Genomic DNA, 230,686 nt, shown 5'->3' with positions numbered 1-230,686 from the left:
CGAATTGTTCGGACCGCAGCGAGTGCAGTGCATGAGACATGCCGTTCCCCAGCGCCGACTAGAGAGAGAACGCCCGTGGCACAGAAAGTCAAGATCATCCTCGTTGACGACCTCGACGGCGGTTCTGCAGACGAAACCGTGCGTTTCGGCCTCGACGGATCCAGCTACGAGATCGATCTTTCCCACGCGAACGCCGCGAAGCTCCGCGAGTCCCTTCAGGATTACGTTGGGGCGGCGCGCAAGTCGACTGCTCGCCCGGGCCAGGCGCCGCGCGCCCGTGCGGCCGCCGGCAGCAGCTCGCGCAATTCCGAATCCGCGAAGATCCGGCAGTGGGCGCGGGACAATGGGTACAGCGTGAACAGCCGCGGTCGTATCCAGGCCGAGATCCAGGAAGCGTACCGCAAGGCCAACGCCTGATCAGAGTTCATCCACCAGCAGGAAACCCGGTGCCGTGCACCGGGTTTCGTGCTGTTTTGGCGCGATCCGAGTGCCGCCGTCGTCCTTTGCCGGGTGTTCACCCTGTGGCGAACAGCCGTGTGCGTCGAGCCCCCGGCACGTAGCATCGAACTACGCGCCAGTGCCGCCCTTGGCGGCATTGCACCCAACAGCAAGACCGGGGAGTTCGAGCGATGTTCGAGAGATTCACAGACCGCGCCCGCCGCGTGGTCGTGCTGGCCCAAGAAGAGGCCCGCATGCTCAACCACAACTACATCGGCACCGAGCACATCCTCCTGGGCCTCATCCATGAGGGGGAGGGAGTGGCCGCCAAGGCCCTCGAATCCCTGGGCATCTCCCTGGACGGTGTGCGCGAGCAGGTGCAGGAGATCATCGGGCAGGGCCAGCAGGCTCCGTCCGGCCACATTCCGTTCACGCCGCGCGCCAAGAAGGTGCTTGAGCTCTCGCTGCGCGAGGCGCTCCAGCTCGGCCACAACTACATCGGTACGGAGCACATCCTCCTGGGCCTCATCCGTGAGGGCGAGGGTGTTGCCGCGCAGGTGCTCGTCAAGCTCGGTGCGGATCTCAACCGCGTCCGCCAGCAGGTCATCCAGCTCCTGTCCGGATATCAGGGCAAGGAGGCCGCGTCCGCTGCCTCCGGCGGGGGCCAGCCCGAGGGCAGCCCGGCCGGCTCCGTGGTGCTCGACCAGTTCGGCCGGAACCTCACGCAGGCCGCGCGCGAGAACAAGCTCGATCCCGTGATCGGGCGCGAGCACGAGATGGAACGCGTCATGCAGGTCCTCTCGCGCCGCACGAAGAACAACCCCGTGCTGATCGGCGAGCCCGGCGTCGGCAAGACCGCCGTCGTCGAGGGCCTCGCGCAGGCGATCGTGCGCGGAGACGTCCCCGAGACGATCAAGGACAAGCAGCTCTACACGCTCGACCTCGGCTCCCTCGTGGCCGGCTCCCGCTACCGCGGCGACTTCGAAGAGCGCCTCAAGAAGGTCCTCAAGGAGATCCGCACGCGCGGCGACATCATCCTGTTCATCGACGAGATCCACACGCTCGTCGGAGCGGGTGCGGCCGAGGGCGCGATCGACGCCGCGAGCATCCTCAAGCCGATGCTCGCCCGCGGCGAGCTGCAGACGATCGGCGCGACGACGCTCGACGAGTACCGCAAGCACATCGAGAAGGACGCCGCGCTTGAGCGCCGCTTCCAGCCGATCCAGGTCTCCGAGCCTTCCGTTGCCTTGACCATCGAGATCCTCAAGGGGCTCCGCGACCGCTACGAGGCGCACCACCGTGTCACGATCACGGACGGCGCGCTCGCCGCAGCGGCAAACCTCTCGGAGCGGTACATCAGCGACCGCTTCCTCCCGGACAAGGCGATCGACCTCATCGACGAGGCGGGCGCGCGGCTGCGCATCCGCCGCATGACGGCCCCGCCGGAGCTCAAGGCGCTCGACGAGCGCATCGCGGGCCTCAAGCTCGAGAAGGAGTCCGCGATCGACGCGCAGGACTTCGAGGGCGCCGCCTCGCTGCGCGACAAGGAGCAGAAGCTCATCTCCGAGCGCGCCGAGCGCGAGCGTGCCTGGAAGTCGGGCGACATGGACGGAGTGGCCGAGGTCGACGAGGAGCTCGTTGCCGAGGTGCTCGCGAACTCGACGGGCATCCCGGTGTTCAAGCTCACCGAGGAGGAGTCCTCCCGGCTGCTCCACATGGAGGACGAGCTGCACAAGCGCGTCGTCGGCCAGGACGATGCGATCAAGGCGCTCTCGCGCTCCATCCGCCGCACGCGTGCGGGCCTCAAGGACCCCAAGCGTCCGGGTGGGTCGTTCATCTTCGCCGGCCCCACGGGCGTTGGCAAGACCGAGCTCGCGAAGGCCCTCGCGGAGTTCCTGTTCGGCGAAGAGGATGCCCTCATCACGCTGGACATGTCCGAGTTCTCGGAGAAGCACACGGTCTCGCGGCTCTTCGGTGCCCCTCCGGGCTACGTCGGCTACGAAGAGGGCGGCCAGCTCACTGAGAAGGTGCGCCGCCGGCCGTTCTCCGTGGTCCTGTTCGACGAGGTCGAGAAGGCCCACGCGGACCTCTTCAACTCGCTACTGCAGATCCTCGAGGACGGGCGCCTCACGGACAGCCAGGGCCGGGTCGTGGACTTCAAGAACACGATCATCATCATGACGACCAACCTCGGCTCCCGCGACATCTCGAAGGGCGTCATGACCGGCTTCCAGTCCGGCACGGACACGAAGACGACGTACGAGCGCATGAAGGCCCGCGTGACGGAGGAGCTCAAGCAGCACTTCCGCCCCGAGTTCCTCAACCGCGTCGACGATCTGGTCGTGTTCCCGCAGCTCACGCAGGAGGAGATCATCGAGATCGTCGACCTCATGATCGACCGACTCGAGAAGCGGCTCAAGGACAAGGACATGGGCATCGAGCTCACGCAGAAGGCGAAGATCCTTCTCGCGAAGCGCGGCTACGATCCCGCGATGGGCGCCCGGCCGCTGCGCCGCGTGATCCAGAGCGAGATCGAGGACCAGCTCTCCGAGAAGATCCTCTTCGGCGACCTTTCGTCGGGGGACATCGTCCTGGTGGACGTCGACGGCGATGACGAGTCCGCGCGGTTCACCTTCACCGGCACGCAGCGCCCGCGCGTTCCCGAGGTCGTGACCGTCGCGAAGGGCGGCTCGAAGGAACTCGGCGCCTGACCCACACTGCCGCGACGGCGGCCCTCCCCGCCCTCGGGCCGGGGAGGGCCGCCGTCGTCGTTTGTTTGAAGGGTTCTGCGGCAGGGGAGGAGTACCCCATGACCGAGACGACTCCCGACGACATCGAGCGCGCAGAGCAGCTGGGCGGCTACGGCTTCCCGATGCCCGAGCAGGAGATGGCACCCCGCACGGTTCAGCAGCCGGCCGGCCGCGAAGGCGAAGGCGAGGGCGAGGCCCCCGAAGACGCTGGCGGCATGCAGGGCGAGGCCACCGACTCATAATTCACAACGCCCGTACTCGCACGCGCCCAGGACGGAGGGCCGGCGGGGGCGCTACCCCTGCGCTGACCCTCCCGGTAGGCTCCAAGAACCAGCCCTGTTTCCTCGCACTGCGCGACGGCCGGCTGACCGACCGAAGGAGCGGTGTGAAGAAGCTCATCAATGATCCGAAAGCCGTGGTCGACGAGACCGTGCAGGGCTTCGGCAGGGCCCACCCCGACCTCGTGACCGTCCACAGCGGCCCCCTCTTCGTGACCAGGGCGGTCGGGCCGGCGCGCGGCAGGGTTGCGCTCGTCTCGGGAGGCGGGAGCGGGCACGAGCCGCTGCATGCGGGCTTCGTGGGCCTTGGAATGCTCGACGCCGCCGTTCCGGGGGCGGTGTTCACCTCGCCGACGCCAGATCAGATCGTCGCCGCGACGCACGCGGTCGACGGCGGCGCGGGCGTCATCCACATCGTCAAGAACTACACGGGGGACGTCCTCAACTTCGAGACGGCCGGCGAGCTGTGCGAGGCCGAGGGGATCGAGGTCAGGACGGTCCTCGTGAACGACGACGTCGCCGTCGAGGACTCGCTGTACACGGCGGGAAGGCGCGGGGTTGCGGGGACGGTTCTCGTCGAGAAGATCGTCGGCGCGGCGGCCGAGCGTGGCGACTCGATCGACGCGGTCGAGAAGCTCGGGCGCAAGGTCGTCGAGAACGTGCGCTCGATGGGACTCGCCCTCACGCCCTGCACGGTTCCCCATGCGGGGAAGCCGAGCTTCGAGCTCGCCGAGGACGAGATCGAGATCGGCATCGGGATCCACGGCGAGCCGGGCCGCCGTCGCGTGGGCCTCGAGCCCGCGGATGCCCTCACCGAGCACCTCGTCACGCCTGTGCTCGACGACCTTGGCGTCACGGCGGGCGACAGAGTCCTCCTCTTCGTCAACGGCATGGGCGGCACACCGCTCTCGGAGCTGTACATCGTGTTCGGCCGCGCCGCAGAGCTCGTCGCCCAACGCGGCGCGACCGTCGATCGCAGCCTCGTGGGCAACTACGTCACGTCCCTCGAGATGCAGGGCTGCTCGGTGACCGTGCTTCGCCTCGACGACGAACTCGTCGAACTCTGGGACGCGCCGGTGGCCACGCCGGCCTTGCGATGGGGAGTGTGACATGACGGATCTCGACGCCGCGTGGGCGGACCGCTGGCTGCGCGAGTGCGCGCGCGTCCTCGCCGTGCACCGCGAGGAGCTGATCGACCTCGACCGGGCGATCGGCGACGGCGACCACGGCGAGAACATGGACCGCGGCTTCCAAGCGGTGGTCGACAAGCTCGACGACGGTCCGAGCGAGTCCGTCGCAGCCGCCCTCAAGGTCGCCGCGATGATGCTCATGAGCAAGGTAGGCGGCGCCGCAGGCCCGCTCTACGGGACGGCGTTCCTGCGGGCGTCCGCCGCCGTGGGGGAGAGGGAGAGCCTCGACGGCCCCGCCGTCGAAGCGATGCTCGCCGCGGCGCGGGACGGCATCGTCGCGCGGGGCAAGGCCGATCCCGGCGACAAGACGATGGTCGATGCGTGGTCTCCCGCGGTCGTCGCCGCAGGCCGAGCGGCCGACGGCGAGGCGGCCTTCGCAGCCGCGGCGACCGCGGCCGAGGAGGGTGCCCTCGCGACGAAGCCCCTCGTGGCCCGGAAAGGCCGCGCGAGCTACCTCGGGGAGCGCAGCGCGGGGCACCTCGACCCGGGTGCCGTCTCGACGTCGTACATCCTGCGCGCCGCGGTGACCGCCGCAGTCTCCGAGATCAGCGCGGGAGGCCGCCCGTGAGCCCCGTCGGACTCGTTGTCGTCTCGCACAGCGCGCGGCTCGCGGAGGGCGTCGTCGAGCTCGCGGCCCAGATGGCGGGCTCGGTGCCGCTCGTCGCGGCGGGGGGCACGGACGACGGCGGCCTCGGCACGAGCTTCGAGAAGATCATGAGGGGGATCGACGAGGCCGATCAGGGCCGAGGGGTCGTGATCATGGCGGACCTCGGCTCGGCGGTCATGACGGCCGAGTCAGTGCTCGAGTTCCTCGAGGACGATCGGCGCGCGCGGGTCCTCCTCGCCGATGCGGCGCTCGTGGAGGGGACGGTCGCCGCCGCGGTGGCGGCCGAATCGGGTGCGGAGGTCGACGCCGTCGTGCGGGCGGCCGAGGAGGCCTTCCCTGGCGCCACGCCCGAGGAAGCACCCGAGGTGGGCGAGCCGACGTCGTCCGCCGTCGTCACGCTCCCGAACCGCGCGGGGCTGCACGCTCGCCCCGCCGCGATCCTCGCGGGCCGGCTCTCCCAGTTCGACGCAGAGATTACGATCAACGGCGCCGACGCGCAGTCCGTCATGGCGCTCATGGCGCTCAATGCGCGCAAGGGGGCGCAGCTCGTCGTGGAGGCGTCTGGGCCGGATGCGGACGAGGCGGTGCGGCTCGTGCGCGAGCAGGTCGAGCACGGCTTCGGCGAGCCCGCCTGATCCGTTCAGGGGTCACCTACCGTGGGTTCGCCGCGTTCGAGGGTCACCTTACGCGGGTCCCGACCCACGGGACGTGACCCTTGAACGGTTGGCGCGGGACGTGACCCCCCCCGAATGGTGTGAAAGAAGTGTTTCACCATGAGTGAACGCCCCTGTGTTCCGCCTCACTTTCGCGATTGAATACGATGCCATGAGCGCCGACACCCAGACCGCCATGCCCCGCATCGACGAGCCCACGGCCGACGAGCCCACCCCGGACGAGCCGCAGCCAGACGCCACGCCTCAACCTGAGACGCCGTTCCACGATCTCGATCACTACGTCGCCATCCCCCGCCTCTCCGGCCTCGTCCTCAGCCCCGACGGGACCCGCCTCGTGACCACCGTTGCGACCCTCAACGGCAAGGGCACCGAATACGGCACGGCCCTGTGGGAGCTCGACCCCGCGGGCGAGCGCCCGGCCCGGCGCATCACGCGCAGCGCGAAGGGCGAGGCCGGCGCGGCATTCGCCGCGAACGGCAACCTCTTCTTCACCTCGGCCCGCCCCGACCCGGACAAGCCGGACGAGGACCCCGTCAACGCGCTGTGGCTCCTCCCGCGCGACGGCGGCGAGGCTCGCGTCGTCCTGAGCCGCTCGGGCGGCGTCGACTCTGTCCTCACGGCCCGCGCCGCGGACGCGACCTTCGTCCAGGCCTCGGTGCTGCCGGGCAGCACCGACGAGGCCGACGACGGCGAGCGACGCAAGGCGCGCAAAGACGCCAAGGTCGCGGCGATCCTGCATTCGGGCTACCCCGTCCGCTTCTGGGACGCGGACCTCGGGCCCGCAGAGCCGCGCCTCTTCGCCGTCGAACGCTCGCCGAAGGAGCCAGAGCCCGGTAAACCATCGACGGTCGACGAGGGCCCCGACCTCGAGCTCCGCAATCTGACGCCGGCCGTCGGCGCGCGCCTCCGCTTCGGCGAGGCGAGCGTGAGCCCCGACGGGACGACGCTCTTCACCGCGTTCGCGAGGCCCCTCGCGAACGCGGACACGCGTTTCGAGCTCGCCGCCGTCGACGCCGCGGCCGGGACATCGCGGACCCTCCTTTCCGAGGACGACAAGGACTTCTTCGCGGGGCCCGTGAGCCCGGATGGGCGCACGGTCGCCGTCGTCGTCGAACCCCACACGACGCCCACCCGGGCGTACCGGAGCGAGCTGCACCTCCTCGACCTCGCAAGCGGCGAGCTTCGCCGCCTCGCCCCCGAATGGGACCGCATGGCCCACCCCGCGGTGTGGCTCCCGGACGGCTCGGCCCTCCTCGTGACGGCCGACGATAGCGGGCGCTCGCCAGTGTTCAAGATCGAGGCCTCGAGCGGCGCGGTGACGCGCGTGACGCACGACGACGCCGCCTACACCGACGTCGTCGTCTCGCCGGACGGGACGCACGCCTATGCGCTCCGCAGCTCGTACCTCCTCCCGCCCGAGGCGGTCCGCATCGATCTTCCGACCGGCGACGTCGCGCGGCTCAAGAACCCCGCCGAGCGCCCCGAGATCCCGGGCCGTCTCGAGGAGGTGACGACGACCGCCGAGGACGGCACGCCGTTGCGCGCGTGGCTTGCGCTCCCGCCGTCGCCCGCTCTCGGCGCCGCCGACGACGGCGGTGCCACCAGGCATCCGCTCCTCCTATGGATCCACGGCGGCCCGATCCACTCGTGGAACGCGTGGACGTGGCGCTGGAACCCTTGGCTCATGACGGCGCAGGGCTACGCCGTGCTGCTCCCGGACCCGGCCCTCTCGACCGGCTACGGCCAGGACTTCATCCAGCGCGGCTGGGGCCGGTGGGGCGCGGAGCCGTTCACGGACCTCATGGCCGTCACGGACGCGGCGCTCCAGCGGCCTGACCTCGATCCTGAGCGCACCGCCGCGATGGGCGGCTCCTTCGGCGGGTACATGGCCAACTGGGTCGCGGGGCACACCGACCGATTCCGCGCGATCGTCACGCACGCGAGCCTTTGGGCGCTCGAGGGCTTCGGCAAGACCACCGACTTCGGCCAGTTCTGGGCCAAGGAGATGGACGCCGCCATGACGGAGGCGCACTCGCCGCACCATTCGGTGGGCGAGATCCGCACACCCATGCTCGTCATCCACGGCGACAAGGACTACCGCGTGCCGATCGGCGAGGGCCTGCGGCTCTGGTACGAGCTCCTGAGCGCGTCCCAGCTCGCCACCGACGACGACGGCCGGACGCCCCACCGGTTCCTCTACTTCCCGGACGAGAACCACTGGATCCTCAAGCCGCAGCACGCGAAGGTCTGGTACGGCGTGGTGAGCGCGTTCCTTGCCGAGCACGTTCTGGGCGAGGGCCGCGAGCTCCCGCGGGAACTCGGGCTCTAGCGATGGCGGGCGGGCTCACGCGGATCGCCGCGCCCGGCGAGGCCGTGGTCGTCGCCGAGCTGCTCGACGCGTTCAACCGCGAGTTCGGCAGCGAGACGCCGGGGATCCGGGTTCTCGCCGCGCGGCTTGTGGGCCTCCTCTCGGGTGCCGACGTGTTCGCCGTGCTCGTGGGGGAGCCCGCGGCCGGCGTCGCGCTCGTCACGCTGCGGCCCAACGTGTGGTTCGAAGGACGCGTGGCGCTCCTCGATGAGCTGTATGTCGTCCCGTCGCATCGCGGCTCGGGCCTCGGCAGCCTGCTCCTCGCGGCGGTCGAGGCGGAGGTGCGGCGCCGGGGCGGGGAGCTTGTCGAGATCAACGTGGACGGCGAGGACGTCGACGCGCGCCGCTTCTACGAGCGGCACGGCTACTCGAACCGCGACCCAGGGCAAGAGGAGCCGCAGCTGTACTACGCGAAGGAGCTCGCGGGGTCGTAGCCCGGCCTGCGTGACGCCCGGCCCGCATGCGAACGGCCCTGGCCCGCTTGATCGGCGCTGCCCAGCACCGGTCAAGCGGGCCAGAGCCGATGGTGCGAGTGGCCCGCCACTAGGATGGCTCCATGACAGCCGCCCTCTCCGTCGCGTCCGAATCCGCCGCCCCGACGTTCCGGATTCGACGCGCGCGGACGAGCGACGTCGCGGAGATCAAGCGGCTCGTGGCCCCGCTTGCCGAGCGGAGGATCCTCATCTCGAAGGAATCGGTCGCGTACTACGAGTCGATTCAGGAGTTCCGCGTCGCCGAGACGCCGGACGGCGAGCTCGTCGGCTGCGGCGCCCTCCACGTCATGTGGGAGGACCTCGCCGAGGTGCGCACGCTCGCGGCCGCGGATTCGTGGCGCGGGCAGGGCGTGGGGCACGCGCTCGTCGAGCAGCTCCTCGCGGACGCGGTCGACGTCGGCGTCCAGCGGGTCTTCTGCCTCACCTTCGAGGTGCGCTTCTTCGAGCGGCACGGCTTCGAGGTCATGGCCGACCAGTCTGCCGTGGATCCCGTGGTGTATTCCGAGCTCCTTCGCTCGTCCGACGAGGGCGTCGCCGAGTTCCTTGACCTCGCACGGGTCAAGCCGAACACGCTCGGCAACACCCGCATGATCAAGTGGCTCGCAGGGCGCGCGAAAGAGTAGGCGCGCTCAGCGCGGGTGGAGCCCGGCGTCGTCGAACGTCACCTCCGCGATGATGACGCGCGAGCACTGCGGCCCCCACGGGTAGTCGACCCTCGGGCTGAACCGGAGGTGCGGATCGCCGATCGATGAGCCCGACGTGTCCTTGCCCGAGAGCGTGAGATCGATTGGGCTCTCGGTGAGGCCTTTCCGCATGAAGATCATGGCGACGAAGGAGACTGGCGACGTCGGCGGATTAATGCCGATTCCGCCTTCGGGCCGCAGCTCAAGCGGGCCCGCATTGCACACGCCGTCCTGGCAGGCCTCGCCCGTGAGGGACGCTCGATCCAAGGTTGCCGCACGGTGTTCCGGGACGTGGATCACGACTTCCGGCGCAAGCGAGAGGGCTGGGCACGCGACAGGCTGCGGCCAGCAGGCCGCGACAAACACCGTCGACAAAAGCGCCATACCGAGTGTGGATCCAAGCCTCCGAATAGGCCCCATGGCCCGGAGGCTAGGCCCACGGCCTGCTTAATTCAACCCCTGTTCGGCGTCAGAACGGCCACGGAACGGATAGGACTCTCATCCCCCGTGGAGGCCAGAAGCGTCCCAGACGACATCCGCCGAGATCCCTTTCTTGGCATTGCGGCCCGTAAGGGTGGTAGACCTTCGGTTTGAGGGTGACTTGTAGCGGTCCGACGGCCTCCCCACTGGGCGTTTTCCCCGACAGCGTGAGGTCGACAGGGCTCTCGGTGATGTTGGGGAGCCAAATGGGCATCGTCACCTCTGACAGCCGGGTCGGCCAAGGCACTGGCTGCGATGAAGACGGCGCATTGCCCGCCGGCCTGGGGAAGAGCAGGCCGTCCGTGCACTTTCCGTCTTGGCACGCCTTGTAGGCGATTGAGTTCGAGGCGAGGTTCATCAGGCGGTCTCGCGTGATCGTGACCTTCACGCCGTGGAGGGGCAAGGCGCCCTCACACAGCACACCGTGCGGATGGCACGCGGTGAGCGGCACGAGCGCGAGAACGAGCGTGACCCCCGATGCGCCGAGCTTCGAGGCTGGCTTCATGGGCGGAGATTAGGCGCCGCTCGGACGCGAATCAAGGCCGTAGCGAGGAGCCGCGCGCTCGTCATGGGTCTGAGACAAGGCTCCTCACGAGGATTACTCAACGCTCTGGTTCGATTCGCCACAATTCGGAGCCGATCCGGGCCGAATTCGGCCCGATCGGGGCGCGAATTGTGGCGTAAGCCCTCTTGCCAGTCTGGTTGTCAGCCACTCGGTTCTTGCGGAACCGGCACGTGAAGGCCCGCGAGGTCCCAGCGGACGCCGCCCGTGATCCGCTGCCCGCAGTAGGGACCGTCGGGGTAGTCGACTTTCGGCGTGATCGTCGCGTGCAGTGGCCCGACGGGCTGACCGTCCGTCGTCTTCCCCCAGACCGTGAGGTCGACCGGGCTCGTGGTGAGCGTCGGCGGGTTGACGATTGCGAACGTCTGCGGGACGGCCCCGGGGCTGGGCATCGCCGGGTGGGACGCCGCGGACGGGGAGATGGGCGGCGCGACGAGCTGGGGCGAGAGCGGCAGGTGCCCTTCCTGGCACGCTCCGTCTTGGCACGACCGGTACTGGAGGGAAGCGGGATCCAGCGTCGAAATCCGGTCCGGCGAGAACGTGATGGTGATCGCCGAGACGTATCCGACGGCGGAACACGCCGTGCTGAAGGGAGCGCACGCCGTGAGCGGGAACGCCACGAGGGCGAGCACGGCGACAAGCGAACCGACGCGATCCAGAGCGACCCGCATCCAGGCAGACTAGGCGCTCGCGGGCGGACTACGGAAGGGCCAGGCCGCCGTCGTGCTCGACGGCGAGGCCGTCCGCGAGCAGGCCGGCGACCGCGCGCTCGAGCTGCTCGGGACCCGGCGCGAGGGCGTGTAGGCGCGCGAGCTCGGCCCCCACGGGCCCGGGGTGGGCCGCGCCCCGGGGTTCGTCAAAGAGCTCGCGCGGCAGGGGGCGCGACGCGACGCGGAGCACGGCCATGACGGCCCCGCGCACCTGCCGGTCCGTGCCGTGCCAGGCCTGGCCCTTGGGGACGTACGACGGCGGGGGCTCGCCCGCGGCGCGCCACGCACAGGCATCGGCGACGGGGCACGCGACGCATCTCGGGGACCTCGCCGTGCACACGAGGGCGCCCAGCTCCATGACCGCGGCGTTCCACCGGACGGAGGCTGCGTCGTCGTCCGGGAGGAGTTCCTCGGCAAGGCGACGTTCGGCCGCCGTCAGGGACGGCGCGGGGAGCGCCTCGCCGCGCACGAGCCGCGCATGGACCCGCCGGATGTTGGTGTCGACGACGGCGGCCCGCCGCCCGAACGCGAACGCCGCGACGGCGGCGGCCGTGTATCCGCCCACTCCGGGGAGCTCGAGGAGGCCCTCCTCGGTGTCCGGGAGCTCGCCGCCGTGCTCGCGGGCGATGACAGTCGCCGCGGCGTGAAGGCGCAACGCCCTCCTCGGGTACCCCAGGCGACCCCACGCACGGACGGCCTCGCCCGCAGCTTCGGCGGCGAGGTTCGCGGGATGCGGCCAGCGCTCCATCCACTCGCGCCACACGGGGAGCACGCGCACGACGGGCGTCTGCTGGAGCATGACCTCGCTCACGAGGATGCCCCACGGAGAACACGCCGGGTCGCGCCACGGGAGCTCGCGGGCCTCGTCCGCGAACCAGCCCACGACGGCGCGGCGCACGTCGCGCGGGTCGCTCGGGGCGAGCGCGGGGCCAGAGGCGATGGCGGTCAGGGGAGCTCCTCGTGTTCCGGGTGGGCCATTCCACTCTATCCGCGCGGCGCGGCGGCGCGACCCGAGGCGGCGCGGCTCCCTAGCCTTAGAAGCATGGCAGGGCGCGGGCAGGGCAGAGGCAGCAGGGGCGGAGGTGGCAAGGGCGGAGCGGCCGGGAACGGCGCACGTCCGGGGCCACACCGTCCGAGCGCGGCGGTCTATCGCCGTCGTCGGCTCGTGGCCGCCGGGCTGCTCGTCGTCGTTCTCGTGCTCCTCGGGGGCGGAGCGTGGGCTCTCGTCCGAGGTATGGGCCACGCCAACGATCCGGCCAGGGCTGGCGGCGACGCCGGGCCGGTCTCGACGCTGGACCCGACGCCGTCGGCCAGTGCCCCGCCCGCGGCGCCCGCGACCGCCGCGGCACCTACCCCGACGTCGCCGGCCACCCCAACGTGCGATCCCGCGAAGATCGAGGTGGCCGCCGCGACCGACAAGCCCGTCTACGCGCCCACCGAGAATCCCGTGCTGACCCTCAAGGTCACGAACAAGAACGCGATTCCCTGTCCTGTGAACGTCGGGACGTCGCAGATGGAGTACCTCGTCGTGAGTGGCGCGGACCGCATCTTCGACTCGAAAGACTGCCAGTCGGACGCCGCGGACCTCGTCAAGACCATCGCCGCGGGGGCGAGCGAGACGGCGAACTTCCCGTGGCCGAGGATCCGTTCGACGGAAGGGTGCAAGGCGGTGACGGTCAAGCCGCTTCCGGGGACCTACGTGCTCACAACGTCACTCGGATCGCTTCAGAGCCCCAAGGCCGTCTTCACGCTCAAGTAGCCCACGCCTGCTGCCGGCCTTCGCAGGCTTAGGCCGGGTCCCCTCGCGGGCGGGCCCCTTCAATAACCGTCCCTTGTGGGCATAACCGTCCCCCAGACCGCGATTTAAGGGACGGTTATGCCGCTGAGGGACGGTTTTGGCTTCTGGCTGGGGTCAGAGGAAGCGGTCTAGGAGGCTCGCCTCGGCCATGCGGCTGAGGCCCTCGCGCACTGTGCGTGCGCGCTGCTCGCCGATGCCGTCGACCGTCATGAGGTCTTCGATCGTCGCCGCCATAAGGTTCTGGAGGCCGCCGAAATGGTCGACGAGCCGGTCGGCCACTGCGCGCGGAACCGGCTTGAGGCCCGTGATGAGCCGGTAGCCGCGCGGCTCGACGACGGCGTCGAGAGTCGCTTCGCCGCCCGCGTAGCCGAGGATCGCGGCGATCCGGTTGAGGTCGATGAGATCGGTCGCCGAGAGCTCGGCGAGAGCGTCGACGGCGGCGTCGATCGTCTCGGGCGTCGCGTCGTCGCCCGCGTAGTCGCGGATGACGACATCGCTGCCCGGCCCGCGCCCGACCGTGAGCTCTTCGAGCTGGAGCGAAAGCAGACGGCCGTCTTCGCCGAGCTCAAGGACGTACTGGCCGATTTCCTCCGAGATGCGGCGGACCATTTCCTGCCGCTGGAGCGTCTGGGCGACGTCGCGAACCGTCACCATGGCCTCGATCTCGAGCGCCGAGAGCGAGTTGGTGACCTGGTCGAGGCGCGCGCGGTAGCGCTCGAGCGTCGCGAGCGCCTGGTTCGCGCGCGCGAGGACCTTCTCCGAGCCCTCGAGCACATAGCGCAGCCCTCGCACATAGAGGGCGATGATCTGCATCGACTGGCTGACCGAGATGACGGGCAGGCCCGTCTGGATCGCGACGCGCTCCGCGGTGCGGTGTCTCGTGCCGGACTCGGAGGTGGGGATGGTCGAGTCGGGGACGAGATGCACGGCCGCACGGACGATCGTCTTCGCCTCGCGGTCAGTGACGATGGCCCCGTCCATTTTCGCGAGCTCGCGGAGCCGCGTGGGGGAGAAGTCGATCCCGATCTCGAAGCCGCCCGAGCAGATGGACTCGACAGTGCGGTCGAAGCCGAGGACGATGAGGGCGCCGGTGCGCCCGCGGAGGATGCGCTCGAGTCCGTCACGGAGGCCGGTTCCCGGTGCGACGCGACCCAGCGTGTCGGCTAGCACGTCCTCGGGGCTCCGAGCCATATGACATTCCCTTTCGTGGCACAGCAAAGGCACCCCACGTGGGCACTGAATCCCATGCTATATGCGTGTTCGTGCACGAAAGCGCCCCAGAATAACAATTCGGCGACGGGACCGCGGGCGGAGTCCGTCGACGGCGTTAAGACGGGGCGATGAGCAGCCCCAACGCCTCCGCGACGTGCCCCACCTCGCGCACCGAGAATCCGGGCGGGATCTCGCCCGGGCCCGTGGGGCTTGCGGGAACGATCGCGTGCGTGAAGCCGAGCCGGTGCGCCTCCTGGATGCGCCGGTTGATGCCGGGCACGGGCCGCACTTCGCCCGCGAGCCCCACTTCGCCGAAGGCGATGAGCCGCTGGGGGAGCGCCTGGCGCGTCTTGGCGGATGCGATGGCGAGGGCGACGGCGAGATCGGTCGCCGGCTCGCTGAGCTTCACGCCGCCGACGGTCGCGACGTAGCTGTCGTCCTTGTGGAGCACGCAGCCCGCGCGCTGCTGGAGGACCGCGAGGAGCATCGCGACCCGAGACGAATCGAGTCCGCTCGTCGCGCGCCGAGGCTGGCCGTTCGCGCTCTCTGCGAGGAGCGACTGCACCTCGGCGAGGAGCGGCCGGCGGCCCTCGAGCGTCACCGTGATGCACGTGCCCGAGACCGGCTCGCGCGTGCGGGAGACAAAGAGGCCCGAGGGGTCGGTGACACTCGCGATCCCGTCCTCGGCGAGGTCGAAGCAGCCGACTTCGTCCGTCGGCCCGTAGCGGTTCTTGACCGCGCGGAGAAGCCGCAGCCGGGAATGGCGCTCGCCCTCGAACTGGCACACGACATCGACGAGGTGTTCGAGGAACCGCGGGCCCGCGATCGATCCTTCCTTCGTGACGTGCCCGACGAGTAGCGTCGTCATGTTCCGGCGTTTGGCGGCCGCGATGAGCGACGCCGTGACTTCCCGGACCTGGGAGACGCCGCCCGCGCTGCCCTCGACTTCGGCGCTCGAGAGCGTCTGGACCGAGTCGACGACGAGCAGGCGCGGCTCGAGCTTCTCGACGTGGCCGAGGGCCTGCGCGAGATCGGTCTCGGCCGAGAGGAAGAGGCCCTGTGCGACGGCGCCGATGCGCTCGGCCCGCAGCTTGACCTGTGCGGCTGACTCCTCGCCCGTCACATAGAGAACCCCCGAAGGGTTGGCAGCGCCGTCCGCGGAACCCGCTGACGCCACCTTGGCCGCGACGTCGAGGAGGAGCGTCGACTTCCCGACCCCCGGCTCGCCCGCAAGGAGGATCACGGCGCCCGGCACGAGGCCGCCGCCGAGCACCCGGTCGAGCTCTCCTACGCCCGTGGGCAGGAAAGCCGCCTCTGTCGCGTCGATCTCGGCAATCTGGCGGGCCGGTTCGCGCACTGTCGCGGCCGCCGTCGTCCGGGCCACAGCGCCGCCGACCTCCTCGACGGTTCCCCACTCCTGGCACTCGCCGCAGCGCCCGACCCATTTCGCCGTCGTCCAGCCGCATTCGGCACAGCGGTAGCCGGGGGCGCGGGATGCCGTCCTGGCGGTGGTCTTCGTAGCCATAGCGCCAAGGCTAGTTGGCGGCCCCGACATTCCTGCCTCTCCTCGTTGCGCCGACCCTCTGACCTCGCCCTCCGGGGACCTGACGCCGCAACCTCAAAGGCCGGGCAGAAGAGCGACGGCGTCCTCGTGCTCGTATCCCGTCGCCTCGAGCAGGTCCACGAGCATGGGCCGGATGAGGATTACGAGCGCCTCGCCCTCGAGGCGCTCGACATGGAGCTTGCGCGGATGCGCGCGGGACGCGATGTCCTCGAGCATGAGGCCCGCGGAGCGGAGGTTGACGCGGCGCGACTCGCGGTCCCACGTCGAGAGCCCGGCGGCGACGAGGTCGAGCGACTCGGCCGTGTCCGAGAGGAGGCCGGCGATGCTCTCCGCGGCGCGCTCCGAGAGGGCCGCGTTGTTGATCGTGCTCGTGAGCCGCCGCGCCACGACCCTGCCGTTGCGCAGCGCGAGGTCGAGGTATTCGACCGCGCGCGAGAAGTCCTCGATCTCGCCCCGGTACCGCCGGTAGGCAGGCGCGATGCGCGTGACCTCGCTCGAGGACTTGAGCGTCGCACGGATCGTATCGACGAGTGCCTGCGAGCCTCGACCGCGCACGAGCGCGTGCCAGGCGCGCGTCGAGTCGCTCTCGGCCAGGGCCCCCGAGCATTCGCGGAGCATCTCGGAAAACGCCGCGACGAGCTTCTCCAGGTCGTTGCGGGGCTGGACGCGCGGATCCCGGGGGAGCAGCGCGGTGATGAGGAGGGAGACGAGGCCGCCGACGACGGCGTCGAGGCTCCGCGTGAACGGCCCGCCGACGGGCGCGGGGAGCAGGACGACGAAGAGCGACTGGATGCCCAGCTGGGTCGCGAAGATGACGCCGCGGTCGAGGAACCTCGCGACGAGCAGGGAGACCATGAGGACGACGCCGGCCTGCCAGATCCCAGCGCCGAAGAACGTCACCATGAGGTCGCCGAGGACGATTCCGAGCGTGCAGCCGACGGCGACCTCGAGGACCTTGCGCACGGTGAGGTCGCGGCCGAACCCGAGCGAGATGAGGGCAGAGGTCGCGGCAAAGATCGGTCCGACGTGCCCGAGCGCGTAGTGCGCGATGAGGTAGGCGACGACGGCGCCGACCGTCATGAGGAGCGCCGGGAGAAGCGAGGCCCGGGTGCGAGACCACCCCGCGCGCGCACGCTCACGGGCCATCGAGGGGAGGCCCGCGAGGCGCGCACGGGACTGCCGCGCTGATGCGGCTCCGTACTCGGGGGTGTCCATACACGCAGTTTAAGGAGGCAGGCTGAGGCCAACCGGGAAAATATGACGACGACGCGGCCTCGCCTCAGTGGTCTGGGCGTTCTTTTCGGGTCGTTCCGCGCCCTTCTCCGTGGAGCTCTTGGCCATTACTCAGTGCCGATGTGATGTGCAAGACATTGGCCAACGATGTTACCTGACCTCCGCCTTTCGTTCATCTTCCGTTTACCTACGACCCCGGGTTTCGTTACCTGCGGTCCCTAGCTTCGAGGGCAGTACGACTCGTACGCACCCGATGGGACGCGCATTCGCACGGCGCACCTCGATCACCCTGGAAGGGGTCAATTTCGTGAAGGCTAACCGTTTCGGCCGCCTCTCGGCCGTTGCTCTTGTTGCGGCTGGCGCGCTTGCGCTCTCCGCGTGTGGTTCCGACAACGCCACGAACACCGGCGCTGGCGCGACGTCGTCGGCCTCGGGCCCGAAGGTCACCGGCACGCTGACCGGTACCGGCTCGAGCGCCCAGGCCTCCGCGGTCGACGCGTGGAAGCAGGGCTTCACCCAGGCGAACCCTGGCGTGACCGTCCAGTACTCGCCGGATGGCTCGGGTGCCGGCCGCAAGACGTTCATCTCGGGTGCGAGCCAGTTCGCCGGTTCCGACGCCGCCATGTCGACGGAGGAGCTCACCTCGGCAAAGGCCGTCTGCGGCGCCGACGGCGCGCTCGACCTGCCCGTCTACATCTCCCCGATCGCCGTGACCTTCAACGTGTCCGGCGTCAAGGAGCTCAACCTCACCGCTGACACGATCGCGAAGATCTTCCGTGGCCAGATCACGAAGTGGAACGACCCGGCAATCGCCGCGGACAACTCCGGTGTGAGCCTCCCCGACCTCAAGATCACGCCCGTGCACCGCTCGGACGACTCGGGCACGACGCAGAACTTCACCGACTACCTTGCGAAGGCCGCTCCCTCGGTCTGGACCGACAAGTCGAGCCAGACGTGGCCGGCCTCGCTCCCCGGCGAGAACGCCAAGGGCACCTCGGGCGTCGTCAAGACCGTGACGGACACGCAGGGCGCGTTCGCCTACGCCGACGACTCGGCCGTGAGCGGCAGCCTCGGCAAGGCCAAGATCAAGGTCGGCGACAAGTTCGTGGCCCTCTCGGCCGAGGGTGCCGCGAAGGCCGTCGAGCTCTCGAAGCCGGCCGACGGCCGCGCCGCGAACGACCTCGCGCTCAGCCTCAACCGCACGCTCACGGACAGCTCGGCCTACCCGATCGTCCTCGTCTCGTACCACATCGTCTGCACGGCCTACAAGGACCAGGCCACGGTTGACCTCGTGAAGGCGTGGGAGAACTACGTGGCCTCGGACGCCGGCCAGAAGGCCGCCGCTGCCGCCGCGAAGAGCGCCCCGATCTCCTCGGCTCTGGCCGCGAAGGTCAAGACGGCTGTGGACTCCATCAAGGTCAAGTCTTAATCGAAGTCGAGTTAGCGCGCGCCCGCCCCGGACAGCTTGTTCCGGGGCGGGCCTTGCGCTGGAGGGCAGAGGACGTGTCAAGATGACGAAAGCTGCTGACGAGACCGCCCACGCTTTACCCAAGGGACCGGAAGTGACCACGACCCAGACCAAGACCCCGGAGCAGTCCGGTGGGACGCCGAAACTCTCTTCGCAGGGCGGCGCAGCGGGCGACAGGATCTTCTCGGGTGCCGCTCTGACGGCCGGAATCATCATCCTCGTCGTGCTCTGCGCAGTCGCGGTCTTCCTCGTGGCCCAGGCATTCCCTGCCCTCGTCGCTCCTCAGGACCAGATCGCGAGCGGCAAGGGCTTCTGGCAGTACATTCTGCCGCTCGTCGTCGGCACGGTGATCGCCGCCGCCGTCGCCCTCGTCATCGCAACGCCCATCTCGATCGGCGTCGCCCTCTTCATCTCGCACTACGCGCCGCGCCGAGTCGCTCAGATCCTCGGGTATGTCATCGACCTTCTCGCGGCCATCCCCTCGGTCGTCTTCGGTGCATGGGGCATCTCGTTCCTCGCTCCCGCGCTCGTGCCGGGCTACAACTGGCTTGCGTCGACACTCGGCTGGATCCCGATCTTCTCCGGCCCCGCGTCGGCGACGGGCAAGACGCTCCTGACGGCCGCCGTCGTCCTCGCGGTCATGGTCATCCCGATCATCACCTCGATCTCCCGCGAGATCTTCCTCCAGACTCCCAAGCTCCACGAGGAGGCCGCCCTCGCCCTCGGCGCCACGCGCTGGGAGATGATCCGCATGGCCGTGTTCCCGTTCGCGCGCCCGGGCATCATCAGCGCCGTCATGCTGGGCCTCGGCCGCGCGCTCGGCGAGACCATGGCCGTCGCACTCGTGCTCTCCTCGGGGCCGCTCATCGCAAGCCTCATCCAGTCGGGCAACCAGACCATCGCGGCGGAGATCGCGCTCAACTTCCCGGAGGCGAGTGGACTGAGCCTCAGCACGCTCATTGCGGCGGGCCTCGTTCTCTTCGTCATCACGCTCGTGGTCAACGTCATCGCGCGCTGGGTGATCAGCCGCCACAAGGAATTCTCGGGAGCGAACTGACATGACCACCCTGACCGCTCGCTCGCCTCGCCGTTCCGCCCTCACCCGCAACCGCCTCCCTCGCTTCGCCCCGTGGGCCTCGCTCGCCGTCGCCCTCATCGTGGGAGCGGCGCTTTCGACCATCGTGGGGTTCAATGCGTTCGGCTGGGGCATCTTCTCGGCTCTCGCGTTCACATTCGTCTTCGTCGCGTGGAGCGCGGCCGTCGAAGGCTCGCGGAAGGCGAAGGACAAGCTCGCGACGTGTCTCGTGGTCGGCGCGTTCCTCATCGCGCTCCTCCCGCTGGTCTCCGTCATCTGGACCGTGCTCGTCGAAGGCACGAAGGGCCTCGCGACCCCGGGCTTCCTCGGCACGTCGATGAACGGCGTGAGCGGCATTCAGGACAACGAGTCCGCGACCGCCGGAACCCGCGTCCTCGGCGGCATCTACCACTCGCTCATGGGCACACTGCTCATCACGCTGTGGGCAACCCTCATCTCCGTGCCGATCGGCCTCCTCACGGCCGTCTACCTCGTCGAGTACGGGAACGACGGACGGATCTCGCGGGCCATCACGTTCTTCGTCGACGTCATGACGGGCATCCCGTCGATCGTCGCGGGCCTCTTCGCCGCCGCATTCTTCGCGACGCTCTTCGGGCCCGGCACGAAGACGGGTTTCGTCGCCGCCGTCGCGCTCTCGGTGCTCATGATCCCGGTGGTCGTGCGCTCGAGCGAGGAGATGCTCAAGATCGTCCCGAACGAGCTGCGTGAGGCCTCCTACGCGCTCGGCGTGCGGAAGTGGCGGACCATCCTCAAGATCGTCATCCCGACGGCGATCTCGGGCATCGCGTCCGGCGTCACCCTCGCGATCGCGCGCGTCATCGGCGAGACGGCCCCGATCCTCGTGACGGCGGGCTTCGCGACGAAGATCAACATGAACGTCTTCGCCGACTGGATGTCCTCCCTTCCGACGTTCATCTACACGCAGATCCTCAACCCGACGTCGCCCTCGAACCCGGGTCCGAGCCTCCAGCGCGCGTGGGGCGCCGCCCTGGTGCTCATCATCTGCGTCATGATCCTGAACCTCATCGCGCGTCTCGTGGCGAAGTTCTTCGCCCCCAAGACCGGCCGCTGACCCCAAGACCCGCACCGAAACCGAAGGAAATCATGTCCAAGCGAATCGACGTCAAGGACCTGAACGTCTACTACGGCAATTTCCGTGCCGTCGAGGGTGTGAACATCAACATCGCGGCCCGCTCCGTGACGGCCTTCATCGGCCCGTCGGGCTGCGGCAAGTCGACGTTCCTCCGGACGCTCAACCGCATGCACGAGGTGCTCCCGGGCGCCCGCGTCGAAGGCCAGGTGCTCCTCGACGGCGACGACCTCTACGGGCCGGGCGTCGATCCCGTGGCCGTCCGCTCGCACGTCGGCATGGTGTTCCAGCGGCCCAACCCGTTCCCCACGATGTCGATCCGCGACAACGTGCTGGCGGGCGTCAAGCTCAACGGCAAGAAGCTCTCGAAGGCGGACTCGGAGGCCCTTGTCGAGTCCTCGCTGCTCGGCGCCAACCTGTGGAACGAGGTCAAGGACCGCCTGGACAAGCCGGGTTCGGGCCTCTCGGGCGGCCAGCAGCAGCGGCTGTGCATCGCGCGCGCGATCGCGGTGAAGCCCGACGTCATCCTCATGGACGAGCCGTGCTCGGCCCTCGACCCGATCTCCACGCTCGCAGTCGAGGACCTCATCAACGAGCTCAAGGAGAAGTACACGGTCGTCATCGTGACGCACAATATGCAGCAGGCTGCGCGCGTCTCGGATAAGACGGCGTTCTTCAACATTGCGGGCACGGGCAAGCCCGGCAAGCTCATCGAGTACGCCGACACGACGGCGATCTTCAACAACCCGAAGGAAAAGGCGACCGAGGATTACGTCTCGGGCCGCTTCGGGTGAGCCACTGAGCACAAAGAGGCGAGGATTCGGACGGTGTCCGGATCCTCGCCTCTTTTCTTGCGCCCGGCGTCCCAAGCCAGAAGTCGAGCCGTCAGGCGGCCGGTTCTTCAGCCCGTAGGCCCTTCTCGTTGCGAGGTCGGCCGTGTTCTGGTCTCGATCACCGCGGCAGCGGAAGCCCCGCGAAGACGCACACGACCCCCGCGCCGGCCGCGGCGAGCAGCGTGGTCACGACGCCGCGGCGGGCGAGGAGGAGGACGACGCCGACCGCGAGGATCGCGAACTGCCACCCCTGGGTCAGGGCCATGGCGAGCGGGATCGCGGATCCGAGGATCGCCCCGATCGCGGCTGGCCCCGCGCCATCGAGGAAGGCCCGGGCGGCGGCGTTCCCGCGGAGGCGGTCGAAGCGTTCGGCGCCGATGAGGACGAAGGCGAACGACGGCGAAAATGCCACGAGCGAGGCGAGGATCCCCCCGGGGATGCCCGCCACCGCGTAGCCGACGACCGCCACGGTCTGCACGACGGGCCCCGGGGTGATCTGCCCGAGGGCGACGGCGTTGAGGAACTGGGCGTCGCTCATCCAGTGATAGCCCGAGACGGCGTCGGCCTGCATGAGGGGGATGATGACGAAGCCGCCGCCGTAGGAGAGCGCCCCGACCTTGAGCGCGACCCAACACAGGGCCGCGAGGCTGCCCACCGCGATGCCCCCCGCCGCGACGGTCGGCGTGCCGAGGAAGGGGACGGCCGCGAGCAGGGGGATGCCGAGGGCAGAGTCTCGGTTGAGCGTCTCTGCCGCTTCGATCCCGAGCTCGAGCGCGCCGCACGCGAGGAGCACGACGACGAGCCACGGCCCGATCGTCGCCGCAGCGAGGGCCCCGGCCGCAGCGTAGAGGACCCAGCGGAGTCCCGAGCGGCGGCGCTGCCAGCTCGCCGGGACAAGGGAGACCCCGGCCTGGAGGGCGACGGCGGCGACGGCGGCCCCCGCCCCGGCACCGGAGGCGAGGACCCACCTCGGCGGGCTGCTTTCGAGGAAGAGGGCCGCGAGGGCGAGAATCACGATGAGGCCCGGGACGATGAACGCCGCGCCGCCGGCGAGGGCCCCGAGCCAGCCGCGGACTCGCGACGCGCAGTAGATCGCGAGCTGCGTTGAGGCCGGTCCGGGGAGCAGATTGCACGCCGCGATGGCGTCCTCGAAGTCGGTCGCGCCGATCCATTTCCTCCGCTCGACGCACAGCTGACGGAGGAGCCGGATGTGCGCGGGCGGGCCGCCGAAGCCGATGCAGCCGATCCGGCCCCATTCGCGGATGACCGTCCCGAGGCTTGGCGCCCCGCTGTGGGCCGGCGCAGGCGTGCTCACTGCGCGAGCGGGTCGAGCGCGAGCGCGAACACGAAGCCGAGGGCGGCCGTCGCAAGCGGGGTTGCGAGCCAGAAGAGGATGAGCCGCACCAAGAGCCGGCCGTTGACGGCCGCGTAGCTTTGGTTGCTGCCCGCGCCGAGGATCGAGGCCGTGACCGTATGAGTTGTCGAGAGCGGCCAGCGGAGCCCGAGGGCACCGAAGAACAGCATGGCGGTCGTGACGAGCTGGGAGACGAAACCCCGCAGGGGGTCCGTGCGCACGAGCCGGTTGCTCAGGGTGTACGTGATGCGCCAGCCGCCCGCGAGCGTTCCGATGCCGAAGACGAGCGCGGAGAGCGAGATGATCCACGGCGGCACGGCGTTCCAGTCCACCCCCGAGCCGAGCGTCGCGAGCGCGAGCACCGCGATGACGCGCTGGCCGTCCTGGAGACCATGGCCGAAGGCGACCGCCGCCGTCCCAACCGACTGTGCGGCCCGGAGCACGGTGTGGGCCTGGCTCGGCTGGCTGTAGCGAGCGAGCCACGTGACGAGGCTCGTGAGGAAGAAGGACACCCCGAACGCGAGGAGCGGGGAGATGAGGAGCGGGAGCCAGACCTGGAGCCACAGGACCGTTGCCAGGCCGTCCTCCGCGCCGTGCCCGCGCAGGAGCGACGCGAGGCTTGCACCCACGAGGCCGCCGGCGAGGGCATGCGTGGACGACGACGGGTAGCCGCGCCACCACAGAAAAACGTTCCACAGGCTCGCGCTCGCCAAGGTGGCGAGGAGCAGCACGAGCCCTCGGGCGCCGTCGGGCGCTGTGAGCCAGCTGCCGCCGAAATAGGTGAGGAGCCACGCACCCGTGACGACTCCAGCAACGTTGAAGGCCGCGGCGAGGACGACGGCGATGCTCGGCGTGAGCGCGCGCGTGCGGACTGTGAGCCCCACGGCGGTCGAGGCATCGCGGAAGCCGTTGAGGAACCCGAAGACGCACGTGAACCCGACCACCGCGACCGTGAGCGCAAGGATCACGTCACGATTCCTTGACGATGATCCGGCCGACGCGGGCGGCGACATCGCGGAGCGCGTGGGCCGCGGCGACGAGCGCCCTCGCCATCTCGACGTTGCGCGCGTACGCACCGAGCGAGAGCTCTCGCATCGACTGGCCGCTCCAGACCCGGTGCGTGTGATTCGCGCGCTTCGCGAGGCGGAGCATCTCGATCCAGTAGTCCTCGAGGTCGTCGAGCCGGTTGAGGCCGCGCATCGCAGCGACCGTGAGCTCGGCCTGCCGGTTGACGATCTCGAGTTGGTCCGACGCCTCGCGCGCGATCCGATCAAGCCGGTTGACGACCGTCACCTCGCCGACCGCGACGAGCTCCTCTACCGCGCTGCCGAGTCCTTCTGAGAGGTCCAGGAGGTCTTCGCGGGGGAGCGGGTTGACGAAGCTCGTGCGGAGCTGGGTGAGGAGCGCCCGCTGGAGCTCTGCCGTGCGGGTGTCCACCTTGACGAGCTCGTCGAAGATGCGTTCGCGGTCCTGACGCCGGGCCCCGAACATCTCGGACAGGACCTGGACGGCGAGGACTGATTGCTGGGCGATGTCGGCGAGGAGCTCCAGCGCGGCCGTCTCCTGAGGGAAGAGGCGCAGCTTCATGGATTCTCTTCCGTGAGGGCCGTTGGGGGCCGATGACAGGTCCGGCGGGGGCCGGTACAACGCATGGTACGCGACGAAGGTAAATCGCCCGCGAGCGCCGTGGGCGGTCATCGCGGCTGCGAGGCGACGATCACATTTCCCTGCGGATCCGAGAAATGGAGCGAATGCCCGTCGGCGTCCCGCCGCTCGGCCCACACGTCGACGCCGCGTGCGACGAGGTGCCGCCGCAGCCGGATGAGGTCCTCCGTGAGCATGACCAAGAGGGGACGATGGCCCGCCTGACGGCCGACGAGCGCCGCCTCGTGCGGGCTGCTCGGCGCCATGAGCCATACCCCGAGCCCTGGGGTCGGGGCGGGCGGCTCGTCGGGGCGTTGCGGGGGATGCGGACGGTCGCTCGCCACGACGTCGAGGCCCAGGACGTCCCGGTAGAACGCGAACGACGCCTCGGCGTCGTCGACAAGGACGACGACATGACCGCATGACACAAAGCTCTTCCCCCACATGGACGCCAAGCGTAGCGCCGCCCTCCGACACGGAGACCACGGGACGGGGCCGTCCTCGGGGTCGGCGCAACCGGATTCTGCTATCCGCCCCACCCGATGTGCGTCATGATGGCACGACGACGGACTCAAAGAGAACAAGGGACAGGAAGCAGAGAAAGGCCTGGGGTTGTTCGACCAGGAAATCCAGCGCGTTCTGCGCTACGTCGCGCGGGGCCTCGGCGTCCGTGTTGTCGGCGCGCCCGGAAGCGGACGGACGAGCGTCGCGCGCGGGGTGATCTCGCAGCTCGAGGAGCGGGGCGCGAAGGTCTATCCGATCTTCGCCGACCCCGCGCTCGAATCCGTGCCGTTCGCAGGGATCCTCTCGCTCGGCCTCAAGCTCCGATCCCGCCCGATCGACATCCTCGCGGCGTCCGACATCCTGGCGGAGGAACTCTCCCGCCCGGGCCTGCGCGTCCTCGCCGTCGACGGCGTCGAGAGCCTCGACCACGAGTCGCTCTCCGTCATCGACATCGCCCACAAGCGCCTCGGGGTTCCCATCGTCGTGACGAGCAGCGACGTCCCGTTCCAGTCCGCCTCGTCGGCGACGGCGACGGCGGTGCTCGGGCGGTGGGCCCAGGCCACGGTGTCGATTCCGCCGCTGCGCTACGAGCAGGTCAACGCGCTCGTCGCCGAGATCCTCGACGCGCCCGTCGACGTCGACGTCGCCGCGCGGATTCTTGCCAAGTCGGGCGGCAACCTGCGGCTCGCCGTCCGAATCGTCGAGACGGCGCTGCTCGGCGAACGGCTCGCCCTCCGGGACGGACGATGGTGCCTCAACGGGCCGACGCTCATGACCGATCACCTCAACGGAACCGTCGAGGGGCTCCTCCACGGGCTCAGCCGAGACGAGTTCCGGGCGCTCAACACCGTGTCCCTCCTCGGCACGTGCCCTGTGGACCGCCTCGTCGACGCCATTGGCGCGGAGGTCCTCGATGCTCTCGAGCACCGCGGCCTTGTCTCGGTCGTCCCGGGGCCGGACGGCGCCCTCCTCGCCTCGGTGTTCCCGCCCGTCGTGGACGAATACCTCCGGGAGCACATCGGCTCGTCGCGCCGCATCCTGCGCCGCGCCATGACCGAAAGGTTCGCTCCGCCGTCGTCGTCTGCGCCGGCCGCCCCGCCAGGCGCTGTCACGCGGATGGACGACGCCGCTCCCTCGATCGCCGCGCTCCGGGCGGAAATGCGGGGCAACCACGCCGCGACGGCACAGTACTTCCGCAGCCGCCTCGACGCGCTCGTGCACCTTCATTACGGCACCTGGGAAGCCGAGCGCACGCTCGCGAACGCCGTCGCCTTCCTCCAGGTCTACTGGGGCGCGCCGGTCGACCGCGCCCGCGTCCAAGCGGTCTTCGAGCACACCGATACGAACGACGGCGACCCCGCCGACGTCTTCTTCTTCTCGCTGACCCACTCCGTGTGGATCGTCCTGAGCGAGGGCGACGTCGACAAGGCCCGCGGAATCATGGACCGCCTCGCCGCGGACGTGCCCGGATGGGCGGCCGAGGCCGAGGCCTGGGCCCTCATGCTCGAGGCCGGGTATCGCGGCGAGCAGGCGGACATAGGCGCCGCGCTCGCAGGACTCAGGACCCAGAACCCGTCGAGCGGTGTCACGGCCACCGTGCGCGGGCTGCTCGAGGTGTACCGGTTCCACCCCGAGGCCGCGCTCGACGTCATCGACTCCGCCCCGGGCTTCGAGACGCTGCCCCGATTCGAGCCGGTCATCCGCGGCCTCGCGCTGTTCGCGAGCGGACGCGTCGACGAGACGATCGCCTACGCGCTCGAGCGCCGGCGGGACGCTCTCCAGGCGGTCGACCAGTTCAGCCTCGTGACGCAGAGCTACGTCGCGGCGGTCGGAATGCTCTATCGCGGCCTGTTCGACGAGGCGGAGTACCTCATGGGCTCGGCCTTTGCGGTCGGCCGGCCCGGCTTCCTCCTCGAATCGTTCTACAACGCGATGCTCCGGCTTTCGTCCCTCCGCGAGGGAGGGGCGCCGGCTGCCCTGGGCGGGCAGGCGGGCGTCGGCGCGCGGGATGTCGGCCCGCTTCCCGGGGTGGGGAAGGGCGTGTACGAGCTTGTCACGCGGCGCCCCGAGAGCGCCGACGCGTTCGACGGCGAGGCGAGCCGCCTCATCGACGAGAACCTCGCGCACGGCTTCGTGTTCGAGGCGGCCTACTCGGCCCTCCTGTGCCTGTGCCTGCTCCCGGGGCCCCGCGTGCTCGGGATGGTCGAGGCCATCATGTCGGAGCGGGGCGTCACCCGATACGATCAGCTGTTCGCCTTCGCCCGAGCCGTGATCGAGGGGGATACCAGGCGGCTCGAGCAGCTCGTTGCGGACTACGTCCCGGCCGACGACGGGTATCAGGTGGCCATGCTGTTGCGCGGCGGCGCCACTCGGCACCGCCTTGCGGGAAATTCGCGGGCCACCGCCGCGGCCGAGCGCGCAGTGAAGGATTTCGCGGCCATCGCGGGTCCGGACGCGCGCTTCATGGCGCTCGAGCCCGAGCGGCCGGGTCCGCTCACGGTGCGCGAGACTGAGGTCGCGCTCCTCGCGGGCCACCGGAGCAACCAGGAGATTGCCACGCTGCTTCGCGTGAGCGTGCGCACGATCGAAAGCCACATCTCGAACGCGCTCCGCAAGACGCACACGACGAGCCGGGCTGGCCTCTCCGAGCTCGTCCGCGAGCTCGGAGAAGAGAATGGCTCCGCGACCGCTTCCCCGCACGAGCGGGTACTGAGGCCGCGAGCCGCCGACCACTGAGATCGATGCCGCTTCCACTGGGACGTGGCACGGAATCTGCGGATCGACACTGAGGGCGGAGATCCGAAATGCGCCGTTTCCGGGGACGAGGGGCGGCTTCCGCCTCCGTGTGGTGCTGAGGCTGCTGCGCCCACCAACACTGAGATCAGCTGATTTCTCCACTGAGGCGCCGAATTCGAGTCGTACCCTCAGTTGTTGGCTGCGAGCACTCCTATGCCCGGATTCTGGGGCATGTGCGTCGCTTCGCAGCGAGCGATCCTTGATGCCGACGCGGAAGGCACCACGTAGTCGAGGCGGTGAGACTGCCGAGACTGCCGCCGGTGCCGCGGAGGCCGAGGGTGCATGGGGGGCAAGCAACGCAAGAAAGGTCTTCGGAGTTGTTTGAGCATGAAATCGCCCGGGTTCTCGCGTATGCGGAGCGCGGACTCGGTGTCCGGATCGTCGGCGCGCCCGGGAGCGGGCGAACGAGCGTGGCACGGAGGGTCATCGACGAACTAGAGGATGAGGGTACCCGGGTCTACGGTATCTTCGGCGCGCCATCGCTCCTTTCCGTGCCGTTTGCGGGGATCCTCTCGCTCGGCTTGGACCTGCGATCGCGGGCCATCGGGATCCTCGGCGTGTCCGATCTCCTTTCGGAGCAGCTGTCCCGGCCCGGGCCACGGGTCCTCGTCGTCGACGACGCCGAAAACGTGGATCGCGAGTCGCTGTCCGTCATCGACATCGTCCAGAGGCGCACGCAGGTGCCGCTCATCGTCACGATCGGCGAGTCGCCGCTCCATCTGACGACGCCGGCCCTCGCCTTAGGTCGTCTGCCCCAGGCGACGGTGCCGATCCCACCGCTCCGCTACGACCAGATCAACGCACTCGCCGCGACGATGCTCGGGGCGGCCGTCGACGTTGACGTCGCCGCGCGCATCCTCACGAAATCGGGCGGCAACCTGCGGCTCGCCGTGCGAATCATCGACACAGCGGTGCTCAGCGAGCGGCTCGTTCTCCGTGACGGCAAGTGGCGCATGGCGGGGCAGACCCTCCTCAACGAGCACCTCTCGAGCACGGTCGAGGAGCTCCTGCAGGGCATCAGCCCCGAGGAATTCACGGCCCTCAGCACCATCTCGCTGCGCGGGCCGAGCGCCGTCGACCATCTCGTCCACGCGCTCGGCGCCGAGGTGCTCGACGGGCTCGAGCACCGCGGCCTCGTCTCTGTCGTCCCGGGCCCCGACGGGACCCTCCTCGCATCGGTGTTCCCGCCCGTCGTCGAGGACTATCTCAAGGGGCACATCGGCAACTCGCGCCAGATTCTGCGCAGCGCGATCACCGACAACTTCCTCGCGCCAGCGCCCCCGCCCGAGAACGCCGAGCCGGACGACACCTCGGTCCTCACCATGGTCACCGCGCTCAGGGCCGAGGCGAAGGGCAACGACTTTGCGACAACCCGGTACTTCCATCGTCGCCTCGAGGCGCTCGAAAAGCTTTTCTACGGGAGGTGGGAGGCCGAGCGGAGCATGGCGAACGCGGCCGCCTTCCTGAGGGTCTACTGGGGCGCGCCCATCGACAAGTTCCGCATCCAGAGCGTCTTCGAGCACACAGACCCCGTCTATCACGACCCGGGGGACTTCCTGTTCTTCACGATGACGAAGGCGCTGTGGGAGGTCGTCACCGGGGGCGACATCGACCATGCGATCTCGCTCGTAAGGCAGGTCGCCAAGGCGGAGCCGGAGTGGGCCGCGGAGGCCGAGGCGTCCGCGCTGTTCATCGAGGCCTCCTATCGCGGGGTGCCCCGCAACGTCGACAAGATCCTCGCGCGACTCAAGAGCCGGAACCCGACGAGCGGCATCGTCGAGGCAGTCAAGGGGATCGTCGCCGTCTACCGGTTCAACCCCACGGCCGCGCTCGGAGCGCTCGACTCTGCGGGAGGCTTCGACATGCTTCCGCGCGTCGAGCCCGTCATCCGTGGCCTCGCCCTGTTTGCGAGCGGCCGCGTGGACGAGGCACTCGTGCACGCCCTCGAACGCCGCCGAGACGCCCTCAAGACCACCGATCAGTTCAGCCTCGTTGCCCACAGCTACGTCGCCGCGCAGGCCCTCCTCTACCGCGGGCTCTTCGACGAGGCCGAGTACCTCATGGGGTGGGTGTTCTCCCTCCGCCGGCCGGGCTTCCTCGTCGACTCGCTCCACAACGCGATGCTGCGGCTCGCATCCCTCCGCGGCGGAGCGGGGATCCCCCCGCTCGCCGCGCAGGCGGACAAGGAGACCCCGGCCGTCGGGCCGCTGCCCGGGACGGGGACCGGGGTCTATGACCTTGTGTCCCGACGGCCCGTGAGCGCCGACTGGTTCGACGACGCGGCGAGCCGGCTCGTGGACGAGCAGCTCGAGCGCGGGTACACGTTCGAGGCCGCGATGGCCGGGCTGTTCTTCCTGTGCCTCCTCCCGGGGCATCGGCTCAGGGAACGGGTAGAGCGGCTGCACCGCTCGACCAAGGCGTGGCGGCACGATCAGCTCCTGGCGATCGCGGACGCCGTCCTCTCGCGGGATACTCGCCGGCTCGAGAGCCTCCTGCTCGGCTATCGCCAAGACGGCGACGTCTATCAGGCGACCATGCTCCTGCGGGGCGCGGTCAAGCGGTATCGGCTCGCGGGCGAGCCCATCGTCGCGATCGCGATCGAGCGGGCCACCGATTCCTTCGTCGCCCGGTTTCCGACTGATGCGCAGTACCTGGTGTTCGAGCCTGAGGTTCTCGGGCTCACCCTCACGGGGCGCGAGGCGGAGGTCGCGCTGCTCGCGGGGTCGCGGACCAATCAGGAGATCGCCGAGCAGCTCGGCCTGAGCATCCGCACGGTCGAGAGCCACATCTCCAACGCCCTGCGCAAGACGAATACGACGACGAGGCGAGCGCTGTACGAAGTGGTCCGCGACGTGCGGGACATGAACGCTCCGTGAGGAGCCGGTTCATCGGGGGAAGCTTAGAGCGTCGAACCGGGACCGCCTCTCGGCGGATGGCCGCTCAAGGCGGCTAAAAGTTGGAGCCCGGGGGTGCCGCGGTCCGACGCCACCTTCAGTCTTCTACGGGCTCCGCCTCTAGTCAATCTTGACGCGGTGTGGTTGGACGCGTTACGCGGGGCCTCTCCCGGTCAGTCGAGCTGCCCGCGTCGCCACGCGCTGGCCGAGGCTTCAAGGTCCTCGGCGGTTTTGACGAGCTGGTGCGCGTTGCGGGTGAGCTTGGACGCATGGGCCGAGTTCGCCAGGTCGGCGCTGTCGGCGAGCGTCGCCTGGCCGAGCGCGATGACGCGGCAGAACGCCGCCGAGCGCTCGAGCGCGACGTCGAAGTCGCCGTCGAACGCTCCGGACAGGATGGCATCCGCCATCGTCGTCAGCTCCTCCGCCCCCGGGGGCTCGGCGACGCCGGCGACGACGTGCGAGACCTGCGCCGTGTCCTTGCCCGCCTTGAAGTACACCGAGATGCGCTCGGGATCGCTTCGTGTGGCCGCGCGCAGGGCATAGAGGCGCCACAGTGCGCCGGGGAGCGAGCGGGCGGGGCTCTCCGCCCACATCTCAGCGATCGCGTCGAGGCCCTGCTCGTCGGCGAGCCGGACGAGCCGACGCGTGATCTCCGGGTCGTCGCTCTCGCGCCCGCGCCGCACGAGGGCCTGGGCCGCGAGGTGCGCGGCCTCCGAGACCCGTGCCGGGTCAGCCCCGCCCGCGAACGGTTCGAAGTCGATCGGCGCGAACGGCTTCGGCTTGTGCGGCCTGATCGGTCCGTTTCCTGACTGTTCGCTCATGTTTGTACGGTACTCCTCCGCCGCCCGCGTGCCCATGCACTCGGGCGGCCCCAGCGGCGGCCTGGAGGCGGCCGCGGAACGACGCCGCCGGGCCCGCTGCGCTAGAGTACTGGTGATCGGTCAAACCGGTTTGGGGCCTTTAGCTCAGTTGGTAGAGCAGCGGACTTTTAATCCGCGGGTCGTGGGTTCGAGACCCACAGGGCCCACCACGATTGCGGTGGACGCAACCACCGAACTGACCGCCTGAACAACCCGCGTTCTAGTCGGTTTCGGGGTGTCAGGCGTGCAGTGGCAGGCGTCCGTGAATGAAGTCGGAGAAGGGGAGCTTTGAGGTGAGGCCGCCGGCACCGCGCACGGTGATGCGGTCCTCGCCGAGGTTGACCACGGTCGTGCACAGCGTCATCAGCGGGTCGCTTCCGGCTGCCGTGCGGAACACCCCAGGACCGGATAGCCCCTTCAGGAACCAACTGTCGTCGGGCTCGGCGTCGGGCAGTCCAATTCGCTCAAGCAGGGTTCCGCGCGCGACGCTTTCCGAGAAGCCGCCCAGCTGCCGGGTCGGGTCCTCGGGGGTGGCAGCGACAGGCTCATCCAGGGCGGCGGGAAGCCTGCGGAGGTGGTTGGAATGCCACTGCAGAGGCTGCCTCTCGGAAATTTCGGCAATGTCGACTAGGCCGGCGGCGGTTTCCACCTGCGCCGCCCGCCCGTCCGCGGAGGATCCAATGGTCACGGCGAATCCGCCGGCCATCGGGTGTGCCTCCAGGTATTCGAGCGCTGTCGTCAGATTGGGCGCGGACTGCAGGGACCGTATCACGAAGTGACGCCCGGGGCTTGGACTCGGATGGGCTACCTGGATGTGGTTGATGCCCCACACTAGGCCGTTCGAGGTTGCCGTGAAGGCATTCGAGGGCAGGAAACCGGGGTACCACTGGGCCGTGACGGTCGGCTCGCCGTCGATCGCGAGGGTGACGAACATCAGCTGACCTTCGAGCGCGGGCGCGGCATCTTCATTGTGCGCGAGGACCGTGTTCCGGCCACGCCAGACCAGGTCCGAGCATCCCGTGCCGTCGCTGCTGCCGAGGTCCCCGCGCAGGTTGGCCAGCAGCAGCGAGTCGGCATCAATCTCAGCGCCGCGCGCGAGGGCCGCGAGCTCGGCGAGGCCGGTCGGATGGTACCGTCTGGTCGCCGCGGCCACCCGGGCATAATTGCGGGCGCCGGTGCCCGCGGATACCCAGCGGCTCAGCCCCTCGCGCTCCGGCATCCCCTCCTGCACGGCGTGGATGTTCTCCTTGGCGGCTCTGCCGAGGGCAGCGAACACGTCGAGGCGTTCGCCGCTCAGCACAAGCCAGCGCAACCCGGCGATCTCTTGCTCTACTACCAGTGCCGGCATGGGCAACTCCTCTGAACCGTGTTGGATCCCCTCCGCAGACTAACGATGCAACTGGTGTTGGCATTTAGCCGCGCATATGCAACTCTAGTTGCCATCTTGAATTTTGTCAGGTGGATCACATCGCACCTGGACATGACCCGCAACAGAGCGAGGATCAGATGAACTCCCAGATTTCCACCCCACGAGCCGGAGCCCTCCGCCACGCGCTCGGCAATCGTCAGATGTCAATGATCGCGATCGGAGGCGTGATCGGCGCGGGGCTCTTCGTGGGCAGCGGCAGCGCGATCGGCATGGCCGGTCCGGCGGTGCTCGTCGCCTATGCCGCGATCGGCCTGCTTGTGGTCCTGGTGATGCGGATGCTGGCCGAGATGGCCGTGGCTGCCCCCGGCAGCGGCTCGTTCGCCACCTACGCCACCCGCGAGTTCGGCCCCTGGGCGGGCCTGTCCATCGGGTGGCTGTATGCCTACCAGTGGATGGTCACCATCGGGTTCGAGGCCATCGCCGGGGCCTCGATCGTGCACCGACTCCTGCCGCCCATTCCGACGTGGCTGGCCGCGCTCGTGATGCTGGCCTCGCTCATCGCGGTCAACTTCGGCCGCGTCGAGTCGTTCGGAACCTTCGAGTTCTGGTTCGCGATGATCAAGGTCGCCGCCATCGTGGCCTTCCTGCTCGTCGGCCTGGCTGCCATTCTGGGCCTCTTCCCCGGATTCGCCGCTCCGGGCCTCTCGAACCTGACCGGCCAGGGCGGCTTCGCCCCGGAAGGATGGGGGCCGGTTGCCATGGCGTCGCTCGCCGTCTTCTTCTCCTACTTCGGCACCGAGGTGGTCACGATCGCAGCCGGAGAGGCCAAGGATCCCGCCAACGCGGTACGCCGGGGCATCAACAGCGTGGTCTGGCGCATCCTGCTGTTCTACATCGGCTCGATCTTCGTCATCGTGATGCTCCTTCCCTGGAGCTCCACGGAGGTCGCCGCGAGCCCCTACGTCGCGGTCCTGAACGAGCTCCACATCCCCGGCGCCGCCGTGTTCATGAACCTGGTCGTGCTCACCGCCGTCCTCTCGTGCCTGAACTCAGGGATCTACTCGTCCTCGCGCATGATCCATGCCATGGCGCTGCGCGGCGAGACGCCGAAGGCCTTCACCCGGGTCAACCGCCACGGCGTGCCGACCGCAGCCGTGATCCTGGGTTCCGCCGGCGGCCTCGCCACGATCGTGGCCAACTACTTTGTACCGAGCGACTCCGTCTACCAGTTCCTGCTCAACTCCTCAGGCTCGGTGGCCGTCGTCGTCTACTTCGGTATCACCCTGACCCAGCTGCGCTTCCGCACCCGGGTGGACCGAAGTGACCCCGGCAGCCTCCGGGTGAAGATGTGGGGCCACCCCTACCTCAGCGTCCTGGTGCTGGTCGCCCTCCTGGTGGTCACCGCGGGGATGCTGGTCTCCGCCGACACCCGGCTCTCCCTTGCCCTCACCCTGCTGGTGACCGCCATCGCCGTCGCGGCGGGCATCCTCACCCAGGTGACCCGGCGCCGCGGCGCTCCGGCCGAGGAGGAACCGATGGAGCAGCTGGATGGCCAAGCCATATGATGCAACTACAATTGCAAGCTAGACTTTCAAAGCAAGCAGAAGTGCACTAGAAGGGCCCTCAATCGATGACGATGCATTCCGCCACGCTGGCGATCAATGAGAGGCTGCAGGCCAAGAAGGCAGCCGGAGAAAAGGTGCTGCACCTCGGATTCGGCGAAGCCGGACTGCCCGTCCCACCGAACGTGGTCCAGGCCCTGGCCTCCTCGGCCGCCATGAACTCGTATGGCCCCGTGGCAGGATCCCAGCAGGCGCGCGAGGCCGCGGCCGGGTGGTTCACCCGCCGGAGGCTCGAGACCGACTGGACCCAGACCATCCTCGCCCCCGGGAGCAAGGCCCTGCTGTTCGCGCTCTTAGCGGCGATCCCCGGCGACGTGGTGCTTCCCCGCCCGTCGTGGGTCAGCTATGCGGCCCAGGCTGCGCTGCTGGGCAAGGACGTGGTGTGGGTGCCGATCCCGGAGCGATCTGGCGGCATACCCGACCCGGATCTGCTCGAGGAGGCGCTGCGCGCCGCCAGGGCCGAGGGCAAGAACCCGACATCGCTGGTGATGACGGTCCCGGACAACCCGACCGGAACCGTCGCCGAGGCCGAGGACATCGCAAAAGTGTGTGCGGTCGCCGAGCGCCACGGGCTGGCGATCATCTCGGATGAAATCTATGCCTCGATGGTCCACGACGGCTCGGCCCCGAGTCCGATCAGCTGCCTTCCGGAGCGCACGGTGATCACCACCGGCCTGAGCAAGTCCATGGCATTGGGCGGGTGGCGGATCGGCTTTGCCAGAACACCGGACAATGCCTGGGGCCGGCAGCTCATGGAAGCCGTGGTCGGCATCGGAAGCGAGGTCTGGTCGGGCCTGGCTGCCCCGATGCAGGCCGCCGCTGCCTATGTCCTCGGGGATGAGCCGGAGGTCCTCGCACACATCGAGAAGTCTCGCGTTCTCCATGCGCGGGTTGCCCGGGCGGTTTACAGCGAGTTCCGCGCCGCCGGGGCGGCATGCCGTCCGCCGAAGGCCGGGTTCTACCTGTACCCGGACTTCGCACCCGTGGCCGATGCGCTGGAACTCCAGGGCATCGGCACCGGATCGCAGCTGAGCACGGCGCTGCTGGAGCGGTTCGGCGTCGGCGTGCTGCCCGGCGTCGCCTTCGGCGACGACGACAGGGGCCTGCGCGCCCGAGTCGCCACGAGCCTGCTCTACGGCGTCAGCGACGAGGAGCGATGGGCCGCACTCAACAGCGAGGACCCAACCTCCCTGCCGTGGATCGCAGGCTCGCTGGCGCACTTGCGCGGTGCACTGGCGCAGCTCACTGGTAGGGTTGCTGCGGCGGTCGACTGAGGCCAGTACCCAAACTGAGCCCATTCGCGCCGGATCTTCGGAGGTGTCGAGTGGACCAGGCAGGCCCCACAGCTCCGCAGTCTTACGCGGCGCTGCGGGACCTCCTGCACGAGCGCATGCCCGATCTGGCCAAGGGACAGCACAGGGTCGCCGAGCTCCTGCTGACCGATCCAGAGGGCACCGCCTTCCGTACGATCGCGCAGACCGCCGAGCTCGCCCAAGTCCACCAGTCCTCGGTGGTGCGATTCGCCAAGAGCCTGGGCCTGGACGGCTACCCTGCGCTGGTCCGCCTATGCCGTGAACACCTGAGCGATCAGGCGCACATGGTCAGGCGCTTCGACCAGGCGCAGCGGGACTCCAAGCCGGAGAACCTGCTCGCCACGGTGGTCGACCACGACCAGCAGAATCTCGCACGCACCTTCGCGCGTATCGATCCCGTCCAATGGGCGGCAATTGTCGAGCTCGTCGCGACCGCACCACGGGTGCACGTCATCGGGCTGCGCAAGTGCCTCTCGGTGGCCCAGCTCCTTGCCTATCTGCTTCGGCTCGTGCGTCCCCGCGTGCATCAGCTCGCGCCAGTGACCGGGCAACTGGCCGACGAGCTCCATGAGCTAGAGGCCGGCGAGGTCTTCATCGCGATATCGATCCGGCGCTACACCGCCGACACCGTGAATGCCTTGGAGGCTGCCCGTCGACGCGGCCTCACCACGATCGCGCTCACCGACAACGCCGCCTCGCCACTGTCCAACCAGGCCCAGCACACGCTGCTCGTCGACTGTGAGGGCGTGACCATCCTGCGGTCCCTCACGGCGTTCGTCTCCCTCGTCCAGGCCCTTTCGACCGCCGTCGCACTGTATCTGGGTACTCGAAGCCGCTCTGAACTCATTGTCGACGAGGAAATGCTCGCGGACCTGCACGTCTACACGGACGAACCCGGCCTTCGCGACACCGAGACCTAACCTATCGAAGCGTGAGATCTCGCCGCGGAGCTCGTCCCCTTGTGCCGGGATCTCACGTTTCGGCCCGAGGGGACTGGACGTCACCTGGGTGGGGGTTCACCGATTCGCGTTCGACGGCGGGGCAGGGCACTTTCACGATCGTCGCCTCGGCCGAGTCGAGCCCGAGCAGCATCCGGATGCCGGCGGCGCCGAGCTCGTAGTACAGCGCGAGGTTGCCCGCATAGCCCTGGCCACTGTAGGAGAGAGCGGCTTCGCCCTCGCCGGATACGGCGCGATCCGGGAGCACGGGATCAGTGACCGGCCCACCCAGGATGTGGACCTCTTCACCACGATGGAGTTCTTCGTGAAACCAGACGTGGCCCCCAATGCCTTTACCTGTGCAAGCGGGTGGTGCCCATTGCCCCCATGGGCACCACCGATGCACCGAGCCCGCGGACTGTTTGGTTGCCGTCCTCGGCACGGTGGTCAGCTCCTGCGGACGGGGTGCGACCGGCGATAGCGCCGCCTATTTGTGGAAGACGAGATTGCTCGACGAATCCACTTGGAATGCTGGCGTGATGCTGGTGATGGTCGTGCAGAATGACTGGGCGGAGGCCAGATCGGGCAGCGATTGCGGGATCGACCAGGAATAGTCGGCGCCCAGGGAGCCACCTTCATGGACTACGTACGCTTCATAGGGCGTTCCGTAGATTTCGTTTCCCGACACGACCGGCCCGATGGCGTACACATCGGTCCCACCAAGGACGGGATCCGTGTAGGTGCCGGAGCAGACGGTTCCCGCGAACGTGCTCGTTGGCCCTCCGCTTCCCTGCGTGATCGAGACGAGTGAATGGTGGCCCTGTCCCAGCCCATGGACGATGTCGAAGGTTACCGTCCAGTCGGCGGCGGGGCTTCCCAGATTCTCCCGAACCGTTCCGGAAGCGATGCTGTTGCTCCCGGCGGCATTCGCGGCAGAGATCGGGACCACTGCCATGGTGCCCGCCAGAACAAGGACTGCGAGAGATTTCATGATTTCCCCATTGTTAGATGTGAAATAAAGGAATTTGATTGTTCCCAAACGGCGAGTATGAAGTCAACGACTTACCAGAATGTGACCAAGCCAGTCACATTATCGTCAGGCCCCTCGGGCGAGATTGGATACACCCGAACCTGTGTTGCCGGCGGGCCGGAGTATAGGATCTGGCCTATGACGGGGCAGCCGATGCGGTATCCGCCGGTGCGGGAGCTCTCCAGCGAGGAGTGCTGGGATCGCCTGAGGACGACGGTCGTGGGCAGACTCGCGATTGCGGGAGATGCGTATCCCGAGATGTTTCCGGTGAACTACGTCGTAGACCGGGGAACGCTCGTGTTCCGCTCGGACCCGGGCGCGAAGATCGCCGCGTCGCTGGACGGGGCGCGTGTGGCCTTTGAGGTGGACGCCATCGAACGGGTCACCGGCGAAGCGTGGTCAGTTGTAGTCAAAGGTGGGCTCGAACCGGTCCTTGCAACCACGGATGTCCTCGATGCCCTGGGTCTTCCCCTGTTCCCGTGGCAGTACGGGGCCAAAGCGTTCTTCGTCCGCATCGTCCCCGTTTCCCTGTCTGGGCGTCGGTTCGTCGTCGCCGATCCTGCTCACTGGGTCACCCAGATCACCGGCATTCAGCGAGCCGCCGAAGAATAGACCGGGCGCACAGCCACGCGCCTCACGGGGATGCTGGGGGCGGGCTGAACTCGGCGGCCCGGGTGTGGGGGCCCACCGATTCGCGTTCGACGGCGGGGCACGGCACCTTGACGATGGGGCTGGCCCCGTCGCTTGGCGAGTCGAGCCCGAGCAGCATCCGGATGCCGGCGGCGCCGAGCTCGTAGTGCGGGAGCGCGACGGTCGAGAGCGGCGGGCGGACGTGCGCGGCGATGACCTCCTGATTGTCGAAGCCGACCACGGAGAGGTCGCCCGGCACGGAGACCCCGCGCTCGCGGAGCCCATCGTAGAGGCCCGCGGCCATGCGGTCGTTGTAGCAGTAGACGGCGGTCACGCCGAGCGAGAGGAGCGCGTCGACGGCTCCGTAGCCGCCCTCCTGATCGGGGTAGGCCTCGAGCACGAGCCCGGGGTCGAAAGCCAGCCCGGCGTCGTCGAGCGCTGCTCGGTACCCCGCGAGCCGGCCGTCCTTCGCGGGCGCGGGGATCGTCGCGTTGATAAACGCGATCCGCCGGTGCCCCGCCCGGACGAGCAGCTCGGTCGCCTCGCGGCCGCCCTGCGCCTCATCCGGCACGACGGCGCGCACGCCGTCCTCGGTCGCGAAGCAGTTCACGAGCACGAAGTCGGCCTCGCGCAAGGCGTCTGGGACCTCCGACAGCCGGTGGAACCAGGTCGAGTAGAGGATCCCGCGAACCTTGTGCTCGAGCATCATCGTGATGGCGTCGTTCTCGAGATCCCCGTTGCCCTCCGTGTTCGCGATGAGGAGCGCGTACCCGTGCTTCCACGCCTCGTCCTGGGCGCCGTGGATGATCTGGCCCGCGAACGGGGTGGTCGCGATCGCGTCCGCGACGAGGCCGATGAAGCGCGAGCTTCCGCTCACGAGCGTCTGAGCGAGCGCGTTGGGCCGGTAGCCGAGGTCCCGGATCGCGTCCCGGACGCGCCGGCGGGTCTCGGGCGAGATCCGCGCGTCCTTCTTCTTGTTCACCACGAGCGAGACGGTCGACGGCGAGACACCGGCCGCCTCGGCGACCTCCTTGAGCGTCGCGGGGCGCGAAGGCTGGTTCATCCTTTGGATGCCCCCGCTTCGAGGCCCTGGATCATCGCCTTGTTGAGCACGAGGAACACGAGCAGGAGCGGCGTCACGGTCACGCACACGGCCGCGAACGTGGCCGTCCAGTCGGTCTTGCCCATCGCCCCGATGTAGTTCTGGAGGCCGAGGGGAATCGTCTTGAGCCCTTCGGTGAGCACAAAGGTGTTGGCGAAGATGAAGTCGTTCCAGATGAAGATGCTGTTGACCAGCACGACGGTCACGACCGTGTTGAGCGAGAGCGGCAGCGTGATGAGCCCGAAGATCCGGTACGGCCCGGCGCCGTCGAGCGACGCCGCCTCGTACGTCTCGCGCGGGATGTACTCGAAGAAGGACGAGAACAGGTACACCGACATCGGCAGGGCGAACCCCGCGAGCGGGACGATCATCGACTGGTACGTGTCGAGCAGCCCGACCTTCGAGTAGTCGATGAACAGCGGCACGAGCGCGATCTGCACCGGGACGATGATGCCCATGAGGAACACGCCGCGCACGAGCTTGCTGAGGCGGAACCCGAGCACCTGGATCGCGTAGGCGGCCATCATGCCGAGCACGACGATGAGTACGTTCGCGCCCATCGTCACGATGAAGCTGTTGAGGATGTTGAGCCCGAGGTTGCCGGTCGCGAACGCCCGGGAGAAGTTGTCGAGCGTGAGCGCGCTCGGGAGCGCGAACGGGTTGCCGGCGGCGAAGTCCTGCTCGGTGCGCAGGCTCGTGAGGAACAGCCACGCGAGCGGGTAGACCTGCGCGACGACGATGACGACGATGATCGCGCGGGACAGCGTTCGGTGCAAGGTAAGGCGCGGACGACGGCGGCGCGCCGGCGCGTGCGAGGGCTGCGGTGCGGCGGTGCGAACCGCGGCGGGGGCTGGGTGGGTGATCACGCCTCGCCTTTCCGTCTCAGGAGCATCACGATGAGGCCGACGGCGATGAGGCACTCGGCGACGATGAACACAGAGATTGTGCTTGCGTACCCGTAGTCGGTGCTCGTGAACGCGGTCTTGTACATGTAGGTGGTCACGAGCTCGGACGACTGGCCAGGACCGCCGTTGGTCATGAGGTAGGGGATGTCGAATCCGCGGAGGCCGTACGTCGTGGCCATGATCGTCGTCGTGATCCACACGGGCCGGATGTAGGGGAAGCGGATCTTCGTGAAGAGCTGCCACCGCGAGGCGCCGTCGAGGATCGCGGCCTCCTCAAGCTCGCGCGGCACGGCGAGCAGGGCCGCGTAGATGATGAGCATGTAGAGGCCCGTGAACCGCCAGCCCTCGGGGGCGGACACGGCGGCGAGGACGGTGTTGACGTCGGAAAGCCACGGCCGTTCGAGCGCCCCGAGGCCGAGCCACGAGAGCACCTGGTTGAGCAGGCCCACGGGGTCGAGGGAGTAGATCCGCTCGAACAGGAACGCGATCGCGACCGTCGAGATCACGGCGGGGAGCAGGTAGAGCGTCTTGACGAGCTCGCGCCCACGGCGGAGCGAGAGGAGCAGGCTCGCGACGAGGAGCGCGCCGCCAAGCTGGAGCACGAGGCAGATCGCGAGGTATCCGAGCGAGTTGAGGAACGAGCGCCAGAACACGTCGTCGTGCGTGAGCATGTGCACGTAATTGGCGAGCCCGACGAACTCCATGTCGCCGATCCCGTTCCACGAGAAGAAGCTCAGGACGAGGGACTGGAGGATCGGGAACAGGACGGCCGCGCCATAGACGACAAGCGGCGGGAGGAGGAAGACGAGGACCGAGAGCCTCGATCTGGTGGGAAGCATGATGGGCCTTTCGGGCGGGGGAGCCGAAGCTCCCCCGCCGGCGGGAATTACTGAAGTGCCGCGACTCTTGGCAAAGTCGGGCCTACTTGAAGAATTTAGGCGCGTTCTGCGCGATGGTGCTGTCCATCGTGCTCGTGAAATCGGCCGGGGACGTGTTGCCCTGCACGAGGAGCGTGAGCTCCTGCTGGAGGCGCGTGTTGCTCGTCGGGTCGAGCTGCGTGTCCCACGGCATGATCTGCTTCGTGCCAAGGTCGGTGGCCTTGTCGAGCGCCTTCTTGTACAGCGGCGTCGCGTTGGCCGGGATGGTCGTCTGGACGTTCGTCGTCGGGGCGAGCGCGCCCGTCGCGGCGTACTGGGCAGCGTACTTCGGGAGCGCGAACTTGAGGAAGTCGGCGACGAGCGGGTCATACGTCTTGGAGTTGACGGCCATACCGATGCCCGAGGGGGAGACGAACTCGTTCGCCTTCGTCACGGAGCCGGCGGTGGTCGGCAGCGTGAAGAAGTCGATGTCGTTGCGGACGGACGGGTTCAGCTTGTCCGTCGCGAGGCTCGAGAGCTCCCACGTGCCGATGTTGTACATGGCTGCCTGGCCGGACGTGAACGCGTTCTGCGCGTCGGAGTAGCCCTGGGACGAGAAGCCGTCGGAGAAGCACTTCGCCTTGCCGAGCGCGTCGAGCCACGTGACGGCCTTCTGGCCGGGAGCGTCGGAGAACTTGGCCTGGGCCTTCTTGAGGCTCGTGACGTAGTCTGGCCCGGCCGCGCGGAACGGCTGGTACGAGACGTAGCGCTCGAGTGGCCACTGGTCCTGACCGTCGAGGGCGATCGGCGTGATGCCGGCCTTGCGCAGGGCCGTGCAGGCGGCGGGAAGGTCGTCGAGCGAGGCCGGAACCGAGACGCCAGCCTTCTGGAAGAGCGACTTGTTGTACCAGAAGAACTCGAGCTCGAACTGCATCGGGACCATGTAGAGCGAGCCGTCGTCGAAGCGCTGGTAGTCGAGCGCAGCGGGCCGGAAGCTGTCGTAGAGGCCGAGGTCCTTGAGCAGCTTGCCCGCGTCCATCATCTTGCCCTGCTTCGCGAGCTGCTGGGCGAACGGGGTCGCATCCGTGTCGAAGAGCTCGGGGAGCTTGTCCGCCGCCGCGAGGGTCTCGTACTTCTGGATGTAGGACGGCCGGTCCGGCGTCGTGATGAGGTTGAGCGAGAATCCGGGGTGGTCCTTCGCGTAGTCGTCCGCGAGCTTCTTCATGATCGTGATGACCGAGCCGTCCGCGGGGCGCGAGAGGAGCCACGAGATCTGGCGGGGCACGATCTGCCCGGTCGGGCTCACGTTCGTGGGGCTGCTCGACGGGCTGCTGCCGCAGCCTGCGAGGGCGATGGCCGCGACTGCGGCTACCGCGGCAGTCTTGAGCATTCTTTTCATGGGGGTCAATCTCCTTTGATTCCGGGTGCTTGTTGCGGTGCTGCCGATTGCTGCTTGTTATGGGGGACGGATGTTCAGTTGTCAGTGCGTTTCCGGACGACGAGCGACTCGAGTGCCGCGGAGCCTTCCCCAACGAAGGCTCCGAGCCGGCCCGCTGTTCGGTCGTAGATCCGCGTGCTGAGGGCCACGCGACGGTCGACGACGGCGACGCACGCATCGCCGTCGACGATCACCTCGAGAGTGTGCTCACCCGGGGGAAGCGGGCACGGGCGTTCGAGTTCGATCTCGAAGGGCACGTCCCCCGAGATCTCCCACTGGCCGGTTCCGGTCGCTCGGCGCGGCCAGCGGTCGAACACGAGGCGACCCCGCTTCGGCTCGAGGCGCAGGACGTACGACTCGTCGCCGTCGTCGCTCGCCCTGAGCAGGAGCCCGCACTCCGTCGTCCCGGCGTCGATCGCGAAGACCGCCCTCGCGTAGAACTGGCCGGGGAGGTCCTCGTGGGAGACGAGTGCGCCGTAGCCGTCCGGGGTGCCGAGGCGCGCGGGGAGCGGAACGTCGAACTGGAGCGGTATGTCGTCCCAGAAGCTTTCGACGAGCTCGTCCGCGAAGCCGAAGGCGAGCGTCCCGTCGTCGTTCTGGCGCGCCTCGAGGACGGCGAGGGTGCCCGCCCACTGCCAGGCGCCGTCGTCGGCCGCGCCCTCCTTGCTCGCGATCCAGCCGAAGAAGAAGCGCCGGCCGTCCCGCTCGGCCGACTTCGACGCATAGAACGCGCGCCCGTCGATCGTGTCGAGGTCCGGAACCGTCCACGGGCCGTCGGGGGATTGCGCCATGCGGTATCTCGTCGTGAATGAGTCCGAGAACTCGGAGTAGACGAGGTACCACCACTCGCCCCATTGGAAGACGTCGGGGCATTCGTGCATGATGTAGCGCCGCGGGTCCCAGAAGGGCTCGGCCTCGCTCCAATGCATGAGGTTGCGGGAGACGAACTGCGCGATGACGCCGCGACGCCGCTCGGGGCCGTCGCTGTGGCGTGCGGCCACGAGCATGCGCCACAGGCCGTCGGGGTCGCGGAAGACGAAGGGGTCCCGCCAATCGGCGCTCTCGAAGCCCTCGGGCGCGCCGAACGTGAGGTTGCGGAGCTTGGCCCACGTCTTCATGCCGTCGAGGCTCGTGGCATGCATGACGAGCTGGAGGGGGAGACCGTCCGCACCGAGCCGGTGCGGGTTCTGGCCCGTGTAGAAGAGGTGGTGGACGCCGTGGTCGTCGAGGACGACGGAGCCCGTGTAGGCGTTGAAGTCCGGCTCGTCCGGGGTCCCGTGGGGGAGTGAGACGCCGTGGTCCACGAACTGGGTGAGGTCCTTCGTCGTGACGAGGTGCCAGGCAGTGCCGGGCTTCGGGTCCTCGCGGAGCTCGTGGAGGTAGAAGAGCCAGAATTCGCCGTCGTGCTGGAAGGGGATGACGTCCCCGACCCATCCGCCGTCGCCGGGCTGGAAGAAGACTTGCTGTGACATCTGCTGCGACGTCCCATCTGCTAAAGCGTTTGATCACCATGACTGTAAGGTGAGTCACAAGCGGTGGTCAAGCGTTTTAGCAAAGTTCTTCAGCAGCTCGTGTGGCGCAGCCTGATACACCGGTGCCGCTTCCCCGCTATGGGGCCGCGGGTCCGCGGTCCCATAGCGGCGAAGGGCGCCCGGTGGTCAGAGAGCGGGGCCTACCGAGGACCGGACGACGGCGGGGCACTCGATTTCGAGGCGGCCCGCGCCGGGCGCTTCGCCCACCCCGAGCAGCACGCGGACGCCCGCGGCGCCGAGCTCGTAGTGCGGGAGCGCGACGGTCGTGAGCGGCGGGCGCAGGTGGGCCGCGATGACCTCCTGATTGTCGAAGCCGACGACCGCGAGGTCCCTCGGGACCGAGATTCCGCGCTCGCGGAGCCCGTCGTAGAGGCCCATGGCCACGCGGTCGTTATGGCAGAAGACGCCCGTGGGGCTCTGGGCGAGCACCTTCTCGACGACGGCGTACCCGCCCTCCTGATCTGGCTGGGCGTCGAAGACGAGGGCCGGGTCGTACTCGATGCCGGCCGCCTCGAGCGCTTCGCGGTAGCCGCGGAGCCGCCCGTCGTGGGCGGGGGAGGGGGTTGTCGTGTTGATGATCGCGATCCGCCGGTGCCCCTCGCGGAGCAGGAGTTCGGTGGCCGTCCTGCCGCCCTGGGCTTCGGCGGGGACGACGGCGCGAACGTCGGCGGCGGGGGAGTAGCAGTTGACGAGGACGACGTCGGTCTCCCGCAGCGGCGCGGGCACGTCCGCCGCGCGGTGGTACCACGTCGAGTACAGGACGCCGCGCACCTGATGTTCGAGCATCATCGAGATGGCCTCGCGCTCGGCGTCCTCGTTGTTCTCGATGTTGGCGATGAGCAGCACATAGCCGTGTTTCCACGCCTCGTCCTGGGCGCCGTGGATGATCTGGCCTGCGAAGGGCGTCGTCGCGATCGCGTCGGTCACGAGGCCGATGAACCGCGAGCCGCCGCTCACGAGGTTCTTCGCGAGCGCGTTGGGCCGGTAGCCGAGGGTGCGGATCGCGTCGCGGACGCGTTGCCTGGTTTCGGCGCCGATCCGCGCGTCGGGCTTGTTGTTCACGACGAGGGAGACGGTGGCGACGGAGACGGAAGCGGCCTCCGCGACCTCGCGCATGGTCACGTGGTGGCTTGATCTCTTCCGTGCCGGCGCTTCTGCGGCGTCGCCGCGTCGACCCACTGCCTCATCCGACGTCATTGTTCTCGCAGTCTACGGCGGTGGCGCGAGTCACACCCAAATCTCGCTTGGTTAAACGCTTGATCATGGGCGCGGAATGCTCTAGCCTCCCATTTGTTCAAACGCTTTAGCATCCTGTATCGACGACGATTGAGGTGTGCATGGCCCGCTCGGCAACGAAACCATCGAAGAAGGCTAGATTCTCGGCCGTCTTCGCCGTTCTCATGATGATCTGCGCGTCCACCCTGGTCACGGCGAGCCTCCCGGGCGCCGGTGCCGTCGGAAGCATCGTCCCGCCGCCGATGCGCGCGGCATATCACATGACCCCGCCGCAGGGCTGGCTGAGTGACCCTCAGCGGCCCATCTATCTCAACGGCAAGTACAACCTGTATTACCTGCACAGCACGCAGGACAACGGCCCCGGCGGATGGCGGCATGCGACGTCGTCGGACACTGTCGTGTTCAACGACCAAGGCGACGCGCTCCCGCTCCAGACCAACTTCCCCGTCTGGACGGGCTCCTCGGTCGTCGACACGAACAACACGGCCGGCTTCGGTGCGGGCGCCGTCGTCGCCCTCGCAACCCAGCCCACGGATGGCGACGCCTTCCAGCAGTCCCAGTACCTCTGGTACTCGACCGACGGCGGCTCTACGTTCACGCAGTACGGCGCGCCCGTCATCGCGAACCCGGACGCCTCGAACTGGTTCCGCGACCCCAAGATCGTCTGGGATCCGACGCACTCGAACTGGGTCGCGGCCATCGGGCGCCAGCAGAAGATCGCGTTCTACACGTCCCCCGACCTCAAGACGTGGACCCACCAGACCGACTTCTCCTACACCACGCCGAACATCGGCGGCGTCGAGTGCCCGGACATCTTCCAGATGAAGGCCGACGACGGCACAACGCACTGGATCATGGCCGGCAGCATGCAGGGCGACTACAGCGGCAAGCCGGACACGTACGCGTACTGGACGGGCACGTGGAACGGGAGCTCGTTCGTGCCGGACCAGGCCGATCCGCAATGGCTCGACTGGGGCTACGACTGGTACGCGGCCGTCACGTGGCCCGACGCCGCTAACCCGGACACGTCCCGCTTCGGCATCGGCTGGATGAACAACTGGCACTACGCGCCGCACACCGTCCCGACCGATTCGACGGACAGCTACAACGGACAGAACTCCATCGTGCGGAAGATGAGCCTCAAGTCCGAGGGCGGCGGCGTGTACAGCCTCCTCTCCCAGCCGACGCCGAACCTCGCCAACTACGCGACGAAGGTCGTGAAGCCCGCGGACACCATCGTCAACGGGACCACTCCGCTTTCGTATCAGGGTTCGGCCTACGAGCTCGACGCGGACATCAGCTGGACCGCCCTCAACAACGTCGGCATTGCGATCGGCCAGAACAAGGACGGCAGCAGGCACACGAATATCGGCGTGTACAACGGCAACCTCTACGTCGACCGCTCGGCGCAGGACCAGGTCCCGTACTCGTTCGGCTCGTACCAGCAGTCCCAGGCGCCGCTGCCCACCGGCACGACGTCGGTGCACCTCCGGATCCTCGTGGACCACGGAAGCGTCGAGGTCTTCGTCGGCGACGGCAGGACAGTGCTCTCCAACCAGGACTTCTTCACGTCCTACGACACGGGCATCTCGCTCTTCACGATCGGCGGAAGCGCGACGTTCTCGAACCTCTCGATCACCGAGTACGCCAACGTGACAGAACAGGCGAACCCCGCGGCGCCATACGCGGACTTCGAGGGCAGCACCTACGGATCATGGACGACGACGGGGACCGCCTTCGGTTCCGGGCCCGCCGCCGGGGCGCTCCCCGGCCAGCAGCCGGTCACGGGCTACCTCGGGAACAAGCTCGTCAACAGCTATAACGGTGGCGACGCGTCGACCGGGACGCTGACTTCGCCGTCGTTCGTCGTCGGGCACTCGTACGTCAACTTCCTCGTGGGCGGGGGCAACAACCCGCGGCCCTCAGACGTCTTCAACGACTGCCAGGGGACCACGTGGGGTACCGGGTGGACGGCGACGGGCAGCTTCGTGGGGCTCGGGCCGACAACGGAATCGCTCCCGAACCAGGTCGGCTCGAAGGTCATCGACACGTATGTCGGGGGCGGTGATCCGGCCACGGGCGCCATCACGTCGCCGACGTTCACGATCACTCGCGACTACATCGATTTCCTCATCGCGGGCGGGAACCATCCGTGGGGTTCTAGTGGGGCTGCGGCCGTGAACCTCCTCGTCAACGGCCAGGTGGTCCGCACGGCGACCGGGCAGAATTCGTCGACGATGTCCAACGTGAGCTGGGACGTGCACACGCTCGTCGGGCAGAAGGCTCAGATCCAGATTGTCGACCACGCGACCGGCACGTGGGGCCACATCATGGTGGACAACTTCGTGTTCAGCAGCGTCCCGAACGCCGCGGGCGGCGAGGCGGACACGCAGACGACCGTGAACCTCGTCGTCAACGGCCAAGTGGTCCGCACCGCCACGGGGCAGAACAGCGAGCACCTTGCGTGGGCATCATGGAACGTCTCTGATCTCATCGGCCAAAACGCCCAGATTCAGATCATCGACAAGGGCACGGCAAGCTGGGGCCACATCCTCGTCGACCAGATCATCTTCGAGGACGTGCCCGCCGCGTAGTCAGCGCGCGGACTCGCGAGCACACGAATCCCGCCCCTTCCCGCACGAGTACGGGAAGGGGCGGGATTCACTGTTTGCGCGGGATGGCCCGTCAGGGGCCTGCTCGCCGGGGATTACTTGTAGAGGCCCTCGCCGCCCACCCGGAGGTTGGTCGGGAGGTATCCGAACGGGCCGAGCCCGTTGGCCCCGAACGTGCGGTCGACCTGGGTCACGCCGCCCTTGAAGTCGATCTTCACGGTCGGGGAGAGGGTCCCGCCGCGGGTGCCGTTGACGTTGTCGATGAACGACTGCACGAGGCCGCCGGGCATGACGTAGTGCGAGTACGCCTGGAACTGGCGGCCGTTCTGCTGGCCCGAGATGGTGCCGCTCGGGTTGTTCGCCGGGAGGTTCAGGTCGGTCGGCGAGCCGAGTGCGAGGCCCGAGTTGTTGACCGGCTGGAAGTCCGAGCGGATGCCGTCGCCCACGAAGCCGTAGACGCCGTCCGGGCCGCGCATGCGGTCCGCGTAGGTGAATTGGTGGCTGATCGTGAAGAGGTAGTACTTGTTCTTGCCGTTCTCGTTCTGGATGTAGAACTGCGGACGCTCGGTCTGGTCGTTGACACAGTTCGAGGTGAGGATCGGCGGCAGGAAGTGCCACTGGGTCAGATCCTTGGTGTCCGCTTCGGCCAGGCCCACCGAGGCGGTCTGGTAGAACGAGCCGGTGTGGGTGTTGACGTCGGTGAGCGTCTCGGCGTTCGGGTCGCCGGAGCGGTATCCGAGGTCGGACTGGGTGCAGCGGTAGGAGCCGCGGTTGCCGGCCGTGTTGCCCTCGAAGACCATGTAGACCTTGTCGGGGTGTGCCGGGTCGACGAAGGGGTACGGGTCGCGGAAGGCGAACCCGGCGTTCTGCGTCTTGGTCTGGTAGAGCTTGCCGTCCGGCTCGAGGAGCTTGGTGTGCTCGAAGCCGTCGAGCCAGACCTTGTCCTGGTCGGCGTGGATGTGGCCGAGGGCCTTCGCGATGGCCGCGTCGGGGGCGATTCCGCCGCCGCCGGCGTTGCGCTGCGGGATGTCGTAGAACGTCGTCGCGGTGTAGAAGACGTTGACGTTGTCGCCTTCCATGAGGCGCGTCGAGCCGGACCACTCGGTGTTGCCGATCGAGGTGCCCTCGGCGAAGAGGTGGCCGCCGTAGTTCCACTTGGCCGTGTTCGGGTCGGCATTGGTCTTGCGGTAGAAGAAGCCGATCCTGGCGTTCCAGTGGCGCTGGTCGAACGTGTAGCCCGCGTGGCGGTCGGCCACGAGGGAGAAGATGACGTCCCAGCCCTTGTAGCTGATCTGGTTGCCCTTCATGTCGGAGAGGGACCACGTGTCCCAGACCCACACGTCGTCGTTCATGGCCGGGAAGTTCTGGGGGATCTCCGGCATGGTGACGTTCGGGCTCATCGAGCTCTGGCCCGGGGCGACGTTCGGGTTGCTCTGGGCCATGATCTGGCGGGCGTCGGCACGGGTCCACTTCGAGGTGAAGTCGGACTCCGGGTCGTGCGCCTGCTGGGTGTGCTGGGTCGGGAGGGGGAATCCCGGGGTGGGGGCCGGCATGCCCACCGACGGCGGGTCCGCCGGAGGCTGGGCGAAGGCAGCGGGGGCTGCCATGAGCGTCAGGGCGACGGTTGCGGCGATGGCTGCCGCCCGCCGTCGGCCGCGTCCCGCGGGACGCGCTGGGGCCTGCATTTTCTGCATGGTGTGCTCTTTTCACAGTTCGTGGCTGAAAAGGGGCAAAGGATTGCGGGGCACACCGGCGGCCTCTGACGACAGGCGCCGCGGGACGCCGTCGTGCTTGCCGCTTTCGCGGAGCCCGATCGGGATCCGCACTCCCACCGTAGAGGCCTCGTTTGACATGTACCAACATAGAGATGACAAGAACAGAAAACTTTGCGTAAGCGCTTACGCCTTAATGCCCACGCGCGTGTACCCGCGAACGGCAAATCTGTCGAGTCACGGAATGTGACGCGTTCGCTACGGTCCGAGCGCCGTGGGCCAGAGGCTCACCGAGCCGTGTGGGGCCTGGATCCGGACCGAACGAGCCCCCGGCGGCGCGAACGTGAGCGCCGTCAACGACCGTGAGCCGTCGTCGACGAACACCTCGACCGAGGAGCGGTCCACGTAGACACGCAGCCGCACACGCTGCGCCCCCGGCGCGCCCGTGGCGGCCCTCGCCGCGCGGTACGTCGCCTCCGCCGAGGAGAGCGCGGACGACGACGGCGAGCGTGCGAAGGCGTCCTGGCCCCGCTCGACGAACACTCGGCCCGCACCGAAGTCGTAGCCGACGGTCGCGTAGACCCTGCCGTCGCTCGCGAGCTGGATGCTCGCCTCGGTCCCCTCGCTGGGCGCCCGCTCGAGCTCGGCGTCGAGCGCGAACGCCCCGGCGCCCGGCTGAGCCTGCTCGATCACGGTTCCGGAGAGCTGCCGCGGGGAGCCCCCGCTGGCCGCAATCGCCGGTACGGGCTCAGACGTGAGGCGAGCGGCGCCGTCGACCGTCTTGAGCCGGACGGTCCGCACGATCGAATCGGCGCCCGCCCAATCGCCCGTCGGGAGCCCGCCCGCGTAGGCCCAGTTGTTCATCCAGCCCATGAGGTAGCGCGAGTCGAGCCGATCGACGGGGCTCAGGCGCGGATCGTCCCACGTGACGGCCGCGTAGAGGTCAGGTCCGTCGTCGGCCCATTGATGCCTGCCATCCGAGGCATCGGGGACGAACCGCGTCCCGTCCCACGCTCCCGTCCAGTAGGCCGTGCCCGTCGTGCGCCCCTCGGCCGCGCCGTTCGCGCCCGCCATGAGGACCCAGCGGGGCCGCTGCGGATCGCCGTCGAGGTTCAGCTCGAAGAGGTCGGGGCACTCGAGGACGCCGAGGTCCTGCGTCTCGAAGCCGGATGCATAGCTCCACGCGCGCAGGTCCTTCGACGTGTAGAAGCCGATCTTGTGCCCCTCGGCGAGGGCCATGACCCACTGGCCGTGCGCGTCGTCGCGGATGATCTTCGGATCACGCCAGTCCTTCGCGCCGGGATTCGGCATGATCGGGTTGCCGCCGTAGCTTGCGAAGCTGCGCCCGCCGTCCGTCGAGGCGAAGAGCGACTGCCGCTGGACGCCGTCGAGCTGCTGGGTCACGACGGCGACCAGGGCGCCCTTGCCGAAGCCCGCCGAACCGTCCACGTCGACGACGACGCTGCCCGTCTCGACGTCGCCGAGCCCGTTCGCGAACTTCTCGATCGCCGTTCCCTCGTCCTTCCAATGGACCAGATCGGTGCTCGTCATGTGCCGCCAGGACGTGCCGTTCCCGTGGGGGTAATCGGCGTTGTAGAGGTAGTAGGCATGCCACACGCCGTCGATCAGGATCGGCCGCTGCGGATCGTTCATCCAGTGGGCCGCGGGAGCGTTGTGGAAGGCCGGGCGATACGGGTCCGAAGCCGGGGTTTGGGCGGGAGCGGCCGGGGTCTCCGCCTTGTGCGCCGAGCGTGCCTGGAATGCCAGGGTGCCGACGGCGAGGACGACGAGAGCGAGGGCGACGACGGCGAGGGCCGCGACGGCGACGACGGCGAGCGGGCGGCGGGGACCAGGGAAACGGATTCGAGCCATGACGGTCCTAGGTCGCGAGCGGTGGACCCACCGAGCCTATCGTCACTGCGCCTGGGTGGGCGCGGGCTGCGAGAGCCTGCCATGGACCGGGTGACAGAAACTAGCCGGCTAGGCGAGATCCACTTCGTACTCGTTGCTGCCCGAAAAGCCAACGCCAAGCATTGGCCGTCCTGTGCGTCCAAGGATCCGGTAGATGACAACGCCCTCGAATGCGCCGATCGCCGTGCCAAGGCGTCCCGAAATCCCTTCGAAGTCCCGGCTCCGGGGCAATACGAGCATCTTTCCCGCCGCCGCGAACGCGTGGACCACCCCGCCGATCCAGCGTCCATGACCAACAACCGGAGATGCGCTCCACAGCCCATATCGGAGCGCGTTGAGAACGTGGGCCTTCCCTCCGGCACGTGCCGCCCTGAAGATCCCGCGAGGACTGGTTCGATCGCGGTATGCGAGCCTTGCGCTGCCCGTCGTGAGTACAGGACGTCCCGACGACCGGATCCTCAAGGCGAGTTCGTTATCCTCTCCCGCAGAGCCCATGGAATGATCGAAACCTCCAAGTTCAAGCATGCAGCTCTTTCTGATGCCGAAGTTCCCGCCCATAAGAACCGGAAATGGCGCATCCCGCTGGGCGTCCTCGAGAGGGCATAGTTCGAAATCGTCCCCGAGCCATTGACGGACCTTCGCGATATCGTCGGGGAACAGCTTGTCTTTCAGCGAGAGCGCCGTGCCCGAGTAGACCTCGCAGTGCTCCAGCAGTTCAGCGCCGTGCCGCACCCAATGGGCAGAGACGCAATCATCGCCGTCGCAGAAGAGCAGCTTTTGGGCACGCGAGAACCGAACGCCAACGTTCCTCGAATACGACGCACTGCGATGTGCCGGAGCGGACACGAGACGGAGCTCAGCAAGGTCATGAGCCCGGAACCGCGAAGAAAACGCACGAACTACTTCGGGAGTGCCGTCCGTGGATGCGTTATCGACGACCAGGACTTCGTATTGGGGCGCGCCCTTTTGAGCGAGCAGCGCCTCAAGCTGGATCCCGAGGGTACGTGCGGCGTTTCGCGCGGGAATAATGACGGAGGCCTGGACGTCAGCCATCCCACCCTCCTCGGATCTCTCTGATGGTCGACCAACGAGGATCGAGCTGTGGTGCGCGGCCGCCGTAGATGTCGCGGCGGTGGAACCATGGAGCCCAAATTCTCCCGTGGTTCGAGGTGCCACCCGTGCCGTGGATTCGGGAGCTGAGGTAGCCGCCCCAGTACGAGAAAGTCGAGTTGGTCAGGATCAGTCGAGGCGAGGCGGCCAATACGGCCAGCTGTTCTCCGACGGTCGATCCCTCAGCTTGGTAGGTGACGGGACAGGCGACGGCCTTCCAGTCCAGCTTGGCCCGGCACCACTCGATGTCGTCCGATACGACATGGATCCGCTGAATCGGCTCTGACGCGCGTGCGGCCTCCAAGGCCGTGCGAACGTATTCGACGACGTCGAAGGAGTAGATTCCCCGATATTTCGGGTCGGAGTAGTAGTCACCTCGCCTGACGTTGACCGTGAGATCGTAGTGGCCAGAATTGCTGTGGACGAGCTGCCGGAAGCTGCTCCTGGGTCCCAGTACGAAGGAATCGATGAATCGATCGAGCTCGGATTGGGTGAACTCGTCCCCGAACTCTTGAAAATAGCTGCTCGTGTCGCGCGGGCTGAAGAACGAGATGTCGCGGTCACGTGCTACTAGGCTCTCGAAAATTTCCGGGAAGAGCCCTTCCCAAGGTTGCATCGCGTTGGTCCACCGAACGACGACGTCTTGTCCCCGCTCCTGTCTGGCGTGCGCTTGGAGCCAGAAATAGAGCAGGTTGCCGACACCGATGTTCGAAGGCGGCCACAACACCGTCTGAGGCCCTCGCCGGACAGCAGTGAAGAGTGCCGACCTCAGGTCTGTCAGCAAGCTTCGATTCCTCATCGAATGGTCCCCCAAAGCGTTCCTCACCGTGTTCGCTCAACTCGTGGAGCTTATCCGCCGAAGGCCACCACGGAGATGGGGAGCAGCTTCCTGGCTCCGTGGTGCGAAAAGGGTGCGTCAGTGGAAGGGAGAGCTTAGAGTCGGAGCGCAGGGGCTGAAGTCCCACCCGCTAGTACCGCTCGGCCGCCGTCGGCAGGTTGTCCTTGAAGACGTCGAAGCTGCAGGGGAACGCGACCGTGAACATGGCGTCGATGTCCGGATCGGCCCCATAGGCATCGCCGAGGCGGAGGGCGACGAGCGTGTTGATGAGCATGCCGTTCGCAATGAAGCTCCGCGCGTCCTCCTCGGTCATGCCCGCCTCGTCGATTGCGAGGCGCCAGATGCGCAGGAAGGATGACCGCGCTTCAGGGCCGACGACGGGATCGCCCCCGAGCAGGAACGCCTGCATGAGCACCTGGTGCAGGCCCCGCTCCGCGATGAGCCCGACATAGGCCATGCCCATGCGCTCGCGCCGCTCCTTTCCGTCCGGGCCTGGGATCGCGGCCCGGAACGTCTCAGCGAGGATGCGCTCGGCGCGCTCGAGCACGGCAAGGAAAAGCTTCTCCTTGGTGCCGAACATCCGCACGACGTAGGGCTGGCTCACGCCGGCCGCCTGGGCGACGAGGTCCGTCGTCGTCCCCCCATAGCCGTTCGACGCGAAGACCGCGGTGGCATCGCGCAGGATGAGCTCGCGCCGCTCGGCGGCGGGCATTCGGGTCCGGGGAACCTCGTCGATCTCCATGCTTGACATGTTATCGGATGATTACTTAGCTTGTAAGTAATCGATCGATTACTTACTCCCATCCGGCTTCATGCTCCCAAGGAGTCATCATGGCCATCCTCGATTCCCGCCCCTCCCGCCCTACGAGCCGCAGAACCACAGCGCGGCCCGTCTGGGCCGTCGTCGCGGCCGCCTCCCTCCCGATGTTCATGGCGACCCTCGACAACCTCATCGTCACGAACGCCCTCCCCACCATCCGCACGAGCCTCGGCGCTACGATCGACGAACTCCAGTGGGTTGTGAACGCCTACACTCTCGCGTTCGCCGGGGCGATCCTCCTCGCGGCGGGCATCGGCGACCGCATCGGCCGCCGCACGGTGTTCCTCGGCGGGACCGCGCTCTTCACGGTCGCGTCCGCGCTGGCCGCGCTCAGCACCGACCCGGGCCAGCTCATCGCGGCCCGCGCGGTCCAGGGCATCGGGGGAGCGGCGATCGTCCCGCTCTCCCTCGCGCTCATCACGGGCGCCGTCCCCGTCGAGAAGCGCGGCATCGCGATCGGCGTATGGGGCGGGATCTCGGGCCTCGGCGTCGCGGTCGGCCCGCTCATCGGCGGCCTCGTCCTCGGCACCTGGCCGTGGGAGGCGATCTTCTGGATCAACGTGCCGGTCGGCGTCGTCGCCGTCGCCTTCGCACGCTTCGTCTTCCCCAACGCGAAGGGGGCACGGGAACCCCTCGACGTCGTCGGCGCCCTCCTCGGAAGCGGCGCGACCGTCGCGCTCGTCTACGGGATCATCCGCGGGGGAGCGATCGGCTGGGGCGCGAGCGAGACCATCCTGTGGCTCGTCGGCGCCGGGCTCCTCCTGGTCCTCTTCCTCGGGTGGCAGTCGCGCGCCCGATACCCGCTGCTTCCGCTGGGCATGTTCCGCAACCGGCCGTTCACGGCGTCGAACATCCTCGGCTTCGGCATGAGCTTCGGGATGTTCGGGGCGATCTTCATCCTCATCCAGTTCCTCCAGCTCGTTCAGGGCAACACGGCGCTCGAAGCGGCGTGGAAGACGGCCCCGTGGACGCTCGCCCCCATGGTCGTCGCGCCGGCCGCCGGCCTGCTCGTCTCACGGATCGGCGCGCGGCCGCCCATCGCCGTCGGCCTCGCCCTGCAGGCAGCGGGCCTGGCCTGGATCGCCGTCGTGCTGAGCCGCGGGGTCGACTACCCGGCGCTCGTTCCGCCGTTCGTCCTCGCGGGCGTGGGGATGGGTCTCGTGTTCGCCCCGCTCTCGACGGCGCTGCTCGCCACGCTGCCCGAGCACGACCACGCGAAGGCGAGCGGAGCCAACGCGACGCTCCGTGAGGTCGGCATTGCGCTCGGGATCGCCGTCTCGACGACCCTGTTCACGACGTGGGGCGGCACGCTCACCCCGACGGGATTCGTCGACGCGGCGCGGGGCGTCATCGTGGTCTCCGCCGTCGTGCTCGCGGCCACGGCCCTGGCCGCGGCGGCCGTTCCGGGGACGGCAGGGAGGGTTGCGGCTGCCGGAAAGGGTGCCTCGAGGGACGTCGCGTAGCCCAGCCTGTTGGCGCCAACAACACCGTCAGGCCGCACCGTCTAACCCTCTGCCTGCCCGGCTGGAGCAGCGTCGGCGGGAGCGAGGACGACCTGAACCGGCTCGGCTACTTCAACGGCGCGGCCGCGCAGAGCCCCTCAAGGGCCGGGGCCGCCGGCGTGCATCATGCGGACATCGCGACGGCGGCCCACTTGGGCCGGCGGGTCCATTCCCGCAGGCATCCTCCTTCGAGTTGGGCCTCTGCAGTCCGGTTTCGCCGCACCGGTCAGCTCTTATTCCGACGCCGATCAGCCGCGCGTGCCTCGTGACCCGGCCAGCGGGGGCAGACTCTGACGCAGCCCGGCGACCGGAATATCGGGGAATTCTGCCCGCTTTGGTGCTGGATCGAAGGCCGCGGAGCCCGACTCCATCCAGAGGGCGGCCGCCGCCATGCGTGCCGTGAACGGTGAGAACGGGCGTGAGACGGCGGCCATGACCCGCAGCGCCACGACGGGGATCTGCAGGATTGATCCGTGGCCAGCGTTGGCCAGGATCGCGTCGGCGAGCGTGCCCAGCGTGTGTGTCTCAGACCCCCATTCGATGGTCTTGCCGCGTAGAGCCGGGTCGGCGAGCGCGCGCCGGACCGCTGAGGATGCGTCCGCGGTCGAGGTGAACGTCACAGGGGCTCGGCCCGAGCCGAACACTAGGACCCTGCCCTTGGTCTCGAGTGGTTCGCTCATCGAGGCGAGGAACTGATCGAGATTCAAGCCCATCCGGATCGCGGTCCACGCCAGGCCCGACGCCTTGACGGACTCCTCTGCGGCGTGCTTCGCCCGGAGGATCTCGAGGGGAGCGTCGGGCGCGGCGCCGTGCATCGACATCATGACGATGTGCTCGACGCCGGCCGCGGCGGCTGCGTCCACGAGCCGCCGCGCGCCGCCGCGGTCCACGCTGCGAGGGGTGCCGCCCCTTTTAAGGCCGAAGCCTGACGCGGCGAACACCACTTGCCGGCAGCCTTCGACAGCGTGCTCGCAGTCCGCCCGCGAGGCGAGGCTGCCGCGGAGGAGTTCGACGCCGTGGCCCGCCTTCCCGGGAAACGGATGGTTGGCGCCTCGGGCCATGATGCGAACGTGTTTGCCGTCGTACCCGAGCCCCGCGACAAGTCGCGATCCCAAACGGCCCGTGCCGCCTACCACGAGGATCATGTCAGGAGAACTGTGAACGCGCATGGTCTTTCCCTTGATGCAGTGGCCGTTGGTATGGGTTCAGAAGTTGATTCCCCCGACGAGCCTCGTGAGCCGGTGTTTGTCTGCTCAAACGATCCCCGGGTCGAAAGCAACACATGCGAGGTTTTGTCCTTTGACGGCGAGGATGGAAAGGATGGCCGGGCTCAGCGGAAGCCCACTGTCTTGAGCATCGCCTCGAAGGTGGGGAAGAAGTCCTTGTCCGGACGGGCATTGTCAGTGCGTGCCCACGCGAGGAGCGGCTTTCCGTTCACTTTCATGGCTGCGAGCCGAAGCGTGTAGTCCGGCTGCAGGCCGAAACATTGTTCCGTTCTGTCCAGCCCTGTCGCCGGACAGCCGAGGGAGCCGTCCATGGGAGCCGCGGTGGTGGCCGTCATCATGATGGCTTCGGCTCCATTGATCTGCAGGGTTGATTGGTCCGTGTACACCGCGCCGTGGCCGGCGAGGCTGCGGATGTATCCGATGAAGTCTTCCGGCGGGGGCACGGCCGCGGTACCGCCGGGAGGGTAGACCTCAACGGGTACCAGGAACCGGATTCGGCTGTCACCGTTGTCCTGCGACGTCCAAGTCAGGAGTCCCGGTGTGTCCTGCCCGGGAGCAGTGCCCAGGATGCGATCCACTTTCAGCGTGAGGGGAACCGAGAAGTCCTTGGACGTGTAAGCGTACAGGCTGGGGGACCCCGTCGGGGCGGCGGATGTTGTCGGTACGCTCGAGGAGGGTGCCGGAGCCGGAGCTGGAACGGCACAGGCAGACACCGCCAGAACCGCTGTGGCAGCGGCACATCCCAGAATGGTTCTTGTATTGCGCGTCGTCCGCCTGGACAGAAACCAATGGGCGACACTTCTTGCATCCATGGGGACTCTCCTTCCGCTTTGCTCCGACGATACGATTGCCTCATTCCGCGCACATCCGTGGAACTACGCAATTTGCGAGGATCTGCATGCGCACCGAGTCGGACGGGCCCGAGCGACATGTTGTCGTCGACGCGTGGCGCTTGATCGATGTGGCACGCATCGAGGCTCGCAGCGGCTCCCTCAAACGCGCTTAAGAATCACGCACTCCCTGCGCTTCCCTGCTCCGTTCGGGTGGCGCCGTTCTGATGCGGCACCGCTCGAGCTCAGCATCGCGTTCCCCCGGCCCGCGCATCGGGGGAAACACGCAATTCGCGAGGAGCGGGCGTTTCCGGCCCGCCGTGCACGGAGCTCATACCGGGGGGAACGTACAACCCACGCAGCTTTGGCGGCGCGGTTCGGCAAGACGAGCTTGTGGAGGATGCCGCGCACATGGTGCTCGACGGTGCGCTCGGACCCGTACGGCAGCTCGGCGATCTCGGGGTTCGTGGAGGCCTCCGCCACGTGCCGGGGGATCTCCGATTCCCGCTGTGACAGCGGCACCAGAGCGCGTTCAGTGCGTGCGCCTCGGCCGCCGCACATACGTGAGGACCGCGAGCACTCGACGATTGTCGTCGTGTTCTTCGGGCAGTCCGAGCTTGGCGAAGATGCTGCGGATGTGCGATTCCACCGTGCGGGCGGTCAGGAACAGGCGCCGGGCGATCGCCGCATTCGAGCGGCCCTGGGCTATGAGCTCGAGGACCTCGCCCTCGCGCTCGCTCAGTGTCGCGAGCGGGTCGTTCGCGGTCGCGGCGGAGAGCATCGCCTCCACGACGGCAGCGTCGATGACCGAGCCGCCTGCCGCGACCCGCTCGAGTGCCTCGATCAGCTCGTCGCCGTCCGCCACCCGCTCCTTCAGCAGGTAGCCGAGCCCGGCAGCGCCGTCGCGCAGCAGTTCGGCGACGTAATGCGACTCGACGTGCTGCGACAGCATGACGATGGCCTGCCGGGGGTGCGCATTGCGCAGCATGCGGGCGCCTTCCAAGCCTTCGACGGTGAAGGTGGGCGGCATCCGCACGTCGACGACGACCACATCGGGCCGATGCGTCTCGACGGCCGCGACGAGCGTGGGCACATCGGCCGCCTGGGCGACGACCTCGACCCCGGCGTCGGCCAGCAGGTGCGCCACCGCGGTCCGGAACAGCGGGGCATCATCCGCGATCACGACTCTCATGCCCGCACCGCCTCGGCGAGCGGAATCGTCGCGCGGATGACCGTGCCCGCGCCGGGCGCGCTCACGACGTCGAGCCCGCCGCTGACCGCGGCCACGCGATCGGCAAGGCCGCGAAGGCCGGAGCCCCGGGCGAAGGCCGCACCGCCGACGCCGTCGTCCGAGACCACGACATGCAGGAGTCCGGCATTCCGCTCGACACGGATCGCGACCGTCGCAGCCTGCGCATGCTTGGCGGCATTCGCGAGCGCCTCTGCCACCACGAAGTATGCGGTCACCTCGATGGTCGGGGGCAGCCTCCCGGCCGGCACCTGCAGGTCGCCTACTGGAATGGGAGAGCGATCCGCAAGCGCGCGCACCGCGGGTCCGAGTCCGGCATCGGTGAGGATCGAAGGATGGATGCCGCGGGCGATCGCGCGCAGCTCCTCGATGGCCGCCCGCAGTTCATCGCCTGCTTGCGCGATCATCGCCGCCGTGCCGGGGGATCCCGCCAGGGCCTTGCGCTCGGCTGCGCGCAGGGCCACGATGACGGACAGCAGCCGCTGCTGGGCGCCGTCGTGCAGGTCGCGCTCGACGCGCCGCCGTTCGGTGTCGCCGGCGGCCACGATGCGCGCTCGTGAGGCGCGCACCTCCAGCAGCTGCGCCTGGACGGTCTCGGCGAGTTCCGCGTTCCGCCGCGCGAGTTCGGCGAGCTGGGAGTGCACGAGCCCGTACACGATGACGATCGGTGCCGCGAGCTGGGCTAGCACCTGGAGGTCTGCGAGCGTTCGCGCCCACATGTCGGAGAGGTGGATGAGGCCTCCGACTGCTTTCACGGAGGTCGCGCCGCCCAGCACGACCAGCGCGATCCACGAGGGACGCAGACCAGCCCGCTCGGCCACGGAAGACAACCGCCACCGCTGCCGGAGCGCGAGCGCGATGAGGGCGACAATGATCGGAGTGCTCGCGTTGAGCAACGTCCACACCGTCCGCTCGATGTCCGCTGACGGCCAGAGCCAGAGCGATAGCGTGGCCCGGCAGTAGTGGCTCGCGTCGCACTGCCACGGCGACCGGTCGAGCGTCACCTCCAGGGCGGCGTACAAGGTGATGTTCCACGTGTACACCGCGAACGTCAGCACACGCCCGAACCGCGCCACGGCACGCCCGGTCGGGTAGATGACGGCGATGTGCACGAGCAGTGCATTGGCGGCGCCGACCGCGACCGCCGACAGCGCCTCGAGGACGGGCGGGAACAGGCTCGCCCAGAAGCCCAGGTAGAAGACGAATCCGTAGACGACCAGAAGCACGCCGATCGGATTGCCGGATCGTCGGTGGATCGCGAACAGGCCGGACAGCAGGAAGGCGAGACAGGAGAGGAACTCAAGCAGATGGTCGCCGCCCCACCCGTGGCCTGCACCGATCGCCGCGCCGCCGACCGCCCATGCGAGGCTCAGCGCCGCGGCGGCGAGCCAGATCCGACGACGCGTCGCTGCGCGCAAGCTCGTCACGCCTCGCATTCTCCCCCCGGCGCTGGCACCGCGCTATCCGTGGTTCCAGCGAACCGAAGTCTGGTGGTTCCGCCGATGCCCGCGGCTGCGGACCATACCTACCGTGAAGGCATGAGCACCCGGATCGATCACCTGCCCCCCGCGCTCCGCCCCGCATCGCACAGGCGCGTAGGGGCGGACGGCGCCCGCCCCTACGCGCACGCATGGCCGGCCGTGTGCACGATTGTGCTGCTCGTCGCGGTGGGCGCTGGATCCGCGGCCGCGCAGGCGGCCTCCGGGTCCGGACACGTCCCGTCGCAGGTGTATCCCGTGCCCTCGCCGCGCCCAGGACCGGCCCCCGTCGCTCCGCACGCCCCGTAGCCGCCGTGCGCGGCGTTGGCGCGCGTCAGGGCGACCTCACAGCAGTTGTGCCACGAGCGTCGCCTCGACGAACCGTCCGAGGCGCTCGGGAGTCCACCCGCGTTTGAGGACGAGGGTCTCGTAGAGCTCTGCAGATGTCATCGCGAAGAAGACGTCGGCGGTTTCGGCCTCGCTCAGGCCGGGACGGAGCAGCTCGCGCGAGATCACCTGGCGTGCGTTGTGCAGCATGCGCTGGTATCGCAGATCGTCGACTTCGCGCAGGAGCACGGCCATGTCGGCGTCGCCGCTCGCCGCGGCGTCGCGGATGAGCAGCAGGACGGGCGAGCCGAGTGGGCTGATCTCGGCGACGAACCGGCCAAACTGGGCCATGAGGGCCCGCGGGTCGGTCTCGGTCTGTTGCGCGCGATCCGACCGGGCCTCGGCGGGAGTGTCTGCAATCCCGAGCAGGCTCTCGTCGTAGATGGCGCGCACGAGCCCGGGTTTTCCGCCGAAATTCTTGTAGACAAACTCGCCCGAGACTCCGGCCGCGCGCGCAATCTGCGCGATCGTCGTCGTGCCGAATCCCTGCGATAGCAGGAGCTCGCGTGCACGGGAGAGGACCTCACGACGCGACTCGTTGGCCCGTTCCCTTCGGCGCGACGAGTCGTAGTTGCGGACCCCGCCGGACCCTTTGACCGCTTCTGACACGAGGCCTATACTCCAATCAGTACAGTTCGCTGTATTGAAATGAGCGTACCAGCCTCCGCCCATCCCCACCACTACAGGAGCACCTCATGGACGCGTCAGGAATAGAACTCCTTCCCGACGGGCCGGTCCGCCGCATGGTCGACGCCGCCAACCGCCACGACCTCGACGCAATGCTCGCCGAGTTCGCCGACGACTACGAGAACGTCACCCCCAACCACCCAGCCCGCAGCTTCACGGGCAGCGCCCAGGTGCGGAAGAACTGGGAAAGCCTCTTCGCAGGCGTCCCCGACCTCCGCGTCACCGTGCACGCTGCGACGACTGCCCCGGACGGCACGGTGTGGATGGAGTGGAGCAACGAGGGCACTCGGCGCGATGGCGTGGCCGTCCAGATGACCGGCGTCTCCCTCTTCGCCGTCCGCGACAATCTGCTCGCCGCCGTCCGCTTCTATGTGGAGCCGGTAGACCAAGGCTCAGGTGATGTCGACGACGCGATCCGCGCAGCGAGCGGAGCGTCCACAGGAGGCCAGCGTTGATCCTCGTCGCCGGCGGAACGGGCCGCCTCGGCCGACGGCTCGTTGCCGACCTCGCGGACGCCGGCGAGGCCGTGCGCACCTTCTCGCGCGGCATCTCCCAGCCCATCCCCGAAGAAGCGCACGACGGCGTCGAACGTGTCCGCGGCGACCTCGCCTCGGGTACGGACTGCGAACGGGCGGTCGACGGCGTCCGGAAAGTGGTGTTCGCGGCGTCGGGGTTCGGCCTGGCCCGAGGTGGCGACCCCAGGAGCGTGGACCGCGATGGCGCGCTTCGGCTCACGGCGGCCGCCGCGCAGGCCGGCGTCGAGCACATCGTCATGATGTCGATGGTCGGCGCCGCACCGGATGCGCCCCTCGAGTTCCTCAGGATGAAGCACGCTGCGGAGGAAGCCGTGAAGACCTCGGGGGTGGCCTGGACGGTGATCAGGCTGGGGGCGAGCCTCGAGCAGCAGCTCGATGTCCTCGGCGGGGCGCTCGCGTCCAAGGGCATCGTCCCGGTCTTCGGCTCGGGTCGCGCGGACGTCACGTTCACGTCAACGGCCGACGCCGCCGGGATCGTCCGCCGCGCGCTCGCGGACCCGGCGCTGCGGAATCGGTCGATCGAGTGGGGCTCGGAGACGCACACGTTCAACGGACTCGCGGCCGCGCTCGTGGCGCGCGCAGGTCGTGGGCACGTGCGGCGGATACCGATCGCCGCGCTCAGGGCGATGGGGGCCGTCGCCCGCCCGTTCTCGCCCTTCATGGCGCGGATGGCGGAGGCGGCGCTGTGGATGGATTCGGGGGGTGCCGCGTTCGACGTCGGCCCCACCCGTGCCGAGTTCCCGGATCTCCCGATCACCGGGCTTGCGGAGGTTCTGAGGGCGATGGACCCTCAGACGGCGGGATGAGAGTCGCCGCAGGCATGCGTTAAACCGAAGTCAGCGCGGGCGGCGTCCATTTCGGCCAATGGGAGTACCCTGCCTCGATGCCATGCTCGTACACGGCAACCAATCGGAATGGGCTTGCGGCCCTGCTGTTGTCGTAGAACCTGGCCCGGTCGGCAACCAGCCGTGCGGTCGCGATATGGGACCAGAGCCTCGAGTAGCGGCCGCGGATCTTGTCCTCGGGAACACCGTGGCCGCCGTGGGAAGCCCTGTACTCGACGCGTCGGACGGTGGTCTCCTCGGGAATCAGGATCACGTGCAGGGTGACGAGGTACCGCAGGGCGGCAGCCTGTTCGACGAGCTCGACCTTGCTCGGATGGCTGAACACGGTTTCGGTGATGAATGACGCCCCGGCCGCCAGCAGCCTATTTCGCTGCTCGTCCGCGGCCCTTGCCGCCTCGTAGGCGTGCTCTAGCTCGGTGCCGGGCCACCTCTGGGCAGCGATGGCATCGGCATTGATGAAAGGCAGTCCGGTGCTTGGGCCGAGGACCCGTTCAACGAAGGTCGTTTTGCCGGCCCCGTTGGGACCGGCGAGAAGATGCAGGACGGGTGAATTCACTCGCCGCCCCTGATGACGAGGTTGCCCTCGTCATCAGCTTCGGCCCACGCCTCACCGGCGGCGAGCAGTTCCTGCTCGAAGGTCAGCGACGCGAGCGCTGCCGCGATCCGCTCGTCCCACGCTGCCCGGACCAAGGCCTGCTCCCGCTCGGCCAGAGCATCATACGAGCCGTTGCCTGCCAACACTCGGGCCACGGCTGAACCGGTGCTTGTGGCCTCAAGTTCCCGGCCGATACGGGCCCACCGATTGATCCTCTCGGCAGCACTTCCGCCTTCAGCCTTGGCGGCCTCGTACACGTCATGGTCGATGCGCGTAGGGTGCGTTGGCATCGCAGTCATGGTTCAAATGTAGCACTTTGCTACAGGTGCGGGCGGCGCGATGGGAACGTGCAGCTACTCGGCGCAGCGTGCCTGGTCGACGCGGTGGGCGCGGTGCGGCTCCTGTGAGGGCGGCCGCCCGCGGGCCCGGTCAGAGGTAGCTGCAGATCTCCTCGCTCGCGCATTCGGCCGGCCCCGATGCGGAGGCCGCGAGCTGGGTCGCGACGGCGTGCCTGAGCGATTGGAGCTCGGCGATGCGGGCATCGATCGAGCGCAGCTGGTCGGCGAGCTGCTCCCGGACCTCGTCGCAGGGCTTCGCTCCGGCGTCGTGGATGGCCAGGACGCCCCGCGTCTGCTCGAGGCTCAAGCCCGAGGCGCGGCTTCTGCGGATGAACGCCGCGCGCTGAATCGACTCTGGCGAATAGTCGCGGTAGCCCGAAGGCGTTCGATCGACGTCGGGCAGGAGCCCGATGTCTTCGTAGAACCGCAGCGTCTTCGCCGTCGTCCCTGCCGCGTGTGCGGCCTCGGCGATGTGCATCGTTCCTCCCTCGCAAAGGTCTGTCCGTGCCAACGCCGGCGAGGCGGTTCCTATGCCCGCGTTCGGAACAGGCGGGGTGCCCGCTTCGCGATGGCGAGGCGGGCGCCACACGCATGGGGAACTAGTGCTGGATGAAGACGTTGTTCCCGCTTTCCGGAACGGTCTTGTTGAAGTTGATCACGTCATAGACGTTGACCCGGATGCCCTCCACGGCGCCCGCGGGCGGGTTTCCGAGAACGCATTCGACGGTCAACGTGGCGGGCAGGTGCAGGTTGGGTGCCACGTCGGGTGTCGCGACGATGGAGAGCATGAGCTTTCCGCCGAAGAACGACGGCGGGAGGCCCTGCGGGGTGGCGTTGCCATAGGACTGGAAGCTGATGAGCCCCGTTGTCACGAACGTCCCGGTGATGGTTCGTCCGGCAGCGACTTCGTGGTGGGAGAACGTCCCGCCTCCTGTCGCGGTCCCGCTGACGGTATCGAACGTTCCTGTGGCGACGATGGTCACGACGTCGCCGTTCTCGGCCATCGCCTTGTCCCCCACGGGGAAGCCGAGGCTCTGGATCAGGGCGTCGCCCACGTGGTAGTCGAAGGCGCTCTTCTCCGTTGCGGCCCCCGCTTGCACAGCGGTGAAGACCAGGAGCGGCAGCGCCACGAGAAAGGCAAGGAATTTGCGCATCATGGTGTTCAACGATTCTCGCGTCCGTGCAAGGAGTTGGCGTCCGCGCGTGCCTCCACGAGTGTTCTTCGCGAGGATTCCGGATTCGCAGACCCGGCGGCGGGGCCAGTTGGACCCTGCGACGCCGGAACCCGGTGCCGCGGGCGTCGTCCCGTCCGAGCTGAGCTGCCGTTCGGAACGAAGAGGATCCCCAGCCGATCCGGCGCGTCATCGCAAACCCGCGCCGAAAGGCACGGTCTACGAAACATTGAGCGCGGGGACTCACGTGCGTGTCAACGCCCCGCGGCCTCCTTCCTCTTGACCTTCCAGCCGCTGGAAGGGCGAGCGTGGTGACAGCGAAGCGAAGGAGGAACCGTATGCCGGTGGAAGATCTGGATCTTGTCATCGTGGGCTCGGGCAGCGCGGGCTTCGCCGCCGCGATCCGGGCCTCGGGGCTGGGCTTGAGCGTCGCGATGGTCGAGAACGGAACGGTCGGCGGGACGTGCGTCAACACGGGCTGCGTTCCGTCGAAGGCACTGCTCGCGGCCGCCGAAGCCCGCCACACGGCGGTCGATGCAGGCCGCTTCCCGGGCCTCGCCGCGGCGTCGCTCGGCCTCGATCTTCCGGCGCTCATGGACGGCAAGCGGGCCCTCGTCGAGTGGATGCGGCGCGAGAAATACGTGGACCTCGCCGAGGACTACGGGTGGCGCATCCTCAAGGGGCGTGCCGAGTTCGCGGGCACCGCGGGCGAGCCGGTCGTCGTCGTCCGGTGCCCCGCCGACGGCGAGAACACAGACGGCGGCGAGAACACAGACGACGGCGAGGACACAGACGACGGCGGGAACACGGCCGACGGCGGGGCCGCGCGCCTTCGGGGGCGCCACTACCTCATCGCGACTGGATCCACCCCGTGGATTCCCAAGCTGCCCGGACTGGCCGACGTCGACTACCTCACGTCGCAGACGGCCATGGAGCTCGAGGAAGTGCCTGAATCGCTGCTCGTGATCGGCGGAGGGTTCGTCGCCGTCGAACAGGCCCAGCTCTTCGCGAGGCTCGGCTCGAAGGTGACCATGCTCGTCCGCTCGCGCATCCTCTCGGGCGAGGAGCCTGAGGTCTCGATGGCGGTCTCCTCGGTGTTCCACGACGAGGGGATCCGAGTGGTCCGCCGGGCCGTGCCCACCGCCGTCGCCCGGGGGAGCGCGGGGGTGACCGTGACCGCTGACGTCGCCGGCGCCCCCGCGGAATTCTCGGCCGCGCGGGTGCTCATGGCGACGGGACGCCGGCCCGTCACCCGCGGACTCGGCCTGGACCGGATCGGCGTGACGACGGGGCCTCGCGGCGAGGCAGTCGTCGACGGCCAGCTCCGAACGTCGAACGATCGGGTCTGGGCCGCGGGCGACGTCACGGGTCATCACGAGTTCGTCTACGTCGCCGCGTCCCACGGCGCCCTCGCCGTCGACAACGCGTTCACAGGCGCGGGCCGCGAGGTGGACTACCGCCATATGCCGCGCGTGGCGTTCACGAGCCCCGCCGTCGCCGCGGTCGGCCTCACGGACCGGCAGGCGAACGACGGCGGGATCCCCTGCGAGTGCCGGGTGCTTCCGCTCGAGTTTGTGCCGAGGGCCCTCGTGAATCGGGACACGCGGGGGTTCATCAAGATCGTCGCCGAGCAGGAGTCCGGGCGGATCCTGGGGATCACCGCCGTCGCACACGACGCCGGCGAACTCGCCGCGGCGGGCGTGCACGTGCTCGCCTCGGGAACCACCGTCCACGAACTGGCATCCCGCTGGGCCCCCTACCTGACCATGGCGGAGGGCCTCAAGATCGCCGCGCAGTCGTACACCGCGGATGTCTCCCGCCTTTCGTGCTGCGCCGTGTGAAAGCCCAGTCGCGGGGTAGGAGGAGTACCGGAAGGATGCGCGCGCCCAGACCGGCGCCTCGCCGGGGCCGGGACTGTCACGGAAAGGACTGAGAATATGGCTCTTCAGATGCGGAGCGAGATGCGCCGGCTCCGCGACGAGCTGCGCTACGAGCCGACCGCTGCGAGGATCCGCGCGGAGTCGTCCGGCAGGATCCTCGTGGACTCCCGCCGCGCGGTCCTCGTGTGGGAGGCGCGCGGGTACATCCCCGTGTACGCGGTGCCACCCGCGGACATCGCGGCCGAAATCGTGCCGGCGGACGTCACGGCCCACGAGCCCCGATCTGCGTTCGGCCGTCGCCACGGTCCGGGGCAGGATTTCACGCTCAGGGCGCCCGGATTCGAGCTGCCCGAGGCCGCGTTCCGGCCAGACGACCCGGAGCTCTCGGAATATCTCCTGCTTGACTACTCCGCGTTCGATCGGTGGTGGGAGGACGAGGAGGCGGTCGAAGGCCACCCGCGCGATCCGTTCCACCGGGTCGATGCCCGGCTCGGCTCGCAGCGGGTCCGGGTGGAGTACGACGGCGTGGTCCTGGCCGAGAGCGCGAGCCCCGTTTTCGTCTACGAGACGATGATTCCCGTGCGCACGTACTTCCAGCGCTCCGATGTCAATATGACGCTTCTCGAGCCCTCCGATCGGCAGACGATCTGCCCCTACAAGGGGCGCGCGTCCTACTGGTCCGTCCGCGGGGCTGGCTCCAAGGGGCAGAACGTCGCGTGGAGCTACGAGAATCCCCTGCCCGATTCAGGCCAGATCAAGGAGCTCATCGCGTTCTATGACGAGCGCACGGACGTCCTCAGAGATGAGCCCGGTTAACCGGACAGGACCCGCCTCTCCCCCCAGTGGTAGAGGCGGGTCCTCGCCTTGCACCGCTCGTCCCCCGACTCGCGATGCACCCGTTGCGCAGTTCCATCCCCAGAGAGAACCATATACCGGATGTCCGGTATGTTACCCCTTTGTCTCATGGTTGTATAGGGCATAGGTCACATTTGTGACTTAGGGGTTCGGACGCGCCGTGCTGGGGGTGAGGCTGAACCGAGCGCGCGGTCCGATTAGCATGGCTCGTGGTCACGGGGAACGGAGGAGATTGAGGGTGTCGCTGCAGGAACGGGCAGTCATCACGAGGAATGCCATCATCAGGGGGGCCGCGGAGGTCTTCGCCGAGCACAGCTACGCCCAGGCGTCGCTGAGCGACATCGTCGCGAGGGCGAATGTCACCAAGGGTGCCCTCTACTTCCATTTCAAGTCCAAAGAAGAGCTTGCGAGCGCGGTGATCGACGAGCAGCACAAGGCCGTGCTCGAGGGTGCGGTCATCGTGGCCGCCATGGGTCGATCAGCGCTCGATACCCTCGTGCTCCTGTCCGTGGACTTCTGCCGCCAGCTCCTTGACGACGTTGTCGTCCGGGCTGGCATCCGTCTGACACTGGAGGGGGTTGAGGTCGGTCGCGACCTCCGCGCGCTCTACTCCGATTGGGTCGCCTCGACCGAGGGCATCATCGATCGCGGGATCGCCGACGGCATCCTTCGTCCGGTCCTGCCGGCGGCGGACCTGGCCCGCTACATGGTGGGTGCGTTCACGGGGGTGCAGCTCGTGTCCGAAATGCTCGCCGAGCGGTCCGATCTGCTCGAGCGGGTCGAACACCTGTGGAGCCTCCTGGTTCCCGCGATGGTCGCTCCCCACTTGGTGGAGGAGGCGAGCTCCGTTCCCGCGAAGCTCTTCGCTGAGTTCGGCGTCGCGGGCATACGGGACTAGGGCGTTTCTGGCGCTTTCATTGAACGGAAACCCGCTGGCCGCCCTCTGTGGGCGGCTATAGCTTGTGATTCATGACACACTTCGTTCTTGTCCACGGCGCCTTCCATGGCGGATGGTGCTGGTCTGAGGTTGCCGCAGGGTTGACGCAGAAGGGCCACGCCGTCGTCGCCCCTGATCTGCCAGGATCCGGCGATGACCATACCCCGGTTGAGGGGGTCACCCTCGAATCCGCCGTCGACCGGATCATCGAGGCCTTGAAGGCCTCCGATGAGCCTTCGGTTCTGGCGGCGCACAGCATGGGCGGGATCGTCACGACCCAAGTGGCGGCGCAGGTCCCCGAGCTGATCTCCCGGCTCGTCTACGTCACGGCGTTCCGCCCTGTCGACGGCGAGTCGCTCCTGGACCTCACGCACCTTCCGGAAGGGGCGGGTGACGGCGTTCAAGCGAACATCTCCGTTGCGGGCGACCCCCCGGTCGCGACCTTCAACCTCGAGAAGGCCAATGAAATCTTCGGCAACGGAGTTCCGGCTCATCTGGCGCAGCAGGCGGTCGCGAAGCTGACACCTCAGCCGCTGTCCCTCTTCGCAACACCGGTAAGCCTCGGTGGGGCAGTCCTTCCGCCGACTGAGTACGTGATCTGCAGCGAGGACAGGGCGATTCCCCCGGCCCTCCAAGAGCTGATGGCTGCGCGTACACCGTCAGCCCGGATCCATCGGCTGAAGGCGGGTCATTCCCCCTTCTACTCGCATCCGCAGGAGACGATCGACATCCTGCTCGGCTAGCTGAGCAGGCCCGCCAAGGTCCAGATCGCGTCAGATTCGTACCAGTGGTCCCACGCGACCATGGCGATCTGATGGCGTGTGACGCCGAGCGGCTTCGCGAACGCGACGGCCTCTTCGAACGGAACTGACCGGGCCCACGGCAGACGATCAGGGTCCGGGGCGAGCTGCGCGAGCAGATCCCTCACGGCGACCGGCTCGCGATGCGCGGCGTGCAGGACGGTCCTCGCGGGAACTTCGCCGACGGCGAGTCCCGCGAGGAGCCGCCCGAGATCCGCGGCCGAAATCGCCGAGATCCGGGCCGCGCCGCCCTCGATGAGCCCGCCGAGCTTGAGCACGAGGTTGGCGAGGTGTGGGGCGAACCAACGGTCGCCCGGGCCGTGCACGATGTTGGGGCGCACGACCGCGCCGCCCGCCCCGAGGACGAGCCGTTCGGCGGCGAGCCGCGACGTACTCGCGGGAGACTCGGGGTGGTGGGGAACGGCGTCGACCGCAATGCCGCGATGGGGTCCGGTGCCGTACACCGCCGTCGTGCTCACGTAGATCACGCGACCGACCCCCGCGCTTGCCGCCGCCCCGAGGAGCCGCCTCGTGCCGTCCACGTTGACGTGGGCGCATTGCTCGGGATCCGAGCCCACGTAGCTTGCGGCGTGGACGACGGTCGCGACCCCCTCGCACGCGGCGAGCAGCGCCGCCTCATCGTCGAGGGACCCGGGGGCGAACTCGACGCCGTCGGGCCCGTCGGCGTCCGCGGGTTCGCGGAGGAGCCCCCGGACCGGGTGGCCGGCCTCGGCCAGCGCGCGCACCGCGGCCGAGCCGATGAACCCCGATGCCCCCACGACGAGCGTGCGCCCCCGCGCGCTCATGCGCTGGCCTTCGGCGTGCCCAGGCTGATGCGGGCTCGGCTCGCGCCCCGCTGGACGAAGTCAACGGTCATCGACTCGCCGTCGGTGACAAGCTGGACCTCGGTCGGCTCCGCGAGCTCGACGAAATGCGCGAACGAGGCGTCAATCGAGGCCGGTTCCGCCTCCGGCTGCCCGAGGGCGGTCCGCATCGCGGATCTCGCCGCGTCGAGCAGAAGAGACCCGGGAACGTGGTCGAGCGGGTGGTCGAAATGCGAGGGGTGCGCGGTGTCCACCACGAGGCTCCAGCTGTTCGGCTCGCCATTCCCCGGCGCCAGGACGGCGGACGACGACGGCGCGCGGCCAGCGTGCGTTGCCCCGTCGCGGCGGGCGGGGAGGTCGCCGCGCACCCTCTGATAGATCCTCTCGGACAAGATTGCTCCGGAGGCCGCGAGCGTTGCCCGGAAACCGCCGGGAAGGGCGATCTCGCCCGCGACCCGCACGGGGGCCGACTCGGACTCGACGCGCCCGAGCTCGACGACGTCGACCGTCACCGTCGGCGTTTCGGGGCGCTCGGGGTCCTCCAGAGGGCGGACGTCGTGCAGCGCCATCTGCGACAGGAGGAACTTCCGTCCGAGCGGGACGCCCCGCTGCGTGTGGCACACGACGTACGAGGCCTGCCTGAACGTCTCGCACAAGAGCAGGGAGTCCGGCGGAGTAGAGCCCACGCGGTACGTCCCGTGGACGCGGGGCCACACGGCCGGCACGCTGAAGCGGTTGCCGCCAACGTGCGAGGCGGGGCCGACGAAAGTTTCCGACACCGAGACTCGGTGAACATACCTGCCGTCGACAGGGTGGGTCGTCGAGCCGTTTGTTTGTCGCATGTCATTTTTATCTCATGGGACGACCGCCGCCGCATATTGAGAGCGACAGTTCCGGATTGCGTGTCACGGGAACATTCATCGAGAACAAAACCGGTCGCCCGACTTATTTCGTTTTTCCATTTTGCGTGGGTTTTTGCTGTGTTCTGCTGCACACGATGCAACGGCTGCGCTATATTGGCTATTGCCCGCACGGACGGATCCCCCCAAACGGCCGTGTGGGCATCTCCTGACAAAGGCCCCCGCCCTCCCCCGGCGGGGGCCTTGCCCGTTCTCGGGCTACCATTTCGCCAGCCCGTGACGGAGCCGGACAGGGTCCTCGGCGGGTCAGTCGAGGTGTGTGTCGCTCCCGATGTGCTCGTACGCCATGAAGGTTTTCACGATGGCATCGAGCCGATGGAGATGCCGCGTGTGCTGGCGGTCGTCTCGGGCCGGATCCTCATGGCGAGACGGTTCCGAGCGGGTCGCTCCCGCCGCGTCCTGCGGCAGGGCCGCGGGGGCTTGTACCTCCGACGGCGCCCTGTGGTGGGCCGTGCTCGAGGGGCTGGGCTGGGGCCGTGCCTCGGGGTCGTCGACGTGGGCGAGGGCGTGCATGAGGATCTGCGTCACGTAGCCGTCCGTCACGTGGTAGGTCACATCGCGCCCTGAGCGGACCGCGCGGACGGCCCCGGCGAGCCGCAGGGTCCGCAGGTGCTGGGAGACGAGAGCCTGGGACATGCCGGACTTCGAGACGAGGCTCGCGACGCTGCTTGGCTCGCGGCTCACGTGCAGGAGGATCCGCAGACGAGGCGCGTTGCCCAAGACTTTCAGGAATTGGGCGGCGTCGCCGAGCCACGAGTCCTCATGCACCTCCAAAGGTTAGCGAACTGCGAGAAGAGCAGACGACACACGGGCACCGAGCGCGCCGCACCACTGAGTCCGTATCGTGGGCAACACGGAGATCGGCCCCGCACCACCGAGACGAAGGTGTACGCTGAGCAAGGCGCGCCCGGGCTTGGTGCGAGTGAAAAGTGCCATGTCCCCCACGTGGCACCCCGGGCGCGTCTGAACCTTGAGAAAGTCCCCACCCTCGGGCCGAGGGAGGGGACTTTTTCTTTCTTCCGGGCCTGGCTCGGGATTATCGGTCAAGACGTTGGTTGGGCGGTCGGATTCCGACCTTCTCTCGCGACCCCGCTCAACAGGGGGAGTCACGCGTGGCCGGGGATCTTCGCGAGCTGTGCCCGTTCGTCGTCGGTGAGCCCGTCGAGACGATCGAGGACGACGCCGGCCGTCACCCACAGCTCATCGGCGAGCTCGGCCGGATGCTGAGTCCAGCGATACGCGTCCTCGAGATGCTCGAACCTGATAAGCCTCCGGGCTGCTTCCGCCCGGACGCGCCGCTCGACGCGCGGCCCCTGGCACCTCGTGTGACCGTGCTCGAGGTGGACGAGTTCATGCGTGAGCGCGCAGCGCCGCTCCGCCTGCTGCAGGCGTTTGTCGAGCCAGATTCGGCCGACGCCGTCCGTGCGGCCCGCGGCCCCGTCTGGCATGACGACGAAATGGAGCGTGACGTGCGTCAGGTCGCGCAATGCCCCCCAAGGACTGAACACGGGTTCAGGTTAGGGGTTGGGGCCGACATTTTGGGGCTCGGCCGCGAGCTAGCGTTCGAGGCGGAAGCCGAACTTGAGCGTGACCTGCCAGTCGGCGACGTTGCCCTCGTCGATGTGACCGCGGATGGACTGGACCTCGAACCAGTCGATGTGGCGGACGGTCTGCGCCGCGGTGGCGAGGCCGTTCTTGATCGCCTGGTCGATGCCCTCGGGGGAGGTTCCGACGATCTCCGAGACGCTGTAGGTGTGCCCTGCCATGGTTCCTCCGTAAGAGTCGGGGCCACGCTGGCCCGATGGGTGATGGCAGACTATCGCCGTGACCTTCGAGGAGCCAGAGTTCGGATCGTCGTCGCGTGTGACAAGCGCGGGCGATCCGCTGGTCGCGCGGCTGCGTGCCGCGGGGTGCGTTTTCGCCGAAGACGAGGCTCAGCTCCTCCGAGAGGCGGCGCGTTCAGGACCAATTCTGGAAGCGCTTGCTGAACGCCGCATCGGGGGTGAGCCTCTCGAATACGTACTCGGCTGGGCCGAGTTCCACGGGCTCCGCATCGCCGTCGAGCCCGGCGTGTTCGTCCCGCGGAGGCGCAGCGAGTTGCTCGCGCGCGAGGCTGCCGCGCTTGCGGCAGCCGCCGTCTCCGCCGCAAAGGCGGCCGACGACGGCGGTTCCGCGCCCGTCGTCGTCGACCTCTGCTGCGGGAGCGGCGCCGTGGGGGCGGCTGTGGCGAGCGCGGTGCCGGGCGTCGAGCTGCACGCGGCCGACGTCGACCCGATCGCCGTCGAGGTCGCGCGCCGCAACGTCGGGCCGTTCGGTGGCCAGGCCCACGCGGGGGACCTGTTCGCGGCGCTGCCGCGAAGCCTGCGCGGTCGCGTCAGTGTCATCGCGGCGAATGCCCCCTACGTGCCGAGCAGCGCGATTGCGTTCATGCCGCCCGAGGCCCGCGACTACGAGCCGAGGGCCGCGCTCGACGGGGGTGCCGACGGCCTCGACCTCCAGCGGCGCGTCGCGGCCGGGGCGGGGGAGTGGCTCGCGCCCGGTGGGCACCTGCTCATCGAGACGAGCAAGCACCAATCGAGTGGGACGGCGGCCCTTTTCGCGGATGCGGGTTTCAGCGCGCGAATCGTGCGCGATCCCGACATTGGTGGGACGGTTGTGATCGGCGAATCGGAAGCGCTTCCAGCGCAATTCAGCGCAATTCCACATTCGTGACAAAACATCCGTTTGTATATAACGAATGCCGTCAATATTGGATAGCTCTGTGACTGCATTTGACGGCTCTTGACGAGCCGGCTCATATGGGTCTAGCTTCATCGTCGGAATCGCCAATGCGGTTCCGACCCGCTGTCGGAGGAGTCGTTCGACGACCCCGTCAAGCGGGAGGGCTTCGCAGGCCGCATGCCGTTTCTGGGCTGCGGTTGTCGTCGGAGTGCTGGCGGAATATCTCTATCGCCGGCCGTCGACACACAGGTACGTAGTGGGGAATGTTCTGTGGTCGACGATGCATCGCATCGTCCCTAGTGATCGGTGGCCGATCCGTGGTCTCGTCTGCGCTCTGGAGGGTTGTTGAGCGGCTTGTAGCCGTCTCGGCAGCGTTCGCCATGGCGTTCGCGATGGCCACACCGAGCGGGACCTTCAACGTCGCGGCCTTCCGAACGGGGCAATGGTCCCTCAGTGGACCAGAGCTCGCGAATCACCAAGACGCCCCATCGCTTCCCGCGGCCCCTGTCACCACCGCCATCACGCTCGCGGACATCCAATCTGTCTACGGGGCTGCCGCCGCGCTGTGGTCCGGCCACGACGTGAGCGCCGCACACTTCGCGATCGCCCCGCTCTCCGGAACGACCCTCGCCGTCACGAACGGGACCGCCATCACGGTGAGCCCGAACGCGGCGGGGTGGGGCTGGAGCGTCGGCTCGGTCGCCACGAACCGGATGGACCTCCAGACCGTCATCGCCCACGAGCTCGGGCACGTCCTGGGCCTCGCGGACATCGAGGGCGGCTCCGACCTCATGAGCCGGGTGCTCAACCCCGGCGAGCGACGGACGACGACGACGCTCACCGTCCCGGCCCCCGCGCCGACCCCGGCTCCGAGCACGTCGAGCACGTCACCGGCCCCGACTTCGGCGGCAGGGGCCCCGACCTCGACGACTTCGACGGCGACGGCCCCGGCGTCATCCACCACGACGACGTCGAGCACGTCACCGGCCCCGACTTCGGCGGCAGGGGCGCCGACTTCGGCGACTTCGACGGCGACGGCCCCGGCGTCATCCACCACGACGACGTCGAGCACGTCACCGGCCCCGACTTCGGCGTCGCCGGCCCCGACTTCGGCGTCGCCGGCCCCGACCTGGGCGTCGCCGGCCCCGACTTCGGCGTCGCCGGCCCCGACTTCGGCGTCGCCGGCCCCGACCTGGGCGTCGCCGGCCCCGACTTCGGCGTCGCCGGCCCCGACTTCGGCGTCGCCGGCCCCGACTTCGGCGTCGCCGGCCCCGACCTCGGCGGCAGGGGCCCCGACTTCGGCGTCACCGGCCCCGACTTCGGCGTCACCGGCCCCGACCTCGGCGGCACCCACGCCGTGGGCCCTCCAGATGCACTCGACGGCGGCGACCCTCGCGTTCCACGCCGACGGCACGGTCACGTTCGAGGGCCAGTCGCGCGCCCTGTCCACGATCTCGAGCATCTCGGTCATGGGGACGATCGGTGACGACACGCTCACGGTCGATCGCGGCACGGCCAACCCGAACATCACGGTGAGCTTCGACGGCGGCCCCGGCTTCGACACGCTCGTCACGGCGGGCACGGTCGTCAGCGAACGGTCGGTGGCCGTCAACGGCACGACGGGGACGCTCTACCTCGATGCGACGACGATCAACTACACCGACATCGAGCCGATCACGAACACGGGCACCGCAACCGACCTGAAGTTCGTGCTCGGCTCGGGCGACGACAAGGCCACCCTGACGCAGGCGGGTGGCCTTCTCACGCTCGCGAGCACGAACGGCGGCTTCGAGTCCACGACGTTCTCGGCGCCCACCTCCTCGCTCACCGTCGACGGCGGCGCCGGCTGGAACACGATCACCCTGAGCGGCACAATCTCGCTCGGCGCTGCGGCCCTCGTCCTCGACTTCCAGAAGATCGCGCTCACGTCGGGAACGGCTCTCGCGGCCGGCAATGTAACTCTCGCGGCCGCGGACACCGTGACCGGCGGCCCAAGCAACCCGCTCACGAACCCGCGGAGCTGCGCGACCCTCGCGACCCATTGCGGCGACGTCGAGGTCACCCTCCAGGACAGCCAGGTCACCTCGGGCGCCTTCACGGCCCAGGCGACCGCGAGCGTCACCCCGGATCCGACGGACACGCTCGCGTACGCCGTCAACGTCTCCTCGAAGGCGCTCGTCTCCCTCCTCGGCACGACCCAGCTCACGGCAACGGGCGACGTCGTCCTCTCCTCGCAGTCGACCGTCGGCCCCGTGACGCTCGTCAAGAAGTACGCGGACGCCGCGATCGTCTCCTCGGACGCCGAGGTCACGATCGGGGGAACGGCAGTCGTCAAGGCGACCGGGAAGACGACGGTGAGCTCGTCGTCGTCGGTCGACGCGGGGGCGACCCCGGGCTCCGACGCCGCGAAGAGCGAAGGCTCGGCCGATTCGAGCGGCACCGCGTCGAAGGACGCGTCGGTCGCGATCATCACCGTGAGCACGACGGCGGTCAGCAAGGTCACGAACACGGCCCACCTCGAGGTCACGGGCGCGCTGAACATCGGCGCGACGAACCACGCAGGCCTCAACGGAGTCGGCGACGCGAGCCTCGCGACCTCGGGCGCGGGCATCGCCGTCGTCAACCTGAGCCAGACGACCCAGGCGGTCATCGACTCGACGAGCGCGACGCCGACGAACGCCGCGAGCATCACGCTCACGGCCACGGTGGACGGCGCGAACACCGCGAGCGCGAAGGCCGGCAAGGGCGGCTCGACGGCGAACGACAAGCCGGTCAACGATCCGTCCCGCGCGAACGGCCAGGCGACCACGGCCGACGGCGCCATCGGGCTCGCGGGCGCGCTCGCCGTGAGCGTCTTCAACGCGGTGACGACGGTCGCGGTCCAGGCCGCGAACCTCGTCACGGCCGGCGCGCTCCTCCTCAAGTCCGTGTCGCAGGTCGCGTCGACCGCTACCGGCGACGGCAGCTCGACCGATGGCAGCGGAAGCGGCGTCGGGGTCGGCATCGGCATCGGCGTCGCGACTCTCGTGACCGAGGCGTTCATCGCGGGCGGCGCGGTCATCCAGGCGGGCTCGGTCACGGTCGAATCGGACGAGACGCGGACGGGCGGCTCGAACTTCGCCTCGAGCGCGACCTCGGGCAAGGCCTCCTCGGCCAGCACGGGCGTCGGCGCGGCCGGCTCGTTCGCCCTCACGCTCGTCAACGGCAAGACCCTCGCGGAGATCCGCGGCGCGGGCAACGCGCTCACGGGCGCGACGGCCGGAGTCGCACCGGCTGTCGCCCTCAAGGCCACCGGCAACCACGTCGACTCGGCGACCGCCAATGCGGCCCAGTCCGGCGGATCGGTTGGCATCGGGGCGTCGATCGCCCTCGGCATCATCGACACGATCGTCGCGGCGCGGCTCGTGAAGGACGCAGGCCTCACGGGCGCCGGAGCGCTGACCCTCTCAGCCACCGGCAGCGACGCGACGACGACCTCCGCGACAGGCGGCGCCCAGGGCGGCAGCAACGCGTCCCTCATGGGCGTCGTCGCGATCACGATCTCGAACGTCCAGACCCTCGCCTCGATCCTCTCCGGCCCCGCGCTCGCCTTGGCGGGCGCGCTCACCGGAACCGCGATCCAGACCGCGGCGGCGACGACGACGGCGACCGGCAGCACCACGGCAGGCAGCGGGGCGAGCCTCGCGGCCGGCATCAGCTTCGCCCTCACGTCGGCCACGCACGCCGTCGACTCGTCGATCGACCGCAGCACCACAGCAGGCGGCGATGTCGCGATGAGCGCCGACGGCAAGTCGACGACGTCGACGACGGCGACCTCCTCCGCGGCGGGTGCACAGGGCGGCTCGACGAGCAGCCCGACGAGCACCGACAGCTCGGGCAAGACGGCGAACCAGAAGGCGGATTCGCAGCTCGGCTTCGCGGGCGGCAAGTCGTCCACGAACGGCGGAAGCGGCTCGGGCGCGGCCAGCACGCCCGCCGCGAGCGACAGCAGCGGCGCCCCGATCACGGTCGCCGCGGCGATGGCCTTCAACCTCGTGACCTCGTCCTCGACGTCCGAGCAGGCCCCCGCGACGACGCTCAGCACGCCGGGCAAGGCCTCGTACGCGTCGGCCAACACGACGACTGCGCAGGCGAGCGCGGACGGTTCCGCGACGACCGGCGGAAGCGGCAACGTGATCGGCGCTGCCATCGCGATCGACAAGGCCACGGTCGTCAACGAGGCCTCGATCGGCGCGGGCGCGAGCCTCGCCGCGACGGGCCTCACCCTCACGGCCCTCAACCATGCCGACCCCTCGGCCCCGGGCACCCCGATCGCGAACGGCACGGGCGCGACGGCGAAGTCCGGCGCGAGCAGCGCGGGCGGAAGCCTGGGCATCGCGGGATCGTTCGCGCTCAACATCGCGAACCTCTCGACGACCGCGGCCATCCACGCGGCCACCGCAACGACGACCGACCCGCTCGGCGGCGTGAACCTCGGCGGCTCGGGCAACGCGGCGGCGACGGCGTCGTCGTCGTCCGCGAACGGCGCCTCGGCGACGTCGGCCCAGTCGACGGGCGGAAGCGGCGGCACGTTCGGCATGGGCGCCTCGATCGGCCTCAACCTCGTGACGGACCAAGTGTTCGCAGGAGTGGACGAGCTCGCGCTCGGCACGCGCGGGCCCCCACTCACGGGCATCAACAACTTCACCATCCAGGCGACCAACAGCGATACGCTGACGACTGCGATCGACGGTGGAGCAGGCGGAGCGAACATCTCGCTCGCGCCGGCCATCGGGATCACGCTCGCGAACGTATCGACCATCGCCGGAATCGGTGGAGCCGATCCCAGCCTCGGCACCACGACGCTCTCGGGAGCCGTCTCCGCGACCGCCGACCAGACGGCGAAGGCCACGACCACCGCGAAGGGCGCCGCGATGGCGGCCTCGGGCGGGACCCTCGCGCTCGGCATCGCCCTCGCGCTCACGGTCCTCGACGCGACGTCGTCCGCCCCGCTCGACCGCACGCTCTCGGCCGCGTCGGCGAGCTTCACGGCGCACCACACCGAGTCCACGACGACGACGGGAACCGCGAGCGCGGCCGGCGCCCAGGGCGAGGGCAGCGACACCTCGGGCAAGGACGTCAACGGCAAGGCGGACGCCGCGCTCGGCGACGCGAAGGGCAAGCAGACCGCGAACGGCGGCAAGACGACGTCGACGAGTGCGACGCCCAAGACCACGGTCGACAAGACCTCGGGCGGCTCGGGCAGCATCAGCGTCGCCGCGGCGATCGCGATCAGCATCGTCGGCGTGACGACGACGGCGGAGCTCGCCGCGGGCATGACGCTCACGACGTCGGGCGCGGCCGCCTTCGCCGCGGACACGAACGCCGACTCGGTGACCGAGGCGAAGGGCGACGCGACGTCGCCGTCGTCGCTCGGCATCGGCGCCGCCGTCGCGATCAACAAGGTGACCGTCGCGACGCAGGCGATCGTCCCCGCAGGCGCGATCGTCAATGCGGGCTCGCTCGCCCTGTCCGCGACCGAGCGCGTGCTCGGCGCCGACAACGTCAACACGCTCTCCGCGAAGGCGACCTCGGGGGCGACGGCGGGCGCCGATATCGGCCTCGCGGGCTCGTTCGCGCTCAACCTCGTGAACGTCCAGACGCAGGCGCTCGTGCTCGGCACCGTGGCGCTCACGATCAACGCCACCGTCACGGGGGCGTCCGGCGACGTCACGCTCACGGCCGGCCAGGCGACCGAGAACACGGCGAGCGCGGCGGCGAAGGCGGATGCCTCGGGCGGCGCGTCCGGCCTCGGCGCGTCCGTGGCCCTCGACCTCATCAACGACGACACGACGGCGAGCCTCGGCTCGAGCGCGACCGTGACGGGCGCGCATCAGCTCACCGGCACGGCGACGGGCAGCGACAAGGCGACGACGACGTCGTCGGGCGGCGCGGCGGCGAGCGGCTCCGGCTCGCTGTCCCTCGCGGCGTCCCTCGCGCTCACGATCAGCAACGTCTCGACGACTGCGTCGATCCTGGCCGGCCCGGCGACGACGATCTCCGCGGGGGCAACGTTCCACGCCGCCCAGACCGCGACCGTGACCGGCACCGCCAACGGCGCGGCGCAGGGCGGCAGCACGCTCGCCCTCGGCCTCTCGCTCGCCCTGACGATCGCGAACCACGCGGTCGATTCCTCCCTCGACCGCTCGCTCACGGCTGGCGCAGACGTCGGCTTCCTCGCCGAGGGCACGTCCCAGGTCTCTGACGCATCGACCGCGAGCGCGGCGGGCGCGAAGGGCACGAGCTCGGACACGTCCGGCAAGGACGTCAACGGCAAGGCCGATTCGACGTCGGGCACCGCGGCGGGCCTCCAGAACGCGAACAGCACCAAGACGACGACGGCGCCGACCTCGCCCAAGGCGACGACGGACAGCGGCGGCTCGACGGGCGGCTCCGGCACCATCGCCGTCGCCGCGGCGATCTCCGTGACGCTCTCGACGCAGACGGTGACGTCCGTCCTCGCGACCGGCCTCACGCTTGCCACGACGGGCAAGGCGACGTTCGCCGCGGCGGCCGACACGGACGCGAAGGCCACGGCGGACGGCTCGGCGACGTCGTCGTCCGGCGCGGGCATCGGCGCGGCGGTCGCGATCAACCTCGCCAACGCCACGGTCCTCGCAAGCGTCGTGGCGGGCGCGACGGCGAACGTCGGCTCACTCGTCCTCTCCGCCACCGAGCGCGTCGTCGGAACGGACAGCATCAACTCGTTCGACGCCGAGGCGAAGTCGGGCGCGACGGCGGGCAGCGACATCGGGCTTGCGGGCTCGTTCGCGCTCAACCTCGTCAACGTCTCGGCCACGGCCACGCTCGCGGGCACGGTGTCGCTCCCGGCAACCGGCGACGTCACGATCACCGCCGGCTCGTCCACGGAGAACATCGCGAAGGCGACGGCCGCGACGAACATCACGGGCGGCACGCTCGGCCTCGGCGCCTCGGTCGCGCTCAACCTCATCAACGACTCGGTCGCGGGCACGATCGGCGCCGGTGCGACGCTCACGGGCGGCCACGCCGTCGCCATCACCGCGACGAACAGCGACAAGGCGACGACGAATGCGGAGGGCGGCGCGAAGGCGACGGGCCAGACGACCCTCTCGCTCGCGGCGTCGCTCGCTCTGACCATCAGCGAGGTGTCGACGACGGCGAGCATCCTCGCCGGGACGGCGCTGAGCCTCGCGGGCGGGATCACGGCCCACGCGGACCAGACCGCGACCGTCACGGCGACCGCGAAGGGCGCCTCCTCGGGCGGTTCGACGCTCGGACTCGGCATCGCCCTCGCGCTGACCATCGCGGACCACACGGTCGACTCATCGCTCTACCGCAACACGACCGCCGGCGCGAATGTCTCGTTCGCCGCGGACGGGCTCTCGCAGTCCTCCTCGACCGCGACCGCGAGCGCCGCGGGCGCCGAGGGCCAGGGCGCGTCGGGCAAGGACTCGAGCGGCAAGGATGTCAACCAGAAGGGCGATCAGTCCCTCGGCACGGCCAAGGGCCTCCAGTCGACCAACAGCGGCGGCAAGACGACGTCGAGCTCGTCGACGCCGAGCACGAAGCAGGATTCGGGCGGGACCAACATCACGGTCGCGGCCGCGGTCGCCATCAACCTCGTGACGTCGACGACGACGGCGCTGCTCGCGCCGAGCACGTCGCTCGCCGTCAATGGGGGCGGGAGTGCGAGCTTCGCGACCACGAACCACACCGACGCCGTGGCCACCGCGGATGGCTCGGCGAGCAACAGCTCGACCCTGGGCATCGGGGCGGCCGTCGCGATCAACCTCGCGACCGTGCGGAACGAGGCGAGCCTCGGCATCGGGTCCCAGCTCTCGGCGTCGGGCCTCACGCTGAGCGCGACGATGCGCACGGCGGGGTCCAGCACGCAGCACACGATCACGGCCACCGCGTCCGCGGGCGCGGCCAACACGTCCGGAACGCTCGGCCTCGCGGGCGCGTTCGCGCTCAACGTCGCCAACCTCACGACGCTCGCGACCATCCACGCCGACGCCACGACGACCCTCCCGGCCGGCACGACGGGCAACGTCCAGCTCATGGGCGGCGCCGCGAGCATGACCGCGGCGTCGAGCTCGAACAGCACGACGAAGGCCAAGGCCAAGCAGGACGGCACGGGCACGGTCGGCATCGGCGCGTCGGTGGGCATCAACCTCGTCAACGACACCGTGTACGCAGGCATCGACCAGGTCGCCGACCCGAGCCGCGGGCCCCCGCTCACGGGCGCCGGAACCGTCACGATCAAGGCCACGACCACGAGCGTGATCGACAACGAAGTCGACGCGGGCGGCAAGGGCGGCGGCGTGACCGTGACCCCGGCGGTCGCCGTCACGATCGCGACCCTCCGCACGAGCGCCTCCCTCGGCGCCAGCAGCACCGCCCTCACCGCGAGCGGGGCCGTCCAGGCCACCGCGACCCAGAACGCCACGACCACCACGATCGCCAAGGGCGATACGACGGTCGGCTCCACTGCAGGCTTCGGCATTTCCCTCGCGCTCGCCATCGTCGACGACGGCGTCGACTCGGGCAGCGCGCGCAGCATCACCTCTTCGGGGGCGGTTTCCTTCCAGGCCTCGGGCACCTCCGCGACGACGACGACGGCGGAGGCCGCGGCCGAGGGCGCCGGAGGCCAGACGACGTCCGGCGCGAGCGGCAAGGACTCCTCCGGCACGGACGTCAACCAGAAGGCCGATTCCAAGCTCGGCGCCGCGAAGCAGACCCAGAGCGACAACAGCAACGGCCAGACCACGAGCACGTCCTCGACGCCGAAGGCCGCGAGCAACGACAACAGCGGCGCCTCGATCTCCGTCGCCGCGGCCGTCGCGATCAACGTCGTCACGACCGCGTCGCGCACATGGTTCGCCAACGGCGTCGTCATCCACGCGGGCGGCGTCGTGACCCTCGCGAGCACCGCGGACACCGACGCCCGCGCGACCGGCCGCGGCGACTCGACCGCGGATGCGAGCGTCGGCATCGGCGCGGGCGTCTCGGTCAACAAGGTCGACATCACGAACACCGCGCTCACGGGCACCGCGACGATCACGGGCACGGGACTCGTCGTCTCGGCGGGCATGACCCCGGGCGGCGTGGGCGACGTGCTGCGCGTATGGAACGCGGCGGACGGCGCGTGGAAGACGATCGACTCGGGCAAGCAGCTCCCCGGCCCGTCCGCCGGCGACCTCGCCGCGGCGAAGGCCCAATCTGGGTCCGGCGCGAGCGCGCACAACGCCGGCATCTACAAGTACGACGGCTCGAGCGCCAAGTGGATCCTCCAGACGGACGCGGGCGCGTCGATCGCCTCGGGCAGCACGCTCCCGACCACGCCGTCGGCCAACCAGCTCTTCGTCCTCATGGCCCCCAAGGACGGCCAGCCGGCCGGAAGCGTCTGGCAGTGGAACGGCTCGGCGTGGGTCTTCGTCACGAAGCTCGCCTACGACGACTTCGACTCCCTCCCCGCGGACAGCATCGAGAAGGACACGCTCTTCAACCTCACCGCGCAGGACGGCTCGAACGCGCCGGGCATCTACAAGCGAAGCGCGAGCCATACGTGGACGGCGACGACGATCACCGTCACCGACGGCGACCACCTCCCCGCGAGCCCCACCGACGGCCAGGTCTTCCGGCTCTGGGAGCACGAGGTCACGGCGACGGCTTACGCGGGTGTCGGCAAGGCGACGTCCGTGGGCATCGCGGGCGCGCTCGCGATCAACATCGTCAGCGAGCACACGGCGGCGCTCCTGCAGACCGGGGCCTCCGCAACCCTCACGACCGCGGGCGTCTCCCTCACCGCGCTCGCGAACTCCTACGATCTCGCGAAGGCCACGTCCAAGGCCGAGGTCGGCTCCGCGACGGGCGTCGGCGCGTCCGTGGCCCTCACGGTCCTCCCCGACAACACGGTGCGGGCGGGGGCGCAGGACGGCGCGACGCTCACCGGCGGGACGTCCCTCACGATCGACGCGATGGGCTTCCGCGAACTGCCGACGACGGCGGAGGGCGGCACCTCGGGCGGCACCGCGGTCACCCCGGTCGTGGCCCTCGTCGTGAGCGTCGGAGACACTGTCGAGGCCCGCCTCGGAACCCCAGCAGCGGGCGGGCCCGGCTACTCTGTCTCTGCCGGTGGCAGCGGCGCCGTCGTCGTCCATGCCACCCACGTGAACCGCATCTCGACGGTGGGCGACGCCGAGGCCGCGGGCAAGAGCACCGCGGTGGGCATCGACGTCTCGGTCAACGCGGTCGTCAGCTGGAGCACGACGGCAACGATCGCACGGAACGTGAGCGCCGCGTCCGTCGATGTGCTCGCTTCCTCGGAGATCACGAGCGAGGCGAAGTCGGTCGCGAGCGCGAAGGGCTCGAGCGACTCCGACAGCCAGAGCGGCGATTCGAAGGCCAACGAGCAGGCCAACGGCAGCAACCCGAACACGCAGTCCACGAAGTCCTCGACCGCAGGCATGCCGTCCTCGTCCGGCGGCACGAACGGCTCCAACGGCGCGACGGGCGCGAACTCGCAGTCGAGCTCGCAGTCCGGCAGCTCGGGCGGCGGGACCGGCGTGGCCGCGGCCATCGGCGTCAACTGGGTCAACGCGACGACGTCGGGCAGCATCGCGGCCGGCGTGACCGTCACGGCGACAAGCGGTGCGGTGTCCGTCCAGGGCCTCATGCTCGCCGCGGCGACGGCGCGGGGCATGGGCAGCGCGATCGACTTGCAGAAGGACACGGGCGTCGGCGCGGCCATCGGCCTCAACGTCCAGATCCTCACGACGACGGCGACAATCGGCGCGGGCGCGCACGTCACCGGTCAGACGGGCGTGACCGTCAAGGCGGGGACGCCCGACTCGAAGCACAACACGTTCGTCATCTGGGGCATCTCGGCGGGTGCCGGCAACAACTCGGCCGGCGTCGCGGCGTCCGCCGCCGTCCAGATCCTCCTCCTGACGACGACGGCGTCCGTCGGCGCGGGCGCCGTCGTCTCCGCCCCGGCGGGCGGCATCACGATCGCGGCCGCGGACAACGTGATCTTCCAGAACATCGCCCTCTCGGGCGGCTTCTCGAAGGGCAACGGCACCGCGATCGGCGGCGCCATCTCCGTCAACTACTTCGAGATCACGACCAAGGCGTTCGCCGATTCGTCCGCCGCGACGCCGACGTCGCTCGACGCGTCCGGCGCGATCTCCGTGACCGCCGCCGAGAGCCTCGCGGGCCAGGAGCCCGAGACGCCGCTCAAGGGCAAGATCACCCTCCCGAATGTCACGAATGTCGCGGCCGGCGGCGGCGCGAGCAGCGGCGGCGCGGCCGTGAGCGGCTCGTTCGTCATTCAGATCTTCTCGATCGACACGCAGGCGTATCTCGGCGCGGGCGCGAAGGTCAACCAGACGATCGGACTCGGCGGGACTGGGCAGTCCCTCACGGTCATGGCCACGGGCGGCTACACCCTCATCGACTTCGCGGGCGCGCTCTCGCTGTCCAAGAGCTCGGCCGCCGTGGGCCTCACCGTCATCGTCGACGTCTTCAACGTCAACGCCGCCGCCTCGATCGGCTCGGGCGCGCTCGTCACCGCAGGCGGGACCGTCACGGTCGACGCCGAGTCGGCGGAGAACATGACGGAGGTCTCCGTGGCGGGCGGTGTGTCCGGCAGCTCGGCCGCCGTGACCGGCGCCGTCGTCGTCGTCGTGCTCAACCAGGGCGGATCCTCGCCCAAGGTGACCGCGCTCATCGGGGCCGGCGCCTCGGTGACCGGCTCGGGCGGCGTGGCCGTCACGGCGTCCAAGACCGGCACGGTCAACCTCGCGGCGGGCAACCTTGCGATCGGCGGCGGCTCGGCCGGCGTCGGCGCGTCCGCCGTCGTCGTCGTCCGCGACTCGACCGTTGACGCCTCGGTCGGCGCGGGCGCGACGGTCCACGCGGGTGGAAGCGGCCTCGTCGTCTCGGCGACCCAGGACGCGCACTACCTCTTCCTCGCCGTCGGCGGCGCGGGCGGCAACTCGGCCGGCGTCGCGGGCTCCGTCGTCGTCAATGTCACGGGCGACACGACCAAGGCGCACATCGACGCGAGCTCGACGATCACGCAGGGCACGTCGACGGCGGTCCTCGCGCAGGACACGACGACGGTGTTCAGCCTCGCGGGCGTCCTCACCGCCGGCGGCACGGCCGGTGTCGGCGCGGGCGTCGACGTCGAAGTCCTCACGAAGGACACCGAAGCCTGGATCGGCCACGCGACGACGGTTTCGGGCAGCGGCAACCTGAGCGTGGACGCGATCTCGAGCGAGAAGATCACGTCGGTCTCGGTCGGCGGCGGCTTCGCCGGCACCGCGGCGGTCAACGTCAACGCGGCGGTCCCCGCGATCAGCATCACGACGAAGGCCTACCTCCAGGACGGCGCGGCAGCGGGCGACGGCGTGACCGCGACCATGGGCGGGACCGTGCGCGTGAACGCGGACGAGGCGCTCACCGCCAACGTGATCGCGGGCAACATCTCGGCGAGCGGCACCGCCGCCGTCGGCGCCGCAGTCGCCGTCCCCGTCATCACGAAGGAAACCCACGCGTGGATCGGCAACTACGCCGTCGTGAGCGGCGCGGGCGCGACGGGCGTCGACGTCGCGAGCGGCTCCTACACCGTCACGCCGCACGATCCGCGGTTCGCGCCCTCGGACATCGCCGGCGGAACCACCATCCACGTCGACGCCCACGGCTTCGCGAACGGCGACCAGGTCCAGTACGACGCGGGCTACGGCCTCCCGATCAGCCCGCTCGTGCAGGGCGGCCAGTACTACGTCAAGGTCATCGACCCCAACCACTTCCAGCTCTACTCGACGCCGGACCTGAGCGGCTCGCCCATCACGCTCTCGGGCGGCACGGGCGAGAGCCACCGGGTCTTCAAGACGACCGAGGCGAACGTCACGCAGGACCAGACACCGCGGTTCAACCCGGACAACGCCGTCAACCTCGGCACGAACTCGATCCACCTCCCGTACACGCTCGGCACGATCAACGACAACGACGCCGTGGTCTACTCCTCGGGCGGCGGCGCACCGATCGGCGGCCTCGTCGACGGCGGCACGTACTACTACAAGGGCGTCGTCGGCGGCTTCCAGCTCCTCGACAAGCCCTCGGACAAGGGCGGCCACGTCATCGCGCTCGGCGCCGGCTGGACGGGCAGGTCCCACAGCCTCGCGCGGCAGGGCGATGCCCCCGCGGGCGACGCGAGCGCGATGGGCCCGCGCGACATCGCGAAGGGCACGACGACGGGCTTCCGCGGCGTCGCGGTCACGGCCAACAACTCCGACAGCGTCGGCGCGTTCGGCGTGGGCCTCGGCTTCTCGGGCACGGCAGCTGTGACGCTCGCGGGCGCCGTCGCCGTCGTCACCGTCCACACCTCGGCACACATCGGGCAGAACGCCAAGGTCAACTGCGGCGCGACGTGCGCGAGCAACGTGGCCGGCGCCGACGCGGGCCAGTCCGTCCAGGTCTCCGCGGCCAACCAGTTCTACCAGCTCGGCATCGCGTTCACGCTCGCGATCGCGGGCTCGGCCGGCGTCTCGATCCCCGTGGCCGTCCGCGTCGTCAACCTCGACACATATGCGTACATCGGCACCGGCTCGACCGTGAACGCCCGCAACTCGATCTCCGTCACCGCGGACGGCAAGGACACGATCCTCTCGTTCGCGGTCGGCGCGGGCGGCGGAACCGTGGGCGTCGCGGGCACCGTGGCCGTGACGGTCCTGACGGTCCACACGTTCGCGTGCACGGGCACGCCGGGCGGCAGCGACCTGTTCGCCTGCACGGGCAACGGCGCGACGCTCTCCGCAGGCAACAACGTCGTCGTCGCCGCGACGGACGCGACGAAGCTCCTCCTCATCACGGTCGCGCTCGCGGGCGGCTACGTGGGCGTCGGTGCGGCGGTCGGCGTCGCGAGCCTCACGAAGCAGGTCCGGGCGTACCTCGGCGCGGGCAGCACGGTCGACGCGTTCGCGCAGGGCGCGCCTCTCGCGGGCGTCCCGGACGGCACCCTGACCGGATCCCAGAGCTTCTCAGGCGTGATCGTCCACGCAGGCTCGAGCGAGAACGTCTTCGGGCTCGTCCCCGCGATTGCCGGCGGCTTCGTGGGCGTCGCGGGCGGCGTGCAGGTGACCCTGCTGACGACGTCGACCGTGGCCTCGATCGGCGGCTACAGCTCGATCAACACGGTGGCCAATGCCGCCGCGGGCGCGGCGACCGTCCAGGGCGTGAGCGTCACGGCGACCGACGCGTTCAAGTCGCTCACGATCGCGGGCGGCGCGGCTGGCGGCTTCGTGGGCGCAGCGGGCGGCGTGGACATCGGCACGGCCAACAGCTCGGTCCTCGCCCACATCGACGGGCCGTCGACCGTCAAGGCGCTCGGAAACGTCGAGGTGTACGCGCTGTCGACGAAGGACGTCAGCACCTTTGCCGTGGCCCTCGGGGTCGGCGCCGTCGGCATTGCGGCCTCGGTGTCGGTGTGGAGCGTCGGAACGACCCCGACGTCGACGTACTACGACAGCAACGGCGGCAACGACCGCGGCGCGTGGAGCTCGTCCACCACGTACAACAAGGGTGACGTCGTCACGTTCAACGGGACGCAGTACACGGCGACGTCCGACATCGCGGCCGGCGGCTCCGATCCGACGGTGGACACGGCGCACTGGCGCGGCCCGTCCGACGCGATGAGCGGCAACGCCGGCAGCAGCGTCACGTCGGCGGGCAGCACGGCCCAGGGCGGCGGCGCGGGCGGCTTCCAGAGCCACACGCTCGACGGCACGACGGCGGGCTCCGCGTCCCCGTGGAGCTCCGCGACCGCGTACTCGAGCGGCCAGCTCGTGACGTTCGGCGGCAGCACCTACTCGGCGACGACGGACATCGCCGCGGGCGGCGCTGACCCCGCGCACAACTCGGCGTGGCGCCTCGACTCCGGCACCGAGTCGTCGACCAATGCCCGCCTCTCCTCGCGCCTCCTCGCGGTGAACTCCCAGATCTCCGCCGCAGCGCCGTCGTCGAACCTCGGGTCCCTCGCCCTCAGCACCGCCCCGACGGGCGGGACAGCTGCCACGATCGACGCGAGCGTCGACGCGGGCGGGCACGTCAACGTGTGGGCCATCGATCGGCTCCACGTCCTCGGCGTAGCGGGCGCCGGCGCGGCTGGCCTCGGCGGGCTCGGGGTCTCAGTCCTCGTTCTCAACGTGAGCAGCGCGACGAACGCGGGCATCGGCGGAACCGCGACCATCAAGGCTGGCGCCGGCGCCGGCGGCAACGTGAGCGTCAAGGCGCGCATGGACGACGAGACGGTCACCGGGGTCGGGTTCGTCGGCGCGGCGGGTGCGGTTGCGATCGGGGCGCAGGTCGTCGTTATCAACGACTCGAGCACGCAGAACGCCCACATCGACTCGAGCACGAGCGCCTCGACGCTCATCGGCACGGTGACCGGCCAGGGCGTGACGCAGGCGGGCGGCGGCATAGACGTCGCGACGTACGCCAAGCGGACCGCGAACAGCTACGCGATCGGCGTGGGCCTCGGCGGGGTCGCCGTCGGCGTCTCGGCCGCCGTCGTCAACGTCACGGGCGGCGCGAGCGCGACGGTCGGGAACATCGCAGTCGGCGCGGCCGGCCCGGTCGACCACCTCAACGTATCGATCAGCGACAACGCGACCAACGACCTCCTGGCCGTCGCGTTCCAGGCCGGCGTCGGCGGCGGCTTCGCGGGCGACCTCGCGTTCGTGACCCTCGGCGGCACGGCGAGCGCGTCGAGCGGCGCGCACGGAACCCTCGGCGCGGGCGGGCTGAGCGTCACGGCCGACGGCGTCCACACGGCGACGGCGAAGACGCTCAACGTCGCGACGGGCCTCCTCGCGGTCTCGGTCACGGTCGCACGCGTCAGGAATTCGCGCTCCACGGAGGCCCTCGTGGGCCCGACCTCCGCGATCACGTTCAGCGCGCCCGCGCCGTTCCTCGTCAAGGCCACCGCGAGCAACTCGGCGACCGCGACGGCGCCCGGCGGCGGCGGTGGCGGCGTCCAGGTCACGGTCCTCCTCGCGTTCGCGACCGTCTCGGGCCACACGACCGCGGAAGCCGACGGCTCGGCGTCGAACGCCACGACGATCACGGTCCAGGCGTTCGCGGACAACACCGCGACGGCGAGCTCGACGACGATCGGCGTCTCCGTCATCGGCCTGAGCGGTGGCGTCGCGACCGCGGACATCACCTCGGACGCGAAGACTGAGGCCACGATCGGCTCGGGGGCCTCCCTGAGCGGCAACGGGGCCGTCCTCATCGAAGCCGGCACTCGCAACGCGGGGAACCAGGCCGTCGCGACCGCAACGCTCGGCACCTTCGGCGGTGTGGCCGGCGTGGCCGTCCTCGTGGCTGCCGCCCACGACAACGGTGCCGCCCGCGTCCGCATCTACGGCGCGGTCACGACGACGTCGACCGCGACGACGCCGGGTGCGGCGGCGATCGGCGTCCACGCGAGCGGCACGAACCTTGCGACCGCGGACATCCTCACGATCACGGTGGCCGGCGCGTTCACCGGCAGCGGCAGCATGACGTTCGCAGAGGTTGGCTCGAGCGCCGCCGTCGAGGTCCTCGGCCAGTCCGGCGGCGCCCTCAATGCGAACGGCCTCGTTGAGGTCACGGCGACGTCGAACAACCACGCCGAGTCGAGCACCGTGCTCGGCGCGGGCGGCTTCGCGGCCCTCGGAGTCTCGGTGCCCACGGCCAAGGTCGACGGCGGAACGAACATCCACCTCGGCGGCACGTCGATCACGGGCACGGCCCTGACGGCGACGACGAAGAGCTCGAACCTCGCCGAGGCGACGACGAAGGCCATCACGATGGGCGCGATCGCCGCGCAGATCGCGTCCGCGAGCGCCACCGTCGGGACCAACGCGACGACCGAGGCGGGCATCGGCTCGGCGAACGTCGGGACGGGCGCGATCACGGTCACCGCGACGTCGACGGACACCGCGACCGCTCAGTCCAGCGGCGCGTCCGGCGCGGCGCTTTCGGTCCAGGTGTTCACGCCGGACGCCGAGATCCACGGCTCGACGCGCGCGTTCATCGCCGCGGGCAGCACCGTCGTCGCCGGCGCGCTCACTGTCTTGGCGAACGCGACGCCGAGCGCGACGGGCACGGCCAAGATGCTCGGCCTCGCCGCGATCAGCGGCACCGGCGCGACCCCCGTCGCCAATATCGACGGCACGACCGAGGTCTACATCGGCGGCAGCAGCAGCGTCTCCCTCGGCACGGGCACCGCGGACCTCGAGGCGACCCGGAACGCGAACGCGACGGTCACGAACGTCGACGTCGCGGTCACCCTCGTCAAGATCGCCTTCGTCGATCTCGAGGCCACGACCGCGGGAACGATCGCCGCGCACATCGACGACGGCTCGACCCTCACCGCCGGCAGCCTCATCCTCCACGCGGGCGGCACGAGCACGCCGACGGCCACGAACGGCCCGTCCGGCAACATCTCGGTCGGTCTCGCGTCCGGCGCCTACGTCAAGACCCACGCGACGGATTCCACGACGGTCAAGGCGTACGTCGGGCCCGAGGGCGCCGCCGCGGACACGAGCCACCCAACGACCGTGACAGTGAGCGGGACGGGAACCGCGGCGTCGGTCGTCGCGAGCCTCACCTCGGCGCCCATGGCCTTCACGGACATGATCAGCGTGAGCCTCGGCTTCAGCCTCGTGATCGTCACGGAGACGACGACGTCGGCCCCGACGGTCAAGGCGTTCCTGGGCGGCTCGGCCAAGGTCAGCGCGACGGCTGGCACCGTCGAGTTCATCGCCTCCACGAACGCGACCGCGATTGCGGACGGACGCGGCATCGGCGTCTCCGCCGGCCTCGCCGCCGGCGCGACGACATCGACGTCGGAGTTCACCCCGACGGTCTCGGCCTTCACCGTCGGCGGCGGCGAGCTCCACGGCACGGGCGTGACTGTCTCGGCCCGGCTCAACGTCGACAGCGCGGGGCACGCGATCCGGCCGTCGGTCACGCTCGCTGGCGACTCCACGCCGTCGACCGTCGACCCGGCGTACGCCCGGGTGCGGCTCACCGGCATCGGAGTCGGCGCCGGGGTGACCGCGGCGAGTGCGACGGCGACGAGCAAGCCCGAGGTGTCCACGACCGTCGCGAGCGGAACGCTCCTGAGCGGCCCGGGCTGGGTCAACGTCGCGAGCGTCGCGTTCAACTCGGCGACGGCCGCGGCCGACAGCCTCGCGGTCGGCGTCGTCGCGGGCATCGGCCTCGCGCAGCCCACAGCCGAGACCGGCGGCCACGTCAAGACCGATTTCAACGGCACCGCGACCGGCGTCACGACCGTAACCGTCGGCTCGACCGTCGATTCCTCGGCGGTCGTCCACGGCCACGCGGCCGGCGGCGGCCTCGGCGCGGGCGTCACGGATGGGACCTACTCGGCGACGACGGACATGGGCGTCTCGGCCGGCGTCGGCGGCACCATCAGCGGCTCGAGCGACGTCTCGGTCCAGGCCCTCGAGCGCAACTCGACGACCGCGGACTACAGCGCCGTCTCGTTCGGCGGCCTCGCAGCGGTCGGCACGTCGACGGTCAACGCGACCGACTCGTCGTCCGTCGCGGCGAATGTCACGGGCTCCGTCACGAGCGGCGGGACGCTGTCCGTCCTCGCCTACCACAACTTCGACGGCAGCAACTTCCTCACGGATCACCTCGTCGACGCCTCGGGCAGCGCCCTCACGGCGGCGATCGGGCTCGCGGTCTCGAACAACAACCTCTACGCGAAGGCCGCGTCAACGACGACGGCGACCCTCGCCGCGGGCGGCACCCTCGCCGCTCCCGGCGGCGTCATCAACGTCCAGGCCATGGGCGGCAACTTCGCCAAGTCGAAGCTCAAGAACGCGGGCGGCGCGATCCTGAACGTGTCCGTGAGCTCGAACCCCGACGCCGAGGCCTCGGGAACCACGACCGCCTCGATCCTCGGCAACGTCCGGGTGCTGAGCGGCGCGACGAGCGGGCCCGGCGCCGCGACGCTCAAGGTCCTCGCGAAGGGCAACGACACCGCGGTCGCGGGCATGGACGAATCGGGCGGCGGGCTCCTGTCCGTCACGTCCTCGACGTCCACGAGCCACGGCACGCCGAGCGTCGGCGTCGTCCTGGGCGGCTCGACGTCCGTGATCCGGGTGACCGGGGACATCTCTGCCCAATCGGTGGGCCTGACCGACTCGGACGCGAGCACGAGCAGCGCGACGGGCGGCGCGATCAACGTCACGACCTTCAGTGCGACCGCAACGATGAACCCGACGTCGACCGCGTCCGTGACCGGCGGCGCGAGCATCAAGGCCGCGGGCGCCATCACGGTCGATGCGTCGGCGAACCCGCCGCTGCCACCGGCCTCGGACGGCACGTTCGACGGCGTGACCGGCGTCAACGACGCGGCGGACACGATCACGTTCACGGCGAACCACAACGCCAACACAGGCGACGTCGTGACGTACGATGCGCAGGGCCACCCGGTCGTCCCGGGCCTCACGGACGGCGCCCAGTACTCCGTCATCGTGACGAGCCCGACGAGTCTCCAGCTCGGCGCGGTGTTCACCGGCGCGAATGTCAACTCGGCCACGAACGTGATCGACTTCGGCCTCCGCCAGCACCATCTCCACGAGGGCGACGTCGTCGTGTACTCCGCGGTCCCGCTCGGCGCGGGCGGGGTCACCTCAGACGTGGGCGGCCTCACGAGCAACACGCGCTACCGGGTCCACGTGCTCGATCCGTACCGGATCAAGCTCCAGCCGATCGGCTTCACCTCGGCGAGCGTCGCCGTCAACGCGACGAGCGTCAACGGCGGCACGGGGCTCATCACGGCCACGAACAGCTTCAGCAACGGCGACTTCGTGACCTATTACCAGCCCACGCCTGCCGTGACCTTCAGCTCGGGCCAGGTCAACGTGGTGTGGGACGGCGGGGCCAAGAAGTGGGTCGTCGCGTCGGGCGGCGACGTGAACGATGTCTACTTCGCCGTGGAAGACCCGTCCAACCCGGGCACCTTCCTCGACATGGGCTTCAGTACCGGGACGCGCGTCTACTACGCCCCGAAGTCCGGCAGCACCATCGGCATCGGCGCGGGCTACTACTACCTCATCCGGGTCAACGGCCAGGAGTACAAGTTCGCCGACTCGCTCTGCCACGCGACGGGCCTCGCCGGCGACTGCGGAACGTCGTCGAACCAGGCCCAGGTCGCGCTCACCCTCGCTCCGGACACGTCGGTGGCGGGCAAGGCCGTCGTCCAGCAGCTCTGGCGCGACCTCAACGCGCCGATCAGCGGACTCCAAGACGGCCACGGCTACTTCGTCGTCGGCTGCCCGAGCACCGGCTGCACATCGTCGTTCTCGCTCGCCAACAGCGCGGGCGGTGCCGCCAACACCTACGCCCTGGATTCCGCCCAGACCGGTGGCCTCCACACCTTCGCCCGCGACGGCATCAACATCTCGGCGCCGACGGTGCCTGCGGGCGTCGCGGACGTCTCGAACCTCGTGTACACGCTCGTCGAGGACATCGCCCCCGCGAGTGCCGCGGGCGCCCAGCGCCTCCACGGCATCGGGGACAACATCCCGTTCGGGGCGACGAGCGGCGATCAGGTCGTCTCCGCGTCGGCCACGGGCGGCGGAGGCGGCGCGATCTCGGTCTCGACGGCGGCGTCCCTCGTCCAGGTCACGTCGACCGTGGGCGCGACCGTGGGCAACGGCGCAATGCTCGACGGCGGCACGGTCGTCGTGACGACGCACGGCATCGTCTCGGGCAAGACGGTCTCCTCGAACGACAGCGGCGGGCTCATCTCGGTCAACTCGGCGAGCGCGGACACGCACCTGTACATGGGCAACGCGATCCTCATCGACACGAACGCGACCCTCAACGCGGCGCAGGGCGTGACCGTCTCGGCCAACTCCGAGCTGCACCCGACGATGATCGCGTCCTCGAGCTCGGGCGGCCTCTTCGCGGGCGGCGGGTCGGGCGAGACGATTCTCGCCGACTACTCGACGACCGTGACCGTCAAGGGCTCCGTGACCGCGGGCACGGCAGCGACGATCGAGTCCCACACCGCGGTGTACGCATACGGCAAGGGCACGGCAGACGTCGGAGGCCTCGGCGTCGACGGCACGACGAACCTCGCGATCCGCGTGGGGCGTGTCGACGGTTCGTGGATCCCCGGATCGGCGGCGGTTGCGACGACGCAGACGACGATCGGCGGCTCCGTGACCGGACGCTCGGTGGCCGTCGGCTCGTACGTCGACGCCCTGCGCCTCACCGGCACGTCGAGCTCGAAGGCCACGGCGTTCGGCGCGAACTCCCAGGCGACGACCGCGGTCGACGTGAGCGGCCTCACCCAGACCGTCCTCTCGAGCGGCGCAGCGCTCACGGCGAGCGTCTCGACGGCTCTCAACGCCGAGTACCGCGGCATCAACATCGACAGCTACGCGTCCTCGACCTGCCACTGCTTCGGCGGCCGCACGTCGCCGACCGCGAGCTCGGACATCAGCACGACGGCCCAGGTCGCGGGCATGAGCGGCTCGACCATCACGACCTCGGACCTCACGGTCACCGTCGACCAGCTCGTGGACCACTACCTCCGCCACACCGACCGCAGCGGCGGCTTCCTCGACTTCGGCGGCTCGGACAGCGGAGGCGGCAGCCAGAACTTCAGGCGCTGGATCTTCTGGGAGTCCACCGTCATCATGCTCGGCGAGCCGAATCCGTGGGTCGAGGTCGACGCCGCCGGCAACGTCACGAAGCTCGTCAACGCCACCGTGCGCGACCTGAACGGGCACGTCTTCACCGACGATCCGTTCAACAACATCCACACGGTCGGCCAGCTCACGGGCTCGCAGTTCAGCGTCGACGACATCCTGTACAACCACGGCGCGAACGCGCGCTTCCTCGCGAACGTTCCGACCAACATCAGCGGCGGCAGCGCGCCCCTGGGCGAGATCTGGGGCGGCCTCGGCCAGTTCCAGTTCCAGCAGACGTGGAACTACGTCAAGCTCATCAACGGCTCGAACCTGAACATGATCGTCAACAAGATCGACGTCGTGAACACGCTCAACCCGCCCGTTGTCGAGGTCCGCGTCCAGAAGATCGACGCCGGCACGGGCCACAGCGTGAGCGGCCTCAGCCCCCCGAGCCCGGGCCCGGGCCCGAGCTTCGACTTCGACATCAAGTACACGTTCCCGCCAACCCTCGTCCTCATCAAGAACACGTGCGCGTACACGTGCGCCGGCCAGAACCCGTTCATCCGGCTCGACAACTTCATCGAGAACCCCATCGGCACGACCGACGTCGAGAATGCGAGTGGCGACATCCTCGCGGGACCGCTCGGTGCAGTTGCCACCAAGGTCATCCGCACCAACATCCTCACGCTGTCCGCCCCGCACGGGAACATCGGCCACCAGGCCGCCCAGCACCCGGTGCCCGGGACGCAGGACGCGGAGCGCAACCCGATCGCCGTCGAACTCGTCCGGTACCAGAGCGTGGACGGCGCCTACCACGACCCGGTCGTCAACGCCGACGCCGGCGGAGACCTCGTCCTCGACCTCACCGCAAACCGCCGCACCGACGAAGCGCTCGGCTCCGCGTTCACGGTGACCATCAACCGCCTCACGGCCGGCAACGACCTCGACGTCGTGGTCAACGACAGCAAGAACGGCAACGACCTCGCCACGAACGTCCTCGTGACGGTCAACGCGTACACGCCCGCGACGAGCAACTACCACTACGTCTTCCCCACGGGCTACAACCCTGCCCTCGGCGCGGACAGCGGCCCGATCGGCTCGACGGTGTCGAACCCGGGCAGCGGCCAGTACGAGACGCACTACGAGCCGGACACGGCCGACCCCAACCTCGAGCGGATCCTCCGGGCCTTCGGGACGACGACGTCCACGCTCGACTCGGCCTACGTCTTCGCCGAGGCCCGCTCGGGCGACGATCTCGACGTGTGCCACGTGTCGACGTCGTCCGCCTATGCGGCCCAGGAGCCCAAGTACTGCGCGACGACCGCGATCAATGACGCGACGCACGTCGTGAGCGCGGCGACGCCGACGACCACGGTGACGTTCACCATCAACACCGACGTCGCGTGGACGGGCGGCTCGCCGAAGGGCACCCCGGTCAACGACCCGAGCATGTTCGGCGGCTACCTCGCGGCCGACGTCGCCCAGATCTTCCTCACGACGAACGGCAAGATCACCGCGACCGAGCTCGCGGGCGACATGCTCGTGGGCCACATCGACTCGACGCAGAACGACGTCGTCCTGACCTCGCCGCAGCGCATCCTCGACGCGAACAGCCAGCCCTCGATCGACGTCACGGGCGTCAACATCACGATGACGGCGGGCACGGGCGGCGTGATCGGCGGCATCGGCGTCCCGAGCGACTTCCTCGAGATCAACGTCGACGTGCTGCGGACCAACACGGGCGTCCTCACCGCGATCGACACCGCGTCGACGAACACCCGCGGCGTCTTCGTCACCGAGATCGGCGACAGCAACCCGGCCACGACCGACGACCTGCGCATCCACCTCGTCCGGACGCGCGGCGACGTCTCGCTCGCGACGGTCAAGGGCTCGGTCATCGACGCGAACGGCCCGTTCGGGCAGACGGCCGCTGAAGTCATCGGCAACACGATCGACATCAAGGCCGTGGGCGGATCGATTGGCGCGGCCGACGGCACGAACGACCTCGACATCTCCTCGGGCCGCTTCACGACCCCGTGGAGCACGGCGTCGACCACCCCCGCCGCGACCGTGGCCTTCGAGGCCGATACGGGCGTCTTCGTCACAGAGATCCCGGACACCGTCGATCCGAGCGACCTCGGCGCCCCGGCACCGATGAACGTCGTCCTCGCGCGCACCTTCACGGGCAACGTCCGGCTCACGGTCGCGAAGACGAAGGCGCGGGGCGAGGACCTCAACCTCCTCCCGTGCGCGGCCTCGACCGCGGGCGGGCGCCAATACTGCAGCCTCCTCTTCGTCGAGAACGCCCCGCGGACGACGGCGAACGGCCAGATCCAGCGCGGCCTCATCCAGGCGGACCAAGGCTGGGTGCTCCTGCGGGTGGCCGACAACGTCACGACCGACGGCTACAACGCCGCCGGCGGAGGGTCCGTCGCGACCGACGCGAACCCCGCGCTCGTCGCGAGCATCCGCGCCGCCCAGTGGATCGACATCTACGGCGACTTCGCCAACACCGCTCCCGGCTCCGCCCTCGGCATCCTCGACCCGGGCTGGGGCACGATCATGCACCTGCACGGCGAGCTGTGGTCCGGCACCGCGCAGACCACGAACGGCACCGCGGTCTTCGCCGGCACCCAGACCAACGCGTGCGTGAACCTCCTCGACAAGGACGGGCACGCGTGCAACCTCACGCGCATCTTCGGCAACACCGATTCGGACATCATCAGCCTCGACCAGACGTACCTGCGCAACATCACGCGCGTCTACGGGAGCAACACGCCCACGCCGTTCGGCTCGTACGCCCCGTCCGGCGATGGCGAAGACTTCATGTTCGTCAACCAGCTCCAGACCATGGACGTCGCCGACGGCATGACCCTCACGCTCGACGGCCAGTCCGGGTCGAACACCTACGTCATCAACACGACGGGCAGCCAGCCGTGCTTCGCAGGCGACCCGACCGGCTCGACGTGCCACAACTACGTCATCAACGTCCTCGACACGGGCGCCCCGACGGACGGCCAGAGCACCCTCATCGTCAACGGCTACGACAGCCCGCTCTCGGGCTACGACGCCCACGGCAACCCGTACCCGACGGACGACATCTTCCTCCTGCGCCGCTCGCGCTTCATCGCCTCGACGCCGACGTCGAACACGGCGGGCGAGCGCGCCGACGATCCCGGCTTCGTGGCCCTCCTGCACGGCCAGCTCGGCGCGCGCACCCCGCTCTTCACGGGCAACCTGAGCCTGTGCTTCACCGCCACGGGCTGCGGCGCCGGCACGGCTCCCGGCCGGACGCTCATGGGCGCGCCGGTGGGCACGTTCGCCCAGACCCTCGTCGGCCTGCGCGTCCACCTCGGCGGCCCGACGGCCGGCGTGTGGACGGGCGACTACACCGTCGCGAGCGTCGACCCGAACGGCACATGGATCACGTTCGCCGAGACCCTACCGGTCGGCGTCTCGCTCACCACCGAGCAGGTTCCGACGTCGAATGTCGCTCTGGCGAACGTCACCGTGAGCCTGCTCTCGAACGACGTCACGACGTCGGACCCGACCGGCAACCCGGCCATCCGCACCCAGGCCTACGAGCGCATCAACTACGACACGGGCATCCGCGGCCGCCTCGTCGTCAACGGCCTCGGCGGCAACGACGTCTTCGCGTCCGACGACGTGACCGTGCCGACGACGCTCGACGGCGGCACGGGGAACAACACGTTCCAGATCGGCCAGATCTACGGCCGCCAGCGCGACGCGAACGCGTTCTCCTCGAACCTCGGCATCTCCGCCGACGGCATCACGCGGGACACGAGCGGCGGCGACCTCAACCCGCAGGACGTCTTCGCAACGGTCGCGACGACGCGCGGCTGGGTCTCGCGCGGCGCGTCCGCACCCCTCACCGCGGTCGGGGGCGGCGGCGACAACCTCTTCACCGTGTACTCCAACCAGGCCCCGCTGCGCCTCGAGGGAGTCAGCGGCAACAACCAGTTCGTGGTCCGCGCGTTCGCGCTCGCCGAGGTCCGCACGGGCCACGGCCTCCCGGCCTCGATGGGCGGCAAGAGCTGCACCGATCCGAGCGTGACTCTCACGGACGCCGAGCGCGCGACGTGCGACATCGTGTGGATCAACGCGGCCGACCAGATCGCGATGCCGCGCCTCACGAGCGGCTTCTCGACAGCGGCCGAGAGCGACATCCGCACTGGCTCGGGCCAGAACCAGGTCATGTACAACCTCAACGCGCCGGTCTCGATCGACGGCGGCACGGGCTTCAACAAGGTCGTGATCCTCGGGACCGAGTTCGCCGACCACATCGTCGTGACGGCCAAGGCCATCTACGGCGCCGGCATGTCCGTGAAGTACACGAACGTCCAGCTGCTCGAGATCGATGGGCTCGAGGGCGACGACACCATCGACGTGCTCTCGACCGCGCCCGGCATGGTCACGCGCGTCATCGGCGGCCTCGGGAGCGACACGATCAACGTCGCGGGCGACGTGGCCGGTGACGTGTTCGCCCTCAACATCGACGGCACGAGCAGCACGGTCAATCACGGAGTGGTCTCGACGGACCCGAACTATAACGGGATCGTGGCCGACGGCGTCCCCGTCACCGTCGCGCGGCCGGGCCAGGGCCAGGTCGTCATCACCGAGAGCGGCGGCTTCACGGCCGTCTACGAGGGCGGCTGCTACCAGCTCAGCCCGACGTCCTCGACGTGCGGCACCGCGCCGCCGCTGCCCTCCATTGACTCCTACACCGTCCATCTCGCGGCGCACCCCGTGTGCGCGGGGCTGAGCGACGCCCAATGCAAGGTGTACGTGACCGTCTCCGCTGCCTACCCGCTCTCGGCTGCGCACGCCCAGCTCACCGTGGGCAACCTGCCCGACGGCGCCCCGATGGGGAACGACGGCGACACGATCCTCGTCGCCGCGAACCTCACCGGCAGCGCGCTCGCCGACTTCTACCGCCAGATCGTGCTCGGCGGCGCGTCGAAGGCCGTCTCGAACCGCTCGCTCGTCCTCGTCTTCGATGGCACGAACTGGAACGCGGACCAGACCGTGTACGTCTACGCCGTCGACGATCATCACGCCGAGGGCACGCGCGTCCTCACGGTCAACCACTCGGTCATCAGCGCCGACCCGAACTTCGACGGCGCGATCGTCCGCAACGTCGAGGCCACGGTCTACGACAACGACCAGGCCGACATCCTCATCGGCCAGACCGACCCGACCACGGGCCACCTCGACAACGGGACGACGGTCCTCGCCGGCACGACCGTGACCGAGGTCTCGGACCAGATCACGGTCCAGCTCGCGATGGCACCCGCGGCGGGGCAGACCGTCGTCGTGCGCCTCGTGCCGGGCGACAACATGGTGTGCCTGTCGAGCGCCGACACGCGCTTCGCCGTCGCCCAGGGTGCCGCGTTCAGCGACCCGACGGCGTGCGGCGCGAGCCCGTACGTCTACACCGTGACGTTCACGAGCGCGAACTGGTACCAGCCGGTCATCGTCACCGTCCACGCCCGCAACGTCCTCGCCCCGATGGATCCGCACAACACGGCGATCATCATGTCGATCGATCCGTCCACGACCGACGCCGCGTACCTCGCGGCGGCCTCGCGGATCCGGGCGCGGGTCGACGTCCAGGTCATCAGCGACAAGACCGCCGGCGTGTTCGTCCAGCAGCGCGACGGCAGCACGCTCGTCCAGGCCTGCGGCAACGCCGCGTGCACGATCCCGGGAACAGGCGCATCGTACACGCTGCGCCTCGACTCCGCGCCGACGGCCCCGGTCACGATCTTCGCGCTCACCGACGGGCAGGTCGACGTCGCGACGTTCGGCGGCGCGAACTACGCGGTCTACGGCGGGCAGCGCGCGGCGCAGGCGTTCACCGGCGTCATCAACGCGTCCGGCTCGACACTGACCCTCGGCAACGGCTCCGATCTCGGGAACTTCCTGAGCGATGGGTTCCAGATCGGGCAGAAGATCCGGATCAGCGGCACCGGGACGGCCGACGACGGCGACTACCAGATCCTGGGCCTCACCGCCTCCTCGATCACGCTGGACCGCCCGCTCCCCGTGGCGCGAGCCGATTGGGCCAACCCGTTCGTGGGCGTCGTCATCAGCCAGCTCCAGGACGCGGGGATCTTCACGGGCACCGCGGGCCACACGCTCACCTACAACACCGCGACCGGCGCGCTGACCCGCGACGACGGCACGAGCTGGCTCAGCAGCGGCTTCACGGAGGGCATGGTCGTCAAGATCTCCGGCGACGCGAACTTCTACAAGATCCAGTCGTTCGGCTCGGCGAACGGCGGGACGCTCAACGTCCTGTACTTCACGAGCACGGCCAAGCCCGCCGCCGTCGCCCCGCTCGGGACCGTGACGCAATGGGCCGCGGCCTTCACGTTCACGCCGTCGAACTGGTGGATCCAGCAGACGGTGAACCTCGTCGCGGACGTCAACTGGGTCGTCCCGGCCGGCCGCGCGAACCTCGTGACGTTCCCGAAGCAGGCCCACCGCCTCGACCAGATCCGCGGCCCGCTCATGGTCGACGGCGGGGACACGGCCGAGGACCGCTCGCTCCGGGCCGCGATCCTCCTCCCGGACGAGGGCAACACGCCGCCGTTCCGCGTGGCCGCGCAGCCGCCGGAGTGGCAGCAGATCGACACGCTCAACGTGTACGACGACGGCGCGCGCGAGAACCTCACGGGAACGCTCACGTCCACGGCGATCACGGGCCTCAACATGGGCCCGGACCTCGACTTCTCGTACCTCGCGGACCCGGTCACGCACCGTCTCCCGTGGGGCGAGCCGCTCACGTTCCCGGGCGGCATCAGCTACGGCGACATCTCGGTCGACCCGAACACCGGCAAGTTCTCGATGGACAACTCGCTCTCGACGATCGAGGTCCTGAACATCATGCTGGGCCAGGGCAACGACAACTTCACCGTCAAGAGCACGCTCATCCAGGGCGGCGACATCGACCCGATCACGGGCCTCCGCGGCCAGGTCGCCCACCATGGCGGCATCACGGCCGTCCAGGGCGGCGGCAACACACCGCTCCTGCTGAACGGGACGTTCGGCGTCACGACTGTCAGCGGCAGCCAGGGCTTGGTCCGCCTGGACGGCCTCGCGTGGTCCGGCCTCGGCTTCCGCGCGGGCCAGCTCGTCGACGCGCCGGACGGCCACCTCTACACCGTGACGGGCTTCGCGAACAGCGGCAGCCCGGGCAGCCTCCCCGGCGACGTCATGCTCCTCGCGGGCTCGACCACGCTGCCCGCAGGCCCGCTCACGGGCCAAGTGTCGGTCGTCGACGAGCTCAACGCGGGCAACGGCGCGCTCCGCACGCCGCTCCCGGCAGGCTGGGCGCCGACGCAGAGCATGCTCAGCATCGTCGCAGGCAATGGCATCTACATTGCCAACAGCCAAGCGTGGCAGGCCCTCGGCTTCCGCGCGGGCCAGCAGGTCTACATCCCGGGCGTCGGCGTCCGCACCATCGTCCAGTTCGCGAACGGCACTGTTCTGAATGCGAACGGCACCCCAGCTGGGGTCACCCTCCTAAACGCCGACGGCAACCCGTCCGACGGCGCCATCATGATCGTCGACGGCGCGCCGCTCACCCCGGGCCCCCTGGCCGGCGTCGTGAGCGCCGTGAGCCGGCTCTGGGTCGCCGGAAGCGGTTCGATCACGCCAACGTCCGACGGCGGCGTTGTCGCCTTCGCGGGCCTGCCGGCCGGGGCGCTGGCCGGCTCTGGCCTCAAGGTGGGCACACTCGTCCGCATCGACGGCGTGACGGGCTACCGGATCATCACGGCGATCGATGCGAACGCGGGGACCATCACGGTCAACGGCGGCGCGCTCGTGGCCGTCACCTCGTGGGCCGGCGTCGTGAGCGCGGTCCGCATGGGCGGCGACACAATCACCGTGACCGGCGGCGGCGGGCCCGCCTCGCCGCTCGTCCTGTACGGAGACACGTCGCAGGACGGCGTCTGGTACGGCGGCGATCCGACGCACCTCACGCTGCACAACTTCGGCCCGAAGCCCATGCCGCACATCGAGAGTGCGAACGTCACGCTCGGCCTCTCGAGCGACGGCCACACGGGCACGATCACGCTCAACTCGTGCGGCGGGGCGTGCACGGGAAGCGGCTCGTTCCTGAGCGACGGCTTCGCCGTGGGCCAGGAGCTCGCGCTGAGCCTCGCGGTGCCGATCGTCCAGACCGCGTCGATCCTGCGCAGCACAGACCGGATCACGCTCGCGTCCGGCACCTGGAATGCCGCGTTCACGACTGGCATGCAGATCACGATCTCGGGCGTCCCCGGCGTGTGGACCGTCACCGGCTTCGACAGTGCGCGCCAGACGATGCTCCTCAACGGCCCCGTCATCGCGCCGATGCCGTGGCAGACGCTCACCGTGACTGCCGTCTCGCAGTACGTCGGCATCGTCAAGGCCGTCACCGCGACCACGATCTCCGTCAACCTCGTGCTCTCGCTCGCTGACTTCCCGGCCGGTCCCGCCTTCCCGGTCACGACGCCGGGTGCGACGACGACGGGCGCCTACAGCGTCGTCGTCCTCAACCGGGTGGGCAACAGCGCGCCGTTCTTCATCTTCCCGCTCGCGAACCCGTTCCGATTCAGCGGCAACAACGTCATCGACGCGCACGCGCTCTCGGGCCTCGACGCGAACGGCAACCTCGAGAGCATCGGCGTCACGATGTACGGCGGCGCGGGCGACGACATCCTCATCGGCTCGCAGACCGGCGACCAGATCGCGGGCGGCTCGGGATCGAACACGATCTTCGGCGAGCGCGGCGAGAACATGATCTACGGCAGCGCGGGCTTCAACGTCGATCTCATCACCCGCGTCCTCACGGTCGCGACGGAGGGCAACGGGCCTGCGGGCTACCCGATCGCGCAGTTCCCCGACCACGACCCGCTCAAGGCCGGCCCGTCCCTCATCTACGGCGCGGGCCCCGGAACGCTCCCGGGCGTCAACGGGACGACGATCGGCCAGGACGACAACATCATCTTCGGCAAGTTCGGCCTCATCACGCAGGACGTGTCCGGAGCGCGCGACACGACCAAGCCCGTGCCCACGAAACTCCAGAAGATCCAGACGACGCTCCTCACGGGTGGCCTGGGTGCCCCGTACACCGAGACCGACGGCGGCATCGGCGTCCTGAGCGTCGACTCGAAGGCGCTCCAGAACGGCGCCGACGACTGGATCTACGGCGGCCGCGGCCGCAATATGATCATCGGCGGCCCCGGCAACGACGCCATCCAGGGCGGCGGCCAGAACAACATGATGTTCGGCGACAACGCCTCGATCCAGCGCACCTACGGGAACTGGACCAACGGCCGCTTCCAGTCGCTGTGCGGCTCGCTCCTGTACAGCCGCTCCGACCGGGTCAACCCGTGCGGCGGCACGGTCGACGCGTACAACTCGGGTGCGCTGCTGACCAACGGCATCGCCCAGAACTACCGCACGACGAATGATGTCCCCTGGTGGGCCGAGTACAAGGTGTCCAACCTGTGGCAGGACATGGACGCGGACAACGGCCTCAAGTGGCTCGGCTCGTGGGGCAACGACTACATGGCCGGGGCGGGCGGAAGCAACGTCATGCTCGGCGAAATGGGCGACGACACCATTCAGGGCGGCGGCTCGATCGACTGGGTCTCGCCGGGAAGCCCGACGTCGAAGCTGCAACGCGTGGGCGCCTTCCGCGGCCCGACAGGCTGCACGGGCGTTCCAGGTTCGCTCGTGTGCGACGCCGTGGGCGCACTCACGGTGTACCCGTCGGTGGAGCGCGCCACGGATGGATCGAACTACATCGAGGGCAACGCCGGCAACAACGTGATCTTCGGCGGCATGGGCCAGGACGACCTCGTGGGTGGCAACTCTGACTTCTACAGCCTGACCAACCCGTTCCAGCGGCCGTCCGGAGGCAGCTACTCCGTGACTTACGACGCCTACGGGAACCCCACGTACGTGCCCAAGTCCTCGGTGGTGGGAGACCTCGGCCACAACTTCATCTTCAGCGGCGCCGGAACCGAGCTCGCCGAGGACAACGAGGTCGGGCACATCGGCGGCCTGAACACGACCAACCAGCAGCTCGCGGACGGGACGCTGCCGATCGACGTCCACTCGCGGAACGCGTCGACCATCGTGGCCTCCAACGGTGACATCATCCGGATCGTCGGCGTCAATGGCACCGACACGTCGGGGTGCCAGGCCGCGACGGCAACCTCCGCCGCGGCGGACTGCCACCTCCTGCTGAGCAACCCCGACACGATGCGGTACGTGACCTACAACTGGGACAACTACGACCTGTCTCGCTGCACGCTCGACGCCTCGGGCAACCCGATCTCGTGCAAGTACAACGCCAACGGCCAGCAAGTGGTCCGCGGAGTGAACCTCCTCGACTACACGGCGGGCGGCCCCGACTTCCGGCCCGATCTGTTCTTCCCGCCGAACACGCCGGGCGTGTGCAGCACGTCCCTCACCCAGCCCGTGTGCAGCCCGATCCTTCCCACGGCCCACAGCATGCTGTGGGATCAGCAGCTGGCCGCGTGCGCGCCGACTCTGGACGCCAACGGCAACCCCGTCTACAACCCGAACTGCCACATCTACGACATCGGCGGCGTCACCGAGATCCACGGCGAGTCCGGGGACAACCAGATCTACGGCGGCCCGGGTCGGGGCATCATGTACGGCGGCCCCCAGGATTCGCAGATCATCGGCGGCTGGGGGGACAAGTGGATCTCCGGTGGCACCGGGAATGACACGATCCTCGGCGGGGACGGGCGCATCTTCAAGAGCCGCAACAGTGCCGTGGGTGTGAGCTGGAACGGAAGCGCGTGGGTCGCGACCGGATGCGCGCCGAACAGCGCGGGCTGCTACTCCGAGCCGCTCTTCGGCGTCCTGACCCTGCTGCCCGTGGACCCGAACCCGCGCATCTCGAACGGCAACGTGCTCGATGAGTTCATCTACACGCCGGGCATGGTGCAGCAGGCCACGATCAACCACAAGGGCGCCATTGCGACCGCCGTCGATGAGACGCCGTTCAACCTCACCCCGCGCGCCTACGGGGCACCGAGCCTGTCCTACCGCGCGAACAACTCGCAGAACGTGATCTTCGGCGGCCTCGGCGACGACTCGATTCACGGCGGTCCGGGCGATGACGCCCTGAGCGGCGCCGACGCGTTGCCAGAAAGCTACATCCAGGCCTTCGACGCCAACGGAAACCCGGTCGGCGTCGTGCGTGTCGACTACAACCACCCGTGGAACCCGGGCAACATCCTGCAGTTCGGCGCACCGCAGAACCCCTGGCACTCCAACCAGCACGTGGCGAGCCGGCTCGGCCAGTTCGCGCTGTACGACGAATACGACCCGCGCCGCATCATCCTGTTCAACCCGGACGGCTCCGTGTGGAAGTCCGGCCCACCGCCCAAGAACATGCAGTTCTTCCTGAACAACGATGCGACCGTCGGAGATCCCGTCAGCTCCTGCACCGCGTACGACAACCAGGGCAACTGCACGCAGACCAGCATCGTGCCGTCGAGCGGAAACGACGTCATCTTCGGCGACCTCGGCAACAACTGGATCGTGGGCGGCACGGGCAACGACACCCTGTATGGCGGCATGGGCAACGACCTGCTCCAGGCCACCTCGGACCAGACTCGGGGTACCTCGTACGGCCTCAACGACATCCCGCGGGGGGCGAACTCCGCCTACAACGAGCGCGCCTATGGTGGCGGCGGCCTTGACACCCTCATCGGCGACAGCGGCGGCGACCGCCTCATCGACTGGGTGGGCGAGTTCAACAGCTACATCGTGCCGTTCGCGGCGTTCGGCATGCCGACCGTGAGCCGGCAGGTCGAGCCTCAGCTGCCCGAGTTCCTGTACGCCCTCTCGCGCTCGCAGGGCGCGGACCCCACACGGGCCACCGACGTCGGCAGCGACCCCGCGCGCAACGGCGAACCGTACGGGGAGCTGGGCTTGGTCACGCAGGAGGACCACGGCCTGTGGCAGCAGCAGACCGGTGGCCCGACTCAACCCCAGGCGGGCAACCTCCCCGGCGGCAAGCGCGACGTGCTGCGCTCGGCCGACTTCTCCGCCGGCACCATGCAGGGCTTCGCGGTGGACACGGGTTCGTTCCAGATCGCGAACGGCCAGCTCCAGGTCGCCGCGGCGTCGCTCGGTCAGGACGCCAACGCCGTCTGGTACACGAACCAGTACCTGCCGAACTACTACGAGCTCCGCGCCCAGATCTCCGTCCAGAAGCCGACGGCTGGATGGAAGGCGAACTCGTTCCTCACGTTCGACTACTGGAGCCCGACCGACTTCAAGTTCGCCGGCATCGACGACTCGATCAACAAGATGGTCATCGGGCACCGCGACGCGAACGGCTGGTGGTACGACGCGCAGGGCTCCGTGACCGGCTCCCTCTCGCCCGGCACGTTCTACGATCTGCTCGTCGCCGTCAACGGGACAGCTGTGACCGTGACAATCAACGGGACCAAGGCGTTCTCGTACACGTTCGGCCCGAGGGTCCTGTCCGACGGAACCCAAGTGGGACTCAACCAGGGCCTCATCGGCTTCGGCTCGAACGACTCGCAGGGCGTGATCGTCAACATCGCCCTCCAGGCCATCCCGCCGCAGTTGTCCTTCGACCGCACGAGCTACTTCGACAACGGCGCCGCCGACTGGTTCACCGGGGACCAGACGGGAATCTGGAACGTCGCGTACGGGCGCTACGGAACGGTCGCGAGCGGAACGCCTCTCGTGTCCGTCGCGAGCTACACGCCGCAGGGCCAGCTCCTCGACCCGGTGTCCAACGTTGAGATCTCGAGCGTGCTCAACACGAGCGGCGTTGCGGGCCTTGTCTTCGACGAGTATGCGGCGAACGACTTCAAGCTCGCGGCCCTCGACGTCGCGGGGCAGCAGGTGATCGTGGGCCACGTGGATCCGCGCCGCGGCTGGGTGGTCCAGCAGGCCTTCCCCGTCGCGCTCACGGCCGGCAAGGACTACACGCTCGACCTCGTCCTCAAGGGGACCGCCGTCACGGTGACCCTCAACGGCAGCGTCCTCGGCACCTTTGCCTACTATCGGGCCCTGGCCGACGGCCGGGTGGGCGTGTTCGCCCAGTCCGGTTCGGCGTCATTCGACTCCTTCCACTTCCTCACGGACGATCCGCTCTTCACAGGCGCCGCACCGCCGTCGCCCACCGTCTCGATCGGGGACGCGGCCGTCACCGCCCCGGCAAGCGGAACGACGACGGCGACGCTCACCATCGCGCTTTCGGCCGCCCCGACGAGCTCGCTCACCCTCAACTGGACGACGCTCGACGGCCCCGTGGCCACGGTCGCGGCGGGCGACTTCCCCTCGCAGTCCGGCACTGTGACTGTCGCCGCCGGCGCGACGACCGCGACGATCACCGTGGTCGTGAACGGGAGCGGCAAGTACGAGCCGACCGAGTTCTTCTGGGTACAGGTGTTCTCCGTGGCCGGCTACGACCTCGCGCGCGGCTTCGCGGCCGTGACCATCACGAGCCCCTTCGCGGCGCCCGCCGGGACGACCACCACGACGGCAACACCCACCGCCACTGCGACCAGCGCAAGCTCCGCGCCCGCCGTCGCCCCGGCCGCCAACACGACGACGAGTCCGTCGGGAACAAGCCCGCCTGCGACGTCGACGGCGTCGACGTCCTCGGGCGCCACGAGCCCGGCAGCGGGCAGCGCGACGACAGGCACCACGAGCGGCCCGAGCATCTCTGCGGTCCCGGCGTCAGGCGGAAGCCAGGTCACGTCGGCCGGCGGCGTCTACTTCCGGGTGACCGGCGCCAACAACCGGGACTTCTACCAGGTCATGGTGGTGTGCACGGTCAACGGGGCCGTCGTCTACAGCACGGCACTCACGGTCGTCATCGGCGCCGACGGGACCGGCCGGACGTCGACGATCTACCCGCCCGCGGGCAGCTCGTGTACGGCATACGTGCAGATTCCTAAACAGATCGACCGGCCGAGGACGGTCAGCCAGACAACCTTCACGGTGACGTAGGGGCCCACACACAAATCGACTGCTCCGTAACTGTCGTTCTGAGGGCTCAAAACGACAGTTACGGAGCAGTCGATCGTGGTGGAGCGCTACGCCTTGCTCAGAACCAGCGCCGCGTTGTGCCCGCCGAAGCCGAACGAGTTCACGATCGCGGCCCGGGCCGCGACCTCGCGCTTGACGTTCGCGACGACGTCGACCTTCACAGCGGAGTCGATGTTCGCGACATTGATCGTCGGCGGAACGACGCCCTCGCGGAGCGCCATCACGGAGGCGATCGCACTGAGGGACCCCGACGCGCCGAGTAGGTGGCCGGTCATCGACTTGGTCGAGGTCACGGGGGCGTGGATTCCGGTCTCGGCGAGGGCGTCGGACTCGTTGATGTCCCCCGTGGGGGTCGACGTCGCGTGAGCGTGGACGAAGTCGATGTCTCCGGGGGCGAGGTCCGCGGCCCGCAGGGCGAGGTTCATCGTGCGGGCCTGGTTGGACGGATCAGCTCCCACGATGTCGAAGGCGTCCGACGTGACCGCCGAGCCGTCGAGGTACGCGAGGATCTCGACGCCGCGCGCGCGGGCGTGCGATTCCCGCTCGAGCACGAGCAGCGCCGCGCCCTCGCCGAGCACGAAGCCGTCGCGGTCGGCGTCGAACGGCCGCGATGCCGCCTCGGGGTCGTCGTTTCGCTTGGACAGGGCCCGGATCTGGCCGAAGGCCGCCAGCGTGAGGCCCGTGATCGCCGCCTCGCTTCCGCCGGCGACGACGATGTCAGCGGAGCCCGCAAGGATCATCTCGCGGCCCATCGCGATGGCTTCCGCGCCGGATGCGCACGCGCTCGTGGGCGTCCGTGCCCCGGCCCGTGCCCCGAGGTCGATCGAGAGCCACGCGGCGGGGCCGTTCCCCATGAGCATTGTGACCGTGTGCGGCGAGACGCGGCGCGGCCCCGAGTCCTCGAGGACGTGCTCCTGCGCGATCGTCGTCGTGATCCCGCCGATCCCGGTGCCGACGACGACGGCGAGACGCTCGCCCGCGATTTCCGGCGTGCCAGCCATGGCCCAGGCCTCGCGGCCGGCGACAAGCGTGAACTGCTCGCAGCGGTCAAGCCGCTTGATCTCGCGGATCGCGAGCGATTCGGCGAAGGTCTCGGGCACGGTCGCGGCGATCCGGGTCGGCAGGTCCGAGGCCCAGTCGGCCTCGAGGAGGGATACGCCGGACCGGCCCTCGCGGAGAGCCTCCCAGGTCGACGGCGCATCGGTCCCGACGGGGCTGACGGCCCCGAATCCGGTGATAGCAATGCGGTCCATGCAATCAAGTATTCCTCTTGACGTACTTTTTCGGCGCTCATGGAGCTGTCAATACCGCCACGTCGGATTTGGTGGGTTCCTACAGATCCTCGGCGGGAAGCCGCCCTACCACGCGGGGAGATTTGTGCCGGTCCGACAAAGCCCGCCAAGGCGAGCGCCGCGCGGCTAGGCTGGGCCGTATGACGACGGCGCTCATCACGGGCGCGAGCTCCGGCCTCGGTGCCGAGTTCGCGCGTCAGCTTGCGGCCCAGGGGCACGCGCTCGTGCTCGTTGCGCGCAACCGGGAGCGGCTCGAGGGTTTCGCGGCCGAGCTACGCTCCCGCACCGGCGTCACCGTCGAGGTGCTGCCCGCCGATCTGACCGATCCCGCCCAGCTCGCCGCCGTCGTCGACCGCGTCGCCGACCCCGCGCGGCCGGTGGGGGTCCTCGTCAACAATGCCGGGATCGGCCTTCTGCACGATTTCGATGAGAACCCGCTCGAGGACGAGATCCGGCACCTCCATCTCCACGTCGAGTCGACGCTCAGCCTGTGCCACGCGGCGCTGCGAGCCATGACGGCGCGCCGCGAGGGGCGAATCATCAACGTCGCGTCCGTCGCGGCGTTCGTGCCGCGCGGCTCGTATTCGGCCGCGAAGGCGTGGATCCTCTCGTTCAGCCAGTGGGCCAATCTGCACTACAAGCCGAGCGGCGTTCTGGTGACCGCCCTCTGCCCGGGCTTCGTGCACACCGAGTTCCACGAACGGATGGGCATGTCGAAGGCCTTCATCCCGCCGTTCATGTGGCTGCGCGCCCCGCGCGTCGTGCGCGAAGGGCTCCTCGACAACCTCCGGGGGAAGCCCGTCTCGATCCCGTCGCGCCGGTACAAGGCGATCGTCCTCCTGAGCCGCGTCGCGCCGGCTCGCCTCAAGCAGGGGCCGCGCCGCCGCCCGAAGCGCTGACTATCGTTCGGGGGTCACCTTCGGTGGGTGCGCGGCGGTTCGGGGGTCACCTTCGGTGGGTGCGCGGCGGTTCGGGGGTCACCTTCGGTGGGTGCGCGGCGGTTCGGGGGTCACCTTCGGTGGGTGCGCGGCGGTTCGGGGGTCACCTTCGGTGGGTGCGCGGTCGTGAGCACCCCCGGAATCTGACCCTTGGACGGCGCCGCACCCGCGCCAGCTGACCCCTGAACGGTCGACGGCGGGCGTCACCCCTTGGGCGGGAGCTCCATGGCCCGCACGGGGGATCCGGAAGCGAACGCCGCGATGTCCTCGACCGCGTCGCGGTAGAACACCTCGTACTGCTCGCGGGTCACGTAGCCGATGTGCGGTGTCAGCACGACGCGCGGCGCGGTCCGCAGGGGATGGTCGGCGGGGAGCGGCTCGACGTCGAACACGTCGAGGGCCGCGAGCCCGAGCCGTCCACCGCGCAGCGCGGAGACGAGCGCGGCCTCGTCCACGATCGGTCCCCGCGACGTGTTGACGAGGATCGCGTCCGGCTTCATGAGGGCGAGCTCGGCCGCGCCGACGAGGCCGCGCGTGCGCTTGGAGAGCACGAGGTGGATCGTGAGGATGTCAGCCGAAGCGAACAGCTCATCCCGGGGCACCCGCCGCACGCCGACCTCGGCCGCCCGCTCATCTGTGAGGTTCTCGCTCCACGCGACGACGTCCATCCCGAACGCGAGCCCGACCTTCGCCACGCGCGATCCCAGGTTCCCGAGCCCGAGCACCCCGAGCCGCGCGCCCTCGAGCCCGCGCCCGACGGTCGTCTGCCACCCGCCCGAAGGAATCGCCCCAAGCTCGACATCGAGGCGCCGCGTGGCCGCATGGATGAGTGCCCACGTGTGCTCGGCGGCGGGCGCGGGCACGTAGCCCGTGTGGCACACGGTGATGCCGCGCGCGGCGGTCGCCTTGAGGTCGATCGACGCGTTGCGCCGGCCCGTCGACACGATGAGCTTGAGCTCGGGGAGGCGAGCGAGGCGTTCGGCCGTGAGCGGGGTCCGCTCGCGCATCGCGACGACGACGTCGTAGCCCTCCAAGGCGGCGACCACGCCGTCGTCGTCCTGGCCCAGGTGCTGCGAGAAGAAGGTGACCTCCGAGCCGAGTGAAGCCCAGTCCGCATACGAGGCGGCCACGCCTTGGTAGTCGTCGAGCACAGCGATTCTCATGGCCACAGCCTAAGCGGGGCGCGACTAGGATCGGTGGGTGAACGCCCGCAGATCCAGCCCCCGACCGCGCCTGACCGAACTCCGCCTCGACCGCCTCGACCCAGGCTTCGCGGGCGACGTCGAGGCCGGCGCACGGGTCGAGGGCCTCGCGTTCGACGGCGCCGACCTCGCCGAGCGCGGGCTCGCGGGGGTCGCCTTCGTCGAGTGCGCGCTCCGGGACGTCTCGGTGCACGAGGCCGACCTCACGGGTGCCTCGTTCGTCGAGACGAGGATGGAACGGCTCAGCGCGCCTGTTCTCTCGGCGCCGCGCTCCCGGTTCCGGGACGTCGAGCTCGAGGGCTCGCGGATCGGCTCGGCCGAGCTGTACGACGGGACGTGGAACGGCGTCGTCGTGCGCGGCTGCAAGCTCGGCTTCGTGAACCTGCGCGGCGCGAAGCTCGCGGACGTGCTCTTCGAGGACTGCGTCATCGAGGAGCTCGACCTCGGCCGCGCGGGCGCGACGCGCGTCGCATTCGACGGCTGCGTGGTCGATTCCCTCGACGTGACCGCCGCTGAACTCGCGGATGTGGACCTTCGCGGCGCACGGATCGGCCGCATCGGCGGCATCGAGGGCCTGCGCGGGGCGATCGTGACCAGCTACCAGGCGGCCGAGCTCGCCGAGGTCATGGCCGCGCACCTCGGCATCGCCGTCGAGGGCTGACGCCGGCCTCCCCAGTTTCCGGCTTCCCCACCTTCCAACCTCCCCGGTTTCAGAGCAGCCGACGGCACGAAACGCCGGCGGTACGCGCGACACTCCGCGCTGGGGTCGCCAATCTTGGGGACGTTGGCACGGCGAGCGCAAGAAACCGAGGACGTTGGCACGGCGAGCGCAAAAAACCGAGGACGACGACGGCGCTGCTCGCCGTCGTCGTCCTCCTTGCCGTGCGCGCGGGGTGCTATTCGGCGTCGTGGTCGGTTTCGAGGATGGTGACGAGGTGGTCGAGGGCGGTTTCGGCGTTGGGGTGGTCGGCGCGGAGGATGACTTTCTGGCCGTATTCGGCGCCGAGGCTCATGAGGGAGAGGATGCTCGAGGCGTCCATGGCCTCGTCGGCGGGCTCGCCTTCCTTGGCGATGGTGACTTCGAAGTCGTATTCGCCGGCGGCCTCGGCGAAGATCGCGGCGGGGCGGGCGTGGAGCCCGACGCGGGAGCCGATGGTTGCGGTACGTTCAGCCATGGAGGCTTCTCTCCTTCTGTTTCTGTCTGTTCTGTTCGTGACGGGGGCAGTTCAGAGGCCGAGCTCGTCGAGGATAGGCAGCGCGGCCCGTACAGCCTGACGCGCCGCTTCGGCGCTCGGAGCGTCGAGGGCCTGGCGTGCGAGCTCCTGGGCCTGGGCCATTGTGACCGTGGCCAGGACATGGGCGACGGCGGGCAGTGCTCGGGGCGTCATCGAGAGTGTCGTGACGCCGAGGCCGGCGAGGACGACGGCGAGGCCTGGGTCGGCGGCTGCCTCGCCGCACACACCCACAGACTTGGGTGCGCCGGTCGCGGCGCGGGCGGTGGTCGCGCCGTCGCACGTCGCCTTGACCAAGTGCAGGACGGCCGGCTGCCAGGGGTCGTTGAGGGTCGCGAGGGGGCCGAGCATACGGTCGGCGGCCATCGTGTATTGGGTGAGGTCGTTGGTGCCGAGGGAGGCGAAGTCCGCGTGAGCCAGGATGTGGGCGGCCGTGAGGGCCGCGGAGGGGACCTCGACCATCACCCCGGCGACGGGGAGCCCCGCGGCGTGCGCCATGTCCGTGAAGGCGGCGGCCTCGTCGGGGGTCGACACCATGGGGGCCATGACCCAGACGTCGGCCTCATGCTCCTTGGCGGCCTGGGCGATCGCAGCGAGCTGGCGAGCAAGCACGCCGGGGGAGGCAGCATCTGTTCGGTACCCGCGCACGCCGAGAGCCGGATTGGGCTCCTGGGTGTCGGTCAGGAACGGGAGAGGCTTGTCCGCGCCGGCGTCCAGGGTGCGGATGACGACCTTCTTGCCTGCGAAGTGCTCGAACACAGCGCCGTAGGCGGCGACTTGCTCGTCGTGGGCGGGTTCGGTGTCACGGTCTAGGAACGCGAATTCGGTGCGGAGCAGTCCGACGCCCTCGGCGCCAGCGGCGGAGGCCTTCGCCGCGTCGGCGCCCGTTGCCACATTGGCGAGGAGCGGCACGGGGTGGCCGTCGGCGAGACGGTTGTCCCCGGCGAAGCTCGCGAGGGCGGTCGCTTGGGCGGCCCACGCTGCTGCGGCATCTCGTTCAGCCTGTGCAGGATCGGTGAGGATCTTTCCGGCCGCGCCGTCGACGAAGACCTCGGTGCCGTCCGGGATCTCGTCAACGCCGTCGGCCGCCACCACGGCAGGCAGGCCGAGCGCCCGGGCCAGGATCGCGGTGTGCGACTGCGGGCCGCCACCGGAAGTGACGAGCGCGAGGACCTTCGATGGGTCCAGAGTTGCTGTGTCCGCGGGGGCGAGGTCCTCAGCGGTCAGGACGAACGGGACGTCGGACGAGGGGACCCCCGGGGCGGGAAGGCCGCGCAGTTCCGCGACGATCCGCCCCCGCACGTCGAGGACGTCCGTGGCGCGCTCGGCCATGTAGCCGCCGAGGCCACGCAATTTCTCGGCGACGGACGCCCCGGACTCCCACACCGCGCGCTCCGCGGTGCGGGGGCCGCCGTCGGCCTCAGGATGGAGCAGTTTCACGGCGCCCTTGACGAGCATGGGGTCAGCGGCCATGAGCGCCGTGGCCTCGAGGACGCCCCGCGCGTCCCCGGTCGCCGCGGCCGCGCGGGCCTTGAGCTCGGACTGGACCGCCTTGGACGCGACCTTGATGCGTTCGGTCTCCGACTCGACCGTCACACCCGCTGGGATCGCCACATTCGCGTGCGGTTCCCGGACGGGGGCCGGCATCTGCCGAACCGGCCCCACCACTCGTCCAGGCGTCACACCGACACCGTGAAACTGCTGCATCTTCGACCTCGAACTTTCTCCGCGTCTATGCGGCGACAGGCTGAGCTTCGACGGCCTCCGGGGCCTTCCGCCCAACGTAGCGCTTGAGGCCGATCGTAACCAGAGCCGTGACGGCAACGCCCACCGCAATCGAAACAACCCACATGATGAAGTTGTCGATCGCGAAGAAGACGAACACGCCGCCGTGCGGGGCCTTGGAGCCCGCGTTGAACGCCATGCTGAGCGCGCCCGTGACGGCGCCGCCGACCATCGAGGCGGGGATGATGCGGAACGGGTCGGCGGCCGCGAACGGAATCGCGCCTTCCGAGATGAACGACGCGCCGAGGAGCCATGCTGCCTTGCCGTTCTCGTGCTCGGCCGCGTTGAACGTCTTCTTGTCGAGGACGGTCGCGAGGGCCATGGCGAGCGGCGGGACCATGCCGGCAGCCATGACGGCGGCCATGATGTGGTACGGCGCCTGGTTGGACGCGCTCGCGGCGCCGAGTCCGGCGACGGCGAACGAGTACGCGACCTTGTTGACCGGGCCGCCGAGGTCGAAGCACATCATGAGGCCGAGGATGATGCCGAGGACGACGGCGGCTGCGCCGGACATGCCCGAGAGCCAGTCGTTGAGGGCCTTCGTGACGAACGCGATGGGGCCGCCGAGGACCACGAACATGAGGCCGGACGCGATGATCGATGCGATGAGCGGGATGATCGCGACGGGCATGAGACCCCGGAGCCACCTCGGTGCGGACAGCGAACCGAGCCAGTGCGCGGTGTAGCCCGCGAGGAGGCCGCCGACGATGCCGCCGAGGAACCCGGCGCCCATGAAGCCCGCGACCGCGCCCGCCGTGAAGCCGGGAGCGATGCCCGGCCGGTCGGCGATTGCGTAGCCGATGTAGCCCGCGAGGGCCGGGACGAGGAAGCCGATCGAGAGGGCACCGATCTTGAACAGCACCGCACCGAGGTAGGCGCCGAGCGGGCCCCACGCCTGTGGGCCGAACTCCGTCGGGAGATTGAAGATGTTGTTGCCGACGACGATCTTGTCGGCGTACTTCGTGATGTCGTAGCCGCCGAGGAGGAAGCCGAGCGCGATGAGCAGACCACCGGCCGCGACAAACGGGATCATGTAGCTGACGCCGGTCAGGAGGACGCGCTTGAGCTTGCCGCCCACGGATTCGCGGCCCTCGGGCTCGGCGACGGCGGGTCCGCCTGCGGCGACGAGGCGGCGGCCGTTGGGGTCGCCGGCGACGGCGAGCGCCTCGTGGAGCATCACGAGCGGCTCGTCGATCGCGCGCTTGACGGGCGACTGCACGTACGGCTTGCCGGCGAAGCGATCCTTGCCGCGCACGTCGACCTCGACCGCGAACACGACCGCGTCGGCGGTGTCGATGACCGTCTGGGGGACGGGCGTCGCGCCCGCCGAGCCCTGGGTCTCGACGACGACGTCGATGCCGCTCTCCTTGCCGGCCGCGATGAGCGAGTCGGCGGCCATGTAGGTGTGCGCGATGCCAGTCGGGCACGCGGTCACGGCGACGACGAGCTTGCGCCTCGCGTGTGCCGGGGCAGCGGGAGCCTCGGCCGGGGCCTCGACGCCGAGGCCGAGCGCCTCGTTGACGAGCCGCACGACCTCTTCGGGGGACGACGCGGCCCGGAGGGACGCGGTGAAGTCCTTCTTGATGAGGCTCCGGGCGAGCTTCGCGAGGAGCTTGAGGTGCTCCTGATCGGCACCCGACGGGGCCGCGATGAAGAACGCGAGATCGGCGGGGCCGTCCTTGGCGCCGAAGTCGACGGGCTGGGAGAGACGGGCCATCGCGAGGGTGGGGACCGTCACCGCCTCCGAGCGGCAATGGGGGATCGCGATGCCCCCGGGCACACCGGTCGCGGTCTTCTGCTCGCGGGCGTACGCGTCGGCGAACAGGCTTTCGGCCGCTGTCGCGCGGCCGGCGTTGACCACCGTCTCGGCGAGCTTGCGGATCACGTCGGCCGAAGAGCCGCCGAGCGAGACGTCCAGCAGGACGAGCTCAGGGCTGATGAGTTCGGTCATGGTCAGTCCTTCGTGAGAGCCGTGATGGTCACGGCGGAGGGATCGGTCTGGTTGACTGCCGGGACGGTTGACCCGGGCAGGGAGGCGGCGGCCGCGCCGTGCGCGACTGCCTGGCGGAGTCGGCCTTCGGCGTCCGCTCCGGAGATGTCGGCCAGGAGGTACCCGGCCAGCGAGGAGTCGCCCGCACCGACGGTGCTGACGGCTTTGATAGGGGAGTGCGCGGCGAACCACGCGCCGTCGGCCGTCACGAGGACGGCTCCCTTCGCGCCGAGGGTCGCGAGGACCGCGCCGACCCCCGCTTCCACGAGCGAGCGTGCGGCGGTGGCCGCCCGCTCCGGCGAGGCCTCGAGTTCCGCCGGGGTGCCGACGTCGGGAAGGCCTACGAGCGCGGCGAGCTCGGCGAGCTCGTCCGCGTTGGGCTTGAGGAGGTCCGGGCGCCCGCCGAGGGAGGCGGCGAGCGGGGCTCCGGACGAATCGATCGCGATCTTCGGGGCGTCGTCGCCGAATTCGGCGCGCAGGCGCTCGGCCGCGGTCGTGTAGAACTCGGTCGGGACGCCGGGCGGTAGCGATCCCGCGAGCACGACCCAGGTCGCTCCGCCGGACTCCTTGACCAGGAGGGCCAGGAGCTGCGCCTGCTGGTCTGCGTCGAGCTGGGGGCCGGGTTCGTTGACCTTGGTCGTCACCCCGCCGGGCTCGGTGAGCGTCACGTTGGAGCGGAGCGCCTGGCCGATCGGGAGGGCCGCGAACGGGACGGCGGTGGCCTCGAGCCCCGCGAGCACGGGGTCCGCGGGGTCGCCCGGGAGGACGGCGACGGTTTCGAGGCCCGAGGCCACGAGCGCGCGGGAGACGTTGACGCCCTTGCCGCCGGATTCCTGCCGCACGGCGACGGCGCGCTGCACCTCTCCGCGGAGGAGCGGTCCGCCCAGCTCGACCGTGCGGTCGAGGCTCGGGTTCGCAGTCAGGGTCACGATCATGGATTTACTGCCTTCACTACTTCCACTCCTGCCTTGTCAAGGGCTGCCGCGAGATCCGGCTCCGGATCGGCGTCGGTGACGAGCGAGTCGAGCTGATCGAGCCGCGCGAACTGCACGAGCGTCTCGACGCCAAGTTTGCTCCCGTCGGCGAGGACGACGACGCGACGCGCCGCGCGTACAAACGCGGCCTTCACCGCGGCCTCATCTGTGTCGGGTGTGCTGAGTCCGAACGCCGCGTCCACGCCGTTCGTGCCGATGACGGCGAGATCGGGGCGAAGGCGTTCGACGGCGTCGATCGTCTCCGGTCCGACGGCCGCCTTGGTGAGCCCGCGGATGCGCCCCCCGAGGAGGTGGACGGCGTGGGCGGGGCTTGCGGCGAGCTTGTCGGCGATCGGAAGCGCGTTCGTGATGATGTGCTGCTCCGCTCCGTTCGATCTCGAGGGCCGCATCCGCAGGAGGACGTCCACGAGCGCCTCGGTCGAGCTGCCCGCGTCGAGGAGGACACTGCCCGGCCGGCTCGTCGCGATGAGCTGTGCCGCGGCTTCGGCGATGAGGAGCTTCTGCGGCAAGTGCTGGACGAGGCGCTCGGAGAGCGTGGTCTCGGTGGTCGAGACGTCGTCGGCCGGGACGGCGCCTCCGTGCACTCGGCGCAGCACGCCCGCCTGCTCGAGCGCCGCGAGGTCGCGGCGCACGGTCTCCGTCGTGACGGCGAAGCGCTCGGCCAGCTCGGTGACGCTGACTCGGCCGGCTTCCGCGACCCGCGCGGCGACGAGCCTTTGGCGCTCCTCGGCGAACATCTGCATCGAACGTCCTTGTCCTTGCGGCCCTCACCTGGGGTGTGGTCCTCGTCACAGCTAACTTTGTTTGATTGACTCTATCTTCGTTTATGTTGGTTTGTCAACGGGTTCCAACACAAACACAGAACCTGCGTTGCGCCGTCACTTTGAGCGGGTGCTCTCCGTCGCGCCGTCAGATCTACTGCGCAGATCTGACGGCGCAACGGGAGGGAGTCGCTACGCTGAACCCCATGCCAGTGCGTCCGCTCGACGTCGTGTGGTCCCGCCCCGAGGGCCAGCGCGAGGGGACCCCCCTCGTCGTCCTCCTTCACGGCTACGGGAGCAATCCCGAATCGATCCTCGCCGCCGCGGGAGGGCTCCCGCCAGAGTTCACGCTCGCGGCCCCGCGTGGCCCGCTCGACGTGGGCGGCGACCGCGGGTGGTTCCTCCTCGACTACTTCCTCGCCAACGATTTCGCCGAGGTCATGGCGACGACGACGGCGGTCCAGGCCTGGGTGAACACCGTCCGGGCAGCCCATTCGAGCGTCGCGCTCCTCGGCTTCTCGCAGGGAATGGCCCTCGCGAGCACCCTCGTGCGCCTCAAGCCCGAGGCGTTCTCCGCCGTCGTCGGCCTCTCTGGCTTTGTGCTCGACAACGAAATCCTCTCGCTCACGGAGAGCCTCCCCGAGCCGCCCGCGTTCTTCTGGGGCCGCGACCCCGACGACGTCGTCATCCATCCGGACGCGGTCGAGGCGACCGCCGAATGGCTCGACTCCCACACCCGACTCACCGCCCGGAGGTATCCGGGCATGGGGCACCGCATCGGCAGGCGGGAGATCGCGGACGTCTCGGTGTTCCTGAGGCATTACGTCCTCAATGCCCGCCACTAGGCTGGGTTCATGGCGAGGAAGAACCCTGCCCTCAAGATCGCCCAGGACACCGCCCACAGAGCCGTGCTCGACCGGGACGGCCAAGCGCGGCCGGGCCTCCAGCGTGTGCTTGTGCGCGCCGTCGACGTTCAACGGCCCCTCGTTGTGGCTAACCTCCGTCGCATGCGGCACCGCCACCCGAACGAAACTTCGGCGGAGCTCCAGAGGCGGCTCGAGCGGGACTACCTAGCGCTCGTGACGGGAACGGGCGCCGCGGTGGGCGGGAGCGCGGCGGTGCCCGGGGTCGGCACTGCGGTGTCCCTCGGCCTCTCTGCCGCCGCAACCGTCGGATTCCTCGAGGGGACGGCCCTGTTCGCGGCGTCCGTCGCGGAACTCCATGGCATCCACCTCGAAGACCCCGAGCGGGCGCGGACCACGGTTATGGCCATCATGCTCGGGGAAGAGGGCACGGCGCTCCTGAGCGCGGTCACGGGCCATGCTCTCGGCACTGGCGCGGGCGCCCGCGGGGTGTGGGGAGCGGTGATCAACCGCTCGCTTCCGGGCCCGGTCGCGCGCATGGTCCAGCGCCAGGTCCAGGAGCGGTTCCTCAAGTGGCTCCTGCGCAAGCAGACCGGGGCCGTCCTTGGCCGGGCCCTTCCGTTCGGCATCGGCGCCGTCGTGGGTGGGATGGGCAACCACGCCATGGGCCGCGCCGTCGTGCGGTCTACGCGCATCGCATTCGGCCCGGCCCCGCTTGCCATCTCCGAGGCCGTGCCGCCGATCGCCCCGGCGGGGTCGCGGGTCGGCGAGACTCCCGAGCAGGCCGTCGAGCGGGAGATCGAGGAGCGTCGCGCCCGGCTGCACCCCGAGGCGCCGTAGGCTCAGTACCCCGATGGCGGCGTCGGGAAGTCGCCTTGTCGCGAAGCCGAACGGGCCGGGCGCCCCCCCCGCCGGGGGGGGGGGGGCCGGGCCCCGGGGGGGGAGTAGTGAAGTAAACCCGGTGGGGGGGGGGGGGATGTGCCGTTGTCGCGACCCCGACGGGGCGGGCCCCCCGCGGGGGGGGGGGGGGGGCGCCCGGACCCGGGGTGCTACTTCTTGCAGAACGCGATGTAGTCAGTGAGCGGCGGGTACGGAACACTGTCGCCGGTCGTGAGGAGGACCTCGACGCTCAGGCTCAGCAGGTACGCGCACGGGGCCAGCGACCCGAACGACCACCCGCCCGCGGGCACTGCGTCGCCGTAGAGGTTCGCGCCGGCCGTCGAGCCCGCGTCCGGCATGAGCGTGAACGCGAACGGACCGCCCGGGCCCTCGAGCTTGGCCGAGACGGCGCCGAGATGCGAATGCGCGGCCGTGAACTTGACCGTGAGCGAATCAGAGAGCGTGGAGCACGGGTTGACCCGGAGCTCCTCGATTCCGATGTCCGAGACCGCGAGTTCGTTCGATGCCCCGAACAGGCCACCAGGCCAGTACGGGTGGTGGGACACGTTGTTGTACAGCGTGTTGTTGATCGCGATGTGCGAACACGTTCCGGCGTCGGTGCCCGAGCCGCTCGTGCCCTGATTGCGCAGCCGCATCCGGACGCCGTAGTGGACGTCCGTCATGAGCGGCGCGTTGGCCGAGGCGCCCGCGACGACGCCGGTCTCGTCGACCGAGGCCGTGTAGGGGAGCGTCGGCGTCATGAAGTTGATGAGTGCGTCCCCCGGGTAGAACCGCCAGTTCGGGTCCGGCACCGGCACCATGGGCGGCACCGGGAACATGGGCGGGACCTTGATCCAGCCGTCGGGGCTCGGCGTGATGTTGAAGTCCCCGGGAGTCGAGCCGTTGACGACGACGCGGATCTCCTCGAAGAAGGGGAAGACGCCAAGGGGACGCTCGAACACCCCGATCTCTGTCGCCGCGATCTGCGCCGGCACCACGGGCTGCCATGACGTCGGGAGGATCGGTGTGCCGTCCGCGAGCGTGCTGCCGTCCGAGTTCGTGTGGACGGTCTCGAAGCGGTACTCGACGAGCGGTGCGCCGTCGACGAGCGAGAGCCCGCCGTTGAGCCGCAGCGTCGAGTAGAAGGCCCGCGCGTCGGCGACGGTCAGGCCCGTGCTGCCGGGAGCGCTGTGGACGTCGGTTGCGTAGTGCAGCGCGCCGATCTTCGTGAAGATGCCGAGGTTGCGCGGCGGGCACACGCAGAAGCAGAAACGCGTGCAGCGCAGGAGGCACACCCAGTGGCAGAACTGGAGGCAGAACCGCTCGTAGCCGAACTCCTTCGCGAGTTCGCCCACCAGCTCCGCGTCGCCGCGGAGGGCCGCGGCCGCGAGCCGTTCGAGGCCCGCCTGGGGGAGCGCCGCCGTCGCCCGTGCGAATTCGAGCATCTCCCCAATCGGCGATTCGGGCAGCGGGAGCGGGAACCTCCGGCAGAGCTCGATGCACCGCAGGAAGCACCGCCAGCTGCAGAACCACTCGCACACGAGCCGACACCACGGGCCGAGCGAGGCCCGTTCGAGGACGTCCTGGAGTCCCAGACACAGGTCGGCGATGACGGCCTTCTCGGCCTCGGCGAAGAGCTCACGGTCTGCGGCGAGTGCGCCGATAGCGCGCCCGGCAGCCGAGAGTTCATCGACGAGGCTCGGCCGTTCGACCACGGGTTGCGGATTGCAGACCACCTCGCAGACGAGGCGGTAGTGGACTGCCGAGGCCCAATGGCACAGCTCGTGGCTGAACCGAGAGGCGTCGGCCTGGTGGACGAGGCTGTCCCAGGACGCGCGGCTCCGTTCTGTCACGGCGGTCGCGAGAAGTTCGACCAATTCTTCGTCGGCGGCTATTTTCGCGACGACCTGGGCGAATCCGAACGCATCCTGCACGATCTCCTCGGGCGGCGGTCCCGCGAGTTCGAGGCACAGCAGAACGGTTTCCTTGCTGCGCAGCCACCGGCAGATGATTTCGCATTGTTCGGTGAGCTGATGTCGGGCCAGCAGGCTGGCCATCGACTCGCCGTCTTGCGCACGGAACGCGTCGACGGCGGCGCGGAACGCCTCTTCGTTGGCTGCGAGGGTGCCGAGTGCGGCAGCACCTGCAATAAGCTCGTCGAGCTCCTGACGGCCAGTCGGCTCTTCGGCCATGACCATCCCTGTCCCTTCATAGGAAGTATGGAAAGTGGGATGCGCGCGCACGCAGTGCCATTTTCTAACTTCGACAGAAAAAGGGTCAATGGCTAGAGAATATTGTCAAGATAATGATATTCAGCACTCAGTGAGCGGGTTGTCAGCCGCCGAATACTGCGTGGGCCACGGCATAGATCAGGATGCCCGCGAGGGCCCCGACGATGGTTCCGTTGAGCCGGATGTACTGGAGGTCCCGCCCGACTTGGAGCTCGATCTTCTGTGATGTCTCCTCGGCGTCCCAGCGCGCGATCGTGTCCTCGATGACGCCCGCGATGTCTGAGCGGTACGTCGCGACGATGTAGCCCGCGGCGTCTCCGATCCACGCGTTGACCTTTCCCGCGAGTTCGTCCTCGGCGACAAGCCTCGCGCCGAAGTCCCGCACCGCCGTCGTGAATCGCTGGTAGAGCTCGCTGTGCGGGTCGTTGACGGCGTCGAGGAGGGCGTGCTTGATGGTCGTCCACGTGCGGCGAGCGAGGTCTCGGACCTCGGGGTCGCCGAGGATTTGGCCCTTGAGGTTCTCTGCCCGCGCGATCATGGCCGGTTCGAACTGGAGGTCGCGCGCGAGATCCGTGAGGTACTTGTCGATCGACTTGCGCACTTGGTGATTCTGATCCGCCTGCACTGCGGCAACGAACTTGGAGAGCTCGATGTAGACCTTGTCGCCTACGAGCTCGTTCGCGAAGTTCGGCACCCACGAGGGCGAGCGGTCCGTCACGACCCGCGTGACGATCGAGTAGTTCCCGGCGACCCACTCCGCCGCACGGTCCACAAGGAGGTCCACGAGCCGGTGGTGGTGCCCCGCCTCGAACACGCGCTCGGCGAGCCGCCCGAGGGGCGGCCCCCACGGCGGGGTGAGCAGATGCTTGCGGACGAGCCCCTCGATGACGGTCTGGACGTCGTCGTCATTGAGCACGGTAAAGGCTCCGCGGACGACGGCGGCGCCCTCCCGCGCGACCCGCTCGGCTCCCGCGGGGGTCGCGAGCCACGCGCCCGCCTTGCGCGCGATGTCCGCCGAATCCAGCTTCGCCCGCACGACGTCGGCCGAGAGGAAGTTGTCCTCGACGAAACTGCTCAGCGCCGTGCCGATCTGATCCTTGCGTCGCGGGATGATCGCCGTGTGCGGGATCTTGATCCCCATCGGATACCGGAAGAGTGCGGTGACGGCGAACCAGTCGGCGAGGGCGCCGACCATTCCGCCCTCCGCGGCGGCCCGGATGTACTGGAGCCACGGGAACTGGGCCTGGAGCGCGAACGCGACCGCGAACACGACGGCCATCGCGATGAGCAGGCTCAGGGCGATCGTCTTCATGCTGCGGAGGCCGGCCGCACGCTCGGCGTCCGCGGGGCTCAGCTCGCGCCGGACCTGCCTCTGCGGCCGATCCCTGAGCCCTTTATCCCTGAGCCCTTTATCCCTCCGGCGTCGATCGAGCGTCACCATACGCCTCACCCTACTCGTGCGGGCTGACAAGCGAAGGGCCGTCATCGCCCTGCGGCGTCCGTGGGACTCCGCCCGGGGAGTGCAGGATGATCCACGTCGCGACGGCGTCGTCATGGGAGCGGTTCGAGAGCAGGTGTGGCGTGGTGCTCGGGAACGAGATCGAGTCTCCGGCGCACAGGGTCAGGGTCTCCGATCCGAGTTCCACGGTGAGTTCCCCGGAGGTCACGGTCCCGAGCTCGAGGCCCTCGTGCTGGACCGGGGCCCCGGCATTGGATGCGGAGCCGGGAGGGTAGACGGACTCGAAGAACTCGACGCCGTCGACAGGGCGCGGCGTGAGACGCCGGATGGTCACCCCGCCGCGGACCGGGACGGCGCGGATGTCTCCCGAGCGGGCGACGACGACGCCCTCCGCGCGGACGATCGCGCCGGGAGGAAGGCTTCCGGGGGCGAAGGCGGACGTGAGGGGGACCCCGAGGGCTTCGGTCATGGCGATGACGCGTCCGAGCGACGGTTGGAGATGCCCGCGCTCGATCTGCGAGACGGCGCTCGGGCTGATACCCAGCTTCTTGGCGAGGCCGCGGAGGGTCACGCCCGCGGATTCGCGCAGGGACCTCAGGCGCGCCCCGACGCCTTGCGCAACTTCGTCCGGGATGGTCACCGGGCCCCCTTCTTGCGACGCTTGAAATGTGGTCCTACGGTTTCACACGCTCTTTACACGAGCGAAACGGGACGAGCGATCCGCGTTTCTACCGTGGAGGGGTGTTAAGCGCCCGCTTAACACGTCGCTACCTCCCGGGAAGGCGGGACACATGTCCACCTCCACACCCCCTGCCGTGACGACAACCGTCGCGGATCGCGACCCGCGCCTCTCCAACAAGGATCTCGTTCCTCTCGAGGATCAGCATTGGGGCGCGTACAACATCTTCGCGTTCTGGATGTCCGATGTGCACAGTGTCGGCGGGTACCTGACCGCGGGCAGCCTCTTCGCGCTCGGGCTGGCCTCGTGGCAAGTGCTCGTCGCGCTCGTCGTCGGGATCGTGATCGTGCAGCTCTTCTGCAACCTCGTTGCGAAGCCCAGCCAGGTCACGGGCGTGCCGTACCCGGTCATCAACCGCGCGATTTTCGGGGTCAAGGGCGCGAACATCCCGGCCATCATCCGCGGCTCCATCGCCATCGCCTGGTACGGGGTGCAGACGTATTTGGCCTCTCAGTCGCTCGTGATCGTGATGCTCAAGTTCTGGCCCTCCCTGGCCCCGCTCGCGGTGAACGGGAACGGCTTCCTGGGCCTCTCGGCGCTGGGGTACATCGCCTACGCGATCCTGTGGGTCGCCCAGGGGTTCGTGTTCTGGCGCGGCATGGAGGCGATCAAGCGCTTCGTCGACTGGGCCGGCCCGGCGGTTTACGTCGTCATGGTCCTCCTCGCGATTTACCTCGTGTCCAAGGCCGGCTGGGACCACGTCTCCCTGAACCTCTCGGTGGGCAAGACCCTCGACTTCGGGGCCTCCATCCCGGTCATGCTCTCGGCGATCGCGCTCGTGGTGAGCTACTTCTCCGGTCCGATGCTCAACTTCGGCGACTTCTCCCGCTACGCGAAGTCCTTCGACAAGGTCAAGAAGGGCAACTTCCTGGGCCTTCCCGTGAACTTCCTCTTCTTCTCGCTCCTGACCGTCATCACTGCCTCCGCGACCGTGCCGGTGTTCGGCGAGCTCATCACCGATCCGATCGAGACCGTCTCCCGGATCGACGCCCCGTTCGCGACCATCCTGGGCGGGCTGACCTTCGTGACCGCGACCGTCGGCATCAACATCGTGGCCAACTTCATCTCCCCGGCGTTCGACTTCTCCCACGTGAACCCGCAGAAGATCTCCTGGCGCGCCGGCGGGATGATCGCCGCCGTCGGCTCGGTCCTGCTGACCCCGTGGAACTGGTACTCGAACCCGACCGCGATCCAGTGGTCCCTGGGCATCCTCGGCGGTCTCATCGGGCCGTTGTTCGGGATCCTCATCGCCGGCTATTTCGTCATCTCCCGCCAGAAGGTCTGGGTCGAGGAGATGTACACCATGAGCCCGACCGGCCGCTACTGGTTCGTCAACGGCTTCAATCCCAACGCGGTGTGGGCCACCATCATCGCCGGCGTCCCCTCGATCGCCTCCGGCCTCGTCCCGAGCCTCATCGGCCAGGCCAAGTGGATCTCCGACTACTCGTGGTTCATCGGCTGCGGCATCGGCTTCGTCGCCTTCATCGCCCTCGAACGCGCACGGCCGCGCATCGTGGTCTAACCCTCGCGCAATTGTCGGACAGTGCTGGGTGCAGAGCCCCTTGACCCGGCATATCCCGACAATTGCGCGGCGAGGGGGCGCCCGGAAGTCGGCTAGCTTAGAACTATGACTACCGAGCGCCCCCTCGTGTACGCCCATCGCGGTGCGAGCGCCCAGTTCGCCGAACACACGCGCGCCGCCTATCTCCAAGCCATCGCAGACGGCGCGGACGGCGTCGAATGCGACGTCCACCTCACCCGGGACCAGCACGTCGTCCTGCTCCACGACCCCAACCTTGACCGCACGTCCAACGGCACGGGACCCGTCGCGGACCGTACCCTCGACGAGCTGCGCGACCTCGACTTCTCGTCGTGGAAGGGGGCGCGCATCCCCGTCGAGTACGGTGCCGTGACCCAGCAGCTCCTCACGCTGCCGGAGTTACTCGACCTCCTCGCGGACGCCGGGCGCGAGATCGGTCTCGCGATCGAGCTCAAGCACCCGAGCCCCTACCAGCTCAGGCTCGAGGACACCGTGCTCGGCATCCTCGCCGACCGCGGCTGGGACGCGTGGACCTCGAAGCTCGGGAATGTCCTGGTGAGTTTCATGAGCTTCGACGCGGACGCGGTGCGCTACCTCCTCGATCGCGTTCCGGCCGAGCACGTGTGCATGCTCGTTGACGACGTCCACCTCGACGACGTGCGGGCCGACCTCGCGCTCGGCCGGCTCACGGGCGGCGCCGTCGCGAACATGCTCAAGGCCGCGCAGGCCGAGGCCGAGGCGATCCTCGACGGCGGCCACGCCGGCATCGCCGGGCCGGGCATCGGCTACGTGCGCAATCACCCCAACCGCGTGCGCGACTGGCTCGCGGACGGCCGCCGCTTCCGCGTGTGGACCGTCGATAAGCCCGAGGACGTCGACCACTGCCTCGCCACAGGCATCCAGGAGATCACGACCAACCGGCCGGCCGAGGTCCTCGACCGCGTGCGCGCGGCCGTTGTCTGACGGGCATCCGCAGCGGGCGGGCGGACCGGACGACGGCGCGGCCCCCGTTCCGCTTCGCTCGTCACCTGGGTTCCGGGTCGGGCTGTCCATCGCCGTCGCGACGGGCCTCTACGGGGTCTCGTTCGGCGCGCTCGGGGTCGCGTCAGGCCTGAGCATTCTCCAGACGATCGCCCTGAGCCTGCTCATGTTCACGGGCGGCTCGCAGTTCGCCTTCATCGGCGTCGTCGGCGGAGGCGGCGCGGGTGCGGCGGCCGCCGCGGCAGCGACGCTCCTCGGGATCCGCAACGCGGTTTATGGGATGCAGCTCAACGCGATGCTCGCGCCCCGCGGCTGGCGTCGATTCGCCGTGGCGCAGGTCACGATCGACGAGTCGACCGCGACAGCCTCGGGCCAGCGCGAGCGGCTCGAGCAGCGGCGCGGATTCTGGACCGCGGGCCTCGGGATCTACGTCCTGTGGAACATCTTCACCGCCGTCGGTGCGTTCGCCGGCAACGCGCTCGGCGACCCGAAGCAATGGGGGCTCGACGGCGCGGCCGTGGCCGCATTCCTCGGCCTCCTGTGGCCACGCCTCAAAGGCCGCGAACCCGCCGCGATCGCCGTCGTCTGTGCGCTCGCAACGGTTCTTGCCGTCCCCTTCGTCCCGCCCGGCGTCCCGATTCTCGTGGCGGCGTTCGTCGCCGCCGTCCTCGGGTGGGTGAGCCACGCGCGGGCGACGGCGGGGCGTCCCCTTGAGGTCGAAGGTCTCGAGCCCGATGTGGACCCCTACGGCCATAGGGGGCGCGAGACCGCGCACGAGCCCCGAGACGCGCGCGACGCGCGGGCGGAGGGCGACGCCGAATGAACCTCTGGGCGTGGGTCATCCTCGCGAGCGGTGCCGCGTATGCGATCAAGCTTCTGGGCTATCTCCTGCCGCGGCGCTGGATGGAGAACGAGCGCATGACCCGCATCGCGGGAACCATGACGATCGGGCTCCTCGCCTCCCTCACGGCGGTCAACGCCGTCGCGCACGGGCAGGCGATCGCGGTCGACGCCCGCCTCGGCGCTCTGGCCGCCGCCGCCGTCGCCCTCGTGCTCCGGGCGCCGTTCCTCGTCGTCGTCCTGGTGGGCGCGGCTGCGGCCGCCGGACTGCGCCTCATCGGCTGGGGCTGATCCCGCTCGCGTGAAAGACTGCGGCCCCGGCGAGAGCTGGCGGTACCGAACCGCCAAGGCCCGCCGGGGCCGTTGAGAATGCCTGGTCGAAAGGGGTTACTGCTGCGGCGCCCCGGGCTCGCCCGGCTGCTGCGGCGGCTGCTGGCCGTACTGCTGCGGGGGCTGGTAACCCTGCTGCGGCTGCTGGCCATACTGCTGCGGCGGCGCCTGGTAGCCCTGCTGCTGGCCGTAGAACCCCTGGGCCTGCGGGCCCATGAGCGCGCCCTGGCCGAGGTACGGCGACTGGCCGTAGCCGAGGATCGAGACGAAGACGACAGGCAGGAGGACGAGGCCGACCGTCCACGCGGTGTCCTTGCCGAAGGACTTCGCGAGATCGTTCATGACGAAGATCTGGAGGACGAGCACGCCGATCCACGCGAGGAAGCCGATGAACGGGATGAAGGCCAAGACCGAGGCGCCGACGTAGAGCCAGATCCACCAGGACGGGCGGCCGACGATGTCGAGGAGGAGGTAGACGTTGTAGTAGGGAACGAACGCAGCCCACGTGGGCTTGCCGGCCTTTCGGAAGACCCCCATCAAGACGAGGCCCGTGACGGCAAATCCAATGACGAGGCTGAAGATCAGGGAGACGAAGGCAATCCCCATGGCGGCCGCGCTCGCGGCGCTGTCGTTGTATGTACTCATAAGGTGCATGAGCGAGACATTAGTCGCAGGATTGGACTTTTGGCGACAGGTTGAGGTGAACATTCTCCCTGTCGCGGGTGAAGGATCGTGTCAGAGTGGAAGGTCGACCTCGGGAATTGCCTCGAGAGGTGGTAGCGGGCGCGGCTCGCGATGCGTGCGGATCGCGTCCTCGACGAGTGCGACATAGCGTGTCCACGCCGTCGACCCCGGCGCCACGGTGTCCCCGACGCCGATGAGCATGGCAACGAGCCGAACCATGTCGAGGAGCCGCAGTTCCTCGCGGAGCGTCCCCTGTTCCTGCCCGCGATTGAGGAGGATCCCCAGGGACTCGATGAGCTTGCCCGCGAGCCCGACGAGGAGCTGGCGCCGGCCTGCGACGGCGGAAAGCAGATGATGTTCTTCGTTCGCGACCTGCATGACCGCGCCGAGGACCTCGACGAGCCCGGCCGCCGCGTCCGGATTCGCGAGCGCCTGCTCGGCCACCGGCTCGACCTTGAGCTTGATCTGCCGTTCGATGGCCGCGAGGACGAGCTCGTCCTTGTCGGCGAAGTTGCGGAAGAGCGTCGCCGGGCCCACGCCGGCCCGATCGGCCACGGCCTTGAGCGAGACGTGCGGGCCTTCCTCGCGGAAGCATTCGAGCGCCGCTGTGATGATCTTCTCGATGTTGCGGGCCGCATCCGCGCGCATGGGCTTCCGCCACGCTCCTTCGTACTGCATGCCTACACCGTATCTACCGAGAGTAACGGTTTCGTTCATGTGAAGCGTCCCACACGGGAATGCGGCATTTTTCGCGCGACTATGTGGCTGGCGGCCCCCGCGGCCCGTGCGAGACTGGTCGCATGATCGTTGCCTTCTCCGTCGCCCCGTCCGGCGAGCGCCCAGCGGAGGCCGGGCACTCGGCGTCGTCTGCTTCCCCGGCTTCGTCGTTTTCGTCGGATTCAGTGCACGACGCCGTGGCCGCCGCCGTGACGATCGTGCGCGAATCTGGCGTCCCGAACCGGACAAGCTCGATGTTCACCGAGATCGAGGGCGAATGGGACGAGGTCATGGACGTCGTCAAGCGGGCCACGGAGGCAGTTGGCCGCTACGGCTCGCGGGTTTCCCTCGTGCTCAAGGCGGACATCCGGCCCGGGCACACGGGCGAGCTCGACGGCAAGGTCGAACGCCTTGAGCGGGCGATCGCCGAGCAGCGCGGCTGAGCCCCTTCCCACGGCGAGCCCGCGCGGGTGAGACTGGCCGCATGATCGAGCATCTCGCGCAGCCTGAATGGATCGACGTCGAACGCTGGCTAACGGACACCGTGGTCAAGCCCGGGCCGGAGCACGAGCGGGCCTTGAGCACCGCCGTCGAGCGCGGGATGCCGCCCATCGAGGTCCAGCCGACCTCGGGGAAGCTCCTGGCGCTCCTCGTCCAGATCAGCGGGGCGCGGCGCGTGCTCGAGATCGGCACGCTCGCGGGCTTCAGCACCGTGTGGATGGCGCAGGCCCTGCCTGAGGACGGCCATCTCGACACGCTCGAGTACCTGCCTGAGCACGCCGACGTCGCGCGCGAGAATCTCGCCGCGGCGGGGCTCGGCGACCGCGTCGACGTCCACGTGGGCGCTGCCCTCGATACTCTGCCCCGGCTCGAAGGGCCGTACGACTTCGTGTTCATCGACGCGGACAAGCAGAACAATTCGAACTATCTCGAATGGGCCGTGCGGCTCGGGCGGCCGGGGACGGTCGTCGTCGTGGACAACGCAGTGTGGGAGGGCTCGCTCCTTGACCCCTCGCGCGACGAGACCAACGCGCCGAGCATCGTGGCCGCCCTCGAGCTCCTCGGCGGGCCGACGTTCGACGCGACCGTCATCCAGACCGTCGGCTCGAAGGGCTGGGACGGCTTCGCGCTCGCCGTCGTCCGCTGACGCGTCCCGCAGGCGTTCCCGCCCGCGTCCCCTAGCCAGCACCGCCCGTGCCGTCCTGTACGCGTACACGAAGGCACCCGCCACGTTGCGGCGCGGCGCCACGGATCTACCGGTGTGTCGCTGTCCGAGCAGCCGATGCTCCGCCGGAACGCGTACACGACGGCACGGGGTCGGGGCCGGTAGCGTGGATTCATGGACTTCGAGATCCGCGACGCCGGGCCCGAGGACGCCGAAGAGCTCCTCGCGGCCAAGGACCAGGGCTGGCGCGAGGCGTACGGACACCTGCTCTCGGCCGAATTCCTCGCGGGGCTAGGTGGCGACCCCGCGCGCATCGAGCGCTGGCGCGGCATTCTTGCGGACGACGGCGGGCGGCACTTCGCGGTCGGCCGCTCGCGCGGGCGCATCGTCGGGATGGCAGGAGCCGGGCCGGCCCTCGATCAGGACGCCCCCACGGCCGAGCAGGTCTACACCGTGTATGTCCTCGCCGAGGCCCACGGCACTGGCCTTGCGCAAGCGCTCATGGATCGCGTGATCGGAGGCCGACCGGCGTTCCTGTGGGTGTTCGAGGACAATCCTCGCGCGATCGCGTTCTACTCCAAGCTCGGATTCGCACCCGACGGCGGGCGGCAGCTCGACGAGCTCGACGGGCGGCAGCTCGCCGAGATCCGCATGGTGCGGCGATGAGCGCTGGTCGCACGGGAGGCTCGAGCCGGCGCGGGCGCCCGAGTTCTCCGTCCAACGGGCCGGCGCCGGGCCTGTACCCGATCGACACCGGCACCGCGGAGCTCATCCTCGACGGCGATTCGCCCGACGGCTGGCTCCTCAAGATCAACGGGGTCCAGAGTTCGCACGTCGTGCTGAGCAACCCGCTTCGCCTCGATTTCGAGTACATGCGGTGGATCGTCGCCCTCGTGGAGGACCGGTTCCCGCCCGAGGCGACGGATCAGCTTCGCGCGTTGCATCAGGGTGGGGGCGGATGCTCGATCCCCCGCTACCTCGCGGCCGCCTACCCGGACGCGCGGCAGGTCGTCGTCGAACTCGATGGGCAGCTTGCCGAGTATGTGCGTGAGTGGTTCGACCTCCCGAGGGCGCCATTCCTCCGCCTCCGCGTGGGGGAGGCCCGCGCCGTCACCGAGTCGCTCACGCCCGGCACGCGAGACCTCGTGGTCCGCGACGTCTTCGCGGGCTCGCGGACCCCTTACAGCCTTTCGACGGTCGAATTCGTCCAGGCCTCCGCCCGCCTCCTCGCCGCCGACGGCCTCTTCGTGGCCAACATCGGCAGCGCGCCGGATCACGTCACGGCGCGCGAGGAGGCGGCCTCGATCGCCGAGGTGTTCCCGTGCGTGGCGGTCGTCGCGGATCCGGCAATGCTCAAGGGGCGTCGCTTCGGGAACATCGTCATGGCCGCGAGCAGCACCCCGATCGACGGGACGGCCGCCCTCACGCGCCGGCTGCTCGGCGGGGGAGTCCCGGCGCATTTCTGGGACGATGCCCGGACCCGCACCTGGATCGGCCAGAGCCAGCCGCGCCGCGACCGGATCCAGTAGGCGGGATCTGGCCACGGGTTGGGCGAGACCTGGCCAGGTCTCGCCTCACGCGTGGCCACTCACGCGCCGTCGTCGGTCCCGTCGTCGTCGACCGCGCCCCTGCGCGGCGTGCCCATGAGCAAGGGCCGCAACTCCGCCACCTTCCGCCGGAGGGCGCCAACGACGGCGGCGACCGCCGGCTGCCGCATCGCGTCCGGCCGGACGACCATCCAGTACGGAAGCTGCTCCCGGAAATAGTCGGGCAGGAGGCGAACGAGGTCGGGGTGCCGATCGGCCATGAAGCACGGCAGGAAGCCGACCCCCGCGCCCGCCCGCGTCGCCTCGACGTGCACGAACACGTTCGTTGAGGTGAGCCCGTCCCGCATTTCGGGGGCGAGGCGGCGAGGCGCGTCGAGGTCGTCGACTTGGAGCATCGAGTCGACGAAGTACACGAGGCCGTGCCGCGCGAGCTCCTCCGGGGTCCGCGGCGTGCCGTGCCGTGCAAGGTACTCGCGGGATGCGTACATCCCGAGCGTGTATTCGCCGAGCCGGATCGCCTCGGCCCGATGCACCTGCGGCTCGCCCACGACGACCTCGATGTCAACGCCCGAGCGCTGCTGGAGCGCCCGTCGCGTCACCGTGACGAGTTCGACGGCCAGTCCCAGGTGCTCCCGGCGCAGCTCGGCGACGGCGGGGGAGGCGATGTACGCGCTGAAGCCGTCCGTCGCGGTCATGCGCACAACGCCGGTGACCGGGTCGTCCGCGCCGGGCGCCAAGCGGGCGACGGCGTCCGCGACCTGGGTCGCGACGCCCACCGCGCGCTCGCCGAGGGGCGTGAGCTCCCAGCCGCCGGCGGCGCGGGCGAGGACCCGGCCGCCGAGGGCCTTCTCGAGGGCCGCGATCTTGCGCGCGATGGTCGTGTGGTTGAGGCCGAGGGTTTCGCCCGCCGTCGTGAATTTGCCCGCCCGCGAGACCTCGAGGAGCACGAGGAGCTGATCGGGGGAGGGGGACGCCGTCGTCATGGACTCAATGTAGCCCCGCGCGCCGGAAGAATCTGCAGATTTGCACAGTATCCCTGCGGTACTGGTCATTGATGCGACAAATTTGCGCAAGGATACTGACAGAGTTCGAGTGGTCCGCATCACAGGGCCACGGTGCAGTGTCACAGCAGACACCGGAGGGAACCATGAGCTCAACGCAGCGCTCGGGCGGCGTCGTCGCCGTCGACAGATCGCTACTCACGAAGATTGTCTCCGCGTCGATGGCCGGGACGGTCGTCGAGTGGTACGACTTCTTCCTGTACGCGACGGCGTCGACGATCGTCTTCAACAAGGTCCTTCTGCCGAAGATGGGCAACGAGTACGACGCGATCATTGCCGCATTCCTCACGTACGCCGTCGGATTCGTGGCCCGCCCGCTCGGCGGAATCGTCTTCGGACAGATCGGCGACCGTCTTGGCCGCAAGCAGACCCTGCAGATCACGATCATGCTCATCGGCGTCGCGACCGTCCTCATGGGCTGCCTCCCGACGTACCAGCAGATCGGCGTGTGGGCCCCCATCCTGCTGGTCACCCTCCGCTTCGTCCAGGGGCTCGCGCTCGGCGGCGAATGGGGCGGCGCGGTGCTGCTCGTCGCGGAGCATGCGCCGGATTCGCAGCGCGCGTTCTGGGCGTCGTGGCCTCAGGCAGCCGTCCCGGTCGGCAACGTCCTCGCGACCGCGGTCCTGTGGATCATGACGACGACGCTCCCCGCCGAGGGCTTCCTCGCATGGGGCTGGCGGGTCGCGTTCTGGCTCTCGGCCGTCGTAGTACTGGTGGGCTACTACATCCGCACGAAGATCACCGACGCCCCGATCTTCCAAGCGGCGAAGGCCGAGCTCGACTCTGAGAAGGCCGCAGGCTACGGCGTCCTCGAGGTCCTCAAGCGGTACCCGAGGGGCGTTCTGACCGGCATGGGCCTGCGCTTCGCCGAGAACATCATGTACTACCTCGTGGTCACGTTCTCGATCGTGTACCTCGGCACGGGCCTCAAGATGAACACGGGCGCGATCCTCGGCGTCATCGCCATAGCCCACGTGTGCCACTTCATCGTCATCCCGATCGTGGGCCGTGTCGCGGACCGCGTCGGACGCAAGCCGGTCTACCTCGCCGGCGCGGTCCTCGGCGGGACGTGGGGCTTCTGGGCGTTCCCCGCGTTCGGCACGAAGGAGACGTGGGTCATCCTCCTGACGATCATCGTCGGCCTCGTGTTCCACGCCCTCATGTACGCGGGCCAGCCCGCCATCATGGCGGAGATGTTCCCGACCCGCATGCGCTACTCCGGGGTCTCGATCTCCTACCAGGTCACCTCGATCGTCGCGGGCTCGCTCGCGCCCGTCTTCGCGACCGAATGGCTCAAGTCGACCGGCTCATGGTGGCCGACGGCGCTCTATCTGCTCATCGCGGGCATCATCACGACCGTGGCCGTCATCGCCCTTCGGGAGACGCGCGGCGCATCGCTCCATGCGCTCGACACCGCGGACGCCGCCCGCGCAGAGGCCGCCCCGAACGGCGCGGAGGCCCGCGCGTGAGTGGGCCGCTCATGAGCGGCGGACTGGCGGGACGCAAGGCCCTCGTGACAGGCGGCGCATCGGGGATCGGCGCGGCTGTGGCGAGGGGTCTCGCGGAGCGGGGCGCCGCCGTCGTCATCGCGGACCTCGACGGCGACGCGGCCGAGAAGCTCGCCGCCGACCTCGGGGGCGAGGCGTGGGCCGTTGACCTCCTCGACACCCCCGCGCTCGAATCGCTGCGGCTCGACTGCGACATCCTCGTCAACAACGCCGGGATCCAGAAGGTCGCGCCGATCCACGAGTTCGCGCCAGACGATTTCCGGCGCATCCAGAGGCTCATGGTCGAGGCGCCCTTCCTCCTCATCCGTGCGGCGCTCCCGCACATGTACGAGCAGGGCTGGGGCCGCATCCTCAACCTCAGCTCGGTCCACGGCATCCGCGCCTCGGCGTTCAAAAGCGCGTACGTCACAGCCAAGCACGCGCTCGAGGGCCTCTCAAAAGTCACGGCGCTTGAGGGCGCTCCGCGCGGCGTGACGTCGAACTGCATCGACCCCGGCTACGTGCGGACGGCGCTTGTCGAGAAGCAGATCGTGGACCAAGCCGCGACGCACGGAATCCCCGAGTCGGAGGTGCTCGAGAAGGTGATGCTCACGGAGATGGCGATCAAGCGGCTCGTCGAGCCGGAGGAGGTCGCCTCGCTCGCGTGCTGGCTCGCCTCGGACGACGCCGGAATGGTCACCGGCGCGAGCTACACCATGGACGGCGGCTGGTCGGCTCGGTAGCGGGGCCGGCCAGCCGCGGTCGGGCCGCCTGTTCGGTTGCACCATCACCTCCGCAGAGTGAGCATCCTGCAGAGGTGGCGGCGCGACTCATCCGGCAACAGCTCGGCGCCGATTCGGGCTATTGGGGGCTCGAATCGGCGCTGAGGCGTGATGGCGTAAACGTTTGTCAGGTTTCGGCCATCCGGTCCCGGGTCGAGAGGATGACTGCAGATCCGATGAGTCCAGCGGTGCCGGCGAACCACCCCAGGTAGGCGAGCGGGCCACCAAAGCTGGACCACAGGAAGCTGGCGGCTGTCATCACTATCACCGTGACAAGGAGAGCGTTCCAGTTCCTTTTTCCCGCCCGAATGCCTGCCTGAACCTTCTGATGCCATCTGTAGGCATTGATGGCGACCCCTACTGACATCAAACCAGCCATGGCTCCGGCGGCGAGGTATTGCTTCTCAGTCGCAGTCATCTTGATGAGTTCGAGGTATAGCGCTTGATCCATGCGGTCCATCCTGTCCTCGACAATGCTGAATCGGATCATGTATGACACGAAACCAGACGAACCCATACACGCGGCCATCGCGACCAGGCTCACGCTGATCCACGCCTGCGCCAGTGCTATCCATCTCGTGCCGTCAACCGTGCTCGAAAACAAGTCCGCTCCCTTCTACAAAGAACCGTAGCCCCCTTCTGGGTAATTGCAGTTCCAAGGGGCCTGCTCGGCCCAATTCATCACAGGTCGCCAACTTTCCATGTTGTAAGTGCCGTCGCCGCGTATCGACAATGGAAGTCCCGCGATATGACAGTAGAACTGTTCTTGAATTGAGTTCGTCCACAAATACGCATTCCCGCCGAGCTTGCTGACGACTTCATCTCTGTGCGCCCACCAGGTCGCGATGCTGGCCGCTTGGGTCCCCCACAAGGTGGGCTGAACGTTGATCTTGTATCCGGCCGAGGCGGAGCTCACCCAAGGCGTCCGATAGAGGTCGATCCCGAACCACGGATCAGCGATGACGGGATAGACTGCGCCAGACTTTGAGTGCAGTACGCGTTGAATTAGTCGGTTTCCTTGAACCTCATAGGAGGTTTCCAGTGGTCGGCCAGTCGCGTCGTTGGCCCACGGCGGCAGGACCTCGCCCAAATACTTGCCGGCTGGCGATGTGAAGACAAGGCCACCCTTCTCGCTCTTCGAGATTTGAGAGCCGCTTGGGAGGCGAAGGTCGTAGCTGAAGAATTGTGGGGCATTTGCGTTCTCAACAGTAGTCACGAGCTGGAGCGAGCCATCAGTCTTGGGGATCGCTGTCGTGAAGTAGTCGTCGCCCGGGTCGTATCGAACTGTGTTGTCCGGCGCAGTTATGGCGTCTCCATGGTGGCCTACGCGCAAGGCGACCGACCGGTCTCCAGAGCTCAACCTGAATTCACCCGATGCGGTTCGGGGGAGAGTGACATCCACCCCGTTCTGCGTAGTTCGCCTTTGCCCCACGGCATCCTGACGTGTCGTCGATGCCGGGACAGATTGCTCGAGAAGGCTTGGGTTCGTGCGGCCGAGCAGGGTCGATTGGTCGAATATTGAAGCTGGAGCGGCATTGGTTGGCTGGATGATCGAGATGGGCATCATCGCAGTCGCAAGAGTCGCGAATGTGGCTCTGCGGATGGATGGAGTTTGCATTGAATCCCCCGATTCTTTGCACAAACGGTAATCTGGTGTCGAGACGCTCGAACACGGCAGATGGCTCCCGACATGAAACTCGGGAGGGTGGCCATCGAGTGCTTGGGCCGAAGCTTTTGCTTCGCGAGTGTCCCGATGTCGTGGTGCTGGGCCAGCCGAGTAGGTTCGAGTTTAGGTGCGCGAATAAGTCAATTGTCAAATGAAGAATCGGTAACGAATCTCTGATTTGGATCGGAAAGCAGGAAACGCCGCCAGATCCGCGCGACAAAATTCGCGGACCTGACGGCGCACTTGTTCCCGTGAAGCGGTCAGCTTCCGCAGGTAATGGTGGTCGCTCCGACCTGGTGCACGCCCGGGCCGAGCTGCTGGCACTGCTGGGCGACCGCGCCGATGCCGACGATGATCGCGATCGTCACGATGAGCCCGACGACGACGCTGATCGCGCCGAGCACGATGCCGACGACGGCGGGCGTGTTCTTCGCGCCGGCCTTCTTCGACTGGGACTTCGCGACGATGCCGAGGATGAGCCCGATGAGGCCGAAGCCGACGAACGGGAGGATGACGGAGACGATCCCGAGGGTCTTCCCGGGGACGGTCTGCGGCTGGATGGCTCCCGAGGGGAACGGGGCCTGGGCGGTGGTGGGTTCGGAGTGCTGCGACATGTTTCGCCTCTCTTGGTGGGCGGAGCGGTGGTAACGAGCGGAACGCCGGAATCCGTCGGGCAGCCCCTGGGTTCTCTGCGGGCAGTCCAGCGGAACCGGCAGGATGATCGTGCCAATTCGACATGTCCAACGCCAGTATGACGCGCGAGAAGTCTCGGCTCCGTCACACACGTGCCGCACACAGATACTGCCCTGAGCCGCTTCTCCGTGGGATATCCCGCAAGGAGAAGCGGTTCAGGGCAGCACTTGCGCCTGAGGGCGGCCGTCGCGGGCAGCGTACGACCCGGAGCCCACCGCCTCCCGAACCTACCGCCCCGAGCCCACCGCTTCGCGAGCCGGGTCCGCGGCGACCACCGGAATCGGCGACGTCTCGTCGAGGAGGGCGGGCCGCCGTCGTCCGTCGCCCCGGACCCACAGCGCGTAGGCCGCGCCCAGCAACCCGAGCCACGCCGCGCCCACGACGAGCGCCACGCGTGTCTCCTCGAACCACCCGAGCACCCCGATGACGAGCACCATGAACGCAATCGCGGCGATGGAGGCCGCCGGCCACAGCGGCGACGGGAACTCCGATGGCGCGAGCGCGTACTTCCGGATCTCGCGCTTCATGGCGACGTGGCTCGCGAGGATCATGACCCACACCCAGACGGTCGCGAACGTCGCGATGGAGGCGATGACGGTGAACACGTCCTCCGGAATCACGGCGTTGAGCACGACGCCCACGAGCAGCACGCCCGTCATGACCACGACGGTGAGCCACGGCACCCCGCGCTTGGACACCTTCCCGAAGGCCGACGGCGCGTGCCCCTGCTGGGCGAGCCCGAACAGGACGCGGCCGGCGCCGAAGATGTCCGAGTTGATCGAGGAGAGCGCGGCCGTGATGACGACGGCGTTGAGCACGTTCGCAGCGCCCGGCACGCCGAGCCCGTCGAAGATCTGGACGAACGGGCTGCCCTGCGTGCCGATCTCCGACCACGGGAAGAGGCTCATGAGCACCGTGAGCGTGAGGACGTAGAACAGGAGGACGCGCACGGGCACGGTGTTGACGGCCTGCGGGATCGCGCGTTTCGGGTCCTCGGCCTCGCCCGCCGTGACGCCGATCGTCTCGACGCCGCCGAACGCGAACACCACCACCGAGAACGCCGCGAGCATGCCGCCGAAGCCGTTCGGCATGAAGCCGCCATGGTCCACCAAGTGCCCCAGCCCGGGCTGCTGGCCTCCGAGCTGAACGCCGAACACGATGAGCGCGGCACCGCCTACGATCATTGCGCCGATCGCGACGACCTTGACGAGCGTGAACCAGAACTCGAGTTCGCCGAACACCTTGACGCTCAGGAGATTCACGCCCGTGAGGAAGAAGATCACGGCGAGGATCCAGATCCACCGCGGCGTGTCCGGGAACCAGAATCCCATATAGATGGAGAACGCCGTGACGTCCGCGATCGCAACGATCGCCATCTCGAACACATAGGTCCAGCCGGTCACGAAGCCCGCGAGCGGCCCGAGATAGCGGCCCGCGTACTGGCTGAACGAGCCGGCGACGGGGTGGCGCACAGCCATCTCGCCGAGCGAGCGCATGACCATGAAGACGGCGGCCCCCGCGATCATGTACGCGAGGAGGACGGCGGGGCCCGCCGCCTGGATCGCGGAGGCGGAGCCGTAGAACAGGCCCGTGCCGATGGCCGAGCCGAGGGCCATGAACCGGATGTGCCGGACGTTGAGGCCGCGACTGAGCACGGCGGGTGAAGATTGCATGGGTTCCTCACGTCGCTGGGAAGGATTCCCTTCCACTGTGCCTGCCCGGGAGGGGGCTGTGAGTGTCGTCACCGGCTTTCGGTGTCTCGGATCGCAGACGGCGAATCTGTCCGGTATCGCAGACGGCGGACGGCGGCGGCGGGTGGGCTTCGCCGTCGTTCGCTGCCACACTGGAGTTCGGTATTTCAGACACGCCCCCGGTCCCAATTACCCGCCCCCCAATCGTCCGCCCCCCACCAATCGCCCACCCACCCACCCTTAAGGTCACGTCCATGCCCTCCGAGCCCGACCAGAAGTCCAAGGTCCCCGCGGCCGAGAGCACGCTGCGCATCCTGCGTCTGCTCGCGTCGCGGCGCGGCCCGCAGCCCGCCGCGAGCATCGCCACGACGCTTGGCCTCCCGCGCTCCACGGTGTACCACCTCCTCACCGTGATGGAGGAGAACGGCTTCGTGATGCATCTCGCCGAGGAGCGGCGTTACGGGCTCGGGATCGGCGCGTTCGAGCTTTCGAGCGCGTATTCGCGGCAGGAGCCGCTCTCGCGCCTCGGCCGGCCCATGCTCGCCTCGCTCGTGGACGCGATCGGCGAGAGCGCCCACCTCGCCGTCCTGCACGGCCGCGACGTCCTGTATATCGTCGAGGAGCGCGCCAAGAACCGCCCCTCGCTGGTCACGGATGTCGGCGTCCGCCTTCCGAGCCACCTCACCGCGAGCGGGCGCGCGATCCTCGCGGCCCTCCCGAAGTCGCAGGTGCGCGCCCTGTACCCGAACGCGGCCGCCTTCAGCGAGCGGACCCAGGAGGGCGAGCACATCCGCAGCTACTCCGCCCTTCAGTCCGCGCTCGACCAGGTGCGCCAGCGCGGCTATGCGACCGAGGACGGCGAGGTCACGTCCGGCTTCGCGTCCGTCGCCGCCGCGGTCCGGGACCACGCGGGATGGCCGACGGCGGCGGTCGCCGTGACGTTCCTCGGCGAGAAGGTCGCGGGTGAGGATCGGGACGAGCTCGCGACGCAGGTTGCGCGGGTCGCCGGCGAGCTCTCGCACCGCATCTACGGCCGGGGCTGAGGTCGAGAGCAAGGTGGGTCGAAACCACGTCGTAGCCATTGCCCGGACAGCTTCACGAGCTCCGTTAGCATGGGGCGCATGACACTGACGGCCGCGGAGCTACGCTTGCTTCGACTTTCGAAGTTGGCCAGCCGAGATGTCGCACTTCTTAGCGAGGGCGCATCGATGGTCGCTGACTTGTCGATGTCGATAGCAGATGCTAGATCTAAGATCTCCGCTGATCGCATCCTGTTGGCAGAACAGTTCATTGCAATGGCCGACCGTATGGCTCGGAGCCGCGCTGATATGAGTCGGGCAGCAATAGCAAGATACTACTACGCGATGTATCATTCGATGAGGGCGGTTGCCTTCTTTCATTTTAATGGAGACGATTTCGAGGCCCATGCCACTCTCCACCAGAAGGGAATTCCGAAGGATTACCCGAACGCTTCCGCTGCCGCCAACTCTCTACGAGATGCCCGTCTTCTGAGGAATGAAGCGGACTACGACCCGTATCCGCAGATGGATGCGTACTTTAGGGACGCTGCGAAACGGATCAGCCAGACGGCAAGAGATTTTGTGGCAAAGGCTCGACAATACCTCCTGAACAAAGGAAACGCACACCTGTGACGGATATTGAAGCGGTGGCGCAGCGACTGGTCGCGCGCTTCGAAAGAGAGAACATTCGCGTCGTATCCACGGAGGAGCGCGCATTTCCCGAAGAGGTCATGCTGGTCGCCTATGTGGCTGCTCACGACTTTAACCGTGCTGTCGAGCTTTCCTCAGATATCGAGGACGATTTCCACGATCCGTCGGGGAGGCCGGTGATGCTCGTTGTGCGTAGGACAAAGGACATGGCCGAAACCCCCGAGGGGGCCGGATCCGTCACAGGGGTAAGCGATGCGAGAGTGGGGGAGTTGGTCCGACTGATAAGTGCTAAGTCGCGCGTATCCAGCGTGGAACCGAACCTCGTATATGTGCCGGATGCCCGAGCCAGCCTTTCAACGATTACCGCCAGTCGTCATCATCTGGTCTTCGGGCGCAGGGGTGCCGGCAAGTCAGCCTTGCTGATGGAGGCCCGGAGGGCGCTTCGCAGCGAAGGGGCAGTCATCTCGTGGACGAATATTCAGACGTTGCGGCATGAAACCCCGCAACGTATTTTTCTCTATGTCCTCAAGGATCTGCTTGAGTCAGTCATCGCTGGCCGCAGGTCGACTCCACCGCAATCCGCTCTTGCGCTAAGCCTTGGCCAACTTCATGGTCGAATTCAAGATCTCCTGCTCGCGGATACTCCTACCGAAACGGAGGATGCGCAGCGACTCGTCCCCCAGATTCAGCGCGCGTTGAGTAGCTACCTCGAGATCGAGGGGAACCGCGCGTTCGCGTTCATCGATGATTTTTACTATGTTCCGCGTGACATGCAGCCTGATATTCTCGATCTCATCCATGGGGCGATTCGGGATACAAACACTTGGATAAAGATTGCTTCGATTCGGCATCTTACAAATTGGTGGCGTCCGTCGCCTCCCACCGGGTTGCAGAGTGGTCAGGATGCGGATCTCATCGATCTAGACGTTACGCTGCAAGAACCTGACAAAGCTGGAAAATTTCTTGAAGGGATATTGGCCGAATATGCCAGTAGGGTCGGGATCTCTTCCTTGTCGAGAATCTTTAACCGGCCGGCGCTCGATCGGCTGGTGCTTGCGTCCGGGGCTGTTCCGCGTGACTATATGGTCTTGGCCGTAAGCGCGCTCAATCGCGCACAAAGGCGGCGCAATGCACGAGTTGCTGGAGTTCAGGATGTTAATCAGGCGGCTGGGGATGCAGCAAGCTCGAAGATCCAGGAGCTCGAGGAGGATATGGCTGCTAACCGTGGCGTTGCCGCGCGTACGGTAAAGACGCTCCAAACTGTCCGAAAGTTTTGCCTCGATGAAACTGCTTTCACCTATTTCCTGGTGGATCATCGAGAGAAGGAAGATCGGCCATTCGAATATGGCTTGCTGGCGGATCTCATGGATGTTCGATTGATCCACCTAATAGACGCCGGCGTATCGGCCGCCCATGAAGCAGGATCGCGGTACGAGGCCTATATGCTTGATCTGAGCCAGTTTTCCGGCTCTCGCTTGAAGCAGAGAATCACGGTGCTTGATTTTGAAGATCGTCATTTTGTCAGCAAGGTGACTCGCAGCTCAACGGCAGTCAAGAAGGGGGCAACGTCTCGCCAGTTGGTCGGTATTTTGAGAGGGGCGCCGGAATTCAAGCTGGCGTCCCTTTCATTTGAGTTGCCCGACGTCACGACCCCAGCTTTCTCTGATTAGCGACTTCACCCAGGATGCCGGAAATGCCGGCTCTATGGTGGCCAGTTCCTGTGAAGCTGAGGAGGTCGCATCGGTCGGGCAGGTCGCGACCGTGCAGCGAAAGCCCCTAGTCCAGCGCTGCGCGGGCCGGGCTAGGGGCTTTCGGCAAGTGTGAACAAGAATATGTGAACAAGAAGGCGGGGCCGGTGGGTGCCCCGTGTCCGGCCTCCGCGGGTGGTGTGCCTCGGATTCCGTAGCCTGGCCCTCGGGCCGGTGGGCCGTCGGGAGAATTGCCAACATTTCAGCAATTCACAGGCATTCCACGCAATAGCTGCGGCGTAGACTGGTCGATCTGACCAATCATCAGCGATGCCTTGCCGGAGAAGTGATCAGATTGCAGCAGCTCGACCCGACCGATCGGCGCATCCTCCTGGCGCTCGACGAAGACCCGCGCCTGCCGATCATGGTGTTGGCGCAGAAGCTGGGCCTCGCACGCGGGACGGTCCAGTCTCGCCTCGAGCGCATGACCTCGAACGGTGCACTGCGGCCTCACAGCGTGCGGGTCGACGCGGCCGCCCTCGGGCGCGGCGTGTCCGCGGAGGTTGCGGCGGAGCTCGACCAGAGCCAGATCGACGGCGCCATCGCGGCCCTGGGGAGGATCCCCGAGGTGCTCGAGTGCCTCGCCCCGGCCGGCGATACCGACCTGCTGATCCGCGTGGTCGCGACGAGCCCCGACGACCTCTACCGGGTCTCGGAGGAGATCCGCCTCTGCCCGGGGATCACGCGCACGTCGACGCGCATGATCCTCCGCACGGTGATCCCCTATCGGACGACGGCGTTGCTCGCCGAAGGATGAGCGTCACCGCGGTCTCGCGGCAGCGCAGGGCCTATCCCGGTCAGAGTGCGCCGACGATCCGTTCGAGTGCCCACGCCCACGCGCGGTCGACGTCACCGCCCATCTGGAACGATCCGGTCAGCTCCATCGAGATAAATCCGTTGGCCCACGCGGTGACGAGACGGGCCGCATCCAGCGCCTGCTCGGCGCCGACGAGGGCCGCGCACGCCGAGAGCAACGGGGCGACCGCGCGTTCGCGCGCCTCGCGGGTCGAGTCGCTGGCCTCCCGCGCGAGGCCGAAGATCAGCTCGTAGCTCTTCGGGCGTCCTTGCCCGAAGACGCGCAGCGCGTTCCCGAGGGACCTGAGCTGCTCGCGCGGGTCGTCGATGCCGTCGGTCGCGTCCCGCAGGGCTTCGGTCAGGTCATCGATGGTCGCCCCGACCACAAGGTCGACAAGCTCGTCTCGGTTGCGCACACGTTTGTAGAGCGACGGCGCCCGCACTCCGACGCGCTCGGCGACGGCCTGCATCGTGAGACCGCCGATCCCGTGCCGCTCGGCGAGCTCGCGTCCGGCCGCGACGATCGCCTCGTGGGTGGTTTTCTCTCGAGCGGGCATCTTGACCTCCCTCTGATGGCTAATTATCGTAGCCTTCATGGAACTTGCGCCGCAACTTCGCCGCATCGGCAACGACATCATCGCTGCCCACCTCATCGTCGCCGACGAAGGCATCACCCTCGTCGACGCCGGCCTCCCCGGGCACTACCGTGACCTCGAGCGCGAGCTGCACGAGCTCGGGCGTCCGATCTCCGACATCAAGGGCGTCGTGCTGACTCACGGCGACACCGACCACATCGGCTTTGCCGAGCGTCTGCGGAGCGAGCTCGGCATCCCGGTCTATGTCGGCGCGGAGGATGCCGACCGCGCCAAGGGCGCCAAGCCGCCGGCCACGCCGAAGGACCCCCGGCGGATCGGCCCAGTGATCCAGTTCTTCGCCTACGCGATCACCAAGGGTGGGCTCCGCACCCATCCGCTGCGGGAAGTCGTCCCGGTCCACGACGGCGACGTCCTGCCTCTGCCGGGCTCGCCGCGGGTCCTCGCGATGCCCGGCCACTCGCCGGGAAGCATCGCGATCCACGTTCCGGCGGTTCGCGCGGTTTTCGTCGGCGACGAGCTCACGACCCGCCACGTGCTGACCGGCGTCGACGGTCCGCAGCCCGCGCCGTTCACCGATGACCAGGCGGGATCGTCGGCGTCGATCGAGAGGCTGGCCGGCTTGGACGTCGACTGGGTGATCCCCGGTCACGGCGCCCCGTGGCGCGGCGACGCTCCATCGCTCATCGCCGCCTATCGCACCGCTGAGGGTCTCCCGGCCGCGGGCTGAGGACGCCGCACCGACCTGCGGCCTCAGGCGGGCCTGGTGACCCCGACGTAGAGCTGGGCGCGCATCTCTCGCCAAGTTCGGTGATCTCCGGGCCTGCCCCGTACGGGAGTGCGGCTATGGGAGGGGGAAATGGCGCACTCCTTCCTTGCTGTTTCGCCACGCACCCGGGTCGCGCTCATCGGGCGGCGCCTCTGGCCCCGCCCGCAGGGTTCAGCGTGCGGGCGGTCAGGAGAAGAACCGCGGGGATGGACAGTGCGGTCATCACCGCGGCGTACGGGGCGGCCGCTCCCCAGGCCAGATTCGTCGTGTAGGTCCAGAACTGGGTGGCCAGGGTCCCTGCGCCGGTGGGCCTGAGCAGGAGCGTGGCGGTGAGCTCAGTGCTCGCCGTCAGGGCGACCATCGTGAATGCAGCTCCCAGTCCCGGCAGGACCAACGGCAGGGTGACCCGCGTCAGGACGGCGAACGGACCCTTGCCCAAGGACTGGGCCGCTTCTTCCGCGCTATGGGGGACATGGGAGAGGGACGACCGGACCGCCGTGAGGGCGAGCGAGAAGAACAGTACGACATACGCGACGACGAGCATGGGCGGCTGCTGGTACAGGGGCTGGGCCCAGCGGATGGCGAAGAAGACCAGCGCGAGTGCCACCGCGATGCCGGGCAGGGCCCGGGTGAGGTACGCGGCGCGCTCGATGCCACGGGCAAGGCCGGTGTCCCGGCGCCACGCGTACAGGGCAACGGGGACGGCCGCCGCAGTGGCCACCGCGGCCGCGGCGAGGGCGTAGCCGAGGGTGGAGGCGGTGAGCCCCCAGAGCGAGGCAGAGGGCAGCGTGGTGGAGCTGCCCCGCACGAGCCAGTAGGCGAGCGCGTAGACCGGCACGCCCAGGGTGACCGCCACGATGGCGGACAGCCACACCACGGCGGGCAGGGCGGCCCGGCCGAGCGGGACGGGGGAGGCGGGCCGTGCGGTGGCTCCCTCGCGGACCACGCGGCGGCGCTTGGCCACTTGGCTCTCGAGCAGCAGGACCAGCAGTGCGAGCGCGACGAGGACGATCGTGAGCATCCCGGCGGAGGCAGTGTCGAATGCGGTGTTGAACTGGGTGTAGATGGCGGTGGCGAACGTCGTGAAGCGCAGCATCGCGAACGCGCCATACTCGCCGAGCAGGTAGAGCGAGACGAGCAGCGCTCCGCCCGCGAGGGCGGGCCGGGTCATCGGCAAGGTCACCCGCCAGAGCGTCGACCAGGGGCCTCGGCCCAGGCTGGCCGCCGCCTCTTCTGCTGACGCGTCGGTGCGCCGCAGCACGGCCGCGACCGGCAGGAACACCAGCGGGTACAGCGAGGAGGACTCCACGAGCACCGCGCCCCACAGGCCCTGTACGGAGGGGAAGAGGGAGACCCAGCAGTAGCCGTGCACGAACTCCGGCACGGCCAGGGGCATGGCCAAGAGCACCGTCCATGCCCGCCGCCCGGGAAGGCTTGTGCGCTCCACGAGCCAGGCCGCGGAGAATCCGACCACGAGGGTGATCACGGTGACCGCGGCGGCGAGGGTGACGGTGTTCCACAGCAGCGTGGCCATCAAGGGTCGGCCCAGCAGCCGCTGTGCGGGCCCCCATCCGGATTGCGCGGACTGCAGGGCCACGAAGACGAGCGGGCAGGCGACGACGACGGCGACGAGTCCCGCCGTGAGCGGCAGCACCGACCGGGCCAGAAACGCCCGAAGGGCCTGCCACCGGATCCCCGGCAGCAGGCCCCGCTCCAGCAGGAGGCGCGGTGGGCTCACGAGAGCAGGCCGACGCTCTGCATCAGCTGGATGGCTTCCGTGCCGTCCCCGAGATCGGCGGCCGGCACCACGGGCCCGGCATCCTTGAGTGCCTTGGCGATGCGGGTGTCCTGAACGCCGTCGAGCAGCGGGTACTCGTAGCTCGTCGACGTGGCGATGATCTGCTGGGCTGGCTTGCTCACCAGGTAGGCGAGGAATGCCTGTGCGGCGTCCTGGTGCTTGCTCGACGCCAGTACCGCCGCGCCCGAGACATCCACGAGGGCACCCGGGTCCGAGGTTTTGAAGTAGCCGAGCGCGCTGTGAATGCCGGAAGCCCCCTGCTCGTCGCGCAGTCGGTACCAGTAGTAGCTGTCGACCACACCGCCGGCGACCTCGCCGCGGTTCACCGCGGCAACCAGGTCCTCGTTGTTGTCGTAGACCTTGCCGTTGGCCTTGAGCCCGTCGAGCCATGCCTTGGCGCCGTCGGAGCCGAGCTCCTTGATCACCCGTGTCACGATCGGGGTGAAATCGGTCTCGCTCGGGGCGAGCCCGAGACGGCCCTTCCATGCCGAGCCCGAGAGGTCCTTGACCGACGTCGGGGCCTGTGCCGCGCTCACCTTGTCCGTGTTGTACACGAACAGGGCCTGACGCGCGGAGACGCCGACCCAGTCGCCCTTCGCCGAGCTGTCACCGGCGGGGACAGCTGAAAGGGAGCCCGAATCGACCTTGGCCAGAAGGCCCTTGTTCTCAAGCGTCGTCAGCGCCGGCGGATTCTCCGCGAAGTAGACGTCCGCCGGAGTCGCGGCACCTTCCTGGAGGATCTGGTTCGCGAGCTCTGCCTCGTCGCCCGAGCGCACGTTGACCTTCACGCCGGTCTGCTTCTCGAAATCCGCGACGAGGGCGCTCACGGTCTGCTCATGCTGGCCGCTGTAGAGCGTGATCGACTGTCCCGCGATCGAGGGCTTGGGCGTGGACGACGACGGCGGGTTCGATTGAGCGGACGACGGCGCCTGAGTGCTGCACGCGGCGAGCGAGAGGGCAGCGATCGCGGCGCCGAGCACGGCAACGGCTCGACGGCGCGGTCGAAGGATGGGGACAACCACGGAGGGCCTCCTGGGGGAAGGGGGCGAACAGGGGGACGGAGCGCCCGGGGGGAGCGGGCGCCGCACTGAGGGAAGCCTAAGCTCACCGCATTAGCGAATCCAAGTCTTGCGTAATTTTGGGACCGAATTGCGTAAGAGAAACCTTGCATTATCCTGTGCGGTGGACGTGGTTCGCCTCGGTCCGCGTTGCCCGCCGCACCCCTTACCGCCCGCCGCACCCCCTACCGCCTTGGAGCACCCCCATGCGCGCAGAATCCCCCCTCGCCCGCCGCCGACCCCGGGCTAGCCGACGCCTCCGAATCGCCCTTGCCGCGGCCGCGGCGGCCGGCCTCGTCACCGCGGGGGCCATCGCCGCCGTCGCCACGCCGCACAGCACCCCGACCACGGCCCAGCAGGAGCAGGGCATGACCCCGGGCGCCCCGCTCGCGGAGCCCGCCGTCGCCAACGCCGGCCCTGACGGGATGGAGATCACCCTCGACGCGGCCAAGACCCGCTTCACGGTCTCCGGCAAGGACGTCTGGGGCGAGTCCTACGCCGGCACGCTCGTCGCCCCGACCCTGCAGCTCCAGCCGGGCGCGACGACATCGATCACCCTCCACAACCGGCTCCCCGTAGCGACCAATCTCCACTTTCACGGCCTCCATACCTCCCCCGAGGGCAGCGCGGACAACCCCTTCGTGTGCATCCCGCCCGGGGCGTCCTACACCTACAGGCTCCAGATCCCCACGAGTCAGCAGCAGGGCACGTTCTGGTACCACAGCCACGCCATGGGGACCACGTGCCCCGCGCCGATGAACGGCAGCGGCGGGCATATGGCCTCGATGCCCTCGTCGTCCTTCAGCCCGGGCGACGTCGAAAACCAGATCTTCGCGGGGCTCTCCGGCGCGCTCATCGTCGGCGACAGCCGGGCTTCGCTGCCCGCCGCGCTTCGCGACATCCCGGTGCACACGATCGTGCTCAAGGACGTCCAGATCGACACGGCAGGCAAGATCGTGCAGAACACCACCGCGACCTCGATCGATTCGAACGCGGACACGGTCCGGCTCGTCAATGGCCAGCTCAAGCCCGTCCTGTCCATGCGACCCGGCGAGACCCAGCTGTGGCGGTTCGCCAACGTCGGCGCGGACATCTTCTACCGCCTTCAGCTCGACGGCTACCGCTTCACCGTCCTCGCCGAGGACGGCAACGAGTACCCAGCCGCGGCCGAGGCGGCCGAGCTGCTCGTGCCCCCGGGCAAGCGCTTCGACGTCCTTGTCACCGCGGGAGCCGCCAAGGGGACGACGGCGCTGCGCACCCTCGCGTACAGCAACGGGCCCCAGGGCGACTCCTACCCGGACGCCGAGCTCATGAAGGTCGACGTCTCGGGAACCTCCGCGGCCGCGGCTCCGCTCCCCGCCGGCGCGGCGCTGGCCGGTGCCCCGGGCGACCTCACGTCGTCAGCCGTTGCGCAGCACCGCACCCTCGCCCTCTCGGAGGACGCGAGCGGCACGGCCTTCTATATCAACGGCCGCCAGTTCAGCATGGACCAGTCCACCTTCGGCCTCGCCGCCAAGCTCGGCACTGTGGAGGAATGGACGATCCTGAACTCCGCCGGCGAGGATCATCCCTTCCACATGCACACCAACGCCTTCCAGGTCATGAGCGTCAACGGAACGGCCCCGGCATTCCCGCACCGCCTGGACACCGTCGTCGTTCCTCACGCCGTCAACGGCGTCCCCGGCAAGGTTGTCATCCGCCAGGCGTTTGCCGATTACCCCGGCAAGTGGATGTTCCACTGCCACATCGCCGCCCATGAAGACAACGGCATGATGGGCTATATCCAAGTCGTCGCCTGATCCGCGGGGGCGGCTAGTTCTCCTCGAGAACCAGGGACCCATTGCCCCAGAACTCGCCCGTGAGCCCGACGCCGCGGAAGTAGGCGGCGGCCTCGGCTGGCTCCCGGCGCCGATAGCCGCGCTCAAGGCGACCCGAGTACCACTTCGAAGCGAGCTTCCACAGGGTTTCAAGGCTGAACACGGCACCCTTCGTGTGCCCGAACGCCCTCACCCAGTCATCGACGCAGTCTTCGCTGCAGAAGATGCGCTGGTTCTCACACGTGTGGATGACGTTGTCCCACACATGGGCCATGGGCACGAGAAAATGCGCCACTTGGCCTCCCGCGGGGGCGTGGTCGCGGTTGACGTTCCACGCGTGCGCTGTGCCGCACGCCGGACAGGTCGTCGCGACGAGCGCAGGTGAGCCGTCATCGACCAAGTGCGGAATGGCGAAAGAATCCCACGCACACCCACCCCACCACAGCGTGTGGACGCCTTTGACCGAGAATCCGAAGTCGCGAGTGGCGAACGGGTGGGCCAATTCGATAAAGCCGTTGTGGTCCGGCACGATGTGACGCGCACGGGCCAGCTCGCGAAATGCCTGATCGGCTTCCTCGTCGGTGACGCCGAGTTCCGCGGCAATCTGATGGCTCGCGGCGACTCGGCCTTCCTCCGCAAGCTGCCTGTAGAGGCGTAGACGCAGGGCCTCAACATCCATTTCGAGTCTCCTTCGCGGTGACAGCCGTCTGGATGGCGCGAGCGGAGAGCGATCCACCAGCTTCACGATCCGCCGGCCGGGCCGGCCGAGGTCAGTGTATCCGGCGCGATGTGCACGCGCTCTGGCACAGAGAAGAGGCCTCACGGAGGTCGGCGAGGGCTGGCAGCCTCCCACGACGTGGCATAGCCTGCAGGTGGGTCGCGCCCGGTCGAGAGCGCGCCGAGATTCCTACGTGTGACCGAGGAAGGCGGACCCCATGACTGCTTCTGAGAACGAGCGGGCCGAACTCGAGCCCGAGGTCGGGGCGTCGTCGGGCGGGGCGCCCGAGTTCCGCCCGTATCATCATCCGGCCGCGGGCTGGGGCGCGGCGATGAGCGTGAGCAAGGTCCTCCTGCGGGAGAGGGCCTTCCTCGACGGGCCGCGCGCGATCGTGCGGATGAACCATGAGAACGGCGGCTTCGACTGCCCGGGCTGCGCGTGGCCGGACGATATGAAGGGCCTACACCTCGACATCTGCGAGAACGGCATCAAGCACGTCACGTGGGAGATGACCCCCAAGCGGGCTGGGCGCGAGTTCTTCGCGGCTCACACCGTGACTGAGCTCGCCGCATGGAGCGACTTCGCGCTCGAGAACGAGGGCCGCCTGACAGAGCCCATGGTCTACGATGCCGCGACCGACCACTACGTCCCCATCACGTGGCCGGACGCGTTCGAACTCATCGGCCGGAGCCTGCGGGAGCTCGAGAGCCCGAACCAGGCCTCGTTCTACACCTCGGGCCGCCTCGGCAACGAGGCCACGTTCCTGTACCAGCTCATGGCCCGCGAGCTCGGCACCAACAACCTCCCGGACTGCTCCAACATGTGCCACGAGGCGAGCGGCCGCGCGCTCACGGCCTCGCTCGGAACCGGCAAGGGCACTGTGGATCTCAAGGATTGGGAAGAGACGGACGCGCTCTTCATCATGGGCGTCAACGCGGCGTCGAACGCTCCCCGCATGCTCACAGCGCTGCAGAAGGCGTACCGGCGCGGCGCCCAGATCGTCCACGTGAACCCTCTTGTGGAAGCAGCCGCGACGCGCACGATCGTTCCCCACGACGTCGTGGACATGGCCCTCTTCCACACGACCAAGACGAGCACGCTCAACCTCCAGCCGCGCATCGGCGGCGACCTGGCGTTCCTGCGGGGCATCGCGAAGGCCGTCTTCGAGCGGGCCGAGTCGGACCCCAAGGCCCTCGACCGCGAGTTCATCGAGCGGCACACCGCGGGCTTCGAGGAGTACCGCGCGCTGTGCGAGGGCACGCCGTGGGAAGAGCTCGAGCGCCAGTCGGGGCTCACGCGCGCGCAGATCCTCGACGCCGCGCGGGTCTACTGCGAGGCGGATCGGAGCATCTTCAGCTGGTGCCTCGGCGTGACGCAGCACGAGCACGGGGTCGATACGGTCCGCGAGATCGTCAACGTGCTCCTGCTCCGCGGGAACCTCGGGCGCGAGGGCGCGGGGCCCTCGCCCGTGCGCGGCCACAGCAACGTCCAGGGGAACCGGACGTGCGGGATCGACCACCGGCCGTCGGAGGCCTTTATTGAGCGGCTCGGCGCGGTGTGCGGCTTCGAGCCGCCGCGCGTGCACGGGATGGACACGGTCAGGACGATCGAGGCGATGCGGCGCGGGGACGTCAAGGTCTTCATCGGAATGGGCGGCAACTTCGCCCTCGCCGCGCCGGACACGCCCTACACGTATGAGGCGCTCGAGAACTGCGAGCTCACGGTCCACGTGAGCACAAAGCTCAACCGGAGCCACATCGTGCACGGACGCCAGGCGCTCATCCTCCCGTGCCTCGGCCGCACCGAGAAGGACCACCAGAAGGCCGGCGTGCAGGCCACCTCGGTCGAGGACTCGATGAGCATGGTCCACCTCTCGGTCGGGATGAAGCGCCCGGCCTCGCCGCAGCTGCTCTCCGAACCGGCGATCGTCGCCGGCATCGCGCGCGCGGCCCTCCCCGAGAGCCCGACGCGCTGGGAATGGTACGTCGAGGACTACGACCGGATCCGGGACACGATGGCGCAGGTGCTCGACGGCTTCGAGGACTTCAACCGCCGCGTGCGCCTGCCGCTCGGCTTCCGCATCAAGCAGCCCGCCCGGGAGCTCGTCTTCCTGACCCCCTCGGGACGCGCGGAGTTCTCAGCAGCGCCGCTCCCCGACGTCGTCCCCGCTCCCGGGACGCTCGCGCTCGGCACGATGCGCTCCCACGACCAGTGGAACACGACCATCTACTCCGACAACGACCGCTACCGGGGCATCAAGAACCTCCGCACGCTCGTGTTCATGAACCGCGAGGACATGGCCGAGCGCGGCCTCGGCGAGTTCGACCCCGTGGACATCACGAGCTTCGCCCGGGACGGCTCGACCCGCTCGCTCGCGGGCTACCTCGCCGTCCCGTACAACATCCCGCCCGGGTCCGCCGCGGGCTACATGCCCGAGATGAACGTCCTGTGCGCGATCGGCGACTTCAGCGCGCAGAGCGACCAGCCCATCATGAAGCACGTCAAGGTCACGATCACGAAGGCTCCCTGAGCACGGCGCGGGGGCACCGGGGCTGGACCCGCCAGGGGAGCGGACGACGGCGGGGCCCTCGATTTCGAGGCGCCCTCGCCGTTCGCTTCACTGGGCCTAGGCCTAGGCCTAGGCCTAGGCAGGGCACGGGCTTGTTGCGGAAAATGTCAAGGGCGCCTTGACGATTGAGGCTGTCAAGGTATCCTTGACGTGTGGAGATCAGGGGGGGGGCGGCTCGCAAGCATGGTGTGAGCGATGCCGACATCCTGCATGGGTGGGAGCATGCACTCCGTATCGTCGAATACGAATATGACGGCGAGACCCGGCTGCTTGTCATCGGGCCGGACTCGTCGGGGCGGCTGCTAGAGCTCGTTGCGGTGCCATCGGACGAGCCGACGCGAATCATCCACGCTGATCATCTGCGCGCGAAATTCTACGACTACCTGAGGTGAGGTGAACCGATGACGAAGATCAAGAGCAGGCACAAAGACGAGACGGGGCTCGACGTTGTCAGCCCGACGACCCACCCCGCACGCGAGGCGGTCAACTTCCGTAGGATCATCGCGGCCCGAAAGGGAGTCGAGAAGGCCGATGCCGAACTGCGGGCCGCGGTGAAGGCCGCCCGCGAAGAGGGCGATTCGTGGGCAATTATCGGGGCTGCTCTCGACATTTCGCGGCAAGCTGCGCAACAGCGGTTCGGGCGCGACTGACCTCTGGCCGTTGGCGAGCGCCCTCGCCGAGGAAAGACGGGTTCTGGCGGAGAGGACGCCCTCAGCGCGTCTTATTGGCCACAACCCGTCTTCGCGCCGGGCGTGCCGCGCGGAATCAGCTCTCGGCGTCGGTCGGGGCGGAGTCGGCCATGAGGTAGATGGCGTATTCGCGGAACTCGAGGATGCGCCGCTCGCCGACGCTGTCGACGGCCCAGAACAGCTCCATCGGCTCGTGCATGTCGATGACTCGCCCACGGAAATGCACGACGTCCCCGACCTTGGCTTGGACTTCGTTCCCCGTGACGAGTTCGCGGCATGAGTGCACGCGGGACGCGCTCTGTGGCATAGGGAAGGCTCCTAGGGAAAGGGAAGGCGGGCATCCCCCAGACAATAGGGATGCCCGCCAGCGGATCCTCGGTCAGCTCTTGATGAGGCCCGCGTCCTTGTACAGCTTCACGTACTGATCGGCCGAGTCCTTCGTGATGAGCGGGTTGCCGATGTCCACGTTGACGTTCTTCTCCTTGCCGGTCAGGAGATCGTGCACGGCCTTCATGTTGAGCTGTGCGAGCTCCTTCGCGTTCTGGAGCGCCGTGGCGGTCATCTTGCCGCTCTGGACGAGCAGGGTGGCCTCGGGAGTTCCGTCGACGCCGAACGAGAGGATGTTCGCGAACCCAGCCTTGCCCTTGACAGCCTCGAGGGCGCCGGCCGCCATGTTGTCGTTCATCGAGACAATCGCGTCGATCTTGGGGTGGGCGAGCGACCAGTCCTCCATGAGCTTGAGCGCTTCGTCCTTGTTCCAGTTCGCCGGGTTCTGCGCCACGATCTTGACGTCGGTGCGCTTCGCGAAGAAGATCTCGTCCCACGCCTTGCGCCGCTGATCGCTGTGGAAGTTGCCCGGAGGGCCCATCAGCACGACGACGTTCGCGCCCTGCGGGATCTTGTCGAGGGCGTACTTCGCCACGACGCCGCCCTGGTCGTACGGCTTCGCGTCGACCGAGTTCGAACCGTCGATGTTCTTGACGCGGGGATTCGTCGTGATGGTGATGATCCCCTTCTTGACCGACTCTTCGATGTACGGGCGCTGCGCCTCGCCGTTGTTGGCCTGGATGATGATGGCGTCGTAGCCGTTGGCGATCGCGTTCTCGATGAGCTTGTTCTCGACCTCGTCGTCGGCCTGGCCGTCGAAGACCTCGAGCCCGATGTCCTTGTAGTTCGTGGCCGCCTCGGTCTTCATCTCGTTGGCGAGCCAGGCAGCGAACGAGTCGGCCTGGGCCCGCGCGATGTAGGCGACCCGGTAATGGTCCTTCGGGGCTCGGGAACCGCCGGACTGCGCGGACGAGGGGTTGCCGACTGTCACCGAGCAGCCGGCCAGGGAGACGGCGGCTGCAGCTGCGCCGAACAGTACGACGCGGCGGGTGGGCATGGGCATGGTCACTGAAACTCCTTTGTTGTGGGGGGAACGGTGGTGCGAGGAACTGGGCCGGGTCATGGCGCTGAGCTCGTCTTCGCCGTTGCCGGCTCTGGGCTGGCCGCGCCACCGGACGGCCGCTTGCCGCCGTCGGCCTTGAGGATCACGGTCTTGGCCTTGCCGCGCTTGCTCCAGACGTCGTACGCGACGGCACCGGCAATGATGGCGCCCATGACGATCTGCTGGACGTACGAGCCGACGCCGGTGAGGTTCATGATGTTGCCGAGCACGCCGACGATGAGCGCGCCGGCAAGGGTTCCCGCCGTCGTGCCGATGCCGCCGGAGAAGCTCGTGCCGCCGATGATCGGCGCCGTGATGGCCTGAAGCTCATAGCCGACGCCCGCGTTGGGGAGGCCAGCGTTGACGCGGGACATGAACAGGACGCCCGCGAGGCCCACGAGGGCGCCGTTGACGATGTACGCCTGGTACTTCACGTTGAGCACCGCGATGCCCGCGGCACGCGACGCCTCCTCGTTGCCGCCCACGGCGTAGACCGACCGGCCGTAGCGCGTCTGCGTCATGAGGTACCAGATCGCGACCGTGACGACGATGAGGAACAGCGTCGGAATCGGCAGCAGGCCGATGGTCCCCTGCCCGAAGAGCACGAAGTCGCCGAGCTGGAGGATGTTCTGGCCGTTGGTGAGTTGGAGCACGGCACCGCGGGCGGCCAGCATCATGCCGAGCGTGACGATGAACGCCGGCGTCTTGAGCGTTGCGACGAAGAATGCGTTGGCGAGGTTGCAGACGACGCCGATGACGATGCCGACGACGAGCGCCACGAGGAGGTTGCCGGTGCTCTTGAACGTCATGACGGACACGACGCCCGCGAGGGCCATGACCGACCCCGCGGAGAGGTCGATCATGCCGCCGATGATGAGGGTCATCGCGCCGTAGGCGAGGATCGTGATGACCGCGACCTGCCGCAGCACGTTGAAGAGGTTGTCGGCGCTCGTGAAGTTGGGGCTCAGGAAGCTCGCGACGATGAACACCACCGCGAGGATGATGAAAATGGAGTATCTGCCCCACTCGACGGACTTCAGCTTGGACAGCATTGTCATGCCACCTCGATCTCATTCATGGCGTATTTGAGGATGGTTTCTTGGGAGAATTGGCCCCGTTTCAGCTCGGCTGTCACGCGGCCCGCAGACATCACGTAGATGCGGTCGCACATTCCGATCAGCTCGGGGAGCTCGGAGGAGATCATGAGGATTCCGCGGCCCTGGCGCGCGAGATCGGTCATGATCTTGTAGATCTCGAACTTGGCCCCGATGTCGATGCCGCGCGTCGGCTCGTCGAGCAGCATGACCTTCGGCTCCGCGATGAGCCATCGCGCGAGCAGCACCTTCTGCTGGTTGCCGCCGGAGAGGGACTCGATCTTCGTCTCGGTGCTCGGCGCCTTGACGTTCATCTTCTTGAAGTACTCGCGGACGAGCTTCTCTTCCTTGCGCCCGCGCGAGCGCCCGCCGTAGACGACCTTCTTGAGGCTCGCGAGTGTCGCGTTCTTCTTGATGCTGAGCTTCGGGATGATGCCGACGAGGCGCCGGTCCTCGGAGAGCATGACGACGCCCTCGGCGAGTGCCTTCTTCGGGTCTGTGAGCTTGACCGGCCTTCCTTCGACCTCGACATCCCCCGCGTTGAGCGGATCGAGGCCGAAGACGGCGCGGATGACCTCGCTGCGCCCGGCTCCGATCAGCCCGGCGAGGCCCACGATCTCGCCTCCCTTGATCTCGAAGCTGACGTCCTCGAACATGTGCTCCGCGGCCAGTCCAGTGGCCTTGAACACCGTCTCGCCGATCTCGACGGTCTCCTTCGGGTACTGCTGGTGATCGAGATCGCGTCCGACCATCTGGGCGATGACCTGGGCCGAGGTGATCTCCGACGCCGCCTGAGTGCTGACGACCGTGCCATCCCGCAGGACGGAGATGTCGTCGGCAAGCTCGAAGACCTCGTCCATCTTGTGAGAGATGTAGATGACCGATTTGCCGGCGGCCCGCAGCGCGCGGATCTTGGCGAAGAGCGACTCGACTTCCTTGTGGGCGATGGCGGAGGTCGGCTCGTCCATGATGAGCACGTCCGCGCTGTGGTAGACGGCGCGGAGGATCTCGAGCATCTGGATCTCAGAGACCGTGAGGCTGCCGAGCCGCCGATTCACCGAGTAGCTGAGGCCCTCCTCGCGCAGGATCCGGCTCGCCTCCTTCCGGATGTAGCGCCAGTCGACCCGGCCGAACTTCTGGGGCAGGCGGCCGACGAAGAAGTTCTCGGCGATCGTCATCTCGGGGACGTAGTTCAGCTCCTGGGCGATCATCGCGATCCCATGGGCTCGGGCCTCGATCGGGTTCCTGATCTTCATCTCCTGGCCCTTCACGAGGACGGACCCGGTATCGGGGTGATAGATCCCGTTGATGATCTTCATGAGGGTCGACTTGCCGGCGCCGTTCTCGCCGCAGAGCGCATGGACGGTGCCCGGGCGGACGTCGAACGAGACGTTGTCGAGGGCCTTCACACCGGGGAACGACTTGGAGATGCCCCGCACGGAGAGCAGGGTTTCGGTCATGACGCGCCCCCCGCCACGAGTGCTTCCCCGCGGGCGGCCGCCGCGGGGTCGTCGACCCGGCGCACTCCGGGCAGGACGATCCGCTTGAGGCTGTTGACCGCACCCTCTCCGGTGAGGGCCTCCTCGACCTGCTCGATCCCGTAGACGTGCGTGACGAGCGAGTCGAGCTCGACCTTGCCGGACTGGAGGAGCTCGCGGGCGATCGGCCACGTGTTCGTGTAGCGGAACGTGCCCGTGACGTTGAGCTCGCGCATCGCGACCTCGGGGACCGAGAGCGGGATGACGTCCGCGCTCCCGACGAGCACGACCGTGCCGCCCGAGCGGACGGAGCGGATGCCGTTGAGGATCGCCGGCGTCGCACCTGTCGCGTCGATGAACACGTGGGCCCTGAGGCCTTCGGTCGATTCCGTCATCGGATCGACGACCCGGGCACCATACTTGGCCGCCAATTCGCGACGCTCGGCGCTGATGTCGGCGACGACGACGTCCGCCGCCCCGAATCCGCGCGCGGCCTGCGCGGCGATGACGCCGATTGGCCCACCGCCGGCGATGAGCACGGTGTCCCCGACCTTGATGCCGCCCTTCTGCGCGGCCGCGATGCCGACCGAGAGCGGCTCCATGAGGGCGGCCGCGTGATCGCTGATCGAGTCCGGCACGTCGAAGGCGAAGTCGTCCTGGATCGTGACGTACTCACAGAACGCGCCGTCGATCGGGGGAGTCGCGTAGAACTCCATCTTGGGGCACAGGTTGTAGGCGCCCTCGCGGCAGTACTCGCACGTTCGGCACGGTCGCTGGGGCTCGACGGCCACGCGATGGCCGACGCGGGCGGGATCGACGTCTGCGCCGACGGCGATGATGACCCCGCTGAGCTCGTGCCCCAGGATGAGCGGCGCCTCGACGACGTAAGGGCCGATCCGCCCATGCTCGTAGTAGTGCACATCCGAGCCGCATACCCCCACGCTGCTGACCTTGATGAGCACCTCGTCAGGGGCGCACTGCGGCACGGGACGCTCTTCGAGCGCCACGTCGTGGACCGCTCGCAGGACGCTGGCGGTCATCACAGAAGGGATCTCTGTCATCTTCCTGTTCTTCCTCTCATGGCGTCGCCGCCCGGGGCAGCGACTGGTTGCTGCCGCGAGGTGGGTATGGCACGTGTCGTGGCGCGCCTCGGGGATCCGGTCTCCTCGACGAGCCCGACGGCGGCGCGCGTCGCTCATATGAGCAATTTGCTGGCCTAAAGATGTATGTTTGAGCTTAGCTTTGTGTTTCGGCCAGGAGTCAGGTGGGTCACATATGTCACAGAATCGTGATTTTGGCGCTCATATGAGCGATCTCGATAGAGCGGCCGACGACGAGCGGGGCCTCTTGGCCGCCGTCGCCCGGGCCTACTATCTCGAGGACATCTCGCGCATCGACATCGCGGAGAAGCTGGGGATCTCCCGCTTCAAGGTCGCGCGTCTGCTGGCGCGCGCCCGCCAGGAGCAGATCGTCACGATCACGATCAACGATGCCGGGCTCCCCGACGCGCCGCTCGGCGAACGGCTGAGGGAGACGCTCGGCCTCGCCGCGTGCCACGTCGTCAGGTCACACGGGGAACCGAACAATGTCCGCCGGCAGATCGGCGCGGCGGCCGCGCGGCTGCTCAGTGCGACCCTCCGGCCGTCCGAGGTGCTTGGTGTCACGTGGGGTCGCACGCTCAAGGCCACGACGAGCCAGCTCGAGCATCTGCCGAGGCTGTCCGTCGTCCAGCTCACGGGATTCGTGGCAGGCGACCTCTCGTCGTCGCCCCTCGAAGTCGTCAGGGATGCTTCGAAGCGCTCGGGAGGAGACATCTATCCCATGTTCGCGCCGCTGTACGTGCAGGATCGTGCGACGGCGGAAGGGCTCCGCCGTCATCCGGACATCCGCGCTGCGATGGATCTCTATCCCTCGATCACCACGGCCCTTTTGTCGATCGGAAGCTGGTCGCCGACAGACACGACCGTCCGCGACGTCCTCGACCTCGAGGACCTGAGCCGCGCGATCGCGGGAGGGTGCGTTGCGGACGTCGCGGGCACGCTCATCGGGGAGGACGGCGAGCTCGTCGATCCGGAGCTTCAGGAGCGGTGCATCGCGATCCCCTACGAACAGCTCAAGAAGGTGCCCCGGATCGTGGCCGTCGCCGGCGGTGCCGCAAAGGCCGCCGCGATCCGAGCCGCGGCCCGCGCGGGGCTCGTCACGGAACTGGTCACGGATCACGAGCTCGCCCTCGCGGTACTTGCGCTGGCATGAGTCCGGGCGGCAGCCCTCAGCGGCACGCATCGTCAGGCCGATTCTTTCGTCTCGGCCCATGCGAGCTCGCGGAGCTCGGCCGGCGTGATCCCGCTGCGGGGGTAGGCCACGCCGTCGCAGGACCCGTGCCGGAAGACGACGATGGTGTCGGCGAGCATCGTGAGCTCCTCCTCTTCGGACGAGACGACGATGACGGCGACGTTCTGCTCGCGTGCGAGCTTCTTGACGATGCGGTGGATCTCGCGTTTGGCCCCGATGTCGACGCCCTTGGTCGGCTCGTCGAGGAGCAGGAGCTTGGGGCCCTGGAGCGTGGCCCGCGCGAAGAGCGCCTTCTGCTGGTTGCCGCCCGAGAGCGATGTGATGGGGTTGCTGATGTCGCCGCGGATTGTCACCTGGGACAGGATCTCGCGGGCGCTGCCGCGCAGGGCCTTCCAGTTGAGGATGCCGGATTTCATGTAACGCCCCAGGACCGGAAGCACGGCGTTGTCGACGGACGACATCTGCGGGATGAAGCCGTCGGACTTGCGCTCCTCGGAGAGGAACGCGACGCCGCTCGCGATGGCGTCGGACGGCTGCTTGGGCGCGTACGGGCGCCCGAGGAGAGACAGGCTGCCGTGCGCCACAGGCTCGGCGCCGTAGACCGTCCGGAGGAACCGCGAGCGTCCCGCGCCGATGAGCCCGTAGATGCCGAGAACCTCGCCCGCATGGACGTCGAGGGTCACGCCCGCGAGGCCGTTGCCGCTGAGATGCTCGGCAGCGAGGACGACGTCGCCGAACCTGTCCTCGCGCTTCGCCTCGTCCATGACCTCGAGATCCTCGACGGACAGCTCGGCGTGGGAGAACAGGCTGTCGTCGACCGTCGCATGGTCGCCGACGATGGCATCGATGACCTTGAGCCGATCGACGGTGTCTGCTGGGCTGTCGAGGACGATGCGGCCGTTGGAGAGGCCGACGATGTGGTCGGCGATCGCGAACACTTCGTCGAGCTTGTGGTCGACGAGGAGGACGCCGAGGCCGCGCTCCGCCGTGAGCCGACGGATGATGTCGAGGAGGTTCTCGACCTGCTCCTGCTCGAGGGCCGTCGTCGGCTCATCGAGGAGCAGGTACTTGGCATTGCGATTGATGCCGCGGACCACCTCGAGCAGCTGGCGCTGCGCGACCGGAAGCCGGCTGACGAGGTCGGTACCCCGAGCGGGGATGCCGTACTCCTTGCACAGCTCGTCGGCCCTGCGGTTCATCTCCTTGCGGTTCAGCAGCGGGCCGGTCGTCTCTTCCGTGCCGAGGAAGAGGTTCTCGGCCACGGTGAGCTCGCCGATGAGGCTTAGCTCCTGGTAGACGCAGGCAATGCCGACGGCCGTCGCGTCGGCCGGGGACAGGAACTGGTCGGCCGCGCCGTCCACGACAATCGAGCCCGTGTCCGGCACCTCGGCGCCGGAAAGCGCACGCAGGAGCGTGGACTTCCCGGCACCGTTGTGCCCGATGAGGGCGACCACGCGGCCCGGTTCGATGGCGAGGCTGACGTCGGTGAGCGCCTTGGTCTGTCCGTACGTCTTCGAAATGCTGGTCACCATGAGTCCTGCGGCCACGGTGGTCTCCCTTCTAGCTTCGGTCTGGCTTCAGCTGGTCAGCGTCAGCCGACTTCGCCCTTGCCTGGCGTCTGGCCGTTGACGAAGACCTTGAGCGGCTGCAGGACCTCCTTGTCGACGGTCTGGCCGCCGAGGTACTTCTTGAGGTTCTGGAGCGCGATCTTCGCGTAGTCGGCGGGCTCCTGGGCGGCGCAGGCGGCGTAGGTGCTTGTGAGCGTCGTATCGGCCGCGCAGAAGGCGTACACCTTGACCTTGTCGGACTTGCTCTGCTGCTTGACCGCCTGGAGCGCGCCCACGGCGTGCGGGCCGGCGTCGGCGAAGAGGACGTTGATGTCCGGGTGGCCCTGGAGCAGGTCGCCCGCGACCTGGAGGCTCACGCTCGGGTCGATCTTGCCGTTGACCGTCTGGACGACCTTCGCGCTCGAGTTCTTCGAAATGGCGTCCGTGAAGCCCTTGTCGCGCTGGTTGGTCGGGATCTGGTCCGGGTCGCCGATGATTCCGGCGACGATTTTCGCGGTGTCGCCGAGGTCCTTGAGAACCTGCTGGCCCATCTGGGTGCCGCCGGCCGTCTGATCCGCGCCGACGTACTGGATGAACGACGCGTTCTGGGTCTTGAGGTCATCGGGGGAGATGATGACGTTGACCGTGAACACGGGGATCCCGGCGGCGTTGAGTGCCTTGACGCTTGCGGCGCCCGGGCCCGAGTTCACCGCGTTGAGGACGACCGCGCACACGCCCTGCTGGATGAACGAATCGATCTGCGAGAGCTGGGTCGAGTCGCTGTCGTTGGCGATCGCGACCTTGACGTCGAACCCGAGACTCGCGCCGTTGGTCTTGAAGCTGTCCTGCATCGAGACGTAGTAGGGGTTGACGGTGTTCGGAAGCGCGACGCCGACGGTCGGCTTGTCCTTGCTGCAGCCCGCGGGGAGCTTGGCGCTGCCTCCGGATGCGGCCGGCGCGTTTTCGGTCGCCGGATTCGAGCATGCCGTCAGCCCGAGGGCGAGCATGCCCACGGCGAGGGCGGCGCCGAGAGGGTACCGGATCTTCATTGATTTTCCTTTCAGGGGTAGCGCTCAGCGGCGCTGTTGTGCGGAGAGGGAAGTCGAGGGGGAGCCAGAGGCTGCGGGTCCGGAGGGTGTAGCCCCGGTCGAGCGGCGGAGGATCGGCTTGCCGGCCCGGTACCGCCGCAGGGTGTCGAACGAGACGCCGACGAGGATGATGAGGCCGATGACAAGCGACTGCCAGTAGCTCTGGACGTTGAGCACGTTCATGCCGTTGGAGACGACGGCGATGAGGACGGCGCCGATCATCGCCCCGAGGACGCTGCCGGTCCCGCCGAAGAGCGAGATGCCGCCGACGACGGCCGCGGCGATCGAGTAGAACAGCTCGTTGCCCGTTCCGGTCGAGGGGAAGCCGACCATGAGGCGCGATGTCGCGATAAGTCCGCCCATTCCGCCGCAGAAGCCGCTCACGGCGTACACGAGGACCGTGGTGCGGGCCAGGTTCACGCCCGAGAGTCGGGCCGCGGCCTTGTTGCCGCCGTATGCGTAGACGTGCACGCCGGGCCGCGTCATCTTGAGGAACAGGGCGGCGAGGACGGCGGCGATCGCGAGGAGGAGCACGGGGAGCGGGATGCCTGCGATGCGGCCCTGGCCGATCCATGAGAAGCCCGGGTCCTTGACGGCGACGGAGTTGGCGCCCGTGATGATCAGCGGGATCGCGAGGGCGACGCCCTGTGTCGAGAACGTCACGATGAACGGGGGGATCCGAAGGTAGTGGATGAGCAGGCCGTTCGCGACTCCCAGGAGGGTTCCGACGGCGACCGCGAGCACCGCTGCGGCAGGCCACGGCAGCCCGGCCTGCATGAACAGGGCGCCGACGACTCCGGTCATCGCGACGTTCGCACCCGTGGACAGGTCGATGCCGCCCGTGAGCAGCACGAAGGTCTGGCCGAGCGCGAGGAACGCGATGACGGTGCCGTTGACAAGGAGCACGAGGCCGTTGTCCAGCGTGCGGAACGTCGGCGACATAATGCTGAGCACCGCCGCCACGACGATGAGGACGGCGAAGATCCCGGTTTCTTCCGGAAGGCGCCACTTCTTCATGTGAACCTCTCTGTTTTCGATGGGGTGTGCGTGCGGCGTCAGCCGGCGGTGGTCAGGTTGGGGATGTCGAGCGGTTCGACCGGTTCGGGGAGTTTCGCGAGCCGGCCTACGGCGCCGCCGGGATGCGTGTAGTGCACCTTCGTCCAGCTGTACTGCCGGGCCCGCATGAGGACGAGGGCCAGAGCGTCGAGCCACGCGCTGTGCGCGAGGGTGCTTCCCATGGCGATGAGACCGCCCGGATCGGCCGCCGGGAAGGGGCGGAGCAGAATGGGGATGTCTGCGAGCTGCGCGAGCCGCGACCCCGGCGTGGAGGTGAGGGCGACGACGTCGACGCCTTCGCCCTGCACTCGCTCGACCAGATCGTTGACCTCGGCGCTGTTCCCGCCCTTCGAGAGCGCGATCATCACATCGTCTGCGCGGAGCGCACCCATTGAGCCGTGGAGTCCGTCGGTGGGGTTGAGGAAGAAGGCCGGCGTTCCGGACACAGACAGCAGGTGGGCTGCGCGTCGGGCGATGAAGCCGCTCGTTCCTGCCCCCGTGACGACAACCTTCCCGGTGCAGTTCAAAATGAGGGACGCGGTCTTCACGAAGGACTCGTCGACCTGCTCGGCGATATCCAAAACGGCCGAGCCTTCCGCCGTGATGAACGAGCGTGCGGCCTCGACGACGGCGTGGGCCTGCGGTGTGCTCATCGTTGAACCTTCCTTCTGTGCTGTGGCTTCGGCCACAGCTCAAGTATTGGAACGGCTCAGCTCAGATGACAAGCGATACTCTCAAATGAGCGTATCGCTCAAATGAGTAAGGGCCTCGCAGCGCTCCAGTCCGCTTCTGGGCCGGTGACACGGGAGGACGGCGCGGCACGCCGGGGCAAGGACTGATTGGGAATCAACAAGTGGATGGGAGCGCGGCGCGCGTGCCGTGACGAGAGTCAGGGCTGGCGCACGAAGCCGAGGCTGGGCTCAGGGCAGGCGCGTGAGGGCCCGGGCGAGTGATCGGTCGGTCACGAGGGTTGTGCCCAGCCCGGCGTGGATCGCCGAGCGGATGGCGTTCGCCTTGTTGGCTCCTGCTGCGACGAGGATCAGCTCGGGAATCTGCCGCAGACCCTCGTAGTCGAGTGCCGTCGTCCTGTCGTCGATGTCGGTGACGACGGAGCCGTCCTTGCGGATGAGGGTCGCCAGGATCTCGGCGGCGACGCCGCGGCGCATGAGCATCTCGCGCACCGCGGGGTCGAGCGCTTCCCGCATCTGGGACTCGGGCGGATCCCAGCTGCCCACGGCGACCGCCCCGATCGTGATCGACTTGAAGAGGCGCATCGCGGACTCGACGCCGGGCTGGTTCCGAAGCCCCGCGGCCGTAGCGGCGTCGCGCACCACGAGCGGAACGAAGAGGGGGTAGGCTCGCCCGCCGCCGATCTCGCTCACGCGGCGCACGAGCTCGAGCGAGTTCTCCGTCACGGAGCCGGCCATGCCGCCCAGCTGGACGACCGGGCACGGCGCCAAATGAGTGAGCTCGGTGGCCATCGCGCTCATCGTGCGTCCCCATCCGATGCCGAGCACGTCCTTGTCGGTCACGAGATCGCTCAGGACACTTGCCGCCGCCGCGCCCACGCGGCGACGCAGGCGTGCGGGATCCGACTCGTCCTCGGGCGCATCGACGACGATGACCTGGCGGTACCCGAATCGCTTGCGAACCATCTCCGAGAGCTCGATGTTCTGGGCCAGGGGGGCCGTGATCGTGAAGCGCACGATCTTCTCGGCAACCGCGATCTCGAGGAGGCGCGCGACCCTGAAACGCGAGATCCCCAGGTCGGCGGCGATCTTCACCTTGGAATCGCCGTCGACGTAGTAGCGCTGTGCCACCGTCGCGGCCAAAATGCCTTCACCGGAGCTGACGGGCATGGCCATCCCTTCTGTCGGGTCACAGCAAAGATACCCGACTAGGGACTCAAATGAGCGATCAGCTCAAATGAGTTCATCCATTGCCATTTGAGCCAATTTTCTCGAATACTTGAGGTGTGGCCGGAGTCACTCGCCCCCACGCTGGGGCTCGAGTGTTCGGGCGCTGACGCTCCTCCTCCCGATCGAAAGGACCTCCCGTGCCGTTGATCGCTGGCGTCGACTCCTCGACGCAGTCGACCAAGGTCGTCCTCTGCGACGCCGATACCGGTGCAGTCGTCGGCTCCGGGTCAGCCCCGCATCCGCGCACCTCGCCGCCCGTGAGCGAGCAGGATCCGGCCGCGTGGTGGGACGCGACCGTGGGGGCCTGGTTCAGAGCCCTCGAGGACGCGAGCGCCCATGCGACCGACGTGCGGGCCATCTCCATCGCCGCTCAGTGCCACGGTCTCGTGGCGCTCGACGCCTTCGACGCCGTCATCCGCCCCGCGAAGCTGTGGAACGACACCACGACGGCGCCGGAGATGGAGGCGCTCCGCCATGCGATGCCAGCGGACGAGTGGGCCCACCGCACGGGTTCGGTCCCGACCGCGGCGTTCACCGTCTCCAAGCTGTTCTGGCTCAAATCGCATGAGCCGGAGAACTTCAACCGGCTGGCCCACGTGCTCCTCCCGCACGACTGGCTCACGTTCCGCCTGACCGGCCGCTACGCGACGGATCGCTCCGAAGCCAGCGGCACGGGCTACTACAACTCCGACCTCGCGCGCTACGACCACGAGATCCTCGCCCTCATCGACGAGACCGTGCGGTGGCAGGACATGGTGCCCACCGTGCTCGGCCCGTCGGAGCCGGTCGGAGCCGTCTCGAAGGCAGCCATGGAGGCCCTCGGCGTCCGCCCGAACACGGTTGTGGGCCCGGGCGCGGGAGACCAGCATGCGAGCGCGCTCGGACTGGGCGTGCACACGGGCGACCGCGTGCTCTCGCTCGGCACGTCCGGCGTCCTCTACACCGTGAGCGAGACTCCCGTCCACGACGAGCAGGGGATCGTCGACGGCGTCGCCGACGCCGCCGGCGGCTACCTCCCGCTCGTCTCGACGCTCAACGCGGCGCTCGTGACGGACGCCTTCGCCCGCATCCTCGGCGTCGACCACACAGAGCTTGCCCGCCTCGCGCTCGCCGCGCCGGCCGACGGCGTCCCGGTCCTCGCCGCGTTCCTCGACGGCGAGCGGAAGCCCGACCTGCCGCGCGCCACGGGCACGCTCACGGGGATCCGCACCGACGTGAGTCGGGAGCAGATCGCCCGCGCCGCCGTCGAAGGCGTCATCTTCGGCCTCAAGCGCGGCAGCGATCACCTTGACCGCGTCGGAGCGCCTTCCGGCGGGCGGATCGTCCTCACGGGCGGCGGGGCGCGCTCGGACGCCTACCGTCAGCTGACCGCGGACGCGTTCGACGCCGTGGTCCATACCTCGGCGAGCGTCGAATCGGTGGCCGTGGGCGCGGCCATGCAGGCCGCGGCGTGCCTCGACGGCACGGATGTCCGCGACGTCCGCGACGCGTGGGCGCCAATTCCCGAGGCCGTTGCCTCGCCGAAGGATCCGGAAGGAAGCCGCCGCGCCTACGAGCGCTACTGCGTCGCGGCCGACTGGCGCGGATCGGACCGCACGTGGTGAACACAGCCCTCGAAGACTGCGCCCGCGATGCGGGCATCGTCCTCTCCGGCAGCGTCATCGCGGTCCCTCGCGCTCGCAGGGCAGCCCTCGTCGAGCGGCTCCTCGCCGGGCGGCACTGGGTGCATGCGGACGTCATCGCCGGCTCCTACCTGGGGCAGGAGGGGGTCCTCGCAGGCGAGATCCCGGCGTTGGCCGCCGCGGCCGGGCCCCGGCTCGACATCCACCTCATGGTCGACGAGCTCAAGGCAGCCATCGACGCGCTCCCCCGGGGAATCGGCCGGGTCACCATCCAGTGCCCCCCAGGCGGCGAACTCGGGGATCTCGTCGATCAGGCGCGAGGCAAGGCGCCGTCCGTCTGGATCGCACTCGACGATCCCTCTCCGACGACCGTCGCGCGCGCCCTGGCAGCGGAAGCCGACGGGATTCTCGCCATGCTGACGCCCCCCGGGCAGCCAGGGTACGCGGCGGACTTGGGAAGGCTCGGCCGGATCAGGGGCGCCATCGGCGCGCGTGTTCCTCTGGGCGTCGACGGCGGGGTCAACGAAGCCCTTATCGAGCAGCTCAAGGCCGCCGGCGTCGTCTATGCGGTGGCAGGCCGCGCCCTCGTGAACGCAGTGACCGAAGTTCCATGACCGAAGGAGTTCGCGCGATGAATGCGCAGTTCGATGCAGTGACCACGGCGTGGAACGTCGTGGGAACCGAAGTCGCCCAGGCCCTCAACGGGATCGATCCCGCCGCCTTCCAAGCGTTCTGCGGCCTCTTCGAAGACCGCAGCCGCCGGTGGTTCTTCAGCGGCCAGGGGCGGTCGGGGCTCGTCGCGGAGATGGCGGCGATGCGGTTCATGCATTACGGGTTCGAGACCCACGTCCTCGGCGAGTCCACCGCTCCCTCGGTCCGTTCGGGCGACGGCCTGCTTCTCGTGTCCAATTCCGGCAAGACCCCCGTGACCTCGTCCTTCGCGCGGATTGCGCGCGCGGAAGGCGCGACGATCGCCGTCGTGACGTCCAACGCCGCAAGCCCGCTCGCGGAGGCGGCGGATGCGGCGATCGAGCTGCGATCGCAGGGGTCTGGGCAGTTCGCCGGGAGCCTGTTCGAGCAGGGGGCGCTCCTGCTCCTCGACGCCGTCGTGCTTGACATCACGGGTGGCGATCCCGCCACCTATGCGCGCATGGCCGCACGACACACCAACATGCAGTGAGTCCCCATGTCTCTCGTTGACCTCCCGCCGCCCGCCGTGGCCGACGACGTCGCGTGGCCAGAGGGGGAAAGGGCCGCGCGCTGCCTCGAACGCTCCCGGGAGCACGCCGGGGAAGCCGCTGGCCTGCTGAATCTGGCCGACGCGCTCACGAGGGCCGCGAGGGCCCGGCGCGAGGTCCCGGACGCCGTCGCACTCGAGGAGCTTCGCGAGCGCGCCCGCGGTCATTTGGCGACGGCAGACCAATGGCGACGGCTCTCGTGTCTAGCGGCCCAGTTCGAGGTCGCCGTCGATTGAGCGGGCAAGCTCGCCCAGCGCGTTGGCTCCGCGAACCCCGCGGCGACGACACGCCGTCGTCATCCGCAAAGTGATCTGGAATGCCAGATCACTTTGCCGTCGGCGCGAAAGTCAGCGCAAGACTGTGATTTACATCGCTTTGGTGATGCTCTACTCTCTGAATGGCATACCAAATCCCTTTCTGGGATCAGTCGTCAATGAAGGGTTCACCGAGTGAGCGAGCCATCCGTGTCCGTGCTTGAGGCTTCCGCCGAGGCGACGGCACCTCCGCCCGCGCCCGCGGGAGGGCGATCGCTCGTCGCCACCGCGTGGCTGCGCATTCGGCGAAGCAAGATCGCGATGCTGAGCCTGGCCGTCGTCGTGGCGATTGTCCTCTTCGCGATCCTCGCCCCGTGGCTCACGGCCCTTTCGGGGAACAATCCGTTCACCTCGAACACGAGCCCTGAGGTCCTCGACGACCTCGAGACTCCCGGCCTGCCGCTGCCGGGCTACATGTTCCCGTCGGCGCAGCACTGGCTCGGCGTCGAGCCGGCCCTCGGCCGAGACCTCTTCTCACGGCTCGCGTACGGGGCGCAGGTGTCGCTGACCATCGCGCTCCTCTCCACCGCCGTGTCGGTCGTGCTCGGCACCGTGATCGGTGCGGCGGCCGGCTACTTCGGCGGACGAGTGGACGCGGTCATCAGCCGGATCATGGACCTATTCCTGGCGTTCCCCCACCTGCTCCTCGTTCTGTCCCTCACGCCGATCCTCCAATCCAGGCTGCGCGGGACGCCGCTGGGCGAGGGCAGCTTCCTGCCCATGGCATCGCTTGTGATCATCCTCGGGTTCTTCGGCTGGGCTTATTTGGCCCGCATCGTGCGCGGACAGGTTCTGAGCCTCCGCGAACGCGAGTTCGTCGAGGCCGCGAGGGCTTTCGGGGCATCCCACGCGAGCATCCTGTTCCGCCAGATCATCCCGAATGTCATGGGCGTCGTCCTCGTCTACGCGACCATGCTGATCCCCACCAACATCTCCGCCGAGGCCGCGCTGTCCTTCCTCGGGGTGGGGGTCAAGGACCCGACCCCCTCGTGGGGCCAGATGCTCAACGCGGCCCAGGCCGGCAACTGGTACCTGAGCGACCCGTGGTTCCTCGCCGTGCCGGGCATCATGCTCGCCGTCACGGTGCTCGCCTTCAACCTGCTCGGCGATGCCGTCCGCGACGCCCTTGACCCCAAGGCCGCGCGGGGCTGACTTCCCTTCCCATCCACCCACACCCATCTGAGGAGCACCATGCCCAAACCCATCCCCTATCTCGCGACGGCGGCCGCCGTCGCCCTCGCCCTGAGTGGCTGCGCGGGAGGAAGCGCCGCCCAGCCCGCACCGACCTCCGCCGGATCCGCCGAGGGCAACGCGCACGTCGTCAAGGCCGGATTCACGTCCAAGGGCGGCACCGTCGACGTCCTCATGTCTGCGGACTTCCAGACCCTCGACCCCGGCAACAGCAACTACGTCCAGACGGCCAACGTCGGCCAGCTGTACTACCGGACGCTGACGATGGCGAAGGAGACGGCCGGCCAGCCGCCGACCGTGGTTCCCGACCTCGCGACGGACACGGGCAAGGTCTCCGGTGACGGGCTCAGCTGGACCTACACGCTCAAGGACGGACTCAAGTTCGAGGACGGCCGCCCGATCACCTCGGCGGACATCAAGTACGGCGTCGAGCGGACCTTCGCCCAGGACGTGTACACGCAGGCGCCCCAGGAGCTCAATGCCGCCCTCGACGCGAAGGGCTACAAGGGGCCCTACAAGGGCGGCGCCGACCTCGCCGCCGTCGAGACCCCGGACGCGAAGACCGTCGTGTTCCACCTCAAGAAGCCGTTCGCCGAGTTCCCCGCGCTCGCCTCGCGCTCCAACACCGCTCCCGTCCCCAAGGACGCGGACACGAAGCTCGACTACACGAACCATCCGGTGTCCTCCGGGCCCTACAAGATCGAGAGCTACAGCCGGGGCAAGTCCCTCAAGCTCGTCCGCAACGGCAACTGGGACCCAGCCACCGACGCGAACCGCACGGCCCTCCCGGACGTCTTCAACTTCTCGCTCTCGACCGCTCAGGCTACGATCAGCCAGCAGCTGCTCGCCGACTCGGACCCGAACGCGATCACGCTCGACTCGAACGGCGCGCTCCAGACTTCCGACGCCGCCAAGCTCGCCGATGCGGCGGTCAAGGACCGCGTCGCCTCGGGCGTCCTCGGCTGCAACGACGTCCTGAGCCTCAACACCCAGAAGATCACCGATCCTCAGGTCCGCAAGGCCATCGCCCTCGCGCTCGACCGGCAGGCGATCCTCGTCCAGTACGGCGGCCGCCGCTTCGGCCAGCTCGTCCAGAGCCCGCTCAACGACAAGATGCGCGGCTACGCGGCACCCGACTCAGCCCTCGACCCCGAAGGCAAGCCCAAGCTCGACGAGGCCAAGAAGCTCCTCGAGGGCAAGGACTACCCGAAGAAGCTCACGTACGGCTACGCCAACAACCGCGACGCGTACAAGAACGCCGGAACGGTCGTGCAGCAGAACCTCAAGGCGCTCGGCATCGACGTCGAGCTCGTGGCGATCCCGGCGCCCAACTACTACTCCGTGCTGGCCAGCGACCAGCTGCCGGACATGGGGCGCTCCGGCTGGTGCGGCGGCGCCGACCCGTCCTCGGTGCGCACGTCCGCGGACCCGATCCTCGGGCCGAACAACGACGGCACGAGCTACGGCTTCAGCAACACCTCGCGCTACTTCGACCCGAAGGTCTCGGCCGCGATGTACGCCCTGCGTGACACCACGGGAAGCTCCGAGGATCTCGGGAAGAAGTGGGCCGGCCTGTTCAACGAGGCCCTTTCGACGTACCCGATCGTGCCCCTCCTGCGTTCGTACACGAACAGTGTTGTCGGATCCAACGTCCGCAACGCCCAGATGGGCTACTTCTTCGGCGGGGTTGACCTGTCGATCATCGGCGTGCAGCACTAGGGCGCTGCACCACACCGCCGCGAAGGCGCTGGGGGGGCGGGCCGGCGCGCCGGCCGGCCCCCGCCACCAGTCATGACCAGATTCATCCTCAAGCGGCTTGCATCCCTCGTGCTGCTCCTCGCCGCCGTCAGCTTCATCACCTTCACCCTCTTCCAGCTCGGACCGTCGGACCCCGCGGCCGCCTCGTGCGGCCAGGAGTGCACCCCCGAGCGTGTGGCCGAGGCCCGCGTCGCCCTGGGCATGGACAAGCCGTTCCTCGTCCAATACCTGCAGTATCTGAGCGGGTTCTTCTCCGCCCGGACGATCGGTGCCCCAGGGGCGGAGAGCATCTGCGTGTGGCCGTGCCTCGGCAAGTCGTTCCAGACCAATGAGAACGTCACGGACATCATCGCGCGCTCGCTTCCGTACACGCTCTCGATCGCCTCGGGAGCCCTCGTGCTGTGGACCGTCGTGGGCGTAGGGCTCGGGCTCGTGGCGGCCATCAAGAAGGGGCGTCTCGCGGACAAGGCGATCGTGGCCGGTGCCTCGGTCGGCGTGTCCCTTCCGATCCCGGTCACGGGACTCTTCCTCCTCATCGTGTTCGTGAACCAGTTCCACCTCCTCCCCTTCACGAGCAACGCCGTCGTCGTTCCCTGGGGTCCCGCGGGGCCAGGGTCCTGGATCGTCAACTACCTCCTGCCGTGGGTGGCCCTCGCCGTCCTGTTCAGCGCGTCCTATATTCGCGTCACCCGCACGAGCATGATCGAGACGTTCTCCGAGGACTTCATGCGCACCGCGCGGGCCAAGGGCCTTGCGCCGCGCACCGTCGTGTTCCGGCATGGCGTGCGCGCCGGCATCACGCCTGTGGTCACGATGCTCGGCATGGACATCGGCCTCCTCCTCGGCGGCGCGGTCCTCACCGAGCAGATCTTCTCCGTGCCCGGCCTCGGCTTCACGGCGGTCCGCGCTGCCGTGGCCGGCGACCTGCCCGTCACGATGGCGATCACGATGCTCGCGGCCTTCTTCGTCATCACCGCGAACGTCGTCGTGGACATCGCGTACGCCGCCATCGACCCGAGAGTGAGGCTCTCGTGACCCACGCGAGCATGGAGACCAGCAGCCGACCCGCGCGGGGTGCGGCCCCCTTCCTCGACGTCCGGGGGCTGACGGTACAGTTCCCCACGGACGACGGCGTTGCCTCCGCTGTCAACGGCGTCGACTTCTCGATCGAGCGCGGAAGCATCCTCGGGATCGTCGGGGAGTCCGGGTCCGGCAAGTCCGTGACCAGCCAGGCGCTCATGGGCCTCCTCAAGGGGACCAGCGCGAAGGTGGGCGGCCAGGCGCTCTTCGACGGCGTCGACCTTGTGGCCCTTTCCGAGGCCGAGATGCGCCGCCTGCGCGGCCAGCGGATCGGGATGATCTTCCAGGACCCGCTGTCCGCCCTCCACCCGCTGTATACGGTCGGGAGGCAGATCGCCGAGGCGTACACCGTCCACCACCGGGCCACGCGCGCCCAAGCCCGCAAGGCCGCCGTCGACATGCTGGGCCGTGTCGGGATCCCCAACCCGGAACAGCGTTTCGACGAATATCCGCACCAGTTCTCCGGCGGGATGCGTCAGCGGGCCATGATCGCCATGGCCCTCATCTGCGAGCCTGAGCTGCTCATTGCCGACGAGCCGACGACGGCGCTCGACGTCACCGTGCAGGCGCAGATCCTCGACCTCATGCTCGAGCTGCAGGCGGAGACGCAATCGGCCCTCATCCTCATCACGCACGACCTCGGGGTCGTCGCCGAGGTCTGCGAGAACGTCCTGGTCATGTACGGCGGCCAATGCGTCGAGGCGGGGCCCGTGGACGAGATCTTCTACCGCACGCAGCACCCCTACACGCTCGGCCTGCTCTCGTCCATGCCGACCCTCGGCGGGCGGCAGGAGCGGCTCACGCCGATCCCCGGCCAGCCGCCGTCGCTCTTGGACCTGCCCTCCGGATGCCTGTTCAGCGACAGGTGCCCAGCGGCCTCCCTCGTTCCTGACCGCCGGTGCCGCACCGAGCGTCCGCTCCTCGTGACGGAGGGTGGGCACTCCCGCCGCTGCCATCTGCCCATCGACCAGCTCGCCACGCTCCCGGCCTCGCGATAGGACCGCCATGGAACCCCAGGAAATCCTCCGCGTCGAGGACCTCGCCAAGCACTTCACGAGCGGCCGCAGCCTGCTGGCTCCGGGCCGAGCGCGGCGCGTCGTCAAGGCCGTCGACGGCGTCTCGTTCAGCCTCGCGCGAGGGCGAACGCTCGGGCTGGTCGGCGAGTCGGGCTGCGGCAAGTCGACGACAGGCCGCATGATCGCGCGGCTGCTCGATCCCACCGCGGGGCGCGTGGTCGTGGACGGGCAGGACACCGCCGGGCTGCGCGGCAAGGATCTGTACCATTTCCGCCGCAAGGTGCAGATGGTCTTCCAGGATCCGTTCGCTTCCCTCAATCCCCGCCAGACGATCGGCTCCGCGATCGCTGCACCGTTCGAAGCGCAGCGCATCACCCCGGCCGGAGGCGTGAAGAGGCGCGTCGGCGAGCTCATGGAACGCGTGGGCCTCAAGCCCGAGCACTACAACCGCTTCCCCCACGAGTTCTCGGGCGGGCAGCGGCAGCGTGTGGGCATCGCGCGAGCCCTCGCCCTCGAGCCGAGTGTGATCGTGTGCGACGAGCCCGTCTCGGCCCTCGACGTCTCGGTCCAGGCGCAGGTGGTCAACCTCCTCGAGGAGATCCAGGAGGACACGGGCGTGGCCTACGTCTTCATCGCCCACGACCTGTCCGTCGTGCGGCATATCTCGGACGAGATCGCGGTGATGTATCTCGGGAAGGTCGTCGAGCGGGGGCCGGTCGAGGAGCTCTACAGCTCCCCGCAGCACCCCTACACGCGCGCCTTGCTCTCTGCGGTGCCGATCCCCGACCCGAGGGCGGCCCGAGCGCAGGTGAAGATCCGTCTCAGGGGAGACCTTCCGTCGCCCGCCAATCCTCCGAGCGGCTGCGTGTTCCGCACCCGCTGCCCGCTCATGGCCACCCTCGCGGAGCCAGAGCGCGAACGCTGCTCGCACGAGGTCCCGGAGCCCGCCTCGTTCGGCCGCGCTGCGTGCCATTTCGCCGACTCCGCCGCGCTGACCTGAACCCGCCTGAACTGAACCCGCGTCCGGCAGGGCGAGCGACGGCGTCGCCGCCGTGCCTGTGGCGTCGCCGCCTTGCCGGTACCGTTGCCGTATGATCCTGCGCGCCTTCGCCGAACCCGACCGCGCCGCCGTCGTCGGCCTGTGGCACGAGGTAGGGCTCACGCGACCGTGGAATGACCCGGACAAGGACATCGACCGTGCCCTCACGACATGGCCGGACCTGTTCCTCGTCGCCGAAGGAGGAGGCACACCAGAGGACGACGACGGCGGGGGCGGCCGCGCCGTCGTCGGCACGGCACTGTGCGGCTACGACGGGCACCGCGGCTGGATCTACTACCTTGCCGTCGCGCCCTCGGCGCAAGGCCACGGCATCGGCCGCGCGCTCATCGCCGAAGCCGAGGCGAGGCTTGCCGCGCTCGGCTGCCCCAAGGCCATGCTCATGGTGCGGCGTGGCAACGAGCGGGCGCACGGCTTCTACGGCGGGGCGGGCTACGCGGAGGACGACGTCGCGACGTTCGGCAAGCGGCTCATCGCCGACTGAGCGGGGAAGAGGCCTCTCAGCCGCATAACCGTCCTTCACCGTCACAACCGTCCCTACGCCGCGGTCGCAAGGGACGGTTGTGACGCGCACCGACGGTCATGCGGGTGGAGAACCGAGGCGGATCAAGGGCCCGCTACGCCCCCGCCGGGGCGCGTCTGGAATCCCGGACAAGACCCCTCCGAACCCCCTGTTTCCCGGCCCTTCGGCGCGGTGTCATGGATACAGAAGATCCCCACGGATCGCTAGCCCACCCGCATCACCGACGCAGGAGTCACGATGACCACCACCGAACCGGCTCGCAAGGCCGACTTCACCACCGGCGCCCGCCCGGTTCGCGCGCCCCGCGGCACCGAGATCTCGGCCAAGTCCTGGCAGACCGAGGCGCCCATGCGCATGCTCATGAACAACCTCGACCCCGAGGTGGCCGAGCGCCCCGACGAGCTCGTCGTCTACGGCGGCACGGGCCGCGCCGCGCGCTCGTGGAAGGCCTTCGACGCGATCGTCGAGACCCTCAAGGACATGGACGACGACGAGACCCTCCTCGTGCAGTCCGGCAAGCCGGTCGGCGTCTTCCGCACCAACAAGTGGGCTCCGCGGGTCCTCATCGCGAACTCGAACCTCGTCGGCGACTGGGCCACGTGGCCCGAGTTCCGCCGGCTCGAGGCCGAAGGCCTCATGATGTACGGCCAGATGACGGCCGGCTCGTGGATCTACATCGGCACGCAGGGCATCCTGCAGGGCACGTACGAGACGTTCGCGGCGGTCGGGGCGAAGCTCTTCGAAGAAGGGAAAACAAGCGCAGCGACCCTCAAGGGCACCCTGACCCTCACGGGCGGCTGCGGCGGCATGGGCGGCGCCCAGCCGCTCGCCGTGACGCTCAACGGCGGCGCGGTGCTGATCGTCGACGTCGACGAGACCCGCCTCCGCCGCCGCGCCGGCAAGCGCTACCTCGACGAGGTCGAGACGGACCTCGACGTCGCTCTCGCCAAGGTGGTCGCCGCGAAGGCCGAGGGCCGCGCGCTCTCGGTCGGCTACGTCGGCAACGCGGCCGAGGTCTTCCCGGAGATCCTGCGCCGCCACCGCGCGGGCGAGCTCACGGTGGACATCGTCACGGACCAGACCTCCGCCCACGACCCGCTCAGCTACCTGCCCACCGAATACACGGTCGAGCAGTGGCACGCCGAGGCGGAAGCCGACCCCGAGGGCTTCACGAAGAAGTCCCAGAACGCGATGGCCCGCCACGTCCAGGCCATGGTCGAGTTCCAGGACGAGGGCGCCGAGGTCTTCGACTACGGCAACTCGATCCGCGACGAGGCCCGCAAGGGCGGCTACGAGCGCGCGTTCGAGTTCCCCGGCTTCGTCCCGGCGTACATCCGCCCGCTCTTCTGCGAGGGCCTCGGCCCGTTCCGCTGGGTGGCGCTGTCTGGGGACCCGGAAGACATCAAGGTCACCGATCAGGCCATCAAGGAGCTCTTCCCCGAGAACGAGCACCTGCACCGCTGGATCGACGCGGCGGAGCAGTTCGTCGAGTTCGAGGGCCTCCCGGCGCGCATCTGCTGGCTCGGCTACGGCGAGCGGCACAAGGCCGGCCTCCTCTTCAACAAGCTCGTTGCCGAGGGCAAGGTCAAGGCGCCGATCGTCATCGGGCGCGACCACCTCGACTCAGGCTCCGTCGCCTCCCCGTACCGCGAGACCGAGGCCATGAAGGACGGCTCCGACGCGATCGCTGACTGGCCGCTCCTCAACGCCCTCACCGCGGCGTCCTCGGGCGCGACGTGGGTCTCGATCCACCACGGCGGCGGCGTCGGCATCGGCCGCTCGATCCACGCCGGCCAGGTCTCCGTGGCCGACGGCACCGAGCTCGCCGCCGCGAAGCTCACCGCGCTGCTCACCAACGACCCCGGCATGGGCGTCATCCGCCACGTCGATGCGGGCTACGAGCGCGCCGTCGAGGTGGCCGCCGAGCGCGGCGTCAAGATTCCGATGGCTGGCCGCTAAACCTCATGATCCACCGTTCGATTCGCCACAACTCAGAGCGCGATCGGCGCCAAACGGCCCATTTGGCTCCCGAATTGTGGCGAATCGGACCGTACTCCAGGAACTGACATGACTCTCACCGCCCCCGAAACCGGCCTCCCCACCGAGGTCACCCTCTCGACGCACGGGCTCACGGCAGCCGACGTCGTCGCCGTCGCCCGCCACGGCGCTCACGTGAGCGTCGCCCCGGAGGCGCTCGCCGAGGTCGCCCGCGTCCGTGCCCACGTCGAGGAGCTCGCCGCGAGCGAGATCCCCGCCTACGGCATCTCGACGGGCTTCGGCGCGCTCGCGAACCGCCACATCCCGCAGGAGCTGCGCACGCAGCTGCAGAAGTCGCTCATCCGCAGCCACGCTGCGGGCATGGGCCCCGTCGTCGAGCGTGAAGTGGTCCGTGCCCTCATGCTCCTGCGCGCCAAGACGCTCGCGTCGGGCCGCACGGGCGTCCGCCCAGTCGTCCTCGAGACGTTCGTCAAGCTCCTCAACGCGGGCATCTCCCCGGCCGTCCGCGAGTTCGGCTCGCTCGGCTGCTCGGGCGACCTCGCCCCGCTCAGCCACGTCGCGCTCGTCCTCATGGGCGAGGGCGAGGCGGTGGGCCCCGACGGCGAGTCCTTTGGCGGCCGCGGCGAGCGGACGACGGCGGAGCTCCTCGCCGAGCACGGCATCGAGCCGGTCACCTTGGCGGAGAAGGAGGGCCTCGCGCTCGTCAACGGCACGGAGGGCATGCTCGGCATGCTGCTCATGGCCCTCCACGACCTCGACGGCCTCGTCAAGACTGCCGACGTCACGGCGGCACTGTCCGTGGACGGGCTCATGGGCACCGATCAGGTGTTCCTCCCCGAGCTGCACTTCGCGCTGCGCCCCCACCCGGGCCAGGCCGATTCGGCCGCGAACATGCTCGCCGTGCTTCGCGACTCGAAGATCGTCGAGTCCCACAAGGTTGGCGACAGCCGCGTCCAGGACGCGTACTCGCTGCGGTGTGCGCCGCAGGTTGCCGGTGCCGTGCGCGACACGATTGCCCACGCCCGCACTGTCGCGGGGCGCGAGCTCGAGGCCGCGATCGACAACCCCGTGGTGCTGCCAGACGGCCGCGTGAGCTCGAACGGCAACTTCCACGGCGCCCCGGTCGCCTACGTGCTCGACTTCCTGGCCATCGCCGTGGCCGACCTCGCGTCGATGGCCGAGCGCCGCACCGACCGCATGCTCGACCCGGCGCGCTCGCACGGCCTGCCCGCGTTCCTCGCGGACGATCCGGGTGTCGACTCTGGCCTCATGATCGCGCAGTACACGCAGGCCGGTCTCGTCTCCGACTGCAAGCGCCTCGCGGTCCCGGCCTCGGTTGACTCGATCCCGAGCTCGGCCATGCAGGAAGACCACGTCTCGATGGGCTGGCACGCGGCGCGCAAGCTGCGCAAGGCCGTCGAGAACCTTCGCCGCGTGCTCGCGATCGAGCTCGTCACCGCGGCCCGCGCGATCGACATTCGGACCGTGACGTCCGACGGCGCGCTCGTCCCGGGTCCGGGCGGTGCGGCGGCGATTGAGGTGCTTCGACGCACGGTGGAGGGTCCCGGCGTCGACCGCTTCATGTCGCCCGAGCTCGAAGAGGCGGATCGAGTCCTGGCCAGCGGCGAGCTGCTCGCCGCGGTGAACGACGCCGTCGGCGGACTTCGCTGACCTATCCGACCTCTCTGGGGGCCCGGAAATCCGGGCCTCCAGAGAGGTCAGACCATAGCACTGGATAAATGCACAAGGCTTTTCGCAGATTGTCGTCCGACTCTACATAACGACACTCCGCCAGAACTGATAGAAACGATGTGTCCGCAATGACGCGGATCACAATGGGCACGGGACAGCTTCCACGAAGGGGTAACGAAGATGAAGGCACGCGGGGCAGTTTTGACCAGGCGGAGCGCGCAGCAGGCGCCGCTCGCGAACTGGGCGGAGCTGCGGGCCGAGGACCCGATCGAGATCGTCAAGCACGCACAGGTCATCGCCGCCGGGCGGGTCGAGGAAGTCTCGCTCAGCGGCAACGTCCTGTGGATCGAGGCGGACGGCACCGAGCCGCGCCGGCTCTTCCTCAAGTCTGACGGCGTGCTCGTGCGCCGCGCCTAGAGTTCCCTCGCTCGCAACGGGGAGCATCTGGCAACGCCAGAGAACACGGCAGAGGCCCCGCACCAATGATGGTGCGGGGCCTCTGTTCTTGTCGCGACATCTGTCCACGCTGGGGTCTTGTCGACGAGTGGCCAGATCTCGCCGAGGGCCGCGGCGCTTTCAGCAGCACTCGGTGTCGTCGCAGCACCCGTCGTCGCAGCAACCGGTCCTCATACCGCCACCCCCTCCCTCTCTAGCGCGATGGGTTGAGCCCGAGCTTCCGCCGTCTCATGTCCTCAGACGCCGGCGGGCAGCAGCTCGGCGATGAGGCGCTCGATGCGGCCCTTGATCTCGTCGCGGATCGGGCGGACGGAGTCGACGCCCTTGCCTGCGGGGTCCTCGAGCTCCCAGTCCTCGTACCGCTTGCCGGGGAAGATCGGGCAGGTGTCGCCGCAGCCCATGGTGATGACGACGTCGGAGTCCTTGACCGCTTGGGTGGTCAGGATCTTGGGGGTCTCGTCGCGGATGTCGATGCCCTCCTCAAGCATCGCCTCCACCGCGGCAGGGTTGACCTTCTCTGCGGGCTCGGAGCCGGCCGAGCGGACCTCGATGCGGCCGTTTGAGAGGTGGTTCAGGTAGGCGGCGGCCATCTGGGACCGGCCGGCGTTGTGGACGCAGACGAACAGGACGGAGGGCTTGCTCTCAGGAGTTTCGGGGCTCATGGAAGACCTTTCGATCGGGCGTGGGAGCGGCGCTGAGGGCACTGGCAACGGATGGGCCAGGGGCAGGGGCGGGGAAAAGAAGGCAGACGAGCATGAACCCCAGGGCCCCGCCGATCAGCTGGGCGAGCACGAAGCCTGGGGCGGAGGCCGGGGCGATCCCGGCGAACGTGTCCGTGATGGTGCGGGCAAGGGTCACTGCGGGGTTGGCGAAGCTGGTCGAGCTCGTGAACCAATACGCGGCGGCGATGTAGCCCCCGACGGCGAACGCGACCCGGTCGGCGCGGCCGGAGCGGACCGTGCCGAAGACCACGAGGAGCAGCCCGACCGTGGCCACGATTTCGCCGAGCCACAGGGCCGGCCCCGTTCGGGCGTGTGTGGACAGGGCAGCGGCGTCGAGGCCGAACATCGCGTTCGCGATGACGGTCCCGGCGAGGCCGCCGACGAACTGGGTGACGATCAGAACCGAGGCCGTGCGCCAGTCGAGGAGACCGAGCGCCTTCTCGACGAGGGTCACGACCGGGTTGAACGAGGCCGAGACTGGCTGGAGCGCGATGATCAGAGCCACGAGCGCGGCGCCGGTCGCGATGCTGTTCTCCAGCATCGCCAGCCCAGGGTCGTTCGGGGAGAGCCGGGAGGCCATGATCCCCGAGCCGACCACGGCCATCACGAGGAACGCCGTCCCGGCCAGCTCGGCCAGCGCGCGGCGGGCGAGCAGGCTCACTTCGCTGTCCCGCCGATGAGCGACGCAAGGTTCGCCAAGGCCTCGGTCCGGGCCCGGTAGTAGACCCACACCCCGCGCTTCTCGCGCTCGAGCAGGCCTACCTCGTGAAGCACCTTGAGGTGGTGGCTGATGGTCGGCTGGGAGAGGTCGAACGCGTCGTTCAAATCGCACACGCAGGCCTCACCGCCCTCGTGCGAGGCAACGAGGGACATCAGCCGCAGCCGCACTGGGTCGCCCAAGGCCTTCAGCACGAGCGAGACCTGTTCGGCCACGTCCTGGGACAGGGGCTCCCTCGAGAGTGGAGAACAGCACGCGACCGTCTGCACAGGGGTCAGGCCAAGATCCATAGACACAGATAAATATTCACGCTTGTCGATACGCTAAGGCAAGCGGCGACGCACCTCCGTCCGTTCCTGCACGCGTACACGACGGCACCGTCCTTCCAGTACGCGTACTGGAAGAGACCGCGGGACCGCGCGACGACCGCCCGGAGGGACCGCGCCGCACGCGGCCCGGCCCTACTGCAGGCTCACGAGCTCCGCTTTGCCGTCGGTGAAGAACTCGTCCCCGCTTCCGTTGTGACCCATCTGGGGCGTCGTGAGGGGCACAAGGTGCTCGGGGTACCCGAGGGAACCGATGATGTACGCGCGTTCGGCGTCGACATTGGGGTCGATGTGGTGGGTCGGGATCTTGGCGGCCCCCGCGAATTCGATCCCGTCATCGAAGCTGGCCGTGGCCTCCCAGACGGCTCGCCCGTCCGGCGCCGTGTAGCTTGAGCGCCAGATGCGGATGTGGTGGCGCTGGCGCAGCGTGTTCGACGCGGTGGCCTGCTGGAACGCGATGGCCTCGGGCTCGGAGGCCATGAACGCTGGGGTGACGGGCGCGGTGCGGTATTGGCCGCCCTGGAATCCGACGGCCACGGCACGGAGGGTGTCGGCGAGCGTGGACCGGTCGGCCCGATCCCACCCGCGGCCCTCGAACGCGTGCACGAGCTCGTCTTCGGTCCCGACGAACACGAAGCTGGCCGGCTCCATCCTGTCTCCCGTGAGCGTCTCGCTGTAGACCGGCAGGCGGGAGAGGGAGGCGGTGTCGAGGGAGGGCAGCGCCTGGGTGCGCGGCGGCGCCGGATGATCCTCGGGGTGGACGAGGAACGGCGCGGCGACGAGGGCGAAGGCGATCCCCAGGGCGGGGACGACGGCGAGGAGGCGCCCGGGGGCGACCGGCCGCCGTCGGCCACTGACGATCGGGAAGCGCGCCGCGATCTCAAGGAACCCAACGACGGCCGCGAGCACCGCGGCGCCCAGCAGCATGCTGCCCCACACATCCGTCGCGTAGTGGACGCCGAGGTAGACCCGGCTCAGGCCCACGAGCAGCGCGATCAGAAGATAGACGGCGACCGTGGCCGCCCTCGCGGCCCTCGATCGGAACGTCTTGAACAGCACGTACGCGATGATCCCGTAGGCAACGGTCGCGCGCATGACGTGCCCGCTAGGGAAGCTGGGGCCCGTGTTGACCAGGAGGGCGAGGGACGCGTCCGGGCGCGCCCGGCCCACGATTGGCTTGATCGCGTCGTACAGCCCCTCTTGAAGGAGCACCGTCGCGAGGACCGCTCCGGCGAGGAACCGCTCGCGCTTCCACCACAGGATGATGACGGCCGCAGCGGTGACCAGGACGAGCGTCTCAACGTTCGCGAGCATCGTCGCGGACGCGAAGAACGCGGTCTCCCCGTCTGTGCGGATCGTGGGCATGAGGTTTGCGATGCGCTGGTCCACTTGGGTGAGGGCCCCATGGGCGGCGACCGCGAAGGCGAGGTTGAGGAAGTTGCCCAACGGGATCGCCGTGATGACAATCGTGGCGGTCAGCCAGAGGCCCGTCGGCGTGTCGAGGCGCAGCCGATTCCGAAGCCAGCGCACCCACGGCGAGCCCGTGGTCCTGAACCGCACCACGTACTGGTTCGATTCGAGCCCGACCCACGCGGACGCGCCGAGGGACCTGAGCATGGCGCCCGGCAGCGTGAGGGCGCGGAGGAGGGCGTAGACGAGCACGCCGATGAAGACGACCAAGAGGAAGATCGCGGCAAGGAACAGCGTGGGGGACGCGAACACCGTGAACGTCCTCACCGCGTAGAGGCAGGCCCCCATGAGGATGAGGGCGACGACGGCGAGCACGAGGTGCGCCACCGCTCCGCTGCCCCAGCCGCGCGGGCGCCGCGGCCGATCCATGACATCAGACCCGATCATCGCAATCCTGTCGCACGCGTCGAATCTACTTCCGGCGGAGGGTGGGGACAACGGGACGCAACTCGCTGAGGCGCACATAACCGTCTCTGGGCGACAAGACCGTCCCTTGGAGCGCGTCGCGAGGGACGGTTGTGCTGCTAGCCGACGGTTATGGGATCGTGGGGCGGCCGATCGGTTTGGGGCGGGCCGATGCGAGCCAATCCAGCGACGGCGGCCGCCTACCCCAGGATCGTGTCGACGAGCCGCGCGGCGATGCGCGCCGTGCGGGAGTCGACGTCGTACGTCGGGTTGAGCTCGGCGATGTCCGCATGCAGGAGCTTCCCGCTCGCGGCGATCCGGCGGACGACGGCGACGATCACCTCGAGCGGCACGCCGAGCGCCGCGGGCGCGGACACCCCGGGGGCGACGGCGGCGGGCAGGACGTCGAGGTCGATGGTCAGGTAGACCGCGTCGAGCTCCGCGAGGAAGTCCTCGACGAAGGCCTCGGCTGTCTCGCGCGTCGCGTACTCGTCGAGGAGGTACCGCACGCCGAGCTCGTCGGCGCGGTGGAAGAGGGCGAGCGTGTTGTTGGGGCGGGAGATGCCGACGACGGCGTACTCGAGCGAGCGCCCCTCGGCGGCTTCGGCGCGGGCCATCTGGAGGAACGGAGTGCCGGAGCTCGCCCGTTCCTCGTCGCGCAGGTCGAAATGGGCGTCGAGGTTGAGCACGCCCACGCGGGCGCCCGCGGCGCGCGCCGAGTCCACGACGCCGAGGTAGCTCGCGAACGCCGTCTCGTGCCCGCCGCCGAGCGTCACGGTGAGCGCGCCGGCGTTGAGCAGGGCGGCGACGAGCGCTCCGCAGCGTTCTTGGCCGCCTTCGAGATCGCCCGGCTCGCTCTCGGTGCCGAGTGCCACGACGACGTCTCCCGCGTCGAAGACCGCACGCTCGAGGTGGAAGGCGAGCGGGCCCAGGGCCGCGCGGACGGCGGTCGGTGCCTCTGCCGCCCCGACGCGCCCCTTGTTGCGGCGCACCCCCTCGTCGGAGCGGAAGCCGAGCAGGACGCCCGGGCGGGCGCCGCCGTCGGCCGTCGTCCGTGCGGCTGCGGCCTCCGCAAGTGCCGCGGCGCTGAGCGGGCGCACGGCCTGCCACCATCGCCGGTGCTCCGGGGTGTCGCCATCGTGGCGTCCCGACCAGGCCTGCGGGAGGACGTCGGCCAATGCGGGATCGGACAATTCTGGACCGGCACCGACCTCGGCGGGAGTGGACACTTCGCTCATGAATTCAGGACATCGCACGCCACGCCTCCTGCGCCAGTGTCTGGCGCAAGAGATGTCCGGCTTCCCGGACTCAGCATGCCTGGCCGAGGCCCCACAGGCCCGCGGGGCCCGCGGCGTCGGCAATCACGGCGAGGGCGGTCTGGAAGCGCACGCGGTCCTCGGGGGCGAGGGGCGCGACGAGCTCGCGGAGCTCATGGGTCACCTCGGAATGGAACGCCCGAGCGGACTGCCGCCCGGATTCCGTGAGCGCGACGCGGACGGCCCGCCGGTCGCCGTCGACCCGGACCCGTTCGGCGAGGCCGCGTCGCTCGGCGCGATCGACGAGGCCTGTGAGCGCGGCCTTTTCGACGCCGAAACCGCGGGCGAGATCGGCCATGCCACGCGGGCCTTCGGCCAGAACGCACAGGAGACGGGCCTGCGCGGGGGTGAGCTCGAGCCGATCCGCGACGCGCGCGAATGCCGCCTGCACGAGGCCCGAGAGCTGGACGAGGCCCTGCGCCGCGTCGGGTACCTGACGTGTCACCGTTCGGCCTTGCGTGCTCGCCTCCATCCGAGTATCGTACGCAATCTAGATAGTTAATGCCACATACCATATAGGTCACGCAGTATGAGCCACGAACCCACTCGGGGGGTCGCATGACGCGCATCGGCATTATCCTCGGCAGCACCAGGCCGCATCGGAACGGCGAGCAGGTCGCCAAGTGGCTCTTCGAGGCGGCGTCCCGGCGGACCGACGCCACTTTCGAGCTCGTCGACCTGAGAGACCATCCGCTCCCGCTCCTCGATGAACCGCTTCCGCCGTCGCTCGGCCGGTACGAGAACGAGCACACGCGACGCTGGGCCGAGAAGATTGCCTCCTTCGACGGCTTCGTCATCGTCACGCCCGAGTACAACCACAGCACCTCGGCCGTGCTCAAGAACGCAATCGACTACCTCTACGCCGAATGGAACAACAAGGCCGTGGGCTTTGCCTCGTACGGATCGGCCGGAGGCGTCCGCGCCGTCGAGCATCTGCGGCTCATGGCGGGCGAGCTGCAGATGGCGGACGTCCGCGCCCAGGTGATTCTCCCCTTCGCAACGTCGTTCGAGAATCGCCGCTCGTTCAAGCCCGACGACTTCGCGCGCCGGAGCCTCGACGTCATGCTCGATCAGGTCATCGCCTGGAGCGAGGCCCTCGCGCCGCTCCGGAAGAGGGCCAGCGCCGCGGCGTGAATCCGCCGGAAGCGTGAGTGAAGAACGGGAGCATGGTCAGCGCTTCACCTTGCGGCGCGATGCCCGACCGGTGATCGTTCTGCCACACAATTGGTGTGGCCGAAAACTGTCTGGGCGCGGGAGAACAACGTGGAGAAGCTGCTGGACGTGCTGCTGCTGGGAAGGCTCCACTTCCACGAGCTGAACCTGACCGGCAGAGTGCTCATGAGCCAGCTTCCGCTGAATCTCACGATGCTCCTGGTGTGCGCCATCGTGGCCGTGGCCGATCCGCGGAAGTTCCGTGATCCCTCGTTCCTCGCGGCCCAGGCGCTCGCGGTCGGTCTCTTCGCCCTGTGCGCGGTCATCCCGTGGCGCAGGCTCCCGTACGGGGCGTTCCTCGTGATCCCGTTTCTCGACTTCATCCCCGTGAGCCTGGTGCGGTCCTCCGCATCAGACGCACTCTCCGGCCTCGGGCTGCTCGCCGTGTTTCCTGTGCTGTGGGTCGCGGGCTCGGGCTATCGGGCGCGACTCATGGTGCTCTTGGGCGGCGTCGCCTCTCTGGTCATGGTCTGGGAACCGCTTTTCGCGGCGGGCACGCTTGATCTGCGCCTGCTCGTGGGTCAGCTCGTGACGCCCATCATGATGCTGGCCGTCGGCATCGGGGCCTCCGTGATGACGGTCAGCGGCATGACCCAGCAGTCGCGCGTCGAGGAGCTCCTCGACCGCAGCGAGACCCGGGAACACCTCTTGGACACCGTTCTTGAGACGGTCGATGTCGGGGTCATCGTGCTCGACGCTCAAGGCAAGGGCATGTTCGCGAACTCCAAGCAGATCGAGGTGTACGCCGCGGCCATGCCGGCGGACGGGGTCACGGCAGATCGTGAATCCGAGATGCTGATCTACCGCGAAGGCTCCGAGGCTCCTCTGCCGCCGGAGCAGTGGGCCCTCGAACGCGCCCTTGCGGGCGAGGAGGTCGAGCGTGAGCTGTACCGCCTCGGCGCCGGCCCGGCGGCGCGCACCGTCTCGGTCACGGTCCGCGGATTCGTTGACGCGGCCGGCGAGCGCGCGGGGACCGTCGTCGCCTCCTCTGACGTGACCGACGTCGTAGCCGCGGTCCGGGCGAGGGACAGGTTTCTCTCGATCATGTCGCACGAGTTCCGGACACCGATTGCGAACATCATGGGCTACGCCGAGATGGTCCAGGACGACCCCCTGCTGAGCCCGACTTCCCGCGCGGACCTCGAGGTAATATCGCGCAACGCCCAGCACGTGAACCAGATGGTGGACGACATTCTCGAGGCCGCATCCGGAAGGGACTCGACAGAGATCCGCCTCCCGCTCGATCTGGCCGAGCTCGTCCGCGAGGCCGGTGGCTCCTCCAGCGCCGAAGCCAAACGCCGGGGGATCCGGCTGAGCGTGGAGACGGACGGCGCGCTCCCCATCCTGGGCGACCGCACCGGACTCGTGCGGATCCTCGACAACTTGGTTTCCAATGCGCTCAAGTACTCTGGCTCGGGCACGGAGATCGCGCTCCGCGCGTCGCGCGACGGCGAGTGGGCAGTGTGCGCGGTCGAGGACCACGGCATGGGTATCGCCTCCGAAGATCTCGATCGAATCTTCACGCGCTTCGGCCGCAGCGCGAGCGTTATCGGCACCGGAATCCCAGGAACCGGCCTCGGCCTCGCACTCGCGAGGGAGGTTGCCGAGAAGCACGGCGGCACGATCGAGTGCACGAGCGAGGTCGGCGTCGGAAGCACGTTTACGGTGCGGCTCCCGCTGAGAGGGGAGTAACGCCTGTAGCCCTGGGCAGTCCCTCAGACTTCGAACGACGGCGGGAGGGAACCCGCCGTCGTCGGGCCGGCTCAGTGCGGGGTCAGCAGCCGTGGGTCTGGGTGAGAGCGGCCCCGATCCACGACCCGACCCGGGCCTGGACAGTGAGGGTGTAGATACGGTTGCCGGCGCTCGCGGAACTCTGGGCGAGGACCACGGTGGTCAGGGTGGTCGTGGTCGAACTGCTGGTTCCGTCAGGGGCGGTGAGCGTGAACGTGTAGGCGGTTGCCCGGGGGACTGTGCTGTAGCTGAGGACGGTGACTGTGGCCAGTTTGCCGTTTGACGCGCAGACGTAGGACGCATTGACGCTCGCCGGCGCCGGAATGGAGTAGGTGGAGGCCGTCAGTGCGGCAGCGCCCGCGGCCGCGAAGCTAGCCTGGGCGGTGGCGGGGGCCATGAGGAGCAGGGCGGCGGCGACCACCGGTGCGATCGCATGAATGGGGCCGCGGCATGCGCGGGCCGTCGCGTTCAGCCGCTCGGCCCAGGGGGCTGCGTGACGTGCCATCCGCCCTCCTTCCGGCGTGCTTCGCTCGTGTCGTCGTTCCATGCTCTCAGCGTGGTCTCAAGCCCAACCGCCGCGGAAGTTCAAGGTTTCCTCAACTGCCTGGGTCGGCGGCGTGCGGTAGACGTGAAAAACGGAGTGCTGTCTGAAAGACTTGCCGACCATGGACGAGAGTTCGCCGGATCGCCGGGCCGTCGTCGTCGAAGACGACGCTGACATGCGCATGCTCCTCGTGCGGACACTGCAGCGGCACGGATTCGATGTGGCTGAGGCCGGCACGGGGGCCGACGGCCTGCGCCTTGCGCGCGCGCACGTTCCCGACCTCGTGACCCTCGATTTGAACCTTCCCGACCTGGATGGAACCGAAGTGTGCCGTCGCCTCAGGGAGTTTTCGAACGCGTACGTGGTCATGATCACCGGGCGGGCGGATGAGATCGATGAGCTGACCGGCCTGCAGATCGGTGCGGACGACTACATCAGCAAGCCGTTCAGCCCCCGGACTGTTCAAGCCCGGATTGAGGCGATGTTCCGGCGCCCTCGCCCCGGAATGCCGCAATCGATGCCTGGTTCGCCTGCCGCCCCCGACGCGGCTCCTGGAGCTCGGGCCGACGTCGCGAGTCCCGCAAACCCCACGATCCCGGCCGGCGCCGGGGTCCCGGACGGCCGGCCGATCGTCCACGGCTCCCTCGTGGTCGACGTCGACGCCCGTCTGGTGACCCTCGACGGGCAGGAACTGACCCTGACCCGAACCGAGTTCGACCTTCTCGCCCTCATGATCGGATCGCCGCGGCGCGTGTGGACCCGCGAGATGCTGCTCCGTTCCGTCTGGGGCGATGGATGGGCCACCGACGAGCATCTGGTCGAGGTCCACGTGGGAAATCTGCGCCGCAAACTCGGGGACCGCGGCAAGAATCCGCGATTCATCCGCACCGTGAGGGGCGTCGGGTACGGATTCGTCACACCCTGAGCTGCGCCGGGACCCCGAGGCCGATCGCGGCCCTCAGCTGCGGCCCAAGAGCTTGTGAAGCGCGTGGGCAACGGCCTCGGCGTCGCGGCCTAGCAGGGGAATCAAGGCGCGCGCATCGGAAAGGTGGCCTGCCCGGATCTCTTGATCCGCATGGCGTGCCTCGTGCTCAAGCTGCAGGGCACCCACCGTGCCGGCCGAAGCTGCGAGGCTCACGAGCGCTACGTGGGCGGCTTCCGCCTGCCCTGCCTCGACGGACTTGGCGACCACTCCGATCCGGTGCGGGAGCAGCTGGAGGAACGTGGCAGCGAAGTCGAGGGCATCGGACCGGGAGTCGAGTTCTGCGGCGAGTTCGTTCAGTCGAGCGTGGTCGAGGATGGGCAGCGCGTCAGCCGTCACGGTCATTTCCCCCTCCCCGAATGGCCTTCGTGCGCTCGCGTTCCGGGGTTCCGGTCCTCTCGGGCCGCCCGGGCGGCCGGACGGCGCCAGATGGACACCAGCAGCATAGCGACCAAGAGGGACGGCGCCCCGAAGGTCAGGGCCGAGCCGACGGCAGGGGAGCGCACGACCCGGATCGCGTCGCCCAGGTGCGGGACGACGGCGGCGGCGGTGTAGACGGTGTTGTCCGTAATGACCGCCGTCCACGGGTCCGGCCCGTTGTTCGCGTCGCCCTTGGTCGTGATGATCGTGGACCCGGCCGCCTCGCGGGTGACAGTTGCGATGCGGTGGGTCTCGACGCGCTGGTCCTGTACGGGGATCTGGTACGTGATGATGTCTCCGACCTTGAGGGCCGACGTCGGGGTCTTGACGCTGACCACCACGTCCCCCGGGTTGATGAGCGGCGCCATCGATCCGGTGAGCATCGTCGACGTCTGGTAGTCCAGGAACCTGGGGCCGACGGCGAGGAACAGGAAGGCCGCCGCCGCCGCGGCCAGCACGAGCCCGATCGCCGTTCGGGCCAAGAACCGGGCGGCCCTCTTCAGGCCCGCCCCGCCCCGCGTTTCGCGCTCGACGGCAGGTGGGGCCGCGAGCGCGGTCGCGGCATCGAGGGTGGTGCTCATGGCCGGCCTTTCCTGATGGCGGACGGGGCGGGTGGGGGGTCCTGCGGTTACTGGTTCGTGCCGCTGCGCTGGGTGCCCGTGAAGGAGAAGTTCACGGTGCTCGTGATGCCCTGGAAGGTGTTGTCGGCGGTGGATGGGAGGGTCAGCGTGACGCGGAGGTTGTCGGCGTGGCCGGCCGTGTCGGACGCGAGGTTGGAGAGGTTCAGGTTGGAGCCGATGACTGCGTGGGTGGCCAGCACCGACGAGGTAGTTCCCGAGCAGGTGTAGGTGTAGGCGGGAGCCGTGCCGGCCTCGGTCCAGGGCACTGAGCACGAGTCGATGACCATTTGGAGGCCATTGGTGGCGTCGGTGTCGAGCTTGGAGGAGGTGGTGGCCGTCGTGGTGAGGGTCGCCCCGGCGAGGTTTTGGCTGCCCGTGTTGGACAGGGTCACAGCACGCTGGATGGTGTCTCCGGGGACGATCCCGGAAGCGGAGACTGTGAGGCGGTTGTTGGCTGTGCCCGTGGCGCCGAGGCCGACGACGACCGTGCCGGAGGAGACCGTCGTCGAGGCGCTCGTGGTGGAGGTGAAGGCGCCGTACGTGCCCAGGCCGGCGACGCTCGCGGCGGCGCCGACGAGGGCGGCCGAGGCCAGGAGCTTCCCGGAGGTGGAGTTGAGGCTGAGACCCATTTTCGTGTCCTCTGTTCGAGCCGGGGCCCGCCCGGACTAAGTCGTTGGCGCCAGACCCCAGCGGCTGGCAAGAACAACTCTCCAGCCCGGGCCTCAAGGCCACCGCCCGTCAACCGACAAGAAAACCTCAAGTTCTGTTCAAGGCCCGAGGCAGGGGCTACCCGCTCCGGACGCATGGCCGGATCTCGCCTCAAGCTCTTGCCAAGAGCACCATCCATACCTAGATTGTCTAGGTATGGGACGAAGTGCAGTCAACGGACAGCTGGATCTCCTGCTCCTCGCATCGCTGGGCGCGGGCGAGGCGCACGGCTACGCGCTCATCGCGCGCATCCACGAACGCAGCGGCGCGCGGCTCGAGCTCCAGGAGGGCTCGGTCTACCCCGCGCTCCACAAGCTCGAGGCCACAGGGTGCGTCGCAAGCCGGTGGGCGGACGACGACGCCGGCCGTCGGCGCGTCTACACCCTCACGAGGGCGGGGGAGACAGAGCTCGCGCGGCGGGCAGAGGAATGGAACGGCTTCGCGGCGGCGGTCCGCGGCGTCCTCGGAGCGGCGTCGTGAGCGGCGCGCCGGAGCAGCGGGAGCCGGAGGGCCCCATCGACGCGTATCTCGACGAGCTCCTCACCACCGCGCGCGACGCCGAACCCTCCTCTCTCCGGAGGCTGCTCGCCGAGACGGAGGCCCATCTGCGCGAGTGTGCGGGACGCCTGCGGGCCCAGGGCCTCAGCCCCGAGGAGGCCGAACGCGAGGCCGTGCGACGCTTCGGTCCCGTGTCCACGGTCGCCAGGGCCCTCCGGCCCCCGCTCTCGGCCCTCGGGCGGCTCCCGCTCAGCGCCTTCGTGCGCCCCGCCGTCGGACTCGCTGCGGTCGGCGCGATCGCCGTCGGCCTGAGCGGGGCGATCTCCGAGCTGTTCGGCCGATGGTGGGGCGCGGGGTTCGTGTCCGGGGACCTTCCGGGCGTCGCTTACACGGCCGCCCGCTGCGCCGTCCTCCAGACGCCGTACCCGGGCCTCGACTGCGCCCAGGCCGCCGCCGAGCATCACTGGGGCGAGGTCGTCGAATACCGCGTCGCCCTCGGGGTGCTCGGCCTCGTGCTGCTCGTCGTGTGGCGGTTCCTCCCTCGGGAGGCCCTGCTCCCGGGCGGCCTCGTCCCGGCACTTGCCGCCGCGGCCTTCCTGCTCGGCGCTGCGGCGACGGGCTTCCAGGCCCTCAATGCCGCTGTCCAGGGTTGGCAGGGCGCGGGCGCGTGGCTGAGCGCCGTCGTCGTCGCCCTGCCGCTCGCCGTGGTCTTCGGGATTGCCGCCCTGCGCGGCCTGCGGGTCAGGCCTCCGGTCTCCCCCTGAATTTGCCTGCCTGCCTTTCCACGGGAGATTTTCAATCGCTGAAAAGTTTCATTTCAGATATTGCACATCGCGTGAAACCGGACGAAGGATGTAGCCATCTTCCGGCGGCAGGGCCCGGTCTCATGGATGGGGATGATTCTCGTGGAAAGCGCAGAGCACGCATGGATTGGCGATCACATCACCCTGAAACTCGAGGGGGGTGCCAAGTCGGCCGCGGACACGCCGCTTCCCGTCGGCACCGGCACGCTGACTTATGGGCAATGCATCGCCCTCGGCGGTGACTTTTACGGCGTCGTCGGCAGTCCGATCAGCACCTCCGCGGATCCACGGGCCGCCTTCGCAGCGGCGTTTCAGACCCTGGTCCAAGGATGGGATCAGATCCCCGGGATTCTGTCGATCATGCAGGAGGAGATCGACGCCGTCGCGGCGGCCCAGAACGACGGCCGGGACCCATCAATGGCGTATGCCCAGCTCGGAGATTCGCTGTCAAAGCGGTGGAACCGCGCAACCGGGGGTGGCAGCGAGGCATTCGACCTCGTGCCGATGGGGCGTTATCTCAAGCTCGCGGCCGAGAATTGGGACCATTTTGCGCCGTTTGCCGTGAAGGCCTACGAGGCGGGCCACGCCGCGGCGATGGATACAGCGGCGGGCGGAGACCTCGAGGGGGCCTATGCGATGAACGCCTTCGCCGACCACTTCTTGACGGACCTGTTCTCCGCGGGCCATGTGCGTGCCCCGCGCAAGGAACTTCACGATCAGGTGACCACGCCCATGCCGGGGTTCAGCGGAACCCTCGGGAGCCTGCTCGCGCGCTGCATGCACGACGAGGACTCGAGTCACGGCCTCAAGGTGACGAACAAGATGGGAACGTCGTGGACGGCGTACGGCGACAAGCGCCTCCTCGACTTCGTCAGCGCGCAGAACCGCGACGTCGTGGTGGCGGCTGTCCAGCAGTCGGCCGATGAAGTCTGGTCCGCGTACCAGAAGACGGGCGAGAGCGCGGGGAGAGCGTTGGACTTCGTCCCTCGGTTCGACCTGCTGGTCGCGGACCCGACGAGCCGCGACAACTCGTCGCCGCTCTTCACGATGCAGAACGACGTCGTGGCGCGCCGGAACAACGTGGCCGACCGGGCGGATTACAGCTGGACCACCGATTGGTGGGGCTGGAGCACGTTCGCCTTGCTCATGGAGACGCACGACTACGAGACGGCCAAGGTCTACAACAACGTCACGGGCGACTTCCTCGGATGGCTTGGCTGCAGCTCCGGCAACTATGTGACCGTGGAGAAGGACGAGGCGAACGCCTCGAAGGTCGCGTGGCATTTCGACGGCAAGAACCTGTACCTGCGTACGGAGACGAGCGGGGGCGACAGGTTCCTCGGGCTGAGCGATCGCAGCTATGCCGGCTGGGGGCTCAACGTTCCGACCGGCTGGTGGAACCCCGTCGTGTACGCCAGGGACATGACAATCGGGCTCGCCGAAAGCCCCCGCCGGATCCTCTACCTGTATGACGGCCAGTGGGTGTGCTGGTCCGACGAGAACTCCGAACCCCAGGACGTCATCCGGGTTGACCTCCCGCTGACGAAGCCCTAGCGGGTGCGTTGCGCCACAATTCACGCTGGAAACGCCGCCTTGGGTGCCAAATTGGCCCCGAGTTGTGGCGAATTGGTCCTCGACTACAGCCCGAGCGCCTGCTCGACCGGGCCGAGGGCGAAGAACAGGAGGAACGCGGCCGCGACCGCCCACATGAGCGGGTGGACCTCCTTGGCCCGCCCTTGGAACAGCCGCACGATCACGTAGCTCACGAAGCCGGCGCCGAGGCCGTTCGCGATCGAGTACGTGAACGGCATGAGCCCGATCGTGAGGAACGCCGGGATCGCGATGCCGACGTCCTTCCAATCGATCTTCGCGACCTGCTGGAACATGAGGAATCCGACGACGACGAGCGCGGGCGCGACGGCCTCGAACGGCACGAGGTTGATCAGGGGCGTGAGGAACATCGCGAGCAGGAGCATGATGCCCGTGACGATGGACGCGAGTCCCGTGCGGGCTCCCTCGCCGATGCCCGCGCCGGACTCGACGAAGATCTGGTTCGACGAGACGGACGAGCCGCCGCCCGCGATCGCCCCGAACGCGTCCACGAGGAGCACGCGGTCCACGTTCGGGATGTTGCCCTGGGCGTCGATGTTCCCGGCTTCCCGAGCCAACCCGACCATCGTGCCCATGGCGTCGAAGAAGATGCTCAGGAGGATCACGAACGCCATGAGCACGGCCGCGAGCGCGCCGAGGTGGGCGAACGCCCCGACGGGGTTGGCCTGCCCGAGGAGGCTCAGATCGACGGGCCGCACGCTCCCGAGCCCCGGCACCACGAGCGACCAGCCGGCCGGGTTGGGCTTCTGGCCCGGCACGAAGGACGGGCCGATGTGGAAGACGAGCTCGACCACGTTCGCGAGGATCGTCGCGCCGATGATGCCGATGAGGATCGCACCGCGCACGCGACGGACCATGAGCGCGATCGTCAGAATGAGTCCGACGACGAAGACGAGCGACGGCCAGCCGATGAGCCGGCCGTCGATCCCGAGGCTCAGAGGCACGCTCGTGCCCGCGGCGTCGGGGATGCGGCGGACGAAGCCGGCATTGACGAGGCCGATGAGTGTGATGAAGATGCCGATCCCGACCACGATGGCCGTCTTGAGACCCTCCGGCACCGCGTTGAAGACGGCGGTGCGGAAGCCCGTGAGGACGAGCAGGAACATGACCGCGCCAGCCACGAGCACGAGGCCCATCATGTCCGGCCACGTCACGCCGGGGTGGGTGGCGATGGTCACGGCGACGAACGCGTTGACGCCGAGCCCGGTCGCGAGCGCGAACGGGTGCTTGGCCCACACACCCATGATGATCGTGAGAACGCCCGCCACGAGGGCCGTCGCGGCCGCGACGCGCGGGATGCCGAGCGTGTTGCCCGCCGAGTCGGCGCCCGAGAGGATGAGCGGGTTGAGCACGACGATGTAGCTCATCGCGAAGAACGTCGCGAGGCCGCCGCGGATTTCGCGGGCAACGCTCGACCCCCGCTCCGAGATCTTGAAATAGCGGTCGACGGCGGTCGTCGATACCGTGGTGCTCGCCATGGGATCCCCTTGGGCTCGAACAGGATTTTCGTGCCCATGGTAGTGCCGGCTTTGTCTCGGGTCGCCGGGAACCTCGGTTAATGTGATCCAAGACTCTCCCGGCACTGCCACGGAAGGAAGCCCTGTGCCGCCATCTCTGGGCCGTCTCGCCCGATCCGCGTTCCGCGCACGACTGGCCCTCGCGTTAGCCGTCGCGTGCCTTGCCGCACCCCTCGCCCTCTTGGCCCCGGCGGGCGGCGCGGTCGCCTTCCCGGGGGCACCGCCGTCGTCGTTCGCAGCGGCGAGCCAGACAGCGGCAAGCCCCACCACGGCGAGCCCGCAGGCCCCGCAGCCTGGCCCCGTCATCGGGAGCGCCTCCCCGGGCCCCGTCGAGACCCCGCCGGCCGCCCCACAGGCGCCGGGCGAGCCGTTTCCGTGGGCGTTCGTGGTTTTCGGGGTGCTCGGCGTCGCGCTGCTTGTCGTGTGGGCCGTGCTCACGCGCCGCGACCGGGGCAGCCAGTAGCGATCCGCCCGCGTTGCGCCGTCAGCTCCGCGGGGTGCGAACCAACGAGAGGCGACGGCGCAAAGTCAGGCGAGCTGAAGAGGGGCCGTGAAAGGACCGGTGGACGGTCCGGGCTCGGGCATCGTCGCCCGCGCCACGGCCTTGCCGACGGACTTTGCCTGCCGCAGCAACTCGCGCGCGGAGGGCGAGGAGAGCTCGGTGACTCCGATGAGGTAGAGCCCGATCCCGGCGAGATCCTCCATGAGCTTCTCGCCGAGGGAGAAGCCGAGGTCTGCAAGGAAGCGCCGGAGCTGGTTGTGCGCGCAGCGCGTCAGGATGACCGCGTCCGTGAGGATGACGCCGCGTTCGGTCCGAACGGCCCAGCGAAGGGGCCCCGCCGATCCGGGCTGCTCGACGAGGGCGAGATGCTGTGCGCGCACCCTTCCACGCACGTCGAGGCCCTGGCTCGCGGCGTGCTTGCGCAGATGCCGCATGACCTCGAGGTACTCGGCCGATTCCGCGGAGGCGAGGTCGGCGACGCGCAACGCGGTCGTCGCGGTGCTCGGGGACCCCGATTCGAGTCCGTCCACCGTGACGACGTCGACGCCGCGGCGGCTCAGCTCGACTGCCACAGCCAGTCCGGACAGCCCCGTCCCGATCACGACCGCGCTCGTGGACTCCGATGTGCTCGGGGGCGGCGGCGTGGACAAGGCCCTGCTCCTTCGGGTGGTCTGTACGTGCTGTGCACCAGCCCCCCACAGGCACCCTCGGAACACTACCCGCATTCTCGGCGCATCGGTAGGCCCCTTCGCACGGGGTATGATGCGCCCTTTCACCGCCCGCGAGGGACTCCCCGATGCCGGGTCTGCGGCGCTGCGCGGCCCGCCGTCGCAGAAGCTTGACCCTCCTTGCAAACGGACCACCATTGTCAGTGAGGGGCCCGTTGGGGCTCGCACCGGAGTCGAGGAGGATGCCATGGCAGACGAGACCGTTCGCGGGAACGGCCACGGGCTGGGCGATGATGTGGAACTGCCCACCGGGATCGTGGTCGGCGTCGACGGTTCGGAGCATGGCCGCTGTGCCCTCATCTGGGCCGCGAGGGAGGCGCAGCGGCGCCACCGCCCGCTGCATGTCGTGACGGCGTACAGCGTGCCGATCTTCGCGGCTTCGGGCCTCGATGGCGGCTATTCGACAATTGACGACGCCGTCATCCAGGATGGCGCGCGGGCCGTCCTCAAAGAGGCGCTCGACTCGGTCGAGGGCTTCGACGACGTCGAAATCACCTCCTCGGTCGAGAGCGGGGACGCAGCTGGAGTCCTGCTCCAATTCTCCGAGGCCGCCGAGCTGCTCGTTTTCGGGACCCGCGGCCGTGGCGGCTTCGTGGGTCGCCTTCTCGGCTCAGTGAGCAGCGCCCTGCCCGCCCACGCGAAGTGCACGACCGTCACGGTGCCCCTCCGCTTCGCCGAACGCCTCGGCGAGAAGGTCGAGGACAGGCGGCTCCGCGAGCAGCGCGCGCAGGAAGCGCCGCGGGAGATCGAGCGCGTCGTCGCCGTCGGCGTCGACGGCTCGGAGCAGGCGCGTGTCGCGGTCCTCGTGGCGGCCGAGGAGGCCATGCTGCTCGGGGTTCCGCTGCGGGTCATCTGCGCCGTTCCCCAGTTCAGCGGGAGCCTCGCGTGGGTGCCTGCGCCCGTGGACCGCGATCAGCTCTTCAAGGACATTCAGGCGCAGCTCAAGGCCGGCACGGCGTGGCTCCAGAGCCATTTCCCGGATCTCGAGGTGCAGACGAGCCTCGTCGACGGCGCTCCGGTGGACGTGCTCGTCGAGGCGAGCCGCGCCGTCGAGCTCCTCGTCCTTGGCACGCGCGGCCACGGAGGTTTCGCCGGGATGCTCCTCGGCTCGACGACGGACGGTGCCTTGCACCACGCCAAGGGCCCGGTGATGGTCGTCCCGGATCACGACGACGAGCGGCTCGCCGATCGTCCGAAGTTCGGGCCGATGCTCGCCCCGTAGCCGTTCAGGGGTCACCTCCCGCGGGTGCGCGCCCGTTCAGGGGTCACCTCGCGCGGGTGCGCGCCCGTTCAGGGGTCACGTCCCGCGGGTGCGCGCCCGTTCAGGGGTCACCTCGCGCGGGTGCGCGCCCGTTCAGGGGTCACGTCCCGCGGGTGCGCGCCCGCTTCTCCCGTTCAGGGGTCAGCTCCTGCGGGTGTTCCACCCGCAGGAGCTGACCCCTGAACTAGGGGGGCCTAGTACCTCGCGACCGTCGGCCACACGTCGGACATCCATGCGATCGGCGTGACTGCGATGCCGTCCGAAGGGTTGAGCGCGTTCACGATCTTCCCACCGCCGATGTAGATGCCCACGTGGTAGAAGTAGCCCGCGTTGCCGAAGACGACGAGGTCGCCTGGCTGCGCCTGGCTGAGCGGGACGTGGACGGGTGCCTGGGTGTACTGGGCCGTCGCGGTGCGCGGGACCCAGATCCCCGCGGCGCTGAACGAATACCAGACGAGCCCCGAGCAGTCGAAGCCGCTCGGGCCCGTGCCGCCCCATTGGTAGTAGTTCGGCGGGCCGACCTTCGACATCGCGGTGTTGATCGCCCCCTGGATGCCCGAGCCCGACGGCGCAGGCGGCGCGGGTGCAGGCGGCGCCGGGGCTGGCTCTGGTGCGGGTGCGGGCGGAGGCGGGGGAGCCGGTGCCGGGGCCGCGGCCGGGGGAGGTGCCGGGGCTGGCGGAGGCGTCGTGATCGGCGTCGGGTTCCCGTTCGACGCCGGCAGGACGGGCGACGACGACGCCGTCCCCGCGGACGATGCCTGCCCGCCAACCGGCGGGACGCTCGACGTTCCCGATCCGGCATTGGGCAGAGGGGCGCTCGCGGCGGGCTGCTGGGCGGGTGCCGCGTTCGAGACCGACGCGAGGATCGCCGCGAACTGCTGCTGCTGCCGCTGCTGCTCGAGGCCTGTGACGCGCTGCTGCTCGAGCTCGACGCTCGTGTTCCGCAGTGTCGCGAGCTGGCCCACGAGGGTTGTGCGCTGTGCTGCGGCCTGCACGACGGTCTGCCGGTAGGAGGTGTTCGCGGAGTCCGCCGCCGACTTCGCCTGCTCGGCGGCCTTGGCGGCGTCGTCCGCGGCCTGCGCCGCCTGGTCAGCCTGCTCGCGAAGCTGCTTCGACACCTCGGCGGCCCGCTGCGCGGAGCTGAATGCCGCTGCCCGCTGCGCGTTGATCGATTCGAGCGCCGCGGCGCGGTCGAGCACCGTGCCCGCGTCGTCCGCGACGAAGGCCTGGACGCTCGGGTTGAGGCCGCCGCTGCGGTAGAGCTCGGCCGCGACGATGCCGACCTGCTTGCGCGCCGCGGCGTCGGCCGTGGCCGCCGCGTCCGCGCGGGACCGGGCATTCGCGGCATCGGTGCGGCGCCCGTCGAGGGTGACGAGGGCCATGCTGTAGGCGTCGTTCGCGCGCATTGCGGCGACGGTGCTCCGGGCGAGGGCGTCCTGCGCGGTGCCGATGAGGTTCTCGACGTGGCTCACTTCGGCGGCGGTGGAGTCCGCATTCGCCTTCGCGGCGTTGATCTCCTCGGGAGTCGGAATCGTCGGCGGTTCGGCCGTCGCGGGCGCCGCAGCCAACGTCAGCGCGAGCCCAGCAGCCGCGCAGATTGCGCCGACCGTTCTCGCAGCCGACGTCAGATTCCTGTCCATGCGCACACCTCGTAGCCTCTCGGTCCCCCGCCGAGGCTACGGCGCTAGTGTCACAATTGCAACACTAGTCACAGACGTAGCATAAACAACAGCAGTGTCATTCCGTGGGATGTGAGTTTCGTCGCGGCGTGTCGCCCAACGCGTGGCCGCCTCCCGCCCAACGCGTGGCCGCCTCCCGCCCAACGCGTGGCCGCCTCCCGCCGAACCCATGGCCAGCTCCCGCCCTGTCCGGGGAAGGCCGTGATCATCCCCAGCCGAGATCGTGGAGCCGAGCGTCGTCGATGCCGAAATGGTGGGCGATCTCGTGGACCACGGTGACGAGGATCTCGTGCACGACCTCCTCGCGGCTCGAGCACATGTCGAGGATCGGCTCGCGGAAGATCGTGATGCGGTCGGGCAGGGAGCCCGCCGCGTACCACTGGTCGCGCTCGGTGAGCGGGGTGCCCTCGTAGAGCCCCAGGAGCACGGTGTCCGGATCGTCATGGGGCCCCGGAACGTAGCGGTCCTCGATGAACACGGCGACGTTGTCCATGTGCTTCGAGAGACGGCGCGGGATACGGTCGAGGGCGGCGTCGACGGCCTCCTCGAATTCGTCCTCAGTCATCCACGCCTCGCCCATGGCCACACTCTAGGCGGCACCCCGCCGTCGTGCGATGTGGAGCGGACGACGGCGGGGCCGCACCCGCGATTTGTGGGCGGCGGCACGCGCACCGTATAGTTTTCTGCGTCCACTTCGACTGGGAAGCCCCGCAAGGGGAGTCCCGTGAGGTTCTCAGGCCCCCATCGTCTAGCGGCCTAGGACACCGCCCTTTCACGGCGGCGGCACGGGTTCGAATCCCGTTGGGGGTACACAGGATCTGGTTTTGAGCAGTCCAGCGAGTCTGGTAGGATTTAGATCTTGTGAGCGGGGGCAAACCCCGGACACACCAAGGCCCTGTAGCGCAGTTGGTTAGCGCGCCGCCCTGTCACGGCGGAGGTCGCGGGTTCAAGTCCCGTCAGGGTCGCTTCGGCGACATGGCCCCGGTCAAGTCGCCTTCGGTGACGAGTCACCGGGGCTCTGTAGCTCAGTTGGTAGAGCGTTCGACTGAAAATCGAAAGGTCACCGGATCGACGCCGGTCGGAGCCACAGCTGAAACCCCGCACCACGAGGTGCGGGGTTTCGTGTTTCCCGGGTCAGGGGCCGGTTTCTCTTGGGACACCGCCCCTCCACGGTCGGGCTACGCGGGCCGGTCCCGGTTCAGGACCGAGGAGAGGTCGTAGCTGACGGGTTCCTCGAGCTGGTCATAGGTACACGACTCCGGCGAGCGGTCCTCGCGCCATCGGACCCATTGCGCGGTGTGGCGGAACCGCTCGCCCTCCATGTGGTCGTACTTGACCTCGATGACGCGCTCCGGCCGCAGCGGGGTGAACGAGAGGTCCTTGTTTGCGTTCCAGCGCGAGTGCGCCGCCGCCGTAGGGGTGCGCGGTGCCGACTGGTCGCGGTTGTCCGGCAGCACCTCGACGGGCTGCGCCCACGCCCAGGGGTGCCCGTCGAACGTGGTCACGAGCGGCTGCAGCTCCTCGAACAGCTCCTTGCGGCGGGCCACAGGAAACGCCCCGATCACGCCCACAGAGTTGAGCCGGCCCCGGGCGTCGTACAGGCCCAGGAGCAGGGATCCGATGGCGTCGGGCTCGTCCTTGTAGAGCCGGTACCCGGCGAGGACGCAGTCGGCCGTCCGCTCGTGCTTGAGCTTGGACATGACCCGCTTGTCCTCGGCGTAGAGCTCCCCGAGGGGCTTGGCGATGACGCCGTCCAGGCCGGCGCCCTCGAAGGTGCTGAACCACTCCAGCGCGAGGGCGGGGTCCTTGGTCGCCTGAGTGAGGTAGACCGGGGGCTTGGCGTCCTTGAGTGCGTCCTCAAGGGCCGCGCGCCGCTCGCGGAACGGACGCTCCACGTAGTTGGTCTGGCCCAGGGCGAGCAGGTCGAAGGCCACGAAGCTCGCTGGCGTTGCGGCGCTCAGCTTCGCGATGCGGGAGGCCGCGGGGTGGATGCGCTGCTGGAGGGCATCGAAGTTGAGCCGGTCGCCAGTGTCCGGGTCCACGAGGACGATTTCGCCGTCGATGACCGAGTGGTCGGGGACGTTTGCGACGATGGCCTCGACGAGCTCCGGGAAGTACCGCGTCATGGGCAGGGCATTGCGCGAACCGATCTCCACCCGATCGCCGGAGCGCCACACGATCGAGCGGAAGCCATCCCACTTCGGCTCGTACAGGTACTCGCCGATCGGGAGCTTCTTGACCGGCTTGGCCAGCATCGGCCCGTACGGGGGAGCGATCGCGGTGCCCCACTCGGCGTCGCGCTCCGCCTTGGGCGCCGAATAGTCCTCGTCGGCTCGGTCCGCCTTGCGCTTGCTCGGCGGCACCCGCGGCGGCTCACCGGGCATCTTGGGGTAGTCCGGCGGGAAGTTGAGCTCGCCGAGCCCGCGCTCGAGGTCCGCGTCCCAGAGGGCGAGTGCGCCCGAAATGTCGCCCGGCGCGGCGTCGATGTCCGCCCACGGGCAGCCACGGGCGGCCAGGAGCACGGGAACCGTACGGACGGTGAGGTCGCGCGGGTCGGCGTCGGGGAGCTCGTCCCACGTCAGCGGGGTCGAGACGGGCGCGTGCGGCAAGGGCCGGGGCGAATAGGCGGCGGCGATCGTCCGGTCGCGGTTGGCCTGGTTGAAGTCGACGAAGACCCGCTCGCCGCGCTCCTCCTTCCACCACGAGCTGGTCACGAGGTCCGGCATGCGGCGCTCCAGCTCGCGTGCAATCCCGATGACGGCGTGCCGCACATGAAGGAACTCGTGCGTGGGCCGGATGCGCGCGTAGACATGGACGCCCCGGTTGCCCGAGGTCTTCGCGTACGCCGTGAGCCCGGCCTCGGCCATGACCTCGCGCAGCGCGAGCGCAGCGGTGACAGCGTCCCGGAAATCGCGCCCGGGCTGCGGATCGAGGTCGATCCGCAGCTCGTCCGGGTTGTCCAGATTGGCCGTGCGCACCGGCCACGGGTGGAAGGTGATCGTTCCCATCTGCGCCGCCCACGCGAGCTCGGCGGCCTCGTCGAACACGAGCTGGTCGTGGCGCCTGTGGGACGGGTAGGTGCACGTCACCGTCCTGAGGTACGACGGCGCGCCCCGCGGCGGCCGCTTCGAGAAGAACTCCTCGCCGTCGATCCCCTCGGGGAAACGCTGCAGAGTCATGGGCCGGTCGCCGTTGAGCCGCAGAAAGGGCGATGCCACCGAGATCAGGTAGCGGGCCAGGTCGCGCTTGGTGAGGGGATCATGCCCCTCGACGCCGGGCCACAGCACCTTCTCCGGGCTGCTCAGCTTGACCTCCCGCGCGCCGTCGGGGCCGTCCACGTGCAGGATCTCAGAATCCGCCATGCGCCCAACGGTAGCTGGCACACCGTCGTCGGGGCAGGCCCCGCTCGCCAACTCGTGCGGGATCGCCAGGCCTCACTGAAAATCGAAAGGTCACGGGATCGGCTCCGGTCGGAGCCACCAAAGAAATCCCCGAGAGATTCGGGGGTTTCGTCGTCCCCGGGTTCGGGGCCGGTTCTCTCGAGTCACGTGGCGGACTGTGTTCTCAAGCGTGTGTCGGTACCCCGTACTAAGGTGGGACCAGAGTCGCGATGGCGTGGGGAGGCGGAAATGGAGCAGCATCCAGAGGCGCAGACGGGGACGCCCCTGTTCGCCGAAGAGCCGTCGGGTGCAACGGGCCGAACCGTCATCCACGAGCAAGCTGTCGCGAAGGTTGCCGCCGCGGCCGCGCGCGCCGTGCCCGGGGTGCATTCACTCGGCACCGCTCCGTCGAGGGCGCTCGGCGCGATCCGCGACGCCGTCGGAGCCGATCACGCAAGCGGCGTGCGCGCGGAGGCGGGGGCGACCCAAGCCGCCGTGGATGTGACGCTCGTGGCGAAGTACGGGGTCCCGCTCCAGAAGCTTGCCGACGACGTCCGCGCTGCCGTGTACAAGGCGGTCGAAGAGTTCACCGGGCTCGCCGTCATCGAGGTCAACGTCGAGATCGCAGACGTCTACATCGGCGAGCCCAAGACGGGCGAGCCTCGGCAGGCTGAGGCGGGCGAACGCCCGCAGCTGTCTGCATCGTCGGGAAGCGAGGAGCTGTGAATCTGACCGTGGTCGGCATCGCGATCGGTGCCTTCGTTGCCTTCATGTCCTTCCAGTTCGGCCCTTGGGGCTTCTTCGGCTCGATCATCTTCATGGCGATCGGGGCCGTCCTCGGTCGTCTCGTCGAGGGCAAAGTTGATCTTCGGCGGGTGTGGGATGCGCTCATCGGAAGGCGTTCCTCGTCGTGAGCGAAGCGGCCGCCTCCCCGCGCAGCTTCGCCGGGCACAATCGCGTCAGCACTCAAGCGCTCACAAGCCTTGCCCGGGCTGCCGCTGCCGAGCAATTCGGCGTCCGCCCCTCCGAGGTGCGCGCCACGTGGGCGGACGACGCCGGCCTGCTCGCTTTGAGCGTCGTCTCGCCGATCGCGGTGCCTGAGCTCGGTGCGATCGGCTCTGCGGCCGACGTCGCCGCGGCCGGCGGAACCGTGTGGGAGCGTGCGTCAGCTGCGAAGGGGGCGATCCTGCGCCGCGTTGCGGGCCTCAGCGGAACACATCTGAGCCGTGTCGACATCCGCATCGCCGGCGTACGCCCCGCGCCTGAGCGCAGGGTGCGGGTCCAATGAGCACGGACGCTTCTCAGGCGCAGGTCGACGGGCGGCAGCAGCCGGACGCCGACGGCCCGGCACCAGATCACGGGCTTGCCTTGGCCGTGCGTCGCGAAACGAGCTCGGGGCGTGTTTTCGCAGCGGCGCTCGTCGCGCTCGTCGTCACCCTGCTGTGCGTCTATGCCCTCCTCGAATCCACGCTCCAGGCGATCGGCCAGCCCGCCTGGATCATCGATCCGGAGACGGCCTCACGCTTCGTCGCGGGGCTTCCGGGCGGTGCCAACGCTGGAGTCCTTGGCCTGCTCGGTGTCGTCGTCGCCGTGGTGGGGGTCGGGTTCGTGCTGCTCGCCGTCCTCCCGGGACGCCCAGGGCGACGCGTCCTGCCGAGCCAGCGTATCGCCGTCGTGCTCGACGACGAAGTTCTCGCCTCGGCGCTCGCGCGCCGTGCGCGGACGGCAGCGACAGTGCGGCCCGAGCAGGTGACTGTCGTCGTCTCGCACGGCGAGGCGATTGTGAATGTGCGGCCGACGTCGGGCGTTCCGGTCCGGGCCGAGGACGTGCTTGCCGCGGTCGAGGACGAGCTCAAGCGGCTTCGCCCCGAGCCCTATCCGCTCCTGCGCGTTCGCGTGGCGGGAACGGGGGTGATCGGCGCATGAACGGAACCCCGCGCGTGCTCAATCGCATGCTCGTGCTCATTTTCGGCGCCGTCGTCACGGTGCTCGGTGTCTTCATGGTGCTGCTCGCGGCCGTTCCTGCCGTCGGCTCGTGGTGGGGCGCATGGGCGCAGACCGGGTCCCTCGAAGCGGGGCGCGCGTTTGCTAACACCTGGATTCCCGGCACCCGCGTGAGCTGGCTGTGGATCCTGGCCATGGCGTTCCTCGTGGCCGTCATCCTGCTCATGATCTGGTGGATGTCCCAGCAGGGCACGGGGAGGCGCGACCTCGTCGCGTGGTCCACTGCGGGCACGGAGCACGGATCGGCGGAGACGGGCGAGGTTCCCGGCCGTGTGGCTATCGCGGCCTCGACCGTGGACCAGGCCCTGCGGACCGCCCTCGCGCCGCGTCGGGACCTGCTTGGCACCTCGGTCGCGGCCGTCGAATTCGAGGGCCGCATCGCGCTGCGCCTCCGCGTCGTGGCTCGTCAGGGGGCTGATCCGCTGGAGATCGCCCGCGAAGTCGAGCGGCTCGTGTCAGGTATGGACTTGCTCCTGGGGCACGGGTGCCCCGTGCTGCTCCACATCGCGTCGGGCACACGGGCGCGCTTCAGCCGCGCCGAGCGGGTGCGCTGACGCCTTCGGCCCCTCGTCTGCGTGTTGGGCTGACGTGGCCGCGCGTTCGGCGAGAGGTGGCCGCGCGCACCCCTGTGATAGGTGATATTCGTTGCGCTGCCGTGGTCGCCGTCGTCCTCTTTTTTCCTTCCTCCTCTCGGATCACGCCTACCCGGAACAGAGAGTTTGATCACGGAATGGATACGACGTGCGTAAGCGCTTGCACACAGCCTTTACACAACTTAGGGTGAGGTGCGTCACACACTCCGGGGGACTGCATAGCGCTGCCCCGTCAGACAAGGGAGTCGAGCATGAGAAACAAGTTCTCCAAGTATGCTGTGCCGTTTGCGTCGGCAAGCGTGCTGGCCCTGGCCCTCTCAGCCTGTGGAGGCGGTGGCGGCACAGGCGGAAGCACCGGTGGCGGGGGTGGCGGCGGAGATGCCTCGGCCAACCTCGACAGCCGCGGCCCCATCACGTACGTCCAGGGCAAGGACAACTCGAACGTCATCCGCCCGACCATCGACAAGTGGAACGCGGCGCACCCCGACCAGAAGGTCACGCTCAAGGAACAGTCCGATCAGGCGGACCAGCAGCACGACGACCTCGTGCAGCACTTCCAGGCCAAGGACCAGAACTACGACGTCGTCAGCGTCGACGTCGTCTGGACGGCCGAGTTCGCGGCGAAGGGCTGGCTCCAGCCGCTCAAGGACAAGACCGCTCTCGACACGTCGAAGATGCTGCAGGCGCCCGTCAAGGCTGCGACCTACGGCGGCACGCTCTACGCGTCCCCGGTGACGTCCGACGGCGGCATCCTGTACTACCGCAAGGACCTCGTGCCGAACCCGCCGAAGACGTGGGACGAGATGATGGCCGACTGCTCGATCGCAAAGCAGAACAACATCGGCTGCTACGCGGGCCAGTTCCAGAAGTACGAGGGCCTCACGGTCAACGCGGCCGAAGCGATCAACACCTTCGGTGGCAAGATCGTGGACGACTCGGGCAAGGCGAGCGTCAACTCGCCTGAGTCCAAGACCGGCCTCGGCAAGCTTGTCGATGCGTTCAAGAACGGCAACATCCCGGCCGAGGCGATCACGTTTACGGAGGAGCCTGGCCGCCAGGCGTTCGAGGCCGGCAAGCTCTTGTTCCTTCGCAACTGGCCGTACGTGTTCAACCTCGCCAAGACCGACGGTGATTCGAAGGTCAAGGACACGTTCGGCATCGCGCCGCTTCCTGGCATGAGCGGCCCCGGTGCGTCGTCGCTCGGCGGCCACAGCGCCGCGATCAGCGTGTACTCGCAGCACAAGGCCACCGCGGTGGACTTCCTCAAGTTCCTCACGGACACCGACCAGCAGAAGTTCTTCGCGACCCAGGGCTCTCTCGCCCCAGTTCTCGGCGACCTCTACACTGACCCGACGCTGACCGCGAAGCTGCCGTACCTGCCGACCCTTCTGACCTCGATCAAGAACGCGGTGCCGCGCCCGGTCTCGCCGTTCTACCCGGCCGTCACGAAGGCCATCGAGGACAACTCGTACGCCGCGCTCAAGGGTGAGAAGTCTGTGGACCAGGCGCTCTCCGACATGCAGGCCGCACTCCAGGCGGCTGGCGCCAAGTAGTCCTCAACGACGGGCGGTCCGGTGCCGGCGACGGCACCGGACCGCGCTGTCGCCCCTAGTTGGGGAGAACAGGAGTCATCATGTCCACAGAAGTCCCGACGCGGGCCGGCGCGAAGGCGGGCCAAGCTACACATCACATGCCGGGGCGCGAGAGCGCGGACAGGAAGCAGGTCACCCAGGGGCGCTGGGCCTCGCTCCTGCTTGCGCCCACGCTCGTCCTGCTCGCGGTCGTCATCGTCTACCCGATCGTCAACGCCGTCGTCATGTCCTTCCAGAAGGACGCGGGTCTCGACCCGGCGACGGGGTTCTTCGTCCAGGGCGGGTTCGCCGGGTTCGACAACTACATCCACTGGCTAGGGCAGCAGTGCAACGGGACGGCCTGCCCGCCCGGAACCCTCGGCGCGCAGTTCTGGTCCGCGATGGGTACGACGTTCTTCTTCACGATCGTGACCGTCATCCTCGAGACCGTGCTCGGCTTCTGGATGGCCGTCATCATGTCGCGGACGTTCCGGGGCCGCGCCGCCGTCCGCGCCGCAGTCCTGGTTCCGTGGGCGATCCCCACGGCCGTGACCGCGAAGCTGTTCGTGTTCGTGTTCGCGTTCGAGGGCATCGTCAACAAGCTCTTCGGCTCGCAGATCCTGTGGACGGGCTCGGAGTGGCCGGCCAAGTGGGCGATCGTGATCTCGGACGTGTGGAAGACCACCCCGTTCATGGCGCTGCTGATCCTCGCGGGCCTGCAGCTCATCCCGGACGAGGTCTACGAGGCGGCCAAGGTCGACGGCGCGAGCGCGTGGCAGCGCTTCACCCAGATCACGCTTCCGCTCGTCAAGCCGGCGCTCATGGTCGCGATCCTGTTCAGAACGCTCGACGTGCTGCGCATGTACGACCTCCCGGCCATCATGACCGGTGGCGCGAACAACACCACGACCCTCTCGATCCTCGTGGTCGACCAGATCCGCGAAGGCTTCAACAGCGCCGGCGCGATCTCGACACTCACGTTCCTGACGGTCTTCCTCGTCGCGTTCATCTTCGTCCGCTTCCTCGGCGCGAACGCCGTGGGCGCGGCCACCTCCTCGGGAAAGAAGTGACATGGCCACCGCGACCGCTACCGCCGCACGCACCGCGCAGGCGCCCACGCGCCGTCGTGCCTTCGACTGGGCACCCCTGCGCACCTATGTCCAGGCCGCGATCATCCTGATCTGGTGCCTCGCACCGTTCTACTGGATGATCGTCACCGCGTTCCGCGACACCGGGTACACGTTCGAGTCGACGCCCTACCCTGCCCACATCACGCTCGACAACTTCGCCACGGTGTTCGACACGAGCCTGGGCAACCACTTCGCCCAGAACCTCCTGAACAGCCTCATCGTCGCGGGGGCGACGACGATTGTGGCCCTCGTCGTGGGCGTGTTCGCCGCCTACGCGCTCGCGCGCCTGAACTTCCGGTTCAAGTTCGCGGTCATGGGCTTCATCCTCGGGGCATCGATGTTCCCGGGCGTCGCGCTCGTGACCCCGCTGTTCCAGCTGTTCACGAACATCGGCTTCATGGGCACCTACCAGGCGATGATCATTCCGGACATCTCGTTCACCCTCCCGCTCACGGTCTACACGCTGACCTCGTTCTTCCGCGAGATGCCGTGGGAGCTCGAGGAGTCTGCCCGGATCGACGGGTGCACGCAGGGCCAGGCGTTCCGGAAGATCATTCTTCCGCTCGCCGCCCCCGCGACGTTCACGACGGCGATCCTCGCGTTCATCGGTGCCTGGAACGAGTTCCTCATTGCGTCCCAGCTTTCCTCGGAGGCGACCAAGCCCGTGACGGTCGCGATCGCGTCCTTCACCGGCGCGCAGCCGCACCAGGAGCCCTACACCGCGATCATGGCCGCCGGCACGATCGTCACGATCCCGCTCGTCGCGCTCGTGCTGATCTTCCAGCGCAAGATCGTCGCCGGCCTCACCGCCGGCGCGGTGAAGTGAGCACACATGGCTGAACGGCACGGCCACCGTCCGCTGGACCGATTCGCGATCGGGGGAGCGGCCTACCGCCGCTCTCCCGGTCCCCGGCAGGCCGTCGTCGAACAGTTCGAGATCTTCATGGGCTTCGTCGGGTTCTGGGCGGTCATCCTGCTGGTCGTCACGGTATGGCTCGAACTGACGGGGCAGCCGGCGCTGTGGTGGGCGCTGGGACTTGCGGCATCACTCGTAGCAATCGGAGGCCTGTGGGCGTTGAGGCGTAGGGTGCTTCGGGGGAACACACACGACGCCGAACACTGAGTCGGCGTGTCTCGCGCCGGCCGCGGCCGGCGGATCACGGAGGGAACATGGTCGGAATCGAGGACGTGGCCGCTGCGGCTGGGGTGTCGACGGCAACGGTCTCGAGAGCCATCCGAGGGCTTCCCAGAGTGTCGCCGCGGACCCGGGCCAAGATCCTCGCCACGGCGAAGGAGCTTGGGTACGTTCCGTCGTCGGCCGCGTCGCGGCTCGCGTCCGGCAAGACCCGGACCATCGGCGTGCTCGCCCCGTACGTCGACCGGTGGTTCTTCGGGAAGGCGATCGACGGCGTCGAGCTCGAGCTGCATGACCGGGGCTACAACCTCTCCCTCTTCAACCTCGGTGGCCGAACCCAGCCCCGCGAGCGGCTCTTCAGCAAGGCCATGGTGCACAAGCAGATCGACGCGCTCCTGCTCCTCTGCATGTACTTGCACCAGGAGGAGATCGACGACCTTCACGCGATCGACATGCCCCTCATCGTCGTCGGCGGCCCGGTTCCCGGCTGTTCCAACGTGGGGATCGACGACTATGAGGCCGCGAGGGCCGTGACGGACCACCTGATCGACTTGGGCCATCGGCACATCGCGGTCCTTCATGGCCAAGACGATTCCGACTTGAATTTCAGCGTTCCGCGCATCCGCGTCGAGGGCTTCCGGGATGCGGTGCATCGGGCGGGTCTCGAATTCAACCCTGAGGCCGCGCTCTTCGGCAATTTCACGGTCGAAAGCGGCGTCGAGGCGATGCGCCGATTCATGGAACTCCCCGAGCCGAGGCCGACAGCGATCATGTGCGCCTCGGACGAAATGGCGCTTGGGGTCATGTTCGAGGCGAGACGGCAGGGAATCCGGATCCCCGAGGACCTTTCCGTCGTGGGGATCGACGGCCACGAAATGGGGGCTGCAGCCGGGCTCACGACTATCTGGCAGGACCCGACCGCGCAGGCCCGTCGTGGCACGCGCATGCTCCTCGCCGAGCTCGCCGGGGAAGAGGGGGCCGTGCACAGCGAGAAGTCCGAGCAGCGGCTCGTGATTCGGGAGTCGACGGCGCCGCCCCGCTGCGTTTAGGGGTCGCCTCCCGTGGGTGTGACTCCGTTTGGGGGTCAGCTCCCGTGGGTGTGACTCCGTTTGGGGGTCGCCTCCCGTGGGTGTGACTCCGTTTGGGGGTCAGCTCCCGTGGGTGGGCGCGGTGGGCACCCGCGGAAGGTGACCCTTGGATGGGTGGGCACCCGCGGAAGGTGGCCCTTGGATGGGTGGGCACCCGCGGAAGGTGACCCTTGGACGCTACGAGGCGCGCGCGAGCTGGCGAATCGGAATCCAGCGCGAGGCGAGGCGCCGGTACGCCGCGGCGGCGCCGGTCATGTCGCCCTCCGCGAGGCATTCGATGCCGAGCCGAACGTCAAGGCACGATTCGTCGGGGAAGACTCTGTCCGCGACCCGCCCGTAGTCGAGCTCGACGGCCGAGTCCGGGTGGAATTCCTCGAGCCATTCGGTGAGCGACGTGAGTTCGTCGAGCATGCTCATGTCCGGCGCCGCGAGCGCGAGATTGGCGACGGCGAAGCGCGCCCGGTTGATGGCCTTCGCCCACGAAGCGACGATCCGCACGGTCCGCACCTGGTCGCCGTCCTCGACAACCTCGGTCGGATCCGATTCCTGGAACAGCACGAACCAGCTGAACGGGATGCCCCACAGCGATTCGCGCGTGTTGATCCGCGGGGAGGTCGATTCGGCGGCGATCCGGTCCACGCGGGCCTGGTGCCGTTCCCGGGCGTCCTCGGGGAGCATGAGCTCGGCGAGGATCCGCGGGGCCGTGCTGATGACCGATTCGGCCGCGAGGCCCGAGCGCAGCACGAGCTGGCTCGGACAATAGAGGACGTTCCCGTTGACCGTGAGCGAGCGCGTGAATTCGGTGCCGTCGCCGGGGAAGGGGTCTCCCGTCGTTCCAATGACCCGGCCGAGCGCGGCGGTCGATTCGGCAGCGTCGAGTTCCTCTCGCCCGCCCTTGCGCGGGAGGCCGGCCTTGACCCGCTCGCGTTCGGCCGTCGTGAACGCCTCGATCGGCTCGTAGACGCGCAGGTGAGACGAGAGCGGCCGGCTGGGGCGGCGCACTTCGCTCATTTCAGCCCGCCTTCGCGGCGGCAGCGGCGGTCACTGTCCGTCCGCAAGCTCCACCACCACCGGCGCATGGTCCGAGGCACCCTTGCCCTTGCGCTCCTCGCGATCGATGTGCGCTCCGGTCACGCGGGCCTCGAGCGCGGGAGAGGCGAGCACGAAGTCGATCCGCATGCCCTCCTTCTTGGGGAAACGAAGCTGCTTGTAGTCCCAATACGTGTATACGCCCGGGCCGGGGGTGTAGGCGCGGGCGGCGTCGGTGAAGCCGGCCTCCTCGAACGCCCGGAACGCGTCGCGCTCGGGTTCGCTCACGTGCGTGAGGTTCTCGGCGCGGAAGTAGTCGATGTCCCACACGTCGTCGTCGAGGGGCGCGATGTTCCAGTCGCCCACGAGCGCGATCTGGGCCGCGGGATCCTGCGCGAGCCATTCGGCAGCGTGCTTGTTGAGGGTCGCGAGCCACTCGAGCTTGTATGGCATGTGCTCGTCGTCGAGCGCGCGGCCGTTGGGCACGTACAGGCTCCACACGCGCACGCCTCCGCACGTCGCGCCGATCGCCCGCGCCTCTTGCTCCTCGGCCACGCCCCCCTTCCCGAAGGACGGCTGGTCGGGGAAGGTGCGCTCGACGTCGTCGAGCCCCATGCGCGAGGCGATCGCGACGCCGTTCCACTGGCTGAGCCCGAAGTGTGCGACCTCGTAGCCGTTGCGCTCGAAGAGCTCCCACGGGAAGTTGTCATCGCGGCACTTGGTCTCCTGAAGCGCGAGAACGTCCACGTCACTGCGCAGGAGCCAGCCTTCGACGCGGTCGGCTCGAGCACGGAGGGAGTTCACGTTCCAGGTGGCGATCTTCACGTTGCCCACGCTATCAGCGCAGGCCCTCCCGTCGCAGGGCCGCTGCGATCGCGGCCGCCCTCGAGTCGACGCCGAGCTTGGCATAGATGTGCGCGAGATGCGATTTGACGGTTGCCTCCGAGATGAAGAGGCGTTTGCTGAGCTCGCGATTGCTCAGCCCCTCCGTCAGGAGGCTCAGGAGTTCGGCTTCGCGGGGCGTGAGGGCCTCATCCGGGCGGGAGCGCTGCCGGAAGAGCTTCGACGCGACGGGAGCGCTCAGAACCGGGCGTCCGACGACGGCGCCCCGCACCGCTGCGAAGATCTCCTCCGGCGCGGCGTCCTTGAGCACGTAGCCCATGGCACCGGCGTCGACAGCGCGCACGATGTCGACGTCCGAGTCGTAGGTCGTGAAGACGATGACCGCCTGGTCCGGGTTGGCGCCCCGGATGAGCCGGATCGCCTCGATCCCGTCCATGCCCGACCCCATGCCGAGGTCCATGACGACGACGTCCGGCCTCCGCTCGGCCGCGAGCGCGACGGCGTCCGCGCCGCTTCCGGCCTCGGCGACGACATCGAGGTCGGGCTGGGTTCCGAGGAGCGCGCGGAGGCCGCTCCGTACGACGAGGTGATCGTCGCACAGGAGGACGCGGAGCTTCCGTCCGGTCTCCATCACGCGCCCTCCGTGGCCCTCGACGTGGGGATCTCCGCGGCGACGACTGTCCCCTCGCCCGGTGCGCTCTCGACCGAGAACGTGCCCCCGAGCTGTTCGACGCGCTGCCGCATGGCCCTTAGCCCGTAACCTCCCGCGGCCGACGGCGCGGGGACGCCCGCCGGGTCGAAGCCCCGGCCCGAGTCGTGCACGTCGACAGTCACCGCACCCGGAAGGAAGCCGACGCTGAGCGTGACCTGCGTGGGGCCCGCGTGCCGTTGCACGTTCGCGGACGCGCTCGCCACGACTCGCAGAAGCGCGTGGCGGACCTCCGCCGGGACGTCCCGCGGTTCTCCGCTTACGTGGATGCGCGGGGCGTCGACGTAGCGCGCCGCGGCCCTCGCGAGGGCTTCGGGAAGCTGGGCCGAGTCGAGGCCCGGCGCCGCGAGATCGTGCACGAGCGCCCGCGTGTCGGCGAGACTCTCGCGCAGGAGGCCGGTCGCCTCGGCGACCGTGGCGCGGAGCGCGACGGCGCCGTCGTCCTCCGCGCGCTGGGCCGCCTCGAGGAGGAGGAGGCTCGACGCGAGCCCCTGGGTGACCGTGTCATGGATCTCGCGCGAGACCCGGGCGCGCTCCTCGGCGGCGCCCGCGCGGCGCTGGGTTTCGGCGAGCTCGGCGCGCGCCCCGCTCAGGCTCGCCGCGAGACGGGCCTGCTCGCGCGCGTCCTCCTCGAGGCGTTCGGAGACGAGGGTCAGGAGGGCTCCCGCTGCGAGCGGCCCGAGGAGCATCGCGAGATCAGACCAGCCGCTCAGGCGGAAGAGTCCGACGGCGGTCGACACCGCGAGCACGGCGGCTGCAGAATGCGCCGCCCAGCGCGAGGGGGTCCCTGACGGGCCGCCGCTGCCGCGGAACACCGCGCGGAACACGAAGAACAGCGGAAGCGAACACCACGCGAAGCTCGGCGCGAGGATCACGAGCGCGGCCCACGCCGCGAGGACCGCAGTGCCGCATGCCCTGCGCGCTGCGTGGCCAGCCGGAATGAGCGCCATGAGCGCGTACAGAGCGCTCGCCGCGAGCACGAGCACGAGGACTGGGACGTTCTCCTCGAGGCTGTGGCGGATCGCGTAGCGCGCGCCCGAGGCCACGAGCAGTACAGCGAAGCTCGCGTGGACCACGGCGTCGATGCGCCGCGGGGTGACCGTGCGTGGTTCGGCCGCGACGGCGATGTCAAGCATGAACGCCATCGTAGAGGGCGGCTCCATCCGCGGTGCTGGGATGGCCGCCATCTCATACTTTTGGCTAGTGAGGAGCACCCAAGCGGCCGATGCCCCTCCTTGCCGCTCGCCGGGACGATGGTGACGGATCACCACACGACCCGAGGAGAAATCCCATGAAGAAGAGCACCTTTGTTGCTGCCGCCGTGAGCGCCGTCGTCCTGACGGGCGGCATCACCGTGGCCGCGAACGCCGTCCAGCCCGCCCAGCCCGCCCTCGCGGCGCAGCTCGCGCCCGCCCAGCCAGCCCCCGCCGCCGTCGACGTCCCCGCGGGCGAGGGCACGACCGTCGCCCAGAACCGCATCACGGCCACCGCGTCGGCGAAGGCCGTTCAGACGGCCCTCGAGAAGTGCGCCGCGGACAAGGTGCCGTTCGTGACTGTCGCCGTCGTCGACCGCTTCGGCACCGTCCAGGCGCTCCTGCGTGGCGACAACGCCGCCGAGCACACGATTGAGGCGGCGAAGGAGAAGGCCTACACGGCGGCTGCGTTCGGCGCCCCGACGAGCGAGCTCGCGAAGCGCATCCAGGGTCCCGGCCCCTCGATCGCGAATCTCCCGGGCACTCTCTTCCTCGCGGGCGGCGTGCCGCTCAAGGTCAACGGCGTCTCTGTGGCGGGCATCGGGGTCGGCGGGGCCCCCGACGGCGCGGTCGACGAGGCCTGCGCGACGGCTGGCGCTCAGGCGATCGTGGGGAAGTAGGGTCGAGTCCCGGCGGGTGCCTACCTGACGACGGCGACGCGGCTGGGAGCCAGCGTCGCCGTCGTCGTGTGCATGGTCCTGCCGCTAGTTCGCCGAGGCGGTCGCGCCCTCGCGCCACCACGTGTCGAAGCGCGTCACCGGAGTGGCGCGCTTGTGACGCGTGACGAGGAAGCGGCGCTCGATCGACTCGGCGACCTCGTCCGGCACGTCGCGGCCCTCGAGGTAGTCGTCGATTTCCTCGTAGGTGATGCCGAGCTCGTGCTCGTCGTGCCGGCCGGGGTGGAGGTCGAGGAGGTCTGCCGTCGGGATCTTCTGCCAGATGCGCTCTGGCGCCCCGAGATGCTTGAGGAGCTGGCGGTTCTGGCGCTTGTTGAGGCCGAAGAGCGGGATGATGTCCACGCCGCCGTCGCCGTACTTCGTGAAGAAGCCCGTGACAGACTCGGCGCCGTGATCGGTGCCGACGACGAGGAGATTGCGCTCGCCCGCGATCATGTACTGCGCGACCATGCGCGCGCGGGCCTTCGAGTTGCCCCGCGCGAAATCGCTCAGTTCCGCGTCCGACGTCCGCGCGTACTCGGCCTCGAAGCCGTCCACCGCGGGCTTGACGTTGAACGTCCATTCCGACTTGGCGCGGACGAAATCGAGCGCGGCCTGGGCGTCGTCCTCGTCGTGCTGCACGCCGTGGGGGAGGCGCACCGCGATGAAGTCCGCGTCGACGCCCTCGTCCTCGAGCGACTCGACGGCCAGCTGTGCGAGGCGGCCCGCGAGCGAGGAATCGAGGCCCCCGCTGATGCCGAGCACGAAGCCCTTTGCGCCCGTGGCGAGGAGATAGTCCTTGAGGAACGCGACCCTCGCTTCGACTTCCTCGGCGGGGTCGATCTGCGGCTTGACGCCCATCTCGTCGATGATCTTGGCCTGGAGTTCGCGCATGTGCCAAGCCTACGTCAGCGATGTTTCCGGAAGGATAAGCGCCCGGCGCCATGACCGTGCGCGGCAGCACCGCGTGGCAATCGGTTGCCTTCGGGGTGGGCCCGTCACTAGCGTGGGACAGTGCCCATCGAAGCGCCCAACCATGCCCCCCTGAAGGTCGCCGTCGTCGGCTGCGGCGACATCTCGGCCCAGCATTTCGCCGCGATCGACGCGCTCGACGGCGCCGCGCTCGCCGCCGTCGTCGACGTCGACACGGGGCGGCGGGACGCCGCGGCTGCCGCTCACGGCGTGCCCGGGTACGAAAGCCTCGGCGAGCTGCTCGACGGTGGAGGCATCGACGTCGTCCACCTCTGCACTCCGCACGACGCCCACGCGCCACTCGCCCGCGAAGCCCTCGCCGCCGGCGTCCACGTCCTGACCGAGAAGCCCGTCGCACATCGCCTCTCGGACGCCGAAGAGCTGGCCGAGGCCGCCCGCGCGGCCTTCAGGGAGCGGGGAACGCAGCTTGGGGTGTGCTTTCAGAACCGCTATAACGCGCCGGTTCGCGCGCTTCGCGAGCTCCTGACGCGCGGGGGACTCGGGCGGATCGTCGGCGCGACCGCGACCGTCATGTGGCACCGAACACCCGAGTACTACGCGTCCCGCCCGTGGCGCGGCACGTGGGCCGGGAGCGGCGGCGGCCTCCTCATGAACCAGGCGATCCACACGCTCGACCTGCTCGAATGGCTCGTCGGGCCTGCGCGCGTCGTGGGCGGAGCGGCGTCGACCCGCGCGCTCGCGGGCGTCATCGAGGTCGAGGACACCGCGGACATCCTCCTCGAGCATGCGACGGCCGACGGCGGGACGCTCCGGTCCGTCTTCTATGCGACCAACGCGAACTCCGTGAACTCCCCCGTGACGCTCGACATCACGACGGAGCGCGCGGAGCTGAGCCTCCGCGGGGCCCTCATGGTGCGCCATGGCGACGGGCGCGTCGACGTCGTGCACGAGGAAGGAGTCCTGACTGGGGAACGGAGCTATTGGGGCGCGTCGCATCGGCTGCTCATCCAGGATTTCTATGCATCGCTCGGATCCGACCGGCCGTTCTGGATCGGGGCCGAGGAGGCGTGCGCACCCCTGCGGATCATCAAGGACGTCTACGCGCGCTCCTACGCGGCGGGGGAGTGGGTCTAAGCCACGGGACGGGGTGACTCCGTGGCAACTGATGGCAAACGGTTTCCATCACGTGCCGCGCATGCCTACGGTGGAAAGCGTGTGACGGCCGTCACCGTGCGGCAGGCAGAACGACGAGGAGTGCACACAGATGGCCAGAATCGGCGTCCAGGCAATGATGCTGCGGGAGAGCTTCGCGGAGCTCGGCCCCTTCGAGACGCTTCGGAAGGTTGCGGACATCGGCTACCGCGTAGTCGAGGTCTCGCAGATCCCCATGGATGAGGCGAACATCGCCGAGCTTGAGCGCGCACGCGGCGAACTCGGGATCGAGTTCGCGGCACTGTCCGCCCAGCTCGACGGCGAGAAGGGTGCGACGCCGTACCCCCTCGCGGTCGACGTCGAACGCGCCGTCGGGGACTGCCGTCGCCTCGGCACGGATATGCTCCGCATCGGCATGGCCCCCATGTCCGAGTTGCGCACCGAGGGCGCCGTCCTCGACTACGCGAGGCGGGCCGAGAAGGCCGCGCAGGCGCTAGCGGACGAGGGCATCGCCCTGTACTACCACAACCACCACGTCGAGTTCGCGAAGCTCGGCGGCCGGCACATCATGGACCTCCTCGCCGACGAGGCCCCGAGCATGGGGCTTGAGATCGACGTCCACTGGGTCCAGCGCGGCGGGCTCGACCCTGTGCGCACGCTCGCGAAATACGCGGGACGCACGGCGATGGTGCACCTCAAGGACTACCGCATCGGTCCGCTGTCCGACGAAGGGGTCAAGGCCCACGCGGACGGCGACCACGAGGCGTTCATGCGCCACTTCGCGGAGGTCGTGCAGTTCGCCGAGGTCGGGGAGGGCAACCTCGACTTCGCATCCATCGTCCCGGCCGCGATCGAGGCTGGCGCGAAGTACCTGCTCGTGGAGCAGGACCGCCTCTACGGCCGCACGGTCTTCGAGGCCCTCGCGATCTCTCACCGAAATCTCGTGGCCCTCGGTTTCGAGGACCTCTTCTAGTCCCGCGCAGCAAGGCGCGTGGAGATTCGCGCGAAAGCGCATTGAGCCGTCAAGCAAGGAGCACAGGAGCATGAGCACGAAAGTCCGCCTCGGCATCGTCGGGTTCGGAAACCAGGGCAGCCAATACGCGAAGCTCATCGCCGAGGGCCGCGTGCCGAACATCGAGCTTGCCGCGATCACGGAGACCGACCCCGCGCGCCGCGAGCTCATCGCCGAGCGCCACCCGGGCGTGACTGTGTTCGACGACTACCTCGCGATGCTCGAGTCCGGCGCCGTCGAAGCCGTCGTCACGACCGTGCCGCACTACCTCCACCCGCAGATGGGCATCCAGGCGCTCGAGCGCGGCCTTCACGTGCTCGTCGAGAAGCCCGCCGGCGTGTACACGAAGCAGGTGCGCGAGCTCAACGAGTTCGCCGCGTCGAAGCCCGAGCTCACGTTTGCGATCATGTTCAACCAGCGCACGAACCCGCTCTACCGGCGCCTCAAGGAGATCGTCGACTTGGGGGAGATCGGCGCGATCCGCCGCACGAACTGGATCATCACCAACTGGTACCGGCCCCAGGCCTACTACGACTCGAGCGCGTGGCGCGCGACGTGGGGCGGCGAGGGCGGCGGCGTCCTCGTGAACCAGGCTCCGCACCAGCTCGACCTGTGGCAGTGGATCTGCGGTGTGCCGCAGCGCGTGTTCGCGAAGGCGGGCTTCGGCTTCCGCCGGAACATCGCGGTCGAGGACGAGGTCGTCGCCGTGGTCGACTACGGGGGCGGCGCGACGGGTACGTTCACGACGGCGACCCACGAGCTCGTGGGCACGGATCGTTTCGAGATCGTCGGCGACGCGGGGAAGATCGTCGTCGAGAATTCGAAGACCGCGACCGTCACTCGCCTCCGGCGCCCCGAGCAGGAGATCAACGCGGGCATCCCGCTCGATGACATCTGGAAGATGACGAGCGATCAGTTCGACCCGGACGAGTACTACACGCAGGAGACCCTCGAGTTCGACACGGCGTGGGGCGGGCAGCACGCGGCGGTGCTCGAGAACTTCGCGGCCAACATCCTGGACGGCACCCCGCTCATCGCGCCGGGCAGCGACGGGATGCTCGGCGTCCGGCTCGCGAACGCGATCCACCTCTCCGCGTGGACCGGCAAGGAAGTTGCCATGGACTTCGACGAGGACGAGTTCCTCGCCCAGCTCAACAAGAAGATCGCCGAAGAGGGCAAGTTCCCGCAGCGCGGCTGAGCAGGGCAGCGCGAGGCGTCCCATCCCGACCTTCTTTCGCGGCCGCGGCGGCGAGAAATCGGCGTGTTGTGCGGCGTGTCGCGGCATATGCGCGTGAAAGAAGGTCGGGAACGGAACCCCCGAATAGCGGACGACGGCGGGGGGGCACCCGCCGTCGTCCGCTTTGCTGTGTGAGCCCTTCAGACGCGGGCCGGACCGGTCGACGCGCGGACCTTGAGGTGCGTGGGCATGACGGCGAGTTTGCGCGGGGTGCCTCCCCGGATGGGGTCGAGCTGGGCCATGAGCATCGAGACGGCGACGCGGCCGGCCTGCTCGATGGGCGAGGAGATCGTCGTGAGCGGCGGATTGCAGAAGTCGGCGCCGAAGATGTCGTCGCACCCGACGATGCTCAGGTCCTCTGGCACGCGCACGCCGCGCTCGCGGAAGCGCTGCAGCATGCCGATGGCGAGGAGGTCGTTGAAGGCGATGATCGACGTCGCCCGCGTGCTCAGGACGCCGTCGGCCGCCGCCGCGCCCGAGAATGCAGTAGGGGCATAGGGCCCGAGGCGCGTCGCGGACATGCCGCGCTTCGCGGCGGCCTCCTCGATCGCCTTCCAGCGCCGGTGGTTGGACCACGAGCTCGTGGGGCCGCCCGCGTAGACGACCGACTTGTGGCCGAACGACGCGAGGTGCTCGAGCGCCTGGACCATGGCGCCGGGGGTGTCGATGAGGACGGTGGGTGCATCCGCCGTCGCCCGGTTGATCGTCACGAGCGGCTGCCGTGATGCCGTATCGGTGAGCTGATCGTCGGTGAGGCGCGACGCCGCGAGGATCACGCCGTCCGTCGAGCGGCGCAGCTTGCGCAGCGTGTCGAGCTCGACGTCGGTCGCCTCCTCGGTGTCGACGAGCAGCTGCGTGTAGCCGGAGGCCTTGAGCTGGTACTGGGTGCCCCGGATGATGTCGAAGTAGAACGGGTTCGTGATGTCCGGGACGAGGACGGCGATGACGCCCGTGCGCCCCGAGCTCAGCCCCCGTGCCTGTGAGCTGGGCACGTAATGCAGCTCGGCCGCGATCCGCTCGATCTTCTCCCGTGTTCGCGCGTTGACCCGCTGCGGGTTCGAGAGCGCGCGAGAGACGGTCGACGTCGCGACACCGGCTAGGTCGGCGATGTCGCGGATCGTGGGCATCCGCTCTTCGGAGGAGCGGGAGTCTTCGGTCATGCATGCCATTGCAGCATCTTTGGCAACTCGTGGCAATCGCTTGCCACGCTGTTTCCGATCTTCCTAAGCTCGTCGGTATCGATGCATGGGGTGAGCTGAATCACAACAGCTGCCCGAACAACCTCAAGGAGGAGATTCATGCGCTTCGGCAAGAAGGCCGTTCTGGCCTCTATTGCGACGGCAGCCGCCCTCGCCCTTTCTGCCTGCGGAGGTGGCACGTCCGGCGGCAGCTCCTCCGGCGGGGCCGTCAACGGGGCTGGCAAGACGCTCAACGTCTTTGTCGGCAAGAACACCACGTACCCGCAGCAGCAGCAGCAGTGGTTCACTGACACGGCCGCGGCATTCAAGAAGGCGACTGGAGCCGATCTGAAGTTCGAGACGTTCGCCTCGGGCAACGACGAGCTCACCAAGATCCAGACCTCTGCCGTGTCCGGGCAGGGCCCCGACATCTACTCGCTCGGTACCACGTTCACCCCGACCGCGGTCGCGACGGGCGCGTTCGCCCAGCTCGGCGATGATGACTGGAAGGCGCTCGGAGGCAAGGACAAGTTCAACCAGGCGGCCCTCGGAATCTCGGGTCCGGACCAGAACAAGCTCTACGCCGTTCCGTTCGCGAGCCGCCCGTTCGTCATGGCGTACAACAAGGAGCTCCTCCAGGCCGCAGGCATCGACAAGCCCGCCACGACCTGGACCGGTCTTGTGGAGCAGGCCAAGAAGGCCACAGACGCGTCGAAGGGCCAGTACGGCATGGCGATCGCGTACAAGGACAACTACGACCCGTGGAAGTACATCTGGGCCATGTCCGAGCAGTCGGGCAACAAGCTCGTTGACGGCAAGACGGCCAACGTCAACAACGACGCCGTGACCAAGGCCTACCAGACGTACTTCGGCTGGCTTACGAAGGACAAGGTCGTTGACCCGGCGTCGGTCGGCTGGACGAACAGCCAGGCTCTCGCGAACTTCGCCTCCGGCAAGGCGGCGTTCTTCCTCATGACGTCCACCGGCTCGCTCAACACGCTCAACGGCTCAGCGATCAAGGACAAGTACGACTACGCGCTCATGCCGACGCAGCTCGGCGACTCGGCGCCGAGCGGTGCGCGTCCCGTGGCCTCGATCCTCTCCGGCGACAACATGGGCATCGCCTCGTACTCGAAGAACAAGGACCTCGCGCTCGCGTTCCTCAAGATGGTCACGGACAAGGACCAGCAGCTCAGCTACCAGAAGACCTTCGGTGACCTGCCGACGAACTCGGACGCCCTCTCGTCGCTGAGCTCGACCCCGCACATGGCGGCGGTCACGGATGCGGCGGCCAAGTCGTTCGCGACGCCGTTCACGGGCGCGTGGGCTGACATCCAGCTCGCCCTCGTCAATGTCACGGTCCAGAGCATCCCGGACCTCGCGTCGGGGAACGTCTCCGACTCGGCCCTGAGCCAGCGCCTCCAGGCAGCGCAGAACAGCGCTCAGCAGTCCCTGAACCGAGCCAAGTAGTCCGCGGCACGCGGATTCTCGGAGGTAATCATGTCCACTGCACCACATCCCGCCCCGGAGTCCCGGCTCGCCGCTCGTGCGGCGGGCCGGGGCCCCCGGCCCGCCCCGCCGCCCTCTGCCGGCGGCGCCGAGACAGGCCCCGCAGACAAGCGCCGTGGCCTGTCTGAGCGCAATCGTCCCCTGTGGATGCTCATCCCGGGCGGCATCCTCATGCTCGTCGTCATCGTCGTGCCGCTCGCGCTCGGCGTGTACATTTCCTTCCTCGATCTCGACCAGTACACGATCCGGCAATGGCTTTCGGCTCCGTTCATCGCCTTCGCCAACTACGTCGAGGCGCTCACCCAGTCCGGAATCCTGCGGTCTGTCTGGCTCAGCGTCTCCTACTCGGCGATCGCCATGGCCATCACGCTGCCCCTCGGCGTCGCCGCGGCCGTGGCCACGCAGAACAAGTTCCGCGGCCGGGCCCTGGTCCGGTCAATCTTCCTGATTCCCTACGTCCTGCCCGGATTCGTGGTTGCCACGGTGTGGCGCACGATGTTCCAGCCGAGCGGCGTCATCACGAATCTGCTGCACCAGCTGGGCATCAACCCCGGGCTCTACCTCAACGGTCCCAACACGTACTGGGTTCTCGTGTTCGTGCAGATCTGGGCCTCCTGGCCGTTCATCTACCTCCTCGCCCTCTCCGGCCTCCAAGGTGTGGACCATGAGGTCCACGAGGCGTCCGCCTTGGACGGGGCGCTGTGGTGGACGAAGCTGAGGTACGTCATCTTCCCGTATCTCAAGGGCCCGATCTCGCTCGCGATCCTCATCGGGATGCTCCACCACATCAACAACTTCACGCTTCCGTTCGTGCTCTTCGGCAGCCCGGCCCCGGACGACGTCGCAGTCCTTCCGTACCTGACCTATGAGACGGGCTTCGTGAGCTTCCGGTTCGGCCTGAGCGCCGGCATGGCGGTCGTCTCGCTCGTCCTCATCCTGATCCCGCTCTTCATCTACCTGCGCGCCGTCAAGCTCGACGACGCCGAGACCTCAGGAGGCCGCAAGTGAGCACCAGCGCGGCAACTTTAGCCACAAAAGCCCCCACCGCCGTCGAACGCCCCGGCTCGCGCCAGCAGCGCGAGGTGACCCGCCTTCTCCCCGGCTGGCTGCTGACCGCCATCGCCGTCGTCCTGTGCGCGGCGGTCCTGATCCCCATCGTCTACATCTTCCTGGCCTCGCTCAACACGGACATCGGCGTCGCTTCCGGCGAGATCTGGCCGAGCTCGTGGACGATCGACAATTACGTGAACATCTGGTCGAGCGTCGGGCTCGCCAACGGGCTCACGAACTCTCTCATCGTGGCCGGCTCGACGGCGATCGTCTCGGCGGCCTTCTCGATCGGCACGGCGTTCGTCCTGGTCCGCTACCAGTTCCGGGGCCGCCGCACCATTCTGCGCGCGCTCCTCGGCCTCCAGAGCGTGCCCGGCACGCTCATCGTCCTCCCGCTGTTCGTGCTGTTCTCGTCGTCGGCCACGTACCTCGGCCTGCAGGTGATCGGCACGCGCTGGGGCCTGTTCATCACGTATCTGACGTTCTCGCTCCCGTTCTCCACGTGGGTCATGGTCACGTATCTCCGCGGTCTCCCGAAGGAGCTCGAGGAAGCGGCGCGGATCGACGGCGCGACCAACCTCGGCGTGCTGACCAAGATCATCCTGCCGCTGAGCTGGCCGGGCCTCATCGTGTCCGCCATCTTCGCCTTCCTGCCGGGCTGGAACGACGTGCTCTTCGCCTCCGTCATGACCCGGCCTGACACCCAGACCGCTGCCGTGGCCCTGCAGGTGTTCGCCAGCAGCAGCGAGGGCGGTGCGATCCCGCTCTACGGCCAGATGATGGCGGCGTCCCTCGTCTGTGCTGCGCCCGTGGTCCTCATCTACATGTTCTTCCAGAAGTATCTAGTGGGCGGTCTGACGTCCGGAGGGGTCAAGTGACAATGACCAGCACAGTCGAGTGGCAGCTTTCGGGGTTCGCCGACGAGATCGACGCGGACCCGCGGGTCCAGGCGGCCGTCATGCGCGCGCTCGGCGCGAGCTACGTGGAGGTCCGCGGCGCGTGGGGCGTCAACATCGTCGACATGTCAGAGGAGCAGCTCGCCGAGCTCAAGACGATCTTCGACGAGGCCGGGCTCAAGGCGTCCGCGATCGCCTCCCCGATTGGGAAGGTGGACGTCTCGCTCCCGGTCGAGCACGAGGTCGAGCGGCTGGGACGGGCCCTGCGCGCGGCCGAAGTGCTCGGCGCGCCGTACATCCGGCTCTTCTCCTTCTACTATGAGGGGCGCACGGCGGAGGAGGTGCGGGACGCCGTGATCGAGCGGATGACGGCGCTCGCCCGCCGCGCCGAGGGCACGGGCGTGACGCTCGTGCACGAGAACGAGAAGGACATCTTCGGCGACATCCCGTCGCGGGTCCTGGACATCGTGGAGTCCGTGAACTCCCCGGCGCTCAAGCTCGCGTGGGATCCGGCGAACTTCGTCCAGGTCGGCGTCAAGCCGTTCACCGAGGGCTATGAGGCACTCCGCCCGCACGTCGCGTATCTGCAGGTCAAGGACGCGTTGGCTGCGTCCGGTCAGGTCGTCCCGGCCGGCGAGGGCGACGGCGAGGTGCTGGAAACCGTCGAGGCGCTGCGCGACAGCGGCTACACCGGCTTCGCCTCGCTCGAGCCCCACCTCGCGCACGCGTACGAGACCGGCGGCTTCAGCGGCCCGTACGCCTTTGGGGTTGCTGCCCGGGCCTTCGCCAAGGTGCTCGATGCCGCGGGAGTTGCGGCCGTCTGACACCCCCGAGTTCCCCAGTTTTCCCGCCAGGTTCCCCAGCTTCAAGGCGTACGACGGCGTGACTCGCCGTGCGCGAGACGCGACACGCCGCGGGCGGTCGCCAGAAGCTGGGGGGATCGGCCGGAAAAGTGGGGAGATCGGAGCGCTGAACCATTTCTCAGCTGAATCGAAAGAGACGATGACTGATTCACTTGCCGCCAACCCTGACCGCCTCTTCCCGGCCGATCCGGGCACGCGTCGGATCGCGCGTGAGCTGTACGCGGAGGTCGAGCACCTTCCGATCCTGTCCCCGCACGGCCATGTGCCGGCGGAGTGGATCGCGGACGATATCCCGTTCACCGATCCGACCTCCCTCCTCGTCAGCCCCGACCACTACGTGACTCGGCTTATCCATGCGTCGGGCGTTCCGCTGAGTGAGCTCGGTGTGGGCGGGGTTGAGGTTGATTCCCGCGCGGCGTGGCGGCGCTTCGCCACGGCATGGCCCCTGTTCGACGGGACCGCGTCGGGCTACTGGCTCCGCGAGGAGTTCGAGCACCTGTTCGGCGTGCCGTCGGAGCTGGTGGATGCCCTGGGCTCAAGCTCCGGCGCTGCGGACACGGCTGACCAGGTGTACGACGCGATCGCGACGAAGCTCGCCGAGCCGGGCTTCCGGCCACGGCGCCTGTTCGAGGACTTCAACATCGAGGTCCTCGCCACGACCGACGATCCGCTTGACACCCTCGAGGCCCACGCCCGCCTCGCCAAGGACGATTCCTTCGCAGGCCGCGTCATCCCGACGTTCCGCCCGGATCCGTACATCAACATCGCCCACCCCGAGTGGGCGGCCCGCGTCGAACGGCTCGCCGACGAGGCGTCCGACGGCGTGCCTGGCTACGCGGGTTACCTGCGGGCGCTCGAGAACCGCCGCCGCTACTTCGTCGAGCACGGGGCTGTCTCAGCCGACCACGGCGTGCGCACCCCGCTCACGCTCAAGCTCTCCGAGGGCGAGGCCGAGGCGCTCTTCGAGAAGGCCCGCCGCGGCGAGGCCACCGCGGCCGACCGCGACGCGTTCGAGGCCCACATGATGGTCGAGATGGCGCGGATGTCCGTCGACGACGGCCTCGTCATGACCATCCACCCCGGCTCGTTCCGCAACCACCATGCACCCACGTTCGCCGCGCACGGCGCGGACACGGGCCACGACATCCCGTTCGCGGTGAACTACACGGAGGGCATCCGGCCACTCCTGCAGGAGTACGGCACAGAGAAGGACTTCCACCTCGTCCTGTTCACCCTCGACGAGACCGTGTTCTCCCGCGAGCTTGCTCCGCTGGCCGGCTTCTACCCGAGCGTGTACATCGGGGCGCCGTGGTGGTTCCTCGACGCGCCGGACGCGATGCTGCGCTTCCGCTCGGCGGTGACCGAGACCGCGGGGTTCTCCCGCTCGTCCGGGTTCATCGACGACACGCGCGCCTACTGCTCGATCCCCGCCCGGCACGACACCTCGCGCCGGATCGAGGCTTCGTTCCTGGCCCGCCTCGTCGCCGAGCACCGCATGGCGGAGGCCCGCGCGCACGAGCTCATCGTGGACATCGTCGACGCGGCGCCACGCCGGGTCTTCAAACTCTGAGAGGGACGCATCGTGACCAGAACTACTACCGAGCTGCCCGTTCTGGGCCGCAAGGGCGTCGCGGCACCGCCCGTGCGTATCGTCCACCTCGGCCTCGGGGCGTTCCATCGATCCCATCAGGCGTGGTTCACCGCGCACGCGAGGGACGCGGGCGACTGGGGCATCGCGGCCTTCACCGGCCGTCGTCCCGACGCCGCCCGAGCGCTCGCCCCGCAGGACGGGCTCTTCACGCTCGTTGAGCGGTCCGCCGGAGGCGACCGATTCGAGATCGTCCCCACGATCGCCGAGGCCGTCGATGGGGCTGATACCGGGCGCCTGAACGAGCTCCTCGGCTCGCCGGCCACCGCGATCGTGACCCTCACCGTGACGGAGAAGGTGTACGACGACGACGCTCCCCACGCCCCGCTGGGTCGCCTCGTGGGCGGCCTCGCCGCGCGCCGCGCCGCCGGAGCCGGACCGATCGCCGTCGTCAGCTGCGACAACGTCGCCGGCAACGGCGAGGTGGCGCGCGCCGCCGTCGAACGCATCGCCGCCGGAGTCGACCCGGACTTGGCCGCCTGGGTCCGGGCGAACGTGAGCTTCGTGGGCACGTCGGTGGACCGGATCACCCCGCGGACCACGCCGGAGGACGTCGCCGAGGTGGCCGAGCAGTGCGGCTACCACGACGCGGCCCCCGTGGTCGCTGAACCGTTCGCGTCCTGGATCCTCTCGGGCGAGTTCCCGGCGGGCCGGCCCGCATGGGAGGACGCCGGGGCCCTGTTCGTGGACGACATCGAGCCGTTCGAGAACCGCAAGCTCTGGCTCCTTAACGGCGCCCACACGATCCTCGCGTACGCGGGCCAGCTCCGCGGCCACCAGACGGTGGCCGAGGCGCTCGCCGACCCCGTGTGCCGGGACGCGATGGAGTCGTTCTGGGACGAGGCTGCTCGGCACCTCACCCTCCCGGGGCTCGACGTCCCGGGCTACCGGGCCGCGCTCCTTGAGCGCTTCGCGAACCCGCGGATCGCGCACTACCTCGCCCAGATCGCCCAGGACGGCTCGCTCAAGCTGCGCATGCGGGCGGTCCCCGTCCTGCGGGCCGAGCGCGCCGCTGGCCGTTCCGGCCTCGCCGCCGCGCGGATGATCGCCGCGTGGATGGACTTCCTCTCCAGCGGCGCCGAGTTCCACGACCCCCTCGAGCAGGGGGTTCGGGCCGCGCTCGCGCTTGAGGGACGCGAACGCACCGCCGCGCTCTTGGGACTCGTGGACGCGGGGCTCGGGGAGGATGCCGCCGTCGTCGACCGCGTAGACAGCCTTCGCGGCACGTTCACAGACGACTGAACTCCCACGCTGCAACGGGTGGCAATATGTGGCAAGCGATTGCCACCCGTTGTGGCACCTCACTAAGGTGAGACTGAAGCCTGTGCCGTCGCGAGCGACGGCTCCGAGGAACAACGCACTGTATGGAAAGGAATTCGATGAAGATCGTTTCCGCTGAGGTCTTCGTGACGAGCCCGTCGCGGAACTTCGTCACGCTCAGGATCACGACCGACGAGGGCGTCACCGGCATCGGCGACGCGACGCTCAACGGCCGCGAGCTCGCCGTGGCCGCGTACCTCAAGGAGCACGTGGCCCAGCTGCTCGTGGGCCGGGACCCGCACCAGATCGAGGACACGTGGCAGTTCCTCTACCGCTCGGCGTACTGGCGGCGCGGGCCCGTGACGATGGCCGCGATCGCCGCCGTGGACATGGCGCTGTGGGACATCAAGGGCAAGATCGCGAACCTGCCGGTGTACCAGCTGCTCGGCGGCGCGTCCCGGAACGGGCTGCGGGCGTACGGGCACGCCTCCGGCACGGACATCCCCTCGCTCTTCGACTCGATCCGGCACCACCTCGAGCTCGGCTACAAGTCCATCCGCGTCCAGACCGCGGTCCCGGGGATCAAGGCCGTCTACGGCGTCGCGGCCCAGGCGCAGGCCTCGGGCGAGCGGTACGACTACGAGCCGGCCGGGCGCGGGGCCTACCCGCTCGAGGAGGACTGGGACACGCGCGCGTACCTGCGCCACCTGCCCACCGTGTTCGAGGCCGTGCGGAACGAGTTCGGCCCCGAGATCCCGCTCCTGCACGACGGCCACCACCGCATGACCCCGATCCAGGCCGCCAAGCTCGGCAAGGCCCTCGAGCCCTACGACCTGTTCTGGCTCGAGGACTGCACCCCGGCGGAGAACCAGGAGGCCCTGCGCCTGGTCCGCAGCCACACCACGACCCCGCTGGCGATCGGGGAGGTCTTCAACACGGTGTACGACTTCCAGTCGCTCATCAAGGAACAGCTCATCGACTACGTCCG

Annotated in this window: 191 protein-coding genes and 4 tRNA genes; 101 read left to right on the top strand and 94 right to left on the bottom strand. The window is 68.8% G+C overall.

The window, feature by feature from the left end; translation table 11 throughout:
- Positions 1-75 precede the first annotated feature (75 nt).
- From RBS12_RS03665 to RBS12_RS03625, 9 genes are all read left to right on the top strand, one after another.
- Positions 76-417: an Lsr2 family protein gene (locus tag RBS12_RS03665; protein WP_307964708.1), complete on the top strand. Its 342-nt coding sequence runs from the start codon at positions 76-78 to the stop codon at positions 415-417.
- 212 nt (positions 418-629) lie between these two features.
- On the top strand, positions 630-3,149 hold the full coding sequence (locus tag RBS12_RS03660; RefSeq protein WP_307964707.1) for an ATP-dependent Clp protease ATP-binding subunit: 2,520 nt from the start codon (positions 630-632) through the stop codon (positions 3,147-3,149).
- A gap of 98 nt (positions 3,150-3,247) precedes the next feature.
- Positions 3,248-3,430: a hypothetical protein gene (locus RBS12_RS03655; protein ID WP_307964706.1), complete on the top strand. Its 183-nt coding sequence runs from the start codon at positions 3,248-3,250 to the stop codon at positions 3,428-3,430.
- A 143-nt stretch (positions 3,431-3,573) separates the two neighbouring features.
- A complete protein-coding gene (dhaK, locus tag RBS12_RS03650) occupies positions 3,574-4,575 on the top strand; it encodes a dihydroxyacetone kinase subunit DhaK (protein ID WP_307964705.1) in 1,002 nt (333 codons plus the stop codon).
- A gap of 1 nt (position 4,576) precedes the next feature.
- Positions 4,577-5,224 (top strand): dihydroxyacetone kinase subunit DhaL, encoded by a 648-nt coding sequence (gene dhaL / locus RBS12_RS03645; RefSeq protein WP_307964704.1) that lies wholly within the window; start codon positions 4,577-4,579, stop codon positions 5,222-5,224.
- Entirely contained in the window at positions 5,221-5,898 is a 678-nt protein-coding gene (gene dhaM / locus RBS12_RS03640; RefSeq protein ID WP_307964703.1) for a dihydroxyacetone kinase phosphoryl donor subunit DhaM, read from the top strand. Before dhaL ends, dhaM begins: the two co-directional genes overlap by 4 nt.
- Before the next feature lie 190 nt (positions 5,899-6,088).
- Entirely contained in the window at positions 6,089-8,266 is a 2,178-nt protein-coding gene (locus RBS12_RS03635) for a prolyl oligopeptidase family serine peptidase (protein ID WP_307964702.1), read from the top strand.
- A gap of 2 nt (positions 8,267-8,268) precedes the next feature.
- Positions 8,269-8,739, top strand: a complete 471-nt coding sequence (locus RBS12_RS03630) for a GNAT family N-acetyltransferase (RefSeq protein WP_307964701.1) — start codon at positions 8,269-8,271, stop codon at positions 8,737-8,739.
- Between the two features lie 122 nt (positions 8,740-8,861).
- Complete coding sequence (locus tag RBS12_RS03625; RefSeq protein WP_307964700.1) at positions 8,862-9,422, top strand: amino-acid N-acetyltransferase; 561 nt, start codon at positions 8,862-8,864, stop codon at positions 9,420-9,422.
- A 6-nt stretch (positions 9,423-9,428) separates the two neighbouring features.
- On the opposite strand, the gene RBS12_RS03620 is transcribed toward RBS12_RS03625, so the two are convergent.
- From RBS12_RS03620 to RBS12_RS03605, 4 genes are all read right to left on the bottom strand, one after another.
- Positions 9,429-9,866 (bottom strand): hypothetical protein, encoded by a 438-nt coding sequence (locus RBS12_RS03620; RefSeq protein WP_307964699.1) that lies wholly within the window; start codon positions 9,864-9,866, stop codon positions 9,429-9,431.
- Between the two features lie 85 nt (positions 9,867-9,951).
- A complete protein-coding gene (locus RBS12_RS03615; RefSeq protein ID WP_307964698.1) occupies positions 9,952-10,467 on the bottom strand; it encodes a hypothetical protein in 516 nt (171 codons plus the stop codon).
- 200 nt (positions 10,468-10,667) lie between these two features.
- Positions 10,668-11,195, bottom strand: a complete 528-nt coding sequence (locus RBS12_RS03610; RefSeq protein ID WP_307964697.1) for a hypothetical protein — start codon at positions 11,193-11,195, stop codon at positions 10,668-10,670.
- A 28-nt stretch (positions 11,196-11,223) separates the two neighbouring features.
- Complete coding sequence (locus tag RBS12_RS03605) at positions 11,224-12,132, bottom strand: A/G-specific adenine glycosylase (RefSeq protein ID WP_307964696.1); 909 nt, start codon at positions 12,130-12,132, stop codon at positions 11,224-11,226.
- Between the two features lie 144 nt (positions 12,133-12,276).
- On the opposite strand from RBS12_RS03605, the gene RBS12_RS03600 reads away from it, so the two are divergent.
- Positions 12,277-12,993 (top strand): hypothetical protein, encoded by a 717-nt coding sequence (locus RBS12_RS03600; RefSeq protein ID WP_307964695.1) that lies wholly within the window; start codon positions 12,277-12,279, stop codon positions 12,991-12,993.
- Positions 12,994-13,146: 153 nt separating this feature from the next.
- Here the strand turns inward: RBS12_RS03600 and disA are convergent, their stop codons facing one another.
- The 3 genes from disA to RBS12_RS03585 all read right to left on the bottom strand — a co-directional run bounded on the left by disA (position 13,147) and on the right by RBS12_RS03585 (position 17,023).
- Positions 13,147-14,223 carry a DNA integrity scanning diadenylate cyclase DisA gene (gene disA, locus RBS12_RS03595; protein WP_307964694.1) on the bottom strand — a complete coding sequence of 359 codons (1,077 nt, stop codon included), beginning with the start codon at positions 14,221-14,223 and terminating at the stop codon, positions 13,147-13,149.
- Between the two features lie 136 nt (positions 14,224-14,359).
- On the bottom strand, positions 14,360-15,769 hold the full coding sequence (gene radA / locus RBS12_RS03590) for a DNA repair protein RadA (protein ID WP_307964693.1): 1,410 nt from the start codon (positions 15,767-15,769) through the stop codon (positions 14,360-14,362).
- A gap of 93 nt (positions 15,770-15,862) precedes the next feature.
- On the bottom strand, positions 15,863-17,023 hold the full coding sequence (locus RBS12_RS03585) for an FUSC family protein (protein WP_307964692.1): 1,161 nt from the start codon (positions 17,021-17,023) through the stop codon (positions 15,863-15,865).
- 325 nt (positions 17,024-17,348) lie between these two features.
- On the opposite strand from RBS12_RS03585, the gene pstS reads away from it, so the two are divergent.
- The 4 genes from pstS (at position 17,349) to pstB (ending at position 21,489) form a co-directional block, all read left to right on the top strand.
- Positions 17,349-18,470, top strand: coding sequence for a phosphate ABC transporter substrate-binding protein PstS (gene pstS / locus RBS12_RS03580; RefSeq protein ID WP_307964691.1), 1,122 nt, complete (start codon positions 17,349-17,351; stop codon positions 18,468-18,470).
- 82 nt (positions 18,471-18,552) lie between these two features.
- Entirely contained in the window at positions 18,553-19,566 is a 1,014-nt protein-coding gene (gene pstC, locus RBS12_RS03575; RefSeq protein WP_373886473.1) for a phosphate ABC transporter permease subunit PstC, read from the top strand.
- 1 nt (position 19,567) lies between these two features.
- Positions 19,568-20,677 carry a phosphate ABC transporter permease PstA gene (pstA, locus tag RBS12_RS03570; RefSeq protein ID WP_307964689.1) on the top strand — a complete coding sequence of 370 codons (1,110 nt, stop codon included), beginning with the start codon at positions 19,568-19,570 and terminating at the stop codon, positions 20,675-20,677.
- 32 nt (positions 20,678-20,709) lie between these two features.
- Positions 20,710-21,489 carry a phosphate ABC transporter ATP-binding protein PstB gene (pstB, locus tag RBS12_RS03565; RefSeq protein ID WP_307964688.1) on the top strand — a complete coding sequence of 260 codons (780 nt, stop codon included), beginning with the start codon at positions 20,710-20,712 and terminating at the stop codon, positions 21,487-21,489.
- A 157-nt stretch (positions 21,490-21,646) separates the two neighbouring features.
- Here the strand turns inward: pstB and chrA are convergent, their stop codons facing one another.
- From chrA to RBS12_RS03545, 4 genes are all read right to left on the bottom strand, one after another.
- Positions 21,647-22,843 (bottom strand): chromate efflux transporter, encoded by a 1,197-nt coding sequence (chrA, locus tag RBS12_RS03560; protein ID WP_307964687.1) that lies wholly within the window; start codon positions 22,841-22,843, stop codon positions 21,647-21,649.
- Entirely contained in the window at positions 22,840-23,850 is a 1,011-nt protein-coding gene (locus RBS12_RS03555; RefSeq protein WP_307964686.1) for an anion permease, read from the bottom strand. Before RBS12_RS03555 ends, chrA begins: the two co-directional genes overlap by 4 nt.
- A gap of 1 nt (position 23,851) precedes the next feature.
- Positions 23,852-24,469, bottom strand: coding sequence for a nuclease PIN (locus RBS12_RS03550; RefSeq protein ID WP_307964685.1), 618 nt, complete (start codon positions 24,467-24,469; stop codon positions 23,852-23,854).
- A gap of 107 nt (positions 24,470-24,576) precedes the next feature.
- Positions 24,577-24,972 carry a VOC family protein gene (locus tag RBS12_RS03545; protein ID WP_307964684.1) on the bottom strand — a complete coding sequence of 132 codons (396 nt, stop codon included), beginning with the start codon at positions 24,970-24,972 and terminating at the stop codon, positions 24,577-24,579.
- Positions 24,973-25,138: 166 nt separating this feature from the next.
- Between RBS12_RS03545 and RBS12_RS03540 the strand changes: the two genes are divergently transcribed.
- A complete protein-coding gene (locus tag RBS12_RS03540; RefSeq protein WP_307964683.1) occupies positions 25,139-27,766 on the top strand; it encodes a LuxR C-terminal-related transcriptional regulator in 2,628 nt (875 codons plus the stop codon).
- 377 nt (positions 27,767-28,143) lie between these two features.
- On the top strand, positions 28,144-30,702 hold the full coding sequence (locus RBS12_RS03535) for a LuxR C-terminal-related transcriptional regulator (RefSeq protein ID WP_307964682.1): 2,559 nt from the start codon (positions 28,144-28,146) through the stop codon (positions 30,700-30,702).
- Between the two features lie 191 nt (positions 30,703-30,893).
- On the opposite strand, the gene RBS12_RS03530 is transcribed toward RBS12_RS03535, so the two are convergent.
- Positions 30,894-31,541 carry a hypothetical protein gene (locus RBS12_RS03530; RefSeq protein WP_307964681.1) on the bottom strand — a complete coding sequence of 216 codons (648 nt, stop codon included), beginning with the start codon at positions 31,539-31,541 and terminating at the stop codon, positions 30,894-30,896.
- A gap of 133 nt (positions 31,542-31,674) precedes the next feature.
- On the opposite strand from RBS12_RS03530, the gene RBS12_RS03525 reads away from it, so the two are divergent.
- Positions 31,675-31,750, top strand: a tRNA-Lys gene (locus RBS12_RS03525).
- 68 nt (positions 31,751-31,818) lie between these two features.
- Here RBS12_RS03525 and RBS12_RS03520 read toward each other — a convergent pair.
- Positions 31,819-32,928, bottom strand: coding sequence for a C45 family peptidase (locus RBS12_RS03520; protein ID WP_307964680.1), 1,110 nt, complete (start codon positions 32,926-32,928; stop codon positions 31,819-31,821).
- Between the two features lie 158 nt (positions 32,929-33,086).
- On the opposite strand from RBS12_RS03520, the gene RBS12_RS03515 reads away from it, so the two are divergent.
- The 3 genes from RBS12_RS03515 to RBS12_RS03505 all read left to right on the top strand — a co-directional run bounded on the left by RBS12_RS03515 (position 33,087) and on the right by RBS12_RS03505 (position 36,804).
- Positions 33,087-34,514, top strand: a complete 1,428-nt coding sequence (locus RBS12_RS03515; RefSeq protein WP_307964679.1) for an amino acid permease — start codon at positions 33,087-33,089, stop codon at positions 34,512-34,514.
- Between the two features lie 65 nt (positions 34,515-34,579).
- On the top strand, positions 34,580-35,845 hold the full coding sequence (locus RBS12_RS03510) for a pyridoxal phosphate-dependent aminotransferase (protein WP_307964678.1): 1,266 nt from the start codon (positions 34,580-34,582) through the stop codon (positions 35,843-35,845).
- Between the two features lie 50 nt (positions 35,846-35,895).
- The gene (locus RBS12_RS03505; protein WP_307964677.1) at positions 35,896-36,804 is read left to right on the top strand and encodes a MurR/RpiR family transcriptional regulator; all 909 of its coding nucleotides are present in this window, start codon (positions 35,896-35,898) and stop codon (positions 36,802-36,804) included.
- A gap of 52 nt (positions 36,805-36,856) precedes the next feature.
- On the opposite strand, the gene RBS12_RS03500 is transcribed toward RBS12_RS03505, so the two are convergent.
- Positions 36,857-37,090 carry a hypothetical protein gene (locus RBS12_RS03500; RefSeq protein WP_307964676.1) on the bottom strand — a complete coding sequence of 78 codons (234 nt, stop codon included), beginning with the start codon at positions 37,088-37,090 and terminating at the stop codon, positions 36,857-36,859.
- Positions 37,091-37,309: 219 nt separating this feature from the next.
- Complete coding sequence (locus RBS12_RS03495; RefSeq protein ID WP_307964675.1) at positions 37,310-37,813, bottom strand: hypothetical protein; 504 nt, start codon at positions 37,811-37,813, stop codon at positions 37,310-37,312.
- A gap of 177 nt (positions 37,814-37,990) precedes the next feature.
- Here RBS12_RS03495 and RBS12_RS03490 point away from each other — a divergent pair, with 177 nt between their 5' ends.
- Positions 37,991-38,464 (top strand): pyridoxamine 5'-phosphate oxidase family protein, encoded by a 474-nt coding sequence (locus RBS12_RS03490; RefSeq protein ID WP_307964674.1) that lies wholly within the window; start codon positions 37,991-37,993, stop codon positions 38,462-38,464.
- 22 nt (positions 38,465-38,486) lie between these two features.
- On the opposite strand, the gene RBS12_RS03485 is transcribed toward RBS12_RS03490, so the two are convergent.
- The 6 genes from RBS12_RS03485 to RBS12_RS03460 all read right to left on the bottom strand — a co-directional run bounded on the left by RBS12_RS03485 (position 38,487) and on the right by RBS12_RS03460 (position 45,513).
- Complete coding sequence (locus RBS12_RS03485; protein WP_307964673.1) at positions 38,487-39,545, bottom strand: LacI family DNA-binding transcriptional regulator; 1,059 nt, start codon at positions 39,543-39,545, stop codon at positions 38,487-38,489.
- Positions 39,542-40,447, bottom strand: a complete 906-nt coding sequence (locus RBS12_RS03480) for a carbohydrate ABC transporter permease (RefSeq protein ID WP_373886476.1) — start codon at positions 40,445-40,447, stop codon at positions 39,542-39,544. The genes RBS12_RS03485 and RBS12_RS03480 overlap by 4 nt, the downstream gene beginning before the upstream one ends.
- A complete protein-coding gene (locus tag RBS12_RS03475) occupies positions 40,447-41,328 on the bottom strand; it encodes a sugar ABC transporter permease (protein ID WP_307964671.1) in 882 nt (293 codons plus the stop codon). Before RBS12_RS03475 ends, RBS12_RS03480 begins: the two co-directional genes overlap by 1 nt.
- A gap of 82 nt (positions 41,329-41,410) precedes the next feature.
- Positions 41,411-42,745: an extracellular solute-binding protein gene (locus RBS12_RS03470; protein WP_307964670.1), complete on the bottom strand. Its 1,335-nt coding sequence runs from the start codon at positions 42,743-42,745 to the stop codon at positions 41,411-41,413.
- Positions 42,746-42,819: 74 nt separating this feature from the next.
- A complete protein-coding gene (locus tag RBS12_RS03465; RefSeq protein ID WP_307964669.1) occupies positions 42,820-44,256 on the bottom strand; it encodes a GH32 C-terminal domain-containing protein in 1,437 nt (478 codons plus the stop codon).
- A gap of 186 nt (positions 44,257-44,442) precedes the next feature.
- Positions 44,443-45,513 (bottom strand): LacI family DNA-binding transcriptional regulator, encoded by a 1,071-nt coding sequence (locus tag RBS12_RS03460; RefSeq protein ID WP_373886471.1) that lies wholly within the window; start codon positions 45,511-45,513, stop codon positions 44,443-44,445.
- A gap of 140 nt (positions 45,514-45,653) precedes the next feature.
- On the opposite strand from RBS12_RS03460, the gene RBS12_RS03455 reads away from it, so the two are divergent.
- Positions 45,654-48,146, top strand: coding sequence for a GH32 C-terminal domain-containing protein (locus RBS12_RS03455; protein ID WP_307964668.1), 2,493 nt, complete (start codon positions 45,654-45,656; stop codon positions 48,144-48,146).
- A gap of 113 nt (positions 48,147-48,259) precedes the next feature.
- Here the strand turns inward: RBS12_RS03455 and RBS12_RS03450 are convergent, their stop codons facing one another.
- The 5 genes from RBS12_RS03450 to RBS12_RS03430 all read right to left on the bottom strand — a co-directional run bounded on the left by RBS12_RS03450 (position 48,260) and on the right by RBS12_RS03430 (position 54,477).
- On the bottom strand, positions 48,260-49,849 hold the full coding sequence (locus tag RBS12_RS03450; protein WP_307964916.1) for a glycoside hydrolase family 68 protein: 1,590 nt from the start codon (positions 49,847-49,849) through the stop codon (positions 48,260-48,262).
- A 285-nt stretch (positions 49,850-50,134) separates the two neighbouring features.
- A complete protein-coding gene (locus RBS12_RS03445) occupies positions 50,135-51,748 on the bottom strand; it encodes a glycoside hydrolase family 32 protein (RefSeq protein WP_307964667.1) in 1,614 nt (537 codons plus the stop codon).
- 108 nt (positions 51,749-51,856) lie between these two features.
- Positions 51,857-52,840, bottom strand: coding sequence for a glycosyltransferase (locus tag RBS12_RS03440; protein ID WP_307964666.1), 984 nt, complete (start codon positions 52,838-52,840; stop codon positions 51,857-51,859).
- On the bottom strand, positions 52,833-53,681 hold the full coding sequence (locus RBS12_RS03435) for an alpha-1,2-fucosyltransferase (protein ID WP_307964665.1): 849 nt from the start codon (positions 53,679-53,681) through the stop codon (positions 52,833-52,835). The genes RBS12_RS03440 and RBS12_RS03435 overlap by 8 nt, the downstream gene beginning before the upstream one ends.
- 184 nt (positions 53,682-53,865) lie before the next feature.
- Positions 53,866-54,477 (bottom strand): TetR/AcrR family transcriptional regulator, encoded by a 612-nt coding sequence (locus tag RBS12_RS03430; RefSeq protein ID WP_307964664.1) that lies wholly within the window; start codon positions 54,475-54,477, stop codon positions 53,866-53,868.
- An 89-nt stretch (positions 54,478-54,566) separates the two neighbouring features.
- On the opposite strand from RBS12_RS03430, the gene RBS12_RS03425 reads away from it, so the two are divergent.
- Complete coding sequence (locus RBS12_RS03425) at positions 54,567-56,018, top strand: DHA2 family efflux MFS transporter permease subunit (RefSeq protein ID WP_307964663.1); 1,452 nt, start codon at positions 54,567-54,569, stop codon at positions 56,016-56,018.
- Between the two features lie 287 nt (positions 56,019-56,305).
- On the opposite strand, the gene RBS12_RS03420 is transcribed toward RBS12_RS03425, so the two are convergent.
- The 5 genes from RBS12_RS03420 to RBS12_RS03405 form a co-directional block, all read right to left on the bottom strand.
- A complete protein-coding gene (locus tag RBS12_RS03420; RefSeq protein WP_307964662.1) occupies positions 56,306-57,226 on the bottom strand; it encodes an NAD(P)H-binding protein in 921 nt (306 codons plus the stop codon).
- Positions 57,227-57,387: 161 nt separating this feature from the next.
- Positions 57,388-57,726 carry a hypothetical protein gene (locus RBS12_RS03415; RefSeq protein ID WP_307964661.1) on the bottom strand — a complete coding sequence of 113 codons (339 nt, stop codon included), beginning with the start codon at positions 57,724-57,726 and terminating at the stop codon, positions 57,388-57,390.
- A gap of 549 nt (positions 57,727-58,275) precedes the next feature.
- Entirely contained in the window at positions 58,276-58,674 is a 399-nt protein-coding gene (locus RBS12_RS20200; RefSeq protein WP_373886470.1) for a response regulator transcription factor, read from the bottom strand.
- On the bottom strand, positions 58,646-59,305 hold the full coding sequence (locus tag RBS12_RS03410) for a response regulator transcription factor (protein ID WP_307964660.1): 660 nt from the start codon (positions 59,303-59,305) through the stop codon (positions 58,646-58,648). Before RBS12_RS03410 ends, RBS12_RS20200 begins: the two co-directional genes overlap by 29 nt.
- Positions 59,302-60,789: a histidine kinase gene (locus tag RBS12_RS03405; protein WP_307964659.1), complete on the bottom strand. Its 1,488-nt coding sequence runs from the start codon at positions 60,787-60,789 to the stop codon at positions 59,302-59,304. The genes RBS12_RS03410 and RBS12_RS03405 overlap by 4 nt, the downstream gene beginning before the upstream one ends.
- Positions 60,790-60,900: 111 nt before the next feature.
- Here RBS12_RS03405 and RBS12_RS03400 point away from each other — a divergent pair, with 111 nt between their 5' ends.
- Positions 60,901-61,149, top strand: a complete 249-nt coding sequence (locus RBS12_RS03400; protein ID WP_307964658.1) for a hypothetical protein — start codon at positions 60,901-60,903, stop codon at positions 61,147-61,149.
- 36 nt (positions 61,150-61,185) lie between these two features.
- Here the strand turns inward: RBS12_RS03400 and RBS12_RS03395 are convergent, their stop codons facing one another.
- Positions 61,186-61,836 carry a TetR/AcrR family transcriptional regulator gene (locus tag RBS12_RS03395; protein ID WP_307964657.1) on the bottom strand — a complete coding sequence of 217 codons (651 nt, stop codon included), beginning with the start codon at positions 61,834-61,836 and terminating at the stop codon, positions 61,186-61,188.
- 86 nt (positions 61,837-61,922) lie between these two features.
- Between RBS12_RS03395 and RBS12_RS03390 the strand changes: the two genes are divergently transcribed.
- Both RBS12_RS03390 and RBS12_RS03385 read left to right on the top strand, forming a co-directional pair.
- Complete coding sequence (locus tag RBS12_RS03390; protein ID WP_307964656.1) at positions 61,923-62,369, top strand: nuclear transport factor 2 family protein; 447 nt, start codon at positions 61,923-61,925, stop codon at positions 62,367-62,369.
- A complete protein-coding gene (locus RBS12_RS03385) occupies positions 62,366-63,256 on the top strand; it encodes an NAD(P)H-binding protein (RefSeq protein WP_307964655.1) in 891 nt (296 codons plus the stop codon). Before RBS12_RS03390 ends, RBS12_RS03385 begins: the two co-directional genes overlap by 4 nt.
- Before the next feature lie 19 nt (positions 63,257-63,275).
- On the opposite strand, the gene RBS12_RS03380 is transcribed toward RBS12_RS03385, so the two are convergent.
- From RBS12_RS03380 to RBS12_RS03365, 4 genes are all read right to left on the bottom strand, one after another.
- On the bottom strand, positions 63,276-63,851 hold the full coding sequence (locus tag RBS12_RS03380; protein WP_307964654.1) for an AAA family ATPase: 576 nt from the start codon (positions 63,849-63,851) through the stop codon (positions 63,276-63,278).
- Positions 63,848-64,189 carry a hypothetical protein gene (locus tag RBS12_RS03375; protein ID WP_307964653.1) on the bottom strand — a complete coding sequence of 114 codons (342 nt, stop codon included), beginning with the start codon at positions 64,187-64,189 and terminating at the stop codon, positions 63,848-63,850. The genes RBS12_RS03380 and RBS12_RS03375 overlap by 4 nt, the downstream gene beginning before the upstream one ends.
- Before the next feature lie 130 nt (positions 64,190-64,319).
- A complete protein-coding gene (locus tag RBS12_RS03370) occupies positions 64,320-64,706 on the bottom strand; it encodes a heavy metal-responsive transcriptional regulator (protein ID WP_307964652.1) in 387 nt (128 codons plus the stop codon).
- Positions 64,707-64,827: 121 nt separating this feature from the next.
- Positions 64,828-65,385 carry a hypothetical protein gene (locus RBS12_RS03365; RefSeq protein ID WP_307964651.1) on the bottom strand — a complete coding sequence of 186 codons (558 nt, stop codon included), beginning with the start codon at positions 65,383-65,385 and terminating at the stop codon, positions 64,828-64,830.
- A 353-nt stretch (positions 65,386-65,738) separates the two neighbouring features.
- On the opposite strand from RBS12_RS03365, the gene RBS12_RS03360 reads away from it, so the two are divergent.
- The 4 genes from RBS12_RS03360 to RBS12_RS03345 all read left to right on the top strand — a co-directional run bounded on the left by RBS12_RS03360 (position 65,739) and on the right by RBS12_RS03345 (position 69,815).
- On the top strand, positions 65,739-67,241 hold the full coding sequence (locus tag RBS12_RS03360; RefSeq protein ID WP_307964650.1) for an FAD-dependent oxidoreductase: 1,503 nt from the start codon (positions 65,739-65,741) through the stop codon (positions 67,239-67,241).
- 96 nt (positions 67,242-67,337) lie between these two features.
- Positions 67,338-68,096 carry a DUF427 domain-containing protein gene (locus tag RBS12_RS03355; RefSeq protein ID WP_307964649.1) on the top strand — a complete coding sequence of 253 codons (759 nt, stop codon included), beginning with the start codon at positions 67,338-67,340 and terminating at the stop codon, positions 68,094-68,096.
- A gap of 277 nt (positions 68,097-68,373) precedes the next feature.
- Positions 68,374-69,033 (top strand): ScbR family autoregulator-binding transcription factor, encoded by a 660-nt coding sequence (locus RBS12_RS03350; RefSeq protein ID WP_307964648.1) that lies wholly within the window; start codon positions 68,374-68,376, stop codon positions 69,031-69,033.
- Between the two features lie 71 nt (positions 69,034-69,104).
- Positions 69,105-69,815, top strand: a complete 711-nt coding sequence (locus RBS12_RS03345) for an alpha/beta fold hydrolase (RefSeq protein ID WP_307964647.1) — start codon at positions 69,105-69,107, stop codon at positions 69,813-69,815.
- On the opposite strand, the gene RBS12_RS03340 is transcribed toward RBS12_RS03345, so the two are convergent.
- The 5 genes from RBS12_RS03340 to RBS12_RS03320 all read right to left on the bottom strand — a co-directional run bounded on the left by RBS12_RS03340 (position 69,812) and on the right by RBS12_RS03320 (position 73,382).
- Positions 69,812-70,678, bottom strand: a complete 867-nt coding sequence (locus RBS12_RS03340) for an NAD-dependent epimerase/dehydratase family protein (RefSeq protein ID WP_307964646.1) — start codon at positions 70,676-70,678, stop codon at positions 69,812-69,814. The genes RBS12_RS03345 and RBS12_RS03340 overlap by 4 nt on opposite strands.
- Complete coding sequence (locus RBS12_RS03335; RefSeq protein WP_307964645.1) at positions 70,675-71,538, bottom strand: AfsA-related hotdog domain-containing protein; 864 nt, start codon at positions 71,536-71,538, stop codon at positions 70,675-70,677. The genes RBS12_RS03340 and RBS12_RS03335 overlap by 4 nt, the downstream gene beginning before the upstream one ends.
- Before the next feature lie 324 nt (positions 71,539-71,862).
- Positions 71,863-72,384 (bottom strand): metalloregulator ArsR/SmtB family transcription factor, encoded by a 522-nt coding sequence (locus RBS12_RS03330; RefSeq protein ID WP_307964644.1) that lies wholly within the window; start codon positions 72,382-72,384, stop codon positions 71,863-71,865.
- Positions 72,385-72,722: 338 nt separating this feature from the next.
- Positions 72,723-73,124 carry an ImmA/IrrE family metallo-endopeptidase gene (locus RBS12_RS03325; protein ID WP_307964643.1) on the bottom strand — a complete coding sequence of 134 codons (402 nt, stop codon included), beginning with the start codon at positions 73,122-73,124 and terminating at the stop codon, positions 72,723-72,725.
- Positions 73,125-73,172: 48 nt separating this feature from the next.
- On the bottom strand, positions 73,173-73,382 hold the full coding sequence (locus RBS12_RS03320) for a dodecin (RefSeq protein WP_307964642.1): 210 nt from the start codon (positions 73,380-73,382) through the stop codon (positions 73,173-73,175).
- 58 nt (positions 73,383-73,440) lie between these two features.
- Here RBS12_RS03320 and RBS12_RS03315 point away from each other — a divergent pair, with 58 nt between their 5' ends.
- The gene (locus tag RBS12_RS03315) at positions 73,441-74,328 is read left to right on the top strand and encodes a putative protein N(5)-glutamine methyltransferase (RefSeq protein ID WP_307964641.1); all 888 of its coding nucleotides are present in this window, start codon (positions 73,441-73,443) and stop codon (positions 74,326-74,328) included.
- Between the two features lie 553 nt (positions 74,329-74,881).
- Here RBS12_RS03315 and RBS12_RS03310 read toward each other — a convergent pair.
- Entirely contained in the window at positions 74,882-75,808 is a 927-nt protein-coding gene (locus RBS12_RS03310) for a hypothetical protein (protein WP_307964640.1), read from the bottom strand.
- Here RBS12_RS03310 and RBS12_RS03305 point away from each other — a divergent pair.
- Positions 75,708-110,135, top strand: coding sequence for a hypothetical protein (locus RBS12_RS03305; RefSeq protein ID WP_307964639.1), 34,428 nt, complete (start codon positions 75,708-75,710; stop codon positions 110,133-110,135). The two genes, RBS12_RS03310 and RBS12_RS03305, sit on opposite strands and share 101 nt — an antisense overlap.
- An 86-nt stretch (positions 110,136-110,221) precedes the next feature.
- On the opposite strand, the gene RBS12_RS03300 is transcribed toward RBS12_RS03305, so the two are convergent.
- Positions 110,222-111,427 carry a beta-ketoacyl-[acyl-carrier-protein] synthase family protein gene (locus RBS12_RS03300; protein ID WP_307964638.1) on the bottom strand — a complete coding sequence of 402 codons (1,206 nt, stop codon included), beginning with the start codon at positions 111,425-111,427 and terminating at the stop codon, positions 110,222-110,224.
- Positions 111,428-111,606: 179 nt separating this feature from the next.
- Between RBS12_RS03300 and RBS12_RS03295 the strand changes: the two genes are divergently transcribed.
- Positions 111,607-112,365 carry an SDR family oxidoreductase gene (locus tag RBS12_RS03295; protein ID WP_307964637.1) on the top strand — a complete coding sequence of 253 codons (759 nt, stop codon included), beginning with the start codon at positions 111,607-111,609 and terminating at the stop codon, positions 112,363-112,365.
- 242 nt (positions 112,366-112,607) lie between these two features.
- Here RBS12_RS03295 and RBS12_RS03290 read toward each other — a convergent pair whose 3' ends face one another.
- Positions 112,608-113,567, bottom strand: a complete 960-nt coding sequence (locus RBS12_RS03290) for a D-2-hydroxyacid dehydrogenase family protein (protein ID WP_307964636.1) — start codon at positions 113,565-113,567, stop codon at positions 112,608-112,610.
- Between the two features lie 37 nt (positions 113,568-113,604).
- Between RBS12_RS03290 and RBS12_RS03285 the strand changes: the two genes are divergently transcribed.
- Entirely contained in the window at positions 113,605-114,267 is a 663-nt protein-coding gene (locus tag RBS12_RS03285) for a pentapeptide repeat-containing protein (RefSeq protein ID WP_307964635.1), read from the top strand.
- 235 nt (positions 114,268-114,502) lie between these two features.
- On the opposite strand, the gene RBS12_RS03280 is transcribed toward RBS12_RS03285, so the two are convergent.
- The 5 genes from RBS12_RS03280 to RBS12_RS03260 are packed head-to-tail and all read right to left on the bottom strand — an operon-like array spanning position 114,503 to position 120,345.
- The gene (locus RBS12_RS03280; RefSeq protein WP_307964634.1) at positions 114,503-114,781 is read right to left on the bottom strand and encodes an HPr family phosphocarrier protein; all 279 of its coding nucleotides are present in this window, start codon (positions 114,779-114,781) and stop codon (positions 114,503-114,505) included.
- Between the two features lie 51 nt (positions 114,782-114,832).
- A complete protein-coding gene (locus tag RBS12_RS03275; protein WP_307964633.1) occupies positions 114,833-116,545 on the bottom strand; it encodes a putative PEP-binding protein in 1,713 nt (570 codons plus the stop codon).
- 25 nt (positions 116,546-116,570) lie between these two features.
- Positions 116,571-118,574 (bottom strand): fructose-specific PTS transporter subunit EIIC, encoded by a 2,004-nt coding sequence (locus RBS12_RS03270; RefSeq protein WP_307964632.1) that lies wholly within the window; start codon positions 118,572-118,574, stop codon positions 116,571-116,573.
- A 2-nt stretch (positions 118,575-118,576) separates the two neighbouring features.
- Entirely contained in the window at positions 118,577-119,548 is a 972-nt protein-coding gene (locus RBS12_RS03265) for a 1-phosphofructokinase family hexose kinase (RefSeq protein WP_307964631.1), read from the bottom strand.
- Positions 119,545-120,345 (bottom strand): DeoR/GlpR family DNA-binding transcription regulator, encoded by an 801-nt coding sequence (locus RBS12_RS03260; protein WP_307964915.1) that lies wholly within the window; start codon positions 120,343-120,345, stop codon positions 119,545-119,547. The genes RBS12_RS03265 and RBS12_RS03260 overlap by 4 nt, the downstream gene beginning before the upstream one ends.
- 230 nt (positions 120,346-120,575) lie before the next feature.
- On the opposite strand from RBS12_RS03260, the gene RBS12_RS03255 reads away from it, so the two are divergent.
- Positions 120,576-121,214, top strand: a complete 639-nt coding sequence (locus tag RBS12_RS03255; protein WP_307964630.1) for a phospholipase — start codon at positions 120,576-120,578, stop codon at positions 121,212-121,214.
- A 9-nt stretch (positions 121,215-121,223) separates the two neighbouring features.
- Positions 121,224-122,072: a hypothetical protein gene (locus RBS12_RS03250; protein ID WP_307964629.1), complete on the top strand. Its 849-nt coding sequence runs from the start codon at positions 121,224-121,226 to the stop codon at positions 122,070-122,072.
- A 209-nt stretch (positions 122,073-122,281) separates the two neighbouring features.
- Here the strand turns inward: RBS12_RS03250 and RBS12_RS03245 are convergent, their stop codons facing one another.
- From RBS12_RS03245 to RBS12_RS03235, 3 genes are all read right to left on the bottom strand, one after another.
- A complete protein-coding gene (locus tag RBS12_RS03245) occupies positions 122,282-124,303 on the bottom strand; it encodes a hypothetical protein (protein WP_307964628.1) in 2,022 nt (673 codons plus the stop codon).
- 142 nt (positions 124,304-124,445) lie between these two features.
- Positions 124,446-125,654 carry a DUF445 domain-containing protein gene (locus tag RBS12_RS03240; protein WP_307964627.1) on the bottom strand — a complete coding sequence of 403 codons (1,209 nt, stop codon included), beginning with the start codon at positions 125,652-125,654 and terminating at the stop codon, positions 124,446-124,448.
- A 139-nt stretch (positions 125,655-125,793) separates the two neighbouring features.
- Complete coding sequence (locus RBS12_RS03235; protein WP_307964626.1) at positions 125,794-126,441, bottom strand: XRE family transcriptional regulator; 648 nt, start codon at positions 126,439-126,441, stop codon at positions 125,794-125,796.
- A 151-nt stretch (positions 126,442-126,592) separates the two neighbouring features.
- Here RBS12_RS03235 and RBS12_RS03230 point away from each other — a divergent pair, with 151 nt between their 5' ends.
- From RBS12_RS03230 to RBS12_RS03215, 4 genes are all read left to right on the top strand, one after another.
- Entirely contained in the window at positions 126,593-128,062 is a 1,470-nt protein-coding gene (locus RBS12_RS03230; RefSeq protein WP_307964625.1) for an NCS1 family nucleobase:cation symporter-1, read from the top strand.
- Between the two features lie 105 nt (positions 128,063-128,167).
- Positions 128,168-129,043, top strand: coding sequence for a glycerophosphodiester phosphodiesterase family protein (locus RBS12_RS03225; protein ID WP_307964624.1), 876 nt, complete (start codon positions 128,168-128,170; stop codon positions 129,041-129,043).
- Positions 129,036-129,884, top strand: a complete 849-nt coding sequence (locus tag RBS12_RS03220) for an AzlC family ABC transporter permease (RefSeq protein WP_373886469.1) — start codon at positions 129,036-129,038, stop codon at positions 129,882-129,884. Before RBS12_RS03225 ends, RBS12_RS03220 begins: the two co-directional genes overlap by 8 nt.
- Complete coding sequence (locus tag RBS12_RS03215; RefSeq protein WP_307964623.1) at positions 129,881-130,192, top strand: AzlD domain-containing protein; 312 nt, start codon at positions 129,881-129,883, stop codon at positions 130,190-130,192. The genes RBS12_RS03220 and RBS12_RS03215 overlap by 4 nt, the downstream gene beginning before the upstream one ends.
- A 96-nt stretch (positions 130,193-130,288) precedes the next feature.
- Here the strand turns inward: RBS12_RS03215 and RBS12_RS03210 are convergent, their stop codons facing one another.
- Positions 130,289-130,876, bottom strand: a complete 588-nt coding sequence (locus RBS12_RS03210; protein WP_307964622.1) for a DUF5684 domain-containing protein — start codon at positions 130,874-130,876, stop codon at positions 130,289-130,291.
- Between the two features lie 90 nt (positions 130,877-130,966).
- Positions 130,967-131,593, bottom strand: a complete 627-nt coding sequence (locus RBS12_RS03205) for a helix-turn-helix domain-containing protein (protein WP_307964621.1) — start codon at positions 131,591-131,593, stop codon at positions 130,967-130,969.
- A 122-nt stretch (positions 131,594-131,715) separates the two neighbouring features.
- Here RBS12_RS03205 and RBS12_RS03200 point away from each other — a divergent pair, with 122 nt between their 5' ends.
- The 4 genes from RBS12_RS03200 (at position 131,716) to RBS12_RS03185 (ending at position 134,326) form a co-directional block, all read left to right on the top strand.
- The gene (locus tag RBS12_RS03200; protein ID WP_307964620.1) at positions 131,716-132,075 is read left to right on the top strand and encodes a thiamine-binding protein; all 360 of its coding nucleotides are present in this window, start codon (positions 131,716-131,718) and stop codon (positions 132,073-132,075) included.
- Between the two features lie 41 nt (positions 132,076-132,116).
- Positions 132,117-132,779 carry an O-methyltransferase gene (locus RBS12_RS03195; protein ID WP_307964619.1) on the top strand — a complete coding sequence of 221 codons (663 nt, stop codon included), beginning with the start codon at positions 132,117-132,119 and terminating at the stop codon, positions 132,777-132,779.
- A gap of 192 nt (positions 132,780-132,971) precedes the next feature.
- Entirely contained in the window at positions 132,972-133,463 is a 492-nt protein-coding gene (locus tag RBS12_RS03190) for a GNAT family N-acetyltransferase (RefSeq protein ID WP_307964618.1), read from the top strand.
- Complete coding sequence (locus tag RBS12_RS03185; RefSeq protein WP_307964617.1) at positions 133,460-134,326, top strand: fused MFS/spermidine synthase; 867 nt, start codon at positions 133,460-133,462, stop codon at positions 134,324-134,326. Before RBS12_RS03190 ends, RBS12_RS03185 begins: the two co-directional genes overlap by 4 nt.
- Positions 134,327-134,385: 59 nt before the next feature.
- Here RBS12_RS03185 and RBS12_RS03180 read toward each other — a convergent pair whose 3' ends face one another.
- Complete coding sequence (locus RBS12_RS03180) at positions 134,386-135,327, bottom strand: LysR family transcriptional regulator (protein ID WP_307964616.1); 942 nt, start codon at positions 135,325-135,327, stop codon at positions 134,386-134,388.
- A gap of 164 nt (positions 135,328-135,491) precedes the next feature.
- Between RBS12_RS03180 and RBS12_RS03175 the strand changes: the two genes are divergently transcribed.
- Together RBS12_RS03175 and RBS12_RS03170 are read left to right on the top strand one after the other, a co-directional pair.
- Entirely contained in the window at positions 135,492-136,874 is a 1,383-nt protein-coding gene (locus RBS12_RS03175; RefSeq protein ID WP_307964615.1) for an MFS transporter, read from the top strand.
- 11 nt (positions 136,875-136,885) lie between these two features.
- The gene (locus RBS12_RS03170; RefSeq protein ID WP_307964614.1) at positions 136,886-137,635 is read left to right on the top strand and encodes a 3-hydroxybutyrate dehydrogenase; all 750 of its coding nucleotides are present in this window, start codon (positions 136,886-136,888) and stop codon (positions 137,633-137,635) included.
- 166 nt (positions 137,636-137,801) lie between these two features.
- Here RBS12_RS03170 and RBS12_RS03165 read toward each other — a convergent pair whose 3' ends face one another.
- The 4 genes from RBS12_RS03165 to RBS12_RS03150 form a co-directional block, all read right to left on the bottom strand.
- Entirely contained in the window at positions 137,802-138,173 is a 372-nt protein-coding gene (locus tag RBS12_RS03165) for a hypothetical protein (RefSeq protein ID WP_307964613.1), read from the bottom strand.
- Between the two features lie 117 nt (positions 138,174-138,290).
- Entirely contained in the window at positions 138,291-139,238 is a 948-nt protein-coding gene (locus RBS12_RS03160; protein ID WP_307964612.1) for a DUF2599 domain-containing protein, read from the bottom strand.
- Between the two features lie 362 nt (positions 139,239-139,600).
- The gene (locus tag RBS12_RS03155) at positions 139,601-139,954 is read right to left on the bottom strand and encodes a DUF4190 domain-containing protein (RefSeq protein WP_307964611.1); all 354 of its coding nucleotides are present in this window, start codon (positions 139,952-139,954) and stop codon (positions 139,601-139,603) included.
- 306 nt (positions 139,955-140,260) lie between these two features.
- A complete protein-coding gene (locus RBS12_RS03150) occupies positions 140,261-141,706 on the bottom strand; it encodes an amino acid permease (RefSeq protein ID WP_307964610.1) in 1,446 nt (481 codons plus the stop codon).
- 272 nt (positions 141,707-141,978) lie between these two features.
- Between RBS12_RS03150 and RBS12_RS03145 the strand changes: the two genes are divergently transcribed.
- The 4 genes from RBS12_RS03145 (at position 141,979) to RBS12_RS03130 (ending at position 145,899) form a co-directional block, all read left to right on the top strand.
- Complete coding sequence (locus RBS12_RS03145) at positions 141,979-142,767, top strand: IclR family transcriptional regulator (protein WP_307964609.1); 789 nt, start codon at positions 141,979-141,981, stop codon at positions 142,765-142,767.
- A 78-nt stretch (positions 142,768-142,845) separates the two neighbouring features.
- Entirely contained in the window at positions 142,846-143,376 is a 531-nt protein-coding gene (locus RBS12_RS03140; RefSeq protein ID WP_307964608.1) for a hypothetical protein, read from the top strand.
- A complete protein-coding gene (locus RBS12_RS03135; protein WP_307964607.1) occupies positions 143,373-145,064 on the top strand; it encodes a hypothetical protein in 1,692 nt (563 codons plus the stop codon). The genes RBS12_RS03140 and RBS12_RS03135 overlap by 4 nt, the downstream gene beginning before the upstream one ends.
- 373 nt (positions 145,065-145,437) lie before the next feature.
- A complete protein-coding gene (locus tag RBS12_RS03130; protein ID WP_307964913.1) occupies positions 145,438-145,899 on the top strand; it encodes an Lrp/AsnC family transcriptional regulator in 462 nt (153 codons plus the stop codon).
- A 40-nt stretch (positions 145,900-145,939) separates the two neighbouring features.
- On the opposite strand, the gene RBS12_RS03125 is transcribed toward RBS12_RS03130, so the two are convergent.
- Positions 145,940-146,494 (bottom strand): TetR/AcrR family transcriptional regulator, encoded by a 555-nt coding sequence (locus RBS12_RS03125; RefSeq protein ID WP_307964606.1) that lies wholly within the window; start codon positions 146,492-146,494, stop codon positions 145,940-145,942.
- 37 nt (positions 146,495-146,531) lie between these two features.
- Between RBS12_RS03125 and RBS12_RS03120 the strand changes: the two genes are divergently transcribed.
- Positions 146,532-147,260, top strand: a complete 729-nt coding sequence (locus RBS12_RS03120) for an MBL fold metallo-hydrolase (RefSeq protein WP_307964605.1) — start codon at positions 146,532-146,534, stop codon at positions 147,258-147,260.
- Positions 147,261-147,435: 175 nt separating this feature from the next.
- On the opposite strand, the gene RBS12_RS03115 is transcribed toward RBS12_RS03120, so the two are convergent.
- Both RBS12_RS03115 and RBS12_RS03110 read right to left on the bottom strand, forming a co-directional pair.
- Positions 147,436-149,037 (bottom strand): iron ABC transporter permease, encoded by a 1,602-nt coding sequence (locus tag RBS12_RS03115; RefSeq protein WP_307964604.1) that lies wholly within the window; start codon positions 149,035-149,037, stop codon positions 147,436-147,438.
- Positions 149,034-150,119 (bottom strand): extracellular solute-binding protein, encoded by a 1,086-nt coding sequence (locus RBS12_RS03110; RefSeq protein ID WP_307964603.1) that lies wholly within the window; start codon positions 150,117-150,119, stop codon positions 149,034-149,036. Before RBS12_RS03110 ends, RBS12_RS03115 begins: the two co-directional genes overlap by 4 nt.
- Positions 150,120-150,361: 242 nt before the next feature.
- Between RBS12_RS03110 and RBS12_RS03105 the strand changes: the two genes are divergently transcribed.
- A complete protein-coding gene (locus RBS12_RS03105; protein WP_307964602.1) occupies positions 150,362-151,954 on the top strand; it encodes a multicopper oxidase family protein in 1,593 nt (530 codons plus the stop codon).
- A 13-nt stretch (positions 151,955-151,967) separates the two neighbouring features.
- Here RBS12_RS03105 and merB read toward each other — a convergent pair whose 3' ends face one another.
- The gene (gene merB, locus RBS12_RS03100; RefSeq protein WP_307964601.1) at positions 151,968-152,651 is read right to left on the bottom strand and encodes an organomercurial lyase; all 684 of its coding nucleotides are present in this window, start codon (positions 152,649-152,651) and stop codon (positions 151,968-151,970) included.
- A gap of 256 nt (positions 152,652-152,907) precedes the next feature.
- Here merB and RBS12_RS03095 point away from each other — a divergent pair, with 256 nt between their 5' ends.
- The 3 genes from RBS12_RS03095 to RBS12_RS03085 all read left to right on the top strand — a co-directional run bounded on the left by RBS12_RS03095 (position 152,908) and on the right by RBS12_RS03085 (position 155,909).
- Positions 152,908-155,220, top strand: coding sequence for an FdhF/YdeP family oxidoreductase (locus RBS12_RS03095; protein WP_307964600.1), 2,313 nt, complete (start codon positions 152,908-152,910; stop codon positions 155,218-155,220).
- A gap of 227 nt (positions 155,221-155,447) precedes the next feature.
- Positions 155,448-155,651: a hypothetical protein gene (locus RBS12_RS03090; RefSeq protein ID WP_307964599.1), complete on the top strand. Its 204-nt coding sequence runs from the start codon at positions 155,448-155,450 to the stop codon at positions 155,649-155,651.
- A 9-nt stretch (positions 155,652-155,660) separates the two neighbouring features.
- Positions 155,661-155,909 carry a hypothetical protein gene (locus RBS12_RS03085; RefSeq protein WP_307964598.1) on the top strand — a complete coding sequence of 83 codons (249 nt, stop codon included), beginning with the start codon at positions 155,661-155,663 and terminating at the stop codon, positions 155,907-155,909.
- A 115-nt stretch (positions 155,910-156,024) separates the two neighbouring features.
- Here RBS12_RS03085 and RBS12_RS03080 read toward each other — a convergent pair whose 3' ends face one another.
- The 5 genes from RBS12_RS03080 to RBS12_RS03060 all read right to left on the bottom strand — a co-directional run bounded on the left by RBS12_RS03080 (position 156,025) and on the right by RBS12_RS03060 (position 160,989).
- On the bottom strand, positions 156,025-156,255 hold the full coding sequence (locus RBS12_RS03080) for a hypothetical protein (RefSeq protein ID WP_307964597.1): 231 nt from the start codon (positions 156,253-156,255) through the stop codon (positions 156,025-156,027).
- A 72-nt stretch (positions 156,256-156,327) separates the two neighbouring features.
- Entirely contained in the window at positions 156,328-157,338 is a 1,011-nt protein-coding gene (locus RBS12_RS03075) for a sugar ABC transporter substrate-binding protein (RefSeq protein ID WP_307964912.1), read from the bottom strand.
- A 56-nt stretch (positions 157,339-157,394) separates the two neighbouring features.
- Positions 157,395-158,429, bottom strand: a complete 1,035-nt coding sequence (locus RBS12_RS03070; RefSeq protein WP_307964596.1) for an ABC transporter permease — start codon at positions 158,427-158,429, stop codon at positions 157,395-157,397.
- Between the two features lie 2 nt (positions 158,430-158,431).
- The gene (locus RBS12_RS03065) at positions 158,432-159,931 is read right to left on the bottom strand and encodes a sugar ABC transporter ATP-binding protein (RefSeq protein ID WP_307964595.1); all 1,500 of its coding nucleotides are present in this window, start codon (positions 159,929-159,931) and stop codon (positions 158,432-158,434) included.
- On the bottom strand, positions 159,928-160,989 hold the full coding sequence (locus RBS12_RS03060; RefSeq protein ID WP_373886466.1) for an NAD(P)-dependent alcohol dehydrogenase: 1,062 nt from the start codon (positions 160,987-160,989) through the stop codon (positions 159,928-159,930). The genes RBS12_RS03065 and RBS12_RS03060 overlap by 4 nt, the downstream gene beginning before the upstream one ends.
- Before the next feature lie 265 nt (positions 160,990-161,254).
- Here RBS12_RS03060 and RBS12_RS03055 point away from each other — a divergent pair, with 265 nt between their 5' ends.
- Positions 161,255-162,202 (top strand): sugar-binding domain-containing protein, encoded by a 948-nt coding sequence (locus RBS12_RS03055; RefSeq protein ID WP_307964593.1) that lies wholly within the window; start codon positions 161,255-161,257, stop codon positions 162,200-162,202.
- 32 nt (positions 162,203-162,234) lie between these two features.
- Here RBS12_RS03055 and RBS12_RS03050 read toward each other — a convergent pair whose 3' ends face one another.
- The 5 genes from RBS12_RS03050 to RBS12_RS03030 all read right to left on the bottom strand — a co-directional run bounded on the left by RBS12_RS03050 (position 162,235) and on the right by RBS12_RS03030 (position 167,791).
- Positions 162,235-163,788, bottom strand: a complete 1,554-nt coding sequence (locus RBS12_RS03050; protein ID WP_307964592.1) for a sugar ABC transporter ATP-binding protein — start codon at positions 163,786-163,788, stop codon at positions 162,235-162,237.
- Between the two features lie 44 nt (positions 163,789-163,832).
- Complete coding sequence (locus RBS12_RS03045) at positions 163,833-164,837, bottom strand: substrate-binding domain-containing protein (RefSeq protein WP_307964591.1); 1,005 nt, start codon at positions 164,835-164,837, stop codon at positions 163,833-163,835.
- A 24-nt stretch (positions 164,838-164,861) separates the two neighbouring features.
- Positions 164,862-165,893, bottom strand: coding sequence for an ABC transporter permease (locus RBS12_RS03040; protein WP_307964590.1), 1,032 nt, complete (start codon positions 165,891-165,893; stop codon positions 164,862-164,864).
- A 38-nt stretch (positions 165,894-165,931) separates the two neighbouring features.
- Positions 165,932-166,585, bottom strand: coding sequence for an SIS domain-containing protein (locus RBS12_RS03035; RefSeq protein WP_307964589.1), 654 nt, complete (start codon positions 166,583-166,585; stop codon positions 165,932-165,934).
- A 267-nt stretch (positions 166,586-166,852) separates the two neighbouring features.
- The gene (locus tag RBS12_RS03030; protein WP_307964588.1) at positions 166,853-167,791 is read right to left on the bottom strand and encodes a sugar-binding domain-containing protein; all 939 of its coding nucleotides are present in this window, start codon (positions 167,789-167,791) and stop codon (positions 166,853-166,855) included.
- A 197-nt stretch (positions 167,792-167,988) separates the two neighbouring features.
- Between RBS12_RS03030 and xylB the strand changes: the two genes are divergently transcribed.
- The 13 genes from xylB (at position 167,989) to RBS12_RS02965 (ending at position 181,757) form a co-directional block, all read left to right on the top strand.
- Entirely contained in the window at positions 167,989-169,455 is a 1,467-nt protein-coding gene (gene xylB / locus RBS12_RS03025; protein WP_307964587.1) for a xylulokinase, read from the top strand.
- Positions 169,449-170,087 (top strand): hypothetical protein, encoded by a 639-nt coding sequence (locus RBS12_RS03020; RefSeq protein ID WP_307964586.1) that lies wholly within the window; start codon positions 169,449-169,451, stop codon positions 170,085-170,087. Before xylB ends, RBS12_RS03020 begins: the two co-directional genes overlap by 7 nt.
- 17 nt (positions 170,088-170,104) lie before the next feature.
- Positions 170,105-170,653 carry an SIS domain-containing protein gene (locus RBS12_RS03015; protein WP_307964585.1) on the top strand — a complete coding sequence of 183 codons (549 nt, stop codon included), beginning with the start codon at positions 170,105-170,107 and terminating at the stop codon, positions 170,651-170,653.
- Positions 170,654-170,659: 6 nt separating this feature from the next.
- The gene (locus RBS12_RS03010) at positions 170,660-170,947 is read left to right on the top strand and encodes a hypothetical protein (RefSeq protein ID WP_307964584.1); all 288 of its coding nucleotides are present in this window, start codon (positions 170,660-170,662) and stop codon (positions 170,945-170,947) included.
- 213 nt (positions 170,948-171,160) lie between these two features.
- Complete coding sequence (locus RBS12_RS03005) at positions 171,161-172,177, top strand: ABC transporter permease (RefSeq protein WP_307964583.1); 1,017 nt, start codon at positions 171,161-171,163, stop codon at positions 172,175-172,177.
- A gap of 39 nt (positions 172,178-172,216) precedes the next feature.
- Complete coding sequence (locus tag RBS12_RS03000) at positions 172,217-173,935, top strand: ABC transporter substrate-binding protein (RefSeq protein ID WP_307964582.1); 1,719 nt, start codon at positions 172,217-172,219, stop codon at positions 173,933-173,935.
- A gap of 72 nt (positions 173,936-174,007) precedes the next feature.
- Positions 174,008-175,009 (top strand): ABC transporter permease, encoded by a 1,002-nt coding sequence (locus RBS12_RS02995; RefSeq protein ID WP_307964581.1) that lies wholly within the window; start codon positions 174,008-174,010, stop codon positions 175,007-175,009.
- A gap of 11 nt (positions 175,010-175,020) precedes the next feature.
- Positions 175,021-176,052 (top strand): ABC transporter ATP-binding protein, encoded by a 1,032-nt coding sequence (locus RBS12_RS02990; RefSeq protein ID WP_307964580.1) that lies wholly within the window; start codon positions 175,021-175,023, stop codon positions 176,050-176,052.
- Between the two features lie 7 nt (positions 176,053-176,059).
- Positions 176,060-177,070 (top strand): oligopeptide/dipeptide ABC transporter ATP-binding protein, encoded by a 1,011-nt coding sequence (locus RBS12_RS02985; RefSeq protein ID WP_307964579.1) that lies wholly within the window; start codon positions 176,060-176,062, stop codon positions 177,068-177,070.
- A 91-nt stretch (positions 177,071-177,161) separates the two neighbouring features.
- Positions 177,162-177,611, top strand: coding sequence for a GNAT family acetyltransferase (locus RBS12_RS02980; RefSeq protein WP_307964578.1), 450 nt, complete (start codon positions 177,162-177,164; stop codon positions 177,609-177,611).
- A 276-nt stretch (positions 177,612-177,887) separates the two neighbouring features.
- Positions 177,888-179,609: a urocanate hydratase gene (locus RBS12_RS02975; RefSeq protein ID WP_307964577.1), complete on the top strand. Its 1,722-nt coding sequence runs from the start codon at positions 177,888-177,890 to the stop codon at positions 179,607-179,609.
- Positions 179,610-179,717: 108 nt separating this feature from the next.
- Entirely contained in the window at positions 179,718-181,319 is a 1,602-nt protein-coding gene (hutH, locus tag RBS12_RS02970; RefSeq protein ID WP_307964576.1) for a histidine ammonia-lyase, read from the top strand.
- 201 nt (positions 181,320-181,520) lie between these two features.
- On the top strand, positions 181,521-181,757 hold the full coding sequence (locus RBS12_RS02965) for a hypothetical protein (protein ID WP_307964575.1): 237 nt from the start codon (positions 181,521-181,523) through the stop codon (positions 181,755-181,757).
- A 275-nt stretch (positions 181,758-182,032) separates the two neighbouring features.
- On the opposite strand, the gene RBS12_RS02960 is transcribed toward RBS12_RS02965, so the two are convergent.
- From RBS12_RS02960 to RBS12_RS02935, 6 genes are all read right to left on the bottom strand, one after another.
- Positions 182,033-182,458, bottom strand: a complete 426-nt coding sequence (locus RBS12_RS02960; RefSeq protein ID WP_307964574.1) for an arsenate reductase ArsC — start codon at positions 182,456-182,458, stop codon at positions 182,033-182,035.
- Positions 182,439-183,179 carry an aquaporin gene (locus tag RBS12_RS02955; RefSeq protein ID WP_307964573.1) on the bottom strand — a complete coding sequence of 247 codons (741 nt, stop codon included), beginning with the start codon at positions 183,177-183,179 and terminating at the stop codon, positions 182,439-182,441. The genes RBS12_RS02960 and RBS12_RS02955 overlap by 20 nt, the downstream gene beginning before the upstream one ends.
- Positions 183,176-183,526: a metalloregulator ArsR/SmtB family transcription factor gene (locus RBS12_RS02950; RefSeq protein WP_307964911.1), complete on the bottom strand. Its 351-nt coding sequence runs from the start codon at positions 183,524-183,526 to the stop codon at positions 183,176-183,178. Before RBS12_RS02950 ends, RBS12_RS02955 begins: the two co-directional genes overlap by 4 nt.
- A gap of 171 nt (positions 183,527-183,697) precedes the next feature.
- Complete coding sequence (locus RBS12_RS02945) at positions 183,698-185,419, bottom strand: LssY C-terminal domain-containing protein (RefSeq protein ID WP_307964572.1); 1,722 nt, start codon at positions 185,417-185,419, stop codon at positions 183,698-183,700.
- 218 nt (positions 185,420-185,637) lie between these two features.
- Complete coding sequence (gene hutG, locus RBS12_RS02940) at positions 185,638-186,675, bottom strand: formimidoylglutamase (protein WP_307964571.1); 1,038 nt, start codon at positions 186,673-186,675, stop codon at positions 185,638-185,640.
- Positions 186,676-186,745: 70 nt separating this feature from the next.
- Positions 186,746-187,198, bottom strand: a complete 453-nt coding sequence (locus RBS12_RS02935; RefSeq protein WP_307964570.1) for a MarR family transcriptional regulator — start codon at positions 187,196-187,198, stop codon at positions 186,746-186,748.
- A gap of 113 nt (positions 187,199-187,311) precedes the next feature.
- Between RBS12_RS02935 and RBS12_RS02930 the strand changes: the two genes are divergently transcribed.
- Positions 187,312-187,887, top strand: a complete 576-nt coding sequence (locus RBS12_RS02930) for an NAD(P)H-dependent oxidoreductase (protein WP_307964569.1) — start codon at positions 187,312-187,314, stop codon at positions 187,885-187,887.
- Positions 187,888-188,016: 129 nt separating this feature from the next.
- On the top strand, positions 188,017-189,657 hold the full coding sequence (locus tag RBS12_RS02925; protein WP_307964568.1) for an ATP-binding protein: 1,641 nt from the start codon (positions 188,017-188,019) through the stop codon (positions 189,655-189,657).
- 82 nt (positions 189,658-189,739) lie between these two features.
- On the opposite strand, the gene RBS12_RS02920 is transcribed toward RBS12_RS02925, so the two are convergent.
- On the bottom strand, positions 189,740-190,201 hold the full coding sequence (locus RBS12_RS02920) for a hypothetical protein (RefSeq protein ID WP_307964567.1): 462 nt from the start codon (positions 190,199-190,201) through the stop codon (positions 189,740-189,742).
- Between the two features lie 160 nt (positions 190,202-190,361).
- On the opposite strand from RBS12_RS02920, the gene RBS12_RS02915 reads away from it, so the two are divergent.
- Positions 190,362-191,165 (top strand): response regulator transcription factor, encoded by an 804-nt coding sequence (locus RBS12_RS02915; protein WP_307964566.1) that lies wholly within the window; start codon positions 190,362-190,364, stop codon positions 191,163-191,165.
- Positions 191,166-191,198: 33 nt separating this feature from the next.
- Here the strand turns inward: RBS12_RS02915 and RBS12_RS02910 are convergent, their stop codons facing one another.
- Genes RBS12_RS02910 through RBS12_RS02900 form a run of 3 tightly spaced genes read right to left on the bottom strand, consistent with a single transcriptional unit; the run spans position 191,199 to position 192,891 of the window.
- Positions 191,199-191,567: a hypothetical protein gene (locus tag RBS12_RS02910; RefSeq protein ID WP_307964565.1), complete on the bottom strand. Its 369-nt coding sequence runs from the start codon at positions 191,565-191,567 to the stop codon at positions 191,199-191,201.
- Positions 191,564-192,223 carry a signal peptidase I gene (locus tag RBS12_RS02905; protein ID WP_307964564.1) on the bottom strand — a complete coding sequence of 220 codons (660 nt, stop codon included), beginning with the start codon at positions 192,221-192,223 and terminating at the stop codon, positions 191,564-191,566. Before RBS12_RS02905 ends, RBS12_RS02910 begins: the two co-directional genes overlap by 4 nt.
- 47 nt (positions 192,224-192,270) lie before the next feature.
- Complete coding sequence (locus RBS12_RS02900) at positions 192,271-192,891, bottom strand: TasA family protein (protein ID WP_307964563.1); 621 nt, start codon at positions 192,889-192,891, stop codon at positions 192,271-192,273.
- A 235-nt stretch (positions 192,892-193,126) separates the two neighbouring features.
- Between RBS12_RS02900 and RBS12_RS02895 the strand changes: the two genes are divergently transcribed.
- The 3 genes from RBS12_RS02895 (at position 193,127) to RBS12_RS02885 (ending at position 195,825) form a co-directional block, all read left to right on the top strand.
- Positions 193,127-193,450, top strand: coding sequence for a helix-turn-helix transcriptional regulator (locus tag RBS12_RS02895; protein ID WP_307964562.1), 324 nt, complete (start codon positions 193,127-193,129; stop codon positions 193,448-193,450).
- Positions 193,447-194,232 (top strand): permease prefix domain 1-containing protein, encoded by a 786-nt coding sequence (locus RBS12_RS02890; protein ID WP_307964561.1) that lies wholly within the window; start codon positions 193,447-193,449, stop codon positions 194,230-194,232. Before RBS12_RS02895 ends, RBS12_RS02890 begins: the two co-directional genes overlap by 4 nt.
- Before the next feature lie 132 nt (positions 194,233-194,364).
- The gene (locus tag RBS12_RS02885) at positions 194,365-195,825 is read left to right on the top strand and encodes a hypothetical protein (RefSeq protein WP_307964560.1); all 1,461 of its coding nucleotides are present in this window, start codon (positions 194,365-194,367) and stop codon (positions 195,823-195,825) included.
- An 83-nt stretch (positions 195,826-195,908) separates the two neighbouring features.
- Here the strand turns inward: RBS12_RS02885 and RBS12_RS02880 are convergent, their stop codons facing one another.
- On the bottom strand, positions 195,909-197,360 hold the full coding sequence (locus tag RBS12_RS02880) for an NCS2 family permease (RefSeq protein ID WP_307964559.1): 1,452 nt from the start codon (positions 197,358-197,360) through the stop codon (positions 195,909-195,911).
- A gap of 124 nt (positions 197,361-197,484) precedes the next feature.
- Between RBS12_RS02880 and RBS12_RS02875 the strand changes: the two genes are divergently transcribed.
- Positions 197,485-197,862, top strand: a complete 378-nt coding sequence (locus RBS12_RS02875) for a hypothetical protein (protein ID WP_307964558.1) — start codon at positions 197,485-197,487, stop codon at positions 197,860-197,862.
- 65 nt (positions 197,863-197,927) lie between these two features.
- On the opposite strand, the gene RBS12_RS02870 is transcribed toward RBS12_RS02875, so the two are convergent.
- Positions 197,928-198,551, bottom strand: coding sequence for an FAD-binding protein (locus RBS12_RS02870; protein ID WP_307964557.1), 624 nt, complete (start codon positions 198,549-198,551; stop codon positions 197,928-197,930).
- 265 nt (positions 198,552-198,816) lie between these two features.
- Here RBS12_RS02870 and RBS12_RS02865 point away from each other — a divergent pair, with 265 nt between their 5' ends.
- The gene (locus RBS12_RS02865; RefSeq protein ID WP_307964556.1) at positions 198,817-199,851 is read left to right on the top strand and encodes a universal stress protein; all 1,035 of its coding nucleotides are present in this window, start codon (positions 198,817-198,819) and stop codon (positions 199,849-199,851) included.
- Positions 199,852-200,084: 233 nt separating this feature from the next.
- Here RBS12_RS02865 and RBS12_RS02860 read toward each other — a convergent pair whose 3' ends face one another.
- Both RBS12_RS02860 and RBS12_RS02855 read right to left on the bottom strand, forming a co-directional pair.
- Entirely contained in the window at positions 200,085-201,530 is a 1,446-nt protein-coding gene (locus RBS12_RS02860) for a C40 family peptidase (protein ID WP_307964555.1), read from the bottom strand.
- A gap of 244 nt (positions 201,531-201,774) precedes the next feature.
- Complete coding sequence (locus RBS12_RS02855; RefSeq protein WP_307964554.1) at positions 201,775-202,149, bottom strand: metallopeptidase family protein; 375 nt, start codon at positions 202,147-202,149, stop codon at positions 201,775-201,777.
- 157 nt (positions 202,150-202,306) lie between these two features.
- Here RBS12_RS02855 and RBS12_RS02850 point away from each other — a divergent pair.
- From RBS12_RS02850 to RBS12_RS02840, 3 genes are all read left to right on the top strand, one after another.
- Positions 202,307-202,379, top strand: a tRNA-Glu gene (locus RBS12_RS02850).
- Positions 202,380-202,460: 81 nt separating this feature from the next.
- A tRNA-Asp gene (locus RBS12_RS02845) sits at positions 202,461-202,534 on the top strand.
- A gap of 49 nt (positions 202,535-202,583) precedes the next feature.
- A tRNA-Phe gene (locus RBS12_RS02840) sits at positions 202,584-202,656 on the top strand.
- Between the two features lie 91 nt (positions 202,657-202,747).
- On the opposite strand, the gene RBS12_RS02835 is transcribed toward RBS12_RS02840, so the two are convergent.
- Positions 202,748-204,931 carry an ATP-dependent DNA ligase gene (locus tag RBS12_RS02835; protein WP_307964553.1) on the bottom strand — a complete coding sequence of 728 codons (2,184 nt, stop codon included), beginning with the start codon at positions 204,929-204,931 and terminating at the stop codon, positions 202,748-202,750.
- A 267-nt stretch (positions 204,932-205,198) separates the two neighbouring features.
- Between RBS12_RS02835 and RBS12_RS02830 the strand changes: the two genes are divergently transcribed.
- The 10 genes from RBS12_RS02830 (at position 205,199) to RBS12_RS02785 (ending at position 212,431) form a co-directional block, all read left to right on the top strand.
- The gene (locus RBS12_RS02830; RefSeq protein ID WP_307964552.1) at positions 205,199-205,675 is read left to right on the top strand and encodes an Asp23/Gls24 family envelope stress response protein; all 477 of its coding nucleotides are present in this window, start codon (positions 205,199-205,201) and stop codon (positions 205,673-205,675) included.
- Positions 205,672-205,863 (top strand): hypothetical protein, encoded by a 192-nt coding sequence (locus RBS12_RS02825; protein ID WP_307964551.1) that lies wholly within the window; start codon positions 205,672-205,674, stop codon positions 205,861-205,863. The genes RBS12_RS02830 and RBS12_RS02825 overlap by 4 nt, the downstream gene beginning before the upstream one ends.
- A complete protein-coding gene (locus RBS12_RS02820) occupies positions 205,860-206,237 on the top strand; it encodes a hypothetical protein (protein ID WP_307964550.1) in 378 nt (125 codons plus the stop codon). The genes RBS12_RS02825 and RBS12_RS02820 overlap by 4 nt, the downstream gene beginning before the upstream one ends.
- Positions 206,234-206,875, top strand: a complete 642-nt coding sequence (locus RBS12_RS02815) for a DUF6286 domain-containing protein (protein ID WP_307964549.1) — start codon at positions 206,234-206,236, stop codon at positions 206,873-206,875. Before RBS12_RS02820 ends, RBS12_RS02815 begins: the two co-directional genes overlap by 4 nt.
- Complete coding sequence (locus tag RBS12_RS02810) at positions 206,872-207,507, top strand: hypothetical protein (RefSeq protein WP_307964548.1); 636 nt, start codon at positions 206,872-206,874, stop codon at positions 207,505-207,507. Before RBS12_RS02815 ends, RBS12_RS02810 begins: the two co-directional genes overlap by 4 nt.
- A gap of 290 nt (positions 207,508-207,797) precedes the next feature.
- A complete protein-coding gene (locus tag RBS12_RS02805) occupies positions 207,798-209,099 on the top strand; it encodes an ABC transporter substrate-binding protein (protein ID WP_307964547.1) in 1,302 nt (433 codons plus the stop codon).
- Positions 209,100-209,179: 80 nt separating this feature from the next.
- Complete coding sequence (locus tag RBS12_RS02800; RefSeq protein ID WP_373886465.1) at positions 209,180-210,187, top strand: carbohydrate ABC transporter permease; 1,008 nt, start codon at positions 209,180-209,182, stop codon at positions 210,185-210,187.
- 1 nt (position 210,188) lies between these two features.
- Positions 210,189-211,073 (top strand): carbohydrate ABC transporter permease, encoded by an 885-nt coding sequence (locus tag RBS12_RS02795; RefSeq protein ID WP_307964546.1) that lies wholly within the window; start codon positions 210,189-210,191, stop codon positions 211,071-211,073.
- Positions 211,074-211,079: 6 nt separating this feature from the next.
- Positions 211,080-211,370 carry a hypothetical protein gene (locus RBS12_RS02790; RefSeq protein ID WP_307964545.1) on the top strand — a complete coding sequence of 97 codons (291 nt, stop codon included), beginning with the start codon at positions 211,080-211,082 and terminating at the stop codon, positions 211,368-211,370.
- A gap of 47 nt (positions 211,371-211,417) precedes the next feature.
- Positions 211,418-212,431, top strand: coding sequence for a LacI family DNA-binding transcriptional regulator (locus RBS12_RS02785; protein ID WP_307964544.1), 1,014 nt, complete (start codon positions 211,418-211,420; stop codon positions 212,429-212,431).
- A gap of 216 nt (positions 212,432-212,647) precedes the next feature.
- Here the strand turns inward: RBS12_RS02785 and RBS12_RS02780 are convergent, their stop codons facing one another.
- The 4 genes from RBS12_RS02780 to RBS12_RS02765 are packed head-to-tail and all read right to left on the bottom strand — an operon-like array spanning position 212,648 to position 216,187.
- Entirely contained in the window at positions 212,648-213,481 is an 834-nt protein-coding gene (locus RBS12_RS02780) for a hypothetical protein (RefSeq protein WP_307964543.1), read from the bottom strand.
- Positions 213,482-213,511: 30 nt separating this feature from the next.
- Positions 213,512-214,324, bottom strand: coding sequence for an exodeoxyribonuclease III (locus RBS12_RS02775; RefSeq protein WP_307964542.1), 813 nt, complete (start codon positions 214,322-214,324; stop codon positions 213,512-213,514).
- Positions 214,325-214,337: 13 nt separating this feature from the next.
- A complete protein-coding gene (locus RBS12_RS02770) occupies positions 214,338-214,973 on the bottom strand; it encodes a response regulator transcription factor (RefSeq protein ID WP_307964541.1) in 636 nt (211 codons plus the stop codon).
- Positions 214,973-216,187, bottom strand: coding sequence for a sensor histidine kinase (locus RBS12_RS02765; RefSeq protein ID WP_307964540.1), 1,215 nt, complete (start codon positions 216,185-216,187; stop codon positions 214,973-214,975). The genes RBS12_RS02770 and RBS12_RS02765 overlap by 1 nt, the downstream gene beginning before the upstream one ends.
- Positions 216,188-216,342: 155 nt before the next feature.
- Here RBS12_RS02765 and RBS12_RS02760 point away from each other — a divergent pair, with 155 nt between their 5' ends.
- The gene (locus tag RBS12_RS02760) at positions 216,343-216,924 is read left to right on the top strand and encodes a heme-binding protein (RefSeq protein ID WP_307964539.1); all 582 of its coding nucleotides are present in this window, start codon (positions 216,343-216,345) and stop codon (positions 216,922-216,924) included.
- An 84-nt stretch (positions 216,925-217,008) separates the two neighbouring features.
- On the opposite strand, the gene nadE is transcribed toward RBS12_RS02760, so the two are convergent.
- On the bottom strand, positions 217,009-217,854 hold the full coding sequence (gene nadE, locus RBS12_RS02755; RefSeq protein ID WP_307964538.1) for an ammonia-dependent NAD(+) synthetase: 846 nt from the start codon (positions 217,852-217,854) through the stop codon (positions 217,009-217,011).
- Between the two features lie 120 nt (positions 217,855-217,974).
- On the opposite strand from nadE, the gene RBS12_RS02750 reads away from it, so the two are divergent.
- The 3 genes from RBS12_RS02750 (at position 217,975) to RBS12_RS02740 (ending at position 221,255) form a co-directional block, all read left to right on the top strand.
- A complete protein-coding gene (locus RBS12_RS02750) occupies positions 217,975-219,027 on the top strand; it encodes a Gfo/Idh/MocA family oxidoreductase (RefSeq protein WP_307964537.1) in 1,053 nt (350 codons plus the stop codon).
- Between the two features lie 130 nt (positions 219,028-219,157).
- Positions 219,158-220,018: a sugar phosphate isomerase/epimerase gene (locus RBS12_RS02745; RefSeq protein WP_307964536.1), complete on the top strand. Its 861-nt coding sequence runs from the start codon at positions 219,158-219,160 to the stop codon at positions 220,016-220,018.
- Between the two features lie 70 nt (positions 220,019-220,088).
- Positions 220,089-221,255 (top strand): Gfo/Idh/MocA family oxidoreductase, encoded by a 1,167-nt coding sequence (locus tag RBS12_RS02740; RefSeq protein WP_307964535.1) that lies wholly within the window; start codon positions 220,089-220,091, stop codon positions 221,253-221,255.
- Between the two features lie 179 nt (positions 221,256-221,434).
- On the opposite strand, the gene RBS12_RS02735 is transcribed toward RBS12_RS02740, so the two are convergent.
- Positions 221,435-222,454 carry a LacI family DNA-binding transcriptional regulator gene (locus tag RBS12_RS02735; RefSeq protein ID WP_307964534.1) on the bottom strand — a complete coding sequence of 340 codons (1,020 nt, stop codon included), beginning with the start codon at positions 222,452-222,454 and terminating at the stop codon, positions 221,435-221,437.
- 138 nt (positions 222,455-222,592) lie between these two features.
- Here RBS12_RS02735 and RBS12_RS02730 point away from each other — a divergent pair, with 138 nt between their 5' ends.
- The 7 genes from RBS12_RS02730 to RBS12_RS02700 all read left to right on the top strand — a co-directional run.
- The gene (locus tag RBS12_RS02730; protein WP_307964533.1) at positions 222,593-223,942 is read left to right on the top strand and encodes an extracellular solute-binding protein; all 1,350 of its coding nucleotides are present in this window, start codon (positions 222,593-222,595) and stop codon (positions 223,940-223,942) included.
- Positions 223,943-223,972: 30 nt separating this feature from the next.
- Positions 223,973-224,989, top strand: a complete 1,017-nt coding sequence (locus tag RBS12_RS02725; RefSeq protein WP_307964532.1) for a sugar ABC transporter permease — start codon at positions 223,973-223,975, stop codon at positions 224,987-224,989.
- Positions 224,986-225,909 carry a carbohydrate ABC transporter permease gene (locus tag RBS12_RS02720; protein ID WP_307964531.1) on the top strand — a complete coding sequence of 308 codons (924 nt, stop codon included), beginning with the start codon at positions 224,986-224,988 and terminating at the stop codon, positions 225,907-225,909. Before RBS12_RS02725 ends, RBS12_RS02720 begins: the two co-directional genes overlap by 4 nt.
- A 2-nt stretch (positions 225,910-225,911) precedes the next feature.
- Positions 225,912-226,751: a sugar phosphate isomerase/epimerase family protein gene (locus RBS12_RS02715; RefSeq protein ID WP_373886464.1), complete on the top strand. Its 840-nt coding sequence runs from the start codon at positions 225,912-225,914 to the stop codon at positions 226,749-226,751.
- A 178-nt stretch (positions 226,752-226,929) separates the two neighbouring features.
- A complete protein-coding gene (gene uxaC, locus RBS12_RS02710) occupies positions 226,930-228,360 on the top strand; it encodes a glucuronate isomerase (protein ID WP_307964529.1) in 1,431 nt (476 codons plus the stop codon).
- A 12-nt stretch (positions 228,361-228,372) separates the two neighbouring features.
- A complete protein-coding gene (locus RBS12_RS02705) occupies positions 228,373-229,680 on the top strand; it encodes a mannitol dehydrogenase family protein (protein ID WP_307964528.1) in 1,308 nt (435 codons plus the stop codon).
- A gap of 137 nt (positions 229,681-229,817) precedes the next feature.
- Positions 229,818-230,686, top strand: an 869-nt coding sequence (locus RBS12_RS02700) for a D-galactonate dehydratase family protein (protein ID WP_307964527.1), incomplete at its 3' end; no start/stop codon positions are given.

This window comes from Sinomonas sp. ASV322 (genome assembly GCF_030908245.1).
GTDB lineage: Bacteria > Actinomycetota > Actinomycetes > Actinomycetales > Micrococcaceae > Sinomonas.
The sequence above is the reverse complement of the archived record's forward strand: the minus strand, read 5'-3'. Positions and strand labels throughout refer to the sequence as shown.

Coding starts and splice junctions, on each gene's coding strand:
- RBS12_RS03660 (WP_307964707.1), top strand. CDS start 630: ATGTTCGAGAGATTCACAGACCGCGCCCGCCGCGTGGTCGTGCTGGCC.
- RBS12_RS03655 (WP_307964706.1), top strand. CDS start 3,248: ATGACCGAGACGACTCCCGACGACATCGAGCGCGCAGAGCAGCTGGGC.
- dhaL (WP_307964704.1), top strand. CDS start 4,577: ATGACGGATCTCGACGCCGCGTGGGCGGACCGCTGGCTGCGCGAGTGC.
- RBS12_RS03635 (WP_307964702.1), top strand. CDS start 6,089: ATGAGCGCCGACACCCAGACCGCCATGCCCCGCATCGACGAGCCCACG.
- RBS12_RS03630 (WP_307964701.1), top strand. CDS start 8,269: ATGGCGGGCGGGCTCACGCGGATCGCCGCGCCCGGCGAGGCCGTGGTC.
- RBS12_RS03625 (WP_307964700.1), top strand. CDS start 8,862: ATGACAGCCGCCCTCTCCGTCGCGTCCGAATCCGCCGCCCCGACGTTC.
- RBS12_RS03620 (WP_307964699.1), bottom strand. CDS start 9,866: ATGGCGCTTTTGTCGACGGTGTTTGTCGCGGCCTGCTGGCCGCAGCCT.
- RBS12_RS03615 (WP_307964698.1), bottom strand. CDS start 10,467: ATGAAGCCAGCCTCGAAGCTCGGCGCATCGGGGGTCACGCTCGTTCTC.
- RBS12_RS03610 (WP_307964697.1), bottom strand. CDS start 11,195: ATGCGGGTCGCTCTGGATCGCGTCGGTTCGCTTGTCGCCGTGCTCGCC.
- RBS12_RS03600 (WP_307964695.1), top strand. CDS start 12,277: ATGGCAGGGCGCGGGCAGGGCAGAGGCAGCAGGGGCGGAGGTGGCAAG.
- disA (WP_307964694.1), bottom strand. CDS start 14,223: ATGGCTCGGAGCCCCGAGGACGTGCTAGCCGACACGCTGGGTCGCGTC.
- radA (WP_307964693.1), bottom strand. CDS start 15,769: ATGGCTACGAAGACCACCGCCAGGACGGCATCCCGCGCCCCCGGCTAC.
- RBS12_RS03585 (WP_307964692.1), bottom strand. CDS start 17,023: ATGGACACCCCCGAGTACGGAGCCGCATCAGCGCGGCAGTCCCGTGCG.
- pstC (WP_373886473.1), top strand. CDS start 18,553: ATGACGAAAGCTGCTGACGAGACCGCCCACGCTTTACCCAAGGGACCG.
- pstA (WP_307964689.1), top strand. CDS start 19,568: ATGACCACCCTGACCGCTCGCTCGCCTCGCCGTTCCGCCCTCACCCGC.
- pstB (WP_307964688.1), top strand. CDS start 20,710: ATGTCCAAGCGAATCGACGTCAAGGACCTGAACGTCTACTACGGCAAT.
- RBS12_RS03550 (WP_307964685.1), bottom strand. CDS start 24,469: ATGAAGCTGCGCCTCTTCCCTCAGGAGACGGCCGCGCTGGAGCTCCTC.
- RBS12_RS03545 (WP_307964684.1), bottom strand. CDS start 24,972: ATGTGGGGGAAGAGCTTTGTGTCATGCGGTCATGTCGTCGTCCTTGTC.
- RBS12_RS03530 (WP_307964681.1), bottom strand. CDS start 31,541: ATGAGCGAACAGTCAGGAAACGGACCGATCAGGCCGCACAAGCCGAAG.
- RBS12_RS03520 (WP_307964680.1), bottom strand. CDS start 32,928: ATGCCGGCACTGGTAGTAGAGCAAGAGATCGCCGGGTTGCGCTGGCTT.
- RBS12_RS03515 (WP_307964679.1), top strand. CDS start 33,087: ATGAACTCCCAGATTTCCACCCCACGAGCCGGAGCCCTCCGCCACGCG.
- RBS12_RS03510 (WP_307964678.1), top strand. CDS start 34,580: ATGACGATGCATTCCGCCACGCTGGCGATCAATGAGAGGCTGCAGGCC.
- RBS12_RS03495 (WP_307964675.1), bottom strand. CDS start 37,813: ATGAAATCTCTCGCAGTCCTTGTTCTGGCGGGCACCATGGCAGTGGTC.
- RBS12_RS03490 (WP_307964674.1), top strand. CDS start 37,991: ATGACGGGGCAGCCGATGCGGTATCCGCCGGTGCGGGAGCTCTCCAGC.
- RBS12_RS03485 (WP_307964673.1), bottom strand. CDS start 39,545: ATGAACCAGCCTTCGCGCCCCGCGACGCTCAAGGAGGTCGCCGAGGCG.
- RBS12_RS03475 (WP_307964671.1), bottom strand. CDS start 41,328: ATGCTTCCCACCAGATCGAGGCTCTCGGTCCTCGTCTTCCTCCTCCCG.
- RBS12_RS03470 (WP_307964670.1), bottom strand. CDS start 42,745: ATGAAAAGAATGCTCAAGACTGCCGCGGTAGCCGCAGTCGCGGCCATC.
- RBS12_RS03465 (WP_307964669.1), bottom strand. CDS start 44,256: ATGTCACAGCAAGTCTTCTTCCAGCCCGGCGACGGCGGATGGGTCGGG.
- RBS12_RS03460 (WP_373886471.1), bottom strand. CDS start 45,513: ATGACGTCGGATGAGGCAGTGGGTCGACGCGGCGACGCCGCAGAAGCG.
- RBS12_RS03455 (WP_307964668.1), top strand. CDS start 45,654: ATGGCCCGCTCGGCAACGAAACCATCGAAGAAGGCTAGATTCTCGGCC.
- RBS12_RS03450 (WP_307964916.1), bottom strand. CDS start 49,849: ATGCAGGCCCCAGCGCGTCCCGCGGGACGCGGCCGACGGCGGGCGGCA.
- RBS12_RS03445 (WP_307964667.1), bottom strand. CDS start 51,748: ATGGCTCGAATCCGTTTCCCTGGTCCCCGCCGCCCGCTCGCCGTCGTC.
- RBS12_RS03440 (WP_307964666.1), bottom strand. CDS start 52,840: ATGGCTGACGTCCAGGCCTCCGTCATTATTCCCGCGCGAAACGCCGCA.
- RBS12_RS03430 (WP_307964664.1), bottom strand. CDS start 54,477: ATGGAGATCGACGAGGTTCCCCGGACCCGAATGCCCGCCGCCGAGCGG.
- RBS12_RS03425 (WP_307964663.1), top strand. CDS start 54,567: ATGGCCATCCTCGATTCCCGCCCCTCCCGCCCTACGAGCCGCAGAACC.
- RBS12_RS03420 (WP_307964662.1), bottom strand. CDS start 57,226: ATGCGCGTTCACAGTTCTCCTGACATGATCCTCGTGGTAGGCGGCACG.
- RBS12_RS20200 (WP_373886470.1), bottom strand. CDS start 58,674: ATGTGCGGCGGCCGAGGCGCACGCACTGAACGCGCTCTGGTGCCGCTG.
- RBS12_RS03410 (WP_307964660.1), bottom strand. CDS start 59,305: ATGAGAGTCGTGATCGCGGATGATGCCCCGCTGTTCCGGACCGCGGTG.
- RBS12_RS03400 (WP_307964658.1), top strand. CDS start 60,901: ATGAGCACCCGGATCGATCACCTGCCCCCCGCGCTCCGCCCCGCATCG.
- RBS12_RS03390 (WP_307964656.1), top strand. CDS start 61,923: ATGGACGCGTCAGGAATAGAACTCCTTCCCGACGGGCCGGTCCGCCGC.
- RBS12_RS03375 (WP_307964653.1), bottom strand. CDS start 64,189: ATGACTGCGATGCCAACGCACCCTACGCGCATCGACCATGACGTGTAC.
- RBS12_RS03370 (WP_307964652.1), bottom strand. CDS start 64,706: ATGCACATCGCCGAGGCCGCACACGCGGCAGGGACGACGGCGAAGACG.
- RBS12_RS03365 (WP_307964651.1), bottom strand. CDS start 65,385: ATGATGCGCAAATTCCTTGCCTTTCTCGTGGCGCTGCCGCTCCTGGTC.
- RBS12_RS03360 (WP_307964650.1), top strand. CDS start 65,739: ATGCCGGTGGAAGATCTGGATCTTGTCATCGTGGGCTCGGGCAGCGCG.
- RBS12_RS03355 (WP_307964649.1), top strand. CDS start 67,338: ATGGCTCTTCAGATGCGGAGCGAGATGCGCCGGCTCCGCGACGAGCTG.
- RBS12_RS03345 (WP_307964647.1), top strand. CDS start 69,105: ATGACACACTTCGTTCTTGTCCACGGCGCCTTCCATGGCGGATGGTGC.
- RBS12_RS03340 (WP_307964646.1), bottom strand. CDS start 70,678: ATGAGCGCGCGGGGGCGCACGCTCGTCGTGGGGGCATCGGGGTTCATC.
- RBS12_RS03335 (WP_307964645.1), bottom strand. CDS start 71,538: ATGCGACAAACAAACGGCTCGACGACCCACCCTGTCGACGGCAGGTAT.
- RBS12_RS03320 (WP_307964642.1), bottom strand. CDS start 73,382: ATGGCAGGGCACACCTACAGCGTCTCGGAGATCGTCGGAACCTCCCCC.
- RBS12_RS03305 (WP_307964639.1), top strand. CDS start 75,708: ATGCACTCGACGGCGGCGACCCTCGCGTTCCACGCCGACGGCACGGTC.
- RBS12_RS03310 (WP_307964640.1), bottom strand. CDS start 75,808: ATGACCGAGATGCTCGAGATCGTGGACAGGGCGCGCGACTGGCCCTCG.
- RBS12_RS03300 (WP_307964638.1), bottom strand. CDS start 111,427: ATGGACCGCATTGCTATCACCGGATTCGGGGCCGTCAGCCCCGTCGGG.
- RBS12_RS03295 (WP_307964637.1), top strand. CDS start 111,607: ATGACGACGGCGCTCATCACGGGCGCGAGCTCCGGCCTCGGTGCCGAG.
- RBS12_RS03290 (WP_307964636.1), bottom strand. CDS start 113,567: ATGAGAATCGCTGTGCTCGACGACTACCAAGGCGTGGCCGCCTCGTAT.
- RBS12_RS03280 (WP_307964634.1), bottom strand. CDS start 114,781: ATGGCTGAACGTACCGCAACCATCGGCTCCCGCGTCGGGCTCCACGCC.
- RBS12_RS03275 (WP_307964633.1), bottom strand. CDS start 116,545: ATGCAGCAGTTTCACGGTGTCGGTGTGACGCCTGGACGAGTGGTGGGG.
- RBS12_RS03270 (WP_307964632.1), bottom strand. CDS start 118,574: ATGACCGAACTCATCAGCCCTGAGCTCGTCCTGCTGGACGTCTCGCTC.
- RBS12_RS03265 (WP_307964631.1), bottom strand. CDS start 119,548: ATGATCGTGACCCTGACTGCGAACCCGAGCCTCGACCGCACGGTCGAG.
- RBS12_RS03260 (WP_307964915.1), bottom strand. CDS start 120,345: ATGTTCGCCGAGGAGCGCCAAAGGCTCGTCGCCGCGCGGGTCGCGGAA.
- RBS12_RS03255 (WP_307964630.1), top strand. CDS start 120,576: ATGCCAGTGCGTCCGCTCGACGTCGTGTGGTCCCGCCCCGAGGGCCAG.
- RBS12_RS03250 (WP_307964629.1), top strand. CDS start 121,224: ATGGCGAGGAAGAACCCTGCCCTCAAGATCGCCCAGGACACCGCCCAC.
- RBS12_RS03245 (WP_307964628.1), bottom strand. CDS start 124,303: ATGGCCGAAGAGCCGACTGGCCGTCAGGAGCTCGACGAGCTTATTGCA.
- RBS12_RS03240 (WP_307964627.1), bottom strand. CDS start 125,654: ATGAAGACGATCGCCCTGAGCCTGCTCATCGCGATGGCCGTCGTGTTC.
- RBS12_RS03230 (WP_307964625.1), top strand. CDS start 126,593: ATGTCCACCTCCACACCCCCTGCCGTGACGACAACCGTCGCGGATCGC.
- RBS12_RS03225 (WP_307964624.1), top strand. CDS start 128,168: ATGACTACCGAGCGCCCCCTCGTGTACGCCCATCGCGGTGCGAGCGCC.
- RBS12_RS03215 (WP_307964623.1), top strand. CDS start 129,881: ATGAACCTCTGGGCGTGGGTCATCCTCGCGAGCGGTGCCGCGTATGCG.
- RBS12_RS03210 (WP_307964622.1), bottom strand. CDS start 130,876: ATGAGTACATACAACGACAGCGCCGCGAGCGCGGCCGCCATGGGGATT.
- RBS12_RS03205 (WP_307964621.1), bottom strand. CDS start 131,593: ATGCAGTACGAAGGAGCGTGGCGGAAGCCCATGCGCGCGGATGCGGCC.
- RBS12_RS03200 (WP_307964620.1), top strand. CDS start 131,716: ATGATCGTTGCCTTCTCCGTCGCCCCGTCCGGCGAGCGCCCAGCGGAG.
- RBS12_RS03195 (WP_307964619.1), top strand. CDS start 132,117: ATGATCGAGCATCTCGCGCAGCCTGAATGGATCGACGTCGAACGCTGG.
- RBS12_RS03190 (WP_307964618.1), top strand. CDS start 132,972: ATGGACTTCGAGATCCGCGACGCCGGGCCCGAGGACGCCGAAGAGCTC.
- RBS12_RS03185 (WP_307964617.1), top strand. CDS start 133,460: ATGAGCGCTGGTCGCACGGGAGGCTCGAGCCGGCGCGGGCGCCCGAGT.
- RBS12_RS03180 (WP_307964616.1), bottom strand. CDS start 135,327: ATGACGACGGCGTCCCCCTCCCCCGATCAGCTCCTCGTGCTCCTCGAG.
- RBS12_RS03175 (WP_307964615.1), top strand. CDS start 135,492: ATGAGCTCAACGCAGCGCTCGGGCGGCGTCGTCGCCGTCGACAGATCG.
- RBS12_RS03170 (WP_307964614.1), top strand. CDS start 136,886: ATGAGCGGCGGACTGGCGGGACGCAAGGCCCTCGTGACAGGCGGCGCA.
- RBS12_RS03160 (WP_307964612.1), bottom strand. CDS start 139,238: ATGCCCATCTCGATCATCCAGCCAACCAATGCCGCTCCAGCTTCAATA.
- RBS12_RS03155 (WP_307964611.1), bottom strand. CDS start 139,954: ATGTCGCAGCACTCCGAACCCACCACCGCCCAGGCCCCGTTCCCCTCG.
- RBS12_RS03150 (WP_307964610.1), bottom strand. CDS start 141,706: ATGCAATCTTCACCCGCCGTGCTCAGTCGCGGCCTCAACGTCCGGCAC.
- RBS12_RS03145 (WP_307964609.1), top strand. CDS start 141,979: ATGCCCTCCGAGCCCGACCAGAAGTCCAAGGTCCCCGCGGCCGAGAGC.
- RBS12_RS03140 (WP_307964608.1), top strand. CDS start 142,846: ATGACACTGACGGCCGCGGAGCTACGCTTGCTTCGACTTTCGAAGTTG.
- RBS12_RS03125 (WP_307964606.1), bottom strand. CDS start 146,494: ATGCCCGCTCGAGAGAAAACCACCCACGAGGCGATCGTCGCGGCCGGA.
- RBS12_RS03120 (WP_307964605.1), top strand. CDS start 146,532: ATGGAACTTGCGCCGCAACTTCGCCGCATCGGCAACGACATCATCGCT.
- RBS12_RS03105 (WP_307964602.1), top strand. CDS start 150,362: ATGCGCGCAGAATCCCCCCTCGCCCGCCGCCGACCCCGGGCTAGCCGA.
- merB (WP_307964601.1), bottom strand. CDS start 152,651: ATGGATGTTGAGGCCCTGCGTCTACGCCTCTACAGGCAGCTTGCGGAG.
- RBS12_RS03095 (WP_307964600.1), top strand. CDS start 152,908: ATGACTGCTTCTGAGAACGAGCGGGCCGAACTCGAGCCCGAGGTCGGG.
- RBS12_RS03085 (WP_307964598.1), top strand. CDS start 155,661: ATGACGAAGATCAAGAGCAGGCACAAAGACGAGACGGGGCTCGACGTT.
- RBS12_RS03080 (WP_307964597.1), bottom strand. CDS start 156,255: ATGCCACAGAGCGCGTCCCGCGTGCACTCATGCCGCGAACTCGTCACG.
- RBS12_RS03075 (WP_307964912.1), bottom strand. CDS start 157,338: ATGCCCATGCCCACCCGCCGCGTCGTACTGTTCGGCGCAGCTGCAGCC.
- RBS12_RS03070 (WP_307964596.1), bottom strand. CDS start 158,429: ATGCTGTCCAAGCTGAAGTCCGTCGAGTGGGGCAGATACTCCATTTTC.
- RBS12_RS03065 (WP_307964595.1), bottom strand. CDS start 159,931: ATGACCGAAACCCTGCTCTCCGTGCGGGGCATCTCCAAGTCGTTCCCC.
- RBS12_RS03060 (WP_373886466.1), bottom strand. CDS start 160,989: ATGACCGCCAGCGTCCTGCGAGCGGTCCACGACGTGGCGCTCGAAGAG.
- RBS12_RS03055 (WP_307964593.1), top strand. CDS start 161,255: ATGAGCGATCTCGATAGAGCGGCCGACGACGAGCGGGGCCTCTTGGCC.
- RBS12_RS03045 (WP_307964591.1), bottom strand. CDS start 164,837: ATGAAGATCCGGTACCCTCTCGGCGCCGCCCTCGCCGTGGGCATGCTC.
- RBS12_RS03040 (WP_307964590.1), bottom strand. CDS start 165,893: ATGAAGAAGTGGCGCCTTCCGGAAGAAACCGGGATCTTCGCCGTCCTC.
- RBS12_RS03035 (WP_307964589.1), bottom strand. CDS start 166,585: ATGAGCACACCGCAGGCCCACGCCGTCGTCGAGGCCGCACGCTCGTTC.
- RBS12_RS03030 (WP_307964588.1), bottom strand. CDS start 167,791: ATGCCCGTCAGCTCCGGTGAAGGCATTTTGGCCGCGACGGTGGCACAG.
- RBS12_RS03015 (WP_307964585.1), top strand. CDS start 170,105: ATGAATGCGCAGTTCGATGCAGTGACCACGGCGTGGAACGTCGTGGGA.
- RBS12_RS03010 (WP_307964584.1), top strand. CDS start 170,660: ATGTCTCTCGTTGACCTCCCGCCGCCCGCCGTGGCCGACGACGTCGCG.
- RBS12_RS03000 (WP_307964582.1), top strand. CDS start 172,217: ATGCCCAAACCCATCCCCTATCTCGCGACGGCGGCCGCCGTCGCCCTC.
- RBS12_RS02995 (WP_307964581.1), top strand. CDS start 174,008: ATGACCAGATTCATCCTCAAGCGGCTTGCATCCCTCGTGCTGCTCCTC.
- RBS12_RS02990 (WP_307964580.1), top strand. CDS start 175,021: ATGGAGACCAGCAGCCGACCCGCGCGGGGTGCGGCCCCCTTCCTCGAC.
- RBS12_RS02985 (WP_307964579.1), top strand. CDS start 176,060: ATGGAACCCCAGGAAATCCTCCGCGTCGAGGACCTCGCCAAGCACTTC.
- RBS12_RS02980 (WP_307964578.1), top strand. CDS start 177,162: ATGATCCTGCGCGCCTTCGCCGAACCCGACCGCGCCGCCGTCGTCGGC.
- RBS12_RS02975 (WP_307964577.1), top strand. CDS start 177,888: ATGACCACCACCGAACCGGCTCGCAAGGCCGACTTCACCACCGGCGCC.
- hutH (WP_307964576.1), top strand. CDS start 179,718: ATGACTCTCACCGCCCCCGAAACCGGCCTCCCCACCGAGGTCACCCTC.
- RBS12_RS02965 (WP_307964575.1), top strand. CDS start 181,521: ATGAAGGCACGCGGGGCAGTTTTGACCAGGCGGAGCGCGCAGCAGGCG.
- RBS12_RS02960 (WP_307964574.1), bottom strand. CDS start 182,458: ATGAGCCCCGAAACTCCTGAGAGCAAGCCCTCCGTCCTGTTCGTCTGC.
- RBS12_RS02950 (WP_307964911.1), bottom strand. CDS start 183,526: ATGGATCTTGGCCTGACCCCTGTGCAGACGGTCGCGTGCTGTTCTCCA.
- RBS12_RS02945 (WP_307964572.1), bottom strand. CDS start 185,419: ATGATCGGGTCTGATGTCATGGATCGGCCGCGGCGCCCGCGCGGCTGG.
- hutG (WP_307964571.1), bottom strand. CDS start 186,675: ATGAGCGAAGTGTCCACTCCCGCCGAGGTCGGTGCCGGTCCAGAATTG.
- RBS12_RS02930 (WP_307964569.1), top strand. CDS start 187,312: ATGACGCGCATCGGCATTATCCTCGGCAGCACCAGGCCGCATCGGAAC.
- RBS12_RS02920 (WP_307964567.1), bottom strand. CDS start 190,201: ATGGCACGTCACGCAGCCCCCTGGGCCGAGCGGCTGAACGCGACGGCC.
- RBS12_RS02915 (WP_307964566.1), top strand. CDS start 190,362: ATGGACGAGAGTTCGCCGGATCGCCGGGCCGTCGTCGTCGAAGACGAC.
- RBS12_RS02910 (WP_307964565.1), bottom strand. CDS start 191,567: ATGACCGTGACGGCTGACGCGCTGCCCATCCTCGACCACGCTCGACTG.
- RBS12_RS02905 (WP_307964564.1), bottom strand. CDS start 192,223: ATGAGCACCACCCTCGATGCCGCGACCGCGCTCGCGGCCCCACCTGCC.
- RBS12_RS02900 (WP_307964563.1), bottom strand. CDS start 192,891: ATGGGTCTCAGCCTCAACTCCACCTCCGGGAAGCTCCTGGCCTCGGCC.
- RBS12_RS02895 (WP_307964562.1), top strand. CDS start 193,127: ATGGGACGAAGTGCAGTCAACGGACAGCTGGATCTCCTGCTCCTCGCA.
- RBS12_RS02885 (WP_307964560.1), top strand. CDS start 194,365: ATGATTCTCGTGGAAAGCGCAGAGCACGCATGGATTGGCGATCACATC.
- RBS12_RS02880 (WP_307964559.1), bottom strand. CDS start 197,360: ATGGCGAGCACCACGGTATCGACGACCGCCGTCGACCGCTATTTCAAG.
- RBS12_RS02865 (WP_307964556.1), top strand. CDS start 198,817: ATGGCAGACGAGACCGTTCGCGGGAACGGCCACGGGCTGGGCGATGAT.
- RBS12_RS02860 (WP_307964555.1), bottom strand. CDS start 201,530: ATGGACAGGAATCTGACGTCGGCTGCGAGAACGGTCGGCGCAATCTGC.
- RBS12_RS02855 (WP_307964554.1), bottom strand. CDS start 202,149: ATGGGCGAGGCGTGGATGACTGAGGACGAATTCGAGGAGGCCGTCGAC.
- RBS12_RS02835 (WP_307964553.1), bottom strand. CDS start 204,931: ATGGCGGATTCTGAGATCCTGCACGTGGACGGCCCCGACGGCGCGCGG.
- RBS12_RS02830 (WP_307964552.1), top strand. CDS start 205,199: ATGGAGCAGCATCCAGAGGCGCAGACGGGGACGCCCCTGTTCGCCGAA.
- RBS12_RS02815 (WP_307964549.1), top strand. CDS start 206,234: ATGAGCACGGACGCTTCTCAGGCGCAGGTCGACGGGCGGCAGCAGCCG.
- RBS12_RS02810 (WP_307964548.1), top strand. CDS start 206,872: ATGAACGGAACCCCGCGCGTGCTCAATCGCATGCTCGTGCTCATTTTC.
- RBS12_RS02805 (WP_307964547.1), top strand. CDS start 207,798: ATGAGAAACAAGTTCTCCAAGTATGCTGTGCCGTTTGCGTCGGCAAGC.
- RBS12_RS02800 (WP_373886465.1), top strand. CDS start 209,180: ATGTCCACAGAAGTCCCGACGCGGGCCGGCGCGAAGGCGGGCCAAGCT.
- RBS12_RS02795 (WP_307964546.1), top strand. CDS start 210,189: ATGGCCACCGCGACCGCTACCGCCGCACGCACCGCGCAGGCGCCCACG.
- RBS12_RS02790 (WP_307964545.1), top strand. CDS start 211,080: ATGGCTGAACGGCACGGCCACCGTCCGCTGGACCGATTCGCGATCGGG.
- RBS12_RS02785 (WP_307964544.1), top strand. CDS start 211,418: ATGGTCGGAATCGAGGACGTGGCCGCTGCGGCTGGGGTGTCGACGGCA.
- RBS12_RS02780 (WP_307964543.1), bottom strand. CDS start 213,481: ATGAGCGAAGTGCGCCGCCCCAGCCGGCCGCTCTCGTCTCACCTGCGC.
- RBS12_RS02770 (WP_307964541.1), bottom strand. CDS start 214,973: ATGGAGACCGGACGGAAGCTCCGCGTCCTCCTGTGCGACGATCACCTC.
- RBS12_RS02765 (WP_307964540.1), bottom strand. CDS start 216,187: ATGCTTGACATCGCCGTCGCGGCCGAACCACGCACGGTCACCCCGCGG.
- RBS12_RS02760 (WP_307964539.1), top strand. CDS start 216,343: ATGAAGAAGAGCACCTTTGTTGCTGCCGCCGTGAGCGCCGTCGTCCTG.
- nadE (WP_307964538.1), bottom strand. CDS start 217,854: ATGCGCGAACTCCAGGCCAAGATCATCGACGAGATGGGCGTCAAGCCG.
- RBS12_RS02745 (WP_307964536.1), top strand. CDS start 219,158: ATGGCCAGAATCGGCGTCCAGGCAATGATGCTGCGGGAGAGCTTCGCG.
- RBS12_RS02740 (WP_307964535.1), top strand. CDS start 220,089: ATGAGCACGAAAGTCCGCCTCGGCATCGTCGGGTTCGGAAACCAGGGC.
- RBS12_RS02735 (WP_307964534.1), bottom strand. CDS start 222,454: ATGACCGAAGACTCCCGCTCCTCCGAAGAGCGGATGCCCACGATCCGC.
- RBS12_RS02730 (WP_307964533.1), top strand. CDS start 222,593: ATGCGCTTCGGCAAGAAGGCCGTTCTGGCCTCTATTGCGACGGCAGCC.
- RBS12_RS02725 (WP_307964532.1), top strand. CDS start 223,973: ATGTCCACTGCACCACATCCCGCCCCGGAGTCCCGGCTCGCCGCTCGT.
- RBS12_RS02715 (WP_373886464.1), top strand. CDS start 225,912: ATGACCAGCACAGTCGAGTGGCAGCTTTCGGGGTTCGCCGACGAGATC.
- uxaC (WP_307964529.1), top strand. CDS start 226,930: ATGACTGATTCACTTGCCGCCAACCCTGACCGCCTCTTCCCGGCCGAT.